The sequence below is a fragment of the Ewingella sp. C233 genome (genome assembly GCF_055407225.1).
In genome coordinates, this window is sequence record NZ_JBUZRI010000002.1 from 171379 (window position 1) to 402064 (window position 230686).

General features: G+C 52.3%; 225 protein-coding genes, 3 tRNA genes, 3 pseudogenes and 1 other annotated feature (1 of these 232 cut by a window edge). Of the genes and pseudogenes, 90 read left to right on the top strand and 141 right to left on the bottom strand.

The window, feature by feature from the left end:
• Positions 1-1720, bottom strand: the 5' portion of a protein-coding gene (gene aceE, locus ACZRKO_RS13095) for a pyruvate dehydrogenase (acetyl-transferring), homodimeric type (RefSeq protein WP_463737699.1). It extends 944 nt beyond the left edge of the window; only the first 1720 of its 2664 coding nucleotides appear in the window; its start codon is at positions 1718-1720; its stop codon lies beyond the left edge, outside the window.
• Between the two features lie 159 nt (positions 1721-1879).
• Entirely contained in the window at positions 1880-2650 is a 771-nt protein-coding gene (gene pdhR / locus ACZRKO_RS13100; protein WP_140472822.1) for a pyruvate dehydrogenase complex transcriptional repressor PdhR, read from the bottom strand.
• A 426-nt stretch (positions 2651-3076) separates the two neighbouring features.
• On the opposite strand from pdhR, the gene aroP reads away from it, so the two are divergent.
• The 3 genes from aroP (at position 3077) to ACZRKO_RS13115 (ending at position 7069) form a co-directional block, all read left to right on the top strand.
• A complete protein-coding gene (aroP, locus tag ACZRKO_RS13105; protein WP_463737700.1) occupies positions 3077-4447 on the top strand; it encodes an aromatic amino acid transporter AroP in 1371 nt (456 codons plus the stop codon).
• A 215-nt stretch (positions 4448-4662) separates the two neighbouring features.
• Entirely contained in the window at positions 4663-6093 is a 1431-nt protein-coding gene (locus ACZRKO_RS13110; RefSeq protein ID WP_463738095.1) for a glycoside-pentoside-hexuronide (GPH):cation symporter, read from the top strand.
• Positions 6086-7069: a glycoside hydrolase family 43 protein gene (locus tag ACZRKO_RS13115; RefSeq protein ID WP_463737701.1), complete on the top strand. Its 984-nt coding sequence runs from the start codon at positions 6086-6088 to the stop codon at positions 7067-7069. The genes ACZRKO_RS13110 and ACZRKO_RS13115 overlap by 8 nt, the downstream gene beginning before the upstream one ends.
• Before the next feature lie 54 nt (positions 7070-7123).
• On the opposite strand, the gene ampE is transcribed toward ACZRKO_RS13115, so the two are convergent.
• Positions 7124-7978, bottom strand: coding sequence for a beta-lactamase regulator AmpE (ampE, locus tag ACZRKO_RS13120; RefSeq protein WP_463737702.1), 855 nt, complete (start codon positions 7976-7978; stop codon positions 7124-7126).
• A 68-nt stretch (positions 7979-8046) separates the two neighbouring features.
• A complete protein-coding gene (gene ampD / locus ACZRKO_RS13125; protein WP_463737703.1) occupies positions 8047-8616 on the bottom strand; it encodes a 1,6-anhydro-N-acetylmuramyl-L-alanine amidase AmpD in 570 nt (189 codons plus the stop codon).
• A 94-nt stretch (positions 8617-8710) separates the two neighbouring features.
• Here ampD and nadC point away from each other — a divergent pair, with 94 nt between their 5' ends.
• The 4 genes from nadC (at position 8711) to hofC (ending at position 13057) form a co-directional block, all read left to right on the top strand.
• A complete protein-coding gene (gene nadC, locus ACZRKO_RS13130) occupies positions 8711-9604 on the top strand; it encodes a carboxylating nicotinate-nucleotide diphosphorylase (protein WP_463737704.1) in 894 nt (297 codons plus the stop codon).
• Positions 9605-9900: 296 nt separating this feature from the next.
• Positions 9901-10368 carry a prepilin peptidase-dependent pilin gene (ppdD, locus tag ACZRKO_RS13135; protein WP_463737705.1) on the top strand — a complete coding sequence of 156 codons (468 nt, stop codon included), beginning with the start codon at positions 9901-9903 and terminating at the stop codon, positions 10366-10368.
• The gene (gspE, locus tag ACZRKO_RS13140; protein ID WP_463737706.1) at positions 10365-11840 is read left to right on the top strand and encodes a type II secretion system protein GspE; all 1476 of its coding nucleotides are present in this window, start codon (positions 10365-10367) and stop codon (positions 11838-11840) included. The genes ppdD and gspE overlap by 4 nt, the downstream gene beginning before the upstream one ends.
• Positions 11837-13057, top strand: a complete 1221-nt coding sequence (gene hofC, locus ACZRKO_RS13145; RefSeq protein WP_463737707.1) for a protein transport protein HofC — start codon at positions 11837-11839, stop codon at positions 13055-13057. Before gspE ends, hofC begins: the two co-directional genes overlap by 4 nt.
• A 54-nt stretch (positions 13058-13111) precedes the next feature.
• On the opposite strand, the gene ACZRKO_RS13150 is transcribed toward hofC, so the two are convergent.
• On the bottom strand, positions 13112-14155 hold the full coding sequence (locus ACZRKO_RS13150; protein WP_463737708.1) for a GMP reductase: 1044 nt from the start codon (positions 14153-14155) through the stop codon (positions 13112-13114).
• Between the two features lie 254 nt (positions 14156-14409).
• Between ACZRKO_RS13150 and coaE the strand changes: the two genes are divergently transcribed.
• The 3 genes from coaE to yacG are packed head-to-tail and all read left to right on the top strand — an operon-like array spanning position 14410 to position 15993.
• Positions 14410-15039, top strand: a complete 630-nt coding sequence (coaE, locus tag ACZRKO_RS13155; RefSeq protein WP_463737709.1) for a dephospho-CoA kinase — start codon at positions 14410-14412, stop codon at positions 15037-15039.
• Positions 15032-15784 (top strand): cell division protein ZapD, encoded by a 753-nt coding sequence (zapD, locus tag ACZRKO_RS13160; protein ID WP_463737710.1) that lies wholly within the window; start codon positions 15032-15034, stop codon positions 15782-15784. The genes coaE and zapD overlap by 8 nt, the downstream gene beginning before the upstream one ends.
• An 8-nt stretch (positions 15785-15792) precedes the next feature.
• Positions 15793-15993, top strand: a complete 201-nt coding sequence (gene yacG, locus ACZRKO_RS13165) for a DNA gyrase inhibitor YacG (protein ID WP_463737711.1) — start codon at positions 15793-15795, stop codon at positions 15991-15993.
• 78 nt (positions 15994-16071) lie between these two features.
• Here the strand turns inward: yacG and mutT are convergent, their stop codons facing one another.
• From mutT to secM, 3 genes are all read right to left on the bottom strand, one after another.
• The gene (gene mutT / locus ACZRKO_RS13170; RefSeq protein ID WP_463737712.1) at positions 16072-16473 is read right to left on the bottom strand and encodes an 8-oxo-dGTP diphosphatase MutT; all 402 of its coding nucleotides are present in this window, start codon (positions 16471-16473) and stop codon (positions 16072-16074) included.
• A 92-nt stretch (positions 16474-16565) separates the two neighbouring features.
• Positions 16566-19289: a preprotein translocase subunit SecA gene (gene secA, locus ACZRKO_RS13175; RefSeq protein WP_463737713.1), complete on the bottom strand. Its 2724-nt coding sequence runs from the start codon at positions 19287-19289 to the stop codon at positions 16566-16568.
• Between the two features lie 97 nt (positions 19290-19386).
• On the bottom strand, positions 19387-19911 hold the full coding sequence (gene secM / locus ACZRKO_RS13180; RefSeq protein WP_463737714.1) for a secA translation cis-regulator SecM: 525 nt from the start codon (positions 19909-19911) through the stop codon (positions 19387-19389).
• A 26-nt stretch (positions 19912-19937) separates the two neighbouring features.
• Here secM and ACZRKO_RS13185 point away from each other — a divergent pair, with 26 nt between their 5' ends.
• Entirely contained in the window at positions 19938-20462 is a 525-nt protein-coding gene (locus ACZRKO_RS13185) for a DUF721 domain-containing protein (RefSeq protein ID WP_463737715.1), read from the top strand.
• A 12-nt stretch (positions 20463-20474) separates the two neighbouring features.
• Here the strand turns inward: ACZRKO_RS13185 and lpxC are convergent, their stop codons facing one another.
• The 21 genes from lpxC to leuO all read right to left on the bottom strand — a co-directional run bounded on the left by lpxC (position 20475) and on the right by leuO (position 45986).
• The gene (gene lpxC, locus ACZRKO_RS13190; protein WP_463737716.1) at positions 20475-21392 is read right to left on the bottom strand and encodes a UDP-3-O-acyl-N-acetylglucosamine deacetylase; all 918 of its coding nucleotides are present in this window, start codon (positions 21390-21392) and stop codon (positions 20475-20477) included.
• A 105-nt stretch (positions 21393-21497) separates the two neighbouring features.
• Positions 21498-22652: a cell division protein FtsZ gene (gene ftsZ, locus ACZRKO_RS13195; RefSeq protein ID WP_034787181.1), complete on the bottom strand. Its 1155-nt coding sequence runs from the start codon at positions 22650-22652 to the stop codon at positions 21498-21500.
• A gap of 71 nt (positions 22653-22723) precedes the next feature.
• Positions 22724-23980 (bottom strand): cell division protein FtsA, encoded by a 1257-nt coding sequence (ftsA, locus tag ACZRKO_RS13200; RefSeq protein ID WP_463737717.1) that lies wholly within the window; start codon positions 23978-23980, stop codon positions 22724-22726.
• Entirely contained in the window at positions 23977-24813 is an 837-nt protein-coding gene (gene ftsQ, locus ACZRKO_RS13205) for a cell division protein FtsQ (RefSeq protein WP_463737718.1), read from the bottom strand. Before ftsQ ends, ftsA begins: the two co-directional genes overlap by 4 nt.
• 1 nt (position 24814) lies before the next feature.
• A complete protein-coding gene (locus ACZRKO_RS13210) occupies positions 24815-25735 on the bottom strand; it encodes a D-alanine--D-alanine ligase (RefSeq protein ID WP_463737719.1) in 921 nt (306 codons plus the stop codon).
• Positions 25728-27203 (bottom strand): UDP-N-acetylmuramate--L-alanine ligase, encoded by a 1476-nt coding sequence (murC, locus tag ACZRKO_RS13215; RefSeq protein ID WP_463737720.1) that lies wholly within the window; start codon positions 27201-27203, stop codon positions 25728-25730. The genes ACZRKO_RS13210 and murC overlap by 8 nt, the downstream gene beginning before the upstream one ends.
• 78 nt (positions 27204-27281) lie before the next feature.
• Positions 27282-28349 (bottom strand): undecaprenyldiphospho-muramoylpentapeptide beta-N-acetylglucosaminyltransferase, encoded by a 1068-nt coding sequence (murG, locus tag ACZRKO_RS13220; RefSeq protein WP_463737721.1) that lies wholly within the window; start codon positions 28347-28349, stop codon positions 27282-27284.
• Entirely contained in the window at positions 28346-29548 is a 1203-nt protein-coding gene (gene ftsW, locus ACZRKO_RS13225) for a cell division protein FtsW (RefSeq protein WP_463737722.1), read from the bottom strand. The genes murG and ftsW overlap by 4 nt, the downstream gene beginning before the upstream one ends.
• Complete coding sequence (gene murD / locus ACZRKO_RS13230) at positions 29548-30864, bottom strand: UDP-N-acetylmuramoyl-L-alanine--D-glutamate ligase (RefSeq protein WP_463737723.1); 1317 nt, start codon at positions 30862-30864, stop codon at positions 29548-29550. Before murD ends, ftsW begins: the two co-directional genes overlap by 1 nt.
• A 2-nt stretch (positions 30865-30866) precedes the next feature.
• Positions 30867-31949 carry a phospho-N-acetylmuramoyl-pentapeptide-transferase gene (gene mraY, locus ACZRKO_RS13235; protein ID WP_463737724.1) on the bottom strand — a complete coding sequence of 361 codons (1083 nt, stop codon included), beginning with the start codon at positions 31947-31949 and terminating at the stop codon, positions 30867-30869.
• Positions 31943-33304: a UDP-N-acetylmuramoyl-tripeptide--D-alanyl-D-alanine ligase gene (gene murF, locus ACZRKO_RS13240; protein ID WP_463737725.1), complete on the bottom strand. Its 1362-nt coding sequence runs from the start codon at positions 33302-33304 to the stop codon at positions 31943-31945. The genes mraY and murF overlap by 7 nt, the downstream gene beginning before the upstream one ends.
• On the bottom strand, positions 33301-34788 hold the full coding sequence (murE, locus tag ACZRKO_RS13245) for a UDP-N-acetylmuramoyl-L-alanyl-D-glutamate--2,6-diaminopimelate ligase (protein ID WP_463737726.1): 1488 nt from the start codon (positions 34786-34788) through the stop codon (positions 33301-33303). Before murE ends, murF begins: the two co-directional genes overlap by 4 nt.
• On the bottom strand, positions 34775-36538 hold the full coding sequence (locus ACZRKO_RS13250; RefSeq protein WP_463737727.1) for a peptidoglycan glycosyltransferase FtsI: 1764 nt from the start codon (positions 36536-36538) through the stop codon (positions 34775-34777). Before ACZRKO_RS13250 ends, murE begins: the two co-directional genes overlap by 14 nt.
• A gap of 27 nt (positions 36539-36565) precedes the next feature.
• Positions 36566-36886: a cell division protein FtsL gene (gene ftsL / locus ACZRKO_RS13255; RefSeq protein ID WP_463737728.1), complete on the bottom strand. Its 321-nt coding sequence runs from the start codon at positions 36884-36886 to the stop codon at positions 36566-36568.
• The gene (gene rsmH, locus ACZRKO_RS13260) at positions 36883-37824 is read right to left on the bottom strand and encodes a 16S rRNA (cytosine(1402)-N(4))-methyltransferase RsmH (RefSeq protein ID WP_463737729.1); all 942 of its coding nucleotides are present in this window, start codon (positions 37822-37824) and stop codon (positions 36883-36885) included. Before rsmH ends, ftsL begins: the two co-directional genes overlap by 4 nt.
• Positions 37825-37826: 2 nt before the next feature.
• The gene (mraZ, locus tag ACZRKO_RS13265) at positions 37827-38285 is read right to left on the bottom strand and encodes a division/cell wall cluster transcriptional repressor MraZ (protein ID WP_034787151.1); all 459 of its coding nucleotides are present in this window, start codon (positions 38283-38285) and stop codon (positions 37827-37829) included.
• Between the two features lie 692 nt (positions 38286-38977).
• The gene (cra, locus tag ACZRKO_RS13270) at positions 38978-39982 is read right to left on the bottom strand and encodes a catabolite repressor/activator (RefSeq protein ID WP_463737730.1); all 1005 of its coding nucleotides are present in this window, start codon (positions 39980-39982) and stop codon (positions 38978-38980) included.
• Between the two features lie 339 nt (positions 39983-40321).
• Positions 40322-40813, bottom strand: coding sequence for an acetolactate synthase small subunit (ilvN, locus tag ACZRKO_RS13275; RefSeq protein WP_463737731.1), 492 nt, complete (start codon positions 40811-40813; stop codon positions 40322-40324).
• A 2-nt stretch (positions 40814-40815) separates the two neighbouring features.
• On the bottom strand, positions 40816-42534 hold the full coding sequence (gene ilvI / locus ACZRKO_RS13280; RefSeq protein WP_463737732.1) for an acetolactate synthase 3 large subunit: 1719 nt from the start codon (positions 42532-42534) through the stop codon (positions 40816-40818).
• A gap of 413 nt (positions 42535-42947) precedes the next feature.
• Complete coding sequence (locus tag ACZRKO_RS13285) at positions 42948-44744, bottom strand: AMP-dependent synthetase/ligase (protein WP_463737733.1); 1797 nt, start codon at positions 44742-44744, stop codon at positions 42948-42950.
• A gap of 297 nt (positions 44745-45041) precedes the next feature.
• Complete coding sequence (gene leuO / locus ACZRKO_RS13290; RefSeq protein ID WP_463738096.1) at positions 45042-45986, bottom strand: transcriptional regulator LeuO; 945 nt, start codon at positions 45984-45986, stop codon at positions 45042-45044.
• Between the two features lie 739 nt (positions 45987-46725).
• Here leuO and leuA point away from each other — a divergent pair.
• From leuA to leuD, 4 genes are read left to right on the top strand one after another with little or no spacing between them, the layout of a single operon-like run.
• The gene (gene leuA / locus ACZRKO_RS13295; protein ID WP_463737734.1) at positions 46726-48297 is read left to right on the top strand and encodes a 2-isopropylmalate synthase; all 1572 of its coding nucleotides are present in this window, start codon (positions 46726-46728) and stop codon (positions 48295-48297) included.
• A 2-nt stretch (positions 48298-48299) separates the two neighbouring features.
• On the top strand, positions 48300-49391 hold the full coding sequence (leuB, locus tag ACZRKO_RS13300) for a 3-isopropylmalate dehydrogenase (RefSeq protein WP_463737735.1): 1092 nt from the start codon (positions 48300-48302) through the stop codon (positions 49389-49391).
• Position 49392: 1 nt separating this feature from the next.
• Positions 49393-50793, top strand: coding sequence for a 3-isopropylmalate dehydratase large subunit (leuC, locus tag ACZRKO_RS13305; RefSeq protein WP_463737736.1), 1401 nt, complete (start codon positions 49393-49395; stop codon positions 50791-50793).
• Positions 50794-50803: 10 nt separating this feature from the next.
• Positions 50804-51406, top strand: a complete 603-nt coding sequence (gene leuD / locus ACZRKO_RS13310) for a 3-isopropylmalate dehydratase small subunit (RefSeq protein WP_463737737.1) — start codon at positions 50804-50806, stop codon at positions 51404-51406.
• A gap of 90 nt (positions 51407-51496) precedes the next feature.
• Here the strand turns inward: leuD and ACZRKO_RS13315 are convergent, their stop codons facing one another.
• Together ACZRKO_RS13315 and sgrT are read right to left on the bottom strand one after the other, a co-directional pair.
• Positions 51497-52660, bottom strand: coding sequence for an MFS transporter (locus tag ACZRKO_RS13315; protein WP_463737738.1), 1164 nt, complete (start codon positions 52658-52660; stop codon positions 51497-51499).
• Positions 52661-52919: 259 nt separating this feature from the next.
• Positions 52920-53108 (bottom strand): glucose uptake inhibitor SgrT, encoded by a 189-nt coding sequence (gene sgrT, locus ACZRKO_RS13320; RefSeq protein WP_463737739.1) that lies wholly within the window; start codon positions 53106-53108, stop codon positions 52920-52922.
• Between the two features lie 99 nt (positions 53109-53207).
• Between sgrT and sgrR the strand changes: the two genes are divergently transcribed.
• The 4 genes from sgrR (at position 53208) to thiQ (ending at position 58450) form a co-directional block, all read left to right on the top strand.
• Positions 53208-54869: an HTH-type transcriptional regulator SgrR gene (gene sgrR, locus ACZRKO_RS13325; protein WP_463737740.1), complete on the top strand. Its 1662-nt coding sequence runs from the start codon at positions 53208-53210 to the stop codon at positions 54867-54869.
• Positions 54870-55195: 326 nt separating this feature from the next.
• Positions 55196-56179, top strand: coding sequence for a thiamine ABC transporter substrate binding subunit (gene thiB, locus ACZRKO_RS13330; RefSeq protein WP_463737741.1), 984 nt, complete (start codon positions 55196-55198; stop codon positions 56177-56179).
• Positions 56155-57765, top strand: coding sequence for a thiamine/thiamine pyrophosphate ABC transporter permease ThiP (gene thiP, locus ACZRKO_RS13335; RefSeq protein WP_463737742.1), 1611 nt, complete (start codon positions 56155-56157; stop codon positions 57763-57765). Before thiB ends, thiP begins: the two co-directional genes overlap by 25 nt.
• Entirely contained in the window at positions 57749-58450 is a 702-nt protein-coding gene (gene thiQ / locus ACZRKO_RS13340; RefSeq protein ID WP_463737743.1) for a thiamine ABC transporter ATP-binding protein ThiQ, read from the top strand. Before thiP ends, thiQ begins: the two co-directional genes overlap by 17 nt.
• A 20-nt stretch (positions 58451-58470) precedes the next feature.
• Here thiQ and ACZRKO_RS13345 read toward each other — a convergent pair whose 3' ends face one another.
• Positions 58471-59238 carry a DedA family protein gene (locus ACZRKO_RS13345; RefSeq protein ID WP_463737744.1) on the bottom strand — a complete coding sequence of 256 codons (768 nt, stop codon included), beginning with the start codon at positions 59236-59238 and terminating at the stop codon, positions 58471-58473.
• A 216-nt stretch (positions 59239-59454) separates the two neighbouring features.
• Between ACZRKO_RS13345 and ACZRKO_RS13350 the strand changes: the two genes are divergently transcribed.
• From ACZRKO_RS13350 to rluA, 3 genes are all read left to right on the top strand, one after another.
• Positions 59455-61851: a DNA polymerase II gene (locus tag ACZRKO_RS13350; protein WP_463738097.1), complete on the top strand. Its 2397-nt coding sequence runs from the start codon at positions 59455-59457 to the stop codon at positions 61849-61851.
• Between the two features lie 220 nt (positions 61852-62071).
• Positions 62072-64969 carry an RNA polymerase-associated protein RapA gene (gene rapA, locus ACZRKO_RS13355; protein ID WP_463737745.1) on the top strand — a complete coding sequence of 966 codons (2898 nt, stop codon included), beginning with the start codon at positions 62072-62074 and terminating at the stop codon, positions 64967-64969.
• Between the two features lie 135 nt (positions 64970-65104).
• Positions 65105-65758 (top strand): bifunctional tRNA pseudouridine(32) synthase/23S rRNA pseudouridine(746) synthase RluA, encoded by a 654-nt coding sequence (gene rluA, locus ACZRKO_RS13360; RefSeq protein WP_463738098.1) that lies wholly within the window; start codon positions 65105-65107, stop codon positions 65756-65758.
• Between the two features lie 77 nt (positions 65759-65835).
• On the opposite strand, the gene djlA is transcribed toward rluA, so the two are convergent.
• Entirely contained in the window at positions 65836-66654 is an 819-nt protein-coding gene (gene djlA, locus ACZRKO_RS13365) for a co-chaperone DjlA (protein WP_463737746.1), read from the bottom strand.
• A gap of 182 nt (positions 66655-66836) precedes the next feature.
• Here djlA and lptD point away from each other — a divergent pair, with 182 nt between their 5' ends.
• The 6 genes from lptD (at position 66837) to apaH (ending at position 73660) form a co-directional block, all read left to right on the top strand.
• Positions 66837-69218 (top strand): LPS assembly protein LptD, encoded by a 2382-nt coding sequence (gene lptD, locus ACZRKO_RS13370; protein ID WP_463737747.1) that lies wholly within the window; start codon positions 66837-66839, stop codon positions 69216-69218.
• 66 nt (positions 69219-69284) lie between these two features.
• Positions 69285-70580: a peptidylprolyl isomerase SurA gene (gene surA, locus ACZRKO_RS13375; RefSeq protein WP_463737748.1), complete on the top strand. Its 1296-nt coding sequence runs from the start codon at positions 69285-69287 to the stop codon at positions 70578-70580.
• Entirely contained in the window at positions 70570-71577 is a 1008-nt protein-coding gene (pdxA, locus tag ACZRKO_RS13380; RefSeq protein ID WP_463737749.1) for a 4-hydroxythreonine-4-phosphate dehydrogenase PdxA, read from the top strand. Before surA ends, pdxA begins: the two co-directional genes overlap by 11 nt.
• A 5-nt stretch (positions 71578-71582) precedes the next feature.
• Positions 71583-72401 carry a 16S rRNA (adenine(1518)-N(6)/adenine(1519)-N(6))-dimethyltransferase RsmA gene (rsmA, locus tag ACZRKO_RS13385; protein WP_463737750.1) on the top strand — a complete coding sequence of 273 codons (819 nt, stop codon included), beginning with the start codon at positions 71583-71585 and terminating at the stop codon, positions 72399-72401.
• Between the two features lie 21 nt (positions 72402-72422).
• A complete protein-coding gene (gene apaG / locus ACZRKO_RS13390; protein WP_463737751.1) occupies positions 72423-72800 on the top strand; it encodes a Co2+/Mg2+ efflux protein ApaG in 378 nt (125 codons plus the stop codon).
• A gap of 5 nt (positions 72801-72805) precedes the next feature.
• Complete coding sequence (gene apaH, locus ACZRKO_RS13395; protein WP_463737752.1) at positions 72806-73660, top strand: bis(5'-nucleosyl)-tetraphosphatase (symmetrical) ApaH; 855 nt, start codon at positions 72806-72808, stop codon at positions 73658-73660.
• 72 nt (positions 73661-73732) lie between these two features.
• Here apaH and folA read toward each other — a convergent pair whose 3' ends face one another.
• The 3 genes from folA to ACZRKO_RS13410 form a co-directional block, all read right to left on the bottom strand.
• On the bottom strand, positions 73733-74221 hold the full coding sequence (gene folA, locus ACZRKO_RS13400) for a type 3 dihydrofolate reductase (RefSeq protein ID WP_463737753.1): 489 nt from the start codon (positions 74219-74221) through the stop codon (positions 73733-73735).
• Positions 74222-74476: 255 nt separating this feature from the next.
• Positions 74477-74941 (bottom strand): threonine/serine exporter, encoded by a 465-nt coding sequence (locus ACZRKO_RS13405; RefSeq protein WP_463737754.1) that lies wholly within the window; start codon positions 74939-74941, stop codon positions 74477-74479.
• Complete coding sequence (locus tag ACZRKO_RS13410; RefSeq protein WP_463737755.1) at positions 74938-75732, bottom strand: threonine/serine exporter family protein; 795 nt, start codon at positions 75730-75732, stop codon at positions 74938-74940. Before ACZRKO_RS13410 ends, ACZRKO_RS13405 begins: the two co-directional genes overlap by 4 nt.
• Before the next feature lie 120 nt (positions 75733-75852).
• On the opposite strand from ACZRKO_RS13410, the gene ACZRKO_RS13415 reads away from it, so the two are divergent.
• Positions 75853-76467, top strand: coding sequence for a LysE family translocator (locus tag ACZRKO_RS13415; protein WP_463737756.1), 615 nt, complete (start codon positions 75853-75855; stop codon positions 76465-76467).
• Positions 76468-76550: 83 nt separating this feature from the next.
• On the opposite strand, the gene kefC is transcribed toward ACZRKO_RS13415, so the two are convergent.
• From kefC to dapB, 5 genes are all read right to left on the bottom strand, one after another.
• On the bottom strand, positions 76551-78404 hold the full coding sequence (kefC, locus tag ACZRKO_RS13420) for a glutathione-regulated potassium-efflux system protein KefC (RefSeq protein WP_463737757.1): 1854 nt from the start codon (positions 78402-78404) through the stop codon (positions 76551-76553).
• Positions 78391-78951 (bottom strand): glutathione-regulated potassium-efflux system oxidoreductase KefF, encoded by a 561-nt coding sequence (kefF, locus tag ACZRKO_RS13425; RefSeq protein WP_463737758.1) that lies wholly within the window; start codon positions 78949-78951, stop codon positions 78391-78393. The genes kefC and kefF overlap by 14 nt, the downstream gene beginning before the upstream one ends.
• A 126-nt stretch (positions 78952-79077) precedes the next feature.
• The gene (gene carB / locus ACZRKO_RS13430) at positions 79078-82302 is read right to left on the bottom strand and encodes a carbamoyl-phosphate synthase large subunit (RefSeq protein ID WP_463737759.1); all 3225 of its coding nucleotides are present in this window, start codon (positions 82300-82302) and stop codon (positions 79078-79080) included.
• A gap of 18 nt (positions 82303-82320) precedes the next feature.
• Entirely contained in the window at positions 82321-83481 is a 1161-nt protein-coding gene (gene carA, locus ACZRKO_RS13435) for a glutamine-hydrolyzing carbamoyl-phosphate synthase small subunit (protein ID WP_463737760.1), read from the bottom strand.
• A gap of 478 nt (positions 83482-83959) precedes the next feature.
• Positions 83960-84781: a 4-hydroxy-tetrahydrodipicolinate reductase gene (gene dapB / locus ACZRKO_RS13440; protein WP_463737761.1), complete on the bottom strand. Its 822-nt coding sequence runs from the start codon at positions 84779-84781 to the stop codon at positions 83960-83962.
• 620 nt (positions 84782-85401) lie between these two features.
• On the opposite strand from dapB, the gene ACZRKO_RS13445 reads away from it, so the two are divergent.
• Together ACZRKO_RS13445 and ACZRKO_RS13450 are read left to right on the top strand one after the other, a co-directional pair.
• Positions 85402-86547 carry a porin gene (locus ACZRKO_RS13445; protein ID WP_463737762.1) on the top strand — a complete coding sequence of 382 codons (1146 nt, stop codon included), beginning with the start codon at positions 85402-85404 and terminating at the stop codon, positions 86545-86547.
• A gap of 166 nt (positions 86548-86713) precedes the next feature.
• Positions 86714-87580 carry an SMP-30/gluconolactonase/LRE family protein gene (locus ACZRKO_RS13450; RefSeq protein ID WP_463737763.1) on the top strand — a complete coding sequence of 289 codons (867 nt, stop codon included), beginning with the start codon at positions 86714-86716 and terminating at the stop codon, positions 87578-87580.
• Between the two features lie 15 nt (positions 87581-87595).
• Here the strand turns inward: ACZRKO_RS13450 and ACZRKO_RS13455 are convergent, their stop codons facing one another.
• On the bottom strand, positions 87596-88609 hold the full coding sequence (locus ACZRKO_RS13455; protein ID WP_463737764.1) for a LacI family DNA-binding transcriptional regulator: 1014 nt from the start codon (positions 88607-88609) through the stop codon (positions 87596-87598).
• Positions 88610-88833: 224 nt separating this feature from the next.
• Between ACZRKO_RS13455 and ACZRKO_RS13460 the strand changes: the two genes are divergently transcribed.
• From ACZRKO_RS13460 to ACZRKO_RS13480, 5 genes are read left to right on the top strand one after another with little or no spacing between them, the layout of a single operon-like run.
• Positions 88834-90594 carry a class I mannose-6-phosphate isomerase gene (locus ACZRKO_RS13460; protein WP_463737765.1) on the top strand — a complete coding sequence of 587 codons (1761 nt, stop codon included), beginning with the start codon at positions 88834-88836 and terminating at the stop codon, positions 90592-90594.
• A gap of 2 nt (positions 90595-90596) precedes the next feature.
• Complete coding sequence (locus ACZRKO_RS13465) at positions 90597-91025, top strand: PTS sugar transporter subunit IIA (protein WP_463737766.1); 429 nt, start codon at positions 90597-90599, stop codon at positions 91023-91025.
• 9 nt (positions 91026-91034) lie between these two features.
• Positions 91035-91529: a PTS sugar transporter subunit IIB gene (locus tag ACZRKO_RS13470; protein WP_463737767.1), complete on the top strand. Its 495-nt coding sequence runs from the start codon at positions 91035-91037 to the stop codon at positions 91527-91529.
• A 12-nt stretch (positions 91530-91541) separates the two neighbouring features.
• Positions 91542-92339 (top strand): PTS mannose/fructose/sorbose/N-acetylgalactosamine transporter subunit IIC, encoded by a 798-nt coding sequence (locus ACZRKO_RS13475; RefSeq protein WP_463737768.1) that lies wholly within the window; start codon positions 91542-91544, stop codon positions 92337-92339.
• The gene (locus ACZRKO_RS13480) at positions 92339-93160 is read left to right on the top strand and encodes a PTS system mannose/fructose/sorbose family transporter subunit IID (RefSeq protein ID WP_463737769.1); all 822 of its coding nucleotides are present in this window, start codon (positions 92339-92341) and stop codon (positions 93158-93160) included. The genes ACZRKO_RS13475 and ACZRKO_RS13480 overlap by 1 nt, the downstream gene beginning before the upstream one ends.
• 75 nt (positions 93161-93235) lie before the next feature.
• Here ACZRKO_RS13480 and ACZRKO_RS13485 read toward each other — a convergent pair whose 3' ends face one another.
• The 7 genes from ACZRKO_RS13485 to ribF form a co-directional block, all read right to left on the bottom strand.
• Complete coding sequence (locus ACZRKO_RS13485) at positions 93236-93964, bottom strand: glucose-6-phosphate isomerase family protein (protein WP_463738099.1); 729 nt, start codon at positions 93962-93964, stop codon at positions 93236-93238.
• Between the two features lie 49 nt (positions 93965-94013).
• Entirely contained in the window at positions 94014-94577 is a 564-nt protein-coding gene (locus ACZRKO_RS13490) for a glucose-6-phosphate isomerase family protein (protein ID WP_463737770.1), read from the bottom strand.
• 136 nt (positions 94578-94713) lie between these two features.
• Entirely contained in the window at positions 94714-95667 is a 954-nt protein-coding gene (gene ispH / locus ACZRKO_RS13495; RefSeq protein ID WP_463737771.1) for a 4-hydroxy-3-methylbut-2-enyl diphosphate reductase, read from the bottom strand.
• Entirely contained in the window at positions 95648-96118 is a 471-nt protein-coding gene (gene fkpB, locus ACZRKO_RS13500; protein WP_463737772.1) for an FKBP-type peptidyl-prolyl cis-trans isomerase, read from the bottom strand. Before fkpB ends, ispH begins: the two co-directional genes overlap by 20 nt.
• 7 nt (positions 96119-96125) lie before the next feature.
• Positions 96126-96632 carry a signal peptidase II gene (gene lspA / locus ACZRKO_RS13505; protein ID WP_463737773.1) on the bottom strand — a complete coding sequence of 169 codons (507 nt, stop codon included), beginning with the start codon at positions 96630-96632 and terminating at the stop codon, positions 96126-96128.
• On the bottom strand, positions 96632-99448 hold the full coding sequence (gene ileS, locus ACZRKO_RS13510) for an isoleucine--tRNA ligase (RefSeq protein ID WP_463737774.1): 2817 nt from the start codon (positions 99446-99448) through the stop codon (positions 96632-96634). Before ileS ends, lspA begins: the two co-directional genes overlap by 1 nt.
• 72 nt (positions 99449-99520) lie before the next feature.
• Complete coding sequence (ribF, locus tag ACZRKO_RS13515; RefSeq protein WP_463737775.1) at positions 99521-100456, bottom strand: bifunctional riboflavin kinase/FAD synthetase; 936 nt, start codon at positions 100454-100456, stop codon at positions 99521-99523.
• Positions 100457-100905: 449 nt separating this feature from the next.
• Between ribF and rpsT the strand changes: the two genes are divergently transcribed.
• On the top strand, positions 100906-101169 hold the full coding sequence (gene rpsT, locus ACZRKO_RS13520) for a 30S ribosomal protein S20 (protein ID WP_463737776.1): 264 nt from the start codon (positions 100906-100908) through the stop codon (positions 101167-101169).
• A gap of 79 nt (positions 101170-101248) precedes the next feature.
• Here the strand turns inward: rpsT and nhaR are convergent, their stop codons facing one another.
• The 4 genes from nhaR to dnaK form a co-directional block, all read right to left on the bottom strand.
• Positions 101249-102139, bottom strand: a complete 891-nt coding sequence (gene nhaR / locus ACZRKO_RS13525) for a transcriptional activator NhaR (RefSeq protein ID WP_463737777.1) — start codon at positions 102137-102139, stop codon at positions 101249-101251.
• Between the two features lie 51 nt (positions 102140-102190).
• Positions 102191-103372, bottom strand: a complete 1182-nt coding sequence (gene nhaA / locus ACZRKO_RS13530; RefSeq protein WP_463737778.1) for a Na+/H+ antiporter NhaA — start codon at positions 103370-103372, stop codon at positions 102191-102193.
• 243 nt (positions 103373-103615) lie between these two features.
• A complete protein-coding gene (gene dnaJ / locus ACZRKO_RS13535; RefSeq protein ID WP_463737779.1) occupies positions 103616-104752 on the bottom strand; it encodes a molecular chaperone DnaJ in 1137 nt (378 codons plus the stop codon).
• A gap of 100 nt (positions 104753-104852) precedes the next feature.
• Entirely contained in the window at positions 104853-106754 is a 1902-nt protein-coding gene (dnaK, locus tag ACZRKO_RS13540; protein WP_463737780.1) for a molecular chaperone DnaK, read from the bottom strand.
• A gap of 319 nt (positions 106755-107073) precedes the next feature.
• Here dnaK and satP point away from each other — a divergent pair, with 319 nt between their 5' ends.
• Positions 107074-107646 carry an acetate uptake transporter gene (gene satP, locus ACZRKO_RS13545; RefSeq protein ID WP_463737781.1) on the top strand — a complete coding sequence of 191 codons (573 nt, stop codon included), beginning with the start codon at positions 107074-107076 and terminating at the stop codon, positions 107644-107646.
• A gap of 71 nt (positions 107647-107717) precedes the next feature.
• Here satP and ACZRKO_RS13550 read toward each other — a convergent pair whose 3' ends face one another.
• The 3 genes from ACZRKO_RS13550 to tal all read right to left on the bottom strand — a co-directional run bounded on the left by ACZRKO_RS13550 (position 107718) and on the right by tal (position 110899).
• The gene (locus ACZRKO_RS13550; protein WP_463737782.1) at positions 107718-109040 is read right to left on the bottom strand and encodes an MFS transporter; all 1323 of its coding nucleotides are present in this window, start codon (positions 109038-109040) and stop codon (positions 107718-107720) included.
• 128 nt (positions 109041-109168) lie between these two features.
• Positions 109169-109756: a molybdopterin adenylyltransferase gene (mog, locus tag ACZRKO_RS13555; protein ID WP_463737783.1), complete on the bottom strand. Its 588-nt coding sequence runs from the start codon at positions 109754-109756 to the stop codon at positions 109169-109171.
• Positions 109757-109945: 189 nt separating this feature from the next.
• A complete protein-coding gene (tal, locus tag ACZRKO_RS13560; protein ID WP_463737784.1) occupies positions 109946-110899 on the bottom strand; it encodes a transaldolase in 954 nt (317 codons plus the stop codon).
• A 286-nt stretch (positions 110900-111185) separates the two neighbouring features.
• Here tal and ACZRKO_RS13565 point away from each other — a divergent pair, with 286 nt between their 5' ends.
• Together ACZRKO_RS13565 and yaaA are read left to right on the top strand one after the other, a co-directional pair.
• On the top strand, positions 111186-112628 hold the full coding sequence (locus ACZRKO_RS13565; protein ID WP_463737785.1) for an alanine/glycine:cation symporter family protein: 1443 nt from the start codon (positions 111186-111188) through the stop codon (positions 112626-112628).
• 136 nt (positions 112629-112764) lie between these two features.
• Positions 112765-113538 carry a peroxide stress protein YaaA gene (gene yaaA, locus ACZRKO_RS13570; protein ID WP_463737786.1) on the top strand — a complete coding sequence of 258 codons (774 nt, stop codon included), beginning with the start codon at positions 112765-112767 and terminating at the stop codon, positions 113536-113538.
• 80 nt (positions 113539-113618) lie between these two features.
• On the opposite strand, the gene thrC is transcribed toward yaaA, so the two are convergent.
• The 5 genes from thrC to ACZRKO_RS13595 form a co-directional block, all read right to left on the bottom strand.
• Positions 113619-114908 carry a threonine synthase gene (gene thrC / locus ACZRKO_RS13575; protein ID WP_463738100.1) on the bottom strand — a complete coding sequence of 430 codons (1290 nt, stop codon included), beginning with the start codon at positions 114906-114908 and terminating at the stop codon, positions 113619-113621.
• A gap of 3 nt (positions 114909-114911) precedes the next feature.
• Positions 114912-115841 carry a homoserine kinase gene (gene thrB, locus ACZRKO_RS13580; protein WP_463737787.1) on the bottom strand — a complete coding sequence of 310 codons (930 nt, stop codon included), beginning with the start codon at positions 115839-115841 and terminating at the stop codon, positions 114912-114914.
• Position 115842: 1 nt separating this feature from the next.
• The gene (gene thrA / locus ACZRKO_RS13585) at positions 115843-118302 is read right to left on the bottom strand and encodes a bifunctional aspartate kinase/homoserine dehydrogenase I (RefSeq protein ID WP_463737788.1); all 2460 of its coding nucleotides are present in this window, start codon (positions 118300-118302) and stop codon (positions 115843-115845) included.
• Positions 118303-118357: 55 nt separating this feature from the next.
• Positions 118358-118474 (bottom strand) — a sequence feature (Thr leader region).
• A complete protein-coding gene (thrL, locus tag ACZRKO_RS13590; protein WP_463738101.1) occupies positions 118413-118481 on the bottom strand; it encodes a thr operon leader peptide in 69 nt (22 codons plus the stop codon). (Overlaps the previous feature by 62 nt.)
• Positions 118482-118697: 216 nt before the next feature.
• Positions 118698-119384: a tRNA/rRNA methyltransferase gene (locus tag ACZRKO_RS13595; protein ID WP_463737789.1), complete on the bottom strand. Its 687-nt coding sequence runs from the start codon at positions 119382-119384 to the stop codon at positions 118698-118700.
• 667 nt (positions 119385-120051) lie between these two features.
• Between ACZRKO_RS13595 and arcA the strand changes: the two genes are divergently transcribed.
• Positions 120052-120768: a two-component system response regulator ArcA gene (gene arcA / locus ACZRKO_RS13600; protein ID WP_463737790.1), complete on the top strand. Its 717-nt coding sequence runs from the start codon at positions 120052-120054 to the stop codon at positions 120766-120768.
• 112 nt (positions 120769-120880) lie between these two features.
• Here arcA and creA read toward each other — a convergent pair whose 3' ends face one another.
• Positions 120881-121366, bottom strand: coding sequence for a protein CreA (gene creA, locus ACZRKO_RS13605; RefSeq protein WP_463737791.1), 486 nt, complete (start codon positions 121364-121366; stop codon positions 120881-120883).
• A gap of 209 nt (positions 121367-121575) precedes the next feature.
• Here creA and robA point away from each other — a divergent pair, with 209 nt between their 5' ends.
• The gene (robA, locus tag ACZRKO_RS13610; RefSeq protein ID WP_463737792.1) at positions 121576-122442 is read left to right on the top strand and encodes an MDR efflux pump AcrAB transcriptional activator RobA; all 867 of its coding nucleotides are present in this window, start codon (positions 121576-121578) and stop codon (positions 122440-122442) included.
• A 24-nt stretch (positions 122443-122466) separates the two neighbouring features.
• On the opposite strand, the gene gpmB is transcribed toward robA, so the two are convergent.
• Positions 122467-123114 carry a 2,3-diphosphoglycerate-dependent phosphoglycerate mutase GpmB gene (gene gpmB / locus ACZRKO_RS13615; RefSeq protein WP_463737793.1) on the bottom strand — a complete coding sequence of 216 codons (648 nt, stop codon included), beginning with the start codon at positions 123112-123114 and terminating at the stop codon, positions 122467-122469.
• Between the two features lie 51 nt (positions 123115-123165).
• On the opposite strand from gpmB, the gene yjjX reads away from it, so the two are divergent.
• On the top strand, positions 123166-123699 hold the full coding sequence (gene yjjX, locus ACZRKO_RS13620; protein ID WP_463737794.1) for an inosine/xanthosine triphosphatase: 534 nt from the start codon (positions 123166-123168) through the stop codon (positions 123697-123699).
• 8 nt (positions 123700-123707) lie between these two features.
• Here the strand turns inward: yjjX and trpR are convergent, their stop codons facing one another.
• Both trpR and sltY read right to left on the bottom strand, forming a co-directional pair.
• Positions 123708-124052, bottom strand: a complete 345-nt coding sequence (trpR, locus tag ACZRKO_RS13625) for a trp operon repressor (RefSeq protein ID WP_463737795.1) — start codon at positions 124050-124052, stop codon at positions 123708-123710.
• 55 nt (positions 124053-124107) lie between these two features.
• Positions 124108-126027: a murein transglycosylase gene (sltY, locus tag ACZRKO_RS13630; RefSeq protein WP_463738102.1), complete on the bottom strand. Its 1920-nt coding sequence runs from the start codon at positions 126025-126027 to the stop codon at positions 124108-124110.
• 536 nt (positions 126028-126563) lie between these two features.
• Here sltY and rcsA point away from each other — a divergent pair.
• Together rcsA and ettA are read left to right on the top strand one after the other, a co-directional pair.
• Entirely contained in the window at positions 126564-127244 is a 681-nt protein-coding gene (rcsA, locus tag ACZRKO_RS13635) for a transcriptional regulator RcsA (RefSeq protein ID WP_463737796.1), read from the top strand.
• 211 nt (positions 127245-127455) lie between these two features.
• Positions 127456-129123, top strand: coding sequence for an energy-dependent translational throttle protein EttA (ettA, locus tag ACZRKO_RS13640; protein WP_463737797.1), 1668 nt, complete (start codon positions 127456-127458; stop codon positions 129121-129123).
• Positions 129124-129191: 68 nt separating this feature from the next.
• On the opposite strand, the gene ACZRKO_RS13645 is transcribed toward ettA, so the two are convergent.
• A complete protein-coding gene (locus ACZRKO_RS13645) occupies positions 129192-130100 on the bottom strand; it encodes a LysR family transcriptional regulator (protein WP_463737798.1) in 909 nt (302 codons plus the stop codon).
• A gap of 99 nt (positions 130101-130199) precedes the next feature.
• Between ACZRKO_RS13645 and ACZRKO_RS13650 the strand changes: the two genes are divergently transcribed.
• Positions 130200-131201, top strand: coding sequence for a zinc-binding alcohol dehydrogenase family protein (locus ACZRKO_RS13650; protein WP_463737799.1), 1002 nt, complete (start codon positions 130200-130202; stop codon positions 131199-131201).
• A 68-nt stretch (positions 131202-131269) separates the two neighbouring features.
• Here the strand turns inward: ACZRKO_RS13650 and ACZRKO_RS13655 are convergent, their stop codons facing one another.
• The 5 genes from ACZRKO_RS13655 to serB all read right to left on the bottom strand — a co-directional run bounded on the left by ACZRKO_RS13655 (position 131270) and on the right by serB (position 137750).
• Positions 131270-132136, bottom strand: a complete 867-nt coding sequence (locus ACZRKO_RS13655; RefSeq protein ID WP_463737800.1) for a DUF2950 domain-containing protein — start codon at positions 132134-132136, stop codon at positions 131270-131272.
• 17 nt (positions 132137-132153) lie between these two features.
• Positions 132154-133668 (bottom strand): DUF3300 domain-containing protein, encoded by a 1515-nt coding sequence (locus tag ACZRKO_RS13660; RefSeq protein WP_463737801.1) that lies wholly within the window; start codon positions 133666-133668, stop codon positions 132154-132156.
• A gap of 340 nt (positions 133669-134008) precedes the next feature.
• Positions 134009-135289: a multifunctional transcriptional regulator/nicotinamide-nucleotide adenylyltransferase/ribosylnicotinamide kinase NadR gene (gene nadR / locus ACZRKO_RS13665; protein ID WP_463737802.1), complete on the bottom strand. Its 1281-nt coding sequence runs from the start codon at positions 135287-135289 to the stop codon at positions 134009-134011.
• Between the two features lie 76 nt (positions 135290-135365).
• On the bottom strand, positions 135366-136748 hold the full coding sequence (radA, locus tag ACZRKO_RS13670; RefSeq protein ID WP_463737803.1) for a DNA repair protein RadA: 1383 nt from the start codon (positions 136746-136748) through the stop codon (positions 135366-135368).
• Positions 136749-136784: 36 nt separating this feature from the next.
• Entirely contained in the window at positions 136785-137750 is a 966-nt protein-coding gene (gene serB / locus ACZRKO_RS13675; protein ID WP_463737804.1) for a phosphoserine phosphatase, read from the bottom strand.
• 249 nt (positions 137751-137999) lie between these two features.
• On the opposite strand from serB, the gene ACZRKO_RS13680 reads away from it, so the two are divergent.
• Positions 138000-138797, top strand: coding sequence for a YtjB family periplasmic protein (locus ACZRKO_RS13680; protein WP_463737805.1), 798 nt, complete (start codon positions 138000-138002; stop codon positions 138795-138797).
• On the opposite strand, the gene yjjJ is transcribed toward ACZRKO_RS13680, so the two are convergent.
• From yjjJ to ACZRKO_RS13880, 40 genes are all read right to left on the bottom strand, one after another.
• Positions 138794-140140, bottom strand: coding sequence for a type II toxin-antitoxin system HipA family toxin YjjJ (gene yjjJ / locus ACZRKO_RS13685; protein ID WP_463737806.1), 1347 nt, complete (start codon positions 140138-140140; stop codon positions 138794-138796). The genes ACZRKO_RS13680 and yjjJ overlap by 4 nt on opposite strands.
• A gap of 250 nt (positions 140141-140390) precedes the next feature.
• Positions 140391-141110 (bottom strand): purine-nucleoside phosphorylase, encoded by a 720-nt coding sequence (deoD, locus tag ACZRKO_RS13690; RefSeq protein ID WP_463738103.1) that lies wholly within the window; start codon positions 141108-141110, stop codon positions 140391-140393.
• Between the two features lie 164 nt (positions 141111-141274).
• A complete protein-coding gene (deoB, locus tag ACZRKO_RS13695) occupies positions 141275-142498 on the bottom strand; it encodes a phosphopentomutase (protein WP_463737807.1) in 1224 nt (407 codons plus the stop codon).
• A 124-nt stretch (positions 142499-142622) separates the two neighbouring features.
• A complete protein-coding gene (deoA, locus tag ACZRKO_RS13700) occupies positions 142623-143942 on the bottom strand; it encodes a thymidine phosphorylase (protein WP_463737808.1) in 1320 nt (439 codons plus the stop codon).
• Positions 143943-144034: 92 nt separating this feature from the next.
• On the bottom strand, positions 144035-144814 hold the full coding sequence (gene deoC, locus ACZRKO_RS13705) for a deoxyribose-phosphate aldolase (RefSeq protein WP_463737809.1): 780 nt from the start codon (positions 144812-144814) through the stop codon (positions 144035-144037).
• Positions 144815-145381: 567 nt separating this feature from the next.
• Entirely contained in the window at positions 145382-146164 is a 783-nt protein-coding gene (locus tag ACZRKO_RS13710; protein ID WP_463737810.1) for a TatD family hydrolase, read from the bottom strand.
• Entirely contained in the window at positions 146161-147363 is a 1203-nt protein-coding gene (locus ACZRKO_RS13715; protein ID WP_463737811.1) for a patatin-like phospholipase family protein, read from the bottom strand. Before ACZRKO_RS13715 ends, ACZRKO_RS13710 begins: the two co-directional genes overlap by 4 nt.
• Positions 147364-147560: 197 nt before the next feature.
• Positions 147561-147722: a DUF1328 domain-containing protein gene (locus ACZRKO_RS13720; protein WP_101075078.1), complete on the bottom strand. Its 162-nt coding sequence runs from the start codon at positions 147720-147722 to the stop codon at positions 147561-147563.
• 312 nt (positions 147723-148034) lie between these two features.
• Positions 148035-148625 carry a molecular chaperone OsmY gene (gene osmY / locus ACZRKO_RS13725; RefSeq protein WP_463737812.1) on the bottom strand — a complete coding sequence of 197 codons (591 nt, stop codon included), beginning with the start codon at positions 148623-148625 and terminating at the stop codon, positions 148035-148037.
• A 428-nt stretch (positions 148626-149053) separates the two neighbouring features.
• Positions 149054-150643, bottom strand: coding sequence for a peptide chain release factor 3 (gene prfC, locus ACZRKO_RS13730; protein WP_463737813.1), 1590 nt, complete (start codon positions 150641-150643; stop codon positions 149054-149056).
• A gap of 116 nt (positions 150644-150759) precedes the next feature.
• A complete protein-coding gene (locus ACZRKO_RS13735; protein ID WP_463737814.1) occupies positions 150760-151152 on the bottom strand; it encodes a HumD family translesion DNA polymerase in 393 nt (130 codons plus the stop codon).
• A 1-nt stretch (position 151153) separates the two neighbouring features.
• Positions 151154-151345, bottom strand: coding sequence for a DNA polymerase V (locus tag ACZRKO_RS13740; protein WP_463737815.1), 192 nt, complete (start codon positions 151343-151345; stop codon positions 151154-151156).
• Between the two features lie 162 nt (positions 151346-151507).
• Positions 151508-151918, bottom strand: a complete 411-nt coding sequence (locus ACZRKO_RS13745) for a tail fiber assembly protein (protein WP_463737816.1) — start codon at positions 151916-151918, stop codon at positions 151508-151510.
• A 61-nt stretch (positions 151919-151979) separates the two neighbouring features.
• Entirely contained in the window at positions 151980-152978 is a 999-nt protein-coding gene (locus ACZRKO_RS13750) for a glycine-rich domain-containing protein (protein ID WP_463737817.1), read from the bottom strand.
• Positions 152978-153643 (bottom strand): baseplate wedge 1 family protein, encoded by a 666-nt coding sequence (locus tag ACZRKO_RS13755; RefSeq protein ID WP_463737818.1) that lies wholly within the window; start codon positions 153641-153643, stop codon positions 152978-152980. The genes ACZRKO_RS13750 and ACZRKO_RS13755 overlap by 1 nt, the downstream gene beginning before the upstream one ends.
• Entirely contained in the window at positions 153643-154839 is a 1197-nt protein-coding gene (locus tag ACZRKO_RS13760; protein WP_463737819.1) for a baseplate J/gp47 family protein, read from the bottom strand. Before ACZRKO_RS13760 ends, ACZRKO_RS13755 begins: the two co-directional genes overlap by 1 nt.
• Complete coding sequence (locus ACZRKO_RS13765; protein WP_463737820.1) at positions 154839-155192, bottom strand: contractile injection system sheath initiator; 354 nt, start codon at positions 155190-155192, stop codon at positions 154839-154841. The genes ACZRKO_RS13760 and ACZRKO_RS13765 overlap by 1 nt, the downstream gene beginning before the upstream one ends.
• The gene (locus ACZRKO_RS13770) at positions 155189-155944 is read right to left on the bottom strand and encodes a Gp138 family membrane-puncturing spike protein (protein ID WP_463737821.1); all 756 of its coding nucleotides are present in this window, start codon (positions 155942-155944) and stop codon (positions 155189-155191) included. Before ACZRKO_RS13770 ends, ACZRKO_RS13765 begins: the two co-directional genes overlap by 4 nt.
• Positions 155945-156015: 71 nt before the next feature.
• Entirely contained in the window at positions 156016-156219 is a 204-nt protein-coding gene (locus ACZRKO_RS13775; protein ID WP_463737822.1) for a hypothetical protein, read from the bottom strand.
• Positions 156220-156234: 15 nt separating this feature from the next.
• Positions 156235-156555 (bottom strand): hypothetical protein, encoded by a 321-nt coding sequence (locus tag ACZRKO_RS13780; protein ID WP_463737823.1) that lies wholly within the window; start codon positions 156553-156555, stop codon positions 156235-156237.
• Positions 156552-156905: a hypothetical protein gene (locus ACZRKO_RS13785; RefSeq protein WP_463737824.1), complete on the bottom strand. Its 354-nt coding sequence runs from the start codon at positions 156903-156905 to the stop codon at positions 156552-156554. Before ACZRKO_RS13785 ends, ACZRKO_RS13780 begins: the two co-directional genes overlap by 4 nt.
• A 1-nt stretch (position 156906) precedes the next feature.
• Complete coding sequence (locus ACZRKO_RS13790; RefSeq protein ID WP_463737825.1) at positions 156907-157938, bottom strand: baseplate hub protein; 1032 nt, start codon at positions 157936-157938, stop codon at positions 156907-156909.
• A gap of 2 nt (positions 157939-157940) precedes the next feature.
• Complete coding sequence (locus ACZRKO_RS13795) at positions 157941-158246, bottom strand: phage baseplate plug family protein (protein WP_463737826.1); 306 nt, start codon at positions 158244-158246, stop codon at positions 157941-157943.
• Positions 158247-158846: a phage baseplate protein gene (locus ACZRKO_RS13800; RefSeq protein WP_463737827.1), complete on the bottom strand. Its 600-nt coding sequence runs from the start codon at positions 158844-158846 to the stop codon at positions 158247-158249.
• Entirely contained in the window at positions 158846-160855 is a 2010-nt protein-coding gene (locus ACZRKO_RS13805; RefSeq protein ID WP_463737828.1) for a transglycosylase SLT domain-containing protein, read from the bottom strand. Before ACZRKO_RS13805 ends, ACZRKO_RS13800 begins: the two co-directional genes overlap by 1 nt.
• Positions 160845-161000, bottom strand: a complete 156-nt coding sequence (locus ACZRKO_RS13810; protein WP_278879049.1) for a DUF6889 family protein — start codon at positions 160998-161000, stop codon at positions 160845-160847. The genes ACZRKO_RS13805 and ACZRKO_RS13810 overlap by 11 nt, the downstream gene beginning before the upstream one ends.
• 35 nt (positions 161001-161035) lie before the next feature.
• Positions 161036-161461, bottom strand: coding sequence for a phage tail assembly chaperone (locus ACZRKO_RS13815; RefSeq protein WP_463737829.1), 426 nt, complete (start codon positions 161459-161461; stop codon positions 161036-161038).
• Positions 161462-161464: 3 nt separating this feature from the next.
• Complete coding sequence (locus ACZRKO_RS13820) at positions 161465-161905, bottom strand: phage structural protein (protein WP_463737830.1); 441 nt, start codon at positions 161903-161905, stop codon at positions 161465-161467.
• 9 nt (positions 161906-161914) lie between these two features.
• Entirely contained in the window at positions 161915-163060 is a 1146-nt protein-coding gene (locus tag ACZRKO_RS13825) for a DUF3383 family protein (protein WP_463737831.1), read from the bottom strand.
• 3 nt (positions 163061-163063) lie between these two features.
• Entirely contained in the window at positions 163064-163606 is a 543-nt protein-coding gene (locus ACZRKO_RS13830) for a phage neck terminator protein (RefSeq protein WP_463737832.1), read from the bottom strand.
• Positions 163607-163999, bottom strand: a complete 393-nt coding sequence (locus ACZRKO_RS13835) for a head-tail adaptor (RefSeq protein ID WP_463737833.1) — start codon at positions 163997-163999, stop codon at positions 163607-163609. It abuts the gene before it with no gap.
• Positions 163999-164505 carry a hypothetical protein gene (locus tag ACZRKO_RS13840; RefSeq protein WP_463737834.1) on the bottom strand — a complete coding sequence of 169 codons (507 nt, stop codon included), beginning with the start codon at positions 164503-164505 and terminating at the stop codon, positions 163999-164001. The genes ACZRKO_RS13835 and ACZRKO_RS13840 overlap by 1 nt, the downstream gene beginning before the upstream one ends.
• Complete coding sequence (locus tag ACZRKO_RS13845; RefSeq protein ID WP_463737835.1) at positions 164502-164909, bottom strand: DUF4054 domain-containing protein; 408 nt, start codon at positions 164907-164909, stop codon at positions 164502-164504. The genes ACZRKO_RS13840 and ACZRKO_RS13845 overlap by 4 nt, the downstream gene beginning before the upstream one ends.
• Positions 164893-165261, bottom strand: coding sequence for an STY1053 family phage-associated protein (locus ACZRKO_RS13850; protein WP_463737836.1), 369 nt, complete (start codon positions 165259-165261; stop codon positions 164893-164895). Before ACZRKO_RS13850 ends, ACZRKO_RS13845 begins: the two co-directional genes overlap by 17 nt.
• A 44-nt stretch (positions 165262-165305) precedes the next feature.
• Positions 165306-166244, bottom strand: coding sequence for a DUF2184 domain-containing protein (locus ACZRKO_RS13855; RefSeq protein WP_463737837.1), 939 nt, complete (start codon positions 166242-166244; stop codon positions 165306-165308).
• Between the two features lie 14 nt (positions 166245-166258).
• Positions 166259-166756: a structural cement protein Gp24 gene (locus ACZRKO_RS13860; RefSeq protein ID WP_463737838.1), complete on the bottom strand. Its 498-nt coding sequence runs from the start codon at positions 166754-166756 to the stop codon at positions 166259-166261.
• Positions 166756-167997, bottom strand: a complete 1242-nt coding sequence (locus ACZRKO_RS13865) for a DUF2213 domain-containing protein (RefSeq protein ID WP_463737839.1) — start codon at positions 167995-167997, stop codon at positions 166756-166758. The genes ACZRKO_RS13860 and ACZRKO_RS13865 overlap by 1 nt, the downstream gene beginning before the upstream one ends.
• Positions 167998-168048: 51 nt before the next feature.
• Positions 168049-168582, bottom strand: a complete 534-nt coding sequence (locus ACZRKO_RS13870; protein ID WP_463737840.1) for a phage head morphogenesis protein — start codon at positions 168580-168582, stop codon at positions 168049-168051.
• Between the two features lie 76 nt (positions 168583-168658).
• Positions 168659-170131 carry a DUF1073 domain-containing protein gene (locus tag ACZRKO_RS13875; RefSeq protein ID WP_463737841.1) on the bottom strand — a complete coding sequence of 491 codons (1473 nt, stop codon included), beginning with the start codon at positions 170129-170131 and terminating at the stop codon, positions 168659-168661.
• Positions 170121-171752 carry a TerL protein gene (locus ACZRKO_RS13880; RefSeq protein WP_463737842.1) on the bottom strand — a complete coding sequence of 544 codons (1632 nt, stop codon included), beginning with the start codon at positions 171750-171752 and terminating at the stop codon, positions 170121-170123. The genes ACZRKO_RS13875 and ACZRKO_RS13880 overlap by 11 nt, the downstream gene beginning before the upstream one ends.
• A gap of 72 nt (positions 171753-171824) precedes the next feature.
• Here ACZRKO_RS13880 and ACZRKO_RS13885 point away from each other — a divergent pair, with 72 nt between their 5' ends.
• On the top strand, positions 171825-172046 hold the full coding sequence (locus tag ACZRKO_RS13885; RefSeq protein ID WP_463737843.1) for a HEAT repeat domain-containing protein: 222 nt from the start codon (positions 171825-171827) through the stop codon (positions 172044-172046).
• Positions 172047-172080: 34 nt separating this feature from the next.
• Here the strand turns inward: ACZRKO_RS13885 and ACZRKO_RS13890 are convergent, their stop codons facing one another.
• From ACZRKO_RS13890 to ACZRKO_RS13910, 5 genes are all read right to left on the bottom strand, one after another.
• A complete protein-coding gene (locus ACZRKO_RS13890) occupies positions 172081-172683 on the bottom strand; it encodes a terminase small subunit (RefSeq protein WP_463737844.1) in 603 nt (200 codons plus the stop codon).
• 79 nt (positions 172684-172762) lie between these two features.
• Complete coding sequence (locus ACZRKO_RS13895) at positions 172763-173023, bottom strand: hypothetical protein (protein WP_463737845.1); 261 nt, start codon at positions 173021-173023, stop codon at positions 172763-172765.
• An 80-nt stretch (positions 173024-173103) separates the two neighbouring features.
• Positions 173104-173634 (bottom strand): hypothetical protein, encoded by a 531-nt coding sequence (locus tag ACZRKO_RS13900; RefSeq protein WP_463737846.1) that lies wholly within the window; start codon positions 173632-173634, stop codon positions 173104-173106.
• Positions 173627-174166 carry a lysozyme gene (locus tag ACZRKO_RS13905; RefSeq protein WP_463737847.1) on the bottom strand — a complete coding sequence of 180 codons (540 nt, stop codon included), beginning with the start codon at positions 174164-174166 and terminating at the stop codon, positions 173627-173629. Before ACZRKO_RS13905 ends, ACZRKO_RS13900 begins: the two co-directional genes overlap by 8 nt.
• A complete protein-coding gene (locus ACZRKO_RS13910; RefSeq protein ID WP_278879023.1) occupies positions 174166-174375 on the bottom strand; it encodes a class II holin family protein in 210 nt (69 codons plus the stop codon). The genes ACZRKO_RS13905 and ACZRKO_RS13910 overlap by 1 nt, the downstream gene beginning before the upstream one ends.
• 204 nt (positions 174376-174579) lie before the next feature.
• On the opposite strand from ACZRKO_RS13910, the gene ACZRKO_RS13915 reads away from it, so the two are divergent.
• Positions 174580-175176 (top strand): hypothetical protein, encoded by a 597-nt coding sequence (locus tag ACZRKO_RS13915; protein WP_463737848.1) that lies wholly within the window; start codon positions 174580-174582, stop codon positions 175174-175176.
• 133 nt (positions 175177-175309) lie between these two features.
• On the opposite strand, the gene ACZRKO_RS13920 is transcribed toward ACZRKO_RS13915, so the two are convergent.
• The 9 genes from ACZRKO_RS13920 to ACZRKO_RS13960 all read right to left on the bottom strand — a co-directional run bounded on the left by ACZRKO_RS13920 (position 175310) and on the right by ACZRKO_RS13960 (position 180197).
• Positions 175310-175993, bottom strand: coding sequence for an antitermination protein Q (locus ACZRKO_RS13920; protein WP_463737849.1), 684 nt, complete (start codon positions 175991-175993; stop codon positions 175310-175312).
• On the bottom strand, positions 175990-176346 hold the full coding sequence (locus tag ACZRKO_RS13925; RefSeq protein ID WP_463737850.1) for a RusA family crossover junction endodeoxyribonuclease: 357 nt from the start codon (positions 176344-176346) through the stop codon (positions 175990-175992). Before ACZRKO_RS13925 ends, ACZRKO_RS13920 begins: the two co-directional genes overlap by 4 nt.
• Positions 176346-176471 (bottom strand): hypothetical protein, encoded by a 126-nt coding sequence (locus tag ACZRKO_RS13930; RefSeq protein WP_463737851.1) that lies wholly within the window; start codon positions 176469-176471, stop codon positions 176346-176348. Before ACZRKO_RS13930 ends, ACZRKO_RS13925 begins: the two co-directional genes overlap by 1 nt.
• Positions 176472-176894 carry a NinB/YbcN family protein gene (locus ACZRKO_RS13935; RefSeq protein ID WP_463737852.1) on the bottom strand — a complete coding sequence of 141 codons (423 nt, stop codon included), beginning with the start codon at positions 176892-176894 and terminating at the stop codon, positions 176472-176474.
• Complete coding sequence (locus ACZRKO_RS13940) at positions 176894-178282, bottom strand: replicative DNA helicase (protein ID WP_463738104.1); 1389 nt, start codon at positions 178280-178282, stop codon at positions 176894-176896. The genes ACZRKO_RS13935 and ACZRKO_RS13940 overlap by 1 nt, the downstream gene beginning before the upstream one ends.
• The gene (locus tag ACZRKO_RS13945; protein ID WP_463737853.1) at positions 178282-179343 is read right to left on the bottom strand and encodes a replication protein; all 1062 of its coding nucleotides are present in this window, start codon (positions 179341-179343) and stop codon (positions 178282-178284) included. Before ACZRKO_RS13945 ends, ACZRKO_RS13940 begins: the two co-directional genes overlap by 1 nt.
• Positions 179336-179497 (bottom strand): hypothetical protein, encoded by a 162-nt coding sequence (locus ACZRKO_RS13950; protein ID WP_278879016.1) that lies wholly within the window; start codon positions 179495-179497, stop codon positions 179336-179338. The genes ACZRKO_RS13945 and ACZRKO_RS13950 overlap by 8 nt, the downstream gene beginning before the upstream one ends.
• Before the next feature lie 91 nt (positions 179498-179588).
• Positions 179589-179909, bottom strand: coding sequence for a CII family transcriptional regulator (locus tag ACZRKO_RS13955; protein ID WP_437341987.1), 321 nt, complete (start codon positions 179907-179909; stop codon positions 179589-179591).
• Positions 179910-179933: 24 nt separating this feature from the next.
• A complete protein-coding gene (locus tag ACZRKO_RS13960) occupies positions 179934-180197 on the bottom strand; it encodes a Cro/Cl family transcriptional regulator (RefSeq protein ID WP_353503005.1) in 264 nt (87 codons plus the stop codon).
• A 106-nt stretch (positions 180198-180303) separates the two neighbouring features.
• On the opposite strand from ACZRKO_RS13960, the gene ACZRKO_RS13965 reads away from it, so the two are divergent.
• On the top strand, positions 180304-181011 hold the full coding sequence (locus ACZRKO_RS13965) for a S24 family peptidase (RefSeq protein WP_463737854.1): 708 nt from the start codon (positions 180304-180306) through the stop codon (positions 181009-181011).
• Between the two features lie 512 nt (positions 181012-181523).
• On the opposite strand, the gene ACZRKO_RS13970 is transcribed toward ACZRKO_RS13965, so the two are convergent.
• On the bottom strand, positions 181524-181748 hold the full coding sequence (locus ACZRKO_RS13970) for a hypothetical protein (RefSeq protein ID WP_463737855.1): 225 nt from the start codon (positions 181746-181748) through the stop codon (positions 181524-181526).
• A 10-nt stretch (positions 181749-181758) separates the two neighbouring features.
• On the opposite strand from ACZRKO_RS13970, the gene ACZRKO_RS13975 reads away from it, so the two are divergent.
• The 19 genes and pseudogenes from ACZRKO_RS13975 to ACZRKO_RS14065 all read left to right on the top strand — a co-directional run bounded on the left by ACZRKO_RS13975 (position 181759) and on the right by ACZRKO_RS14065 (position 189971).
• Positions 181759-181965 carry a hypothetical protein gene (locus ACZRKO_RS13975; protein ID WP_463737856.1) on the top strand — a complete coding sequence of 69 codons (207 nt, stop codon included), beginning with the start codon at positions 181759-181761 and terminating at the stop codon, positions 181963-181965.
• A gap of 377 nt (positions 181966-182342) precedes the next feature.
• The gene (locus ACZRKO_RS13980; RefSeq protein WP_463737857.1) at positions 182343-182729 is read left to right on the top strand and encodes a hypothetical protein; all 387 of its coding nucleotides are present in this window, start codon (positions 182343-182345) and stop codon (positions 182727-182729) included.
• On the top strand, positions 182720-182881 hold the full coding sequence (locus ACZRKO_RS13985; protein WP_463737858.1) for a hypothetical protein: 162 nt from the start codon (positions 182720-182722) through the stop codon (positions 182879-182881). Before ACZRKO_RS13980 ends, ACZRKO_RS13985 begins: the two co-directional genes overlap by 10 nt.
• Positions 182872-183048 (top strand): hypothetical protein, encoded by a 177-nt coding sequence (locus ACZRKO_RS13990; protein WP_463737859.1) that lies wholly within the window; start codon positions 182872-182874, stop codon positions 183046-183048. The genes ACZRKO_RS13985 and ACZRKO_RS13990 overlap by 10 nt, the downstream gene beginning before the upstream one ends.
• Positions 183026-183697, top strand: a complete 672-nt coding sequence (exoX, locus tag ACZRKO_RS13995; protein ID WP_463737860.1) for an exodeoxyribonuclease X — start codon at positions 183026-183028, stop codon at positions 183695-183697. The genes ACZRKO_RS13990 and exoX overlap by 23 nt, the downstream gene beginning before the upstream one ends.
• Positions 183697-184380 (top strand): AAA family ATPase, encoded by a 684-nt coding sequence (locus ACZRKO_RS14000; RefSeq protein ID WP_441655882.1) that lies wholly within the window; start codon positions 183697-183699, stop codon positions 184378-184380. The genes exoX and ACZRKO_RS14000 overlap by 1 nt, the downstream gene beginning before the upstream one ends.
• Positions 184377-185075, top strand: a complete 699-nt coding sequence (locus ACZRKO_RS14005; RefSeq protein ID WP_463738105.1) for a single stranded DNA-binding domain-containing protein — start codon at positions 184377-184379, stop codon at positions 185073-185075. Before ACZRKO_RS14000 ends, ACZRKO_RS14005 begins: the two co-directional genes overlap by 4 nt.
• Positions 185076-185107: 32 nt before the next feature.
• Entirely contained in the window at positions 185108-185302 is a 195-nt protein-coding gene (locus ACZRKO_RS14010; protein WP_463737861.1) for a hypothetical protein, read from the top strand.
• Positions 185299-185559 carry a hypothetical protein gene (locus ACZRKO_RS14015; protein ID WP_463737862.1) on the top strand — a complete coding sequence of 87 codons (261 nt, stop codon included), beginning with the start codon at positions 185299-185301 and terminating at the stop codon, positions 185557-185559. The genes ACZRKO_RS14010 and ACZRKO_RS14015 overlap by 4 nt, the downstream gene beginning before the upstream one ends.
• Positions 185560-185641: 82 nt before the next feature.
• Positions 185642-185944, top strand: coding sequence for a DUF4406 domain-containing protein (locus tag ACZRKO_RS14020; RefSeq protein ID WP_463737863.1), 303 nt, complete (start codon positions 185642-185644; stop codon positions 185942-185944).
• Positions 185941-186624 carry a hypothetical protein gene (locus ACZRKO_RS14025; protein WP_463737864.1) on the top strand — a complete coding sequence of 228 codons (684 nt, stop codon included), beginning with the start codon at positions 185941-185943 and terminating at the stop codon, positions 186622-186624. The genes ACZRKO_RS14020 and ACZRKO_RS14025 overlap by 4 nt, the downstream gene beginning before the upstream one ends.
• Positions 186617-187105 carry an SAM-dependent methyltransferase gene (locus ACZRKO_RS14030; RefSeq protein WP_463737865.1) on the top strand — a complete coding sequence of 163 codons (489 nt, stop codon included), beginning with the start codon at positions 186617-186619 and terminating at the stop codon, positions 187103-187105. Before ACZRKO_RS14025 ends, ACZRKO_RS14030 begins: the two co-directional genes overlap by 8 nt.
• Positions 187102-187689, top strand: a complete 588-nt coding sequence (locus ACZRKO_RS14035) for a hypothetical protein (protein ID WP_463737866.1) — start codon at positions 187102-187104, stop codon at positions 187687-187689. The genes ACZRKO_RS14030 and ACZRKO_RS14035 overlap by 4 nt, the downstream gene beginning before the upstream one ends.
• Position 187690: 1 nt before the next feature.
• Positions 187691-188035: a hypothetical protein gene (locus tag ACZRKO_RS14040; protein WP_463737867.1), complete on the top strand. Its 345-nt coding sequence runs from the start codon at positions 187691-187693 to the stop codon at positions 188033-188035.
• A gap of 70 nt (positions 188036-188105) precedes the next feature.
• On the top strand, positions 188106-188345 hold the full coding sequence (locus ACZRKO_RS14045) for a DUF4060 family protein (protein ID WP_463737868.1): 240 nt from the start codon (positions 188106-188108) through the stop codon (positions 188343-188345).
• A pseudogene (locus tag ACZRKO_RS14050) lies at positions 188342-188962 on the top strand (MT-A70 family methyltransferase); the annotation flags it as partial. The gene ACZRKO_RS14045 and the pseudogene ACZRKO_RS14050, both read left to right, overlap by 4 nt.
• A 314-nt stretch (positions 188963-189276) precedes the next feature.
• A complete protein-coding gene (locus ACZRKO_RS14055; protein ID WP_463737869.1) occupies positions 189277-189609 on the top strand; it encodes a hypothetical protein in 333 nt (110 codons plus the stop codon).
• Positions 189602-189757 carry a hypothetical protein gene (locus ACZRKO_RS14060; protein ID WP_463737870.1) on the top strand — a complete coding sequence of 52 codons (156 nt, stop codon included), beginning with the start codon at positions 189602-189604 and terminating at the stop codon, positions 189755-189757. Before ACZRKO_RS14055 ends, ACZRKO_RS14060 begins: the two co-directional genes overlap by 8 nt.
• Before the next feature lie 52 nt (positions 189758-189809).
• Positions 189810-189971 (top strand): helix-turn-helix domain-containing protein, encoded by a 162-nt coding sequence (locus ACZRKO_RS14065; RefSeq protein WP_463738106.1) that lies wholly within the window; start codon positions 189810-189812, stop codon positions 189969-189971.
• Here ACZRKO_RS14065 and ACZRKO_RS14070 read toward each other — a convergent pair.
• From ACZRKO_RS14070 to ACZRKO_RS14080, 3 genes are all read right to left on the bottom strand, one after another.
• Complete coding sequence (locus ACZRKO_RS14070; RefSeq protein WP_463737871.1) at positions 189943-191193, bottom strand: tyrosine-type recombinase/integrase; 1251 nt, start codon at positions 191191-191193, stop codon at positions 189943-189945. The genes ACZRKO_RS14065 and ACZRKO_RS14070 overlap by 29 nt on opposite strands.
• 469 nt (positions 191194-191662) lie before the next feature.
• Complete coding sequence (gene rimI, locus ACZRKO_RS14075) at positions 191663-192106, bottom strand: ribosomal protein S18-alanine N-acetyltransferase (protein WP_463737872.1); 444 nt, start codon at positions 192104-192106, stop codon at positions 191663-191665.
• Entirely contained in the window at positions 192075-192488 is a 414-nt protein-coding gene (locus ACZRKO_RS14080) for a DNA polymerase III subunit psi (RefSeq protein ID WP_463737873.1), read from the bottom strand. Before ACZRKO_RS14080 ends, rimI begins: the two co-directional genes overlap by 32 nt.
• Positions 192489-192647: 159 nt before the next feature.
• Here ACZRKO_RS14080 and rsmC point away from each other — a divergent pair, with 159 nt between their 5' ends.
• Positions 192648-193706: a 16S rRNA (guanine(1207)-N(2))-methyltransferase RsmC gene (gene rsmC, locus ACZRKO_RS14085; RefSeq protein ID WP_463737874.1), complete on the top strand. Its 1059-nt coding sequence runs from the start codon at positions 192648-192650 to the stop codon at positions 193704-193706.
• Here rsmC and ACZRKO_RS14090 read toward each other — a convergent pair whose 3' ends face one another.
• The gene (locus ACZRKO_RS14090; protein WP_463737875.1) at positions 193707-194720 is read right to left on the bottom strand and encodes an aldo/keto reductase; all 1014 of its coding nucleotides are present in this window, start codon (positions 194718-194720) and stop codon (positions 193707-193709) included. It abuts the gene before it with no gap.
• Between the two features lie 140 nt (positions 194721-194860).
• Here ACZRKO_RS14090 and ACZRKO_RS14095 point away from each other — a divergent pair, with 140 nt between their 5' ends.
• The 4 genes from ACZRKO_RS14095 (at position 194861) to ACZRKO_RS14110 (ending at position 196331) form a co-directional block, all read left to right on the top strand.
• Complete coding sequence (locus tag ACZRKO_RS14095; RefSeq protein WP_463737876.1) at positions 194861-195769, top strand: LysR substrate-binding domain-containing protein; 909 nt, start codon at positions 194861-194863, stop codon at positions 195767-195769.
• Positions 195770-195963: 194 nt separating this feature from the next.
• Positions 195964-196049 (top strand) — tRNA-Leu (locus ACZRKO_RS14100).
• A gap of 51 nt (positions 196050-196100) precedes the next feature.
• Positions 196101-196186: transfer RNA gene (locus ACZRKO_RS14105), tRNA-Leu, on the top strand.
• A gap of 59 nt (positions 196187-196245) precedes the next feature.
• A tRNA-Leu gene (locus ACZRKO_RS14110) sits at positions 196246-196331 on the top strand.
• Between the two features lie 129 nt (positions 196332-196460).
• On the opposite strand, the gene ACZRKO_RS14115 is transcribed toward ACZRKO_RS14110, so the two are convergent.
• A complete protein-coding gene (locus tag ACZRKO_RS14115) occupies positions 196461-196745 on the bottom strand; it encodes a DUF1435 domain-containing protein (RefSeq protein ID WP_463738107.1) in 285 nt (94 codons plus the stop codon).
• A 292-nt stretch (positions 196746-197037) separates the two neighbouring features.
• Between ACZRKO_RS14115 and ACZRKO_RS14120 the strand changes: the two genes are divergently transcribed.
• Positions 197038-198129 (top strand): GGDEF domain-containing protein, encoded by a 1092-nt coding sequence (locus ACZRKO_RS14120; RefSeq protein WP_463737877.1) that lies wholly within the window; start codon positions 197038-197040, stop codon positions 198127-198129.
• A gap of 483 nt (positions 198130-198612) precedes the next feature.
• Positions 198613-199647 carry an L-rhamnose/proton symporter RhaT gene (rhaT, locus tag ACZRKO_RS14125; protein ID WP_463737878.1) on the top strand — a complete coding sequence of 345 codons (1035 nt, stop codon included), beginning with the start codon at positions 198613-198615 and terminating at the stop codon, positions 199645-199647.
• 11 nt (positions 199648-199658) lie between these two features.
• Here rhaT and rhaR read toward each other — a convergent pair whose 3' ends face one another.
• Positions 199659-200528 carry an HTH-type transcriptional activator RhaR gene (rhaR, locus tag ACZRKO_RS14130; protein ID WP_463737879.1) on the bottom strand — a complete coding sequence of 290 codons (870 nt, stop codon included), beginning with the start codon at positions 200526-200528 and terminating at the stop codon, positions 199659-199661.
• Between the two features lie 86 nt (positions 200529-200614).
• Complete coding sequence (rhaS, locus tag ACZRKO_RS14135) at positions 200615-201442, bottom strand: HTH-type transcriptional activator RhaS (protein ID WP_463737880.1); 828 nt, start codon at positions 201440-201442, stop codon at positions 200615-200617.
• Positions 201443-201787: 345 nt separating this feature from the next.
• Between rhaS and rhaB the strand changes: the two genes are divergently transcribed.
• The 5 genes from rhaB to rhaM are packed head-to-tail and all read left to right on the top strand — an operon-like array spanning position 201788 to position 206957.
• Positions 201788-203272: a rhamnulokinase gene (gene rhaB / locus ACZRKO_RS14140; RefSeq protein WP_463737881.1), complete on the top strand. Its 1485-nt coding sequence runs from the start codon at positions 201788-201790 to the stop codon at positions 203270-203272.
• Positions 203269-204531, top strand: coding sequence for an L-rhamnose isomerase (locus tag ACZRKO_RS14145; protein ID WP_463737882.1), 1263 nt, complete (start codon positions 203269-203271; stop codon positions 204529-204531). The genes rhaB and ACZRKO_RS14145 overlap by 4 nt, the downstream gene beginning before the upstream one ends.
• A gap of 59 nt (positions 204532-204590) precedes the next feature.
• Complete coding sequence (gene rhaD, locus ACZRKO_RS14150; protein WP_463737883.1) at positions 204591-205415, top strand: rhamnulose-1-phosphate aldolase; 825 nt, start codon at positions 204591-204593, stop codon at positions 205413-205415.
• A gap of 28 nt (positions 205416-205443) precedes the next feature.
• Positions 205444-206592, top strand: a complete 1149-nt coding sequence (fucO, locus tag ACZRKO_RS14155) for a lactaldehyde reductase (RefSeq protein WP_463737884.1) — start codon at positions 205444-205446, stop codon at positions 206590-206592.
• 50 nt (positions 206593-206642) lie between these two features.
• The gene (rhaM, locus tag ACZRKO_RS14160; protein WP_463737885.1) at positions 206643-206957 is read left to right on the top strand and encodes an L-rhamnose mutarotase; all 315 of its coding nucleotides are present in this window, start codon (positions 206643-206645) and stop codon (positions 206955-206957) included.
• Here the strand turns inward: rhaM and ACZRKO_RS14165 are convergent.
• The 4 genes from ACZRKO_RS14165 to ACZRKO_RS14180 form a co-directional block, all read right to left on the bottom strand.
• Positions 206932-209106: a YgiQ family radical SAM protein gene (locus ACZRKO_RS14165; protein ID WP_463737886.1), complete on the bottom strand. Its 2175-nt coding sequence runs from the start codon at positions 209104-209106 to the stop codon at positions 206932-206934. The two genes, rhaM and ACZRKO_RS14165, sit on opposite strands and share 26 nt — an antisense overlap.
• 185 nt (positions 209107-209291) lie before the next feature.
• The gene (locus tag ACZRKO_RS14170; RefSeq protein WP_463737887.1) at positions 209292-210944 is read right to left on the bottom strand and encodes a dihydroxyacetone kinase subunit DhaK; all 1653 of its coding nucleotides are present in this window, start codon (positions 210942-210944) and stop codon (positions 209292-209294) included.
• A 138-nt stretch (positions 210945-211082) separates the two neighbouring features.
• Complete coding sequence (locus tag ACZRKO_RS14175) at positions 211083-212450, bottom strand: L-serine ammonia-lyase (protein ID WP_463737888.1); 1368 nt, start codon at positions 212448-212450, stop codon at positions 211083-211085.
• A 152-nt stretch (positions 212451-212602) separates the two neighbouring features.
• On the bottom strand, positions 212603-213886 hold the full coding sequence (locus tag ACZRKO_RS14180; RefSeq protein ID WP_463737889.1) for an HAAAP family serine/threonine permease: 1284 nt from the start codon (positions 213884-213886) through the stop codon (positions 212603-212605).
• An 888-nt stretch (positions 213887-214774) separates the two neighbouring features.
• Here ACZRKO_RS14180 and yfiR point away from each other — a divergent pair.
• From yfiR to yfiB, 3 genes are all read left to right on the top strand, one after another.
• A complete protein-coding gene (gene yfiR / locus ACZRKO_RS14185; RefSeq protein WP_463737890.1) occupies positions 214775-215206 on the top strand; it encodes a regulatory sequestration protein YfiR in 432 nt (143 codons plus the stop codon).
• 3 nt (positions 215207-215209) lie between these two features.
• Entirely contained in the window at positions 215210-216514 is a 1305-nt protein-coding gene (gene dgcN / locus ACZRKO_RS14190) for a diguanylate cyclase DgcN/YfiN (RefSeq protein WP_463737891.1), read from the top strand.
• A 70-nt stretch (positions 216515-216584) separates the two neighbouring features.
• Positions 216585-217037, top strand: a complete 453-nt coding sequence (yfiB, locus tag ACZRKO_RS14195; RefSeq protein WP_463737892.1) for an outer membrane lipoprotein YfiB — start codon at positions 216585-216587, stop codon at positions 217035-217037.
• Positions 217038-217052: 15 nt separating this feature from the next.
• Here yfiB and ACZRKO_RS14200 read toward each other — a convergent pair whose 3' ends face one another.
• Positions 217053-217925, bottom strand: coding sequence for a LysR family transcriptional regulator (locus tag ACZRKO_RS14200; RefSeq protein ID WP_463737893.1), 873 nt, complete (start codon positions 217923-217925; stop codon positions 217053-217055).
• Between the two features lie 104 nt (positions 217926-218029).
• Here ACZRKO_RS14200 and budA point away from each other — a divergent pair, with 104 nt between their 5' ends.
• The gene (budA, locus tag ACZRKO_RS14205) at positions 218030-218833 is read left to right on the top strand and encodes an acetolactate decarboxylase (protein WP_463737894.1); all 804 of its coding nucleotides are present in this window, start codon (positions 218030-218032) and stop codon (positions 218831-218833) included.
• Positions 218834-218864: 31 nt separating this feature from the next.
• Entirely contained in the window at positions 218865-220541 is a 1677-nt protein-coding gene (alsS, locus tag ACZRKO_RS14210; RefSeq protein ID WP_463737895.1) for an acetolactate synthase AlsS, read from the top strand.
• A gap of 48 nt (positions 220542-220589) precedes the next feature.
• Here the strand turns inward: alsS and ACZRKO_RS14215 are convergent, their stop codons facing one another.
• Complete coding sequence (locus tag ACZRKO_RS14215) at positions 220590-221351, bottom strand: HNH endonuclease (RefSeq protein WP_463737896.1); 762 nt, start codon at positions 221349-221351, stop codon at positions 220590-220592.
• Between the two features lie 150 nt (positions 221352-221501).
• Here ACZRKO_RS14215 and ACZRKO_RS14220 point away from each other — a divergent pair.
• Positions 221502-221768, top strand: a pseudogene (locus ACZRKO_RS14220) (transposase); the annotation flags it as partial.
• A 12-nt stretch (positions 221769-221780) separates the two neighbouring features.
• Here the strand turns inward: ACZRKO_RS14220 and ACZRKO_RS14225 are convergent.
• Positions 221781-222932 carry an IS30 family transposase gene (locus tag ACZRKO_RS14225; protein ID WP_463737897.1) on the bottom strand — a complete coding sequence of 384 codons (1152 nt, stop codon included), beginning with the start codon at positions 222930-222932 and terminating at the stop codon, positions 221781-221783.
• 64 nt (positions 222933-222996) lie between these two features.
• Positions 222997-223245: pseudogene (locus ACZRKO_RS14230) on the bottom strand (transposase); the annotation flags it as partial.
• A 199-nt stretch (positions 223246-223444) separates the two neighbouring features.
• Here ACZRKO_RS14230 and ACZRKO_RS14235 point away from each other — a divergent pair.
• The 3 genes from ACZRKO_RS14235 to ACZRKO_RS14245 are packed head-to-tail and all read left to right on the top strand — an operon-like array spanning position 223445 to position 230410.
• Entirely contained in the window at positions 223445-226036 is a 2592-nt protein-coding gene (locus tag ACZRKO_RS14235) for a type I restriction-modification system subunit M (protein ID WP_463737898.1), read from the top strand.
• Between the two features lies 1 nt (position 226037).
• The gene (locus tag ACZRKO_RS14240) at positions 226038-227165 is read left to right on the top strand and encodes a restriction endonuclease subunit S (RefSeq protein ID WP_463737899.1); all 1128 of its coding nucleotides are present in this window, start codon (positions 226038-226040) and stop codon (positions 227163-227165) included.
• A 14-nt stretch (positions 227166-227179) separates the two neighbouring features.
• A complete protein-coding gene (locus ACZRKO_RS14245) occupies positions 227180-230410 on the top strand; it encodes a type I restriction endonuclease subunit R (RefSeq protein ID WP_463737900.1) in 3231 nt (1076 codons plus the stop codon).
• Positions 230411-230686 lie beyond the last annotated feature (276 nt).

Consider the following 230686-nt stretch of genomic DNA (forward strand, 5'->3'; position numbering starts at 1 on the left):
CCAGTTCGTTGATACCTTCTTGCAGGATCTGACCTTTCTCGTCTTCTTTATAGTAAGCAACCTGCTCACGGTCCTGCGGGGTGTACTGCTGGCCGTTCGGGCTGTAAATACCAATCTGACGGAACAGACCTTCCATCCCGAAAGTACGCGCTTCATCGGCGATGATCGGTACCAGACGGTCTTTGATGGAATCGTTTTTCAGCATCACGTTCAGGGCACGGACGAAGGCGATAGTAGTAGAGATCTCTTTCTTCTGCTCTTCCAGCAGTTGGGAGAAGTCTTCCAGTTTCGGCATTTCCAGCTTCTGCGTGAAGTTTGGCAGACGGGTCGGCAGGTAGCCTTTCAGCGCAGCACGACGCTCATGCAGGTATTTGTATTCTGCAGATTCTTTTTCCAGCGTGATGTACGGCAGTTTCTCCAGATTTTCATCGGTCACTGGTACGCTGAAACGATCACGGATATAGCGAACGCCATCCATGTTCATTTTCTTCACTTGGTGGGCAATGTTCTTGCCTTCAGCCGCTTCGCCCATGCCATAACCTTTAATGGTATGCGCAAGGATAACGGTCGGCTGACCTTTGGTGTTCTGTGCTTTGTTCAGTGCAGCGAAGACTTTCTTCGGATCATGGCCACCACGATTCAGCGCCCAGATTTGGTCGTCGGTCATGTCTTTGACCAACGCCGCGGTTTCCGGATAACGGCCGAAGAAGTGTTCACGAACGTATTTGCCATCGCGGGACTTGAAGGTCTGATAGTCGCCGTCGACGGTTTCGTTCATCAGTTGGATCAGTTTGCCGCTGGTATCTTTACGCAGCAGTTCGTCCCAACGGTTGCCCCAAATCACTTTAATCACGTTCCAGCCGGCGCCTGCAAAGATGCCTTCCAGTTCGTTAATGATTTTGCCATTACCGGTAACCGGGCCATCAAGGCGCTGTAAGTTACAGTTAATGATGAAGCACAGGTTGTCCAGTTTTTCACGGGTGGCGATGGTGATCGCACCTTTAGATTCTGGCTCATCCATTTCGCCGTCGCCAAGGAACGCGTAAACGCGCTGCGCGGTGGTGTCTTTCAGGCCACGGTGATCAAGATATTTCAGGAACTTAGCCTGATAGATGGCACCGATTGGACCCAGACCCATTGAAACGGTCGGGAACTGCCAGAATTCAGGCATCAGTTTAGGGTGCGGATAAGAGGACAGACCTTTACCGTGAACTTCCTGACGGAAATTGTTCATCTGGTCTTCGGTCAGGCGGCCTTCAAGGAAAGCACGCGCGTACACGCCCGGAGAGATGTGGCCCTGGAAGTACACCAGATCGCCGCCGTCTTTGTCGTTGCGCGCACGGAAGAAGTGGTTAAAGCACACTTCATAAATAGCAGCAGAAGACTGGAAGGATGACATGTGGCCGCCCAGATCCAAGTCTTTCTTGGATGCACGCAGAACGGTCATGATCGCGTTCCAGCGGATAGCAGTACGGATGTTGCGTTCCAGCTCCAGGTTACCCGGATACTCAGGTTCGTCTTCAACAGCGATGGTGTTGACATAATTACGGCTGGCTGCGCCAGCTGCGACACTTACGCCGCCTTTACGTGCTTCACTCAGAACCTGATCAATCAGGAACTGCGCACGCTCAACACCCTCTTCACGGATGACCGATTCGATCGCTTGTAGCCAGTCGCGAGTTTCGATCGGATCCACGTCATTATTTACACGTTCTGACATGGTGCTTTTCCTTATCTGTATCTAATACGTTGGTTTATCTGGAGCCTGTCTTCCTGCGCTCTGGTGCAGGATCTTCATGCTATATAAAGCGCACGAAGACAGGCCCATCAGTTTAGTTGCCGCAGTTCTCAAATAAGAACTCAACATAGCCCTGGTGGACTAATTTTCTTCCTTGCGTTGCTGGAGACGACGTAACGACCGGTCGCGACGACTGCGCTCGCGGCTGACATCCAGCATGACTTCTTCGATAAACGCCAGGTGACGGTGTGATGCTTCACGCGCTTTTTCCGGTTCGCGTGCCACAATCGCCTCGAAGATCCCGGCGCGATGCTTGCTCACCACCGCCAGCATTTCCCGGCGAGCATAGAGCAATTCAAAATTCTGTCGGACGTTTTTCTCCAGCATCGGTCCCATACAGCGGAGCAGATGCAGCAGCACCACATTGTGCGCGGCTTCTGTTACAGCTACCTGATACTGCATAACGGCGTCTGCTTCAGCGTCCAAATCGCCGCTCTCCTGCGCAACCTGAATCAGCAGGTGGCAGTCGCGGATACGTTGTAAATCATCATCTGTTCCCCGGAGCGCGGCATAATAAGCACCAATGCCCTCAAGAGCGTGACGTGTTTCAAGGAGATCAAATTGTGATTCAGGATGGTCGGCGAGCAGTTCAGCCAGCGGATCACTCACGCTTTGCCAGAGATTGCTCTGCACAAATGTGCCACCACCCTGGCGGCGAAGGAGCAGGCCTTTGCCTTCAAGACTTTGGATTGCTTCTCTCAAAGAGGGACGCGAAACGTCAAATTGCTTCGCCAGTTCGCGCTCGGGGGGTAACTTTTCGCCCGGGCGCAGGGTCCCTTCAAGGATCAGGAACTCAAGTTGCTGCTCGATCACATCTGATAACTTAGGCTGTCGAATTTTGCTGTAAGCCATGTGAGCTGTTCTCTGCGAGTAGCGTATCTGTGAGTGCGCGGAGTAAATTGGTAATACCAATTTAAAAAACGTGGCCGTAAAGTAACAAAGTATTCACCTTGTGTCCATATCACCCCCCAGTAAATGAGCAAGCCCCGCACATTTTAACAAACTTTTATCATTTCAAATTTTTACCCGGCCTTAGATCACATTTTTTAGATCTCAGACAATTTCTCACCACTTTTGCTTATTCGTTATTCAGTTAGTGCATAAAGCAGGTGCAAACTTGCTCGCATATCACTATTCTTGCGTCAGCGGTAGCTCATGCTGTTTTTTTGTCGCATTGCAGCCGTAAATAAATAGATACAAAAACTGTAATCATCGCCTTACAACTTGCTTAAGCTGCAGATTTGTATGGGGTTTACCCAAACGACAGAGGATCCGTAAATGGATGATCAACAACATGGCGATGAGCTGAAGCGCGGACTCAAAAACCGTCACATTCAGCTGATTGCGCTGGGCGGTGCCGTTGGAACAGGCCTGTTTCTGGGCAGTGCTTCCGTTATACAGTCCGCAGGCCCGGGGATTATTCTCGGCTATGCGATTGCTGGATTTATTGCCTTTTTAATTATGCGCCAGTTGGGTGAAATGGTCGTTGCAGAGCCGGTTGCCGGTTCTTTCAGCCACTTTGCCTATAAGTACTGGGGTGGGTTTGCCGGTTTTGCCTCTGGCTGGAACTACTGGGTGCTGTACGTCCTGGTCGCCATGGCGGAACTGACCGCTGTCGGTAAATATATTCAATTCTGGTATCCGGACATCCCGACCTGGGCTTCTGCTGCCGTATTCTTTGTACTGATAAACGCCATTAACCTCACCAATGTAAAAGTGTTTGGGGAGATGGAGTTCTGGTTTGCGATCATTAAGGTTGTCGCCGTCGTGGCGATGATTCTGTTCGGCGGCTGGCTGCTGTTTAGCGATACTGCAGGCCCGCAAGCCACGGTCCGCAACCTGTGGGAACAGGGAGGATTCCTGCCGCATGGTATGACCGGACTGGTCATGATGATGGCGATCATCATGTTCTCCTTTGGCGGTCTTGAGCTGGTCGGCATTACTGCAGCTGAAGCGGATAACCCGGAAGTCAGTATTCCTAAAGCTACGAATCAGGTTATCTACCGCATCCTTATTTTCTATGTGGGCTCACTGGCGGTGTTGCTTTCACTGATGCCGTGGACCCGCGTCGGGCCAGATACCAGCCCGTTTGTGCTGATTTTCCATGAACTGGGCGATGCACTGGTCGCCAACGCACTGAACGTGGTGATCCTGACGGCGGCCCTATCGGTCTATAACAGCTGCGTTTACTGTAATAGCCGTATGCTGTTTGGTCTGGCTCAGCAAGGCAATGCACCAAAATCCCTGATGAAAGTCGACAAGCGTGGTGTTCCGGTTGCTTCTATTTTGGTGTCTGCCGCTACCACTGCTTTGTGCGTACTGATTAACTACCTGATGCCGGGTCAAGCCTTTGGTCTGCTGATGGCGCTGGTGGTTTCTGCACTGGTGATCAACTGGGCAATGATCAGCCTTGCACACATTAAATTCCGTCAGGCGATGCGTCGTGAAGGCGTGGACACGAAGTTCAAAGCGCTGCTATACCCGTTCGGTAACTATCTCTGCCTGCTGTTCATGGCGGGGATCCTGGTGATTATGGCGATCACGCCGGACATGGCGATCTCCGTCTGGTTGATCCCGGTCTGGATTCTGATCCTCGGCGTCGGTTACTGGATTAAAAACCAGCAAAGCGGGAAGTCCGTTAACGCGTAAGCACTACTGATCGTTAAAAAGATCAATGGTCTAAAACGCGAAAAGCGCCCCCGGTGAGGTAACTTGCCGGGGGCGCTTTGTTATCTGCGTCACAGTTTGCTCTGCGTGACTAATTTGTCCATCTCTACACCTCTTACCTCCTGACACATCCCCATCACACCAGACAATACTCATTCCCATCCAGCAGTTACTTAAGGTTTACGGAGAGAATGTCCATGAAGGAAGGCGCGCTGTCATTTAAAGAGAAGGTTGCCTATGGTATGGGGGACGCCGGTTGCAACATGATTGGCGGCGCCATCATGCTGTTCCTCAACTATTTTTATACCGATGTTTTTGGTCTGGCTCCCGCACTGGTCGGTATTTTGCTGCTCTCCGTACGTGTTATTGACGCCGTCACGGACCCTATTATGGGAGCAATTGCCGACAGAACCACGACCCGCTGGGGCCGTTTTCGTCCCTATCTGCTGTGGATCTGCGTGCCTTATGTGCTCTTTAGCGTGCTGATGTTTACCACGCCAGACTGGAGCTATAACAGCAAGGTTATCTATGCATTCGTCACTTACTTCCTGATGTCGCTGACCTACACGGCGATCAACATCCCCTACTGCTCACTGGGTGGTGTTATCACCGCGGACCCGCACGAGCGCGTGGCCTGCCAGTCCTATCGCTTCTTTATGGTGGGTATTGCGACGCTGATTCTCTCCTCCACACTACTGCCGATGGCCGACTGGTTCGGCGGCGCGGATAAAGCCAAGGGCTATCAGATGTCGATGGGCGTGATGGCGATCATTGCCCTGTTCATGTTCCTGTTCTGCTTCAGCTTTGTGAAAGAGCGTATTCAGCCTGCCGTGCCGTCCAAACATGCGCTGAAGTCAGACCTCAAAGACGTATGGAAAAACGATCAGTGGGTGCGCATCCTGCTGCTGACCTTCTGCAACGTCTGCCCTGGTTTTATCCGCATGGCGGCGACCATGTATTACGTCACCTGGGTGATGGAAAAATCGACCTCGTTCGCCAGTATGTTTATCAGCCTCGGCGTGGTCGGCATGATGATTGGCAGTGCGCTGGCGAAACCGCTGACCGATAAATACTGCAAACTGAAAGTGTTCTTCTGGACTAACATTATCCTGACCATTTTCTCCTGCGGATTCTATTTCCTCGATCCACATGCCACGACGCTGATTCTGGTGGCCTATTTTGTACTTAATATCCTCCACCAGCTTCCTTCCCCGCTGCACTGGTCGCTAATGGCCGATGTGGATGATTACGGCGAATGGAAAACCGGTAAACGTATTACCGGCATAAGCTTCTCGGGCAATCTGTTCTTCCTGAAATGCGGGCTGGCGGTGGCGGGCGCAATGGTGGGCTTCCTGCTTTCCGGCTATGGATATGACGCAGGTGCTGCACGCCAGAGCGATCACGCTATCAACGGCATCGTGCTGTTATTCACCGTGATCCCCGGCGTGGGTTATCTGATCACCGCAGGCGTTGTGCGTTTACTGAAGCTGGATCGCAAAACCATGCAAAACATTCAGGCCGATTTGGAAATCCGCCGCCGTAATTACCGTGAGCTGAATGAGTACCATGATGCTAAAAATGCTGACAGCCCGGTGCCGTTCAGCAGCAAGGAGCTAAAACATGAGTAAGAGCCTTTACCCAAACCCTTTGATTGAACAAAGGGCTGACCCGCATATCTGGCTGCACAGCGACGGTGAGTATTACTTCATTGCCTCTGTGCCGGAATATGACCGTCTGGAAATTCGCAGGGCTTCGACCTTAACCGGGCTGGCCTCCGCGCAAGCCAAGACAGTGTGGCGCAAACCAGAAACCGGCCCGATGAGCGCGCTGATCTGGGCACCTGAACTGCACTTTATCAACAACAAATGGTACATCTACTTCGCCGCCGCGCCGTCGCAGGAGATTGTAGACGGACTCTTCCAGCACCGGATGTACGTGCTTGAGTGCGCCGACGCTAACCCCCTTACGGGCAAATGGACAGAGAAAGGGCGAATCACCACGCAATTCGACAGTTTCTCTTTAGACGCCACGCACTTTTCACATCAGGGAAAGAGTTACTATTTGTGGGCGCAAAAAGATCCGGCAATCCGTGGCAACTCCAACCTGTATCTGGCTGAAATGGAAAACCCCTGGACGCTGAAAACAATGCCAGTGTTGCTCAGCAAACCGGAGCTTGAGTGGGAGACCCGGGGTTTTTGGGTCAATGAAGGTCCGGCGGTTATCACGCATGGCGATAAGATTTTTATCAGCTATTCGGCCAGCGCTACCGATGAAAATTACTGTATTGGCCTGTTGTGGGCGGATATTAACAGCAACATCACCGACCCTGCGCAGTGGCATAAATCACCAAAACCTGTATTTACCACGCAAGCGGATAACCGCCAGTTTGGACCGGGACACAACAGTTTCACCTGCGATGAAAACCGGCAGGATGTGCTGGTCTATCACGCCAGAAACTATACCGAGATTGAAGGCGATCCACTGTATGACCCAAACCGGCATACCCGCATAAAAAACCTAGAGTGGGATAAAAACGGCATGCCGATATTTGGTGAGCCACCGACAGATAATCAGCCGCTGACCAGACAGCAACATAAAGCATAAAAAAAGCCCGGCGGTGAAAACAGGCCGGGCTTTTTTCTTTGGCTCATCGCGGGGTCAGATCAACGTGCCGTAAATCGTCAGTACCGCAACAACGACCAGAATAATCATTGTGACTTTGCGAGCCAGTGCAACGGCGGCACGCGGGGTCTGAACCGGATCCATATGCGGATCCCGCGCCAGTGAAAACTGCGCCAGACGAGTCAGAACCTGATACTGCGACGTATGAATATCTCCCAGAGATGCGAACCAGGCAGGAAGCGCTTTCTCGCCGTGACCGAATAAGGCATAAGCAACACCTGCAAGCCGGACCGGGATCCAATCAAGGACATGCAGCAACGCATCAACCCCCGATTGTGAGCGTTTAAGTGGCGTCATATGCCGCGCCAGCCAGGTTTGATAACCGCGCAGAACCGCATAACCTCCCAGAGCCACCGGGCCATAAGGGCCAAAGACCACAAACCAGAATAACGGTGCCAGATAATAGCGAAAGTTAATCCACAGCAATGCATTTTGGAGTTCACGCAGGCGTACTTCTTCTGTGCAATCCACCGGCAGCCCATGGATCAACGCCAGTTCCTCAGCCATTTCCGAACAAGCATTGGCGTCTCCCTGACGGGCGGATTTCAGATACGCGCGGTAATGCTTACGCTTAATCCCTGCACCGATGCACAACAGGCAGATAACCACCCACAATAGCAATGACGGCACACCAAAAAAGAGGCCCTGCACTGCACGCAACACCACAAACAGCAGAACCATCCACACGATAGCGATCGCCAGCGTTTTAGTGAGCGTAGTATTGCGCCCGCGGCGGAAAATCCCTTCAAAACGATGGTCTAACTGCCAGTGCTCACCCAACTTAAACAGGCGTTCCCACGCCAGCACCAGCAACAAAGTAAATAACGTCATCAGTAATTACTCTCTCTTTTGCACGACACGGAGTATAAAACGGCGTATCCATCGCTGGACAGTCTACGTCAATCTCCGGCGCTTTCGTTAACCTGATGTTGCTTTAATAAAGACAAATAGTGCTTCCAGTCAAATTCAGGTCCCGGATCTGTTTTGCGACCGGGGGCGATGTCACTGTGTCCGGTGATAGCATCAAAGCCGATTGCATAATGCTCAGTTAATAACTTACTGACGGCGGCAAGACACTGGTATTGCGCTGGCGTGAAAGGAACGAAGTCCGTCCCTTCCAGCTCAATGCCAATGGAAAAGTCATTACAGCGTTCCCTTCCCTGCCAGAGCGACGCGCCGGCATGCCAGGCCCGTTTATCAAAGGGCACATACTGCACAATTTCGCCATCGCGGCGGATAAGACAGTGCGCTGCGACGCGCAGGTGCTTAATTTGCGCAAAATAGGGATCATCATCAGGGTTAAGTGTGCCGGTAAAGAGTTGATCAATATAAGGACCACCAAACTGACCGGGCGGCAAACTGATATTGTGAATCACCAACAGCGAGGGTGTTTCATCTTCGGGGCGGCGATCGCAGTGAGGTGAAACCACCCGCCGGGCTTCGGTAATCCAGCCATCTTCTAACTGCATCAAGGACCTCAATGATGTGCTTTGGTGGTACTTATCTCAGCAACAGGGTAGCATGCTTTTTTCTCCCTTTTACCCGCCATTTCGGAGTATTTGTATGACGACCCGCAGCTACAGCCTTGAAAGTCGCCGCGCTCAGTTACTCGAACGTATTCAGAATGATATCCCCGCATCCGTTGCTCAGGCGTTAGGTGAAGACCTCGGCGGCGAGGCCAGTGCAAATAACGATCTTACGGCGCAACTTTTACCAGAAAATACACTGGCTAACGCGACTATCATCACCCGTGAAGCGGGGATTTTCTGTGGTCAAAAGTGGCTGGATGAGGTCTTCCACCAGTTGGGCGGCGATAAAGTTACCATTGTCTGGAAGGTCAAAGACGGCGATACACTCGTCGAAAACCAGCCTCTTTGCGAATTATCAGGCCCCGCACGCCTGCTGCTGACAGGCGAACGAACTGCACTAAACTTTGTGCAAACACTCTCTGGCGTCGCAACCGAAGTGAGTCATTACGTAAAACTTCTGGCTGGTACCCAAACCCGCCTGCTGGATACCCGTAAGACTTTGCCAGGTCTGAGAACGGCTCTGAAATATGCCGTACTGTGCGGTGGCGGCAGTAATCATCGTCTGGGCCTCGCGGATGCCTTTCTGATTAAAGAAAATCACATTATCGCTTGCGGTTCGATCAAAGCCGCAGTAGAACGTGCCCAGCAAATTCATGCGGATGTCCCTGTCGAAGTTGAAGTCGAAACCCTCGACGAGCTGCAACAGGCGTTGGATGCCGGCGCAGATATCGTGATGCTGGACAACTTCACCGTCCCAATGATGAACGAGGGTGTTGCGCTCACGGCGGGCAAAGCCTTGCTGGAAGTCTCAGGTAATGTCACCGAACAGACCCTGCGCGAATTTGCTGAAACCGGCGTTGACTACATTTCCGTCGGCGCATTAACCAAGCATATTCGCGCAATGGATCTGTCCATGCGCTTCCACTAATTTCCTCATCTTTTTAGCCCCTTGCATTTCCCGTCAGGGGCTTCTTCATCTCAATTCGCTTGCTCCTGCATTGCTAAATAAACTCTCATGCATCCGCTGACTCTACCAGAGTCTTTTCCCCTATTCTTTATGCCTGCGGCGCACGCCGCAAATTTTGCGATACATTACAGGCTTGCATTTTTTTTATCCGAGACGTCCTGGAGATCTCTTTTCTGGCAGTAGCACAGGTTTTTTGAAGCAGATAATTTGCTGCTCGAAAGCCTCACTTAGCCAACACCAGGGACCGGGAGATAAATGTGAACACTCGATATGACCATGTGAAACAAGCTGGATTTACGCTGATCGAACTGATGGTGGTTATTGCCATCATCGCCATCCTTAGTGCCATTGGCATTCCTGCCTATCAAAGTTATATCCAAAAAGCTGCGATGACTGACATGCTGCAAACCATGGTGCCGTACAAAACAGGCGTCGAACTCTGTGTCATTGACCAGGGTGCATTGACGTCATGTAATGCAGCCAGTCAGGGAATTCCTGCTGCCGCCACGACACGCTATGTCAGCAAAGTTCAGGTTGCGGCGGGCGTCATTACCCTGACCGGACAACAGGCTCTCAATGGTTTGAGCGTTGTGATGACGCCTGCTGTAGATAGCGCCTCGGGTGGGATCGTCTGGGGCAGAAGCTGTACTAACTCGCAGGATGTCGGCATGAAAGAAGCCTGTGAAAGCGTTTTCCGTTTTGAAGACACCGGAGGCACTAAATGAGTGACTCCCTTTTAAATACATCTCCCCTTCGTCATGCAAAAAGACATACCTCAGATGCAACGCTCGATGCCCTATGCCAGCGCTATAAAGCCGTCGTACTCCATCAGGACGATACCCTCTTACATGTCGCTTGCCATGAAGATGAAGGAAATACAGAAGCGCTCAGCAAAGCGCTGCAATTCGCCTGCGGGCTTAAAGTACAAATCGAACGCTGGCCTCAGGCCCGTTTCGAACAGGCTCTGGAAAAACCGGCGCACATCCCAGCCGGTGCCGATACGTTGAAAATTTCAGAAACCAATGAGCTGGATGACAGCAGCGATGCTCCGGTCGTGAATTTCCTCAATCAGACCCTGCGCATGGCGATATTACGTCGGGCTTCAGATGTTCATTTCGAACCGGGAGAGCAACGTCTGCGTATTCGTCTGCGTATTGATGGTGTGTTGCAGGAGGTTCCAGGCCCGGAGTTTTCGATGGCTGCCAGTCTTTGCGCCCGGCTTAAAATCATGGGGCAACTCAACGTGGCTGAACGGCGCTTACCGCAAGACGGACAGTTACTTATCACATTTAAAAACCAGCGCTACTCGATGCGCATTGCATCACTTCCGGTTTTGCACGGTGAGAAAATCGTGCTGCGCATCCTGCACATGACTCAGCAAGATTTAAGCATGAGCCAGCTCGGCTTTCGCAGTGAAGACCTCAGCCATTATCTCAATGCACTCAAAAGCCCTCAGGGACTCATTCTCGTCACGGGACCAACCGGCAGTGGGAAAACTGTGACGCTCTACAGCGGGTTGCGCCATCTGAATGCGGTTGAGCGTAATATTTGCAGCGTTGAAGATCCCGTGGAGATCCCAGTAGCAGGGATTAACCAAACTCAGGTGAATAGCAAAACTGATCTGAGTTTTTCCAGAGTACTCAGGGCGCTGCTCAGACAAGACCCTGATGTTATTATGGTGGGTGAGATACGCGACACAGAAACAGCCGAAATTGCTATCAAAGCAGCGCAAACCGGGCATCTCGTATTGTCTACACTGCACACTAACTCAACCAGCGAAACCCTAAATCGCCTGGCGCAAATGGGAATTGAGGGTTACCACATTGCCGCCAGTTTGCGTTTGGTTATCGCTCAGCGTTTAGTCCGTAAACTCTGTCCCCACTGCCGAAAACCCCATTCCCCTTTGGTTGAGGGCATTGAAAATAGTCAGGCAGAATCTGCGCCACTTTGGCTGGCCGTGGGTTGCGATCGCTGCTTCTCAGGCTATTACGGACGGACAGGAATTTATGAGATCCTGACCATTACCCCACGTTTACAACAGGCATTAGTTGCAGGCGCAGGCGTATCAGAACTGAATAAAATTGCACATGAGCAAGGCAATATAACGCTGCTGGAAGCGGGACTCGTTCTGGTTGAGCAGGGGCTGACTACGCTTGAAGAACTGTATCGTGTGGCGGGTGAAGGCATTGAAGCATGAGGCAGCCTCCCCCGATCCGGCACGTTGTCAGCCTCTATCAGTGGCAGGCAGTCGATGCGTTGGGAAAATTACAAACCGGAGAGTTGCTGGGGGGTAATGAATCCGCTGTCCACCAGCAGCTTTTTTCCCAATCCCTGCAGCCGGTTGCTGTTAAAAAACAATATCGGCTGCGGACGGCTTACTGGAAAGGAGCAGATCGCATCGCGCTGATAAGGCAACTGGCCACTCTCCTGCAGGCAGGTCTTCCGCTGGTCAACAGCCTGATATTGCTGGCGGCTGAACATGCAAAAGCGCCCTGGCGATGTATTTTGCAAGATATTGCCCGTGGAGTAAGAGAAGGAAAACCTTTGTCGGAAATGCTAACGACCTTTTCAGACGTGTTTCCACAAATTTACCGGAATATTATTTCCATCGGAGAGATAACTGGCCAGCTTGACCGCTGCTGCCTGCAACTGGCCATCCAGCAGGAACAGCAAGCCGCATTGCGCACAAAAGTAAAAAAGGCACTCCGCTATCCTTTGATCGTGATTTCTATTGCGATAATTGTGACGGTTCTAATGCTGACAATGGTGCTTCCAGAATTCGCCAAAATATATGCATCCTTCGATGCCACGCTACCCTGGTTCACTGAAATGCTGATGATGGCTTCGAAAACATTAGTCAGCTATGGGCCAATGTTCGCCGGGTTCATTTCAGCACTGGGTATTATCTACATTAAGGTTTATCACCCGCAGCAACGGTGGCGCTGGCGCGAACAGAGTGTTTTGTTACGCGTACCGCTATTAAAAAAATTGGTTGCAGACAGTTGTCTGAGTCAAATATTCCAGACGCTCGCCATGACTCAGCAAGCAGGCATGACACTCCTCACCGGTCTTGATGCTGCGGCAACGTCATCAACGAATTTGCTTTTCCAGCACGCCGTGACGGGCATCAGGGAGCAGCTGGCGCTTGGAATTCCGCTTTATACAGCGATTGGGCAATCCCCCTTGTTTCCGTCTCTCTGCCAGCAGCTAATCCACATTGGTGAAGAGTCCGGTTCACTGGATGATATTCTGCTAAGGCTGGCACACTGGCATAACCAACAGGCGAATGAGCTGGCTGACACGATGTCACAATCTATCGAACCGATATTGATGGTGGTAATGGGAGTGTTAGTCGGCGGGTTGGTAATTGCTATGTATTTGCCCATCTTCCAGCTGGGATCTGTTATGGGGTAATAACAGATAAGGGAAGAACACGCGGCGGTATAGGACCGCCGCTAAGATAGAGAATTAATTTGAACCGAAGAGACGGTTCTCCTGCTCAGCAACGCGAATAAATGTTGTGCGCTTGGTTAACTCTTTAAGACGCTCAGCACCAACGTAGGTACACGCGGAGCGTAATCCACCAAGAATATCGCGCACGGTATTCTCAACCGGGCCACGCAGTGGCAGTTTCACGGTTTTACCTTCGGCAGCACGGTAGACTGCAACGCCGCCGACATGGCGCTTCATAGCTGATTCAGAACTCATCCCGTAAAACAGCATGAATTTCTCGCCATCTTGCTCAACAACGGTGCCTTCACATTCGTCGTGTGCAGCCAGCATACCGCCCAGCATCACGAAATCTGCACCGCCGCCAAAGGCTTTAGCCACATCACCTGGTACTGCACAACCACCGTCGCTGACGATTTGGCCGCCAAGTCCATGCGCTGCATCGGCACATTCGATAACTGCAGAAAGCTGCGGGTAACCGACGCCGGTTTTAACACGCGTTGTACACACCGAACCGGGGCCGATGCCTACTTTTACAATATCGGCGCCTGAAAGGATCAACTCTTCAACCATTTCCCCCGTCACGACATTACCGGCACAGATGACTTTATCCGGGCAAGCTTCACGAACACGTTTCAAAAACGATACAAAATGCTCGGAATAGCCATTGGCAACATCAAGACACACAAATTTAAGCTGTGGCGAAAGGGCCAGGATTTGGTTCATTTTAACGAAATCGGCTTCGGAAGTACCCGTTGAGACCATCACATGGCGCAAAACAGATTCAGTGGAGCCCTCAATAAAGGTCTTCCATTGTTCGACACTGTAATGTTTGTGAACGGCGGTCAGTACATCAAATGAAGCCAGCGCTTCTGCCATACGGAAAGTACCGACGGTATCCATGTTTGCCGCAATGATGGGAGTACCAGACCATTTAAAACCGGGGTGCTTGAAGGTAAAGGTGCGCTCCAGCTCAACTTCGGAACGGCTTTTGAGGGTCGAACGTTTTGGTCGAATCAAAACGTCTTTGAAACCTAATTTCAAATCTTCTTCAATGCGCATGAGATCTTGTCCTGGGTTTTGCGATAAATCGTGGCGACGTGTCGCTGGGTGTTAAACCAAGTTGTTTGGCACCCTTCCAGTGGTTTTATCATACGCATGAAAACCGTAACGGCAAGACTGCTTTCATAACTTTAACTACACTCTTCTTCTGTACCCTTTTTACGGCAATTCCCATCAAAAGCGGGATGAGCATGGCTTGCACTTACTCATAATCTCTTTATCATTTACCCCATCTGATTTTATTGAGTAAGCCAATGAGTTATGTCGTTGCGTTGACTGGTGGTATCGGCAGTGGCAAAAGCACTGTGGCCGAAAGCTTTGCCCGCCGGGGTGTCAGTATTGTTGATGCTGATGTCATTGCGCGTCAGGTTGTTGAACCCGGTCAGCCCGCATTACACGAACTGGCCGTTCGTTTCGGTAAACACGTTATTCAACCCGATGGCTCGCTAAATCGCGCAGTTTTGCGTGAATATATCTTCAATGATCCCTCTGTTAAGCAGTGGGTTAATCAGCTTTTGCATCCTTTAATCCATGCCAAAACCCGGCAACTGATTGGCGTAGCCACCACCCCTTACGTACTCTGGGTTGTGCCCTTGCTGATTGAAAATAGGTTACAAAATCAGGCCAATCGTGTGTTGATAGTTGATGTAGATGAACAAATCCAGCTGGCGAGAACCATGCAACGAGACGGCGTGAGCCGCCAGCAGGCAGAACAAATTCTCCGCGCACAGGTAAGCCGCCAACAGCGTTTAGCGTGCGCAGATGACATTATTGATAACAACGGTGGTGCCGAGACGATCGAACCGCGTGTTGCTTCATTACATAGCCGTTATCTGGAATTAGCGGCTTCAGCGACCCGACAGGATATTGACAAGAATGAGTGATGTAGTAACTACCGTTCTCTTTGAACATCCTTTAAATGAAAAAATGCGCACATGGTTGCGTATTGAGTTTTTATTGCAGCAAATGCATACAAATACTCAGATCATTTCAATTTCTTCCGCCCTGATTTTTTTCCGCACGGCCTCCGACTTACTGGATGTCCTGGAGCGCGGTGAAGTACGAACGGATTTACTGAAAGAGCTTGAGCGTCAGCAACAAAAACTGTCCCAATGGGAAGACGTGCCCGGTGTTGATACCTCACGCATCGATTTACTGCGTGGCGAGCTCAAACAGGCCGCCGCCGTTTTGATGAAAGCGCCACGTATCGGCCAGGCTTTGCGGGAAGATCGTCTGATGGCACTCGTTCGCCAGCGTCTGAGCATACCCGGTGGCTGCTGTAGTTTTGATCTACCAACATTACACATCTGGCTGCATCTGCAGCAAACTCAGCGCGATATGGATGTGCAGGGCTGGCTCGAAACACTGGCCCCACTGCACAACGCATTGACGCTGGTATTGGGCCTCATCCGCCAGTCAGGTGTATTCCGTAATCAAATCAGCCTTAATGGGTTCTTCCAGGAAAACGCGGAAGGTGCTGACTTATTAAGGATGCGTATTTCATTGGACAATCAGCTTTATCCGCAAGTGTCTGGTCATAAGACGCGTTACGCTATCCGCTTTTTACCGCTCGATAGCGAAAAGGGTCAGGTTCCGGCCAGACTGACTTTTGAACTTGCCTGCTGTTAGGAGTAGATATGGATCCCGAAGTTACTGTTGTGAACTGCCCGACCTGCGGCAAATCTGTAGTCTGGGGTGCTCAAAGCCCTTATCGGCCTTTTTGCTGCAAACGCTGCCAGCTGATTGACCTAGGTGAATGGGCTGATGAAGAAAAGCGCATCCCAAGTAAAGGTGAGATCAACGATCTGGATGACTGGAGTGAAGAAGATCTCCGTTGATCACACAGTAAATCTGAAAACATAAAAAAAGGGCCTGATGCCCTTTTTTTATACTGAATCAGCAGCCGGTCAGCTGGATTAAATTTCACCGTTGATTAATGCTTTTACTATCGACTCATTAGCAGGGGGAAACTCCTGCGCCTTCAGCTCAACCTGCGGTATCCAGCGCATCGGTTGCCCCTCTTTGCCATAGGGTTCTCCCTGCCATTTTTCGATCAGATGGAAATGCAGTGTGATAACGCGATCCGGGAAGATGTGCTCCAGGCTTTTAATCAGCACCGGTTCTTCGGCCACAATACCCACTTCTTCCTGTAGTTCGCGAATGACAGCCTGAGAAGGTGTTTCGCCCGCTTCGACTTTACCGCCAGGAAACTCCCAAAAACCCGCCATGTGCGATGACGCATCGCGCTGCGTGATGAAGATTTCCTTTTGAGAATTACGAATAATACCCACCGAAATAGTCAATTTTTTCAGCGTCATGATATCCATCCTAAAACGTGACTGATTTAAGAAAAAGCAAAGGGCGGTGAATCACCGCCCTTTCATTCTACACACTCACCGTGGCTGCAAAGTTACTTCTGCAAGCGACCGTGGCACTGTTTGTATTTTTTACCGGAACCGCATGGACATGGATCATTGCGCCCTACTTTACGGTCACCTTGTGAACTTGAAGCCAGACGCTCTGCTTCTTCAACTTCAAAAGAGGTTTGATCCTGATGGCTGAGGTGTTGCTGACGGGCCAGACGCTCGGCTTCTTCGCGGCGTTGCTCTTCCATTGCTTCCACTTCTTCCGGCATACGAACCTGAACTTTGCTCAGGACGCTGACCACTTCATATTTCAGTGATTCCAGCATAGAAGCGAACATGGCGAAGGATTCGCGTTTGTACTCCTGCTTAGGATCTTTCTGCGCATAACCACGTAAGTGAATGCCCTGACGCAAGTAATCCATTGCCGCCAGATGCTCTTTCCACAATGAGTCCAGCGTTTGTAGCATCACGCCTTTCTCGAAGTTACGCATCATTTCAACGCCAACGACTTCTTCTTTACGGGCATAGGAATCCATCGCGTTTTGCAGAATACGCTCACGCAACGTCTCTTCATGCAATTCCGGCTCTTTGTCCAGCCACTCTTTAATTGGCATCTCCAGCTCAAAGTCATTCTTCAGACGTTGTTCCAGACCTTCGACATCCCACATTTCTTCAAGTGACTGCGGCGGAATATAGCTATCGATAGTCGTTTTGAACACATCTTCGCGAATGCTGCGAATGGTTTCGCTCACGTCAGATACGTCGAGTAATTCATTACGCTGACTGTAGATAGCACGACGTTGATCACTTGCAACATCATCATATTCAAGCAGTTGCTTACGAATATCGAAGTTACGGCTTTCCACTTTACGCTGCGCGTTGGCAATCGCTTTAGTGACCCAAGGATGCTCAATCGCTTCACCGGGCTTCATACCCAGTTTGCGCATCATGCCGGTAACGCGGTCTGAAGCGAAGATACGCATCAAAGCATCTTCCATCGACAGATAGAAACGAGAAGAACCGGCATCACCCTGACGGCCGGCACGACCACGAAGCTGGTTATCAATACGGCGTGATTCATGACGCTCAGTACCTATGATGTGCAAACCACCGGAGGCCAGAACTGCGTCGTGGCGAATTTGCCAGGCTGCTTTAATCTCAGCTTTTTGTTCGTCAGTAACTTCTTCACCCAGGTTTTCGATCTCAACCTGCCAGCTACCGCCCAACACGATATCGGTACCACGACCAGCCATGTTGGTTGCGATGGTCACCGCACATGGCTGACCCGCCTGAGAAACGATTTCTGCTTCTTTGGCATGGAACTTGGCGTTCAGTACGCTGTGAGCGATGCCCGCCTTATCGAGTTCACGAGAAACCACTTCAGATTTCTCAATCGAAATCGTACCGACCAGCACTGGCTGACCATTTGCAGTACGTTCACGGATGTCTTCGATGATTGCGCCAATTTTTTCCATTTCTGTCATGTAGACCAGATCCGGTAAATCTTTACGCACCATCGGACGGTTGGTTGGTACAACAATGGTATCGAGCTTGTAGATGGAGCTGAATTCGAACGCTTCGGTGTCTGCGGTACCGGTCATACCGGCCAGTTTTTCGTACAGACGGAAATAGTTCTGGAAGGTGATCGATGCTAGCGTCTGGTTTTCGTTTTGAATATCAACGCCTTCTTTGGCTTCAACGGCCTGATGCAAGCCATCTGACCAGCGACGTCCTTGCATGGTACGGCCGGTGTGTTCATCGACAATAATGACTTCGCCGTCTTTCACGATGTAGTCAACGTCACGGGTGAACAGCACGTGGGCACGTAGAGCGGCGGTAACATGGTGCATCAGCATAATGTTTGACGGCGAGTAGAGCGATTCGCCATCGTCCATAATGCCCGCTTCCATCAGCATCTCTTCAATCAACACCAGACCGCGTTCGGTCAGATGAACCTGACGCGCTTTTTCATCCACGGAGAAGTGACCTTCACCCTGAAAGCTGTCTGAGTCCTCTTTTTCCTGACGAATCAGCTGCGGGATCAATTTGTTAACGCGCACATACATCTCAGAACTGTCTTCCGCGGGACCAGAAATGATCAGCGGTGTACGGGCTTCATCGATAAGGATGGAGTCAACTTCATCGACCAGTGCGTAGTTCAGTTTACGCTGAACGCGCTCTTCAGGGCTGAACGCCATGTTGTCACGCAGGTAGTCAAAACCGTATTCGTTGTTGGTGCCGTAAGTAATATCTGCGGCATAAGCAGCGCGCTTAGCAGGCGCTGGCATGTTAGGTAAGTTGATACCGATGGTCAGACCAAGGAATTCAAACAGGCCACGGTTGTTTTCGGCATCGCGCTGAGCCAGATAGTCGTTGACGGTAACAACGTGCACACCTTTTCCGCTCAAGGCGTTAAGGTAAGCAGGCAGGGTTGCCGTCAGAGTTTTACCTTCACCCGTACGCATTTCCGCGATACAGCGCTCATTAAGCACCATGCCGCCCAACAGCTGCACGTCGAAATGGCGCATACCAAAGACACGCTTACTGGACTCACGGACAACGGCGAACGCTTCCGGAATAAGACTCTCAAGAATTTCACCTTTCGCCAGACGCGCGCGGAATTCATCCGTCTTCGCTCTTAACTGATCATCAGTCAGTTGCTGGATTTCAGGCTCCATGCGGTTGATGAGGTCAACCACTTTGCGCATACGGCGCAGGGTACGATCGTTACGGCTACCAAAAACTTTGGTCAATAATTTAATTAACATAATGCTTAATGTCTCTTTGAGACCACGTGATGCGGCCACTGTTTTGTTGATTTATTGATAGAACCACAAAGTAAAAAACTGTGAAATCAGAGGATTGTTAACTCAAAGATAGTGGACCGGCACGAATGCCTTGCACCTGAGCCAACCAAAGGCCGGGTTGATGCTGGTGGGTAGAGAGAATCAGAGGTTGTCTGGTCTGACGAATGATGACCGGCGGTTTTGACTCATGCGTCAATAAGGCGTTAAGGGTCACCAACAGCGCCAACTGCTGTACGTGAAGCGGCTCAGCTTCCTGAATAATGACTTCCGGCGCGGCGGTATAAGAAACCTGCGGGGCCAGAGCAAAAGAAAGGTGGCGAATTACGGTACGAAGCGCATGCTGTTGCCAGTAATCTACGCCAAAAGCAGGACGTCGGTGAGCCTGGAGCAGGGCGAGATTCGTCAGCCCTGTACTCCCGATGTTTAACCGGTTTAAACTTGAGGACGTATTCGGTACTGCTGCCAGATCCGTTTGCGTCAGGTTTGTGGACACGCCGAGGCTAGCCGCGACCATCCCCAACAGGAGATGCGGCCAAAAATACCTTCTGCCAAATTGTCGCCAACGATTTAGAATACCAATCACAAGTTTACAATCCGCCGGAGCCGGTCATGCGCGATAGTCGCCCACAATTATTAGATATCCTGTTCGATGATGCCTCTTCAGCGGACAAAAGCCCGTTACGACTGGTTCAGCAACGCGCTGCGGCATTATTAAAACTCAACCGCGCCGTGAAGGGTTTGTTACCTGCGCCCATGAAACCATGGTGTCGCGTCGGTAACTATCGACAAGGTGTTTTAGTGCTGGAGATAGCAAACGCCAGTTGGATGATGCGGTTACGCTACGAGCAACCCGCGCTCCTCTCTGCACTTCGAGCGCAAATTCTACCATCATTGTCATCAATCGACATCAGGATTAATCCTTCACTGATGGTGAAAGTGGAAAATGGATCGCAGTTTAAGGACCAGGCAACTGCAGCGACTTCTGGAGAGAAACCGTTCAGACAGCTGAGTGCACAAAGTGCAGAGGAATTGATGATAGTCGCGAGCCGAAGCCCTGAGAAACTGAGGAAGGCATTAGAACGACTGGCTGGGTTGGCCGGAGAGAGTGCCAAACCAACCAGTCGTAATAAATGATACTAGTACCGATTATGCAAGTACTGTGGAAGGGGCTTTGAATGCCAAAGGCACTTCAGCTTCATCCTGGAAGGTTACTAATTCCCAGGCTTCCTGCTTAGCCAGTACCGCTTGCAATAACTTGTTGTTCAATGCATGGCCAGATTTGAATGCGGTAAACGCACCAATAATGTTATGCCCACACATGAACAGGTCACCGATAGCATCCAGCATTTTGTGACGAACGAATTCATCTTCAAAACGCAGGCCATCTTCGTTAAGCACGCGGTAATCATCCACAACAATCGCGCAATCAAAGCTGCCACCGAGGCACAAACCGCGTGACTGCAGATACTCAATATCACGCATAAAACCGAAAGTACGTGCACGGCTGATTTGGCGAACAAATGCTTCAGCAGAGAAATTCATCTTGTAACGCTGCGAACTGGCGTCAATCGCCGGGTGATTGAAGTCGATAGTAAAGTCCAGAGAGAAACCATTGAATGGTTTAAACTCGGCCCACTTATCACCGTCTTCAACACGAACTGTTTCCTTGATGCGCAAGAACTTCTTGGCACAATTCAGTTCTTCAATCCCCGCATCCATCAACAGATAGACAAAGGGTGCTGCGCTACCGTCCATAATAGGCACTTCTGGCGCATCAACTTCGATAACGATGTTATCGATGCCTAAGCCAGCCAAGGCCGCATTAAGGTGCTCTACCGTAGAAATACGTACGTCATGCTCATTGACCAGGCAAGTACAGAGCATGGTATCACGCACGGATTTGGCATCTGCCGGGAAATCGACCGGTGGATTCAAGTCAGTGCGACGATAGATGACCCCGGTATTGGCCGGTGCAGGACGCAGAGTCAGGGTGACTTTCTTGCCGGTGTGTAAACCGACGCCCGTCGCCTGAACGATACGTTTTAATGTACGTTGTTTGATCATCGTTTTTATCTCGCAATGTTATCCATCTATCCTACCGACCTCGTAATAGTACATTAAGGTCGGCGGGACAGTTTAGCACAAAGAGCGGAGATCCCACAATTCGGACTAGTCTGCCTGTTTACGCAGGAAGGCTGGAATGTCCAGATAGTCGGGTTCTTTGTTTGATTGCGTGTTCGGATCATTAACCACCTTCGCTGCTGGCTTAGTTTCCTGCGGCAGAGGCGACAGCCCGTGCTGCTGATAACGATGATCCATCACTGGCTGGCTGGCTGGCTTGTTAGTGACCAGAGTGATCTCAGGACGTTTGTCCATGCCAATGCCGGTTGCCACCACGGTGACACGCAGTTCGTCATTCATTTCTGGGTCAAGCGAGGTACCGATAACCACAGTTGCGTTGTCTGAAGCAAAAGCACGAATGGTGTTACCCACTGTCTCAAACTCGTCCAAACGCAAATCGAAACCAGCGGTGATGTTGACCAGAACGCCACGGGCGCCGGACAAATCGATGTCTTCCAACAGTGGGCTGGAAATCGCCATTTCGGCAGCTTCTTCCGCACGGTCTTCACCACATGCAACACCAGATCCCATCATGGCATAACCCATTTCGGACATCACGGTACGCACGTCGGCAAAGTCGACGTTCATCAAGCCAGGACGGGTGATCAGTTCTGCAATACCTTGTACGGCGCCTTTGAGAACGTCGTTGGCTGCACCGAAGGCGTCCAGCAGAGAGATGCCACGACCCAACACTTTTAACAACTTGTCATTAGGAATAGTGATCAAGGAGTCAACGTGTTTGGACAACTCAGCGATACCCTGCTCCGCAAACGCCATACGCTTTTTGCCTTCGAAGTTGAAAGGTTTAGTCACGACAGCTACGGTCAGAATACCCAAATCTTTTGCTACTTCAGCAACCACTGGCGCAGCACCGGTACCGGTACCGCCACCCATGCCCGCTGCGATAAAGACCATATCTGCGCCTTCTAATGCAGCGCGCAGAGCTTCACGGTCTTCTTCTGCAGAATTGCGACCCACTTCCGGGTTCGCACCAGCACCCAGACCTTTGGTAATACCGCTACCAATCTGGATAGTCTGGCCTACAGCCGTTTTACGTAACGCCTGAGCGTCGGTATTAACGGCGAAGAATTCAACACCTTCGATGCGCTCGCGCACCATGTGCTCGACGGCATTGCCACCGCCACCGCCGACGCCGATGACTTTAATCACCGCGTCGTTGGTCAGTTCCATAGGTTCAAACATAGTTTCTCTCCGTTTTGTGCCTGTCGCTTCGGGATCACAATAAGTGACAGCATGATCCCGTTGTTAAAACATTAAAACTCTTTTCTCAACCAGCCGCTGATTCGTTTGAACCAGTTGCCCACTGAGGCGCGTTTTTCCACTTCTGCCTCACCACTCAGGTGAGACTCTTTTCCATAGTGCAGTAGCCCTACAGCAGTTGAGTAGTAAGGTTCCTGCGCATAATCTGTCAGCCCGGTGATGTTCAGCGGTTGTCCGATACGCACCTGGGTATGGAATACCCGCTGCGCACAGGCTGCCAGACCATCAATTTGTGCTGCGCCGCCTGTCAAAACGATCCCAGCGGCCAGATGATGTTTTACGCCTTGCTGACGTAGCTGCTCCTGCAATTGCAAAATCTCATCATTCACTAAATTCAGCAGTTCGGTGTAACGCGGTTCAATGACCTCGGCCAGCGTCTGACGTTGCAGACTGCGTGGCGGACGTCCGCCCACGCTGGGCACTTCGACGTTTTCGTCTTTACCGACCATCGAACCCAACGCACAACCGTGGCGTACTTTAATCGCTTCAGCATCTGTCGGTGGCGTACCGAATGCGTAGGCGATATCACTGGTCACAACGTTACCCGCATAAGGAATAACTTTAGTATGGCGCAGCGCTCCGCCGGTATAAACAGCGATATCCATGGTGCCGCCGCCAATATCGACGACACATACGCCTAATTCACGCTCATCTTCAGTCAAAACCGCGTAACTTGCTGCCAGGCCAGCAAAAATAAGCTGGTCGACTTTCAGTCCGCAACGTTCAACCGCTTTAACAATGTTCTTTGCCATGTCGTTATGACAGGTGATTAAATGGACCTTTGCCTGCATGCGTACACCGGAAAGACCAACAGGATTTTTAATCCCTTCCTGATAGTCGATGGCGTATTCCTGAGGAATAACGTGCAGTACACGGTGTTCATCACGAACGCGGACCGATTTAGCGGTATGCACCACGTTCTCTACATCTTCCTGTGTTACTTCCTCTTCTGAAATAGGAACCATCCCTATTTCATTCTGACAACTGATATGTTTACCAGACAAAGCAAGGTAAACAGAGGAAATTTGGCAATCCGCCATCAATTCTGCCTGATCAATGGCGCGCTGCACGCATTTCACCACGGATTCAAGATCATTCACGCCGCCTTTATCCATGCCACGTGATGGGCAACTTCCCACGCCAATAATATTGACCATGCCATCGGGCAGAACTTCCCCTACCAATGCGGCGACCTTCGCCGTACCGATCTCCAGCCCAACTACCAGTTTTCTGTCCGTCGACTTGATCATTGTTGTTTAGCCTGTGCCTGATTCTGTTGCTGATTACTGTTTTGCTGATCGATATACTCTGGTGCCCAGCCAACTGACGCACCAGTGTCGTAACGTAAATCGACATAACTGATGCGTTTTTTATCGGCTTCGGCCTGTTGCTGGAGTTTCGGATAAAGCTCGATAAAACGTTGTAAACGCCCCATTCGATCATCTCTCCCCAGTTCCAGACGGATATCGCTATCCAGAGTGACTTGCCAAGAGTGACGTGCACTCATTGCCACGGCCTTTAACGTAAACTTGGCGGCAGAAAGCGTCTGACTCATCGTTTGAAAACCTTGCAAAACATCCTGTTCGCTGCCTTCCGGACCATAAAGCAACGGCATCTTCTGTTTGACTACTCGCTCGGCAGGTATGCTGAATGATTTGCCGTCCGCATCGACCATATGCAAATCATTCCAATGTGCGACCGGCACATACTCCACCAAATGGATCTTCAACTCGTTCGGCCATTGCTTACGTACGCTGACCTGTTTTATCCAGGGTAAACGTTCAATCTGCTGCTGAATGACGTTTACATCCTGCGTCATGAACGTACCTGGCGAACCTAAAGCCAGAATAGCCTGACGAATATCATCGTTGGTGGTGTAGTGACGCTCACCCGTAACCACCAGTTGGGACAGCGGCAATCGGTTTGCATCCTGCATCCAGCCAATCACTGCCCAAACACTCCATAAAATGGTTCCCAGCACCATCAACAGGAAAATGACGCCTGCCAGCTGGCTGCCGTTACTGCGACGACCGTTTTTTTCGGTCGTCTCGCGCTCTCGTGCATTCAGGGCCGCTTGAGACATATCAGTCGGCCAGCTCCAGAATGCGGGCGACCAGCTGCGGGAAACTTAGCCCGAACTGCTTTGCCGCCATTGGCACCAGACTGTGGCTGGTCATGCCCGGCGAGGTATTCGCCTCAAGCAGATTGAAGTCACCGTTGCTGTCTTGCATGACATCAATTCTGCCCCAACCGCTACAGTCGAGTGCGCGATACGCCTGCAGCACCAGTTCTGAAAGCGCCAGTTCCTGATCGGCAGTTAAACCGCTCGGACAAAAATACTGTGTTTCATCAGACAGATACTTTGCCTGATAATCATAAAACGTGCCGGCTGGCTGAATACGAATAGAGGGTAATACCTGATCCCCCAATACGGCCACCGCGTACTCCGGGCCATTCAGCCACTGTTCAATCAGCACGTTCTCATCATGAAGGAAACCTTCCTGCAGCGCAGGAATCAACTCTTCAGCCGTGGTCACTTTGCTCATACCGACGCTGGACCCTTCACGGCTTGGCTTAACAATCAGCGGCAGGCCCAGTGAAGAAATCTTCTGCGCCAAAGCGCCCTGCCCTACTTCGCCGAACTGTTTTTTATTCACTAAAACGAAAGGCGCAATCGGTAATCCCAACGCCTGCCACACCAATTTGGTGCGGAATTTATCCATCGCCAGCGCCGAGGCCATAACACCGCTGCCGGTATAAGGCAGGCCAAGATGTTCCAGCGTGCCCTGCAAAGTGCCGTCTTCGCCACCGCGGCCATGCAACGCAATAAAGACTTTGTCGAAACCTTCTTCTTTCAGGCGGGTGACCGCGAAGGTTTTGGTATCAACGGCATGTGCGTCAATACCTGATTCTCTCAGACCCGCCAGTACGGCAGCGCCGGAATTCAAGGACACATCGCGCTCTGCGGAAGTACCGCCAAATAATACTGCGACTTTCTCAGACATGATGTTCTTCACCTTTTTTCACTGGCTGTAATTTCTGATCAGCCAATTTGCGGGCAACTTTTCCGATATTACCGGCGCCCTGAACCATAATCAGATCCCCGCCTTCGAGGATCGGTGCCAGACTTTCCGGCACGGCGTCAATGTCTGACACTAAAATTGGATCTAATTTACCGCGAGCACGAATAGTGCGGCACAGCGAACGGCTGTCAGCGCCCGGGATTGGCGCTTCGCCAGCCGGATACACGTCTAACATGATCAGCACGTCGACCTGTGAAAGCACAGTGGCGAAGTCATCGTATAAATCCCGCGTACGGCTGTAGCGGTGCGGCTGGAAAACCATCACCAGACGTTTGTCCGGCCAGCCCGCACGCGCTGCTTTAATCGTGGCGTCAACTTCGGTTGGGTGGTGACCGTAGTCGTCCACCAGCATGGCGCTACCCGGTTTCGCATTCACATTCTCTAGCGGGTATTCACCGAGGAAATCAAACCGGCGCCCTGTTCCCTGGAAGCCCGCCAGAGCGCGCAGAATAGCATCGTCTTCAATACCGGCATCTGTAGCAACCGCAACCGCTGCCGCCGCATTGAGCGCGTTATGGCGGCCCGGTGCGTTCAGCGTGACGCTTATCAGCGGCTTATCCTGACGGCGAATGGTGAAGTGCCCCTGTGCGCCATCCTGATGGTAACTTTCGATAACAACATCGGCGTCATCACTAAAGCCATAAGTGGTGATGTGGCGGCCGACGCGTGGCAGCAATTCACGGATCACAGGGTCATCAATACACATCACTGCACGGCCATAAAACGGCAGGTTGTGCAGGAAGTTAATGAACGTCTGCTTCAGGATCTCAAAATCTCCCTGATAGGTGTCCATGTGATCCGCTTCGATGTTGGTCACAATCGCGACCATCGGCTGCAAATGCAGGAAAGACGCGTCACTTTCATCCGCTTCAGCAATCAGGAAGCGGCTCGAACCCAGTCGTGCGTGTGTGCCGGCTGCTTTAACCAGCCCACCGTTCACAAAAGTCGGATCCAAACCCGCTTCCGCATAAATACTGGTGACCATTGCGGTGGTCGTGGTTTTACCGTGCGTACCTGCCACGGCGATCCCGTGACGAAAACGCATCAGTTCAGCCAGCATTTCCGCGCGGCGGATAACAGGAATGCGCGCTTCGCGCGCTGCAACAATTTCCGGGTTGTCGGCGGAGATAGCCGTCGATACGACAACCACGCTGGCATCCAGCACATTCTCCGGACGGTGATTGAAATAAATCTGCGCACCCAGAGCGGTCAGTTGTTGCGTTACGGCATTCGGTGCCAAATCGGAACCGCTAATCTGATAGCCTTCATTTGCCAACACTTCGGCGATACCACCCATGCCGGCACCACCGATGCCAACAAAGTGAATGTGCCGGACGCGATGCATCTCGGGCACGAAGGTACGTAGTTTCGCCAATTGTTGTGTATTCACGTTTTTCTTCACTATTTTCAGTTACTGATTGATCCGTTACATACGGCTCGGACCGCGATCATTGCGGCCCGTTCATATTCATTTTTTACTGGCTTTAACGACTTCCGCCGCCACACGCTCTGTCGCGTCAGGAATGGCTACCGCGCGCGCGGCGCGCGCCATATCCAGCAGATGCGTTCTGTCCCAACCCGCCATCGCGTCAGCAACGGCGGCGGCACTAAAATTCACCTGTTCGATAATTTTTGCAGCACCCGCTTTTTCCAGCGGCAATGCATTCCAGTACTGTTGGCGGTCTTTATGCTGGAAAGGCACGAAAATCGCGGGCAGCCCGGCAGCTGCGATCTCACTGACCGTCAAAGCCCCTGAGCGGCAAACTACTACGTCAGCCCACGCATAGGCTTCGGCCATGTCGTCGATAAATTCGGTCACTTTATGCTGAGTCTTACCGGTACTGACGTACGCCTGATTCACTGATTCCAGCGCACCTTTACCGACCTGATGCCAGAGGGTAATTTTGTCGCCCATCAGCGCGGCCAGCTCAGGCATGCTCTGATTGAGTACCCGTGCACCCTGACTGCCACCAATCACTAATACACGAATCGGCCCCTGACGGTCAGCGAAGCGCACTTCTGGCAGCAGCAAGGCTAAGACGTCGGTACGAACCGGATTTCCCACTACCTGTGCGTTCGGGAAGGCACCTGGAAAAGCCTGTAATACGGTTTTGGCAATGCGTGATAACCAGCGATTGGTCAGCCCGGCAATACCATTTTGTTCGTGCAGCACCACGGGAATACCACATGACCACGCGGCCAACCCGCCCGGGCCGGAAACATAACCGCCCATCCCCAGCACCACATCCGGCTGGAAACGGCGCATGATAGTTTTCGCCTGACGCCATGCATGATATATGCGAAGCGGCGCCGTGAGTTGCGCTTTCAGACCTTTCCCACGTAACCCTGAGATCTGAATAAAATCTATTTCGATGCCATTCTTAGGCACCAGATCCGCTTCCATTCTGTCGGCCGTGCCTAACCAGCGCACTTCCCAGCCTTGCGCCATCAGATGATGTGCAACGGCCAGACCGGGGAACACATGCCCGCCGGTGCCGCCAGCCATCACCATTAAACGCTTGGTCTCGCCACTCATCGGGCACTCCTTACAAACGCCTGGGCTTTAGCCAGACGCGTTTCAAAATCAACTCGCAGCAACAGAACGATTGCTGTCGACATAATAATCAGGCTCGAACCACCGTAACTGATCAGCGGAAGCGTCAGACCTTTGGTCGGTAACATACCAGCAGCAGCGCCGACGTTAACCAAAGCTTGGAAGCTGAACCACACGCCGATCGAGCAGGCCAGAAAGCCAGAAAAGCGCTGATCAATCTCCAGCGCACGTCGGCCGATGGACATGGCCCGAAAAGCGACGAAGAATACCATTAACAACGCTAAAACCACACCGAAATACCCCAACTCCTCCCCTAAAATGGAGAAGATAAAGTCGGTATGTGCTTCGGGTAAATACTCCAGTTTTTGCACCGAGTTTCCGAGGCCCTGCCCCCAAAACTCACCGCGGCCAAACGCCATCAGTGACTGGGTTAACTGGTAGCCGCTGCCGAACGGATCGGCCCATGGATTCCAGAACGACGTTACGCGGCGCATACGGTAAGGTTCTGCCAAAACCAGCAGCACCACAGCGAAAACGCCAGACCCGATAATCGCCAAGAATTGCCACATTTTCGCACCGGCTAAAAACAGCATGGCCAGCGTAGTGATGAACAGAACAACCACGGTACCGAGGTCAGGCTGTGCCAGCAGCAGAACGGCCAGAATAACCATCACGCCCATCGGCTTACAGAAGCCCCAGAAGTTGCTACGCACCTCTTCGACCTTACGCACCAGATAACTTGCCAGATAACAAAACAGCGACAGCTTGGAAAACTCAGCAGGCTGAATACGCAGCGGTCCGAAAGAGATCCAGCGGGATGCCCCGTTCACCGAGCTACCTACAACCAGCACGACCAACAGCATCACAATGGAAATCAGCAACAATACGTTGCTGTAACGCTGCCAAACGCTCATCGGGACACGCAGTGTCACCAGTGACAAACCAAAAGCCAGCCCGAGGTAAATCGCATCACGCTTGGCGAACAGGAAGGGGTCATCCGCCAGACGCTGACCAATGGGCATGGAAGCCGAAGTCACCATCACAAAACCAATGATCGCCAGGCCGAACGTCAGCCAGAGCAAGGTTCGGTCATAAAGGATCAGCGTGACGGTGTCGTTATCTTTAACGCCCATCACCCAGTCGTTGAATTTGCTTACTAAGCCCAGTCCCGGAAAGCGCATCAGCCAAGCTCCTTAGCCAAGGCTGCGAAAATGTCGCCGCGCTGTTCGAAATTACGGAACTGGTCAAGGCTCGCACACGCCGGAGAGAGCAACACCAGATCGCCTGCTGCCACACGCCCGCTGATATCACGCATGGCTTGTTCCATTGTTTCAAACGTCGAGGAAACCTCGGGGCGCAGTTCAGCCAGCTCAGCGCCGTCACGGCCGAAACAGTAAATCCGGATATTGTCGCCTTGCAGATAGCGAGCCAGCGGTGAGAAATCGGCAGATTTTCCATCTCCGCCCAACAGCAAATGCAGCGTGCCTTCTACCTGAATTCCGTTAAGCGCGGCTTCAGTGCTGCCCACGTTGGTGGCTTTTGAGTCGTTTATCCAACGCACGCCGTTATGTTGCCATGCAGTCTGATAGCGGTGCGCCAACCCGGTGAAATGAGTTAGTGCTTGCAAACTTGATGACTGAGGAATGCCCACCGCGTCCGCCAAAGCCAGTGCAGCCAGTGCATTGGTGTAGTTGTGACGGCCGGTAAGTGGCATCTCTTGGGTATTCAATACTTTCTCGCCACGCACGCGCAGCCAGATGTCATTTTGCTGGCGCGTCAGGTGATAATCGCCAACGTCTGCGCCGAAGCTGACGCAGCGCTTATCCGCGCCGCGCACCGGCATAGTCAGGGCATCGTCAGCATTAACCACACAGAGTCTGGCGTTCTCATAGACTTTCAATTTAGCGGCACGGTACTGCTGCAACCCGAACGGATAGCGATCCATATGATCTTCCGTCACGTTCAGAATGGTTGCCGCGGCAGCGCGCAGGCTGTGTGTTGTTTCAAGCTGGAAGCTGGAAAGCTCCAGCACGAACAACTGGTACTCCTGGTCGAGCATAGTCAAGACCGGCAAACCGATATTGCCACCGACGCCAACCTTCCAGCCTGCGGCTTTTCCCATCTCACCTACCAGTGTAGTGACGGTACTTTTGCCGTTTGAACCGGTGATTGCCACAATCGGTGTCTGTACTTCGCGGCAAAACAGTTCAATATCGCCGACCACTTCCACACCGGCTTCAACGGCAGCACTCAGCGCAGGGGTCGCCAGTGCCATACCCGGACTGGCAACGATCAGATCGGCGTCGAGCAACCAGGCTTCGTTCATAGAACCCAGATGACGCTCAACACTGTCCGCCAGTTTATCCAGACCCGGCGGGCTGACGCGGGTATCAATAACGCGCGGCGTTACGCCACGCGCCATAAAGAAATCAACACAGGAGAGACCGGTCAGCCCCAACCCGATAATGACCACTTTTTTACCCAGATAGTCAGCCATAATTACCGCACCTTCAGCGTCGCCAGGCCAATCAGCACCAGCATCAGCGAAATTATCCAGAAGCGCACGATGACGCGCGGCTCCGGCCAACCTTTCAGTTCGTAGTGATGATGTATCGGCGCCATTCGGAAAATGCGCTGACCACGTAACTTAAAGGACCCAACCTGCAAGATGACCGACAGCGTTTCAACCACGAACACACCGCCCATAATCACCAGTAAGAATTCCTGTCGCAGCAAGACGGCGATCGTGCCCAGCGCACCACCCAAGGCCAGAGAGCCGACATCACCCATAAAGACCTGAGCCGGATAGGTGTTGAACCACAAGAAGCCCAACCCGGCACCGACTATCGCCGTACAAACAATCACCAGTTCACCGGCATGTCGCAGATAAGGAATATGCAGGTAGTTGGCGAAATTCATGTTACCGGTCGCCCAGGCCACCAGTGCAAAACCACCGGCGACGAATACGGTGGGCATAATCGCCAAACCATCCAGACCATCGGTCAGGTTGACAGCGTTACTGGTACCCACAATCACAAAATAGCTCAGCAGGATATAGAGCAGGCCCAGCTGAGGCATGATGTCCTTGAAGAACGGCACCACTAATTCGGTAGCTGGCGTATCTTTACCGACGGCGTACATGACAAAAGCCACCACCAGCGCAATCACCGACTGCCAGAAGTATTTCCAGCGGGCGATCAGGCCTTTAGTGTCTTTGCGTACCACTTTGCGGTAATCGTCCACAAAGCCGACAATGCCATAACCAATCAGGACAAACAGCACGCACCAGACGTAAGGGTTCGAAGGATAAGCCCACATCAGCACCGAGATGGTGATTGAGGTGAGGATCATCAGGCCACCCATGGTTGGCGTGCCGCGTTTACTGAAATGCGACTCCGGGCCATCGTTACGCACAACCTGACCAAAAGACATCTTCTGCAAGCGGGCGATCATGCGCGGGCCCATCCACAGGGAGAGGAACAGGGCTGTCAGCAGGCTGACGATGGCGCGGAACGTCAGGTAGGAAAAGACGTTGAAGCCAGAATAATATTTGACTAAATGTTCAGCCAGCCAAACTAACATGTTGCATTCTCCTGTAACGCCCGTACTACCTGCTCCATGGCGGCACTACGTGAACCTTTAATTAAAATGGTAATGACCGCATGTTCTGACAGTAAGCTCGTTAAACGGGCCGTCAGGGCTGCCTTATCCTGAAGATGTTCGCCACAGCCGCTCACGTCACTGATGACGCGACTGGCATGACCAATCGTAAATACTTTGTCGATACCGGCTTCGCGGATAGCCTCTCCCACCTGACGGTGGCAGTTTTCAGTTTCAGCACCCAGTTCGGCCATGTCCCCCAACGCCATCACACGGTAACCCGGCATTTCTGCCAGCGTTTGTGCTGCTGCGGTCATTGAGCCCACGTTGGCGTTGTAGCTGTCATCGAGCAGAGTTTTGCCTTCACTGAGAGCAATCGGGAATAAACGTCCCGGCACTGCCGAAAGCGTGCTTAAGCCTTCGCGCACAGCGTCAAGGCTTGCGCCGACAGACAGTGCAAGTGCTGCTCCGGCAAGAGCATTAGCAATATTGTGACGTCCCGGCAGTGGCAGTAAAACCGCCACAGTACCCTGAGGGGTATGCAGCGTGAATTCAGTTTTCAGCGGGCTAAGTTTTACGTCTGTGGCATAGAAATCGACGTCAGCCGCCGCCTCTGGAGAGAAGCACCAGACGGTTTTGTTCGTCAGATGACGCTGCCAGTGAGGCCAGTCATTGCTGTCGGCGTTGAGAATAGCGATACCATCAGCAGGCAGGCCTTCAAAAACCTCGCCTTTAGCCTGCGCCACGCCAGCAAGAGAGCCGAAGCCTTCAAGGTGCGCGGCGGAAAGATTGTTGACCAATGCTGTTTCCGGTCGTGCCAAATCGGTGGTGTAGGCAATCTCACCCAGATGATTGGCACCCATTTCGATCACCGCAAAGTCATGCTCAGCAGTCAGGCGCAACAGGGTCAAAGGGACGCCAATGTCATTATTGAAATTACCGGCGGTGTACAGCACGTTGCCGCACTGGCGCAAAATGGCAGCAGTCATCTCTTTAACGGAGGTTTTACCGGATGAGCCCGTCAGGCCAACAACGCGGGCAGGGACGTGCTGACGCACCCAGGCACCCAACTGTCCCAGCGCGATACGGGTATCGGCAACCACTAATTGCGGCACCTCCACCGGTAAGCGCTTACTTACGACTAACGCAGCGGCACCGGCCGCAATGGCATCAGCAGCAAACTCATGCGCATCAAATTTTTCGCCTTTCAGGGCGATAAACAGGCCTCCGGCTTCAACCTTACGTGTATCGGTCGTTACGCTATCGATTTGTGCATCAGCACCGATCAACTCAGCGTTAAGTACGCCAGTGAGAACCTGCAAAGAAACGCGGATCATGCCACCACCCCCAGCAAGCGGGCGGCGGTCACGCGGTCGGAGTAATCCAGGCGCTGGTTGCCCACCAGTTGGTAGTCCTCATGCCCTTTGCCCGCGATCAGCACTACATCATTTTCAGAAGCCTGCATGATGGCGCTGGTCACCGCTTCAGTACGGCCATGAATTTCCAGCGCACGTCCGGCATCAAGCAGACCTGCCAGAATATCGGCCACAATCGCACGCGGCTCTTCACTGCGCGGATTGTCATCGGTCACAATCACGCGGTCGGCGTATTGTTCTGCAATACCGCCCATAAGTGGGCGCTTACCTTTGTCACGGTCACCGCCGCAACCAAAGACACACCAAAGCTGGCCTTTACAGTGCAAGCGAGCTGCCGCAAGGGCTTTTTCGAGGGCATCTGGCGTATGGGCGTAATCGACAACTACTGTCGGTTTACCCGGCGCGTTGAAGACTTCCATGCGCCCGCATACCGGCTGGAGCTGAGAGCCGGCCGACAACAATTGGGCCAGCGGGTAATCCAGTGACAGCAATGTCGCCAGTGCCACCAGCAGGTTACTGACGTTGAATGCGCCCATCAGGCGGCTTTCAAGCTTCCCTTCACCCCAGCTGGAGTTAATATTGATAGTGGCGCCGTTATCGTGGTAATCCACCGCACCGGCCACCAGCCAGCGGCCTTTCCAGCCCGTCGGGATTTTGTCTTCCATACTGACAGCGACTGCATCGGGCAATGATGCCAACCAGCGCAGCCCGACGTCGTCGTCAGCATTAATAATTTTTTGTCCCACCTGATGCGTGGCGAAGAGCTGCCATTTGGCCTCTTCATAACTTTGCATATCACCGTGGTAATCAAGATGGTCGCGGCTCAGATTCGTAAATGCTGCCGCTGCAAAAGGCAGTGCTGCTACACGGTGCTGAACCAGTCCGTGCGAGGAGACTTCCATTGCCGCGAAAGTCGCGCCCTGATTTACCAGGTCCGACAATACGTGCTGAACTTGTACCGCAGAACCCGTGGTGTTTTCGGCAGGGATGACCTGGTCGAGTAAACCATTGCCCACCGTACCCATCACCGCACCGGTTTCCCCCAACAACTGCGCCCACTGAGCCAGAAGCTGAGTGGTGGTGGTTTTGCCGTTAGTGCCGGTCACCCCCACCAGACGTAATGCCTTACCCGGTTCGGCGTAAAAACGCCCCGCCAGTTCAGACAACAGCACATTGAGGTGATCGAGATAAATGACCGGCACACCATGCATCTGGCATACCGCACCATGCTCTTTCTCACCCTGAGCTTCGGCCACCACAGCCACTACACCTTGTGCAATGGCCTGTGGAATAAAACGACGTCCGTCGTTTGCATGGCCTGAAATCGCGACGAACAGATCTCCGGCAGCCGCCACGCGGCTGTCTAAAATCAACTCTCTCAGCGCTACGTCTGGGGCATCACTCACCCAGGGCGCCAATAGGTCGCGCAAATTACGATCTGCCACCTGAAGCCTCTTTTTGATTGTTAACTATTGAGTCATTTTCACTGGCGGTCAGTGCATCAGGTTCGATGTTCATGGTGCGCAGTACGCCGCCCATGATGGCACCGAAGACTGGCGCTGAAATGGCACCACCATAATATTTACCGCCCTGAGGGTCATTGATGACCACCACGAGCGCAAAGCGCGGGTTGCTGGCTGGTGCTACGCCAGCGGTATAAGCGATGTAGCGATTAACGTATTTTCCATCCGGGCCGACTTTCTTCGCAGTACCGGTTTTAATCGCAATTCTGTAGCCTTTGATGGCAGCTTTTACGCCGCCTCCGCCCGGTAATGCCACGCTCTCCATCATGTGAACCACGGTACGTACCAGTGGTTCAGGGAAGATGCGTTCGCCGGAAACCGGGGGATCAACTTTGGTGATCGACAACGGGCGGTAAATGCCCAGACTGCCGATCGTTGCATAGACACGCGCTAACTGAAGTGGAGTCACCATTAGCCCGTAGCCGAAAGAGAAGGTGGCCCTCTCTATGTCAGACCACCGTTGTTTTTTAGGGTATAAGCCACTGCTTTCTCCAACCAGCCCCAAATTGGTCGGTTTTCCCAATCCGAATCGCGCGTAAGTATCTACAAGCTCTGCGGACGGCATCGCTAACGCCATTTTTGAAACACCGACGTTACTCGACTTCTGTAAGACACCCGTCACCGAAAGTTCAGGGTATCGGGCCACGTCTTTAATTTCGTGGCCATTAACGTAGTACGGCAGGGTATTGAGAACGCTGTTCTCTTTCACCACACCGTTTTTGAGGGCCGTCATGACGACCATCGGTTTGACGGTAGAGCCGGGCTCGAAAATGTCTGTTATGGCACGGTTACGCATTGCTTCTTTTGGCGTATCCGGCAAATTATTCGGGTTGTAGGACGGGCTGTTGGCCATCGCCAGCACTTCGCCGGTCTGTACATCCACCAGTACCGCCGTGCCTGATTCGGCCTTGTTGAACGCCACGGCGTTGTTCAGTTCGCGGTAAACCAGCGCCTGTAAACGTTCGTCTATGCTCAGAGCAAGATTGTGAGCAGCCTGGCTGTCTACCGACGAGATGTCTTCGATAACGCGCCCGAAGCGGTCTTTACGGATGGTACGTTCGCCCGGCTTACCGGTCAGCCAGCGGTCAAAGCTTTTTTCCACGCCTTCAATGCCTTGACCGTCGATGTTGGTCACACCGATAACATGCGCTGTCACCTGCCCTGCCGGGTAATAACGGCGGGACTCCTGACGCAACGAGATACCGGGGAGTTTCAGCTTGTGGATGTACTCGCCAATCGAGGGATTAACCTGACGCGCCAGATAAACAAAGCGCCCTTTCGGGTTGGCGTTGATGCGGGCGGAGAGTTGATCAAGGGGAATGTTTAATGCATCGGACAGGGCTTTCCAGCGTGTGTCTACCGTGATACCGCCACGATCGTTGATCTCTTTCGGATCGGCCCAGATCGCATTGACCGGGACACTGACTGCCAAAGGCCGCCCAGCGCGATCGGTGATCATTCCACGCGAGGTTTCAATGGTTTGGACCCGCAGTGAACGCAAATCGCCCTCTTTGACCAGTTTATCTGGGTTGATGACTTGCAGATAAGCGACCCGCAACATCAACCCTACCAGCGCGAGAAGAATACAACCGCACAGCAACGCAAAACGCCAGCTGATAAAGCTGGCTTGATCTTCAGGACGTTTTAACTTCGTTTTGCGCGCTGCTTTCATCAGTTGCTTATCTTCTCCATGAGCATTTTAAGGTTGAACCACAATATTTTCTTGCGATGGATCAACATGTTGCATCTGCAATTTCTCCGTTGCGATGCGTTCTACGCGGCTGTGGTCGCCGAGGGCGTTCTCTTCAAGGATCAGGTTGCGCCACTCAATGTCCAGCGCGTCTCTTTCCAGTACCAGTTGCTCTCTTTGCGCCGTCAATAAGCGGGTCTTATGCGATGTTGTTACGACAAAAATGGCGCTAACCAACACGGCAATCAGCAAAATCATCGGGATCTTGCCATTACGCAAAATGTCACTGGTGATAACCCCAACCAGCCCATGACGCTCATTACCAATCACAGTGCCGTTCTCTCGGCAAAGCGTAATACTGAGCTACGAGCCCGTGGGTTTTCAGATACTTCAGCGTCAGAAGGCTTCATTTTGCCGACCGGCTTAAGGGAACGACCGCCAAGTTCAGCAATTTGTGCTTCTGTCATTGGGATCCCGGCGGGAACCTGCGCGCCACGGCTGTGCTGACGAATAAAGCGTTTCACGATGCGGTCTTCCAGCGAGTGGAAACTGATCACAGACAAACGTCCGTCCGTCGCCAGAATCTCAAGTGCGCCATCCAGCGCGCGTTCGATCTCTTCCAGTTCACTGTTGATGTAGATACGAATCGCCTGGAAGCTGCGGGTCGCCGGGTGTTTATGTTTTTCGCGGAACGGCGACGCATTGGCAATCAGATCCGCCAGCTCTTTAGTGCGGGTCATCGGTTGTTCACGGTTGCGTTCAACGACGGCGCGGGCAATGCGTTTGGCAAAACGTTCTTCACCAAAGGTTTTCAGAACCCAGGCAATGTCCTCTTCTTCCGCTTTCATCAGCCATTCAGCTGCGGAGTAACCCCGAGTGGGGTCCATACGCATATCCAGCGGTCCGTCACGCATGAAGGAGAAGCCACGTTCGGCGTCGTCTAATTGCGGGGAAGAGACACCCAGATCCAGCAGTACGCCATCAACCTTGCCTTCAAGACTGCGATCTTTAACGTATTGCGCCAAATCAGAGAAAGGACCATGAATAATGGAAAAACGGGGATCGTCAATCGCTTCTGCGGCCTTGATAGCCTGAGGGTCACGATCGATAGCAATCAGGCGCCCGTCCGGCCCAAGTTGGGACAGAATCAGACGCGAATGGCCACCACGGCCAAAAGTTCCATCGATGTAAATTCCGTCCTGGCGAATGTTCAGACCATTCACGGCCTCATCCAGCAAAACGGATGTGTGCTTATAATTTTCAACCATGCTTATAGTGACAAGTCCTGTAATCGATCAGAAAGCGGTTCCTGAGACGATTGTTCAGCGTCAATGTCTTCCTTAACTTGTTGATACCAGGTCTGTTCATCCCACAATTCAAACTTGTTGAACTGCCCAACCAGCATCACTTCTTTGGCTAGCCCGGCGTGTTGACGCAACGTGGTTGCGATTAACAGTCGCCCGGCGTTATCCATCTGACATTCACTCGCATGCCCCAACAGCAGGCGCTGAATACGGCGCTCTACAGGGTTCATACTCGACAGACGGGACAATTTTTGTTCGATAACTTCCCATTCAGGCAGGGTGTAAAGGAGGAGGCATGGGTGATGGAGGTCTATGGTGCAAACCATTTGACCTTGCGATTCTTCGCTCAGCAAATCCCGATATCGGGTGGGTACGGCAAGTCGCCCTTTGCTGTCGAGGTTAACCATCGTCGCGCCACGAAACATGACCGATCTACCCCTCTATGACCTTAATCACCACTTTCCTCCACAAATTCCCACTTAAAAGAGTTTACGGATGGTTTTAAAACCTTGTCAAGCCAGAGCGGAGGCGGTTTGGCAATATTTACAACGCATCTGGAAGACACATCGCAATGAGGCAGGGGTTTTACGTCGCGGAATAGAAAATAACATCATGATTAGTTGAGGAAATTTCGTAGAAAAAATAATGGTGATTAAAAAAAAATCAAATTGAACATTATTTAGCTATTTGTATTCTTCTGCTATCGATCTCTCATTTCTTAACCTGTTTGTCGTCGAAATGAAATTCTGACTTCTTTTTCGACACTGACGGCTAAAACGACTTCACTCATATTGTCAGGCCGCATGCTACAAGCCTTTAACGGGTTTTTTACTGTAAAGTCAAAATGTCAAAACCTCGTCAAAATGACGGCCTGAATTCTACAGCACTTTTAAAGTGCGTATTAACGTATTTTTAAAATTGATTAGGCAATTTATATCAGGGAAATAAGGCTGGAAAACATTTGCTAATAATTCAGGGATTAAGATATTTCTCAAAATACCCTTTATGAAGCTATGGCTTATTTTTTAGGCGTGTTTTGGCAAAAATATCATTTAGATTGGCTAAAAATAAACGACGGGCTCTGTCTCATCTCAGCCCGTCTTAGACTTGACTGACATTACTTACGGCTTAAACGTCCGCGGCGAAAGAGATTACGTCGAATGCGCGTCAGGCCAGCCTTCGGTTTCTTCGGTTCATCAAGGCACGCCAGCACCAGTTCAAGTACGCGCTCGGCCACATCGCGATGGCGTTGCGCCACTGCCAGTACCGGGCACTCGAGGAAATCGAGCAGTTCGTTATCGCCAAATGTCGCAATCGCTAAATCAACAGGTAAACGCCCTTGCTGCTTAAGCGTGACATCCATTACGCCCTGCAACAGCTGGAATGACGTGGTGAAAAGCGCCTGCGGCATAGGATGCGTTTGCAGCCATTCAGCAAAAGCGATACCCGCCGATTCACGGTCATAGGCATTGGCATAAAGATACTGCGGCTCACGGGCATCGTCGGCCCAGGCCTGACGGAATCCTTGCTCACGCAGGAAACTGACAGAAAGCTCAGGCAAAGCACCGAGATAGAGAACCGATTCAGCGGGGAATGAACGCAGCTCCTGCGCCAGCATCAACGCATCTTCCTGGTCTGCCCCGACAACGCTGATGAAATGTTCAGGATCGAGTGCACGGTCCAGCGCGATAATAGGGAAACTGTCATTGGCCCAGCGCTGATAAAAAGGATGTTCCGGTGGCAGAGAGGTGGAAATAATGATCGCATCGACCTGGCGTTGCAGGAGATGTTCCACGCAGCGCATTTCGTTATCGGGCTGGTCTTCCGAGCAGGCGATCAGCAACTGATAGCCGCGCTGGCGGGCCTGCCGTTCGAGATAATTGGCGATTTTGGTATAGCTGGTATTCTCAAGATCGGGGATCACCAGCCCGATGGAACGGGTTCTGCCAGCGCGTAAACCGGCTGCGACAGCATTCGGGTGGTAGTTATGTTCCTTCACGACAGCCATCACTTTTTCAACTGTCTTATCGCTGACACGATACTGCTTCGCTTTGCCATTAATCACATAACTGGCGGTAGTCCGCGAAACGCCCGCTAACCTCGCGATTTCATCCAGTTTCACCGAGAGAACCCCTTTCATTGCTCGTAAAGTGAAGTGCAGCAGGCCGTTAAATTGACCGTCACATTGACAGCCAAAGGCGCTTTCTGCTCTCTTTTGCCCCTCCTGAATGCACGCGTTGCGCAGCCGGAAGAACGAAATGATTAATTAAACTGCCGTTATCTAACCGCAGAAGACCTTGCTGAGCAAGGTGTTTTACCGAATCGTTTCACCTGCAACACGGATACCCGTGCAACCCGCCTTCAGCCTTTGGGGCAAAATAAAAGCCCAACCTGAGGTTGGGCTTTTGAGTGCAGTGCATCGTATCGCCGTTAAAATCACATTGGCGAAACGGACACCCGATTAGCGCATCACTTTGTCACCGCGTGAAACACCGACGACACCGGAGCGGGCGACTTCAACGATTTCCGCAACGTCGCGAACAGACGCCAGGAAAGCATCGAGTTTATCGCTGGTTCCGGCCAATTGCACCGTGTAAAGCGTTGCCGTGACATCTACGATTTGCCCGCGGAAAATCTCGGTAGATCGTTTTACTTCTTCGCGACCATAACCAGACGCCTGCAGCTTAACCAGCATAATTTCACGCTCAACGTGCGCGCCCTGTACCAGTTCATTGACGCGCAACACATCGACCAATTTGTGCAGTTGCTTTTCGATCTGCTCAAGGACCTTGGCATCCCCTACGGTTTGAATCGTCATGCGTGACAGGGTCGGGTCATCTGTCGGGGCTACGGTCAGGCTTTCAATGTTGTAACCGCGTTGGGAGAAAAGGCCAACCACGCGTGACAGCGCGCCCGATTCGTTCTCCAGCAATACTGATAAAATCCGGCGCATGATCAGGTCCTCTCCGTTTTGCTTAACCACATTTCGTCCATCGCACCGCCACGGATGAGCATAGGATAAACGTGTTCTGTTTCATCCACGCTGATATCCACAAATACCAGACGGTTTTTCTGTTCCAGCGCCAGCGCCAGTTTACTTTCCAGTTCATCCTGGGTGCGGATAGCAATACCCACGTGCCCGTAGGCTTCCGCCAGTTTGACAAAGTCCGGCAGTGACTGCATGTATGACTGAGAGTGGCGGCCTGAATAGATCATATCCTGCCACTGTTTCACCATGCCGAGATAACCGTTGTTCAAGTTGACCACGATCACCGGTAAATCGTATTGCAGCGCCGTTGAAAGCTCCTGAATATTCATCTGAATACTGCCGTCACCGGTGATGCAAATCACCGTTTCATCCGGTAAAGCCAGTTTCACACCCAGCGCAGCCGGTAAGCCAAAGCCCATGGTGCCGAGACCACCGGAGTTTATCCAGCGACGTGGCTTATCAAACTGGTAGTAGAGCGCCGCAAACATCTGGTGCTGGCCGACATCAGAGGTGACGTAGGCATCCCCCTTGGTCAGACGGTGCAGTGTCTCAATGACCGCCTGAGGCTTAATGGTGCCGCTGTTCTTGTCATAGCCGAGGCAATTTTTGGCACGCCACTGTTCAATGCTCTGCCACCAGTCGCGCAGTGCATCATATTCCTGCTTCTCATCGCTTTGTGCCAACAGTTCGAGCATCTGCTCAAGGGTCTGTTTGGCGTCGCCAACGATAGGAATATCCGCACTCACCGTTTTGGAGATCGACGTCGGGTCGATATCGATGTGCATGATGGTGGCATTCGGGCAGTACTTCGCCAGATTGTTGGTCGTACGGTCATCAAAGCGCACACCTACACCGAAAATCAGGTCGGCGTTATGCATGGTCATGTTGGCTTCGTAAGTCCCGTGCATCCCCAACATACCGACGCTTTGACGATGCGTTCCGGGGAATGCGCCCAGTCCCATCAGGGAAGTGGTCACCGGCAAATTCAGTTTTTCTGCCAATTCCAACACTTCGGCATGACACGCTGAATTGATCGCGCCGCCGCCTACGTACAGCACCGGTTTTTTCGCTGCCAGCAAGGTTTGCAACGCCCGCTTAATCTGTCCGCGGTGGCCCTGAACAGTCGGGTTATAAGAACGAAGGCTGACGTGTTCCGGATAGGCATAAGGCAATTTAATCTGCGGATTAACCACGTCTTTTGGCAGATCGACCACCACTGGACCAGGACGGCCGGTAGATGCCAGATAAAATGCCTTTTTGAGCACAGTAGGAATATCTTCTGCACGTTTAACCAGGAAGCTGTGTTTCACCACCGGGCGGGAGATCCCCACCATGTCGCATTCCTGAAAGGCGTCGTAGCCAATCAGGGAGCTGTGAACCTGACCTGATAGCACCACCAGCGGAATGGAATCCATATAGGCCGTAGCAATACCGGTGATGGCATTGGTTGCGCCGGGACCGGAAGTCACCAGCACTACGCCCACTTCGCCGGTAGCGCGGGCATAACCATCAGCCATATGAACAGCGCCCTGTTCATGTCTCACCAGCACATGATCAATCCCGCCGACCGTGTGCAGGGCATCATAGATATCCAACACCGCTCCGCCGGGATAACCGAATACGTGTTTAACGCCCTGATCGATCAACGATCGAACGACCATCTCGGCTCCTGACAACATCTCCATGGTTTTGCCTCCAGGCTTTTTGCTTCTAATAGGATGACTTATTTTAATAAGTGAATTGCCCGGGTAAGTAAGCAACTCAAAGGAAGGACGGAAATCATTTCCAGCCATTCCGGGTAAGAGGGCTAAGCCCTGTTGTTCTTATCGGATTACGCAGACTTAACTCAGTACATTAACGTCTGAATTTAGGTCAGGCAAACGTCAAAATGCCGGAGTAACAGTATGGTTATTCTGTCTAACTGCCCTGCCCGGCTCTCTCCAGACAAAACACTGCTCAACAAGGGTAACTACTCAGGAATATCAGGAAGGGGGGATAAATTACAGCATTAAATTATAACAGCGTTGTTCTGATGAGAAATTGCCTCAGGGAGTAAATATCCCGGCACAATGGGCTGCGCCGGGACAGTAATGTGATATTAATCACAGTAGAAGGTATCGACCTCTTTTTTGTACCGCTGCAAGATGATCTTGCGTCGTAGCTTCAGCGTTGGTGTTAGCTCTCCGGCTTCCATGGTGAAGGGCGTCGTCAGCAGAGCGAATTTTTTCACCTGTTCATAACTGGCCAATTCATGTTGGATCTCGCGGACACGATAAGTAAACAGCGACAGAATCTGTTCATTTTTCAGCAAACTCTCGCGATTGAGATAATCGATGTGGTGTGCCTGCGCATACTCACTCAGCGCATTAAAGTCCGGCACAATAAGCGCGGAAACAAAGTGCTTAGCATCTGCGATCACTGCCGCCTGTTCGATATAGCGATCCTGAACCAGCGTGCCTTCAATACGCTGCGGCGCGATATATTTCCCACCCGAGGTTTTCATCAGGTCTTTTAAACGCTCAGTAACAAACAGATTTCCCCGTTCATCCTTTTTTCCCGCATCGCCGGTTTTGAACCAGCCATCGTCGGTGAAGCTGGCAGCCGTCTCTTGCGGTTTATTGAAATAGCCGCGAAAAAGCGTCGGCCCGCGTACCTGAATTTCGTTTTCCTCACCGATACGCACTTCAACCAGCGGTAATGCGGTGCCGACCGAACCAAACAGAAACTCCTTCTCCTCCCAGCAGGTCACCGTGGCGCATGTTTCGGTCAGCCCGTAGCCATATTTGATTTTCAGGCCGATGGATTCAAAAAACAGGATCACGTTATCGTCGAGGCTGGCGCCTGCCGCCGGCAGAAAGCGCAGATTGCCGCCCAGCAAACCGCGCAACTTGCTGAGCACCAGTTTGTCAGCCAGGGCATAGCGGCGTTTTTGCCACCACGAAAGCGCAGTACCCTGTCTTTCGCATAAAAATTTCTCGCGCCCGCTAGCCATAGCCCAGTGGAACAATTTCTTTTTGGTATATCCGGAGTGAGCAACTTTCTGATTAATCGCGCTGAAGACTTTTTCATAAAAACGCGGAACCGCACACATCACCGTTGGCTTAACCGCCTGCAGCGCATCACGGACCAGATCGGTTTCCCGCAGATAGACGTTCTGTGCCCCACAATGCATGACGAAAAAGCTCCAGGCGCGTTCGAAAACGTGCGCCAGCGGCAGGAAGCACAGGGAGACATCGCTGTCTGACAGCGCAAGGCGCTGTTCATGTTGCTGGAGCTGCGTGGCAATGCTCCGGTAATCGAGCATCACGCCCTTAGGCTCTCCGGTGGTGCCCGAGGTATAAATGAGGGTAAAGAGATCTTCCAGACGGCACTGCGCCACGCGCGCCAGTAATAGCTCGTTCAGGGAAGCGGCTGGCTCTTCCTGTGAATGCACGTGGCGGGCAAGGGTGACACCGCGCAGATCAACGTCGGCATCGAGCACCAAAATATGTTGTAACTGCGGGCAGAATTCACGCAACTGCACGGCTGCATCAAACTGCGTCTGGCCGAGAATAAACAGCGTGCGGATACCGGCGTCATTCAAAACATAGGCTGACTGTGCAGCTGTATTGGTGGCATAAATCGGCACAGTGATGGCGCGAAGTTGCAAAATAGCCATATCGGCCAGCGTCCACGCCATTCCATTGCTGCCGCAAATCGCGACGCGTTCCTGAGTTTCAATGCCCAACTGCAATAAAAGACGGGACAGATGATCAACTTTATGGCCAGCTTCTTGCCAGGTAAGCGACGTTTCCCGGTCTGCTGACCATTCACGGAAAGCGATATTGTCAGGCCGCGAGGAGAGCTGCTCACGAAAACGGGTAACGAGATGATAGTCAGAGAAAGTCATGTTCATAGCCTGCCAGCCTGTGAGGAAAAGAAGAGCCACCAGACACCATAAACCCAAAGGTTTATTTGCATTTGCTCACCATTTTTAACATTTTGCGTAGTCTACCGAGTCTGTAAAGACTGGCAAATCAAAATATGATTCAGGAAAAACGAGGAAAACGATAAAAGGAAAGCATGAAGGGGAAAGTTTAAAAAAATGCACCTGCGCGGAAATGGCGAAAATGGTCACACTTCCACGCAGGATAAAAAACCAGATAGTGCCATTCAGGCAGCTAAAATCACTTATCCACCGGACTTATCATGATTAGAGCGTTTCCGCCTGTTCGAGCAGAGACTTCATCCACATATTCCCTTTATCTTTGCTGGCGGATTCATGCCAGGTGAGATAACAAGGTAATTGATTGCTCATCCAGGGCATCGGAATGATATTCAGATTTAACATTCCGGCATGCGATTGGGCCAGCCAGCGTGGAACCAGAGCCACCATATGCGTTCTGGAGACGATATTCATCACACTGTTTAAATCTGTACCCTGATAGCCGATTAACGGTTTTCCGGTAGAAGAGTCATAATATGGCAGGCTAAACGAGTAATGACTTCCATTCATCACAACGGCATGCTGCTCATTAAGATATTTCTCATCTGACATGTGCGGACTAATTCTTGGATGATGCTGTGCGGCGACTAATACAAGCTCATCCGTAAAGAGAGGTTGATTGCAAAAACCGGGTCTTTCGAAGCGACGATAACTAATAACAAACTCCACATCCTGATAACGTAACTGATGTTCAATATTTTCTGAAATTAACGTTTGAAAATTAACGGTTACAAAAGATGATTTCGTTTCCAATGAATTAAGAATATTCGCAGTAAGACGAAGATCTAAAGGACTGCATATAGCAATATTAAACTGTCGCAAACTTGTTTGATCGTCAAAACCAGCGCCAGGAAGCTCATTCATTACAATTTGCAATGCCTGCCTTACGGGGCCGAACAGTTGTCTGGCACGCGTCGTAGGCTGAATGCCCCGGCCACTGCGCACGAACAAATCATCATTAAACATGACTTTTAAACGTGAAACTGCGTTGCTGACGGCGGGCTGCGACATTCCTAACATTTGCGATGCTCGGGTAATATTTTGTAATTGCATGACCGCGTCAAATACAGTCAATAAGTTAAGATCGACATTACGCAGATGTCCGGCAGCGGTCGTTAGCTCTGGTTGAATATCAACTAAATTTCCCGTCATTGTTCCCTCCAATGGAATATTCTTAGTGTTTAGCCTGACTAAAATGATAATTAGATTTTTTTGTGTAACATTCCAATGACAAAACACCAACTCAACGATGTAGTTATCTAAAAATACACCCTTCATCATCCTTAATGCGAGGCTGAGAAAATTAGTGATAGGTGAAATGTATCTTTTTCTTAATGCAAGTGCCTGTAGCTAATGATATAGAACTACAAAATACTTCTCTAAACAACATATGAAAATGAAATGATTAATTAAGCATGAATAAACACTTCTCAACTCAATGATTTTACTAATTTATTTTCAATGCGATTGAAAAAATAGTCCTAAATTAGACAATTTATTTTTTGCCAATGACAAAAAACCGGGAAATTTGATTAATTCAGATGAACAGTGTTACACAGCACATTACACCAAATGAGACTCACTCTCATACTCTGTAAGTCTCGTCGTTTTATCTTCAGAACAGTTGACATGAAAGGCGCATTCACGTATCAATTTAGCCAACGGTTTAAATAACCTCGATTTTATTATCCCAATTTAAGAGAAGCTGAAATCCATGTTAATGATCACTCGTCTATCAGGCCTACTACTCAACGCAGAAAATTTGCGCGGTAAGCCAGTGGCCGAAAATCAGAACTGATTCCCTCTTCCACAGACACTAAACCCGCGCCGATGCGCGGGTTTTTTTTTACCTCCACGGCGTGAAAGTACAGCAGACAAGGAATCTATACCCATGAGCCAACAAGTCATTATTTTCGATACCACGCTGCGTGATGGTGAACAAGCATTACAGGCCAGCCTGAGCGTTAAAGAGAAGCTGCAAATAGCCATCGCGCTGGAGAGAATGGGCGTTGACGTTATGGAAGTCGGTTTCCCGGTCTCATCTCCGGGCGATTTTGAATCCGTTCAAACCATTGCCCGCCAAATTAAAAATAGCCGCGTCTGCGGTCTGGCACGCTGTGTAGACGGCGATATTGATGCCGCAGCAGAGGCTTTGCGCGTTGCCGAAGCTTTCCGTATCCACGTGTTCCTGGCTACGTCCACATTACACATTGAATCCAAACTGAAGCGTTCGTTTGACCAAGTGCTGGATATGGCGATTCACTCAGTCAAACGCGCCCGCAATTATACCAATGATGTTGAGTTCTCTTGCGAAGATGCCGGCCGCACCCCGCTGGATAACCTGTGCCGCGTCGTCGAGGCCGCAATTAAAGCAGGCGCAACGACGATTAACATTCCTGACACCGTCGGTTACACCACGCCGACCCAGTTTGGGGGCATTATTACCAACCTGTACGAGCGCGTGCCAAACATTGATAAAGCGATTATCTCCGTTCACTGCCACGACGATTTGGGCATGGCGGTAGGTAACTCCATCGCCGCGATCCAGGCCGGTGCCCGTCAGGTTGAAGGCACATTGAACGGCATTGGTGAGCGCGCAGGTAACACCGCGCTGGAAGAAGTGATCATGGCAATCCGCACCCGTTCCGAATACATGAACGTTCACACCAACATCAATCATAAAGAGATCTACCGCACCAGCCAGATTGTCAGCCAAATCACCAACATGCCGATTCCGGGTAATAAAGCGATTGTAGGCTCGAATGCGTTCGCTCACTCCTCCGGTATTCATCAAGATGGTGTGCTGAAAAATCGCGAAAACTACGAAATCATGACCCCGGAATCCATCGGCCTGAACCAGATTCAGCTGAACCTGACTTCCCGCTCCGGCCGCGCTGCCGTGAAGCACCGTATGGAAGAGATGGGCTACAAAGAATCTGACTATAATATGGATCACCTGTACACCGCGTTTTTGAAACTGGCCGATAAGAAAGGCCAGGTCTTTGACTACGATCTGGAAGCGCTGGTGTTCATTAATAAACAGCAGGAAGAGCCAGAATTTTACCGCCTGGACAACTTCAGCGTGCAATCCGGCTCCAACATCACAGCAACGGCGTCAGTCAATTTGGCCAGCGGGGATGAAGTGAAAACCGAAGCCGCGACCGGCAACGGTCCGGTTGACGCCGTCTATCAGGCCATCAACCGCATCACCGGCTATCAAATTGAGCTGGTCAAATATCAGCTCACTGCCAAAGGCCACGGCCGCGACGCATTAGGTCAGGTTGATATCGTTGTTTCATTTAATGGTCGTCGCTTCCACGGCGTCGGTCTGGCGACGGACATTGTTGAATCCTCCGCCAAGGCAATGGTCCACGTATTGAACAGCATCTGGCGCAGCAAGCAGGTAGAAATCGAAAAACAGCGCCTGCAAACCGAAAAACAAAACAATCAGGAAACGGTGTGAACATGAGCAAGACCCATCATATTGCCGTCTTACCCGGCGACGGCATCGGCCCGGAAGTTATGCAGCAGGCTTATAAAGTACTGGACGCTGTGCGTCAGCGTTTTGGCCTGAAAATCTCTACCAGCGAATACGATGTGGGTGGCGCAGCCATCGACAAACACGGCAGCCCGTTGCCACCCGCTACCGTTGCCGGTTGTGAGCAAGCTGATGCCATTCTGTTCGGCTCGGTCGGTGGCCCGAAATGGGAACATCTGCCGCCCAACGATCAGCCAGAGCGCGGCGCATTATTACCACTGCGTAAACACTTTAAGTTGTTCAGCAACCTGCGCCCTGCCCGTCTGTATCAGGGTCTGGAGGAGTTCTGTCCGCTGCGTGCCGATATCGCCGCCAAAGGCTTCGATATTCTGTGCGTGCGCGAACTGACCGGCGGGATCTACTTTGGTCAGCCAAAAGGTCGTGAAGGTCAGGGGATGCATGAGAAAGCCTTCGACACTGAGATCTATTACCGTTTTGAAATTGAACGCATCGCCCGCATCGCGTTTGAATCAGCGCGTAAACGCCGCAGCAAAGTGACGTCGATTGATAAGGCAAATGTCCTGCAAACCTCCATCATGTGGCGCGAAGTTGTTAACGAAATCGCTAAAGACTACCCGGATGTCAGCCTGAGCCACATGTACATCGACAACGCCACCATGCAGTTGATCAAAGACCCGTCGCAGTTTGACGTGTTGCTGTGCTCTAACCTGTTCGGCGATATTCTGTCTGACGAGTGCGCGATGATCACAGGCTCCATGGGCATGTTGCCGTCAGCCAGCATGAACGAGCAGGCGTTTGGTCTGTTCGAACCGGCGGGCGGTTCAGCACCGGATATTGCCGGTAAAAACATCGCTAACCCGATTGCACAAATTCTGTCTGCCGCACTGTTACTGCGTTACAGCCTCGGCGCTGACGAAGCAGCAGATGCCATCGAGCAAGCAGTAAACAAAGCATTGGAAGCCGGACACCGTACGGGCGATCTGGCAAACAGTAACAACGCAATTGGCACCAACGAAATGGGCGACATTATTGCCCGCTTCGTGGCCGAAGGGGCATAACATGGCGAAGACTTTATATCAGAAACTGTTTGACGCGCACGTCGTCTACGAAGCGCAAAACGAAACACCGTTGCTGTACATTGACCGTCATCTGGTACACGAAGTGACCTCACCGCAGGCATTTGACGGCCTGCGCGCCATGGGCCGTCAAGTGCGCCAGCCGGGCAAAACGTTTGCCACCATGGACCACAACGTCTCCACGCAAACCAAAGATATTAATGCCAGCGGCGAAATGGCCCGCATTCAGATGCAGGAGCTGATCAAGAACTGTGCGGAGTTCGGCGTACAACTGTATGACCTGAACCACCCATTCCAGGGCATCGTTCACGTTATCGGTCCAGAACAAGGCATGACCTTGCCGGGCATGACTATCGTCTGCGGTGACTCGCATACCGCGACGCACGGCGCCTTTGGCTCATTGGCGTTCGGTATCGGCACATCAGAAGTGGAACATGTTCTGGCGACGCAAACCCTGAAACAGGGCCGCGCCAGAACCATGAAAATTGAAGTCACCGGCGATGCCCCTGCGGGTATTACCGCGAAAGACATCGTGCTGGCGATCATCGGAAAAACTGGCAGCGCAGGCGGTACCGGCCACGTAGTGGAATTCTGCGGTAAAGCGATTGAAGCCCTGAGCATGGAAGGTCGCATGACCCTGTGCAATATGGCGATTGAAATGGGTGCCAAAGCCGGTCTGGTTGCCGCCGACGACACCACATTCGCTTACCTGAAGGGCCGCCAGTTTGCACCGAAAGGTCAGGACTGGGATGAAGCCGTTGCCTACTGGAAAACCCTGAAGACTGACAGCGATGCTAAATTTGACGCCACAGTCACCCTGGATGCCGCCGATATCGCGCCGCAGGTGACCTGGGGGACTAACCCTGGGCAGGTGATGGCCGTGAATCAGGTGATCCCTAATCCATCCTCGTTCAGTGATCCGGTTGAACGTGCGTCAGCCGAAAAAGCACTGGCCTATATGGATCTGCAACCGGGCATCAAACTGACCGATGTGGCTATCGACAAAGTGTTTATCGGTTCTTGTACCAACTCACGTATTGAAGATTTACGCGCTGCTGCGGCTATCGCTAAAGGCCGTAAAGTGGCTAATGGCGTGCAGGCGATTGTGGTTCCAGGCTCTGGCCCGGTGAAAGCGCAGGCAGAAGAAGAAGGTCTGGATAAGATCTTTATCGAAGCCGGTTTCGAATGGCGTCTGCCGGGCTGCTCTATGTGTCTGGCGATGAACAATGACCGTTTAGAGCCAGGCGAGCGTTGTGCATCCACCAGTAACCGTAACTTCGAAGGCCGTCAGGGCCGCGGCGGCCGCACGCATCTGGTCAGCCCTGCAATGGCAGCCGCAGCAGCGGTGACTGGCCGTTTCGCTGATATTCGTGAACTGAACTGAGGAAAACACCATGGCTAAATTTACCCAACACATTGGTCTGGTGGTTCCGCTGGATGCGGCTAACGTCGATACAGACGCCATTATTCCTAAGCAGTTTTTACAGAAAGTCACCCGCACAGGTTTTGGTCAGCACTTGTTCAACGACTGGCGTTTCCTTGATGATGCCGGTCAGAAACCTAACCCGGATTTCGTGCTGAACAAGCCGCGTTATAAAGGTGCAAGTATTCTGCTGGCGCGTGAAAACTTTGGCTGTGGTTCTTCGCGTGAACATGCGCCGTGGGCCCTGACCGACTACGGTTTCCACGCAGTGATAGCACCCAGCTTCGCCGATATCTTCTACGGTAACTCGTTTAACAACCAGTTGCTGCCCATCACCCTGAGTGATGCGCAAATTGAAGAGTTGTTCAAACTGGTCGAAGCCAATGAAGGGATAACCTTCGTGGTGGATCTGGAAAACCAGACAGTGCAGGCGGGTGATAAAAGTTATCCGTTTGAGATCGACAGCTTCCGCCGCCACTGCATGATTAACGGTCTCGACAGCATCGGCCTGACGTTGCAGCACGAAGCGAATATCTCAACCTATGAGAACAAACAGCCGTCATTCATGAACTGATTGTTGGATTGTCAGTATAAAAAACCCGCGTAAATCGCGGGTTTTTATTATTCGTCAAATATCACTTCAGAAAGAGAGATCGCAAGACTATCAGACGTCTTTCACTCTCCACATCAGGCCGAAGGCCACCAGCGACAAAAGCGTGATGACCCAGTAAACCGGTGCGTGTCCGAAATTTTCTACTATTGCGCCCTGCAATAGCCCCGCACAGATTACCCCCGTGGAAATGCTGTTGGTAAAAAGCGTCGTCGCAGAGCCTGCGCGTCCGGGCATAAGGTCCTGAAAGTAGAGCATCCCGATACCAGCAATGATGCCGATAAATATGGCGTTGAACAGTTGCAGTAACATCAGCGCAGCTTTTGATTCGAAGGCCACCAGCCCGGCATAAAATACGACACCACTGGCAACGGCAAATAACATTAACCGGCGTTTACCCCAGCGTTTGACCAGATAACCCGCCAGCAGCATTGCGGGGATTTCAATCCCCGCAGCCGTGCCCATCAGCAGACCCGCCAGACCTTCAGGCAGTCCTAAATCACGCGTGATGTACAACGGCATGTCGATCACATACATGATGTTGCAGGTCCACATTAGCAACGAGGCAAGAAACAGCAGCCGGACATCCCGGTTTCGCCATGCGCTGACCGGCACCACCACTTTGTCGACCGGTTGCTCTGCACGTGGCACCGAGGGCAGGAACAACCAAATCATGGCGATACTGGCGACATACACCCCGGCGGCACACAGATACATCAGCGCGAAACCGTATTTCAATGCCAGCATAAATGACAGCGGCGGGCCAAGCACCCAAGCCAGCGACAGCATGGCGCGCATCATCGAGCTGAACATCACCACTTCGCTCGATGAGCGGTCCGCATGTTCACGCGCCAGAGCAAACAATTGGGGCATAGCCGCATTGGCGAGAGCCGCAAGCAAAACACCGACGGTGATCAGCACCAAATAGTCACGACTAAAGGCAAACACCAGACTGTTGCCCACGGCCATCAGGATGCACACCAACAGCAGCTTACGGCGGTCACCTTTGTTATCGGAACGGTTCGCCAGCAGAAAACTGACAGCAATCCCGGCGATGGCATTTACCGTATAGAACAGGCCAACCCACATCGGTCGCACGTTAACTTCATTGGTCAGAAACAGGCTAAGCGTTGGCGCCTGCAGCGCGCCCGCAATCCCGCAGAGTAAGGAAACCAATAAGAAAGTGGCGTACACCGAATTAACGCGACGTTTAAGCATGACCCATCCCTGATAAACCGAAGGCAAAAAAATAATACTGCCCAGTGTAGACATCTTTGCTGCAGATGCCGGAAAAATATGCAGCCATAGTGTACCTGAATCAGTGAGTTCTACAGCAGAGAGGTTGACATAAGTTGGAATAGGGATCGAAAAATAAAACAAAAAAACCAGTGAGTTACCTCACTGGCTGGTGACATTACACCATTACTCAGAAAATCTTTTCCACCGCTTCAGAGAGAGTATCCCCCCGGAACCGGCTTCATAAATGTTGGCGATATTGCTCGTCGTTCATCTCTTCAATATCCCACTGCATCAGCCCTGACAGGGTGTCGAGGCGATACTCCTGAGGCACCCAGGACAACCATTCCGTGTGCGTTTTCACCGCTCTTTTTTGAGCAATCGCTAGAAAGTAACGCTGGTAAAAGCTCCGGATTAAGACTCGTTTCATGGTGCCTCCCGTTCTGCATCGCTGCTTTGTTGCTAAACAGTATCGGGGTAATATGAGGAAAGATAAATTGATGAAAATCAGGCAAGGAGTTCCTCTTTTATGTCATCGCCCCGTTTGCAACAACAGTTCATCAGGTTATGGCAGAGCTGCCACGGTGATGAAACCGAAACCACCTTGCAGGCGCTTTCCGAGGTGATGAACTGCTCGCGTCGCCATATGCGATCACTGCTTTCAACGATGCAGCAGGAAGGGTGGTTACAGTGGCAGGCAGAGGCAGGCAGGGGAAAGCGATCCACATTGACCTTTCTTTATACGGGGCTGGCACTCCAGCAACAGCGGGCTAATGAGCTGTTGGAAGAGGATAAAATTGACCAACTGGTACAGCTGGTTGGTGATAAGAAAGCCGTACGTCAGATGCTGATTTCTCAGTTGGGCCGCAGTTTCCGTCAGGGTAAACATATTCTGCGCGTTCTCTACTACCGCCCGCTGTTTAACCTTCAGCCCGGCACCATGCTACGTCGTTCGGAAACTCATCTGGCCCGGCAGATCTTCAGCGGCCTGACGCGCGTAAATGAGGATAATGGGGAACTTGAGGGCGATTTAGCCCATCATTGGCAACAAATCAGCCCGCTACACTGGCGCTTTTATTTACGCCCGGCCATTCATTTCCACCACGGACGTGAACTGGATATGGCTGACATCATCACCACCTTTACCCGCCTGCGCGCCCATCCGCTGTTTAGCCATTTTTCGTCGGTGCAATCTCCTACCGCGAACGTTGTCGACATTCACCTGAGATCGGCTGACAAATGGCTTCCCTGGTTGCTGGGAAACGTTCACGCCATGATTTTGCCGCAGGAGTGGGAATCTCTGCCTGACTTTGCCCGTCATCCGGTCGGCACCGGCCCTTATGCCGTAGTGCGTAATCAGAAAACTCAGTTACGCATTCGCGCCTTTGATGAATATTTCGGCTACCGCGCGCTGATCGATGAAGTAAATATTTGGGTCTTGCCTGAATTAACCGAAGACCTTGTCCATTCTGGCGTGCAGTTACAGGCCGATGAATCCGGTAACAGTGAGCTGGAGAGCCGGCTGGAAGAAGGATGCTATTTCCTGCTGTATGACCAGCGCTCAGCGGTGGGCAGTGACGAAGAGAGCCGTTTATGGTTAAGCGAACTGTTAAGTCCGATCGCCCTGCTCCATGCTGCCGAACCGGTTTATCAGCGTTACTGGTCACCTGCGTTTGGCCTTTTACCGCGCTGGCACCATAAGCAGGCTCACCACAAACTGAGTAAACCGGCCAATCTGCACCAATTGACGCTGACATACTACAGCGAGCACTCCGAACATCTTGCGATACGCGACGCCATCCGTCCCCTGCTGGCCGCAGAAGGTGTAGAACTCAATACGCAGGTCGTCGACTACGCCAGCTGGCATAAGGGCGACGCAAAAACCGACCTGTGGCTCGGCAGTGCGAACTTCACCCTGCCGCTGGAATTTTCGCTGTTTGCGACATTGTTCGAACTGCCATTAGCCAGCTGTTGCATGGGCGAAGATCTGCGCAACGATGCCGCACTGTGGCGGGAAGGAAAACTCACGATGGCCGAGTGGGGGCAAAAACTGGTGGCCAATAACCATCTTCATCCGCTGTTTCATCACTGGCTGGTTCTGCAGGGTCAGCGCAGTATGCGCGGCGTGCGCATGAACACGCTGGGCTGGTTTGACTTCAAATCGGCCTGGTTCGCGCCGCCTGACAGTTAATCGGACTATCGCATTGCAGCGTTAATCTCTAGAATGACAACCGTTCTCAACGGGGTGCCTGAAGTTTATTCTTTTGAAAGAATTAACTCGATCTTAAACGCCGCGAGCAGCGTTCAGCTGGGTAGGACAGCGCACAGAAAGCGGAGCGTACACAGAGTACGCGAGCATTTCGAGCACTGCCCGCCCCGAGTTCAACGCCTGCGCAGCAAGTTTAAGGGGCTGAGATAGACCCGTCGAACCTGATCCGGTTAACCCCGGCGGAGGGATTTGAGACTGCGCGTTGCTCACTCAAAATCCTTTGCCCCTTTATTTTTTGGAGCGCAAAGTTGAAAAAATTACTGCCCCTTCTGTTGTTATTGTCAGCACCGGTCTTCGCTGCCAAACCGATCCTCACCGTCTATACCTATGACTCTTTTGCCGCTGACTGGGGCCCCGGTCCGGCTATCAAAAAAGCCTTCGAAGCTGACTGCGGCTGCGAACTGAAATATGTCGCCCTCGAAGATGGCGTGTCGTTGCTCAACCGTCTGCGGATGGAAGGTAAAAACAGTCAGGCCGATGTCGTAGTCGGGCTGGATAACAACCTGCTGCTGGCCGCAGAACAAACCGGTTTATTCGCTAAAGCACCCGCCATCGAGGCCAAACTCGATATTCCCGGCGGCTGGAAAAATGAGACTTTCGTGCCTTACGACTACGGCTATTTTGCCTTTGTGTACGACAAAAATAAGCTGAAGAATCCGCCAAAAAGTCTGGAAGAGCTGGTTAACAGTCCGGAAAACTGGAAAGTGATCTATGAAGATCCGCGCACCAGTACACCGGGTCTGGGCCTGCTGTTATGGATGCAAAAAATCTACGGTGACAAAGCCCCTGAAGCCTGGGCGAAACTGGCGAAGAAAACCGTCACGGTGTCCAAAGGCTGGAGCGAAGCCTACGGCCTGTTCCTGAAAGGGGAAAGTGATCTGGTTCTGAGCTACACCACCTCTCCGGCGTATCACATTATCGAAGAGAAGAAGGATAACTACGCCGCCGCTAACTTCAGCGAAGGGCACTACATGCAGGTGGAAGTCGCGGGCCAGCTGGCGGCCAGCAAGCAACCGGAATTGGCGACGACATTCATTAAGTTCGTCACGACCGCAGGGTTCCAGCAGACGATCCCAACCGGCAACTGGATGTATCCGGTGGTGAAGGAAAATCTGCCGGCGGCCTTTAGCCAACTGAACGTTCCGGCCGTTTCGCTACAGTACACCGCCAAAGAAGTCGCCGATCACCGCAGTGAATGGATCCGGGCATGGCAAACCGCCGTCAGCCGTTAATCCCTCACTGGTTGTGGCCGGGCCTGGTCGCTGCGCTCTGTATTCTCGCGGTGGCTATGCTGGCGCTGGGTTCACTGTGGCGTCATGCGCCACAGATGACCGGCCCGTCGCTGTGGCGTGATGCTTACCTCTGGCATGTGATCCGCTTTACCTTCTGGCAGGCGCTGCTCTCAGCGTTGTTCTCGGTACTGCCCGCCATTCTGCTGGCCCGGGCTCTGTTTCGGCGGCGCTTCCCGGGGCGGCAGATTTTGCTGCGTCTGTGCGCCATGACGCTGGTGTTGCCCGTTCTGGTGGCAGTGTTTGGTATTCTTAGCGTGTATGGCCGGCAGGGCTGGCTGGCCCAGCTGTGCGGCTGGTTCGGCGTTAATTACACCTTCTCGCCTTATGGGCTTAAAGGCATTTTGCTCGCGCATACTTTCTTTAATATGCCGCTGGCGGCCCGGCTGTTGCTGCAATCACTGGATAATATCGCCACCGAACAGCGCCAGTTGGCGGCTCAGCTCGGTATGAATGCCTGGCAGCAGTTCCGCTTTGTCGAATGGCCTGCGCTGCGACGCCAGATCCTTCCCGCGGCGGCACTGATTTTTATGCTGTGCTTTGCCAGCTTTGCCACCGTGCTGTCGCTGGGCGGCGGCCCGCAGGCTACCACCATCGAGCTCGCGATTTATCAGGCATTGAGTTACGACTATGACTTAGCGCGTGCCGCCACGCTGGCGCTGATTCAGCTGGTGTGTTGTCTTGGCTTAGTGGTACTCAGTCAGCAGCTTAGCCGCGCGGTGCCAGTCGGTCATACGCACGCTCTGACGTGGCGCAACCCCGATGATTCACGTGTGAGGAAGCTTTTTGACGCAGTGCTGATTGGCTTCGCGCTGTTGCTGATTCTGCCCCCGCTGCTGGCGGTGATTGCCGACGGTGCCAACCAGGCTGTGTTCAGCGTGTTGCGGCAGCCCGCGCTGTGGCAGGCACTGTGGACGTCAGTACGGATCGCCGCAGGCAGCGGTTTGCTGTGCGTCATTCTGACCATGATGTTGCTGTGGAGCAGCCGTGAACTGCGCCTGCGTCAGCGCGATGGCTGGGCGCAGGCCATGGATATCAGCGGTATGCTGATCCTCGCCATGCCGGGCATTGTGCTGGCCACCGGCTTCTTTTTACTGCTGAGTGATACTTTCGGCCTACCTCAGTCGCCCTGGGCGCTGGTGATATTAACCAACGCGCTGATGGCGGTGCCTTACGCGCTGAAAGTGCTGGATAACCCGATGCGGGATGTAGCAGAACGTTATAATCCGCTGTGCCTGTCGCTCGATATGCATGGCTGGCAACGGTTGCGTTGGGTTGAACTGAGCAACCTGAAACGCCCGCTGGCTCAGGCGCTCGCTTTTGCCTGCGTACTTTCGCTGGGAGATTTTGGCGTCATTGCCCTGTTCGGCAATGAAAATTTCCGCACCCTGCCTTTTTATCTTTATCAGCAGATTGGTTCTTACCGCAGTCAGGATGGCGCCGTGACTGCGCTGCTGTTGCTGTTGCTCTGTTTCCTGCTGTTTACCCTGATCGAACGTTTACCGGGCCGCCATGCTGACGCTAAATAAACTGACCTATCTCTATGACCATCTGCCGATGCGCTTTGATTTACAGATTGAAGCGGGCGAACGTGTCGCTATCCTCGGGCCAAGTGGTGCAGGAAAAAGCACGCTGCTGAGTCTGGTGGCGGGTTTTCTGGCTCCTACCAGCGGGCATATCACGCTAAACGCGGAAGATCACAGCCACACCCCTCCGGCAAAACGTCCGGTATCGATGCTGTTTCAGGAGAACAATCTGTTCTCGCACCTGACGGTGCGCCAGAACATGGGGCTCGGGCTTCATCCGGGGCTTAAACTGACGTCAGCGCAGCAGTTAGCATTGCAGGATATCGCCCGCAGGGTCGGGCTGGAGGAGTGTTTAGACCGGTTGCCGTCGCAGCTTTCGGGCGGGCAGCGTCAGCGGGTGGCGCTGGCGCGCTGTCTGTTGCGCAGCCAGCCAGTTTTACTGCTCGATGAGCCCTTCTCCGCGCTGGATCCTGCACTGCGCAGTGAAATGCTGAATCTGCTGGATAAAGTCTGCCGCGAACAAAACCTGACACTGCTGATGGTGTCACACAATCTGGATGATGCGGCGCGCGTGGCGAAGAGAACATTACTGATTGTCGATGGCCGAATTTACTATGACGGCCCGACTCAAGCGCTGGTAGAAGGCAGCGCAGCAGAAGCCAAAGTCTTGGGCATTCCTCTGCGCTGAAACCGGGTAAAAAGACGAGGTTAGCGGGTGATCACTTCCCACAGCAGATGCCCGTAAACCGGCATCAGCGGTTGCTTACTCAGCATCACAAAACTGACCACGGTGGCGGCAACGCTGAGAATACACACCCAGCGCAGACGCGGTAACGGCAGCCAGCGGGACATCGCATCATCGCTGTTTTTTGCCGACCGGACCCAGCGCCACACCAGCCAGGCACTCAGCCACAGCAGGCTGACGGAACCGAGCAGCAACCATTTGAACAGGTTACTGTTGTGCCCCGCCGGAATATCAATCGCCACACCCGCCAGGATCCCCGGTAAAAAATAGACCGGCGGCCAGAAGATGCAGCCGACAATATTGGGTGGAGCAAACTTATAGGGCGGTAAATTCAGCATACCTGCCACCAGGGGCACCAGTGGTCGCGTCGGCCCGATGAAACGCCCGAGAATAACGGTCGCAAAACTGTGGCGATCGAGGGCGTGCCCTGTTTTATCGAGAAGGGCCTGATAGCGTTGCAGGAATTTCCAGCTGTGCAGCGGCCCTTTGAATTTCCGCCCGATAAAGTATGACACCCAGTCGCCGCAGAAGCACCCCAGCCCGGCAGCCAGCCAGGCTTCATACAAACCTACTTGTCCGCTGCCAATCAGCGTACCCAGCGTGGCCATCATGACGGTACCCGGTAAGATCAGCCCGACCAGCGCAAGTGATTCAAAAAAGGCCACCACGGCGACGATGATCAGGGCGATTCCCACTGACTGCGCGACGAGATGTTGTAAATAAGCTTCCATAAAGTCCCAGAGTTAAGTACTTCGTGCATCGTTTACTATGACAAGTCAGTCAAGCGGTTGAATTGTCAGTGCACGACCAGAGTGAGTCAACCGCCTAATTGTATGCATATTTGCCGCAAAAGGGGCAAAAGCACAGCCGATGGACAAAGACTGTATAAATAACCATACTCTGTCTTAGCAGAATTTTTCTCTTTTACTTTGCCCGATGAGGCGCTTATCAAGACCCGAACCACCAACGCATCCTCCGCCAATGCTCCCCGACAGGGTTTTGTATTGACCCGTCACTGGCGTGATACACCGCGCGGCACGGAGGTGGAACTGTGGCTGGCGACAGACGACGGTCCGCAGAAGGTACGCTTGCCTTCACAAGAGTCGGTCGCGTTTTTGCCCTTAATCCAGCGGGCTCAGGTTGAGCGGGCACTAACCGGAGAAAAAGGATACAGCCTGCGGGAGTTACCGCTGCTGGATTTCCACTCCCGTCCTGTTCTCGGGCTCTATTGCCCGCAGCATCGTCAACTCATGCGTATGGAAAAACTGCTGAAAGAAGCGGGTGTCAGCGTCTACGAGGCGGATATCCGCCCACCGGAACGTTTTATGATGGAGCGCTATATCACAGCACCGGTCTGGTTTTGTGGGACGCCAGGTGCGGATAACCTGCTACTCAATACCCGCATGAAACCTGCTGAAGCTTACCGCCCTTCGCTAAAGTTGTGCTCACTGGATATCGAAACCAGCGGCAACGGCGAACTTTACTGCATCGGCCTTGAAGGCTGCGGCCAGCGCCATGTTTATATGCTCGGGCCGCCCAACGGTGACCCGCAGACTCCACGGGATTTCATCCTCGAATATGTCGACAGCCGTCCGATGCTGATTCAAAAGCTCAATCAGTGGCTGGCCGACTTTGACCCCGACGCCATTATTGGCTGGAACGTGGTGCAGTTTGATCTGCGTGTGCTGCAAAAACACGCCGAGCGTTACAACATTCCTCTGCGCTTCGGGCGCGGCGGCGGTGAATTAGAGTGGCGTGAGCATGGCTTCAAGCAGGGGCATTTTTTTGCTGCCGCCGCCGGTCGGCTGATCATTGATGGTATTGAAGCACTGAAAACAGCCTTCTGGAACTTCCCTTCGTTCAGTCTGGAAAACGTCTCGCAAACATTGCTGGGTGAAGGGAAAGCCAGCGACAGCCCTTATCAGCGGCTTGAGGAGATCGAACAACGTTTCCGGGAAGACAAGCCCGCTTTGGCCCACTACAACTTGAAAGATTGTGAACTGGTGACACGGATATTTGCCAAAACAGAACTGATGCCGTTCCTGCTTGAGCGCGCTTCGGTCACTGGTCTGGCCGTTGACCGCAGTGGCGGGTCGGTGGCGGCATTTACCCATCTTTATTTACCGCGCATGCACCGCGTCGGGTATGTGGCACCCAATCTGGGCGAACGCCCGGAAGAGATGAGCCCCGGTGGTTTTGTGATGGACTCGCGCCCGGGCCTTTATGATTCAGTATTAGTACTGGATTACAAAAGCCTCTATCCGTCGATCATTCGCACCTTTTTGATTGATCCGGTCGGCCTGGTGGCCGGGTTACAACAGCCAGACGACGCGCATTCTGTGCCGGGTTATCGTGAGGCGCGGTTCTCTCGTCTTAAACATTGCCTGCCGGAAATTGTGCGGCAAATCTGGCTGGGGCGTGAAAGTGCCAAGCAGCAGAAGAATAAGCCGCTGTCACAGGCGCTGAAAATCATCATGAACGCCTTTTATGGCGTGCTGGGCTCCAGCGGCTGTCGGTTCTTCGACCCAAGACTGGCCTCCTCCATCACACTGCGCGGCCACGACATTATGCGCCAGACCCGCGAGCTGATTGAGGCCGAAGGTTATCAGGTGATTTACGGCGATACCGACTCCACCTTCGTCTGGCTCAACCGGGCGCAGTCGGAAGATGAGGCCAGTGCCATTGGCCGCAAACTGGTGGAACAGGTGAATGCCTGGTGGAAAGTGCATTTACAGCAGGAGTATGGTCTGGAGAGTGCGCTGGAATTGGAGTTCGAAACACATTTCAAACGCTTTCTGATGCCAACCATTCGCGGCTCAGAGCAGGGCAGCAAAAAGCGCTATGCCGGGCTGGTTAACGGTTTGGACGGCGAACACATTATTTATAAAGGCCTGGAGACGGTCCGTACCGACTGGACACCGCTGGCGCAGGTTTTTCAGCAGGAACTTTACCAACGCATATTCCACAATCAAGATTATCAGGATTATGTCCGCGACTACGTGGCGAAGACGCTTAGCGGCGAATTCGACAGTCAGTTGATCTACCGCAAGCGCCTGCGCCGTAAACTCAGTGAGTACGAGCGCAACGTTCCGCCGCATGTCCGGGCAGCACGACTGGCCGATGACTATAACGCGCAACAGGGTCGTGCGAAACAGTATCAAAACGGCGGCTGGATAAGCTACGTGATGACCACTGCCGGGCCCGAGCCCCTGGAGAATCTGCATTCGCCGATCGATTACGATCACTACATCGAACGCCAGCTCGAGCCGGTGGCCGACGGCATTCTGCCCTTCCTTCACGACGACTTTGCTACACTTATTAACGGTCAGATGGGATTATTCTAGGTAAAAGGAGGGGCAGCAGTGATTCACAGGTGACGAACCGCTTACCTTCCATTACCATAGCGCCCTTTCCCAATTCTGATTCATCCTCACACAGTAAATCACTCCGCGCCTGCTGGCGGAGAAAGAAGACTATTGCCCGAGAAGCATCAGAGGCATAGCAAGCATTGCGCAGTCGCCTTCGCAGTTGCCATATTTAGAGCTAACAACACAGAGAGAGATTATGCCGTTTACATTGGGTCAACGCTGGATAAGCGATACGGAAAGCGAATTAGGTTTAGGCACTGTCGTCGCGATTGATACGCGCATGGTGACCCTGCTTTTCCCCGCCACCGGTGAAAACCGCCTGTATGCCCGTAATGATTCCCCAATCACCCGCGTGATGTTTAATACCGGGGATACCATCAGTTGCCACGAAGGCTGGCAGTTACTGGTTGAAGAGGTCATTGAGGACAGAGGGCTATTGACCTATGTGGGCACCCGCACGGACACCGAAGAGACCGGCGTTTCGATGCGCGAAGTGTTGCTCGACAGCAAACTGACGTTCAGCAAACCGCAGGACCGCCTGTTTGCCGGCCAGATTGACCGTATGGACCGCTTTGCCTTGCGTTTTCGCGCGCGTAAATATCAGCGTGAGCAGTTTCGTCTGGAGTTCGGCGGCCTGCGCGGCATGCGCGCCAGCCTGATCCCTCACCAGTTGCACATTGCCTACGAAGTCGGTCAGCGCCACGCGCCTCGCGTACTGTTAGCCGATGAAGTCGGTCTGGGTAAAACCATCGAAGCTGGCATGATCATCCATCAGCAGCTTCTGTCAGGCCGCGCCGAGCGCGTGCTGATCGTGGTGCCTGAAACGCTGCAACATCAGTGGCTGGTCGAGATGCTGCGCCGCTTCAATCTGCGTTTCTCCCTGTTTGATGACGACCGCTACGCGGAATCGCTGCACGACGCCACGAACCCGTTTGAAACTGAGCAACTGGTTATCTGCTCCCTCGACTTCGTGCGCCGCAATAAGTCCCGTCTGGAACAGCTCGCTGACGCCGAATGGGACATGCTGGTCGTCGACGAAGCACACCATCTTGTGTGGAGCGAAGATGCCCCAAGCCGCGAATATCAGGTGATCGAACAGCTCTCCCAGCAGATCCCAAGCGTGCTGTTACTGACCGCAACACCGGAGCAACTTGGCCAGCAGAGCCATTTTGCCCGTCTGCGCCTGCTCGATCCGGATCGTTTCCACGATTACGAAGAGTTTATTCACGAACAGCAGCAATATCAGCCGGTGGCCGATGCGGTCACCCTGCTCATCAATAAAGAGCCGCTGACTCAGGAAGCGCTGACGCTGCTCGGCGAAAGTGTCGGCAATGCCGATACCGATGCCCTGCTGAAAGCGGCTAACAACGGTAACGAAGCCGCCGCCAAACAGCTGGTCGCCATGCTGATGGACCGCCACGGCACCAGCCGCGTGCTGTTCCGTAACACCCGTAACGGTGTGAAAGGCTTCCCAGATCGTCATCTGCATGCGGTAAAATTGCCGCTGCCGACCCAGTATCAGACGGCAATCAAAGTCTCCGGCATCATGGGCGCGAAGAAAACCATGGAAGCCCGCGCGTTAGACATGCTGTATCCGGAGCAAATTTATCAGGAATTCGAAGGTGACAACGCAACCTGGTGGAACTTCGACCCGCGTGTTGAATGGCTGCTCGGTTACCTGACCAGCAACCGCGATGAGAAGGTGCTGGTGATTTGTGCCAAAGCCGCCACGGCGCTGCAACTGGAGCAGGTTCTGCGTGAGCGCGAAGCCATCCGCGCGGCGGTATTCCACGAAGGTCTGTCTATTATCGAGCGTGATCGTGCGGCGGCCTATTTTGCCTCGCAGGAAGATGGCGCGCAGGTGCTGCTCTGTTCTGAAATCGGCTCTGAAGGGCGTAACTTCCAGTTCGCCAGCAAGATGGTAATGTTCGATCTGCCGTTTAACCCTGATCTGCTCGAGCAGCGTATCGGGCGTCTGGACCGAATTGGCCAGCTCAATAACATCGACATCATGGTGCCTTACCTTGAGCAGACTGCGCAGGCGGTACTGGTGCGCTGGTTTAACGAAGGGCTGGATGCTTTCGAACATACCTGCCCGACCGGACGGACCATTTATGACAGCGCCTACGAGCAGCTGATTGCTTTCCTCGCTACGCCAAACGAGCAGGAAGGTCTGGACGCGTTTATTATTGAATGCCGCAGCAAACATGATGCGCTGAAGGTAGAGCTGGAAAACGGCCGTGACCGCCTGCTGGAGATGCACTCCAACGGTGGCGAAGCCGCGCAGCATTTGGCGAAAGAGATTGGCGAACAAGATAACGACGTCAATCTGGTGAACTTCGCCCTGAACCTGTTTGATATTGTGGGTATCAATCAGGAAGATCGCAGCGATAACCTGATCGTGCTGACCCCCTCTGATCACATGTTGGTACCTGACTTCCCAGGTCTGCCGGAAGATGGCTGTACAGTGACGTTCAACCGTGAGCAGGCGCTGTCCCGCGAAGATACTCAGTTCATCAGTTGGGAACACCCGATTGTGCGCAATGGTTTGGATCTCATTCTCTCCGGCGATACCGGCAGCTGTGCGGTTTCCATTCTGAAGAATAAAGCGTTGCCGGTCGGCACGCTGCTGGCAGAGCTGATTTACGTAGTGGAGTGTCAGGCGCCGAAACATCTGCAACTGACCCGATTCCTGCCACCTACGCCGGTGCGTATGTTGATTGACAGCAAAGGCACCAATCTGGCGGCGCAGGTCGAGTTTGAGAGCTTTAACCGACAGCTCAATGCCATTAACCGTCATAACTCCAGCAAACTGGTGAATGCAGTCCAGGCTGACGTGCATACCATGCTGCAACGGGCTGAACCGCAGATCGCCGACGAAGCCCGCGTGCTGATTGAAGCAGCCAAAGTCGAAGCGGACATTCAGCTCAGCAAGGAGCTGGCGCGTCTGAAAGCGCTGAAAGAGGTTAACCCAAACATTCGTGATGACGAGCTGGAAGCGGTAGAATCAAACCGTACGCAGGTTCTGGCTAATCTGAATGACGCAAGCTGGCGTCTGGACGCTATTCGTCTGGTCGTCGTCAGCCATCAGTAATGTCAGCACAGAGGCAGGATTTTCCTGCCTCTCTTTTATCACTTTGATGACAACAGACTCGTGAAATCCGCTATGAGCGAAAACCAGCCCGCCCCCGATCAGTCGTCCAATACCCGGCCGTCCAATACCCGCCCACTGGAGGATTACCATCCGTCAACCGATCCCTGGTTGCAGGTATTGTTTCAAGATGAACACATCATGGTGGTCAATAAGCCCAGCGGATTGCTGTCGGTGCCGGGTAAAGCGGCGGAACATCTGGACAGCCTAATGACCCGCATTCAGCGCGATTTTCCTGAGGCAGAGTCGGTCCATCGTCTGGATATGTCCACCAGCGGCGTGATGGTCACCGCGCTCACCAAGGAAGCAGAGCGCGAACTTAAGCGCCAGTTTCGCGAGCGTGAAACCAAAAAAGTGTACATCGCGCGGGTGTGGGGACACATGGCGGAAGATTACGGCATTATCGATTTGCCGCTAATTTGCGACTATCCGAACCGGCCAAAACAGAAGGTGTGTCACGAAAGCGGTAAAAAAGCACTGACGCAGTATGAAGTGATGTCATGGGACGACGACGGCACCACGCGGGTCAAACTCCGGCCGATCACCGGGCGTTCCCATCAGTTGCGCGTGCACTTGCTGGCACTCGGGCATCCGATTCTGGGTGATAAGTTTTATGCGCCGCACGACGCGCTGGTGATGGTCCCGCGCCTGCAACTGCATGCACAGGAGCTGTCATTTTATCATCCGATCACCGACGCGCCCCTGGTATTTAACTGCGAGCCAGACTTTTAAATTCATTTTCGGAAAAGTCGCAACCAGAAAAAAGGCGCTGAATTCAGCGCCTTTTCTATCTTCAATCTGAAAAAAAGTTATTTGAAGCCCTTCTCTTTTTTAATCAGATCATATGCCGCCTGAATTGACTGCGCTTTTTCTTTAGCCATTTCCATCATTTCTGGTGGTAAACCTTTCGCCACCAGTTTATCCGGGTGATGTTCACTCATCAATTTGCGGTAAGCGCGTTTGATGGTAGTGCCATCATCGGACGGGTTAACGCCCAGCACTTTACAGGCATCAGCCAGCGTCGGACCTTGCTGCGCCTGGCGGTAACCGCCCTGCGAATACTGGCCCTGCGGCCCACCGCCAAACTGTTGCCCGCCCTCCATCATGCTAAGGAACTGGTCAAACTGCTGGCGCGAAATGCCCAGCTCTTCCGCGATGACATACAACACCTGACGCTCATTGGGATGCAACGAGCCATCAGCAAACGCGGCCTGGATTTGAATTTCCAAAAAAGTCCGGATTAGATCAAAACGGCCAAAGCAGATACCCCGCAATTCACGCATTTTTTCGCGCAACGGATAGCTCGCTTCTTTACCGATTTGAAACGCACGCTGCGCCGCATTACGGTTCTCACCGTGCAGTTGCATACGGTCCATATAGAGGCTTGCAATCTGAATGTCGGCTTCGGTTACTCTCCCTTTTGATTTAGTTAAATGCCCCATCACCTCAAAGGTGGTGCGGAAAAAAAGTGTTTGTCTCGTCTGCTGATCGGCAAAATAACCGCGACTCTTAACCGAGCGCGCTTTGTCGAACATATGCCCAACCAGCAGTCCTATTACGATTCCCCAGAACCCCACACCGGACATTAAGCCCAGCATAAGACCGAGCAGCTTTCCCCAATACTGCATATACTCCTCAATTCACCATGGCGTCGTCGAAAAATTGCTTTATCATAACCGGCATTTACCGTTGTGCCTAACGGCGACAACGTTTACCGGTTGGATTTAACACTAGCGCAACGATGACGAGTGATATAGTCTCTGACCGTTTGCCGGCATGATGCCTCTGATGACGGAACACCATTTTACGTATGAAAAACAGACGTCTGAAAACACGCTTCCCCACGCTGCTGGCCACCACTATTTGGACGGCCCTGTACAGCCATGGGGCTTTCGCCGATCTCACTGCGCAATGTATGCTCGGCGTTCCTACCTATGATAAACCGCTGGTCACGGGTGATCCGAATAAACTCCCGGTCCATATTCAAGCCGATCAGGCCACAGGAAACTATCCGGATAACGCCCTGTTCAGCGGGAAAGTTAACGTCGAGCAGGGAAATGCTTCCCTGGATGCCGACCAGGTTCAGCTGAATCAGATCGCGACCCCTGGGCAAGCCACGCCAACACGCACTGTTACCGCGACAGGCAACGTTAAATATAACGATAATCAGATCAAACTGAATGGGCCGAAAGGCTTCTCAAACCTGACAACCAAAGATACCGACGTAGAAAATGGCGAATATCAGATGGTAGGACGTCAAGGCCGTGGCGTTGCAGATAAAATGAAGCAACGCGACGATAACCGTTACACCATTCTCGATAACGGCACGTTCACTTCCTGCCTGCCCGGTGATAATAGCTGGAGCGTCGTTGGCTCGCAGATCATCGAAGACCGTCAGGAAGAAGTCGCTGAAATCTGGAACGCCCGTTTCCACATTGGGCCGGTGCCGGTGTTCTACAGCCCTTATATGCAGTTACCGATTGGTGATAAGCGTCGCTCCGGCTTCCTGATCCCCAACGCTAACTACAGCAGCAATAATGGTTTCGGTGTCACCGTTCCGTATTACTGGAACATTGCGCCAAACTACGATGCGACCATCACCCCGAATTACATGAGTAACCGTGGCCTGCAATTGCAGAACGAATTCCGTTATCTGACCGTGGCGGGTGCCGGTATGATGGAATTTGATTACCTTGGTGACGATAAGAAAATCGACGACCAATACGTCAAAGATCAAGGCCGTACCAGTGATCAGACTAAGCGCTGGATGTACTACTGGCGCCATGCTGGTGTTATTGATCAGGTCTGGCGTTTAAATGTCGACTATACCAAGGTCAGTGATCCATATTACTTCAATGATTTTGACTCAAAATATGGCTCGACGACTGATGGCTATGCCGCGCAAAAGTTCAGCGTCGGTTACGCCAATGAAAACTGGGATGCGACTTTAGCCAGTAAACAGTTCCAAATATTCAACGGCTATGACACCGGTAACGTCTACCGTGCCATGCCGCAGTTTGACGTCAATTATTATAAAAATGATCTCGGCCCGTTTGATCTTCATGTCTACAGTCAGGTGGCGAAGTTTACCAATGTAAATCCAGATATGCCCGAAGCAGTACGAATGCACTTCGAGCCAACGCTAAATCTGCCATTGAGCAACAGCCTGGGTAGTCTGGATAATGAAGTCAAGCTGATGGCGACGCACTATCAGCAGGACATTCCTGATGGTTATTATACAAATACGTACCAGCCGAATACCAATCTGAAATCATCAGTTAACCGGACCATGCCGGAGTTCAAAAGTGACGGCAAAATGGTGTTTGAACGCACCATGGACTGGGATCAGGGTTTAACCCAGACGCTCGAGCCGCGGGCACAATACCTTTACATCCCTTACCGTGACCAGAGTTCAATCAATACCTATGACTCAACATTATTGCAGTCAGACTATACCGGTCTGTTCCGCGATAAGAGCTACAGCGGGCTGGACCGCATCGCTTCCGCCAATCAGGTGGCCAGCGGCCTGACAACGCGTATTTATGATGACGGTCTGGTTGAGCGTTTCAACGCCTCTCTCGGGCAGATCTATTACTTTACGCCACCGCGTACCGGTGACCAAAACAGCGTTTTGGACAAAAATGATGATACCGGCAGCCTGGTGTGGGCCGGGGATTCCTATTATAAAATCAACGATTTCTGGGGCATTCGTGGCGGTGCACAGTATGATACCCGTCTGGACGCTCTAGCGCTCGGCGATGCCGTACTGGAATATCGTGCTGATTCAGAGAGAATGGTGCAGTTGAGCTACCGTTATGCCAGCCCGGAGTATATTCAGGCGACCTTGCCTCAGGTGACAAACCCTGGGTATCAACAGGGGATATCGCAGATCGGCGGGATTGCCAGCTGGCCTATCGCTGACCGTTGGGCGATTGTCGGCGCTTACTATTACGATACCAAAGCACAGCAACCGGCCGATCAGTTGTTGGGCTTGCAGTACAATACCTGCTGCTGGGCGGTTAACTTCGGTTACGAACGTAAGATCACCACCTTTAACCAAACATCATCGCAGAGTGTTTACGACAACAAGATTTCATTCAATATTGAACTTCGTGGCCTGAGCAACAATCATAGCCTCGGGACCAATGAAATGTTGGCCAGCGGCATACTGCCTTATCAACGTGCTTTCTAAGCCCGACGATATGTTGAACTCAGTGAACTTGCATCCGCAATTGCGGATTAAACAAATGGAAAAAGTATGAAGAACTGGAGAACACTTCTCCTCGGCGTAACGCTTTGTGCCAGCACCGCGTTCGCAGCCCCTCAAGAGGTTGATAAAGTGGCCGCCGTGGTTGATAACGGCGTGGTCCTGGAAAGCGATGTCACGAGTCTGATGCAGTCCGTGAAACAACAGGCGAAAGAGGCTAATCAGCAATTGCCCGATGACGCTACGCTGCGCCATCAGATCCTCGATCGTCTGATCATGGATAACATCCAGCTGCAGATGGCCACTAAAATGGGCATCAAGCTGACAGATGAAGATGTAGACAAAGCTATCGCAGGCATTGCCGCTCAGAATAAACTGACGGTTGATCAACTGCGTAGCCGTCTGGCCTATGACGGTCTGAACTACAACACTTACCGTGCGCAGATTCGCAAAGAGATGATGATTAGCGAAGTGCGTAACAGCGAAGTCCGCCGTCGCGTTACTGTGCTTCCTCAGGAAGTGGATACGCTGGCGAAACAGGTCGGCGCACAAAACGGTGGCAGTGCAGAATTCAATCTCAGCCACATCCTGTTGCCTCTGCCGGAAAACCCAACGCAGGATCAGGTAGATACCGCTGAAGCCCTGGCCAAAAAAGTGGTCGGTGAGCTCAACAACGGCGCTGATTTTGGCAAAATGGCAGTCACTTACTCTGCGGACTCACAGGCGCTGAAAGGCGGCAATATGGGTTGGGGTAAACTTCAGGAACTGCCTTCCCTGTTTGCTCAGGCTCTTGGCTCTGCGCAGAAAGGTCAGATCATCGGCCCTATCCGCTCCGGTGTCGGTTTCCATATTCTGAAAGTGAACGACATCCGTGGCGACAACAAAACTGTCTCGGTGACCGAAGTCCATGCGCGGCATATCTTGCTGAAACCCTCCGTAGTGATGACTGACGAGCAGGCGAAAGCCAAACTGGAACAAGTTGCTGCGGATATCCGCAGTGGTAAAGCCAACTTTGCTGACGAAGCCAAACAGCTTTCTCAGGATCCAGGTTCAGCCAATCAGGGCGGCGATTTAGGTTGGGCTTCTCCTGACATGTATGATCCCGCGTTTCGTGACGCCTTGCTTAACCTGAAAAAAGGTCAGCTCAGTGCGCCGGTTCACTCCTCCTTCGGCTGGCACCTGATTGAAGTGCTCGATACCCGCCAGGTCGATAAAACTGACGCAGCGCAGAAAGAACGGGCATACCGGATGTTGTTCAACCGTAAATTCTCGGAAGAAGCACAGACCTGGATGCAGGAACAGCGTGCTAATGCGTACGTGAAAATTATGGACGGGAATGGAAAATAATACTTCCGTGACGAAATCTGTGGTCATCACCCCCGGCGAGCCAGCCGGGGTTGGGCCGGATTTGGTATTGGCACTGGCGCAGCAGGCGTGGCCTGTTGAGTTAGTCGTCTGTGCTGATCCGGCTTTGTTACTTGAGCGGGCCCGTGTCCTGGGACTGAATATTCAGCTGCATCACTACCAGCCAGGCACCACGCCGCAGCCTCAGGCTGCGGGGACTCTGACTGTGTTGCCCGTTAAAACGGCCGTCTCAGTGACACCAGGTCAGCTGAATGTTGCCAACAGCGCCTACGTAGTAGAAACGCTGGCGCGTGCCTGTGACGGTGCCATTAACGGCGAATTTTCAGCACTGGTGACCGGCCCGGTACAAAAAAGCATTATCAATGACGCAGGTATTCCGTTTATTGGACATACCGAGTTTTTTGCCGATCGCAGCCACTGCGATCGTGTAGTGATGATGCTGGCAACTGAAGAGTTACGTGTTGCGCTAGCGACCACACATCTGGCCCTGTCAGCGGTACCTGCGGCGATAACCCGTGAGTGTCTGCGTGAGGTGCTCACTATTTTGCATCATGATTTGAAAACCAAATTCGGCATCAGTGATCCACAAATTTATGTCTGTGGCCTCAATCCGCACGCGGGTGAAGGCGGTCACATGGGGCATGAAGAGATTGATATCATCATTCCTGCTCTGGAAGAACTGCGCCAGCAAGGCATGAGCCTCATCGGCCCGCTGCCTGCAGATACCCTTTTCCAGCCAAAATATCTGCAACACGCTGACGCCGTATTATCGATGTATCACGATCAGGGCCTTCCGGTGCTAAAATATCAGGGATTCGGTCGCGCAGTGAATATCACACTCGGCCTGCCCTTTATCCGGACCTCCGTTGATCACGGCACCGCCCTTGAACTTGCTGCTACCGGCACCGCCGATGCAGGCAGTTTCAAGACAGCAATAAATCTCGCCATTCGCATGGCAAACACCAGTAATGATAAATAACTACAATGAATAATCGTGTACATCAGGGCCACTTTGCCCGTAAACGCTTTGGGCAAAACTTCTTAACCGATCAATTTGTTATCGACAGCATTGTATCGGCCATTCACCCTATGCCGGGTCAGGCGGTCGTTGAGATCGGTCCCGGTCTGGCAGCCTTGACTGAACCGGTAGCTTCACGTCTGGACAGCATGACGGTCATCGAACTTGACCGTGATTTAGCGGCACGTCTGGAAACCAACCCGAAGATGCTCGGCAAACTGCGGGTCATTCAGTCCGACGCCATGAAAGTCGATTTCGGCGAACTTTCCCGCGAACTGGGCCAGCCTCTGCGCGTGTTCGGCAATCTGCCGTATAACATCTCCACGCCGTTGATGTTCCATCTGTTCCTTTATACAAATGCCATCAGCGACATGCATTTTATGTTGCAGAAAGAAGTGGTTAACCGTCTGGTTGCCGGTCCTAACAGTAAAGCATTTGGCCGTCTGACCGTCATGGCGCAGTACTACTGCAACATTATTCCGGTACTTGAAGTGCCGCCGGAATCCTTTACTCCGGCCCCAAAAGTTGACTCCGCTGTGGTACGTTTGATCCCGCATGCGAACATCCCGTATCCGGTAGATGACATCCGTATTTTGAGCCGCCTGACGACAGACGCGTTCAACCAGCGCCGTAAAACAGTTCGTAACAGCCTTGGCCACCTGTTCACGCCAGAGCAGATGACCGAGTTAGGTCTGGATTTGCAGATGCGTGCAGAAAACATCTCTGTTGAGCAATACTGCAAACTGGCTAACTGGTTATCGACCCGGCCTAAAAAGTCGGAATAACCCTCCCTGAGGAGTAACGATATGCTTGATTCACCCCGCGTCAGTATTCAGGTGCAAAGTATCTACATAGAATCACAGTCGATACCGGAAGAAGAGCGTTATGTCTTCGCCTACACCATTACCATTCGCAATCTGGGGCGTTTCAACGTGCAGTTGCTCCGCCGTTACTGGTTGATAACCAACAGTAACGCAAAACAGACTGAAGTTCAGGGTGAAGGTGTCGTGGGCCAACAGCCCCTGATTCTGCCCGGTAATGAATTTCACTACACCAGCGGTGCTGTGCTTGAAACACCGCTGGGTACAATGGAAGGTCATTACGAAATGGTTGCAGAGAACGGTGAAACGTTCCGCGTACCCATCCCTGTTTTTCGCCTCGCGATCCCAACGCTGATAAATTAACCCTCATGTCGACATATCTTATTGGTGACGTTCACGGCTGTATCGATGAACTCAAAGCGCTATTGGCTCAGGCAGATTTTGATCCGCAGCAAGACTGTTTATGGCTGACGGGTGATTTAGTCGCACGCGGCCCGGACTCACTCGAAGTCCTGCGTTATGTGAGTAGTTTGGGCGATTCCGTGCGTATGGTGCTGGGGAATCACGACCTGCACCTGCTGGCTATTTATGCCGGTATCAGCTTCAACAAGCCTAAAGATCGCCTCAAGCCTCTGCTTGAAGCGGAAGATGCCGATGAGCTGATCAACTGGCTGAGACGCCAGCCAGTGCTGCAAGTGGATGACGAACTCAAACTGGTGATGGCTCACGCCGGAATAACACCGCAATGGGATCTGGAAACCGCGCAGCTTTGCGCACGCGAAGTGGAAGCGGTGTTGAGCAGCGATACCTACCCGCTATTTCTGGACGCCATGTATGGTGATATGCCGAATAACTGGTCGCCAGAACTGAGCGGCCTGGCCAGACTGCGGTTTAGCACCAATGCCTTCACCCGCATGCGCTACTGCTTCCCGAACGGTCAGCTGGATATGATTTGCAAGGACACGCCGGACAATGCTCCGCGGCCACTTAAGCCGTGGTTTGATCTGGAAAGCCCGATCCTCGAAGCGGGTTACAGCATCGCTTTCGGCCATTGGGCATCACTTGAAGGTAAAGGCGCGCCCAAAGGTATTTACGCACTGGATACCGGCTGCTGCTGGGGGGGGGCTCTGACGATGATCCGTTGGGAAGATAAAACCTGGTTTACCCAGCCTTCCAGCCGGCACAGCGAGAAAGAGCAGGCTCAGACTCCTGCGGCATCCTGACCAGGGTCTTACCGCGCTGAAAATACAAAAGGCACCTTTTCAGGTGCCTTTTTGCTGAGCTCTGCCGGGGAATCAACCGCGGTTGCGATCCAAAATCTCGAAGCAGTAGCCGTGCGAGTTCTGTGCATCAGCATCATGAAATTCGCTGAACGTGCTTTCCCACTGGTCAGGTTCGTAGTCAGGAAATTGTGTGTCCCCTTCGACTTCGGCATCAATGTGCGTCAGGTATAAACGGTCTGCACGGTCCAGAAACTGTTCATAAACGCGCCCGCCACCCATCACCATCACTTCCTCAACGTCGCCCGCAGCAGCAACCGCAGCGTCAACGGAGTTCACCCAGGTCACGCCGTCGTGAGTTCCCGGATTGGAACTGATAACAATGTTCAAACGGCCAGGTAAAGGACGCCCAATAGATTCGAACGTTTTACGTCCCATGATGACCGGTTTGTTCAGCGTGTTACGCTTAAACCAAGCCAGGTCAGCCGGTAAATGCCAAGGCATGGCGTTTTCCATGCCAATAACGCGATCCGTCGCCAGTGCGGCGATCAGGCTGATAATCATTGTGAAGCCCTGTGTAGAAGAGGTAATTAAACGTGACTGGAAAAAGTGCTGCCACTATACGGAAAGCCCCTCAAGCCGTCGATAGGGATAATCACACAGCGCGCAGATATAAGAGGGCTCTTAGCATTGTGCGGTTTATCCTTATTAAAGTTTCAAAAATAACTGAGAATGCACGATATAACAGATGGATATTTGCCATAAGGCGAGATATCAGCCTGAGGGAATAACTCCCTATTAGGCCTTGTACAGTGCGGCTTACACGCTGGGGCGTTTACGGTACAGCCATAGCCCGGGAAGTGATAAACCGATTGAAAGCGCACCGACGATAAAGCTGGCTTTCAAAAAATTAGTGATGACACTGGCCATCAGCACTTCGCTGTAGCCCAGATGTGAAATCTCCACGACAGAGATCATGGCGGTGTATGCTGAAATACCAGGGAACATCGGGATCACTGCGGCGACGGTAAAGACTTTGGGATGTGCCAGCAGCCAGCGCGACCAGTGGATGCCAATGACTCCCACCAGTATAGCCGCCAGTAATGAAGCCCATTCAATATTGAACCCGGCGTACATCATCATCATACGGGAACCGTGCCCCAGCGCACCCAGCAAGGCGCAGTAACGCAGCGCGCGTGGTGGCACATTGAACACCATGGCAAAGCCGAGTGCAGGGACTGCCGCCAGCAGCATATCCTGAATCAGCGCCCACATCAGACTCATTTCCATCCCTGTAATCCCCACAATGACATTGCCATCACCACGCCAATACAAGTCGCCAGCGTCAGTAAACTGGCCATCGCCCAGCGCGCCAAACCGGTATTAATATGGCCTTTAAACATATCCGCCACCGCATTAATCAGTGGGAATCCGGGAACCAGCAGTAACACACTGGCCGCCATCGCCACGGAAGAGGCATGGCTGAACCAGAACAGTTTGAGCAATAAACCAGAAATAGAGGTGGCGACAAATGCAGTACAGCAGAAGTTGAGCAGCGGGTGTGTCTGGCAAATGGTCAGGGTTTGCCGCACCGCCATTGCAACACCGCTGGCGAACAGAGTAACCAGACATGCATCCCAGTCGCCGCCGTTGAGCTTGCAGAAGCAGGCACAGGAGAGCGCCACCATCAGAATCATCAACCAGCGCGGATAACGTAACGACTTGATATTTTTCAGCCGTTTTGCCACCAGCGAGCTGTCGAGCAGGTGATGCTCGGCCATGATCACAATATGCTGCACTTCGGTCACCACATGCATATTGATCCCCCGGTCGGTATTTTTGCGGGTCGAGGTCTGACAGTAGCCGTGACTGATCGTACTCAACACCACGGCATTGGCGGAAATCGAACTGTCAACACTGTCCATGCCCAGCGCCATACCGAGACGTGCCGACAGCTGTTCTACCAGCATACTCTCCGCACCGTGCTGCAATAGCATCACGGCACATTCAATGCAAAGACGGGTTATTTCACGCTGATCACTGGCGGCGGGGCTTTCTGTAATCGATACTTGCATAGCGTCCAGAGCCTCAATTAAACAAGCTGCAAATAAATCCGGGAAGTGTGGTTCGTAACAGTCAGGATTGGCGTATCATGCCGCCTTATTTCGTTCTGAACATTGACGACGGTTACTTTCATGCTTGAAACCTCCTTGTTTGTTGCCAGCATTGCCTTTCTGGGTATGCTCTCCCCCGGCCCGGATTTCTTTTTGGTGATCAAAAACGCCGCACGCTATCCGCGCATGGCCGCCCTGACCACTTCGCTTGGCGTGATTTGCGGTGTGATCACCCACATGTCTTATTGCGTCGCCGGTCTTGCCGTGGTGATCACCACCACTCCCTGGTTATTTGACCTGCTGAAATACGTCGGCGCGGTGTACCTGATTTGGGTCGGTATTCAGGCTCTGTTCTCACGGACCAACAGCAAGATGAATCTGGATGGGCTGGAGCAGAAACCCGTTAAGCTGCGCACCGCCTTTGTGCAGGGCTATCTGTGTAATCTGCTGAATCCAAAGGCGACACTGTTCTTTCTGGCGATGTTCACGCAGGTCTTACAGGTTAACTCCAGTCTCGGTGAGAAACTGTGGTACGCGTCGATCATTGTCGGTCTGTCGGTGATCTGGTGGCCGCTGCTGGCTCTGTTGATCCAGAGTGCTCCCGTGCGTCGTGGCCTGGCAAAAGCGCAGAAAATTATCGATAAACTGCTCGGTGGCGTGCTGATTGGTTTAGGGATCAAAGTCGCACTGAGCTGATCAGTCACTTTCCTCCCATGTCGTTGCATAAAAAACGGGCGGTGCTTTCGCTACCGCCCGCCAAACTTTCTTCCCTTGCCTGCTTACCCCTTAGCTTCAATAACCTCCTTTTCCGGGGCTTTGCCGTCAATACTGCCACGCCAGCCTTTCTGCTGACTTGAAGCCAGACGCTCCTGATCCTGTCCAATAGCAGCACTGAGCATATCTTTGGCCCGTTGCATACTGGCGATGCGGAACTCCGTGTCTTCGTAATTCTCGAGCGTGGATTCAAGCATTTTCAGGTTGTAGTGGCGGAACAGATCGGCTTTTTCTCGCGCCTCGTAAGCATCCAGCCCCAGATGTTCCAGCGTTTCGCGCCCCACGCGTAATGACCCTTCAAACACTTCACGCTCGGGCGCCTCCACGCCTAACTGACGCAGTTGATACCAGTGATCAACATCGCGGGCGCGGGCGATAATTTTCAGATGAGGGAAATGCTCCTTCGCCAGTACGGTCAGTTGCAGGTTCGCATCGACATCATCGATGGCATTGATCAGCACTTTTGCGTTAGCGGCTCCGGCGGATTCGAGCAAATCGACCCGGGTGGCGTCACCGTAGAACACTTTGGTGCCAAATTTACGCAGGGTTTCGATATGGTCCGGATCGTGGTCGAGTACCACGGTATGCACATTATTCGCCAGCAACAGACGGCCTGCTATCTGACCAAAGCGCCCGAACCCGGCAATGATCACCGAGGCATTCTCATCATCAATGGTGTCCTGCGGGCGGTCATCCTTCGGCTTATTCCGTTCAAGTCGCGCAGCCAGCACCAGCAACAACGGCGTGATCGCCATGGACAGCGCAACCGCCAGCGTCAGCGCTTTCGCCCACTCAACGGGCAACACGCCCGCCATTTGGGCGGCGCTGAAAATCACAAAAGCAAACTCACTGCCCTGCCCGATTAATATGGCAAACAGCCCGCGCTGTTTTTTGGGCACCCCGAGCCAGGGCGCAACAAGCCAGAGCAGCGCCGCCTTTAGCGCCATGAAACCGGCCAGCAATGTGGCAATCAACAATGGGTGATGAATCAGCGTGCCGAAGTCGATAGACATACCCACGCCGATAAAGAACAGGCCCAACAGTAAACCTTTAAACGGCTGGATATCGCTTTCCAGTGCATGACGATATTCAGAACTCGCCAACATCACCCCCGCCAGAAACGCGCCCATCGCCATCGACAGACCGGCCATTTCGAGCAAGATACCAAAACCAAACACCAGAAACAGCGCGACGGCGCTGAACACTTCGCGCATACCCGAGCGCGCGACAAAGTGCAGCAAAGGCCGGGTCACATAGCGGCCGAGCAAAATAACGGCGACCAGCGCCCCGACCACTTTCGCAGCAGACAGACCAAAACTCTCCAGTGTCGTGGCTTCGCCGGTACTGGCCAGCAAGGGGATCATCGCGACCAGCGGGATCGCGGCGATATCCTGAAACAGCAATACTGCAAAGGCGCTGCGCCCGATAGGCGACGGCGTCAGGCTGCGCTCGCTCATAGCCTGCATCGCGATGGCCGTTGAAGAGAGCCCCAGAGTCAGGCCAATCAGCAGCGCGACTTTCCAGTCGAGCCCCAGCAGATAACAAAACAGGCTGAGTAACAGTCCGCAGCCCGCCATCTGCAGGCTACCGCCACCAAACACCGAGGTGCGCAACGTCCATAAGCGTTTAGGATCCAGCTCCAGGCCGATGATGAATAACATCAGCACCACGCCGATTTCAGCAAAGGTCAGAATCGATTCCGCGTCAGAAACCAGCTTCAGCCCCCACGGGCCGATAATACAACCCGCGATCAAATAGCCGAGCACAGAACCCAGTCCCAGCCGGACGGCAATCGGCACAAAAAGCGCTGCGGAGCCGAGGTAAATCAGCCCCTCAATCATCAGATTATGGTTGTCCAATTTTCACCTCCGGCGCGCAGCCCTCTTTGAGGCTCAGGCAGGCGGAGAGCCGCCGGTAATACTCTTCGCCAGCCGCTTTCAATGCCACTTCATCGCAGATGAAGGTGTTGTGAACCGCAAAGTACGGCAACCAGTTCATGCCACAATAGACGGCGGTAGCCTGCAACGGCTGCGCCAGTACGTCGAAATCAGGATGGTCACCCAGTTCGAAATGATGTTCGCTGCCTCCCGTGGTGACTGCCCACAGACAGTGCTTCCCCTTCAGCGCATTACCTTCATGACCGTAAGCCCAGCCGTGTTCCAGAACCTTGTCTATCCACAATTTCAGCAACGGCGGCAAACTGTACCACTGGATAGGATGTTGAAAGACCACCATATCCGCACGTTCAACCGCAGCCTGCTCGGCGTTGATATCGATATTAAAATCGGGGTAAAGGTCATACAGGGAGCGGACTTCGACGTTGGGCAAGTCTTGCACTGCCGACAGCAAACGCTGGTTAGCCCGTGAGTGTCGCGGATAAGGATGGGCGTAAATGATCAGTATCATGCAAGTCTCTTAGTTTATTTTGCTTACTTTCAGCATACGCAATTTTCTGCTTTCAGGAAGAAAGCCTGACGTATAAAAAAGAAAAGGCGCAGCTTTCGCCGCGCCTTTCGTGTACCGGTTATTCTATCAGCCTTTGATTTTCGCGTGCATTTCCTGCACGGAGATCACCTGCTCTGTCGGGTCAGAAGACAACGCCATCGCGGTGGCAAAGCCGCCGTTCAGGGTGGTGTCATAATGCACCTTGTATTGCAGGGCACTGCGGCGGATCAGTTTTGAATCCTCAATCGCCTGACGTCCGGCGGTGGTATTGACGATATAAACGTATTCACCGTTTTTGATGCGGTCCTGAATGTGCGGGCGGCCTTCATGCACCTTGTTCACCAGACGCGGATTTATCCCCGCCTCACCCAGCACCACGGCAGTGCCGTGTGTTGCATCCAGCTCGAAACCGCGTTTAAGCAGTTTGGCCGCTAAATCCACCACGCGGGCTTTGTCGCCATCGCGAACCGATAACAACGCGCGACCGGCTTTCTTCATACCAGAGTTACTACCCAGTTGTGCTTTGGCAAAGGCTTCGGCGAAGGTACGGCCGACGCCCATCACTTCCCCGGTAGAGCGCATTTCTGGCCCTAAGATAGGGTCAACGCCTGGGAATTTGTTGAACGGCAGCACCACTTCTTTCACAGAGTAATACGGTGGGATCACCTCTTCGGTAATGCCCTGCTGCGCCAGTGTTTGACCGGCCATGACGCGGGCCGCCACTTTCGCCAAAGGTACGCCCGTCGCTTTAGAAACAAACGGCACGGTACGCGCGGCACGCGGGTTAACTTCAATCAGGTAGACTTCGTTGTTTTTCACCGCAAACTGCACGTTCATCAGGCCGCGAACGCAGAGTTCAAATGCCAGTTTCTCAACCTGCTGGCGCATCACATCCTGAATTTCCTTGCTCAGCGTGTAGCACGGCAGGGAACAGGCGGAGTCACCGGAGTGAACGCCCGCTTGCTCGATGTGCTCCATGATGCCGCCAATCAGTACGCGTTCACCGTCGCAGATAGCATCGACGTCAACTTCAACGGCATCATCAAGGAAACGGTCCAGCAGCACTGGCGCATCGTTGGAAACGCTGACGGCATTCTGGAAGTAACGGCGCAGGTCGATTTCGTCATACACGATTTCCATCGCGCGGCCACCCAGTACATAGGACGGACGCACCACCAGCGGATAACCCAGACCAGCCGCTTTCTCAACGGCTTGTTCAATGGTCGACACGGTGGCGTTAGCCGGTTGTTTCAGGCCCAGACGGTGAACCGCCTGCTGGAAACGTTCACGGTCTTCGGCACGGTCAATGGCGTCCGGGCTGGTACCAATGATAGGCACACCCGCAGCTTCCAGTTCACGGGCTAGTTTCAACGGAGTCTGACCGCCGTACTGCACGATCACACCTTCAGGCTGCTCGATGCGTACGATTTCCAGCACATCTTCCAGCGTCACAGATTCGAAGTACAGACGGTCTGACGTGTCGTAGTCGGTAGAGACAGTTTCAGGGTTACAGTTAACCATGATGGTTTCGTAACCGTCTTCACGCAGCGCCAGTGAGGCGTGTACGCAGCAGTAGTCAAACTCAATGCCCTGACCGATACGGTTTGGACCGCCGCCCAGCACCATGATTTTCGGCTTGTCATTGGTCGGATTAGATTCGCACTCTTCTTCATAGGTCGAATACATATAGGCGGTATCGGTTGAGAATTCCGCTGCGCAGGTATCCACACGCTTGTAGACCGGGTGAAGATTATATTTGTGGCGCAGTTTACGCACTTCGCCTTCGGACACACCCACCAGCGTGGCCAAACGCAGATCAGCAAAGCCTTTGCGTTTGAGCATGCGCAGGTATTCCGGCGTCAGGATATTGAAGCCGCCTTCAGCCACTTCATTTTCCAGTTTGACCAGCTCTTCAATCTGCACCAGGAACCAGCGGTCCACGTTGGTCAGGTTAAAGATGCCGTCAACGGACAGTCCGGCACGGAAAGCATCGGCGATGTACCAGATACGCTCGGCACCGGCTTCTTTCAGCTCACGGCGAATTTTGGTCAGCGCTTCAGGGTCATCAAGGCTGACTTTCGGGTCAAAACCGCTGGCGCCCACTTCCAGACCGCGCAGTGCTTTTTGCAGGGATTCCTGCTGCGTGCGGCCAATTGCCATCACTTCACCGACGGATTTCATCTGCGTGGTCAGGCGGTCATTAGCACCGGCAAATTTTTCGAAGTTGAAGCGAGGAATTTTAGTCACAACGTAGTCGATGGACGGTTCGAACGAGGCCGGGGTTTTGCCGCCGGTGATGTCGTTCATCAGCTCATCAAGGGTATAACCCACTGCCAGCTTGGCCGCCACTTTAGCAATCGGGAAACCGGTCGCTTTCGAGGCCAGCGCAGAAGAACGTGATACGCGCGGGTTCATCTCGATAACAATCAGACGGCCATTTTTCGGGTTGACCGAGAACTGCACGTTGGAGCCACCGGTTTCTACGCCGATTTCACGCAGTACCGCCATCGAGGCGTTACGCATGATTTGGTACTCTTTGTCGGTCAGGGTCTGCGCCGGTGCGACTGTGATTGAGTCACCGGTATGAATGCCCATGGCGTCGAAGTTTTCAATCGAGCAGACGATGATGCAGTTGTCGTTTTTATCACGCACCACTTCCATCTCGTACTCTTTCCAGCCAATCAGCGACTCATCAATCAGCAGCTCTTTGGTTGGTGAGAGATCCAGGCCGCGTTCGCAAATTTCTTCAAACTCTTCGCGGTTATACGCTATACCACCGCCAGTACCGCCCATGGTGAATGAAGGACGGATAATGCACGGGAAGCCTACGTCAGCGGCGATAACCAGCGCTTCTTCCATGGTATGCGCGATGCCTGAACGTGCGGTATCGAGACCAATTTTCTTCATCGCAATGTCAAAACGACGGCGGTCTTCTGCTTTATCGATAGCATCGGCTGTGGCACCAATCATGGTCACGCCGAACTCTTCCAGCACACCCTGACGTTCCAGTTCCAGCGCACAGTTCAGTGCAGTCTGGCCGCCCATGGTGGGCAGCACGGCGTCCGGACGCTCTTTCTCAATAATCTTGCGCACCACTTCCCAGGTAATCGGTTCGATGTAAGTCGCGTCGGCCATTTCCGGGTCAGTCATGATGGTGGCCGGGTTGGAGTTGACCAGAATGACGCGGTAGCCCTCTTCACGCAGGGCTTTACAGGCCTGGGCACCGGAATAGTCAAACTCACAGGCCTGACCGATAACAATCGGGCCAGCGCCGAGGATCAGGATGCTTTTTATGTCTGTACGTTTTGGCATGTTGTTATTGCTCCTGACTTATTTGCCCGTAAGAGTGGCGTTAGAACGGTATTGCTCAATCAGTTCGATAAAGTGATCAAACAGTGGCGCCGCATCGTGCGGACCAGGGCTGGCTTCAGGGTGGCCCTGAAAGCTGAACGCCGGTTTGTCTGTGCGGTGGATGCCCTGAACTGTATGGTCGAACAGTGATTTGTGCGTCACGCGCAGATTGGCAGGCAGATTAGTTTCATCGACCGCAAAGCCGTGGTTCTGTGCGGTGATCATCACCACATTATTATCGAGATCTTTAACCGGATGGTTGCCGCCGTGATGGCCGAGCTTCATCTTCAGGGTTTTCGCACCGCTCGCCAGCGCCAGTAACTGGTGGCCGAGGCAGATACCAAATACCGGAATATCGGTTTCAAGGAAGGCTTTGATCGCATCGATGGCGTAGTCGCAAGGCTCCGGGTCGCCCGGTCCGTTGGAGAGGAAGATACCATCCGGATTGAGCTTGAGTACGTCAGCAGCAGGCGTTTGCGCCGGAACCACCGTCAGGCGGCAGCCGCGATCCACCAGCATGCGCAGGATATTACGCTTGGCGCCGTAGTCATAAGCCACCACGTGGAATGGCAGTTCTTCTTCTTTCTTCGCTTCCGGCAACTCACCTTCGAGCGTCCAACTGCCTTGCTGCCAGCTGTAAGATTCTGCGGTGGTCACTTCTTTCGCCAGATCCATCCCTTTCAGGCCAGGGAACGCTTTAGCTTTTTGCAGCGCCAGAGCGGCGTCTACGCTATCACCGGCAATAATGCAGCCGTTCTGTGCGCCTTTTTCACGCAGCACGCGGGTCAGTTTGCGGGTATCAATATCAGCGATAGCAACAATGTTGTGGCGTTTGAGGTAATCCGAGAGGTTTTCTGTACTACGGTAGTTGCTGGCAATAAGAGGTAAATCGCGAATAACCAGGCCCTGAGCGTGTACTGCGGAGGATTCTTCATCAGCGGCGTTAGTGCCGACATTGCCGATATGGGGATAAGTGAGGGTGACGATCTGGCGGGAATAGGAGGGATCAGTAAGGATTTCTTGATAACCGGTCATCGACGTATTAAAGACCACTTCCCCCACTGCCGTACCTTCAGCCCCGATGGCCCGACCGTGGAATTGGGTTCCGTCTTCCAGAACCAATAGCGCTGACTTTATCAAAGCATCCTCCAGGAATAATCAATCATATTATTTGCATATTAATTCAGATTAACCGATCTAAATCAATGCAAAAATCATCCCCTAAGACAATTTTCGGCAAATTGGGCGCATTCTAATGATGGCAGTCAGCTTTGTCTACCAAAAGCACCATTATTTCTGTCTATTTTGCTGAGCTCAGTGAAAACCATGCCCTACTGCCATAAAAGAGCGACCTATCTGCACATAGTAACCGTTTGCGAGGCGTTTTATCTGAGAACCCGAGAAAAAAAGGAATTGTTGAACATGCCGAGGTGTGGAGTGGGTGTTTTATAACCATAATGGTCAGAAAAATAGAGGGAAACAACAACTATTACAGACTTCGATTAATAAAATCCACCAAGCCAATATAAAAACAAAAAAAAGAAAAGGGCAATCAAGGAATCGCCCTTGTATCAAAACACTATGACCAAAACAACCACATCACAATGGTTTAGAAAAACTATAAATCATCCAGTCCAAGGACATCTTTCATGTCATAAAGGCCTTTTTTCTGTGATGAGAGCCAAACAGCCGCTTTTACTGCGCCATTTGCGAAAGTCATCCGGCTGGAAGCCTTGTGGGTTATCTCAACCCGCTCGCCAATATCAGCAAACATCACGGTATGTTCACCCACGATGTCACCGGCTCTGACAGTCGCGAAACCAATAGATTTCGGATCACGCTCACCGGTATAGCCTTCGCGGACATAAACCGCGCATTCTTTCAGATCACGCCCCAGCGCACCGGCGATGGCTTCCCCCATTGCCAGTGCCGTGCCCGATGGCGCATCCACTTTATGGCGATGGTGAGCTTCAATGATTTCGATATCGGTATAGTCGCCCATCACTTTGGCGGCTTTTTCTAAAAGTTTGAGGACAACATTCACGCCCACGCTAAAGTTCGCCGCAAAAACCACCGGAACAGCGGTTGCTGCCTGTACAATTGCAGCCTTACCGGCATCATCAAAGCCCGTAGTGCCGATAACGATAGCTTTCTGATGTTTCTGACAAAACTCGAGGTAGGCCAGCGTCCCTTCCGGACGGGTGAAATCGATCAGAATATCGAAATCATCCACTACATCTTCCAGACTGTCACTCACCTTCACATTTAACCGGCCCACACCCGCCATCTCACCGGCGTCGGTACCCACCAGGGAAGAACCTTTGCGCTGAATCGCCGCGCCAAGCACCACACCTTCAGCCTGTGATACAGCCTGAATCAACTGCCGGCCCATGCGACCACCCGCGCCCGCAATTGCCATGCGGATATCAGCGTTACTCATAATCTCTCTCTTAATCGATATGTTCTGCCTTGAAGCAGATTCAGGTTAACGACCCCACAGCAACGGGGCCAGCAAAATTGCCGCATAATTAGAAAATTATGATACAGGTCGGTTAACATCAGTAAAATACATCGCCATTTTGGTTACTTATACTGCAACTTTATGTTAATGGATAGCCGAGCCGGCTTCTGACCGCATTTCGAATAATCATGCAAAAATGTGCATAAAAATCATCTGGCGCAGTGCCGTCCACTCTTTTGTTTTACCGGCTCAATAGTACGTCCTTTACCTCTGCCTTTACTACCTGCCTGCCTCGCCAGTGAGATTACCGGGCATAATTTGGCGATAAAATCGACGCCCACCTCTTTTCTCCGATCTTTATCATTATTTCCGCTTTGTACATGCGAAATCTATCTTGATTAAATTAATGAATGTGATAATAAATAGCTCGCTAATTTTAACCTGCGAAAGTTAATTTTTAGCCAGCTTCATGGCGAAAGCGATGGTGCGTCTGACACCCTTACCATGATGTAAGGGAATAATAAGAAATCCGGCCAGAACGAATTGGCGCAAAACCCACTTTTTTGTTTTGAGCAACGTTTTGGCACAGGGAGTTTTACATGAAATCTAAATTGAACAGGTTCACACAAGGGGCTGCTGCCAGCCTCATCCTCGGCTGTACGGCCTTTGCTTCACATGCCGAAATCACTCTGATTAAACAAGATCCCAAGCCAGACGATTTACTCAGCCGCCTGAATTTCCAGGTCGGCGGCAGTATTCGTCCACAGTGGCAATTCCAAAATGGCGTCAAAAACTACAAAACCAACGGTTTTGATGGTGGTACGCGTTTCCGTTTCTCCAGTGATTACTATCTGTTTGATGACATCAGCTGGATCAACTATTACGAGCTAGGTGTCAATGTTCCGGCAATTACTGGCTGGGATAACCACTATGCTGACGGCGCACATAACACCACTCGCCGTATGCTCTACACCGGACTGAAAAGCAAAACCTACGGTCAGTTGACTTTCGGCCAGCAAAACAGCATCTACTATGATGTGGTCGGTGCGAAAACAGATATCTGGGATTACGATATGCTCGCCCAGGCACCCGGCAATGGTGTAAACGGTGACTACGACGGTTCTTACCGTTCACGTAAAATGCTGAAATATAAAAACACCTTCGGCAATACCGATGTGTACGCGTCTTATCTGTTCTCAGATAACGATCTGCTGACCGGCAAAAATAGTCTGCGTTACAAACGTAATAGCGGCGGTTCTGTCGGTGTGGATTATCACATCACCAAAGATCTGACCTGGGGTACTGCGTACAACTACACCGACGCAACAATGAAAAACCCGAATGATAATACGTCCACTGACTACAACCAGAGCATCATTGGTACAGCTCTGAGTTGGAAACCGGGCAACTGGACTGCATCATTCGGCGGCGGTTACTACCACGACTTCCTGACCACCAGTCTGAAAAATGACGATGATTTCTTCGCCGGTGATGCGTACGGTCTGGAATACTTCCTGGGTTATGCTTTCCCAATCGATCAGTTTGCAGTGAAAACCATTCAGCCATACTTCATGGGTGACCGTTTGACCTATGTCACTGGCCGTGATTATCAGCGTATCGATAATGGCTTGGGTATTTCCTTCCAGCTCGATTACGGCTTCCGCGTTGATTACGAACACGTGTTCACTTCATCAACCGATAACCTCGGTGACATGAACCTGATCCGTTTGAGATACGATTTCTAAGCCTTAACGACTGACTTTCAGAGGCCGTTTTCTGTGCATTTTTATAGAAAGCGGCCTTTTTTTAGCATTATTTTTACATCCATTCTCCTATCCTCTCCGACTAAAGCCAGACTAGACTGACTATCAGCAACTGATTCAGCGTTAACCGCTTGCAGGAGAACTACGCATGTCCGCATTTTTACGTTCTGCTTTCACCGCCATTGATGATTATCGTGCAGATTTAGGTGAAACCCCGGTCTGGTGCCAGCGCACGCAGTCGTTGCTGTGGGTCGATATTCTTAATATGAAATTACTGCGCTACTGGCCCTCTCAGCAGAAAACCGAAACGCGTAAACTGCCGACCCTCACCAGTGCTGTGCTGCTGACAGAATCGATGAACCGTTTTTTGCTGGTCTCACAGGACGGGTTACATCTTTACGATTACGCCTTCAGCAAAACAGAAAAACTGTGTGATTACGTCGGTGCAGACGGCACCCGTCCCAATGAAGCCGCCATCGCGCCGGACGGTTCGCTGTGGTTTGGTACGATGGACCTCAAAGAAGCGCAGACGATCGGCGCGTGGTATCGCTATGAAATGGGCGATGAAAAACCTGTGCTGATGATGGATAACATTGGGATCACCAATACTCTGGCGTGGCACGAAGGGAAGGTCTGGTTTGCTGACAGCATGAAGAAACGTTTTTATTCGGCGAATGCACGGCGCATCAATCCGCTGAAGATCTCCTGCTTTTCTTCCGGAAATAAAACACCTGACGGTTCAGCCGTCTCTCAGGACGGTTTTCTGATCACCGCCTGCTGGGGTGGAAACTGTTTATTGCGCCAGCAAATCAATCAGGGGGAGTTGCTGACGCTCGATACCCTTCCTGTTCCGGTGACGCAACCCAGCTGCTGCACGTTCGGCGGCCCTGATATGAGTGAACTGTTTATCACTTCAGCCCGCAAAGGCCTGACGTCACCCGGCGAATTAGACGGAGCCGTGCTGCATGTCCAGACCGCTACCGTCGGCACTCCGCAGAATCTGTTCCGCCTGTAAATGGCCTTTAGGTCACTATAGCCGCGCTGCCCCGCAGGATTCCCGGATCACCAGCGAGGGCGGCAATATGATCCGTTTTGGTGGTTCATCATTTCCCTGAATCCGGCTAAACAGTAACTCACCGGCCTTGCGCCCAATTTCACGCGCAGCGACGGAAACCGTCGTCAGGGCAGGCTGTACCAGCGAGGCTTCCGAAATATCGTCAAAACCCACCAATGCAAAATCCCGCCCAATCACTTTGTCTTTTTGCCGCAACGCGAGCATCACGCCTAACGCCACAATGTCCTGATAGCACACTGCAGCGGTGATCTGCGGAAAGGCGGCGAGTAATTCATTGCACGCGTGAGCTCCGGAGCTTTGCGTGGCTTCACAACTGACAATCCATTCGCTGCGCACAGGGATATGATTTTCCAGCAATTTACTGCTGTACCCGCCGAGGCGCTGCGCGCGCGTGGATGACCCCTCATGCCCGCCGATAAACGCAATGTGGCGATGCCCCTGATTGAGCAGATGTTGGGTCGCGAGCTGAATACCCAGAAAGTTATCGGTGCCGACATAATCAAACCCGCTGTCAGCCGGAGGGCGGACTGCCATGATCACCGGGATCTGCCGGCGCTTAAGGCTTTCATAAAACAGCGCAGGCGTTTGCTTGGCCGCGCACATCACCATGCCGCTGGCGCTGTTTTGCATAAGGGAATCCACAAAGCGTTGCTGCCGCTCCGCCGACTCTGCCGTATTCGCCAGAAACAGCATCATCTGATGGCGTTCCATCTCATCACTTAGCCCGGCGGTCATCTCGGCATAGAAAGGGTTGGTGATGTCATGCAACAGCAATCCCACTTGATTACTGCTGCGGTTACGCAGGTTGGCTGCCGTCTGGTTGTAGACGTACCCCAGTTGCTCAAGCGCTGCCAGCACGCGTTTACGGGTCGGCTCCGAGATGCGCCCCTGGTTGCGTAATACCAGTGATACCGTTGCAGTCGATACATGAGCGTGGGCGGCGACATCCGCCAGAGTAATGGTAGCCATCAGATTCTCCAGAGTCATTCGCTTCAAGATAAATCGATTAACCAGAAATTGTGTAAAAATCCACTTATTTTCGTGAGCGCACTCACATCAGGGCACGTATATAGCCGTTTTTATCCTCTTTTATGAAGTTAATCGCATTAAGCAGTCTGGTGCAATTTACGGTTAATCGATTAATCTTTGTGTCAGAAATGATGAAAAATACAACACCAAAGGGAAAGCAGGCCATGTCATTACCAACACGTTCCACCTCGTACGATAAATCCCCAGAGATTTGCGTTAAAGGTTATGACCATGCTGCATGGCAAGGCTGGGAGGCAATCTGCTGCACGCTTTTGCAGCAGATTGCCAACCGCTCACCGGCCAGCACGGTACTGGTGATCGACTGCTATCCGGGGGTCGATCTGGCGGAGTTACGTCATGAGCTGATTGAAAAACTCCCAGCCTCTCTGCTGGTCGACGCATCACAGGCGAAGCGGTCTGAAACTGATGTACACGCACTGATCCAACGCAACCTGACCGACGATCGCGTCTTTGGCGTGATGTCCTGCCATCAGCTGAACGAGTTTTTCCATGAGGAAAAAATCCGTACGTTGCAGGCACAAATCCGCGCTGCAGAAGGCCTAACGGTGGTATTTGGCCCCGGTGCAGCGCTCATCACACGCGGTGACATTCTGGTATATGCCGATATGGCTCGCTGGCAGATACAGCAGCGCTTCCGCCGCGGCGAGCTGGGTAACTGGGGAGTGGATAACGTCAGTGAAGATCTGCTCCGCCGCTACAAACGCGCCTTTTTCGTCGAGTGGCGGGTGTTTGATCGACACAAAACACCGCTGCTGAAATGTGCCGATTTCATTCTCGACACAAACCAGTCACAGCATCCTGTACTGATCACCGGCGGGGCTTTTCACGCCGGATTGCAACAGGCTACGACCCAACCTTTTCGCGTGGTGCCGTTTTTCGACCCCGGCGTATGGGGCGGCCAGTGGATGAAACACCGCTTTGATCTCGACCCGGAAGCCCCGAACTACGCATGGTGTTTTGATTGCGTGCCCGAGGAAAACAGCCTGCTAATGCGGTTCGGCAACGTTCGGGTTGAGATCCCCTCTCAGGACTTAGTCCTGCTCTACCCTCAGCCTCTGTTAGGCGAAAAAGTTCACGCCCGCTTTGGCGCTGAATTCCCGATTCGCTTTGATTTTCTCGATACCATTGGCGGTCAGAATCTCAGCTGTCAGGTTCACCCGCTGACCGAATATATTCAGCAAACCTTCGGGATGCACTACACCCAGGATGAGAGCTATTACATTCTCGCCGCCGAGCCCGATGCACAGGTTTATCTGGGCACCCGGACAGGGATTCAACCTCAGGAGATGATGCAGGATTTAGCCGCCGCTCAGCGCGGTGAAAAAGCCTTTGATGATGAGAAATTTATCAACCGCTTCCCTGCCAAAACACACGATCACTTTCTCATCCCAGCAGGAACCATTCACTGTTCGGGTTCAGGCACCATGGTGCTGGAGATCAGCGCCACACCTTATATCTTCACCTTCAAGCTATGGGACTGGGGCCGTCTGGGCCTCGATGGCCTCCCCCGCCCGGTGCATCTTGAGCATGGCGAACAGGTTATTGACTGGGCTCGGGATACTGAGTGGGTAGAGTCACATCTGATTAACCGAGTTGAGCCTCTGTGCGGCGGCGATGGCTGGCGTGAAGAGCGCACAGGCTTACATGAACGTGAGTTTATTGAGACCCGCCGCCATTGGTTCAGTCAGGCCGTTGACCATGATACTGAAGGACGGGTGAATGTGCTCAATCTGGTTGAGGGTGAAGAGGCCGTCGTAGAGAGTCCTGATAACCGCTTTGCCCCGTTCACGGTGCATTACGCGGAAACCTTTATTGTTCCCGCCGCCGTGGGGAAATACCGCATTCGTCCCGTTAACGGGCAAGGTAAAACATTGGCCACGCTCAAAGCCTGGGTAAGGGGTTAACCATGATTCATATTCTGTTAGCCACCCACGGGAAGTTCGCCGAAGGGCTGCTGGACAGCGCGCAAATGGTCTATGGCAAGCTGGCTCAAACCACGTTTGTCAGCCTGCGTGATGAAGACGGTATTGACGCATTCAGGCTGGAGTTCGCTCTGGAAATCAAAAAGCAGAGCGCGTCTGCCGACGGTATTCTGGTGCTGTGCGACATGCAGTCCGGCACGCCATTTAATATCGCCTGTTGCCATTCATTCTCTGCCGATGCTCTGAAACCCGTCGCCGTGATTTGCGGCGTCAACTTCCCCATGTTGCTGATGAGCATGGATTTTCTGGATGAAACCGATGTGCATTTCGTCGCCCAAACGCTGATCGCACAAGCGGCAGAATCCATGATCTATGCCCGGCCGCCACAGGCAAAACCTGACGAAGAATTTTAAGGAGTCATCATGGCACTATCCTTTGTACGCATTGACGATCGGGTTATTCATGGGCAGTTGGTCACGCGCTGGGCCAAAGAGTTGCCCTGCGACGGCATCGTGGCTATTGATGATGATGTCGCCGCCGATCCCCTGCTCTCTTCGGTGATGAAAGGCGCGGTTTCTGACACTAAAGTTTGGCTTTTTGACGTAGCAACAGCGATCACCAAATTGCCCAAGGTGATCGCGAGCGAAAAGCGCTATTTCGTCATAGGAAAATCGCCTGTGACCTTACGGCGTCTGATTGAGGCGGGAATCGACCTCACCAATCTCAATCAAAAAATCAACGTAGGACCAATGAGTTCACGCAGTCATACCGTGGTGATTGGCCCTAATCAGTCGGTGAACGCAGAAGAAATTGATGCCTTTAATTTTCTCAGCAATCTCGGATATCGGATTGAATTTCGGTTAGTGCCGGATGGCAGCTTTTATCAGTGGCAAGATGCTCAAAAAAAACTCAATTAAAAGAGGCAACTTATGTGGTTTGAAGCAACGCTTATCGGGATACTTTGTTATCTCGGCGCACTCAGCACCCCCTGGTTACTGGGGCTGACCGGCGGCTGGTACACCATAACCCGTCCGTTAGTTTCGGGCATGTTAGTGGGGTTTATTCTCGGGGATGTCACGACCGGCATCATCATCGGCGTTGCCGTGCAGGCCGTGTATATCGCCATGGTGACACCCGGCGGCTCTATGCCTTCGGATCTCAACTTCGTCGCATTTCCCGCCATTGCGCTGGGAATTTTATCCGGAAAAGGGACCGACGTCGCCGTTGCGCTGGCGGCCACCATCGGCATAGCGGGCACGATTTTATTCAACGTTATGATGGTGCTGAACTCGTACTGGAACCACCGCGCTGATGTCTCTTTAGAAAAAGGCGATGAACGCGGCGTCTACTTCAACAGCGCTATTGGCCCGCAAATTACTAACTTCCTGCTGAGATTTATCCCTACATTTATCGCCGTGTTTTTCGGCGCGCAGTACATCAGCGCCTTCATGGATAGCCTGCCTGAAATCATTATCAAGACCATGAGCGTGGTCGGCGGCATTTTGCCTGCGGTAGGTATTGCGATTCTGCTCAAGCAGATCATCAAAAGCTATACGCTGTGGATCTACTTTTTGGTCGGTTTTATCTGCATCGTCTTTTTGCATCTGAACATGGTGGCACTGGTTATCGTCGGTGCGCTGCTCTCTTTGATTCACTACAACTACAAGCCTGAGCCGGTCAGCGCATCTGCTTCACCGACGCCCACTGATGACGAGGATGAATTCTGATGAATACCACACCGGTTTCACTCGATAAGAAAGATCTGCGCCGTTGTTGGCGGGCATGGATGATGTACAACCTTTCCTCGATGAGTTTTGAGCGTCTGGAGTCCTTCGGTTTTTGTCTCGGGATGATGCCCGCCATCAAAAAGCTGTACAGCGATCCTAAACAACGCATTGAAGCCATGCGCCGCCACGCTTCCTTTTACAATACCGAGCCACAAATCGGCGCTATCGTAAACGGGATGGCCGTCGGGCTTGAGGAGAAAAAGGCGAATGGCGAACCTATCGATGGTGAAGCGATTAACACGCTGAAAGTGGGGCTGATGGGGCCCATCGCCGGGATTGGGGACTCGATGATCCCAGGCATGCTTATCCCTATTTTACTCAGTATCGGGATGGCGCTGGCGGCGGGAGGCAGTATTATCGGGCCGCTGTTTTACATCATTTCCTTTAACGCCATTATGATCTGCGGCTCTTACTGGCTGTTCATGAAAGGCTACCGCATGGGATCGGGGTCTGTCGAAGTGCTGGTGAGCAGCAAATCGACCAAGCTGCGCGAGGCGCTTTCACTACTGGGCGTATTTGTGATGGGCGGCGTGGCGGCGAGTTATGTAAAACTCGGGACCGGGTTAGAGTTCGTCACTAAAGATGGCGTGAATATCCACGTTCAGCAGATGCTCGACGGAATCTTCCCTCAGCTCATGCCTTTATTAGTCGTGATTGGCGTTTGGTACTTTATGGCAAAGCGGGGCTTGTCGCCGGTAAAAGCGATGGTCAGTCTGCTGGTGCTGGCGGCGCTTGGCGTGGCCTCCGGGGTATTGGGTTAGGTTCAAGTCAGCGCTGGTCAGAATGCAAAATGGGCGGCTCAATCAGTCGCCCATTTTGATGGTGATGCCACAGGGCTAAGGCACAAAATTCACCCATTTATCGGCCACACTGCCGGGGTCAGAAATAAACTGTAAGCGCGCGGGATCCTCTTCAAACTGGCGATACAAAGGCTCCGCGGTAATACCAAATTCAACATAGTGTCTTGGCTGCGTTGCATACAGCCGCGCCGGGGAGTAGTGAGCGTTTTGCTGCCACGTAATGTGGTCGCCTTGCAGTAACGGATACCAGGCCAGCCCTTTCCGCTCGCGCACCGCGTCGTATTCGAATCCGTATTCACGATCGCACCACGCGGCAAAGGTCAGCGGGGTATGAGGGTCAGCAGAAATAGTGGCATGCGCCCAGCCCGGTGGAACCAGAACTTTGTCACCCGGCCCGGCGTGGATCGCAAAGCATCGGCCGGGATCCTGTTCAACGTATTCCTGCATATAAATCACTGCCTTGCCTTGCCAGATTTCATACAGTTCCGGCGGCGACCAGCCGCTGTGCTGGCTGATACGATGAACGTGCCCCTGGCTGCGTACCGGCTCATCCCCCAGACGCCCCGACGCATAGGTCACCACGCCAAACAGCAACATACGGGTTTGAAGCACCTGATGGTGAATATGGCGGGCGACGTCCATGGCAATCGCATAGACCTGTTCCGGCCCGTCACACTGAGGATCGCGCAGCGATGGACGTATTTGATCCAGCGTGCGGATCTCCGGAACCGGCCCGGTCACGTCCTGATGGTAAACAAATCCCATCGGCTGGCGGGTAATGCTCAATGGCAGCCCAAAATCACGCACGGAGGAATCAGACACGCGCAGCCTCCAGAGAGACTTTGCCTTCGCGATCATAAACGCGCAGGCTGAAGCCATCAGGTTGTAGAACCTCGTAATCATGCCCCGCTACGACCGGCCATACGGCTAAAGCAGAGAGAATTTCAGCACCGGTATTCACCAGACGGTGAGCGGTATAAGAAGGGATATGGTGAACGCTGCCGGCGAAAACCTGTTCGGCATACGCGGGACCGTTCTCAGGCTGTAGCAACAAGATGCCATGACCGCGCAGACCGAAATAGAATTCAGCCTGCTCACGACGCTGATGAAAATGCCCGCGCGTCATAAAAAACTCGTCACCCACTTTGCCCGGCATCAGATGCGTCGTGCCGCTATGCAACTCGCCCTCCTGCTGTGGTGACACCAGCATTTCAACCTGATACACCTTGAGGTCATCAGGTAAAGCCTGACGTGCGGACTCATCACGAAATACGCCGGAAAGATCGCTGATGCAGGTTGATTTACGCTGGACATTCGGCGCATCGAAGCACCCGGTCAGCAGGTCAACCTGCGGGGGTACGCAAGGATTAATACTCATCTGTAGACTCCGCCCAAGGAAAAACAGACCCGTTCAGTATAGGCGGTTAATCGATTAATCTCTACGCGTTAAGATCAAAAATGGGATGCCGGTTAAGGACATCCCATTGAATAAAACAGACACGGCTGAGAAACGACTAATCGATCTGTTTGATGTCTACCCGCAGCTCTTTCGGCACTTCGAACACGATATTTTCCTCGCGTCCTTCCATGTTAATCACCTCAGCGCAGCCAAAGGCTTTCAGCTTATTGATCACGTCCTGCACCAGAATATCCGGAGCGGAAGCGCCAGCGGTTAAACCAATGCGTTTCGCATCTTTAAGCCAGGCTTCCTGAATATCAGCTGCCGAGTCAATCAGATAGGAAGGCACGCCAACCCGTTGCGCCAGTTCAGCCAGCCGGTTGGAATTCGAGGAGTTTTTCGAGCCAACCACCAGCACGATATCAGCATCATCGGCCAGATTACGTACCGCTTCCTGACGGTTAGTCGTCGCGTAACAGATGTCATCTTTGCGCGGGCCGATAATCTTTGGAAAACGATCGCGCAGCGCATCGATCACCTCAGAAGTATCATCGACAGACAGCGTCGTCTGGGTCATAAAGCACAGGTTATTTTCATCCTTAACCTGCAATTTATACACATCCGCAGGCGACTCAACCAGGTACATACCTCCTTGCGGATTGCTGTACTGGCCCATCGTCCCTTCCACTTCCGGATGCCCAGCATGACCAATCAGAATCGCTTCTGTGCCCTTACGGCTGGCACGCGCCACCTCCATATGGACTTTGGTCACCAGCGGACACGTCGCGTCAAATAACATCGTCAGGTCACGCGCTTTGGCTTCTGCACGCACCGCCTGAGAAACACCGTGTGCGGAGAAAATCAGGATCGAACCATCAGGCACTTCATTGATTTGCTCGATAAAAATCGCACCGCGCTGACGCAAGCTGTCCACCACGTAGCGGTTATGTACCACTTCGTGACGTACATAGATCGGTGCGCCGTAAAGTTCGAGCGCCCGTTCGACAATGCTGATCGCACGATCGACGCCTGCACAGAATCCTCGCGGATTAGCCAGCAGTATTTGCATGCTTCTCCTCCCGTTGTGGATCGATCTCCAGCACTTCGATATCAAAATCGATATGCTGGCCCGCCAGCGGATGGTTGAAATCAACGGTGATCGAATCTTCAGTCACGTCACGGACCACACCGGGCATTTCGCTGCCGTCACGGGTGGTAAATAACATGATAGTACCGGCATCGGGGATGCCGGTTTCCTGAAAATCACGACGGGAAAAATACTGCACCAAATCCGGGCTTTTCGAACCGAAAGCCGATTCAGGTGCCAGAGTAAAGGCGTGCTTATCACCCACCTTCAGCCCCAACAGCTCGTTTTCCAGCGCGTCAGACAGGCTGCTATCGCCAAGACGAAACAGCGCAGGTTTGCCGTTGGCACGGGTAGACTCAGCCGTTGAGCCATCTTCTAGCTTCAACGTAAAGTGCACCAATACCGCGCTGTCGTGTTTCACCTGTTCAGACATGGTTCTCTTATCCTTTACTTTTCGCAGCTGTATTCGGTTTGGCTAAGAAGCCTTCCAATACCACCAATACCGCGCCGACACAGATAAAGCTGTCGGCCAGATTGAAGATCGGGTAATGCCAGTCATTGACGTAAAAATCGATAAAGTCGATGACAAAACCGTGCACCATGCGATCAAACAGATTGCCAAGCGCACCGCCGATAATCATGGCGAAAGCGATATTGGTCAAACGCTGCTTGCCACTGTTGCGATACATCAGCACCAGCAGGATCACGACGATCACCAGGGCAATCAAGGCAAAGAACCAACGCTGCCAGCCGCCTTTGTCCGCCAGAAAACTGAACGCTGCGCCAGGGTTATGCGCATAGGTCAGATTAAAGAACGGAATCAGCGGCATGGATTCGCCGAGTTGAAAATGGCCCATCACCAGGAATTTGCTGCCAAGGTCCAGGATAACAACCACTACCGCCAGCCAAAGCCAGCGGATTCCGGTGGAACAGAGAGGTTTAGTCATTATGCAAACTTGCGCTCTTCGCCGTCGCCGGCAATGTTAGTCACACAACGGCCACAGATTTCGCTGTGTTCCGCGTTCTGGCCGACGTCAGTGGTGTAATGCCAGCAGCGCGGACATTTATCACCTTCGGCTTTTTCCAAACCAATCTTCAGACCTTTAAGCAATTCGCTGGCCTGTGCAGTGTCATCTGCTTCGGCCAGTGACGCCACGCGGGCACCGGACGTCAGCAGAACAAAGCGCAGTTCGTTGCCAAGAGATAGCAGATCAGCCGCGAGAGCGTCATCAGCAAACAGCGTCACGGAGGCTTCAAGCGACCCACCCAGACGTTTATCTGCACGTGCCTGTTCGATCACTTTGTTCACTTCGCCGCGCACTTTCAGCAGCTCATCCCAGAAAACATCGTTCATCGATTCATCAGCCGCCAGACCAAATAGGCCGTCGTACCACTCTTCGGTGAAGACAAACTTCTCGCGCGAACCCGGCAGGAACGCCCAGATCTCGTCCGCAGTAAAGGACATGATCGGTGCCATCCAGCGTACCAGCGCTTCAGAAATATGGTAAAGCGCGGTCTGACAGCTGCGGCGGGCGACGCTGTCGCTTTTCGCGGTGTACTGACGGTCTTTAATGATATCGAGATAGAACGAGCCCATTTCAACCGAACAGAACTGCATCAGACGCTGTACCACACCGTGGAAATCATAACGCTCGTAAGCGGCAATGATCTCTTCCTGTGCAGCCTGCGCACGGCCAACGGCCCAGCGATCCAACACCACCATCTCTTCCGGTTTTACACAATGCAATGCCGGGTCGAAACCATTGAGGTTCGACAGCAGGAAGCGCGCGGTATTACGGATACGGCGGTATGAATCGGCCGCACGTTTGAGGATCTCATCTGACACGGCGATTTCGCCGGTATAGTCCGTTGAAGCTACCCACAGACGCAGAATGTCGCCACCGAGTTTGTTCATCACGTCCTGAGGCGCAATGGTATTGCCGATAGATTTAGACATTTTGCGGCCCTGACCATCGACGGTGAAACCGTGAGTCAGAACCTGTTTGTATGGCGCTTTGCCTTTCATGGCGGTCGAGATCATCAGAGATGACATGAACCAGCCGCGATGCTGGTCAGAGCCTTCCAGATACAGATCGGCGTCATGACCGTTAAATTCAGGACGCACACCCACTACCGATGAGCTGGTTGAACCTGAGTCAAACCAGACGTCCAGCGTGTCAGGCACTTTTACGTAATCCGCAGCGTCAGCGCCCAGGATATCGGCAGGGTTTAAGTCCCACCACGCCTGAATGCCATCAACTTCTACACGTTTGGCAACCTCTTCCATCAGCTCAAGCGTACGCGGGTGCAGCTGCTCTGTGTCTTTGTGAACGAACAGCGACATCGGCACGCCCCAGGTACGCTGACGGGAAATACACCAGTCGGGACGGTTCGCGACCATGTTTTCGATACGTGCCTGGCCCCACTCGGGGATCCACTGCACGCCTTTGATCTCTTCGAGCGATTTCGCACGCAGGCCTTTCTGATCCATGCTGACAAACCACTGCGGCGTAGCGCGGAAGATGATCGGCGTTTTATGACGCCAGCAGCACGGATAGCTGTGAGTGATTTTCTCAACGTGCAGCAAAGCGCCTTTTTCACGCAGCAGGTCGACAATCAGATCATTCGCTTTAAAGACGAATTTGCCGTCCAGCGTCGGGTAAGTACCCGGCAGGTAGCAGCCGTTCGGCCCAACTGGGTTAGCGACTTCAAGACCGTATTTCTGGCCGATAACGAAGTCATCCGGGCCGTGACCCGGCGCGGTATGAACGGCACCGGTACCGGCATCAAGCGTTACGTGGTCGCCAAGAATGGCCGGCACGTCAAAGCCAAGGAACGGGTGATTGAAGCGCAGCAGCTCAAGATCGGCTCCTTTGCATTCGCCCAACACTTTCCACTGTGCAATAGCGGCACGTTTCATCACGCTTTCAACCAGATCGGTTGCCAGGATCAGACACTGGCCGTCGATCTGCACCAGCTGATAAGAGAACTCAGCGTTCAGGGAGATCGCACGGTTAGCTGGCATAGTCCACGGCGTCGTGGTCCAGATAACCAGAGAAACCGGGCCTTCGAACGCGCTGGCACCAAACTTCGCTGCCACTCCCGCAGGGTCTACCGCATGAAAGGTGACGTCGATGGATGGCGACGTTTTGTCGTAATATTCGACTTCAGCTTCGGCCAGAGATGAACCGCAATCGGTACACCAGTGCACAGGTTTAGCACCTTTATGCAGATGACCGTTGCCAATGATTTTACCGAGCGCACGGATAATGTTGGCTTCAGTCTTGAAGTCCATAGTCAGGTACGGGTGATCCCAGTCGCCCAACACCCCAAGGCGGATAAAGTCTTGTTTCTGGCCTTCAACCTGCTCAGCGGCGTATTTACGGCAAGCTGCGCGGAATTCCGACGCCGTGACTTTCTCGCCCGGCTTACCGATCAGCTGTTCAACTTTCAGTTCAATCGGCAGACCATGACAATCCCAGCCCGGGATATAAGGCGAGTCAAAACCGGCCATGCCTTTGGACTTAATAATAATGTCTTTGAGAATTTTGTTAACTGAGTGACCAATATGAATGCTGCCGTTCGCATACGGAGGGCCGTCATGCAAAATAAAGGATTTCTTACCCTTTTTGGCTGCTCGAATAATCCCGTACAGATCCTGCTCATACCAGTTCTTCAGCATGTCAGGTTCACGCTTGGCCAAATCGCCACGCATCGGGAACCCTGTTTCCGGCAAGTTCAGGGTGTTCTTATAGTCACTCATTAGATTCTCGGTTCCGTTTTTTTGGCTGGATACCAGGCTCGTGGTTTGCACCCCTTTGCCTGTCATAAATAGTTAGCGTGGTAGTAACCCAAAGAATGTCCGGGCCGTCACCTCATCGCTCGCGATTTGTTGCTTTAACGCATCAAGCGAGGCAAACCGCTGTTCATTGCGCAATTTTGCGCGCAGCACCACGTCAATGTGGCGCCCATATAAATCCATTGTTGTGTCGAGCAGGTGGACTTCCAACTGCTTGCGGACACCGCCGACTGTCGGACGTATGCCAATGTTGGCAATTCCAGGCAGAGGCCCTGCGCCCAAACCTAACACGTCCACAGCATAGACGCCCCTGACGGGTGAGACCACGCGCTTCAACGGCACGTTGGCCGTTGGGAAGCCGATGGTGCGGCCAAGCTTATCGCCGTGTACCACGCGTCCTGAAATACTGAACGGGTGGCCGAGCAGGTTTGCGGCCAGTTGCAGGTCGTCATCGCGTAAGGCATCGCGGATCGCCGTGCTGCTAATGCGATTCCCGCCATCACGAAATGTCTGAGTGCTGATGACGTCAAACCCATATTCGGCCCCGGCTTTTTGCAAAAGCGGGAAATCGCCCAGACGCCCTGCGCCAAAACGAAAATCATCACCGACGGTCAGAAACTTGACGCCCAGCTTTTCAACCAGCAATTGCGAGACAAAAGCCTGAGCACTGTTGGCGGCAAAGCGGGGATCGAAACGCACGCAGAGCAGATAATCCACGCCGCATTCCGCCAGATATTTGGCTTTATCCCGTAAACTGGTCAGCCGCGCAGGTGCTTTATCACCGGCAAACAGCTCCAGCGGTTGCGGTTCAAAAATCATCACCATAACCGGTAAGCTCAGCCTCTGCCCTTCCAGCTTGAGCTGTTCTATCAATGCCTGATGACCGCGATGTACGCCGTCAAAATTGCCAATAGTAAGAACACAGCCATGATGGCGTGCCCGAATATTGTGTATCCCGCGAATTAGCTCCATAGCTGGCTCAAATCCATAGCTGACGCATAACGGTGGAAATCGGCGGATTATACCTTGTACAGCCTTCAAGGTTAACCAGCGATTCACCGGATCACCGCATTCTCTTTGCCATACGGCAGATCTGGCGGCTCAAAGGGGAGCGTGCCGAGGAAAATATTTCATTCTTCTCAGGGAAAGCGTGACTTTTCGTCGAAACAAAGCCTTAATGCCCCCGTTGGCTGAATTACCACTCTCCTCTCGAATTTTCTTGCGAAAGGCTGTATTCCAAGGTGGGAAGCTGTTAAAATCCTGCGCCATCACAACGTAACAAGCGTCGCTTGAAGTTTGAACTCCGTTTAAACAGAGAAACGCCGCTTATTTGCACAAATCCGTTGACAAAAGAAGACCGAAAAGGCATATTCCTCGGCCTTTGAATTGTTCATCAATAGAAAAATATTTGGGAGTTGGCCTTGGCTAATATCAAATCAGCTAAGAAACGCGCCGTACAGTCAGAAAAACGTCGTCAGCATAACGCGAGCCGCCGTTCAATGATGCGTACCTTTATCAAGAAGGTACACACGGCTATTGCAGCAGGCGACAAAGCTGCTGCACAAAATGCATTTAACGAAATGCAACCAATTGTGGACCGTCAGTCTTGCAAAGGCCTGATCCACAAGAACAAAGCAGCTCGTCATAAGTCAAACCTTACGGCGGCAATCAACGCAATGCAATAATCGCATTACGTTGTCTGCTTGATAAAAAAACCGGCTTCTGCCGGTTTTTTTATGTCTGTAATTTGAATACTCCCGCCGGTCAGTTCCCGAACAGGACCGTGAAATCAGTGTGACAAACGCGCTGCACCGAGGGGTGCTGAATCATTCTCTCTGCAAAAATGACGTAATACTCCTCCATCAGCCCGTCTACCTGCCCGACCTCTACAATGCCTTCATCCAAAAACACTTCGGCGGAGTAGAATGAAGGGGCCACAAAAATAGCGTTATGGTTTCTCGCAAATGCTTTCATCAGCGCTGCATCATCAAACTCACCTAAAATCTGTACCTTCAGGCCCTGAATGTTGAACCAGTTGAGCAGCTTACGCCCCAACATAGAACGTCTGCCGGGGATCAGTAACGGACGCTTTTCAAGACAGGCCGGAAAAGCCTCCTCTCCCGCAGGTTCCCGGCAATAAAAACTAATAGGGCTTTCTCCCAGCTTCACTGAGAACAACCCTTCCTGCTGCGTGGAATCCACCGGGCAATCGGACAAAATCATATCCAGCTTATGCTGGCTGAGTTGTTCCAGCAGCATCTCATGCGTGGACTCAAAACAGCGCAGGTGAATGCTTTCATTATCCGCTACCGCGGCATCCAGCACCCGGCTGACCAGCCTTTTAGAGAGCGCATCCGCCACTCCCACATCAAACAGCAGGCTGGACTCCTTTCGGTAGTTAACAATGTCCAGCATCTCTTGGCTCATCGTGAACATTTTGTCAGCATAGCGGAATACCAGTTGCCCGAGTTCTGAAGGCACCAGCCCGCGACCCTGCCGCTTAAAAAGCTTACCTCCCATGCGGTCTTCTAGCGATTTTATCTGCCCGGTGATGGTTTGCGGCGTCAGAAATAATGCCTCTGCCGCCCCCACCACCGAACCGGTCTTACATACCTGCCAGAAATAATACAGATGATTAAAATTAATATGTGACATACCTGCCCCTCCCTGTCGCTCTACGCTCACACATGGCAGCGCGCCCTGTCTTTACTCACCCTGATGGCGCATTTTTTTCGGTAATAGCTTGTTAAGTAATACATAGCCGATGACCGCAGACAGCGTTGAACCCAGCAAAATGCCGATTTTCGCGTAGGTCATCAAAGCAGGATCGGCTTTCACAAATGCCAGTGAACCGATGAAAATCGACATCGTGAATCCGATACCACACAGCACTGATACTGCAGCAATCTGCTTAAAGTTAATGCCGTGCGGTAAACGTGCAATTCCCATTTTTACGGCAATGCCGCTAAAGAGCATGATTCCGATAGGCTTACCCAGCAGGAGACCGGCGGCAATACCCATCGGAAGCAGGGAGAATACGCCTTCTGCCGAGACCCCCTGCAGCGAGACGCCCGCGTTCGCAAAGGCAAACAGAGGCAGAATCAGCCAGGCAACATACGGGTGGATGCCATGTTCGAGCCTGCGGGCTGGCGACACTTTTTGTTTAGTGTTTAATGGGATAAAGAATCCGAGGATCACTCCGGCCAGCGTGGCATGAATACCGGACTTCAGCACACAGACCCACAACACCATACCCACCAGCAAATAAGGCGTTAATTTTCCTACACCACGCCAGTTCATCCATGCCAGAACCGCGATTGACAACGCAGCCAGACCCAATGCCATTATGGAGACATCATGGCTGTAGAACAGGGCGATGATCACAATAGCGCCCAGATCATCGATAATCGCCAACGCCAGTAAGAATACTTTCAGGCCAGTTGGAACACGTGAGCCAAGCAATGCCATAACGCCGAGTGCAAACGCAATATCCGTCGCTGCCGGGATGGCCCACCCCTGACGAACCACCTCGTCAGAACCGTTAAAGAGCAGGTAAATCAGCGCGGGTGCCACCATGCCGCCGATAGCTGCTATCGCAGGGAACAACGCCTGCTCGCGGTTTGCCAGCGCCCCTTCGCGGAGCTCGCGCTTCACTTCCAGACCGATCATCAAGAAGAAGACTGCCATTAACCCGTCGTTAATCCAGAGCAGCAAAGGCTTATCAATCAGCAGGTCTGAAATACGCAGCGTCACTGGCACATTTAAAAATGAGTGATACAGCGTCTGCAATGGCGTGTTTGCCATCACCAACGCCACGATAGCTGCAACGATCAGGACAATACCGCCTGCAGCCTCCATTCGTAAAAACTGACGGATAATATTCGACACTCTAACTCTCCTGTTAAGCATGATGGGCAGACTGTAGTCCGCACAGATGGCAACATGATACCGTTCATTATGATTCGGAAAAAATCGATTATTACTCTTTTATCATTCGGTTTTTACGAGCCATTCAAACCCTATCTTCTAACATGACCGTGATTGCCTGGCCGACAAAAACAAAAAATCCCCGTCGCTAAACAGCAGACGGGGATTGAAGAGCTTCGGCTTCTGCCTGAGGCAGTATGCCAATTAGCGGGTCAAATCATCGAAAAACTTTTTCACGCCATCTAAAAAGCTTTTAGAGCGCGGGCTGTTTTTCTCGCCTGACGCACCGCCAAAACTCTCTTCTAAATCACGCAGCAGCTGTTTTTGCTTTTCGTTGAGGCTGACTGGAGTCTCGACCACAACGCGGCAAAGCAGGTCACCCTGAGCGCCGCCGCGAACTGACTTAACGCCGCGTCCGCGCATACGGAACAGTTTGCCGGTCTGCGTTTCCGCAGGCACTTTCAGTTTGACGCGACCGTCAAGCGTTGGCACTTCAATTTCGCCACCGAGGGCTGCCATTGCAAAGTTGATAGGAACTTCGCAATAAAGATTATTGCCTTCACGCTCAAAGATTTTGTGCGCTTTGACCTGAACCTGAACGTACAGATCGCCCGCTGGTGCGCCATGTTCACCGGCCTCACCTTCGCCTTCAAGACGAATACGGTCGCCAGTATCAACGCCGGCAGGGATCTTCACTGACAGCGTTTTAGAACGTTCTACGCGACCATGACCGTGACATTTGTTGCACGGATCTTTGATAACTTTGCCGCGGCCCTGACAGGTAGGACACGCCTGCTGCACCGTAAAGAAGCCCTGACGCATCTGTACCTGGCCTGCGCCATGGCAGGTTGAACAGGTAACCGGCGAGCTTCCGGCTTTAGCACCGCTGCCGTGGCAAACATCACATTCGGCAAGCGTTGGAATGCGGATCTCTTTGGTGACACCACGAACGGCCTCTTCCAGAGTCAGATCCATATTGTAGCGCAGATCGGAACCCCGGCTGGCGCGCTGACGGCGGCCACCACCGAAGATGTCGCCAAAGACGTCACCAAAGATGTCGCTGAAATCTGCACCGCCGCCACCGCCATACCCACCACCGCCGCCCATCCCACCTTGTTCAAAAGCAGCATGACCGTATTGGTCGTAAGCGGCACGTTTCTGCGCATCGGTCAGAATTTCGTACGCTTCTTTGATCTCTTTAAATTTGGTTTCGGAGTCTTTATCACCCTGGTTACGGTCAGGGTGATGCTTCATCGCCAGGCGTTTATACGCCTTTTTGATTTCGCGCTCATCGGCCGTTTTAGAAACGCCCAGGAGCTCGTAATAATCTTGCTTCGCCATACTTTTTCCTGCCCTCAACATGCGTGCACGGGCGCAGAGTTTCCTCGACGCCCGTGCTGGTTTTCAGTAATAGACTCTTACTGTGCCCGCTTAAGGGCGATTATTTCTTGTCTTTAACTTCTTCGAATTCAGCGTCAACAACGTCGTCATCTTTCTTCGCGCTGTCGTCGCCGCCTTCAGTCTGGCCTTGCTGCTGAGCAATCTCGGCTAACTTACCGGACACCTGAACCAGGGCCTGAAGTTTCGCTTCGATCTCTGCTTTATCTTCGCCTTTAATCACTGCTTCCAGTGCTTTCAGAGCGTCGTCGATAGCAGTTTTGTCTTCAGCAGGCAGTTTATCGCCAGCTTCTTCTAACTGTTTACGCGTGCTGTGGACCAGATGATCCGCCTGGTTACGAGTCTGAACCAGCTCTTCGAACTTGCGATCCGACTCAGCATTGGCTTCTGCATCGTTTACCATTTTCTGGATCTCTTCTTCGGTCAGACCAGAAGAAGCTTTGATGGTAATTTTCTGCTCACGACCGGTGTTTTTGTCTTTAGCAGAAACGTGCAAGATACCATCAGCATCCAGGTCGAAGGTGACTTCGATCTGCGCCATACCGCGTGGTGCAGCCTGAATACCATCCAGGTTGAACTGACCCAGCGATTTGTTATCCACACAACGTTTACGCTCACCCTGCACAACGTGGATGGTTACCGCAGACTGGTTGTCTTCAGCGGTAGAGAACACCTGGCTGTGCTTAGTCGGGATGGTGGTGTTCTTGGTGATCAACGGAGTCATCACGCCGCCCATGGTTTCGATACCCAGAGACAGTGGAGTCACATCCAACAACAGAACATCTTTAACATCACCAGACAACACGCCGCCCTGAACCGCAGCACCGATAGCCACTGCTTCATCCGGGTTCACGTCTTTACGTGGTTCTTTACCAAAGAATTCAGCGACTTTCTTCTGAACCATTGGCATACGGGTCTGACCACCGACCAGGATCACGTCCTGAATATCGGACACAGACAGGCCAGCATCTTTCAGAGCCACTTTCAGCGGATCAATACAACGGTTAACCAAATCTTCAACCAGTGACTCAAGTTTTGCGCGAGTCACTTTGATGTTCATGTGTTTTGGACCTGTCGCATCAGCAGTGATGTACGGCAGGTTGACGTCAGTCTGCTGAGCAGAAGAGAGTTCGATTTTCGCTTTCTCTGCCGCTTCTTTCAGACGCTGCATCGCCAGCGGATCATTACGCAGATCCATACCCTGGTCTTTCTTGAACTCTTCAACCAGGTAGTTGATCAGGCGGCTGTCGAAGTCTTCACCACCGAGGTGAGTATCACCATTGGTTGCCAGAACTTCGAAGGTTTTTTCTCCATCAACTTCGTCAATTTCGATAATAGAGATATCGAAAGTACCACCACCGAGGTCGTATACCGCGATAGTGCGGTTGCCGACTTCACGATCCAGACCATAGGCCAGAGCTGCAGCGGTTGGTTCGTTGATGATACGTTTTACTTCCAGACCTGCGATACGGCCGGCGTCTTTGGTTGCCTGACGCTGAGCATCGTTGAAGTATGCAGGTACCGTGATAACCGCTTCAGTTACTGGTTCGCCCAGATAGTCTTCTGCCGTTTTCTTCATTTTCTTCAGCACTTCAGCAGAGATCTGCGGAGGAGCAATTTTCTGGCCCTTCACGTCGATCCATGCATCGCCGTTGTCAGCGCCCACGATCTGGTAAGGCATGATGCCTTTATCGCGCTGTACTTCTTCGTCCTGGAAGCGACGGCCAATCAGGCGCTTAATCGCAAACAGGGTGTTCTGCGGGTTGGTTACGGCCTGGCGTTTCGCCGGTGAACCTACCAAGATTTCGCCATCAGCTGCATAAGCAATGATGGAAGGAGTGGTGCGGTCGCCTTCGGCGTTCTCCAGCACACGTGCAGTAGTACCATCCATGATTGCTACACAAGAGTTGGTGGTACCCAGGTCGATCCCAATAATTCTACCCATTTCAAACGCCTCCACTAAAAATTCATAATCGGTCAGGTTGCTACTGTATATGCGGACGTTTTCTTTGATTTCAACTGTCCGATATCGCTGTTTTACCGGCGGTAACAACTGCGGTTGAGAATAAGATGGGGCCATGCGAGCCAGCATCAAGGGGTTCGATGAAAAAAAATCTTCAACTGCGGTTACGCCAGATCATTGTTTACTCGCCAACACCTCCTTATGATGCTGCGCGCTTCTGACGATATGTGGACTTTTTAGCCCGTTCGCAAGCGGTTATAGCCCTGTTATTTATTCACAACACTTATAGTTCAGAGGACATATGCAAAGCAAAATGATGGCTAATCCAGGCCCATTGGGTTTGATGGGTTTTGGCATGACCACTATCTTATTGAATTTACACAATGCAGGCTTCTTCCCGCTGACCGCGGTGATCGTCAGCATGGGGATTTTCTACGGCGGCCTGATTCAAATTCTGGCCGGTGTGATGGAGTTTAAAAAGGGCAATACGTTTGGCACGACGGCTTTTACTTCTTATGGCGCATTCTGGCTGAGCCTGGTCGGTATTCTGGTGTTGCCGCGCATGGGTCTTGCCGATGCAAGCAGTGAAAGTTTCCTCGGTGCCTATCTTGGCTTCTGGGGCATTTTCACGTTGTTCATGTTTTTTGGCACACTCAGGGCAAACCGTGGTTTGCAAGTCGTTTTTGGCAGCCTGACCATTTTATTTGCCCTCTTGTGCTATGGAAATATGACCGGCAACAGCACCGTCCTGCATATCGCGGGCTGGGAAGGCATCTTCTGCGGTGCCAGCGCTATTTATCTGGCAATGGCCGAAGTGCTGAACGAGCAATATGGCCGCACAGTCTTACCGATTGGTGTTATGAAAAACGCGTAACGCGCTTTTCATACATCATGCATAAAAAAAACCCCGCAGTTTTCGATGCGGGGCTTTTTTTTAAAAAACGATTACTGACCGGAGATCACCCGTTCAGTAAATTCAGGCTTTGTTTTGCTTTCATTGTTTAAATCACGGCTGAGATAAATGCCGGTCAGCAAACCAATCACTGACAACGCAAGAACGTAATACGCAGGCGCCATCGGCGTAATGCGCATAATAAGGGTCACGAACACAGGCGTGAGGCCGCCGAAAATGGCATAGGCTACGTTATAAGAGAAGGAAATTCCCGTGAAGCGCACTTCTGCCGGGAAAGCCCTGACCAATACATAAGGGACAGCGCCCACGACGCCCACGCTGAAACCGGCAAGGGTATACATCAGCATCAGCTTAGAAGGGTCCGCTGCAACTACGTGGTAGAACGACCACGTACAAACACCAAGGAACAGGCTACCAATAATAAACGTCTTGCTGGCACCCAGCCGGTCAACAATCCACCCTGCCGCCACACAGCCAAAAGTCAGCGCAATCGTCGCCAGACAGTTAGCCTGCAATGCCTGAGCCGCCGGAATACCCAGCTGTTTTTGCAAATAGGTCGGGGTCATGAGGATCACCACCACGATCCCGGCAGAAAGCAGCCAGGTCATGATCATCGACACCACGATCTCTTTTTTATGATTCACTACCACGGATTTCAGCGGCATTTCTTCCGCCAGTGCTTTATGCGCCTTCATCTCGAGGAAGATTGGCGTTTCCTGTAACCAGCGGCGCAGATACATCGCGAACAGACCAAAGATCCCACCGAGGAAGAACGGAATACGCCAGCCGTAATCACGCATGATGGCAGGAGAGAGCGTACTGTTGAGTAGCGTCGCGACAAGAGAACCGAGCAGAATACCCGCCGTCAGTCCCGCCGTCAGCGTGCCGCAGGCAAAACCGATACGGTTACGCGGCACATGTTCGGCCACAAACACCCATGCACCGGGGACTTCACCACCAATCGCCGCACCCTGCAAAACGCGCATCAGCAGCAGCAGCAAGGGGGCAGCAATACCAATTGAAGCGTAGGTCGGCAGCATACCCATCGCCAGTGTAGGCAGCGCCATAAGTAAAATACTCAAGCTGAACATGCGCTTGCGGCCAACCAGGTCACCGAAGTGCGCCATAATAATGCCACCCAGCGGACGTGCCAGATAACCGGCGGCAAAAATACCGAAGGTTTGCACCTGTCGCAGCCAGTCAGGCATATCTGCCGGGAAGAAGAGGTCACCAATGACGGCAGCGAAGAAGACAAAAATAATGAAATCGTAGAATTCGAGCGCGCCGCCCAGGGCAGCAAGGGATAGGGTTTTAAAATCTTGCCGGTTCAGCCGGCGATTATTCGCGTGTTGCATAAGATACCGTGTAGCACCAGAGTAGAGATAAAAAGGCTTAAGCCGCTTTTTGTAAAGTAAACATTACTATAGCGGCAAACGCTTTTCACACCACAACGGCTGAATCTTATGTCAGAAATAGCCTAACTTTAGTTTTTTGTATCGCGACGGGCACTCTTGGGGCGAAAAGCTGCTACCACGTCATCGTGGGTTTCGACGTACGGACCATCAAGCAACTGGATACAATAAGGCACGCTGGCAAAAATACCGGACACAATCACCTTACCCTCCCCGTCTTTCAGACCTTCCAGCGTTTCCTGAATCGCTTTCGGCTGACCCGGCAGATTCAAAATCAGCGCCTGCTTGCGGATAACCCCCACCTGACGCGACAAAATAGCGGTAGGTACGAAGTGCAGGCTGATTTGGCGCATCTGTTCGCCAAACCCCGGCATTTCGCGATCGGCAATAGCCAGTGTGGCGTCCGGCGTTACGTCACGGCGCGCAGGGCCGGTTCCACCGGTTGTCAGCACCAGATGACAACCACTTTCATCCACCAGCTCGCAGAGGGCCTGTTCGATTAACGGCTGCTCGTCCGGGATCAGTTTTTTATCCAGCGTAAAAGGCGTGCTAAGCGCTTTTTCCAGCCAGGCTTCAAGCGCAGGAATGCCCTGATCCTGATAGACCCCGTTCGAGGCGCGGTCAGATACCGATACCAAACCAATTCGTAATTTATCCATGCCCATTCTCCACAACGTTCTTCGCCGCGCTTTATGTTGCAAAGCGGGCGGCGCAGCCACAGTGCCGCGCAGTTACGGCTAAGTATATCGGTAAGCGCCGCGCGAATTTCATCTCGGCATGAAATTTTCTAAATAACGCGCATAAAAAAGGCGGCCATGGCCGCCTTCGTGAATTCCGGGTTGCTGATATTACAGCAGGTCAGAAATCATTTTTTCCAGTTTATTCTGGTCGATCGCAAAATTACGGATACCTTCCGCCAGTTTGTCGATACCCATTGGATCCTGGTTATGGTCCCAGTAGAACTGAGCTTCAGTCAAACGCTCTGGGCGTGCTTTGGTTTCGCCGGTGTAAGACAGCTTACGCTCCAGCGGACCTTCACTTTCAGCCAGCTGTTTCAGCAAATCGGGACCGATAGTCAGACGGTCACAACCGGCCAGCTCAATGATCTCTTCAATATTACGGAAGCTTGCGCCCATCACCACGGTCTCATAACCGTGCTGTTTGTAGTATTCGTAGATTTCAGTCACAGAAACTACGCCTGGATCTTCATGCGGAGCGAACTCTTTTTTGTCGCCGTGGGCTTTATACCAGTCGAGAATACGGCCAACAAACGGAGAGATCAGATAAGCACCGGCTTCAGCACAAGCACGTGCCTGAGCGAAGGAGAACAGCAATGTCAGGTTACAGTTGATGCCTTCTTTTTCCAGTATCTCTGCCGCGCAGATACCCTGCCAGGTGGATGCCAGTTTGATCAAGATACGGTCATTGCTGATACCGGCATCGTTATACAATTTGATCAGACGGTGGGCTTTTGCCACGCTGGCTTTGGTGTCATAGGACAGACGTGCATCAACTTCGGTAGAAATACGGCCCGGCACAAGCTTGAGGATCTCAAGGCCAATGTTCACCGCCAGCTTATCAGCGGTATCAATGATCTGCTGCTCACGATCGCTGCTTTGATCTTTAGCCCAGGCAATCGCTTCGTCGATCAGTTTGCGGTACTCAGGAATTTGCGCTGCTTTAAGGATCAGAGACGGGTTAGTGGTGGCATCTTGCGGCTGGTACAGTTTAATTGCCGCGATATCCCCGGTGTCTGCAACAACTTTGGTCAGTTGGCGTAGGGAGGTCAGTTTATCGGTCATTTGGCATATCTCATCGTTTGTACATTATCGTTGAGGCATTTTCATGCCTTGCCTTTGTCTGATGATAACATGCAAAAAGCCACGTGCAAGGCAGATATAGCGCCTCGATACCCGCAATTTATAAAGTGTTTTCCCTAAGCAAAATCCGAATTTTTCAGCCAAAATGACAGTGTCGCTTGTGACATAAAAACGCTATGTTAAGCGGCTCAACCCTCTGGCTGACTGGATTTTCAATGCTGTCAGTGCCGGGCCTGGATTTCAAAAGATTGACCACCAAGGGTATTCAATGACCGAAATGCTCGATTTTTTCGACAATATCCTCTGGGGATCGATTCTGATCTATTTGCTGCTCGGTACCGGTATTTACTTCAGTCTGCGTACTCGCTTCATTCAGCTCCGCCAGTTCGGGCATATTTTCTCCTCCAGCCTGTTGAAGACCTCATCCGATACCCGCGGAATCTCCACTTTCCAGGCACTGTGTATCAGTCTGGCGGCGCGTATTGGTACAGGGAATCTGGCCGGCGTTGCCCTCGCACTCTCCGCTGGCGGGCCCGGTGCGATTTTTTGGATGTGGGCGATTGCGCTGATTGGCATGGCGACGGCGTTATTCGAAAACACCCTCGCCCAGCTCTATAAAAATCATGATACGCAAGGGCGTTTTCGCGGAGGGCCTGCCGATTACATGACCAGGGGATTGGGAATGCGCTGGATGGGCGTCTTTTTCTCTATATTACTGGTGCTGTCGTTTGGCTTGATTTTCAACGCACTGCAGGCAAACGCCATTGCGCAGGCAGCGGCCGTGAGCTTCAATGCCGATGAGCATGTCATTCTTGCGGTATTGCTGGTGCTGACCGCCGCCACGGTATTTGGCGGCCTCAAAACGTTTTCGCTTATTTCACAATGGCTTGTACCGCTGATGGTGGTGGCGTGGTTGCTCCTCGCTGTCTGGGTCATCGCGCATAATATTGAGCGTTTACCGCAGGTATTTGTGCTGATATTTAAAAGTGCTTTTGGCTGGCAGGAAGCAGCCTCTGGCGCCGTGGGTTATGGCATCATGCAGGCATTGACGCAGGGCGTGCAGCGCGGCCTATTCTCCAATGAAGCAGGCATGGGCTCGTCGCCCAACGCCGCAGCGCTGGCGGCGCCTATACCTTCTCATCCTGCGGCAGTAGGGTTTTCGCAGATGCTAGGCATCTTTATCGATACCATTGTCATTTGTACCGCCACGGCACTGATCATCCTCTCATCCGGTTTACTCGATGCACCGGACCAGAAACTGGAGGGCATCGCGCTGTTGCAGGCCGCTGTTTCTTCGGCGACCGGTGCCCCAGGCCATCTTCTCGTCGCTGCCTTTGTTTTTGTTTTTGCCTTTTCTTCTATCGCCGCGAATTATGTCTACGCCGAAAATAACCTGATGTTTCTGCACAGCGGTGAGCACGCAAAACTGTTCGTTTTCCGTTTGCTGGTGCTCGCCATGGTGGCCTTTGGCTGTCTGGCGGAACTGCCTCTGGTGTGGAAAATGGCCGACATTGCCATGGCATTGATGACCATCACCAATCTAACCGCGCTGTTGCTGCTCTCCGACGTCGCCATGAAGGTCATCAAAGACTACGAAAGACAGAGAAAAATGGGGAAAACGCCGGTGTTTAATCCGGATCATTTCCCTGAAATCCGCCAGCAGCTTAAGCCCGGTATTTGGCAGAAACGCCCCTCTCAGCCAGAAAACTAAGTGTTACCTATTGTAGAAATTTGCCCGGCGGACGCCTCATGGCAACTTTTACCCCCGGTTACAGGCCATTTTTTGCTACAGTACTTTCCTACTCACCGCTAAAAGTGAACCGACACCCGACCACACGGATTCGACTATGCTGACCATTATTTCACCTGCAAAAACGCTGGATTACGAAAGCCCGTTGGCGACCCAGCGCTTCACCCAGCCCGAATTACTGGATAAATCAAGTCAGTTAATTCGTATTGCACGCAAACTGACACCCGCGCAAATCTCCAGTCTGATGAGCATCAGCGATAAACTCGCACTGCTCAACGCCGAGCGCTTCAATGACTGGCAACCGGATTTTTCCCCGGACAATGCCCGTCAGGCGATTCTGGCCTTTAAAGGCGATGTGTATACGGGTTTGCAGGCCGAAGATTTCAGCGAGAAAGATTTCGACTTCGCGCAAAACCACCTGCGGATGCTCTCAGGGCTGTACGGTCTGCTGCGCCCGCTGGATCTGATGATGCCCTACAGGCTGGAAATGGGGATCCGTCTGCCCAATACGGAAGGCACTACTCTCTATGCTTTCTGGGGAGACCTGCTCACTGAGAAGCTTAACGCGCTACTTAAAGATCAAGCCGATAAGGTGCTGATCAATCTGGCTTCTGACGAATATTTCAAAGCGGTTAAACCGGCAAAACTTGACGGTGAAATCATCAAGCCGGTATTCCTCGATCAAAAGAACGGCAACTACAAAGTCATCAGCTTCTACGCGAAAAAAGCGCGCGGCCTGATGAGCCGTTTCATCATAAAAGAGCGTCTGACTAAAGCCAGCCAGTTGCAGAATTTTACCCTTGAAGGCTATACGTATGACGCTTCCCGCTCACAGGGCAACGAGCTGGTATTTACCCGCGCCGAGCAATAATGGCTTCCTCCCGGCATAAAAAAAGCCCCCGGCGTTAAACGCGGGGGCTTTTGACTTTCTGCGCTGTTACAACCCACGCATTATTTTGGCAATGCCATCAGGAAAGCCCGCATGTCGCTGAAATCAGCGGGCAGATTGTGCGACAGCAATGGCAGGTCTGCGCGATCGGCCAGCTCTTTTGGCAGAGAGAGTTCCTGACCCAAAATCGCTTCGACGCTTTCTTTAAACTTCGCCGGATGCGCAGTACCGATGAACAAGCCGAATTCGCCCGGCTTCAATTGGTCACGCAGCACACGGTAAGCGATGGCGGCATGTGGCTCGGAGATATAACCAATGTCTGCCAGTTCGCGCATTGCGTCTTCAGTCGTGTCATCACTGACCGCGCCGAAGCCCAGATCTTTCAACTGCCAGGTTTTACGACGATATAACTCTTCGACGCGCGGCCAGTTGTTCGGCTGGCTGACATCCATGGCGTTGGACAAGGTCGCGACAGTTTTTTTCGGATCCCATTCGCCATTATCCAGATAACGCGGCACGGTATCATTGGCGTTGGTTGCCGCGATGAAGCGCTTGACCGGCAGGCCAAGGGACTTCGCCAGTAAACCGGCGGTCAGGTCGCCAAAATTACCGCTTGGTACGGAGATCACCAACTGGTTGCGCGCTTCCTGTGGCAACTGCGCCACCGCTTCGAAGTAGTAGCAGATTTGTGCCAGCAGGCGGCTGATATTGATGGAGTTCGCCGAGTTCAGCTTCAGCTCATGCTTAAGTTCTTCATCGTCAAACGCCTGCTTCACCAGCGCCTGGCACTGATCGAAGTCACCGTCTATAGCGATGGTATGAATGTTGTCGCCCAGCGTACAGAACAGTTTTTCCTGTAACGGGCTGATTTTACCGCGCGGATAGAGGATAACCACACGCACATTTCTCATGCCGTGGAAGGCGTGTGCGACAGCGGCGCCGGTATCACCGGAAGTGGCGGTCAGGATAGTCACCGGCTGATCGCCTGAAACCTGCGTCAGAACCTGCGCCATAAAGCGGCCGCCAAAGTCCTTGAAAGCCAGCGTTGGGCCGTGGAATAGCTCCAGGCAAGCAATGTCCTCCTCGACTTTCGCGACGGGTGCAGGGAACGCAAAAGCGTTCTTCACCCGCTGATACAGCTCGTCTTCAGGGATTTCGTCGCCGATAAACGCAGAGAGAATGCGGCTGCTGCGGGTAACAAAATCCTGCTCCAGCAAACCGTCGATGTCACTCAGTGCAAACTCAGGCAATTCGAGCGGAAAGAACAGCCCCTGCTGTTTGCCTAAACCCTGCTTTACGGCCTGAGCAAAGCTGACCTGCTCGTTATGATCCTTCAGGTTGTACAGTTTCATCATTTATCCCAATAGTCTCGCGCCTGCGGTATCCAGGCGACAAATATGAACAAAGCCTTCATCATTTTGCAGGTAGTGATTCTGCAACCAATCGGCCATACGTTTGGCGGTCTCGCTGTCGTTGCACACGGCAAACAGCGTCGGGCCGGAGCCGGAAATACCACAGGCCAGCGCACCAATCTCTTCGGCAGCGCTGCGGGCTTGCGCAAAGCCCGGTAACAGGCGGGTGCGGTAAGGTTCGGCGATAACATCTTTCATCAGTTTAGCGGCAAGCGCGGGCTGTTGCGTATGGCAGGCGTGAATGAAGCCCGCCAAATAACGCCCGTGGCTGATGCAATCCTGTCGGCGATACTGCGCCGGCAAAATTGCGCGGGCCTCCGCCGTAGAGACTTTGATGCCCGGATAAGCCATCACCCACAACCAGTCATCAAAGCTTGGGACGTTCTGACTGATTATATCCAGCTCTTCCAGCATCAGCTGAATGCCGCCGAGATAACAGGGAGCGACGTTATCAAAATGGACGCTGCCGGAAATACGCCCTTCCAATTCGCCCATCAGCGCCAACATGGTATTTTCGTCCAGTGGCTTACCGCAAAATTCATTCATCGCCATCAGACCGGCTACCACGGAACAGGCGCTGGAGCCCAGCCCGGAGCCAATCGGCATATTTTTTTCCAGCGTCATGGCGACCGGCACTTCTTTGCCGATCTCCTGACAGAAACGCTGCCAGCACTGGTAAACAATGTTGTCTTCCATGCGGTCCGGCAACTTGGAGACGAAGCGCCCTTCACTTTTCAGGCTGAACTCTGTGGCGGCTTCTACGCTGACGCAATCACCTAACAGTGAACCGTCAACCGGCGAAACTGCGGCGCCCAGCACGTCAAAACCTACGCTGACGTTGCCAATCGAGGCAGGGGCATACACCTTAACCATATTAAACTCCTAACTTCCATGACAACGTGCGCAAAAGATCGGCAAAAACGCCGGCGGCGGTAACATCATTACCCGCGCCATAGCCGCGTAAAACCATAGGTAAAGGCTGATAATAGCGGCTGTAAAACGCCAGCGCATTCTCACCGTTTTTCACTTTATACAGCGGATCGTTGCCGTCAACGGCGTCTATTTTCACCGTACAGCGCCCCTCTTCGATAGCGCCAACATAACGCAATACTTTGCCCTGCGCCGTGGCATCCGCCACGCGACGGGAGAAATCAGCATCGAGTTGCGGCAAGCGCGCCACAAAATCACTCACGCTGCCCCCGGAATTGAAGGATACCGGCAGAACAGACTCCACTTCAATGTCACAAAGTTCAAGTTTGTATCCGGCTTCACGGGCGAGGATCAACAACTTGCGCGCCACGTCCATGCCGGAAAGATCATCACGCGGGTCCGGCTCGGTGTAGCCCATATCACGCGCCTGCAACGTTGCCTCAGAGAGCGACATACCTTCGTCCAACTTGCCGAAAATGTAGGACAGCGAACCGGACAGAATACCGGAGAAACGCACCAGCTCATCACCGGCATTCAGCAGGTTTTGCAGGTTTTCAATCACCGGCAGACCCGCGCCCACGTTGGTGTCATAGAGGAACTTGCGACGCGAGCCTTCCGCTGCTTTACGCAGCTGGTAGTAATAGTTCATTGAGGAAGTGTTGGCTTTCTTATTCGGCGTCACAACGTGGAAACCATCTGCCAGGAAATCAGCGTACTGATCGGCCACTTCCTGACTTGAGGTACAGTCAACAATCACCGGGTTCAGCAGGTGATACTCCTTCACCAGACGGATCAGGCGTCCCAGATTAAACGGCTCTTTGGCCGCGCCTAACTCTTCGCGCCAGTTTTCCAGTGATATACCGTGCACATTGGTCAGCATCGCGCGGGAGTTGGCGATACCGCAGACGCGCAAATCAATATGCTTGGCCTTCAGCCACGCTTGCTGGCGTTGAACCTGATCGATTAACGCCCCCCCCACGCCGCCGACACCAATCAGGAACACTTCGATCACCTGATCGGTATTGAACAGCATCTGGTGGCTGACGCGCACGCCGGTGGTGGCGTCGTCATTATTAACGACGACCGAAATAGAACGCTCGGAAGAACCCTGAGCAATCGCCACAATATTAATATTTGCGCGGGCCAGCGCAGAGAAGAACTTGGCAGAGATACCGCGCAGCGTGCGCATACCGTCACCGACCACTGAAATGACGGCCAGTTTCTCCATCACGTCCAGCGGCTCCAGCAGGCCATCTTTCAGCTCAAGATAGAATTCATCTTCCAGCGCTTTACGTGCACGCGCCAGTTCACCCTGCGGTACACAGAAACTGATGCTGTATTCAGACGAGGACTGGGTGATGAGGACAACTGAGATGCCTGAGCGCGACATGACCGCGAACACGCGGGCCGCCATGCCCACCATGCCTTTCATACCAGGGCCGGAGACGTTAACCATCGCCATGTTATTGAGATTAGTGATGCCTTTAACCGGTGTATTATCGCCAAGGCTTTCACTGCCGATCAGCGTACCGGGAGCCTGCGGATTAGTGGTGTTTTTAATCAGACAAGGGATCTGGAACTGGGCGATGGGCAGAATAGTGCGCGGATGCAGAACTTTAGCACCGAAGTACGAGAGTTCCATCGCTTCCTGATAAGACATAGATTTCAGCAGACGGGCATCCGGCACAATGCGCGGGTCACAGGTATAAACCCCATCGACGTCAGTCCAGATTTCACAACAGTCAGCCCGCAGACAGGCGGCCAGCACGGCAGCAGAGTAGTCGGAACCGTTACGGCCCAGCACCACGAGTTCGCCTTTGTCATTGCCCGCGGTGAAACCAGCCATCAGTACGATGTGATCTGCCGGGATCGCACTGGCGGAGATACGCAATGTGGATTCGTTGATATCCACGGTGGATTCCAGGTAGCTGCCCTGTGCCAGCAGTTTTTCTACCGGATTAATCACACTGACACCAAAACCTTTCGCCACAAACAACGCTTCCATTATCGCGATGGAGAGTTTTTCCCCGCGACAGATAATGGAGGCATTCACGCTGTCCGGGCACTGCCCCAACAGGTTAATGCCGTGCAGCAGCTGTTTAAGCTGAGCAAACTCCTGCTCAACAAAGGCTTTCACTTTCGGCAAATTAAAGCCCGGCTGTGCCAGCGCGAGACCCGCCAGCAACTCGGAGAAAATGCGCTCCGCATCATTCAAGATGGGCTGGATTTCCTGACCGGCGACGGTGCGTTCAATCATCGCGACCAGGTGGTTGGTAATTTTGGCAGGCGCGGATAACACCGTGGCAACCTGTCCCTGACGTGCATTGCTTTCCATGATCTCCGCGACGCGCATGAAGCGTTCCGCGTTTGCTACTGAGGTGCCGCCAAATTTCAACACTCGCATTTCTGTTGCTCTCCTAAAGCTTTTTTCGTAAATGGAAATTCTGTAGAAAGTCGGTAAAAAAAAAGCCCGCACTGGTTAGGTGCGGGCTTTTTCTGTTTTTCCTGTACGCGTCAGCCCGCCCCGTAACCTGTGGTTTCGGTGGTGGTAATAATTGTTGTATTCAGGCTGATGATTCGCATTTTATCTTCTGTCTGTTGTTGTGTTTTTTACGCTGTCTAACCCTATTAGCTAAAGCATCAAGCAGGACAAGTCAATTTTTTTCTGTTTTCGCGCGAAGTATCAGAACAAGTGGCAAACAGATTATTCTCTGCCTAAACGGCGAAATCCAGTGAAATTATCAGACAAAATCCACCATGACAGAGTATACAACCACGCCATCAGACGAACGCCTCAGATCACTTTGCCAGCTTTTTTTCGATATCATGCAGCAATGTGTGCAGCATTGCGGCATCTCGCTGCTGTAAAACCCCCAACCTCTGATGCAGCCAGTCGCTTAATTTTTGGTCATCTCCGGCATCTACAGCGACCAGTAAACGGTCAATACGCGAACGGAGTGCGGCGAGTTGACCCGCCTCTGCGTGGACCGGCACGTCGGCGACAACCCGATTCAACGACGCAAGCTGGTAACAGAATACCATCACTGCCTGCCCGAGATTGAGTGAAGGGTAATCTGCCGCCATAGGCACACCAGTAAGAATATCCGCCAGCGCCAGCTCTTCATTGGTCAGTCCGGAATCTTCACGGCCAAACACCAGCGCAGCGTTATTGACCCACGTACGCTTCTCTTCCAGTTGACCGAGCAGTTCCACCGGTGTGCAGTAGTAGTGAAAACGCGCCCGGCTGCGGGCGGTGGTAGCCACAGTGAAATCAATGTCCGTCAATGCTTCTTCCAGCGTATTGAAATGAAGCGCATTTTGCAGGATTTCATTGGAACCATGCGCAACCCAGCCCGCTTCGGGCTGTCTGTGAGCCTGGCTGCCTACGATACGTAATGATGCAAATCCCATGGTTTTCATTGCCCGCGCAGCAGCACCAACATTCTCAGGCCGCGCCGGGGAAACCAAAATAATATGAAGTTGCATGAACCCTCTTTGAATATGTCAGAACATTATCTTTCGTAGATTCTAAATGAGGTTTCTAAATTGCAGAAATGCAGCGAAGAGACGCTCAGTCATTCACATAAACTTAACAGTATCGATAATCGTTTGCGGTAGTTTATAGGAAAAAAGGATTAACAGGCATAAATGAGACCAAACTAAGCGGGACAATCAATATACACCAATTAAACCTTATTAATCATATTGATATTAAAGATGGTTTAACCTAATTCTATTAATTGGAAAGCAATTTAATCTAACCTGCTGAATCGTGTTCAAAAATGCATGAAATGTGACTTAACCGTGCATTCTTATAAGTGTTTTTCACTAAACTGTTACCGTGCTACAATTGAATTTGATATATGTCAACAAAGCGTAGTTTTGTTGGGTGGTAATATCGGCACTCGCTGTTATATTGCTGTTAATAGGGTTAGTATTAGCGCCGATTCGATGCCCCTTTTGGAAGACAAAAAGTGGACTTCCTTACCAAGCTGGCGACAACGTCGGCGTTGAAAGAAAGCGCATCAGTAACGCATTTACGTACTTTAGTCATGTAACGAGTGAGATAGCCTCTCGGCTGTCAAGATTCATCGGGATAACAAGGACTTCTGTACTCCTATTTTCAATTTGTTGGCAATCTTAGGTAGCAAACATGCAGACTCCTCACATTCTGATCGTCGAAGACGAGTTAGTGACACGTAATACGTTAAAAAGCATTTTCGAAGCGGAAGGCTACATGGTACATGAAGCTAACGATGGTGCGGAAATGCATCAGATTCTGTCCGAAAATGACATTAATCTGGTGATCATGGACATCAACCTGCCAGGCAAAAATGGCCTGCTGCTTGCGCGTGAACTCCGTGAACAAGCCAGCGTTGCCCTGATGTTCCTGACCGGTCGCGATAATGAAGTCGACAAAATTTTGGGTCTGGAGATTGGCGCTGATGATTACATCACCAAACCATTCAACCCGCGTGAACTGACTATCCGTGCACGCAATCTGTTATCCCGCACGATGAATCTGGGTACCACTGGTGAAGAACGTCGCCTGGTCGAAAGCTACAAATTCAACGGTTGGGAACTGGACATTAATAGCCGTTCGCTAGTGAGCCCTACCGGCGAGCAGTACAAGTTACCGCGCAGTGAATTCCGCGCCATGCTGCACTTCTGTGAAAATCCGGGCAAGATCCAGACCCGTGGTGATTTGCTCAAGAAGATGACCGGCCGTGAACTCAAGCCCCATGACCGTACCGTGGACGTGACCATCCGCCGCATCCGTAAGCATTTTGAAGCAACACCAGATACGCCTGAAATCATCGCCACCATTCATGGCGAAGGCTACCGTTTCTGTGGTGACTTAGAAGAGTAAGCAGCCGGGTTGCCAACCTTTCTGCAGCAATAACTTTTTGGCAGCAAACAATAGACACGAAAAGGCCAGCATCTGCTGGCCTTTGTTATTTCTGTCTGCCGGACCTCTTCGCTTACTGAGGTTCCGGGTGACCCCACGGGATAATCGGCACGGCGCTCAAGGCGTTCTTCGGCGATCCATCCACGACTTTATCCGAGTAGCTGAGGTAGATAAGCGCATTGCGCTTTTCATCAAAGAAACGGACTACCTGCAACTTCTTAAACACCAGCGAGGTTCGTTTCTGGAAAACGACCGTCCCTTTGTCTTTCCCTTGTTTTATTTTATCGCTTAGCTCGATGGGCCCTACCTGCTGACAGGAGATGGCAGCGTCGGAGGTATCTTCCGCCAGACCCAGCCCGCCTTTTATTCCACCGGTTTTAGCACGGCTGATATAACAGGTTACATTTTTAATGTCTGGATCATCAAAGGCTTCTACCACAATTTTATGGTCGGGTCCGAAAAGTTTGAACACCGTATCGACCGATCCAACCTGCTCAGCATGTGCTGCCTGACCACAAACAAAAAACAGGCCAAGTACAAAAATACAACATTTTTTCATCAAGTTACTCCACGTCAGCGAACCGACGGCGATGGTAATAAGAACGGGTAAAAGAAAGCCTCTGCTCACAAATTCGTCATGTAATACTCAGTAACATTCGTGAATAGCACATATAGCCAAAAAATTCTTAAGAAGTTTTAAGCTCAGAAAGTTGCTATTATGCGGCGTCATCATTCTGTGCATTTATCTTAGTTCAACGAGGACGATCTATGGATCAAGCAGGAATCATTCGTGATCTTCTCAGCTGGTTAGAAACACATTTAGACCAGCCGTTATCACTCGACAACGTTGCAGCAAAAGCCGGTTATTCTAAATGGCACCTGCAGCGTATGTTTAAAGATGTCACGGGTAACGCGATTGGTGCTTATATCCGTGCTCGCCGACTGTCAAAGGCCGCCGTCGCATTGCGACTGACCAGCCGCCCAATTTTAGATATCGCGCTGCAATATCGTTTTGATTCTCAGCAGACGTTTACCCGTGCCTTCAAAAAACAGTTCGCACAGACTCCGGCCCTGTACCGCCGCTCTGAAGACTGGCACTCCTTCGGGATTTGCCCACCAATACGTCTTGGTGCCTTCATTCTGCCACAGCCTGAGTTTATGTCGCTGCCTGAACAGCATTTGATTGGTATTACGCAAAGCTATTCCTGCACCCTGGAACAAATTACGACTTACCGTAATGAAATGCGCCTGCACTTCTGGCGTCAGTATATTGGCGAAGCAAAAACGCTGCCGCCGGTGCTGTACGGATTGCATCACTCCCGTCCAAGTCAGGAAAAAGACGACGAGCAGGAAGTGTTGTATACCACGGCCATTGAACCCAACCACTTGCCAGAGAACGTGGAAGGTCAGCCAATTGTCGTGCAGGAAGGGGAATATGCCATGTTCCACTACAAAGGCTCACCGGAACTGCTGCAGGAATTTATCCTGACGCTGTACGGAACCTGTCTGCCATCGTTGAAAATGACGCGCAGAAAGGGACAAGATATCGAACGTTTCTATACCAGGAACAAGGTGCCGAGCGCGACACCACCGACTGAAATAGAATGTGATTACCTTATCCCTATCCGTCGCTAATTCACCGACGCAAAGCGGCTGTAATTAACGTTGCAGCTCATCTAACGCGGGCTGATCAAGATGTGAAATATCGCCCGCTGTTTCGACTATCCAGCCCGACGCCAGCCACGCGCTTTCCTGATGGTCAACCCGTGAGATTGAGCAGTTACGCAAACGCAAACGGCGCTCAGCGTAAGGTGCCAGCCCGAGGATCGTGCTGATCAGACAACCCAGCGCAATACCGTGACTCACCAGCAAAGGCTTACTGCCAGCCGGCAAATCAAGACAGCTATCCAGCGCTGAACGCATACGTTCGGCCAGTTCCGTCATGCTTTCACCCTGTGGAATGCGTCCATCAGGAGTGCCATCAACCATCTGTTTACGCCAGGCTTCTTCGGCGGCGCTCAGTGCATCAAGATCGCGCTCTTCCAGCACGCCCATATGCAGCTCACGCAGACGGGGTTCAACCTTCACCTCGCAGCCGCAGACATCAGCAATAATCTGCGCCGTGGCGCGTGTACGACCGAGATCGCTGGCAATCACATGCGTGATGCCTTCATGGCGAACGCGCTGCGCCACCTGTTGCGCCTGAAAGATGCCTTTTGCCGTCAGCGGGCTATCAGACTGGCCCTGGATCTTACGTGCTGCGTTCCATTCGGTTTCGCCATGACGGACGAGATATACCTGTAACATGAGTGTTTTCCGTTATACTGCGTGAAATTTGCTAAAGGATGCTAAAACTCTATGTATCACGTTGTCGCTGCAACCACTAACCCGGCAAAGATCAAAGCCATTGCAATGGCCTTTGAGGACATTTTCGGCGCTGATGCATTCCGTATCGAAGGCGTTGACGTCGACAGTGGCGTTCCCAATCAACCCATCGGCAGCAGCGAGACCCGTACTGGCGCAAGACACCGAGTTATCGGTGCGCGGCAGGTGCGTCCTGAAGCGGACTTCTGGGTCGGCGTAGAGGCCGGTATCGAAGACAACATGACCTTCGCCTGGATGGTGATTGAAAACATGCACCAGCGCGGCGAATCTCGATCTGCCAGCCTGATGCTGCCTGAAATTATATTACAAGAGATCAATCAAGGCAGTGAATTGGGCGATGAAATGGAGAAATTGACCGGAATTAACGATGTGAAACGCAAAGGCGGGGCTATCGGGATATTTACTGCCGGTAAACTGAGCCGTACCAGCGTCTATCATCAGGCTTTGGTTCTGGCGCTGGCGCCCTTTCACAACCCTGTCTATCAGGCCCGTGCCCAAACGCACTAACGTCAATCCTAGACGTTTTCGCTGGTATCCTCAGAGCCTAACAATTGCGTACCGAGCCATGATTTCAGTCCGGCGGGTGCGCTTTTCAAACCATTCGACCCCCGGGTTATCGTCGCGATTCCGGCACCCAGCTGATTTTTCAACTCACGCTGACTCAGCTCGCCACGCATCAATTCCTGAATGATCCTCACCCTCGTTCCTAATGCTGCACGCTCATCGGGTGTCAACAGCAACTGCAACAGATCCTGATGCAAATTTTCAGCAAAAGCTTGCTGTAGCAGCGCCATAAAGCACTGCCAGTCCTCATTGCCTTGTTGGGAAAGAGCGGGGTCGGTTAACAACGTTTGGGTCATGTCATGGCTACCATACTATTGAACTAGTACGGCAGCATAACATAAGTACTAATAATCAGTAACGCCTCTGCCATTCGGCATCGGTCAGCACTTTCGCGGGCTGATGCAGGAAGTAGCGATAAAATGCATCGTAGGCCAGCACGTTTTTAACATAGCGCCGCGTTTCTGAGAAAGGGATACTTTCGACGAAAGCCACGGCATCGATACGCCCACCGCTGTTACCCAGCCAGGTATTAACCCTTGACGGACCGGCGTTGTAAGCCGCGCTCGACAGAATCCGGTTGCGGCCAAACTGCTGGTAAACGTACTCCAGATAGTGGGTACCGACAGTGATGTTCATCTGTGGATCCAGCAGCTGCGCCGGGTTGCTGTAACCGGGAATACCAAACATCTGCACCGTATGCTGCGCCGTCGCAGGCATCACCTGCATCAGCCCCGCAGCGCCAACCGGCGAACGGGCTTCCGGATTCCAGGCACTTTCCTGACGGGCAATCGCCATCGCATAACTCTGCGTGATACCTTTGTCGTTGGTGGCCTGACGGAATTCCGGTGACCAGGCCAGCGGGAATCGCTCTTCCAGATAATCCCACAGCTTACCGGCAATCGTGGCCTGTACGCTGAGATCGGCCCAATTCTGATTGAAAGCATAACGCGCCAGCGCGGTTTGTTGCTCTTTGCTTTGGCTCAGCACCAGATAAGTCCATTCGGTACGCGCCAGATTATCCATGTGCCAATACATCAGCTCACGAACGCGGGCAATTTCTGGCATTTTCGCCATGCTGGCATCAGGTTTAGTGGCAACCGATACCTGCATCGGATAGGCCACGCCCAGTTTTTGCGCCGCCGCCATCGGGTAGAATCCACGCCCCTGCATCAGCTTACGTAAAATCGTTTCGCCCTGAGCACGCTTACCCTGATCGATAAGCACCGAGGCTTCCCAGTAGCGCCATTCATCTTCCTGCTGCGCGTCATCCGGTAAGCGGTCCATCCACTGGCTCAGCCCCTTTTGATCGCCTGCAGCAAGCGCCATGCGGATCCGGCGCTCCACCAGCGCGGTAGAGTGGCTGCGCAGGATCACGCTGTCACGCCAGGTTGCCTGTTCCGCCATGGCATCGGGGCCCATCAGGCGCCAGGCTACCGTCTCTTCCAATTCCAGCCTGTCACTGTCACTCATCTTCTGTAAGCGGACCAATACCGGCAGCATGGAGCGGGCATTATCCAGATCATCGCGCGCGATGCGGGTAAAGGCAATGCTTACCGCATTGCGGGTGAAATCCGTCGGCCCGACGGTGCGGGCGAAGCTTTCAATCGTATTCGGATTGTTTTGCAGATCCAGCAGAGCGTCGCGCATGGTCTGGTAATCCGGCGGCAACTGTTTCGCGAGGAAACTCACCAGATTGGTATTACCCTCTTTCATCGCCAGCCCGATGCGCTGCAGGGTAGTCAGCGCGGTTTGATTGCCCGCCTGCTGCCACACGGTAAAGAGTTTGTCACAGGTGCCCGGCAGTGATTTGCCCGTCAGCCAGATGTCTTTTGCCGCATCCATAGCCATTTTCTGGTCGCCGGTCGTCCATTTGGCGTAGTAATAGTTACAGCGCGCGGCAACCGGTTTAGGCGCCTGCGGGCTGAATGACAGCAGTCCCGCCCAGTCCTGACGGTTTGCCAGTTCGTTGACAAAACGCGAAGGCAGTGAGCGCGCCGGCGGCAGCGTCGGATGCGCTTTGACGAAATCATTCACTTGTTGCGATGTCGCGACGCTCAGGTTCTGCGTCAGTTGGCGGTATTCGAGATAGGGATAAAGCGGATAGTCCTCAAGGGTTGGCATCAGTTGATTAACCACATCCATCTGGTTACTGTCCCAGGCCTGCTTGATTTGCATATAACGCTGACGCTGTCCGTCTAAAGAATCAGCTTTTACCGCACCGGATGCAGTTATCAACAATATGCCTGCTGCCAGAAAATGCCATTTGTCCACCTTGACCATACTTACCTTTATCCTCGCTGATTGTAGTGCTCACTGCCAGATGCTGCACGCAGCCGCGGCCCCACAAGGGACATACAGGCTACCCGCTATGCGTAGACACCTTCTACGCTAATCGATTCATTTTAAAATTTGAAGCCATCTCCCGACGGCATCACAAACTTTACACAGTGTGGTGCAATGTTCATGGAGATACCAGACGACAAACACCTTAAAGTTTTCGCTTACCTGCCCTTTTCCCATCAGGTTTCATTCAATTCGTCTCAGATAGCGTCCATTTTGTCCCAACAGGTTCATTCCCGGTTTACATCTTTTGTTCTGCGCTCTATATCTTTGCCCAAGGCATTTCCTGCAACCACGGCGTCTGCACACAGCATTTTCACCGGCGTGGCCTGCACTTTTAGTCAGGATCCCGCCTCATCGCACCAGGTTTGTTCACATACGAGGCTCTTCCTCCGTACTGTTTTCACGTCATGGATGACCGGAATCCACCGGAAGAGAATAGAGCCCATAAAAATAGGTAGATAAAAATGTCATCGCTCATAGTGGATAAGTGTCACTACACACAGCTGGCATTGCAGAGCCTTTTGCAAATTAATGGACTTAAAAAGAAAGATATTCTTTCACTTACGGAAATCGACCAACTGCAAGCAGCCTGCACTGACCGTTCTGCGGACCTCATCTTTATTAATGAAGACAGCTTTACCTTTGATCCCGTCATCGGTGAAGTATTGCGTGAGTTGATCAACCGCCATCCCGACACGCTGTTCTTCATCTTCATCTCCAAAGAAAACCTCAACTATCAAAACTATATTTCAATCCGCAGCAATATTATTATTCTGTCGAAGTCGATCAGCACCCAGCAGGTCTGCCGCCTGATTGAGCCTAATCTGCGGGTGAAAAAGGCCAGCACCACGTCAGACATTCCGGACTTAACGCCGGTGAGTCTGAGCCGTACCGAATCTCACATTCTGAAAATGTGGATGTCAGGCCACAACACCCTGCACATTTCCCAGCATCTCAATATCAAAGAGAAAACTGTCTCCTCGCACAAAGGCAACATCAAGCGCAAAGTCAAAACGCAGAATAAGCAGGCGATCTATCACGTCGTAAAGCTGGCAGATGCCCTGACATCGGGGGTGTTTGTTGGTAGCCTGCGCCCTTTTCGCCAAGCGATAACGTCAAACCGACTTGCCCTGACGCCAGTCTGAGCGGCCTTTTCGGCTGCAGTTAACATCAGCGATAGCCATATTCTTGGCATCCTGTGAGGTTGAAGGTTGGGAAGCGTAGCGAAACAGGCTAAACTTCGCAGTCGGAACACTTCTCAGTCATGCCGTTTTCAGGCGGGCTGATTTTAATCTGCCGCAGCGCCTGCCCTTTGCAGAAAGCGCGCGGCTCGCATAGAAAGAGGCTCAAAACAACGTGGCTCAATACGTATACTCAATGCATCGCCTCGGCAAAGTGGTCCCGCCGAAGCGTCATATTCTGAAAAATATCTCCCTCAGCTTCTTCCCGGGCGCCAAAATCGGCGTGTTAGGTCTGAACGGTTCAGGTAAATCCACGCTGTTGCGCATCATGGCTGGCGTCGATACCGATATCGAAGGCGAAGCACGCGCACAACCGGACCTGAAAATCGGCTATCTGCCGCAGGAACCACAGCTGAACATGGAACACACCGTCCGTGAGTCGGTAGAAGAAGCGGTTTCTGAAGTCGTTGGCGCGTTAAAACGTCTCGATGAGGTGTACACACTGTATGCCGATCCGGAAGCTGATTTCGATAAACTGGCCGCCGAACAAGGCAGGCTGGAAGAGATCATTCAGGCACATGACGGTCATAACCTGAACAGCCAGCTGGAACGCGCCGCCGATGCGCTGCGTCTGGCCGACTGGGATGCGAAAATCGCTACCCTGTCCGGTGGTGAACGTCGCCGTGTTGCGCTGTGCCGCCTGCTGCTGGAAAAACCGGACATGTTGCTGCTCGATGAACCCACCAACCACCTGGATGCAGAATCCGTGGGCTGGCTGGAACGCTTCCTGCACGACTTCGAAGGCACCGTTGTGGCCATTACCCATGACCGTTACTTCCTCGACAACGTCGCCGGTTGGATCCTCGAACTTGACCGCGGTGAAGGTATTCCGTGGGAAGGTAACTACTCCTCATGGCTGGAGCAGAAAGATCAGCGTCTGGCGCAGGAAGCTTCTTCTGAAGCGGCCCGTCGTAAGTCAATTGAGAAAGAGCTGGAGTGGGTTCGTCAGGGCGCGAAAGGCCGTCAGTCTAAAGGCAAAGCCCGTCTGGCACGCTTTGAAGAGCTGAACAGCACCGAATACCAGAAACGTAACGAAACCAACGAACTGTTTATTCCACCGGGCCCGCGCCTGGGGGATAAAGTCGTTGAAGTGAAGAACCTGTGCAAGTCATACGGTGACCGCGTTCTGATCGACGACCTCTCCTTCTCCGTACCGAAAGGAGCCATCGTCGGTATTATCGGGCCGAACGGCGCGGGTAAATCGACGCTGTTCCGCATGATGTCTGGTCAGGAAGCGCCAAACAGCGGCACGATTGAACTAGGCGACACCGTCAAACTGGCGTCTGTTGATCAGTTCCGTGATGCGATGGACAACAGCAAAACCGTGTGGGAAGAAGTCTCTGGCGGTCAGGATATCATGCGCGTTGGCACCACTGAAATGCCAAGCCGCGCCTACGTTGGCCGCTTCAACTTCAAAGGTGTTGATCAGGGCAAACGCGTCGGCGAGCTGTCCGGTGGTGAGCGTGGTCGTTTGCATCTGGCTAAGCTGCTGCAGGTTGGCGGGAACATGTTGCTGCTCGATGAACCGACCAACGACCTGGACATCGAAACCCTGCGCGCGCTGGAAAACGCCTTACTGGAGTTCCCGGGCTGCGCGATGGTCATTTCCCATGACCGTTGGTTCCTTGACCGTATCGCTACGCACATCCTCGATTATCAGGATGAAGGTAAAGTCGAATTCTTCGAAGGTAACTTCACTGAATACGAAGAGTACAAAAAACGGACTTTAGGTGCCGAAGCCCTGGAGCCTAAACGCATCAAGTACAAGAAGCTGATCAAGTAATCCTCTTCCTGTCTTAGCGCGATAAAATCATGAAGGCCCGGAAACGGGCCTTTTTTAATGCCCGTCGTTTACCCCACCAGCGCTTCGCTGTAACTCGTCGAAAAACCGTACTCATCCAGCATGAAATCAATAAAGCAGGCCAGCGCCGGTGAGTTCAGCTTACGGCTTGGGTAAACCAGATAGAGATCGTTGCCTTCAGCCTCCCACTCTGGCAGCACCCGCACCAACGTGCCCTGTGCCACTTCGTCATGACACAAGAATGCCGGCAGCAGCGTGATCCCGGCACCGGCCAGCGCGCACTCCCTCGCATAAAGCAGATTGTCGGTCGAATGTGCGCCGGACAACAGCCAGCGGTAGTAGGTTTCCCCGCGATGCAACACCCATTCCGCCCAGGCCCGGTGCGCAATACAGTGATGCAGGGCCAGCTGCTCTGGTAATTCAAGCGCCGGATGCTGCGCCAGATAGGCCGGTGAAGCCAGAAGATAGCGCGGACAGTGCCCCAGTTCGCGGCCAATCAGCGACGAATCCTGGGGTTTGCCGGTACGCAGCGCCAGATCAAACCCTTCCTGCACTAAGTCCACCATAGCATCCGACACCGAGACCTCGAGCGACACCTCAGGATAACGTTTCTGAAACTCAACGTTCATACGCGCCAGCAGCGTCGCCCCCAGCCCGGCTGGGCTGGTAATACGCAAACGGCCGCTCGGGTTATCACGCAAACGGCGGATCGCCAGTTCGGCCCGTTCGCTGGCCTGCATCATCTCCTGACAGTGGATCAGGTAGCGTTCACCGGCAAAGGTGAGATTGAGCTGGCGCGTGGTGCGGTTGAGCAGCCGCAGCCCGAGGGATTTCTCCAGCTGGCTGATACGCTGACTGACGCTCGATTTCGGTAAACCAGCACGGCTGGCCGCCGCGGTGAAACTGCCGCATTCCGCTACCAGCGCAAACAGCGCCATATCCTGCAACTGCTTAAACATAATTGTTCACCTCAGACGAACACTTTGTTATCTATTGTCCATCTTATCAGCTTGTCGCTGGAGGGCTAGACTGTCTGTATACCCAATGGAGGAATTCTTATGTCTGTTAAAGCTATCGCAGTGAACCCGAAAGACCCGGCCCATTTCATCGCCATCGATTTACCGCAGCCGGTTGCCAAAGAATTTGATCTACTGGTTGAAGTGAAAGCCGTGTCGATCAATCCGGTCGATACCAAAGTGCACAGCGGCGTGCAGAAAAGCGGTCTGGACGCGCCAAAAGTGCTGGGCTGGGATGCCAGCGGCATCGTCAAATCGGTCGGCAGCGCGGTGAAAAATTTCCAAGCGGGGGATGAAGTCTGGTACGCCGGGGATATCACCCGTTCAGGCAGCAATGCGACTGAACAACTGATCGACTCACGTATCGTGTCCGTCAAACCGAAAAGTCTGGACTGGGCGCAGGCCGCCGCCATGCCGCTGACCGCACTGACCGCCTGGGAAGCGCTGTTCGAACATCTGAAAATTCAGGATGCCTCTGCGGATAAAACCCTGTTGATCATCGGTGGTGCAGGCGGTGTCGGCTCACTGGCGATCCCCTTTGCCGCACAGCGCAGCAAAGTGAAAGTCATCGCCACGGCGTCACGTCCGGAATCGGCTCAATGGTGTCTGGATCGCGGCGCGGATCTCACCGTGAACTACAAAGATCTGAAAGGTGAACTGGCAAAACATGACATCAAACAGGTCGATTTCATTCTGTGTCTGAACGACACCGACGGTCATTGGGCAGCCATTACCGACCTGATCGCGCCGATGGGCCACATCTGCACTATCGTCGAAAATGAAAAACCGCTGGATATGAATACGCTGAAGTTGAAAAGCGCCGCGCTGCACTGGGAGCTGATGTACACCCGCAGTATGTTCAACACGCCGGATATCGCCGAGCAGGGTGAAATCCTTAAACAGGTTGCCGCGCTGGTAGACGAAGGAAAAGTGCAAACCACGCTGAGCGAAACCTTGCACGGTCTGAGTGTCGAAAGTATCGAAGCCGCCCATGCTAAAGTGCTCGACGGCCATATGCAGGGCAAAGTCGTCGTCGCGTTCTAATTTGTAAAAAGAAAAACCCCGTAACAGCGGTTACGGGGTGTATTTTTCCCTCTGGCAAATAACGACGCTTAAGGCTGTTCGTCAATCGCCTGCCAGCTGGCGTCGGGATCAAAACTGTCGATTTTGCGCGCCTGCGCATCCGTGTCATCGCCCATATCCTTTTGATAGACCACGCCCTTCTGATTGATCATAAAGCTGGTGATCCCGGTATGTCCGTAGGAAACCGGCCAGGCAATCAGCGCAAAACCTTTGGTCATCTGCCCGTTATCGATATAGCTGAGTGCGCCGCCGTCGGCATTTTTCCCTTGCTGCGTCAGGATTTTGTAATAGTAACCGTGATAATCAGAACCGGGCTGATCGTTGCCAAAGGCTGGTCCGAGCGGGCTTGGCGCTTCCCCTTCCTTCACTGGCCAGTAAAGACCATCGCGCTGACCTTCACTGCTGATCAATTTCTGCGCGTAATGTGGCGGGTCGCCGGCGGTTTGCCAGTACTGCTGCTGCGCATCGGTGTACGCCGTGACGGCCTGAATCGCGGACAACTCATTTCTACCGATGGCGCGGGTTTCAATCTCCGCCGCGCCCTTTTGCATGTCAAATGACCAGCCATCCGCGGTTTTCACCATCGGAATTGGCAGTTGCCAGTTTTCAGCCCCTACGTTCAGATGGGCGATATCTCCCTGCAATGTCAGGTTATGTGAGACTTTCCAGTCGCGTAAGAAACGTGTCACCGCATCAGGATCGACATCTTTTTCCGGCAGATAAACCTGCCAGTCATCGCCGAGCAATTTTTGCAACACTGCGTCATCATGCGCATCTACGGCTTTTACCAGCGCCTGAGCAGCCTGATCGGGGCTGCTGAAATAAAGCTGTGCAAAAGCACTCAGAGGCATCACCAGCAACCCCGCCGAGAACAGAATATGGGTCAATTTATTCATTACTTTTCCTCTTCGCACTAGCGACGATGCAAATGCACGGGCTCTGCGTTGGCAGGGCGTGAGCGCATAACATCATGCATTTGCTGACGGCTCTGATTGCCGCGCGCCTGTTGCTGCTGCCACGACGGCGAACGGCTGGAATTACCACTAAAAGCCGAACTGCGCGACGGATTCATATTATTGTTCGGATGCACATTTTGCATCTGCTGATGGCTGCGGTATTGCGCAGGCATCTGGCGGCTGGAACCGGAGTTCACCTGCGCGCGGTTGGCCAGATTATTGTTAGACGAAGGTACCGAACGCGGCGCGGTAGTTTGCGTACGCCCTTGATGGCTGTTCACCACTGACGCAGCCTGCTGGCGACGCTGCTCGGTAGTTTGTCCGGCTGCTGCACCGTCGAAGCCACGGTAATTATTGCGCTGAGCTGCCCGATTAAGCGCCTGGTTTTGCGTTGCGCCGCCGAGGTTAGCCGGATGATTTGGCGTACCCGCGTTAAAGGCAGGATTATGCTGCCAATGGGTATTCCCCGTGGTACCCGTATAGTTGGCTACGTTATTGTTACCTGACACCCGGTTGTAGTTATTGGTATTTACGTTGATGAAATTATTCTGCTGGCCACCGTGATGCCCATCGTCGTGATGGCCGTCGTCATGGTGATCATCGTCATGATGATGATCATCGTCCCAGTCAATATTACCGAAGATGGCGTAAGTGGCAGCCACACCGACGCCAAAACCGATGCCGGAAGCCACGCCATTCACAAACTGTGCACCCGGAGGAGGGGGTAAATATACCGGTGGATAGGCCGGCGTCGGCCAAGCACCGTACACCACATTCGGGTTATAACTCGGTACGTAAACCACTTGCGGATCGGCGGACTCAATAATGATGGTCTGCGGTGCGGCATTCACTACCGTCGTGCTGCTGTGCGCAGCCGGTTTAACCGTGACTTTTTGCTGAGCTGTGGTTTTCAGTGCCCCGCTCTTTTGGGCTATCTGGCGGAATTTCTGCACGCTGTCCATCAAGTCAGCCGGCTGGGTCAGGAATAAGTTACCCAAGTTTTGCACCCAGACAGGATCTTCCCCCATCAGGGACAGTAACTGCGGGAACGCCACCAGCGATTTCACGCTTGGGTCCCACGGCTCATTAGCCGCCGCTTTAACCGCTGCATCACCTTGCAGCTGTGGGTGGTCACGCGACCACTGGACAGCCTGAATAACATTGGTTGGATACGTCGACGCCATCAGCACCTGCGACAACAGGGCATCCGGATAAAGCGCCACGGGCGCAACCCATTGGTCGATTTGCGCCTGCGTGTAAGCCGGTGGCGCAGGTGTTGCCACCGCTGCGGGGACGACCACTGGCGCCACAGCTGTTGTGGCAGGTGCGGGTTGCGCACTAACCTGAGCAGGTACACTCTCAGCTTGCGAACTCACAGGGAACCAACCTTTGATAAAGAGGACACTGGCCAGCGCAAATGCACCCACACCGCAAACGACTGCCGTACCCCAGAACTTGAACGAAGAATTCATTCTGCTCACCTTAAAAAGCCCACCCCAGCAGGCACATCGGATAAGTATAATCCGCGAAATAACTCTGAACCGGCACACTCTATTTTTATTTTCAATGCAGGCTTTACGCATTAAATGCGCAATGAAATCCCCCTGAAACAGTTATTTCCTAACTCATTGAAGAAATTATATTAATTTTTAGAGAATGTTACATGCCGCATTAATTAATGTTTAATTTAAATGACGTTCAGTTTATTTCTTCAGCTTGAAAAGAGCGTTGTTGCTATTTTATCTGTGCGTTATTGATCACCATGCAAATAAAATGCCCCGACTCCGGAAAGTAGGGGCATTTAGGGTGATTCTATCCGCGGGCAAGCGGGGCGATCTCTTTTAGCGGGCGGTTTACCCGGCTGGTGTCGGCGTCCAGCATAGTCTGCACCAGCTCAACGCATTCGAGGAAACGCTGATCATAGTCCGACGATTCGACGCGGACATAGTTGACGCCATTTTCTTTCAGCATATCGATTAACAGGTTCTGGAATACCATGCGGTCAGTGGTGCTGCCGAGGCTGCGCAAACCATCGGCCACCCACGGCGTATTGTTTTCCAGCAGGATCACCAGATCAAAGCGATATTCATCCATCAGCGCCTGCACAAACGGATGCTCGCGGCCTTCATACTTCTTACAAAATGCCTGCGTGGTCAGAAAGTCGGTATCAATGAAGGCCACTTTATTGGCGTATTTAACAGCGAAATCAATGTACTGTGCTTGACCGAGCGCGATCTTATCGTAGTCGGAATATTGCAGAGCCATCTCATCGCCGCCAAGATGTGAGAAGACATAATCACGGCCATATTCCCAGGCACTCGTGGTGTTAAAAATATTGGCTAACTTATTGACCAGCGTGGATTTCCCGCTCGACTCGCCGCCCAATATTGCGACTGTACGCACAAAGAAAGGTTTTACTTCGGTTGGAATATAATCCCAGTAACGGAAAGGATCCTGACGGATTTGCGACCCGCTGATTTTCATAAATGAGCGTTTAGGATCGATGAGCACCGTGTCGATCCCCAGATGGGTGCGGTACTGCGGCGCATCATTTTCTTCGCTGGAGTAAATGGTATTCGGGTGGATCCCTTTCTTCTCCATAAACTCGGTGATACCGCGGCTCCAGACATCCCAACCATGCGGGTACGGCTCCATCCCCTCTTCATTGAACGAATGGATATGAATATTTTTCTGATATTTGAAGGTTTGCAGCAACCAGCGCAGGCGGTCGCTGACCGTTGGCTGTTGTGACATAGAACTGTTTTCAAACAGAGAGCGGTCGCGGGGTTCGTCGTAGCCCATGATCAGGTGCAGTTCATCAACCTGACTGCAGGCGCGCTGGATAAGATAGATGTGTCCGGTGTGCAGCGGGTAAAACTTACCAAACACCACGCCGATTTTTTTCTCGCGGCGGGGGAATTCGAGCTCTAAGAAACGGTGCAGCGCTTCCAGCTTCTGTGCACTCGGGCTTTTGATTTTCGCGTTGAGCAGCTGACTCAGGTAGCCTTTCGTCATGCCACTGGCATCGGCCACCTGCTGTAAGGTGTGTCCCTGTTGTTTAATGGCCGTCTTCAGATAATCGAACTGTGACATACCTTGCCCTCACCTTATGTTTAGTTTGCTAAACAAAAATAGCACAGCTCACGGCCAGAGCAACAGACTGACGTTGTTACAGATCGTCTAAGATCGACAGCGCATCGGCCAGTTTCTTCACGCCAAATACCTGCATTCCGGCGGGCAATTTCTTCGGCACGTTGGCATGAGGGACGATCGCACGCTTAAATCCGTGCTTGGCAGCTTCGGCAATGCGCTCCTGCCCGCTCGGTACAGGGCGAATTTCACCGGCCAGCCCCACTTCGCCAAATACCACCAGATCCTGCGGCAACGGACGATCCCGCAGGCTTGAGACCAGCGACAGCAACAACGCTAAGTCGGCACTGGTTTCGGTCACTTTCACGCCACCAACCACGTTGACGAACACATCCTGATCGGCCATTTGCAGCCCGCCGTGGCGGTGCAGCACGGCCAAAAGGATCGCCAGCCGGTTCTGCTCAAGTCCGACTGCCACGCGGCGCGGATTGCCCATCATCGAGTGATCCACCAGCGCCTGAATTTCGACCAGCAGTGGCCGCGTCCCTTCCCACAACACCATCACCGAACTGCCCGAGGTGATTTCGTCGCCCCGGCTGAGGAAAATGGCCGAAGGGTTGCTGACTTCGCGCAGGCCCTGTTCGGTCATCGCGAAAACGCCCAGCTCATTCACCGCACCGAAGCGGTTTTTATGGCTGCGCAGGGTACGGAAACGAGAATCGGCATCACCGTCAAGCATGACCGAGCAGTCAATGCAGTGCTCAAGGACTTTTGGTCCGGCGAGAGAACCGTCTTTAGTCACATGGCCGACCATGACAATCGCCACGCCGCGCGTCTTGGCGAAGCGCGTCAGGTAGGCAGCAGTTTCGCGCACCTGCGCCACCGTCCCCGGCGACGACTGGATGTCCGACATGTGCATCACCTGAATGGAGTCGATCACCATCAGCTTCGGCTTTTCCTGATCGGCAATCAGGCAGATCTGTTCGATACTGGTTTCAGACAGCATGTTCATATTGGCGGTGGGCAGCCCAAGCCGGTGCGCGCGCATCGCCACCTGTTGCAGCGACTCTTCGCCGGTGACGTACAGGGTTTTCATGTTTTCGCCGAGGTTGCACAGGATCTGCAACAGCAGCGTACTTTTACCTGCGCCGGGGTTACCGCCGATCAAAATCGCACTGCCCGGCACCACGCCGCCACCGAGTACGCGGTCAAACTCTTTGAAACCGGTGCTGAACCGCGGCATCTCATCGAGACTGATATCCGAGAGTTTTTGCACGCGGCTGACGCCAGTATCACCGGCATAGCCCGTAAGACGTTCGTTGCGGGCCACGGTCGGCGACGCCGACAAACGGATTTCAGTAATGGAGTTCCAGGCCTGACAGGCACTGCATTGCCCCTGCCAGCGCGGATAATCTGCGCCGCATTCATTACACACAAATGCCCGTTTTGCTGCTTTTGCCACAACTTACCTCTGGGTTTTATTCTTCGAAAAACAGCGCTACGCCAAACTGCCGCTCAGAATACACAGTACACCAATTAAGTCGGCGTGGCGGATGCACACTTCAGCCTGTTCGTAGACTTTAGGTTTAGCGTGATAAGCGATACCCATGCCGGCCACCGCCATCATTTTCAAATCATTGGCACCGTCACCAATCGCCACGGTCTGCTCTTTCGCGATACCCAATTTGTCTGCCAGCTTAAGCAAGGTATCGGCTTTATATTGCGCATCGACAATCGGGCCAATCACCCGGCCAGTCAGTTTGCCGTCACGCACTTCCAGTTCATTGGCCGCGACGTCAGTCAGGTTCAGCTTGTCACGCAGGTACTCGGCATAATAGGTAAAACCGCCTGAAGCGATCGCTACATGCCAACCCAGCTCTTGCAAGCGCGCCACCAGACGCGTCAGGCCCGGCATCAGCGGCAGGGTTTCGCGCACCTGCTGCAAAATACTGGCGTCGGCGTCTTTTAACGTCGCTACCCGCTGACGCAGGCTGGCGGCGAAATCCAGTTCACCGCGCATTGCCCTTTCAGTGACTTCCGCCACCTGCTCACCGACACCCGCCAGCTTGGCGATTTCATCGATGCATTCAATCTCAATCGCGGTAGAATCCATGTCCATCACCAGCAGGCCCGGCGTGCGCATGTGCGGCACTTTGCCAAGCTGGGTGACATCCAGCCCGAAGGACTCTGCCAACACTTCCACATCGGCGGTTAGAGAACCGGCCAGACGGATAACCTGATAGTCATCCACCGTCCAGGCGCTGACAATCACCAGTGCGCGGCCTAAGCGGCGCTGGAAGTGCGTAATGCTTGTTTTGTCGAGTTTCCTGCCATACAGCAACCAGCCGGTGTGCCCGGCGCGGTAGTCCAGCGGCATCACTTCATCGCCGCTAAGGGAAAGAGGAAGTCCCGGCCATTGGTGGATCTCCGCGGGAAGATCGCAATAGGTCAGACTGTTTGGCATGATTACTCCTGTCGGGCAGTTAGGCGTAGAAAAACAAGGATTGCATAAAATAATACCCAAAATCATTCGAGTTGCGTCAAGGCGGCAACTGAGTGAAACGCAGGAACATACATCAGTATGTGACTGGGTTTCGCGAAGGCAGACAACGCAGAAGCAGCTTGAAGGATGCAGGGTAAATGAGGCAACAAGCTACCCTATCGCCCGCGCTTCTGGCAACATTAAAGTCGTCGAAAATCTTAAGGAAACGGAATGGCAAAGGCCAAGCTAAAATTTCGCCTGCACCGCACGGTTATCGTTCTGATTTGCCTGGCTTTGTTGGTCGTGCTTATGCAAGGCGCGTCCTATTTTAGCCTCGGCCATCAGCTTGCGCGATCCCAGCAGGTGGAACAACTCGCCCAAACATTGGCGAAACAAGTGGCCTTTACGCTGGCTCCGTTGATGGACAGCGACAATGATGGCGCGGATATCGCGCAGATTTCTACTATTTTGAATCAACTTACCGATAACAGTCGCATTCTTGATGCCAGTGTTTATCAACTGGACGGTTCTCTGGTGGCGCACGCCGGTGAAAAAGTCCCGGTCAGAGACCGGCTGGCCCTCGACGGCAAACGTGCAGGCAGTTATTTCAACCACCAGATTGTCCAGCCGATTGAAGATAAAGATGGGCCGAGCGGTTTCCTGCGCCTTACGCTGGATACGCACGTACTGGCGACGGAATCCAAACAAGTAGATAACACCACCAACCTGCTACGCCTGATGATGCTGGCCGCACTTGGTGTCGGTATTATCCTCGCCCGCACGCTGTTGCAGGGCCGCCGCAGCCGCTGGCAACAGTCACCATTCCTGCTAACGGCCAGCAAACCGTTAAAGGAAGATGACGAGCCGGAAGAAGAAGCGGTTGATGAATTCGGCCCGCCGCCAACACTCAATATCACTGAACCTGACGCGGAAGCCGCTCCGGCCAAACCTGCCACAGAGGCACAAACCAAAGAAGCGGCTCAGGCGGCTTACCGCAGCCTGAAGCGCAGCCGTGAGAGAAGGGATTAAGCCAGCCGCTGGATATCAGCGGTAAGTCTTTGAACCTGGGCCAGCATGTTGCTGGCCAGCTGGCGAAACGCTTCGCTTATCATCGGGTCACTTGCCACGGTACGCCAAAAATCTGTCGCCCAGGGCTGCGCCCTCAGCCACTGTACTTTCGATACCAGCGGATCAATGACTATCGAAATCACCTGCCGCTTCATATTACCGCTTCTGTCGGGGGCGAAGCTCATCGGCAACATGTCGTAAACCGGTGATAAATTAAAGGCAAGTTTTCCGGGAATTACGGGGGGGTCGATAAAAGACAGATTGCCTTGGTGCATGTCTCCGTTTGCAATCAATTTTCCGAAAGCGTAAAGCTCTCCGATTCGCTCCAGCGTGACTTTAGATATCATTTTTTCTTTTTGCAGTTTTATCGCAATGGCGACCCAATTTCCGTTTACTCCGGCAAATTCGGCTGCAACGGCTTCCAGAGAGGCCAGTCCTTTACGCCCTCTTTCACCTACGCGGTCAAAGCGGTCGACCTGAAGAAAAACCTCGCCCTCGCGGCCAGTATAAATCTCTGCCCGCGCCGCCGGGATATTTGCATGCCGTAACACCGTTAATGCATGGGCTTCAGAACGAAGCAAATCGCCCCACCGCTGGGTATTCTCGTTGACATTTTTTGGTGAGAATTTCACTAAAACATGCGAAGCGGGACGATCCGGATGTTCAACATAGCCGCTGAATTTAGGTTGCTCCCCGCCCGCAGACGATCCCACTTCCTGCCCGGCCAGACTTTTGTCCGCCAGTTGTTCATAAGCCGAAATTTTGTTTTCCAGCCCAATAACCCTTTCAGGAGGCTTCAGCACCCATTTTTGATAAGCCCGTTGCCCGATAATCAGATTCCCAACCGTCTCATTTCCCTGCTGGGAAAGTGCAGTTAACGTTTGTGATTCGGTCCAGAGCTCAATATCCTCGGGCAAACCTAATGATTCACTGATATCACGTCCCCATACACGTCCCAAAAAACCCTGAGGCCGCATATCCGTGATGAACCAAGGTAAGCCATCAAACAATACGCACTGACCCTCACGGGTTTCCAGCGCGTAACTTTCTGCCGGCCATACTGAAAACAGCAGGCCAATTTCGGCCGCATGGCCGATTTCGTTAATCTGATAAAGAGAGAATTCACTTTGCCCTTCAACGTCACGTAGCAGCACGTATCGCGTTGATTTACCTCGGCCTATTTTTCTCACGTCATCTCGCTCTGCGACCCTTCTCGACAAGGTCGCCTGACTCACCCCGAGCCGGGAGATAATCTCTTTTGCTGTCAGGCTTCCATGACGGAGTAAATCGATAAGCTCATTCATAAGTGAATCGCTACTTGAATAGAAAAATGAATAGAAAGACGTAATTATTTATATAGTAATATTGCAGGACTGGCGAGGGAAAAACCTGAAAAAATAGAGATATAGCCCGTTACAGTTAACGATAGAAACACATCAAGTGCCTAAAACACGTAACAACTGACTGTTTTATGAATAGAAAAGATAAAAAATTGAATAGAAAACGGGGACTGTAAAAAGTCCCCGTTTTATGTTCCGCAAGAAAGCAAAGAACTTACTCTTTGTCGCCCAGCAGAACGGATTCCAGCGCGATCTCAACCATGTCGTTGAAAGTGGTCTGGCGTTCTTCAGCGGTGGTTTGTTCGTGGGTACGGATATGGTCAGAAACAGTACAAATAGTCAGCGCTTTCGCACCGAACTCTGCTGCCACGCCGTAGATACCGGCGGCTTCCATTTCCACGCCCAGAATGCCGTACTTTTCCATCACGTCGAACATTTGCGGATCCGGCGAGTAGAACAAGTCAGCAGAGAAGATGTTACCGACGCGGGCGTTGATGCCTTTCGCTTTGGCCGCATCAGAGGCGTTACGCACCATGTCGTAGTCGGCAATCGCCGCGTAGTCGTGGTCTTTGAAACGCATACGGTTCACTTTGGAATCCGTACAGGCGCCCATACCAATCACGATGTCACGCAGTTTGATGTCAGCACGCACAGCGCCACAAGAACCCACGCGAATGATCTTTTTCACGCCGAATTCGGTGATCAGTTCTTTGGCATAAATTGAGCAGGAAGGGATGCCCATACCGTGGCCCATTACAGAGATTCTACGGCCTTTGTAAGTACCGGTGAAGCCCAACATGCCACGCACATCGTTGACCTGTTTAACATCTTGCAGGAAAGTTTCAGCGATGTGTTTAGCGCGCAGCGGGTCGCCCGGCATCAGAACTACGTCAGCGAAGTCGCCCATTGCAGCATTAATGTGTGGAGTTGCCATCATTATCGTCCTTTAAATTCTTATTAAAAATCACTGAAATTAAACCCAATGGATTTCGAGTTGTAGCTAGGCGGCAAGCGCGTGAATCCCCAGGAGCTTAGACCACTAAGTGACTGGGGTGAAGGCGTGACGCCAACAACGCTACAACTTGAAAGACGCAGGGTTTAGAGCATTGACTTGCCGTAGTCCATCGGTGTCAGGTCGAAATACTTCGCGACGGTCTGACCGATATCCGCGAAAGTCTCTCGATGCCCCAGCGAACCCGGTTTCACTTTCGGGCCGTAGATTAACACCGGGATGTGCTCACGGGTGTGATCTGTGCCACGCCAGGTCGGGTCGCAACCGTGGTCAGCAGTGAAAATGATAATGTCATCTTCTTTCACCAGCTCCAGCAGTTCCGGCATCCGGCGGTCAAACAGCTCCAGCGCAGCAGCGTAGCCCGGCACGTCACGGCGGTGACCGTAGGATGAGTCGAAATCAACGAAGTTGGTGAAGACAATGGTTTTGTCGCCCGCTTCTTTCATTTCTTTGATGGTGGCATCGAACAGGGCGTCCAGACCGGTGGCTTTCACTTTTTTAGTAATACCAACCTGCGCATAGATATCCGCGATTTTACCGACAGAAACCACGTGGCCGTTTTTCTCTTCAACCAGTTTTTTCAGGATAGTCGGTGCCGGTGGCTCTACCGCTAAATCGTGACGGTTACCGGTACGTTCGAAGTGACCCGCTTTGTCGCCGATGAACGGGCGCGCAATTACGCGGCCAATGTTGTAGCCGCCTTTGGTCAGCTCTTCACGGGCGATTTCACACAGTTCATACAGACGCTCCAGCCCGAAAGTCTCTTCATGGCAGGCTATCTGGAATACAGAGTCAGCAGAGGTGTAGAAAATCGGCTTGCCGGTTTTCATGTGCTCTTCGCCAAGTTCGTCCAGTACGACGGTACCGGAAGAGTGGCAGTTACCGAGGTAACCCGGCAGATTGCCGCGTTCTACCAGGATGTCGAGCAGTTCCTGCGGGAAGCTGTTAGTAGTGTCGCTGAAGTAACCCCAGTCAAACAGCACAGGTACACCGGCAATTTCCCAGTGGCCTGACGGCGTGTCTTTACCGGAAGAGAGTTCACTGGCGTAAGCATAAGCGCCAGTGATTTCTGAGTTGCCGTCCATCCCCTCAGGGATTTTACCGGTGGACTCTTCTGCCGCTTTCGCCAGGCCCAGACGGGTAAGGTTAGGCAGATTCAGCGGACCCTGACGGCCTACGTTGGCCTCGCCACGGGCGCAGGCGGCAGCAATATGTCCCAGTGTGTCAGAACCTGCATCACCGAATTTTTCAGCATCTTCACTGGCACCAATACCAAATGAGTCCAATACCATGATAAACGTACGTTTCATCTTGCACTCCTACGCTTGGTTATTCGTTGCGTGCATCGGTCAGAGGCCGACACACTGATCATATTGATTTGGGGGCATCATGAATCTTTTTCAACCCCCTTTTCTTTTGTTTATTGAGGCAGAGTTAGTTGATGCGGCGGTAGACCACCGGCGTACTTTCCGGCGCTTTGTCACTCAGTATCACCGCGCTGCGCACTTCTTCAGCCGCCTGCTGCCACGCTTCTTCGCTGTTGGCGTGGATCATCGCCAGCGGCTGTTGGGTGTCGACTTTCTGGCCAAGCTGCGCCATGTGCGTCAACCCTACGCTGTAGTCGATAGCATCCGTTGCCCGACGACGACCGCCGCCCAGTGAGACCACCGCCATACCGAGCGCACGGGTATCCATTGCACTGACGATACCGGCTTTCTCGGAGTAAACCGGCTTGCTCAGTGTCGCCTGCGGCAGGTAGCTGTCGTAGCGTTCCATAAAGTCGGTCGGCCCTTTCTGCGCCGCAATCATACGGCCGAAGATTTCTGCCGCTTTGCCGTTGTCGAGAACAGCCTGCAACTGACGGCGGGCGTCGGCATCGTCTTTCGCCAGGTTGCCGGAAATTAGCATCTCGACGCACAGCGCCAGCGTCACTTCCAGCAGACGTGGATTACGGTATTCACCGGTCAGGAAGCGCACCGCTTCGCGCACTTCAACCGCGTTACCGGCGCTGGACGCCAGCACCTGGTTCATGTCGGTCAGCAGCGCGGTGGTTTTGCAACCCGCGCCGTTGGCAACATCAACGATGGCCTGTGCCAGATCCTGCGACAACTGATAGGTCGGCATGAATGCGCCGGAGCCGACTTTTACGTCCATCACTAACGCATCAAGGCCTTCAGCCAGTTTTTTGGCGAGGATAGAGGCGGTGATCAGCGGAATAGAGTCTACGGTCGCGGTAATGTCGCGGGTCGCGTAGAAGCGTTTATCCGCCGGAGCCAGCGAGCTGGTCTGGCCGATGATCGCCACGCCAACATCCTGAATGATGCTGCGGAAACGATTGTCGTCCGGGAAGATATCAAAGCCCGGAATGGCTTCCAGTTTGTCCAGCGTGCCGCCGGTATGGCCCAGGCCACGCCCGGAGATCATCGGCACATAACCGCCGCAGGCGGCGACCATCGGGCCAAGCATCAGGGAGGTCACATCACCCACGCCGCCGGTGGAATGTTTATCCACGATCGGGCCGTTGAGGTTAAGGCTTTTCCAGTTAAGGACCGTGCCGGAATCGCGCATCGCCATGGTCAGCGCCACGCGTTCTTTCATGTTCATGTCATTGAAGTAGATGGTCATCGCTAATGCGGCGATCTGACCTTCGGAAACCTGGCTATCACGAATACCATTGATGAAAAAGCGAATCTCTTCTTCGCTTAAAGGCTGTCCGTCACGTTTTTTACGAATAATTTCTTGGGCGAGAAACACGGAGTGCTCCTTTATGACTAGGCATGTAGGGGGAGTTACTGATGTTCTGTTGCTGTGGGTTCAGCAAGCTGAACCCACTCAGGCATTAACGATCAGTAGCTGCTGGTAGACTTTTGGTCAGCGTGGCCAAGCGTTGTCAGCAGGCTTGCCAACAGGCTTGAAGCACCGAAACGGAAGTGGCGCGCATCGGCCCATTCGCGGCCCAGCAGGCGGTCAGCCAGTGCCAGATATTGCGCGGCATCTTCAGCGGTTTTTACGCCACCGGCAGGTTTGAAGCCAACGTCTTTGCCCACACCCATTTCAGCGATGACGCTCATCATCAGCTCAGCGCTGTGCAGTGTGGCGTTTTCAGGCACTTTACCGGTTGAGGTTTTGATGAAATCAGCGCCTGCTTTGATAGCAATTTCGGATGCTTTGCGGATCAAGGAATCCTGTTTCAGTTCACCGGTTTCGATGATCACTTTCAGCAGTACGTTGGCTGCAGCACAGGCTTCTTTACACTGTTTAACCAGCTCGAAACCGACCTGATCATTACCGGCGATCAGCGCACGGTATGGAAACACCACGTCAACTTCATCTGCGCCATAGGCAATCGCAGCGCGGGTTTCAGCCACGGCAATATCGATATCATCGTTGCCATGTGGGAAGTTAGTGACGGTAGCGATACGGATGTCCAGCGTGCCCTGCTCGCGCAGTGCTTTACGGGCAACAGGAATGAAACGCGGATAAATGCAGATAGCAGCAGTGTTGCCGGCCGGGCTTTTTGCCTGATGACACAGTGCGATCACTTTTGCGTCAGTGTCGTCGTCATTCAGGGTCGTTAAGTCCATCAGGTTCAGCGCACGTTGTGCTGCGGCGGTTAAATCGGTCATAAAACTCTCCAACAATTTTCAATTCCAGCGACCAGCCAGAACTGAGCATACAGTCATGAATTCTTTACGAGCCTGAAGGCATCCACAGAATTCTGCACGGTTGGCGAGCGGACTTGGTTCCATGAAGATAGCGTGCGAAAACGGGATAAAACATTTTCGCTGGCAATTGAGATCCTTCTCACCGCGCTTGGATTGGCATCAGCCAATTCGTTGTGACTATTTGAACACGTCACATCAGGTTGCTGTGTGCAGTATTTCACACATTATGAAAACCCATTGCAACGTTACTTGGTGAAATGAGACCACCATCACACAACACCGGTTCTATGCTCAGAATTTGGCCTGAATAAAGAGTGTATACCCGTTTCATGACAACAGGAGACGAGCAGCTCACTCTGTGGCTACCGACCGGTAGTCACGAAATGAATGTTATAATAATAACATTCCCAAAGGAAGCAATAACGGAAAACAAACTTACAAATCGCCGTTCAGGGGATGAGCGAACAAGATAAATGTTATTTAAATAACAAAATAAATTTTACGCGGATGTGAGATAAGCGGAAGTAGTCAGACAGGCAGGGTAAAAACGCGGCGGGTGTTGTCGAGCAACGCCTCGGCAATCTGCTCCGGGGGTTCGCTGCGCAGCTCACACAGAACGTTAAAGACCGACTCTGCACGTTCCGGCCGGTTTGGCTGCCCCTGAAAACCTAGCAAAGGCATATCCGGCGCATCAGTTTCCAGTAGCAGAGAAGAGAGAGGAAGTTGCGCCATCACGTTGCGGGTTTTCTGCGCCCGCTCGTAGCTGATGGTACCGCCGACGCCGATCGCAAAACCCAGTTTCACAAACGCCAGTGCCTGCGACAGACTGCCGGCAAAACCATGAACCACACCCGTTGCCGGAAGCTGAGCCTGACGCAGCATCGCCGCGAGCTGATCGTGACTGCGGCGTGAATGCAGGATCACCGGCAGATTCTCCCGCTTCGCCAGCGCGAACTGCGCTTTCAGTAGCCGTTGCTGGCGTTCAAACTGCGGCTGCTCCAGATACAGATCCAGACCGATCTCCCCCACCGCCACCAGTTTGGTGTCCCGGTTGGAGAGCCATGAGTCGAGTAACTCAAGATCAGCATCTTTATGCTGAGCAACGTATATCGGGTGCAGCCCAAGTGCGGCAAAAATCTGCGGATGTTTTTTTGCCAGCTTCAGCACGCCCTGGAAACGGTCGGCAGTCACCGACGGGACGATTACCTGACACACACCGGCCGCCTCCGCCAGTTGCAGACTTTCCTTTTCAGCGCCGGTAAACGGAGGGAAATCGAAATGGCAGTGCGTATCGATCAGGTGAAAACTCACAGGTTTTCGCCTTCGTTATAGCTGCTCTCTTCATTGTGCGGCAATTCGTTGTGAGCGGCGTGTTGGATGTCATCATAAAATGCGCTGGCTGCCGGACGCACCATGCCGCCGTCAGCTACCATATCGGTGAGCACGGCAGGATCAAGAATGATCTGCCCGACACTGCTTACCGCAGCGGCGATCGGAATGATATTGTCCGGATTCGCCTCCGGGACCACCACGCGCTTCGGCCGGGTTTTACGCGGCGTGATAAAGGGCATTGGACGCTCGTTCTCACGGGGAATAAACCAGTGCGAGGCCGCCGACAGGAAATAGCGAGCGCAGCGGCGACCGAGGTGATAATCCTGATTCAGCGCCGGTAAACGGCTGCCCAACGCATGGCTGGCCAGCGGCTTCGGCGGGAAAATTTCAAAGATGCGCAGATCGCCCGGCGGGTTCTCGATGAACTGCTGAATGCGGTGATAGCTACTTTCGTGATGCTGCATCATGCGCACCAGCTGTTGCAGGCTGCTTTCGCTCAGCCACTGCTCCATGCGCTTCATCCACTGCGGCGTGTAGAACATCGCCGACGGTACGGTACGGATGACAACAATGGTATCCGCGCCACGTCGGTAAGCTTCTTCAACCGGAATAGCGTCGCTGATGCCGCCGTCCTGATAGCTGATACCGTCAAGATCCACACCCATGCGGTAGAAACCAGGAATGGCACTGGACGCTTTAATCACCGGCAGCCAGTTTTCGCGCGTCGGCGCAAAATAGTTAGCGGTGTAATCATCGCTGCGGCAGGCGCACATCAGGAATTCACGGCCATCGATCAACAGCTTTTCGGCTGAGTCCATTGCAAGCGGCATATTTTTGGAGGTTTCATCCACCAGCCAGTCGAGATCGATAAGGTGCCCGCCACGCACAAAGCGCAGGGGATTAAAGAAGTGAGGACTGGTGGTATAACGGGTGATAACGCGTCGCGCGTAACCCGGCTGGCCGCAAACAAAGGCCGAGAGATTTTGTGCACCCGCTGAAGTGCCGATAAACAAGTCAAACGGATTGAAACCCGCACGCTGAAATTCATCCAGCACGCCCGCGGTGAAAATCCCGCGTTGCCCCCCGCCTTCACAGACCAGCGCAATCTTGCCGGGTTTGTAAGGTTTGTACGCCAGCGGTTCAATATTGCCAAGCGTGACAGGTATTCTGTATCCCAACGCTTTCCCCTCAGTGAACAGGCCGCAAAATCTATGGGCCTCACCTCAGAGCATACCTTGTCTTTTTCAGTTCGGTGCTTTTCTAATAAAATACCGGAGATTAAATCGTTACTTTCTGTTAACCACATTCGGTTTAACAGTGTACGACCTAATCTCCGGCAGGAGTCTACTCAGTGTTTATTCTTTCCGTCGGAATGTCAGAGTCGTTTACGTCCGGTAAACAGGCTGATCAGGAACAGAATGATACCCACTACGAAGACGATTTTTGCAGCCCAGGCAGCTGTACCCGCCAGACCACCAAAACCAAGTGCCGCCGCGATTAACGCGATGATTAGAAATATAATGCCCCAACGAAACATAAGCTTCTCCTTACCCTATTTTAACTTTTGCCCAATCACATGGTGTACCCAATAATTCGGGCCTGAACCCGGTTTCTAACCTTTCTATTTGGCTTCTTAAAACCCGTTTTGGCCGGATAATAAAAATGCTTACCTCTTAAAGATAGCTGTAAAAATGAAAGTGGAAGAAAAACTGGCAACTTTCTCAGGACCTAAAGCCCCATGTGTTCTGTTTTATAGTGTGTTGATGCTGACTTCTTAAGAGCAGACTGCCCGCCCTGTAGCGGGCAATCTTTAGTGCAATTTCAACATTTTACTGTTTAACCGAAAAGCTTATGGTGCGACTTTCAGGTCATTTTTAACGCTTTTCACGCCGTCAACGGTCTTAGCAACGCTTTCTGCACGGTCAGACTGAGCCTGATCTTTTACAGAACCGGACAGCTGTACAACGCCGTCGGTAGTTTCAACTTTCACCATACGTGATGGGACGATATCGTCAGCCAGCAGTTTCGCTTTCACGGAAGTCGTGGTGGCGGTATCACCGGCATAACCTTTCACGGACTGATCTTTGCTGTCTTTGGTATGCAGTTTGTCGCTGACGGATTTCACCCCCTCAACTTTGGTTGCTACGGCAACAGCCTGCTCAGCTTCTGCCTGTGAACCGACAAAACCACTCAGCGTGACAACGCCGCTATCCGTTTTTACTGAGATATCGCTGCTTTTGATCGCTTTATCGTCGACCAAGGCGCTTTTCACTTTTGCTGTGATAGAGCTGTCGCCCATGTAGTTATCAACTTTCTTCATGGAACTATCGATTTTTGCACCTGCGCTATCAGTTGTGGTTGCAGCAAATGCACTACCGCTCATCACTGCGGTACCCAGAACAACAGCCATCATGGAATAGGCAAATTTAGAATTTTTCATCGATTTCTTCCTTTCAGTTTATAAGCCCTAATCGCGGGCTCTGTACGCCACATTCTTGGTGGCGCTTCTAACAAAATGTTTTGCTGAGTTTTAACTTAGTAGCAGAGTACTTCGTTTTATTCGGGCTTTTCATCGCCTTTCGATATAACTCTCTGCATCGTGACTTCAAAGCAGTGCTTTAAGCCACCGTTTCTTGAACACACATTTAATATAGTCAAGAATGCGCAAAACAGTAGGAAGATCATTGATTACAGGCCCGAATGCAGACAAGTCCTAAGAAATGTCGGTATTTTTGCTTGTTTTTCGGCCAAAATGCGGAGAGAACGTACAACAAAAATGTGACGGGTGATCGAAAATAAGGGAAATATGGATAAAAAAAGACGGCGCAGAGGCCGTCTTTAGGTGCAGATCTCGCAATTAAAGAGAAATTAATGCTCGCGGGTTTTGCGGAAAATTACTTCAGGATAACGCTCTGATGCCAGATTCAGGTTCACCATGGTCGGTGCGATATAGGTCAGGTTATCGCCACCATCCAGCGCCAGGTTCATCTCATTCTTACGCTTGAACTCTTCAAATTTCTTCACGTCACTGCATTCAACCCAGCGCGCCGTGCTGACGTTGACTGATTCGTAAATCGCTTCAACGTTATATTCACTCTTCAGACGCGCCACGACCACTTCAAACTGCAGCACACCCACCGCACCCACGATCAGATCGTTATTGGCGATTGGGCGGAATACCTGAACTGCGCCCTCTTCGGAAAGCTGGACCAGCCCTTTGAGCAGCTGTTTCTGTTTAAGCGGGTCACGCAGACGGATACGACGGAACATTTCTGGCGCGAAGTTCGGGATACCGGTGAACTTCATGTTCTCACCCTGAGTAAAGGTATCGCCGATCTGAATGGTGCCATGGTTATGCAGGCCGATAATATCGCCCGGATAAGCCTCTTCCACGTGCGAACGGTCGCCCGCCATAAAGGTCAGCGCATCAGAGATAACGACGTCTTTGCCGGTACGTACCTGACGCAGTTTCATGCCTTTTTCATATTTACCGGAAACCACACGCATAAATGCCACGCGGTCGCGGTGTTTCGGGTCCATATTAGCCTGAATTTTGAACACGAAACCGGTGAATTTCTCGTCGTCGGCTTTCACTTCACGCAGATCGGTTTTACGCGGCATCGGCGCAGGCGCCCACTCCACCAGACCGTCAAGCATGTGATCCACGCCGAAGTTACCCAGCGCAGTGCCGAAGAAGACCGGCGTTAAGTCGCCGCTGATAAAGGCTTCATGATCAAATTCATGCGAAGCGCCCTGCACCAGCTCCAGCTCTTCACGCAGCTGTTTAGCAAGATCCTCGCCCACAGCGATGTCGAGATCCGGGTTATTCAGCCCTTTAACAATACGCACTGCCTGAATGGTGCTGCCTTTACCTGTTTGGTACAGGTAGGTTTCGTCTTTATAAAGGTGATAAACGCCTTTAAACAGTTTGCCGCAACCGATAGGCCAGGTGATCGGTGAACAGGCTATTTTCAGCTCACGCTCCACTTCGTCCATCACTTCCATCGGGTCACGAATGTCGCGGTCGAGTTTGTTCATGAAGGTCAGGATCGGCGTATCGCGCAGACGGGTGACTTCCATCAGCTTACGGGTACGATCCTCGACGCCTTTCGCGGCATCGATCACCATCAGACAGCAGTCAACGGCCGTCAGCGTGCGGTAGGTATCTTCGGAGAAGTCTTCGTGTCCCGGGGTATCGAGCAGATTCACCAGGCACTGTTTATAAGGGAACTGCATCACCGAGGTGGTGATGGAAATCCCACGCTGCTTTTCCATTTCCATCCAGTCGGATTTCGCGTGGTTATTAGAACCACGGCCTTTTACCGTACCGGCAGTCTGAATGGCGTTGCCGAATAACAACACTTTTTCAGTAATGGTCGTTTTACCCGCATCGGGGTGAGAGATGATTGCAAAAGTGCGTCGAGAGGCTATTTCTGCGGCTAAACTCAGGTTACTCATTGTTTTTATCTCAACTATGTACAACGCTATGTACAAATTAAATTTTTCTCTTAGGCGGGGATTCTACATTGCAACGCGGTGAGGTGCTATCGATCAGGCTAAACCCTCACCGCTTTTCATATGAACGGAGTATCGTCAAACTCAGCCGTCGTCGTGTCATTAATCACGTGAGTCACCACAGCGAAAATCTGCGTTTCTTCCCCCTCCCAATCCCCGCCATCGATTAACGTCACTTCTTCAGGCTGATCTAGAGACGCCAGGCACAGGGTCGGGTGAAAGTGCATGCGGCGAAGCACAAACTCGCCACAAATCGCAGCCACTACTATGCTGCCCTCACAGGGTTTACGTGAAGCATCGAGAATCAGCATGGCGTCTTTTTTAATGCCAGCGCGCCAACTGGTTTCCCCCGCCCGCATCATGTACTGGCTCGGCTTGCCAAACCATTGGCATGCGTCGTTTGGGGTGATCTTATTGGCCGCATAGTCAGCCGCAGGAGATGGAAAACCCATATCAGCGGCCTCCGTTTGGGTTGTAGAGCATGAAGGTGCGTTGCTCACCCTCAATCTCGGAAACATCACGGAATGTGCTGACGTTTATCTCGATCCACTGGTTTGCCTCTTTCAGGCCCCAGCGCCAGTTCACCTTCTCCAATTCAGCAACAAAATCCACGGTACAGACCGTGCGGCGGCCCTTCTCGCTCATTTTGATTGCTGAATTGAATGCTGCGTCAATTTCGTATCTTCTACCCATAATCCACCGCCCACAAAGCACTGTTCATACATACAGTATAATCATGAGTTTTTTGGGTTGGGAAGCTCGATTTTGAAAACTACCGGTATACCGCTGATCAGGAAGGAAAGAAAGTTAAGCTGAGGGTTGATCAGGCCATTTGATATTGGGGGCATTGCTGGTATCGACAGCCTGAACGGCTTGGATGTATTTCATCCACAATGTTAGTTTTTCTTTGTCCGCGTCACTGATAATCCCAAGTAGAAGCTGCGTTTGTAGTATTTGAGTTGATTGGCTTGCGGTTGAAATAATTATTTGTTTCTGAGAGTCAGCTTGAGATATAGATTCCTGCTTCGTTGGTGTCGGTATTTCTGGCAACTTTGGAGAAATAAATAAACCATTTGAATAGGGCCACCCTATTTTACAATCCTCTCCATCGGGTATTTGAACGCTTTGAACATCCGGATCGAATTCAAAAACGCCCTCCCCATCCCAAAGTATAATATCTGTAACTTTGCCGTTTTTTATGAGCGCATACGAAGGCATGATTTATCCTTGTTGTTTAAATGAATTTAAATTAACTCTGGCTTAAATTATTAAATGAGTATTACCACTCAATAATTAATAACCCCGGAGCGCCATCCCCACCTCTCGCTCCTTGGTGAGCCGCATTTGTATTTCCTCCACCTGCACCACCACCACCCGCACCAAACCCCTGACCGGGCTGCCCAGCCAAAGGACTAGAATTCCCTCGAACAGTTGCGCCCGCTGCCCCAAATGGTGACTGCCCCCCCATTCCTCCATAAGCACCGCCACCCTCTACGCTTTGACTGTCGCCCCCCCAACCGCCGGTGATGGTTCCTGATAAGTTACCAGGCGATCCGCCAGAAGCTGAATTAGCAAGTGATTGCCCCACCGAGCCACCGCCGCCGCCAAGCAAGTTAACAATGGAACCCATGCTAGTTGTGCCTCCGGATCCGCCTGTCCCGCCTCCCGCTGCGCCACCAGTCCCGCCAGTCCCTATGGTTACGGTCAAAGTCTGACCCGGAGTAACGGTTAGAGGTTGGCGGATAACAAAGCCAGCACCTCCCCCACCACCTGAACCCGCGACAGTAGTGTTTATTGATGTCTGAGAACCACCACCGCCGCCACCGCCGCCGCAGCCAGAGACGTAGATTGTTGACACTCCAACGGGAACAGTAAATGAACCGCTCGAGGTAAACTGTTTCATTCCCTTATTTATCAAGCCAAGGTTGGCAATTGCAGCTTGTTGGGCGGTAACGCCCGCGTCTTTAATTTCCGATAGGCTTTTAGTCGTTTGGAGAAATGATTTCGCCCCATTCGAATTTAAAGCCACCACAAGATTATTTAAAATTGTGGTCGCGTCTCCATTATCAAGAACGTCATTCCCGCTTGAGTTTGCGATAAATTGCGCAAGAACGGACGACATTACAGTCGCCTGTCTTATGGATTTGTTAATTTGAGCGGAGGACGCTTTACCAGCTGTAAATCCAGATGAAATAGCAGGAAGCGCTATATAATCTGATTGACTGGTCACATTAGCATTAACGCCCGTAGCAAAAGATTTAAAATCGTTGGTTGGCATTATAGATTCATCTCCCATGCGCCGTTATCAAATCCGGCTATAAATTCATTTTCTAAGTCAAATCCAAAAAACAGATCGCCTATCGAAGGTGTAATAATCTCACCGGAGTAAACACCGGCCGTTTTTACGGTTAGATACCCTTGTCTAATTGCAGCAAGCAATTCTAGGGATACAGAATCTAGCCCGTCCTTTGCAAATGCCCAGAGAGAAATAGTCATATCCTGATTGTCGATAATTTGCATTTTCAGGCCTGAACCTTCTAATGCTGTATCGATAATTGCAGGCAATGACTCATTCGTCCCATCCCAATGGTTTATTGCAATTTTGGCTTTTAGAACAATACGGTAAACATCATCACTTAAGGTGGTAAACCCGGCGTCTGGGTCGAATGGCCCTTGCCAAACACCCTGATCGTATCCAAGCCCCTCCGTGTCGAAGGAAAAATAAATTCCTGAAATAGGCTGGCTCACAACACGCGTTCGACCAATCCACTGCCCAAGAATATCGAGCTGTACCCCGACTGCATTATCGATATCAAACGCACTAATCAGACTATTTATTGCGCCCGATGTATCAACAAATGGACGTGTTGTTAAATCAATGTGAGTGCGAAATTTCTCTTTGGTATAGTGATAGTTAGTTATTAGAGCGGTGTATTTACTCATCAGGTCACCGTTATGGCGATGTTCGAGACGTTACAAGACGCTACTTCACTGTAAGCTATGTTGATATTGGCAGCAGTCACGCCACTAGCAGACCGACCAATTTCTAGGCTGTGAATATCGTAATATCGACTATCCCCTCCGCTCACAACGCCGAGGTTTGCAGGGGAATACACGCGACTAAGGAGGACGGAAAGGCCAATTTCGAGATTGTTGATATAGTTGGCCACGGCCTGTGCTATTTCGTTACCGATCTGTGTCGTATAGCCGGTGAATGCTTTGATTTCGATAGCCACAAATACAGGAACTATGACTGGCCGGTTAAAACCTACGTTATGTGGATTACCGTATTTATCAGGCACAACAATGACAGTAGAACCATTCGGAGTTACGCCCTGCCCTTTTTTTCGGGCAATTGTTGTCGCGATATCCGTCGCATCCCCACCGTCTACCACGGCTGTCACTGAGTGAGGTGGCAGCCCATTAGAATCAACCGACCCGGTGTCGTTCTCATAAAGCTTATGCCGAAGAACGCCGTCAACATTCGCGATAGCACCATCGAGAGCTTCAAACGGGGTCACTGATGCCAAAGCTACGCTTTGAGCCTGCCGACGGCGTAATGCCGCATCGCTTTCAACGGGGTACCCAACGGTCGCAGTACTCGGGTTAGTTACCGATACCCAACCACGGGTCGGCGTTGCAATCTGTGTGACGGTGCCAGGCAGCGCGGCCACGGCGCCAGCAGTTGCGCATACTGCCGTCACAAGGGCTGTGCCATCAATACCTATGGTTACCAACGGCGGAAGCGTCCAAAGAATGTTATTGGTGTCTCGCGCAGAGCCGTTATTGATCACCAGGCCAATAGCACCGCCCAGCAGCAAATCAACCGTTGAGCTATTTGCGGGGTCACGTGAGATCCCGTTAATTTTTACGTTGCTAGACAACCCGTTGCCAATACCGGTTGCCGGGGAAAACGAGTTATAAACGGCTATGGCCGCATTGTTCGCATCATGGATACCTAACGCCAGTAGAGAAACCATCTGGCCATCTTTACTGTCTGGTTCGAGATAAGCGTCGGCTCCATAAATCTGCTGAAAATAGCCGGTGATAGTCGTGAGGATTGTCTGGTAATCAGGCGCGCTGATCCCCTGAGCTGTTACCGTCGCCGATAACCCCAGTGTGTCAAGATTGAGAGCCATTATGCCTCGCTTGTTACTGTGGCAGTCCCATAGATGGTATCAATAGTCGCCGCAAATGAGACGCGCCGCGTTTTGGTGTCTACGGTAGTGTCGAAGGAGATGATTGAGGCAACGCCCTGCGTCTCAAGAATGTGCTGGCGAATTGCCAGGTTGTAGACGTCGGGTGGCTGCTTGCCGAGAACTGACTGGATGTAAGGCGTTCCGGCTGTCGCATCAAGGAACCACTGGCCGCGCCAGAGATTAAACCGAGTTTTAACAGCCTGCGCCACTGCCTCTGGCGAGTTAACCAGAAAGGTGTTATCGCCCTGCCCGAACGTGTAATCGCCGCTATCGTCTTCGCGTCGATATCTCATGATGGTTTCCCCGTCTGGCCACCGCCCGTCTGAACGCCGCCGTGAACATGATTTTGTAGGCTCTTGCCGCCAGCGGTCACATCATTGGTTACGCTGATTGGCCCCAGCATCGTCGCGCCGCCGCCGCTAGCCCCTAATCCTTGGCTAAGCGTGCCGTTTATCGTCACAGCGCCGTTTAATACGATGGTCGGGGATGTGATTTCGGTACCGCCCTCCGCGCTGGCCTTCAGCTTACCGGGCGTTTTAACGGTAATGTCATGGCCTGCTGACACTTCAACGAACGCCGCCCCATCATCGGTACGCAGTTGCGCGCCGGTCATGCTGATGCCGCTGATTTTCTGCGCCTGCGACTGCGGGCCGACGAAGGCGAATGCATCTGATAAATCGTGCATGCGAGAATCAATCGGCTCCTGCACGCCACCGCTTTGCCACCAAAAATCGATGCAGCGGTCCGCGAAAATGACCAGGCACTCATCGCCAGCTTCTACAGGGAAAGTCAGCGTGACGCCGCCGCCGCGCTGGAACACAACCGGAACGTCAACCATCAGCGGCAAATCCAGCGAAACTGGGTTTCCGGCGCCGTCAGCATCTGCACCTTTCAGCGCCGGCTGAACAACGCACGTCACAGTGTCGGGGTCGAATGACTGAATGATGCCGGGCATCGCTACCCGCAGAGTGCTCATGATTTCTTTAGCCAGTGCGGTATCAAGGTGCTGCTCACTGCCGAGCTGGGAATTTAGCGGTACCGGCATACTTTTCTCCGGGAATAAAAAAACCCGCGCTCGGCGGGTCATTTAAAAACAAATGTGAGAACGGCACTGAATCACCGCTTGGTGACCACACCTCGAAGTGCAGCATCGCAGATGTTGCCGATGCTGTGTAACCGATCCAGCGAATACCAACCACTGCCGCCGCGATAAAGATGCTCAAGAGCATCCTCAAGGTCAGACCCGATTTTATCCAGAACAACCTTGATGTCGTCTTTGCTCAGGCTGGTATTCGTTTCATGGTCGCTGTCGTTGAACATTTCCCACTCCTAATACTAAATATTTGTGCCTGATACCAGTTTGCAATCTTCAGGGGATAATCCCCAAGCGGCGGCAGACTCTGGATAAAGGCATGCGTTCTTAATCCTTCTGAAGCCTAAGACGGCAAACTGATCGCCTTTATTTTTCATGAGTTGATCTTCATCACCACCTTCGCGGCGGGCATAGCCGGCTGCCTCGAAACGAGACGCTTTTGATATGGCAGTATGTATGGGTAAGTTATTGTCCAAGTCAGGATGGTTGTGGAAAAAATCCTGCATCGTTCCTGCTTGCAATACAAAAGGAAGTAACAATAAAGCAGCTAAAAAAAATTTCATGATTTCACCTTCACGCAGTCATACGTCCAGAACTCGCGCGGCTGGTTCATGTTGGTGCGGACGACTTCGACGTTGAGGATGGCTTTGTTGTCACGTTTGACATAGTCAATGCCCAAGTAACGACCTACCTTCGGATCCGGTAGCATCCATTGCATCATGACGTTGTTGTAATCGCCCTTTTGCTTCAAGAATGTCAGCTTTTGGGTCTCGGGCTTTTGACCGTTAATTCTGGACCAGCCATCGTCTGATTTGCTGGTCCCTAAGTGGAAGGGGCCACATTGAGAGTCAGCATAAGCCGTAGAAGCAAATAAAGAGGCGAATAGGAACGGCGCTAACTTTAAAAAATTCATCTCAATACACCTTATTGATTGTGCTATTAGATTGTAGATCAGCACTTCCTTTAGCGAGACAGAGCAGGTCCATATAAAAGGCTTGCCCGCGAGTGTCCCCAGTATAATTGATGCTGCCTACGATGTAATCACCGTCGGTATTAATCGATGCGGGCTGTGAGCCTGTAAGGCCGCCCACATAGAGGTTGCCGTCCGTTTCCGTTTCGCTCAACCGGCCACCAGTTCCCTGCGTGCCTGCAATCTGCTCATTGGACAGCGCCGCGCGATACACTGAGTGCTGATCGAGGCGTATCAGGCCGCCAAGCTTAATGTTTGGATTGATCAGGCAGCGAACGTTTACCCCCGCGCCCATTGTCTGCTGAGGCATGCCGATCAGCCCGGTATTCGCGTTTAAAACCACCGCCTCCTGAATGTACTTCGTTTGCGGCACCATGTTTACCTGGTTGTTTTCATACCACCAGTTGGCATCGCATTTTTGCGCAATGTCGTTCATCAGCACGCTGGTTGAACGAAAAATCACGCGGCCACGCGGGAAAACGGTGTCGGGCATTTCCGGCACGCTGCCGGTTTTGATGCCGTAGGGATCGAAGGACTTCATGCCGATTTCGAACAGGTCCGAATACTTCCAGCCTGCGGCAACTGTCGTTTTGACGCTGGCGTTAAGATGCCCCTCCCAGCTATCAAGGCACTGAAGCAACACCCACGAATCGGTGATGTTCTCTTTCCCGGCTATCGTAAATCGGATGTCGCCGTTAAAAATCAGTCCAATGTTTTTATCAGGATAGTTACCCTGAGCGTCCGGCTCTCCATCGTATCCGGCAATGACGCGAACCTTTTTAAACTCCTTCCCGGTAATTCGATTCTGCGTCTCCGGGGAAAGGTTGTAAATTTTGAAATTGCCGACAAAACCGTTAAAGATGGTGTTGGGCATTTTCTCAATTTCGAAGGTTACTTTCAGGTCCGACAGCGAGATTCCTTTGCCGTCATCGTCAAGAAGCTGCAACTCAAAGTGGCGCATCCAATTGAGACTCATACTCACTCCGTCAGAACGTATAAATGACTATTGATGCCGAGATCGGTTTTCGTTGGGTATTCCTGAGTCGCATCATCGCAGCCAACCACCAGCTTGAACCCAAGTGCGAGATGCCTGTATTGCTCGAGCAAATCGACCCCCGTCACCAAGGCGATGCCAGTGACAATGCCGACATCATTATTGTCCAGCAAATCCAACACCCAGCCCAAACCCTCACGCCATACCAGGCGCATGGTGAGCGTTAATCCGGCAAGGGTGGTGCTGAACGTTTGGTTGTCCGGGGACAGTGGAATTTCGTTAATATTCACTTACCCTCCGAAGATGCTACTCAGGATTGAGTTGTTGACCGGTTTTGGCGTTTTAACCCCAGAATTCTGCACAGGCGACGTGCTAACGCCATCCTTCATGTCGCCCTTGTCGGCAACGCTAATGGATTGTGTTCTGGTGATGATCACCTCCCTGAGCGTGAGCGTCGCCATCAAAACGTTTTCGCTGGTCTTATCCGTGGTGACATCCAAATTACGGATGAGCATGTTTTGGTATTGCCGTTTCCCGGTAACTACATCGAAGGGCTGCCGGCTGCGCTGCAGGTCGAGCAGGTTCTGATAAACCTCTTTTGGACTGAGTTCGAGAGAAAGGCCAATCGCAGTCGTGTTCAGAAAGCTCGGGTCAAGCAGCGAGCCGCCGCCAGAAAAACCCACTTCCATAACAACTTCTGAGGGCCGACGATAGGCATGGTCGGACACAAACCCAGCCCCTGAAGAGCTATCACCAGTATTGGTCGGAACCTCGACAGGATGCTCGGTGATTTCCAACGCATCAGAATGCTTTTCAGAAACCACAACGTCAGGAATGATGAGGCCGATCCGGCGTGAGCGCTGATGAAAAAGTACGGAAAGAATATCCATTAGCTCGGCCCTTTGTTCATTTGCTGAGTGGCCCTTGAGTTAACAGTCGACTGGCGCTGTCCTATCTCATTGGCAGTAGCGCGCGGGTCACTTGAACCGTAAACCGTGATATGCGTTTCTTGGTTCAGCGTGTTGCCCGGAAGATTGCTCATCACTTTAGGCACGTATTTACGCGTTTCCTGCGGTGCCAGAGCCATGCCGAACCGTTGTACGTTGCCGATCCCCCAGTTATATGACGCCAGCGTTTTTTCGAGATTTCCGCCGTTCATCTTCATTAGCTGAGAGAGATACTTGGCCGCCGCCTGTGCTGACTTCACTGGGTCAAAAACATCATTGCCAGAAAGCCCCATATCGCGCGCGGTACCGTCAACAAACTGGAATAGCCCCTTAGCGCGACCTGATTTGGTCATAGGGCCAACTGCGTTCGGGTTCCCGCTAGATTCTGTGATAGCGAGGCTTTTCAGCAGGCCTTCCGGTAGCTGATAAAGCCCCTCCAGCTTATTCAGGGTGGGTTCCAACAGATTGAGCAGCTTCGAGCCTTCCGCCGTAGCCTGCGGCCTGCGGACTGATTGCCCGTACTGATCCGCATCGCCGCCTTCACCGCGAATCCACCGGCCCACACTTCGTGGATCGAAACCGGTCTTATCTTTAATCCAGTCAGCAGTGTTATTGGCGCTATTAGTCACAGCTGGCAAGGCATCAGGCTGACCGCCCCCCTGATTAAGCAGCCTTTTCCCGATGCTGGCCGCCTGGCTCCAATTTCCATCTTTCAGCGCGTTGATGAGGTCGCCGATCATCGACATCATTTTGCCGAACTCGCCGAATTGCTTCGTCAAGTTCTCGACGTCGCCTTTTAGCGTCCAGTTGCTCAGGTTGATATTGAGCAGCTTTGCCACTTCAAGGCCAATGTCTTTAATGGACGTTTGCAGCTCCTTCATCGACTTAAGGGCAGCATCTATATCTGGCTTCCACTTTTCCCAATCGATCAGGCTTTTGCCGCCCTCTTTCCACGTTTTATAGTCGTCGTAGAGCAGCACTAGAGAACCAATTAACGCCGTGATCATGCCTATTGGCGACGTCAGGAAAGCGCTATTCAGCAGCTTCCACGCCACCAGCAATCCACCGAATGCAGCTATGAGTTTCTGCGTGCCGCCGTCGAGATTGTTAAACCACTGGCGAATATCACCGGCCGCCTGAATTAGCCGGAATACTACACGGCCAATGGCGTCAGCGAGCCAGAGGATACCTTTAACGCCTCGGGTGATGGTGTCTTCGATTTTCGGGAAGTTGTCGAGGATTTGCTTGCGCAGGTTGTCGATCGAACCCGCCAGGCCATCGGCCAGATTGGAGCCAATCTTGTCCCGCGCCATGCCCGCCACTGCGCTGAAATCACGCAGCGACGTCATGAAGCGGTTAGAGCTGACGGCTGCCTGATCGGCGTTAAAGCCAATCGCCTTTGCCATGGCTGAGTATTCAGCAGTGAAGCCGGTCAGCCCACGGCGCATAGCCATCAACGTATTTTCATCAATGCCGAGCATCTGCGCGTACTGATTAGCGCGGTAGTACGGCACTTTGCTGAGCTGCTGGCCGACGCCAGTGAACACGGCGGACATGTCGCGCATGTTGCCGCTGGCGTCGCGCGTCTGGACGCCGAGGCGGTTCAGGAAACCTTCAGCACCAGGGTTATTGCGAATAAAGCGCGAGAGGCTTTCTAACGAGCCTTGCGCCGCTGCCGCGTTCGAGCCGGTTTGCGACGCTGCATATCCAATTGCTTTGATGCCTTCTACCGTTGCGCCGGTGCGCTGGGATGCCCAATAAAGATCATCCAGACCAGAAGCAATCTTGGCCGTGAAGGCTGTCACCGTCAGCGCAGCACCCTCGACCACGGCAGCCATTTTAAAAACGTTCGCCGTTACGCCAGCAATGACGCTGTCGAACTTCTTTGCACCAGCATCATCGATTTGGAAACCGAGGCTGATCAGGAAGTCCTTAATAGTTTCAGCATCCATCGTTATCAGCTCTCCATTGTTCTATCAGCGCTTCGTTATCAGCGTCCAAATCGAGGCAGTCATTCATAAAGGCGATATCAGCGAGATCGACCGTGCCGTCCTTCAGGTTTGGGTAAGTGATGTACCCCGCCTTAACGGGGCGCATCAGCCAGTCCTCACCGCCGGGCAGCGCCTCAAGGGTTAATCCGCTGGAGCTTCCTCCGCTTCTTTCGCGGGGAGTCCTCGCAAAAAATTTCCCAGCGAATCACCCACGACGCGGCCAACGATTTGCAACATGTCGAGCATGTCCAGATCGTCAAATGCCAACTCACCACCGGCAAACACGGGCACCCAGCCTTTTTGATGTTTGCGTGACGCTACCGCCAGACAGGGGAAGATCACCGCGTTTGCATCTTCGTCGCTCAAGTCAGAGAGAGACTGGGCAATTTTTGGCAGCACCTTCTCCATGATGGTCGCCGCATCACCCTTCGCGGCCAGCCCTTTAATCGCCTGAAAATCTGAAAGCATGCCGGACAGTACCGGCAGCAATTTACGGGAGACCTTGAACTGGTCGAAGACACTCAGCTTAGCAATACGGTATTGCACGCCCTTAATTTCGAATTCCATCAATTAGAACTCCCCTAACAGTTGGTCAATCTTGCCACCGTCAAATACCCAAGCCACGGTCGTACCGACTTTTGCGTTGGCGAAATCTGGTTGTTTCTGGAAAGCCGCTGAGCGAATGGTCACTAAGTCACCGGACGCTGAGTTGCGAATGACAAAAACATTATTGCCCCAAAGCGCAGATGACTGGCTTTGCGCGTTATAGGCCAAAGACAGTTTTTTATTGACCGGGGAGGTTTTGAGCAGGGTAATGGTCACGGTCCCCGGCTTTCCGGCGTGCAAACTGTGCATGACTTCACCATCAGCGCCGATAGTCATGGTGTTCTTCGCTTCGACCATCGCAACGGTGATGCCCTCTTCGGCGTTTTGCGCACCGTAGCCCAAATCAATAATGCCGGTCGGGCCGGTCATGGATGCCGAGACATCCATAAAGGAATAAGCTGCCATTTTTTATCCTTATCGAACGACGTTGATCTGAACGTCAGCGAAGTGAACGGCGCCAGCAAGCTTGCACGCCACCTGAATGACCGGGGCTTTGCGCTTCTCGCGGTCAGCCTGCGCCTGCGTTGCCAGCGGGTTGGCGTAAACGTAATAACCTTTGGTCAGCGTATCGCCCGGACTGACTTGCCCAATCGGGCCGCCATTCCAGATGCCAGGCGCGACCAATCCGTTAGAAACTGCCTGATCCATCGACTGTTCAACGTTAGTCAGCAGGCGAGTGACCCCGGCTTCGGTCTGAGGAATTTTGGTGGTGCTGGTATAAAGCAGGTTAAACAGGTTGGTCTGGACGAAGTTTTGCAGCCAGTCGAGGCCATGACGCTCATCGAAGAAATCGCCATTGGACATCACCCCCTGCTGAATGATTGCCGTATCGTTCTGGTAGTAAACGAAGACGTTGGCATCCTTGGCATCGATGGCCTCTGCCTGTGAAACCGTCAGCGTTTCGTAGGTTACCGTCGGCTCCTGCTGGAATTTCAGCGTAATGGTGGTGTTGTTACCGTTGAAATTCACGGTAAACGCGCGACCGAACGCCGACAGCGCGGCGTATTTGCTGGACGACGAGTATTGACAGAACGTGCGGCCATAGCTCCCCGTCTTTAACTTCGAGGCCAGATCGGTCGTGGTAGCCGCTACCAGCGTATCCGGGTCTTGAGTCGTCACTGCAAAGATACGCGAAACACTGGCCGATTCGATGGCGGTCGCCACGGAAAGCACATCAGCATCCAGAAAAGCAGCTGAATCGGCGACGCCCAGCCCATACCAGTTGGTAAACTGCAAGACGGCGTTAACGGCTTGCAAAAGCGTCTCAGGCGCACCCGTTTCAGCAGAAGCGATCGTCTTCGCCCAACGGCCAACGTAAACCTGCGTCGGTGCGGGTTTCTGCGAGAAGAAGACGGTTGCCGCTTTGTATTCTTCGCTGGTGATACCGAAGTCGGTACCGATGTCCTCAGCGCTGGCGTACAGACGAATTCGCTCAGCAATTGGAATAACCTCGGATGAACCGAGGATCAGCAGAGCGCCAAAGTTACGCCCCGTTGCCGCCGTCGGCGACATGATGACGTCCACCTGGACGACATTAGAAACAGGTAAGCCCTGTGGCATGGTTTAATCTCCGAAGAATATGACTGGCGCTTCCACCAGCGTTTTGATGCCGTAGGTTCGAATAACTTTTCGGCGCAGTTGGATGCTGATGTCGTAGCGGCGAACCCACTGGTTATTGATGAGTTCAGGGAGGTTATAAATTCGGCCACACTGCTGGAACGTTAGGCCGGATTCATTTAGTTGGGCGTTATTTTGTGAAACGAGCAGTCCACTTCTGAAAAGAGTTGCGACAGACATTCCTTGCGGTCCATAGAAGCAACACAAAATCTCGATAGTTTCATGCGTCCATTGCTCCGCACTGTCTTCCAGTTGAACGTCAGCAGGACTGTCTCCATCAGGAATGGCGGTAATGCCAAATGCGCACCACGTCGTGCCGTTCGCAGGTATCTGGATTTGCGGATCGGTCCAGCGCGGAAAAACCACGCTCTTATCCATCCCAGTCACGCCGCGTATCCAGCGACTTATGAGGCGCTCAAGTTCTTCGTCATAGGCTGGCGCCGAACCTGTAGGGATGAGGTAACCGGCAGAAGTGCTGTCATTACTCACTCAACCACCTCCCGGCTCCATGAGTTCACAATGAGCCTGAACAAACCCCGCTCCGTAACGGGTGTAAGGGTCAACAAACGTCACCCGATACAGGCCGCCGTCATAGGCCACTAGGTCCGCGTCGAGATTTGGGCCGCCGTTACTGGCTTTAATCCCCTGCGTTAGCCTGAATTGCGTAACGATAAGGATCGCGCCGTTGATGTTCTGCCCGGCGGCCATGCGCTTGGCTTCCAGTGAACGGTCGATTGTCACCACGCCGGAAAATGGTATTGCCTGCTCTGTATTGGTCGGAAAGTTATCTTCATCCGTGGTTTGGGTTTGCCGTCGGCACACTAACGACGTATCCACGAAATCAGGGTCCAGCAGCACTTCAGAGACATCCAGAAAGGGCATTACTTACTCCTTACCACATACGTGATCGACCGAAGGAGATAGCCTCGGGCATAAAGCGGCTTATCGCCTGGTATGCCTTGAGCGCGTCGTCTCTCTTTGGTTTTGTCTGATAGGGGGTGAAGCTGGTCACCGGAGGAAATTACTGACTTAGCGCCGTCGCGGGCTATCTGTCCGGCGCTTTCGAGTTCTCGCATAGCCGCATCTGAATTTCCTTCCAGTGCGGCGATAGCGGCAGCCTTCAAGTGCGCGGTAGTGCGTGGTTTCGTATTGTCTATCCCCATTTCGAGGAACGGCCGAGGCGGGAGCGTGACGGTAGTGCCGCCAATTTGTATCGTCGCGCCGGTAGACTGTAGGTAGCCTATTTCCGCGTTATTGAGCTTTTCGCCATCTTCGCGAACCGCTTTTTCAGCGGGAATGCCCACCAGCACATCCGTCTTGCTCAGCTTTTTAAGCGAATCGAGGATAGATGATGCATTGTCGGCCCTGACCGTCAGCCCGCTTTTCATAGTTGACGCCCTCCGGCGCCGAACATGATTAACGTTTGATAAAACTCAGATCCGTAGCGCGAATTGTTCCAGAATCCTGCGTCCGGGTTTAACGTGGCGGACGTGTCATAACTCACGCTCACTTTATCGACCGACTTTGAGGTCTGAATACCGCTATTGCTTCCGCCAGCGCCGCCAACCGAAGAGGAGCGACTATCAGCAGCGTAGAGATACAGGTAATGCGCCACGAACAACTCAACCATGTACACAAACATTGAGCCGAGCCGATTCTGATCAAGCTGGATATCAGCAAGACCGAGACGGAACTGAATTTGTGCATCGGGAAACGTTGTCGTGCTGGCAAACTGGGGAAAGTCGTTACGGAACTGGGCTACGGTCGGGAGATTACTATTTTTTGGCTCCATCAGCTTTCTCCGTTAACGCCGTGATTTTCGCCGTCATGTCAGCAATCTGCTGATCTTTCTCTCCAATGAGGGTATTGCGTTCCAGCAAGCCCTCGGCGGCAGCGGTAACCTGCGCAGTGAGGTCATCATTCTTAGCCGTCAGGTCAGCAATCTGTGTCTTTAAACTGGTGATCTGCACTTCCAACTCGTCATCATCTGACGCCTCCGCTTTATCTACCGGCTCTGCGTGGCGCAGGGTGAACCAGTGATCGGCCACTTCGTTTTTAACGTTGTGAATACCCGACGTGAAGGTCGTTTTGGTGTAGTCAGGATTATTGAAAGTAAAAGGCGTATGTACGCGAATTTTCTTCATTGCAGAGTCCTTTAAGCCCCTTTCGGGGCTTGTCTGGTGGTCAGTTAAATGCCGTCGACATACAGCATGGTGTCGGTATAACGCAGCTCAACCGCGCCCACTTTGCTGTAGTAGGTCACCAACTGACGCAGGTCACGGTATTCCATCGGGGTACGCTGCAACGGCACCAACGGGAACTGCACGAATTTGCGGTCTTTGGTATAGAACATCATGCGGTTCGCATTCGTTACGCCGCCTGCCTCCAACCATTTGATAGGTTGGATGTCGAGAGGCTTACCATTTTGCTTATACGCGATGGTGTTCTCGTTCAGGTAATCCAGCAGTGAGCGGTTACCTGCGGAAGAAACAATAGTGCTCACCAGCAGCGCGTACTGATCGGGCGGCAGGCGCAGCGAGTCCGGCACAACGGCACGCCCGGTTTGCTTCCATGCGGTTGTCAGGCCATCATCGATAGAGGCGCGAATTTCGTCAGGGGTGCTGTTTGCCCACGTTTTGGTCGCGTTGATGGTTGTTACGCCTGCCTGGTTAAGCAAACCTTTCACCTTCAGGATATCGCTCCCCACGTACACCTGACGGTCAACGTTCAGTTGGTAAACCTGATTCATGGCTTCAAGTTTCTGAGAGTCAATCGGACGGCCCAACTGCAACGCAGACGCCAGCTCGAATACAGTCCACGAAAGCTGGCGCGACCACGGGGTAAGAGGCAGAGTTGTTTTGGTGATATCCAGATCAATACCGGCAATCACGTTGGTGCTGTTGCTGATCCACGATTCACCGTCGTTACCTACGGAGCTTGGCGCGGCGAAGCTGCTGTTGGAGAAACTGGACATCTCGTCAGCGATGGAAACGTCTTCACGCAGGTCAACGTCGCGGCTCCAGGTATAAGCGAGTAACGGCAGGTTCAGGGTTGGGTCGAAGCGCTCCAACTGGCCCAGCAGGAACGCACCGGAGTTATCGATGGTCTGTCGGTCGTAGGTGATCATAGTTTGTGCATTCCTTAAATATTGAAGGCGAGTTCAGCGATGCCGTTTGCATCGGTTGTGCCGAGAAAGCGTGCGTTAGTGATAAGCACGGTATTGGCCGGAGTGGCATCCGCTTGCGCCTCAAAACCACCGATAGGCTGCGTTGCGGTGCCAGCACCCACGCGAATGTAGACCGCCCCGTTATCAGCCACAGTCCCTGCATTCACCTTGACGGCAATGTATCCACGCACCAGCGCGTCGCCAGTGTGGTTATATGTGCCAGTCAGTTGGCGAGCCAAGTCGCTGTCAGAAGTGAACGGGAATGAACGAACACGGATGCCGTAAAGATCCGCGGCTTCATCACCGGCTGCCAGCGGAATAAATTTGCCGCCGACTTTTTTCCCGGCCAGACCGTCAGCGGTGAATGGATTTGAGGTGTCCATCACTACCGGCTCGACGGTAGAATGATTTGGGCGGGTGAGCGCCCCTGCGTAGCCAAAATCAGGCGTAAAGAGAATTGATTTACCGGTCATTATTTGGCCCCTTTCTTGTTGTTCCAGAAATCTTTATTGGTGTTATTCAGCGCTGCAACGTCCGTAGAATTGGCGTTTGCACTAAATGCAGCTAAACCTTGCAGGCCGTTGTTGCGGCTTTTAGCCAGCTCTGCCGCACCGTTAAAAATGCTGTCGACCGTCGCCATGTGGAGTTTGTCGAAGTCGGTATTCTTTCCGGCCAGCGGTTCGATCAGCTTGCGCCCGTCAGCTGTTTTAAATGCCGCATTAAGCACTTGGCGCTTGATGGTTCCCATTTTTGAGCCATCAGGCAGAGAGAAGCCCGGCATAATTAGCTCGGCACGAGAAAGCACGTCTTGCTGATAGCCAGCGTCGCCGGTCATCTTTTTCTCTTCCGTTTTTTCCTCTTCAGACTCGGCATCGCCGGTTGCCGAGGTGAGTTTTGCCACCAGCGCCTGAACAGTTGCTTCTAGCGCACTGAGGCGAGCGCCCAAGTCAGTTTCATCATCAGTCGTTTGACTGGATGGCTCGATGACCGGCGGCGCGGCGTCCGGGCCTTCGATTTTCACCACCACCGTAGGGATGGTGTCATCGTCGTCACCGGTTAGGTTCTCCGGCACGTTATCCATCAGCTCTTCGGTAGCCGCTGAATCTTTGGTTTTCACCGCCTTTTTGAGGCTGGCTAACCACTGCTTAGCTTTACTTGCCATACTTTTACTATCTCCAATAGAACAGCGAATACCGGCCCGACCGTTCGGAACAAGCGCGGTGTGATTACCTCTAATCTGGTACTGATTGGCTTTTCCCGGCGCGGTCTGCTCATATTCAGCGTCGTAGCCGCATGAGACCTGCCTTAGCCCGTCAAGAACCGCCTGAATGCCCATCTGGTCTTTGATAACCAAATCAGCCAGCACCAGATCTGCTTGCTCACCCTTTCCGCGACGGACGTTGGTAACGTGACCAATTGCCAGCTGTCGCCAGTTTTTTGGGTCAACAAACTTGATGTTTCCCTGCTCATCCTCTGGGTGGAGAATGACCACGCTCATGCCTTCGAAGGATGCTAGGGCTTCAGGGCTAAACACCTCTTCAGGCGTTCTCGTTACGACAATCTCCCCGTCAGCGTCAGGTTCAATTTCAGGCAAATCATCAGCGAGATAGACCTGCGTTCCCGTTCGGGCAATAGGGACGTCTTTACATAAAAGTGAGCCGTCCCCAATCTCGTAACGGTTCGGCCCAATTCGGGTCGTGAAGAAATATTTCATTGGTCACCTGCTGAATGGCGGGCATAAAAAAAGCCGCTCGACGGCGGCCTGTTATTTTCTTGGAGAGGGGATCTGAACCTCAGACCAACATTTGCAATTAGGCAAGCAGCCGGCGTGGCCGGTCATACCGTCGAGCGTGGGCGGGCTATGCCAGTAAACAAACTTATCCCTCATTTTTTTATGTGAAGGACGCGTTCCCGCTCCCTCGATGCGCCACCAATAGCCCTCAGAGCCAACCAAGACTGCCCGTGCTTCTGTAAGTGCGCCGGTGGCGCGCCCTATCTCCGTTCGCGCAATCATTCTGGCTCTGCTGGCTGCTACATCGCCGGACTGCATGATCATGCTGTACAGCTCATCAGGCCGCTCGCCATTGATCACAGCCTGTATTGCACGCCCCTGAATTTCCTTCACTCGACCGGCTGCCTCGAGTGGAAGCGAGCGCATCATCTGGACTTGGCGGTAAACGATGTCTTGGGCGACTTGCCCGACGGGCGTATTGCCTACCACATCACGCAGCCCCTCGGATATTTGTTGTGACACCGAGCGCCACTGATTCCACTCTTCGCTTTCGACTTGCATAAACATCTTCTGCGCGACCTGCGCAGACCAGTCATTGATAACGTGAGAGTACTCGAGGAGATGTCCTGCAACGGTGTCAGCGCTAGCCTGGGAACCATCGTAGGAGCCAGTTACGATTTCGTTTATTTGACTGACTATCCCCAGTAGGCTTTTCTGATACTGAATTTCTGAACGTCGGCGCAGGGCTGGCCTCAGATTCAGACTCCTCCCACTGCGACTTCGCATCGTCAATATCCTTGTCAGTGATGTTTGAGCCAATGCCTGTTACGCGTGACGTGTCACGCAGTTCAGCCATACCGGTGTGCGGTGGCATAATTCCGCTTTCTACTGCTTTGCTAATTGAGTTGACGGTGTTGGATGCCACAGTGGATCGGTCAATATCTGACATCTGCCAAAGCGGGTTGAATTCGAAATCAAAGTCTTCAGGCAGCGGTGTGCCGAATTCCGAACGGTGTAAAATCTCAAACAGGCGGCGAATGGGTTTACGTGTCCGGCGCTCCTGCTGAGAACCAACGTTGTCATAATAATTTGCCAGGTCAGCATCACCACCAGAGAATCCGGCTGGAGACTGACCAAATAGCCTGACAAGGGGGATGCCCGTCGCGCCAGATATCTGCTCACCAAACTGTGAAATGACATCCGAAAGGCCAGCAAACGAATAAGAGTGCGTCGCAAACTCATCGCTCTTATCCATGAGCGTCATGCCCTCAATGGACTGGAACAGTCGGATCATGTCTATGTGCTTCATAAGCGCGGCTTCGCGCTCTCCGCCAAAGCCCAATATTTCACGAAGCTTTTCGATGCTGTACGTGCGCAGATGGGCCTTATTAACGAGTTGGGCAGCACCAGTTGAAGCGCTATCAAATGCCATGATCCGGTCATACAAGCGCTCAACTACCGACATTCCCCAACCGTTCTCGGTATAGGCTTGCTGGTACGGCAGCCCGACGCCATCCATACGAATGAGACGGGTGTGGTGGATTTTCCACGCTGGTATACCGTTTTGCGCAGCCACAACCTGGTAAAACTTTGGCTTGCCGAGATCCGGCCCGAGCTGGTCGATAGTTTCGGTGATGGTCTGATTCAGCATCCAGCGATCAAGAACCAGAAGCCCCTTGAATTGATCGCGACCGATGGTTTCCATTCTCAGCGGCGTAGTCATGTCCTGACCGTCAATCATAATGACGCCCACCGCGCCACCGTAAAGCCGTGACCACTTAATGGTGTCACTTAGCGCATCCCAGAGGGATAACTCTTCCCAGCGTCCAGTCAGTCGGCTTTTAGCCTTGTGGTCCATCTGCGAAGTGATGCTTACGCCTTTGCGCGTCATGTCGTCTGCGATGGTGTCTACCGACGCACCAACAATCCACGATGAGCGGTAGGCAAACTCCAGTAGCACGCGGTTACGTGATGTGAAGTTAGGCGAGTACGTACCGTGGGCGCTAAGGTTTCCCGTCTGCAAGCCAAGGCGAGACATGAAGTTGTCGTAACCATCGATGGTCTGCTGCTTTGGCTTTGCCGACGGCTTTGCATTTGAGCGGTGTTTACGAGCCATTTTTACCTCTTGCCAGCAAGTCCCAGATATCCATAGCGGTTACTTCCATCGGCGCGTAAGCGATCATCACGCTATCGGCTAAGTTAGGGGATTTCGTTCCATCCGGTTTCTTATCGACGACGACCTTACCCACGCCATTGATGGAGTAGGTAGGTTGCGAAAGTTCAGAGATGAGCTTGCTGCGCTTCTCGATGGATCCGGAAATGGAAATGATTTCGTCAGGGTCATAGGCCATGCCTTCAACCACTGCACGGTATGTTTTCTGAAAACGCGTGCGGAGACTCCACCAGCTCTGCGCCTTAGCGTTCGCGAAGAAGTCCTTATTGAGCCGACCAGGCTGCCCGTCTTGGCTCGGTACCGCTTCATCGTCTGGATTGGACGGTGATCCGCTACCGCGAAAAGGCGTTGCCGTTATCTCTCGCTGCCGTTCGGCCTTGCGCTGTTCGTTAATCACGCGGGCATCGCCGCGCGCACCGGCACCCAGCCCGTCCGCGTCATAGCGGAATAGCTCGAGTCGCTCGGTATCGCAGAGCATGAATGCTTTTTGAACCGTTCCGAAGATGTCGTCGCCTTTGCCGGACCACTCTTCGACGTCCTCCAGCAGGAAGCCATGCCGCGTTGTGAATGCGTTGGTGTCCTTGCCTTCGTCGGCGATATCGAGTGCCCCCATGCGCTGGCCAGTTGGCTGAATGCCGAGCTTTTCATGCGCATCGATGGCGGCCTGAACCCAAGCGGACGGGATCAGCACGCCCTCAACAGACGCGTTGTAGTTGATGTCGATTTCCTGCGCGATGGTTACGGGGTCGAGATTTTCGACCTGCTTCGCATACCAGGCATCATCCTTGCGCGGGTCGTCGCGCCAGTGGAACGTGAAGACTTTGATTTTGCCGCCGTGGCGACGCTCCGCGAATGAGTTCGCCATGCCGTTCGGCGTGGACACGTCCTGACGGCAGTTTGTCGTCGCAGACAGTGAGGCATCGACCAAGTGTGGCCGCTCAAGAAACGCTGACTCATCAACGATGTAAAAGCTGGTACGGTCGCCACGGCCTATCCCGTCGCCCGCCTCGCCAGTCATGGCCGAATCGGTATCAGGGAACAGGATCCGCATGTGAGGCGCGTGCTGCTTGACGCTCCAGCCGCCACGAAACTCAGCGGGCAACAGCGATATGAAATTTCGCGCCTTGTCGAATAGCGATTTAGGCGAGCCGATTTTATCGACGTATTCCTCTTTACGAGAGCCGAAGCCAGCGAACACGCCGCGATTGAATAGGCAGAGCGATGAGGCCATGCCTACGGTTAGCCAAGACATGCCCATGTCGCGCGTTTTCTCGGTGATGCCCGGCTCAGCGTTGCGCCAGCGCTCAACGAACCACTGGATCCACTCTTCCTGTTTTGGGAACAGCAGGAACGGGATCCGGGCGGGCAAACCGCGCTCAACGTTGCGAGGGTCAACGGTCATGCCCCAATCGATGATGAACTGAGCGGGATTGTCTTTGTAGAAGGCCTTGAGAACCGGCAGTAATTGCGGGTCTTGGCGAATGCGCTGGAGCCTCTCCATCCGCCATTCAAAAACCTGCATGTAATCCGGTTCTTTGAAATTAAACGGGAATGGGATCGGCATATTTTCACCAATTTATTGATGTTCTGAAATATCTGTTACATATTGAAACTTATTTTAACGTGAGGAGTTCCCATGCAACTAGCAGTAGTGACAAGACTTTTAGAATTGACGAGAGACCATAATAATCAGATTAAAATCGCAGCAATTTATAGCTTAGGAGAAGGAGGTAGCCCAGTTTTAGCAACAATTACGCGCCTGTTAGAATTAACCCACGATCACAATAATGATGTCAAAGAAGCAGCAATTAAAGCACTTGGACGCATCAATCGCCCATCAGCTCATACAGCAAATTAAAATGTGTTAAGAGGCCGTGCTAGGTATGACGGCCTTACCCCATCATCTTACGATAGGCTTCTGCGGCTTCATCCGGCGTCAAATTGGCCGTCTGGATCGGGCCACCGTTCGGGCCGCTAATCTCTGTCTTCTTCGGCGCTTCCCAGCCTTGCAATTCAGCGAGCTGCTTAATCGCGGCTTTCGGGTCATGCAGCTTCATCTTCAAGCCATCTTTCCCAGCGGTCAGCTCCGATATGGCGGCAAGATGTTCCGGCTTCAATTCGTCCGAACCTTTGAACGACCAGGTTGATTGAGTTATCGGATGGCCGTCATCGTCTTCACCGACAATGTGCGTACCGAACGTGGCGAGGTCGGCAATCGACGTGCGCCCCATTACGGTCAGGCGCTCGAGCGCTTCCTGGTACGTCATCACGGCGTCGGAAACGGCTTCGTGCTGAACAGAGCGCAGGAACGCTGAAACGTTAACATTTGCATACATTCGCGAGGCGGCAGCCCTGAGCGCATCGCCCTTGGCCTTGCCTCCGGCCTTTTTGTAAGAATCAGTCTGGTTTTTGCCTTTGAGCAGATGAGTGACAAACTTTTTCTGCAGGGCTGTAAGGGCAGCGAAAAGCGCCTTTTGTTCATCGTTCAGCGTCATTTTCACTCCTTAAAACCTCCGTTAAATCATTATCAGGAGCGTCAGGAAAGGCGACGCCCCTTGTAATGCTCTATCGGGCTTAGAAATACTTGGCTTTCAGCGCAACCAGTTCGGCCTCAGCATCTTCGCCGAGAACGGCCAAGCCGTGCACCACGAAATTCACGAACTCATCATCGCGTGCTTTGAGCGCTTCCAGCGGAGATAATTTCGGTGTGTTGAGCTGAGCAACCTGCCCGTCTGCTCCAACGATATCTTGAGAGACCGCCGGCTGATTGGCATCAGGGATTGTTGAGGTGACAGGCGTGTGATTGAGTTGCAGGTCTTGCAGTGGTTCGGACATGGTTACTACCTCTGGTGTTTTGATTTCGGCGGCTGCCGATTTGAAATAGATGCTCTTAAGCCATGCGAGAAAGTGCTTAATCATTTCTGTCTGGCCTCTTCGTGCTGGCGAATGCCTGCGAGCTGGCTGTTAGCCTGGTCAATCAAGGTAAGCAGCGGGTCAATCCACAAAACCGCCTGGCAGTAAGTTATTCGGCGGGAGGTAGTGGCACTAACAGCGGCTGTAATAGGCTGGCTGGGATCGGGGTGCATTGCGCTGGCACGTAAACGGTCCGCGTAGTCGTACAGGCTGTTAGCAATGTCAGCAGGGATAGACAGAGCACAAGTCGGCTCGCTTTTGAGAATCGTTCGATATTCAATTTCACGCTCCTGACTCTTTCCCGTTATCTGCACGGCGTATTGTTGCGCGGCACCGGCTATCTGGTTTGAGCGCTGGAAGTTAAACGCCTGCGTGGCCACTGTCTGCGCCTGCAAGGCGTTATCGCTTTGCAGCTGGCTAACCTTGCCCTTCGCCTCTACAGAAACACCATAAAAATGGAAGGCCAGCGCCAGCAGCAAGCCCACCAGCGTAAGGATAATCAACGTTGCTATAACGGCAGCTTTATTAACCATCAAGCCCCCAGCATGTCAGCTCGCTCTCTTGGTCGCGGCGCTCGATCTGGCCGAAACAGTTATTCGCGCGGATGTTGCAGTCTTTGCCGCCATCCCGCACCCAGCGCTTTATCTCGGCGCATGCCCCGAGCAGGTCGCCAGCATTCAACTTGCTGTAGAACGTAGACGGGAAGCATTTACCGGGGCCGATGTTGTACGGGCAGAACGATGCAATTCCGGCAATTTGCGGGGCTGTCAGCGGCACTTGGACGTTCTTCTTAACCCACGCAATCGCCGCATCCTGCTCAATCTGGTTCACCTGGTCGCATTTTTGCGCGCTAAGGCGCATGCCCGGCGTTACTGGCTTGCCATCAACGCGCGTGGCGCCGCGGCAGATTGTCCAAATGCCTTTGCCGTCCTGATAGGAGTTGAGGCGATTGCCTTCTTTCTCATCGAGGAACTGGCTGAGTATCGCAGAGGCGCTAGCGCCAGAAATGATTAGAGCGATGACAGCCTTGCTGAGTTTGCTTTTAACTCCAGACGAAACGGCCATTACTCACCGCCTAGCGCGCGGGCTCGCCTGCGATCTTCTTTGATTTTGAAATAGAGGTTGGTCATATACGTCAGCACCGCAACGCTGATGCCTGCCAGCACGCCGATAGCATTCCACTGATCCGGACTAAATGTGTTTAACAGGCCGTTCAGGACGCTACCCGCCGATGCTCCGTATGCAACGCCAGTAGTTAATTTGTCCATTTTCATAGTCTCCCCCTCCGGGTTTCCGGTTGGGTGCGTAGTCGGTAGGTATTTAGCGCCGCAGTCGATTTGCGGGAATGGTGAGATAGTTGCTGATTGACTGTGCGCTAAAACGAGAAAAGGCCGCCAATTTGGCAGCCCTTATGAATTGAATAAAATCAGTAACACTGAGTGGTATAATCACTCAACAGTTTAATATTGGAGGTTTCAATGGATTCGAATCAAATAATTAACAAAGCAATTGAGGAAGCTAATCAGCTAAAAGACAAAGGAATAAAAGAATTAGATATCGATTTCACCATCAACTATCTTCAAAAAATTAAGATGCAGGCAAGCATTAGTCATGATTTTTCCCTAGAAAAGTTTAAAGCTGAGAATCAATTACATATTGAGACAATGAAGGTCAATGAGGCCATCAACCTCGAATCATTCAGATCAACCATCAACATAGGCATGAATGCCGCTAAAAGTTGCATGCTTATCAATGGTGGCGCTTCAATAGCGTTGCTTGCTTTTATAGGAAACATATGGCGAAAGGAATCAATGGATATTGCCGCACTGTTAGTATCAAAAGGACTACTAATTTTTTGTATTGGGGTAGCACTATCCGTTCTATGCTCAGGATTAACCTATCTAGCTCAATCAAATTACACGAGCAGCGATCTCGGCCGAAATGAGAAACTGCGAAAAATTGGAGGTAGATTTAACATTGCCGCCATTGCCGCAGGATTTTTCTCTCTGATAGCATTTGTTTTCGGTTCGTATCAGACATATTTATCAATGCATACGCAGTTTTCTGGAGCTTAATAAAGCAAAAGCCCCGGCGAATGCCGAGGCTTAAATGTGTTGTGGGTATTAATATCCCATCGTTAGGCGAAATCTATAACACTTTTGGCAACTTTGCAAGCATCGTGGATGCAAAATAACCGATAAACACCCATCAAGCGGCTATCGTGCTACCGCTTGTTATTTTCATAAACTGCCAGTCAGCGTGTGACTCTTCCGCATCGCAGTGGCTGATAAGCTGGTCATAAAAAGGTTTCCAGTTAAGAGACCATGTGCGCTGTGGTAAATCGGGAAACAGCGCATTAATGGCGCGATAAGTGCGCGAAGATGGTGATGCTTTCAGGCCGGTACCATGGCAGCGCGGGCAATCCCTTTCGCCAGGCTCGCTTATCTGCCCCTCAGCCTTGCCCATGAGTGCATAATCGCAAATCAATCCTCCGCCATTAGCGAGAGCAATGGGAGCCACTTTCCGGCGCCCTTTGCATTGAGGGCATCGCGCGTGAGGATCGTCAGCGGTGCGACAGTAAACATCAACTGCTTGCCCGCACATGATCAGCATGGCCTTCGCCATCTGCCGCCCTGCCACTTTCCCGATTGACTTCGGCGCTATCCGTAATGCCACAACAGCAAGAAGCTTGATTGCCTTCTCCCTACTCTCTTGGTCCTTCATGTGCTTGGCAAAGAACAGCGCAAACCCAAGCTCTGCTCGGGACTGGGCCATTCCCAGTGCAGCCATTACATCGGTACCTGTCAGCGCCGCAGATGCTGTCGCGCGAGATGAATCGCTAATCATCAGGCTTTTCGGGGAAAAATGTTTAACAGCTGCTTCAAGATTCATCTAATTTCTCCAATGATTATCTGACCGGATTCACCCCAAACCTTTGTTACTCGACCGTCCCAAATTCGGCAGTCGTCTTCGAAAATCGCATCGAGCAACGCTTTTTCCAGATTGTCTTTATCGGGCTTTTGCTGATGCGGTTTTCCCGCCATATCAGCCTTTTTCTTTTTGCTCCAACTGGCGGGCATCGGCAAAACAAACGTGACGTGCCAGCCGCACTCAGGCAGAGAAATTCCCTTGAGGCGCACCTCATCGCAAAACGCTCGGTACCCGAGCACTGGCGGGCGCTGCGCCCAGCGGTCACGCTGCGTCATGCGAGGCTTTGGGATGGGCGTTATCACGTATGTTTTCATCATGCTTCCTTTTTGCGTAGTCGCTGCTTAAGCCAGTTAGCGCCCATAGGGGCAACCACCAGGAGGCCGCCGGCGAATGCAACAAAGCCCACTACGGCAAAGAATCGAATCAACGTATCAAGCATTTAGGCCACCTGCTGATTTCTGAGTTGTTGGTATTCGCAGCGCGCCGGAATTGTCAGGGGAAAGCCTCGCTGGTGTGCCCATGCATCAACCTGTTCGAGGTACAGTGTCATTTCGCCGGTTTCCAGCAGCTTCGTGGATTTCACGTAGCGCGTTTCGCCCATCACGGTTATTGCCTTTGGCGGGCAGTACAGGTCTTTCAGGTATTCGTGCAGCTGCTCGGCAGTGAACTTTCCTTTTCCGGCCTTGGCCACTTGGCTGGCAATCTCGCCGTTCCATTTCCACAGCAGCGCGTTCTGGCTCAGCGAGCGCTTATCGCGCCATTCAACAATGCTGACGCGGTAGCGCTTACCAGACGCAACCAGCTCTTTGAGAACCGGCCAGAGCTGCGCTTTCGTGGTTTCATGCAGGCAGAAGTCATCCATCAGAGATCCCTCTTTGCGTAGGTGCGTTGTGACGCTGCAGGTTGCGGGCGAACTTTGCAGATTTCGGCGGCACGGACCTGGTCGGTCGGCATGAAGTGACCGTTTCGGAATTCTTGGTAAACGGTGCCGAGCATGCCGAATCGGTTCTTGGTCACGATGATTTCAGCAAATGGCGCAGCCGGGCTGTCCGGCTCGTAAACACCGTCGCGGTACAGCATGTAAATTCCGTCCGCGTCCTGCTCGATGGATCCGCCATCGCGCAGGTCTGAGTTGACCGGACGTTTCTGTCCCTTTGGTCGGCTCTCAACGTCGCGGTTGAGCTGGCTCAGCGAGATAACGGGCGTTTTCAGCTCTTTCGCCATCCGCTTCAGGCTGCCGGAGATGTGGGCGATAGCGAGATCGTTACGCTCAGCGCGCGGCTTTTTAATCAGGCCAAGGTAGTCGGCCATGATCAGCGACAGGTTCGGATGCTTGCGCTTGAGGCGCTCGGCAATGGCTCGAATTTGCTCGATAGTCAGGTTAGAGGCGTCGACAACCCACACCTGCAGGCCCTGCAGACGGCTAATGCCCATGGAGATCCGGCCCCAGTCCTCATCGTTCATGCGCGAAGGCTTGCGCAGAGAAGAAACCGGCATATTTGACGCGCCCGCCAACTGGCGCTCGATCACCTGCTGGGCGCTCATTTCCATCGAGAAAATCAGGACGCCGCGCGGCAGCTCTTCCTCGCCAATGCGAACCTTGCTCTCGGCGACGCCCTCGGCAACTTTCAGCGCAAACTCGGTTTTGCCCATGCCCGGACGTGCGGCCACCACGATAAAATCTTCGTTGTTCAGGCCGCCGGTGATTTCGTCCAGCTCGGCAATGCCCGTTTTCAACGTGTCGGACTCTTCGCCGTTCAACAGGCGTTGTTCAAGCAGCTCGCCATACGAGCCAAGCAGCTCATCGATGTGAACCGGCTGGATCTCATCGTGCGAGCGGTTGATGTTCATCACCTGGCTGACGAATTCCTGAATCGTGTCGATAGCGCGTTCGTGGTTGTTCGACGTGGTGATCTGGTCGTAATAGGTTTCCATCAGTTGCTGGAACTGGCGGATCTGCGAGAACTCGCCAACGATGCGCGCATAGCCCTTGAGGTTTGCCGCCGACGGGCATTTGCGCAGGGTTTCCATGACGTTCGCGAAGTGTTCATCACCCATGGCCTCGGCAACCATCAGGCCGTCGATCAGGCCGCGATTGTTCGCCTGGCGCTTAATCTCTTTGAACGTTTCACGGTAGAACGGCACGCTGAACGAATCAGCCTCGAGCGTAGCCAGCACATCGCTTGCGTCGGGGGTAAGACCGCTCAGCAACAGGCCGCCGATCACGCTTCCTTCGATTTCTTGATTGATCACAGAGTCCCCTCCTTCACGTTGCGAAGGGTTTCAGGCTTCATCAGGTAATCGAAATTAGCGCGCCAGCCGAGGCCGTCAGGGCCACCAAAGTGGAATTCCCGTGCATCGGTAAGGAATGCCTCGAAGTACGCTCTAAAGCCGTCTACGGTCTGTTTTGCGAGGTGGCATGCTAATTCGCGGATCGCCAGCTCACGGTCGCGGTAAAGCTCGGCTGGTGCCATGCGCCCGTCGGTTACCGCGTTGTAGGCATCAATGACCGCCTGGCAGTCGATATCAACGCAGGTTTTCTGCCAGGCTTCCGCGTCGGAAAGGTAACCGTCGAATCGATTGACGCGGCAGATATTCATCGGCTTGGCCACCGTGTTGTTACGGCGCTTCCATGTGCGCACTACCCAGCGAACTACCAACTGCAGGTCTTGCAGTGTGTAGGCGCGGCGGGACTTGGTTTCTGTCAGCAACACGGCGAAGGGTTCTGCAGAACGGCAACTGCCATCTGTCAGCTCGTTGTAATACTCCAGAGCCTGTTTTGCTTCTGCCAGAACTTGTTCTGAAAATTCCTTCCCGTTCTGCCCCTCGGGGGCTTTAGGGGGATCTGTTTTTACTGTCTTTGGAATAATGTCTTTGGTGTCCCCCTGTTTTGAGGGATAGCGCTCCCCTAAATTGAGGGATTTTTTATCCCCTGATTTGAGGGATAATCCCTCGTTTTGAGGGATAACCCACTGAGAGACATTTTTGTTAGGGCCAAACTGGCGCCCTTGCTGAAGAAGAACATTCATTTCAACCAGTTGTAGCTTTGCTTCGTTACAACGCTTCACAGGGAGACGCGCTATCTCAGAAATCTGAGAATCACTGATCCGGTCCATTTTTTTATTCCAGCCATAAGTCAGCCTTAAAACGGCCAGTAGCACTTTGAATTGGCGCTTGGTTAAATCCGCGCCTGCATATTCTTCCACGAGCATATTTGCCAGCCGGAAATACCCATCTTCGGTATCAGCCACGCGACGCTCCTCGCGCTCTTCTTTAGCGCGAAATTGAAGTATTTCAGCGGTGCTACTCATCTGCCTTTTCCTCATGCTGCGCCTGCACCTTGCGCCATTCGGCGGCAAAGCGTTGCTGGAAAGCTTTAGGCGCAGCGCCGATAGGATCGGCAGGCCGGACAAAGTCATAGCGGGTATATTCTCGGGGTTGCGCTGGGCGCTTGTTCTTGTGCATAATGGTTAAAACCTCAGTGGTTTTGAGAAGTGACGGCCGTACTGTTCCAGCAGTGCGGCTTTTTTTTGGCTTAATGAAACCATCCCCCACCTCAATTGAATCCTATTGGCTCAGGCCGCATGCGCTCAGCCTTCATACCTATTTCCGCCAGTGTCTCCATCGAGAACAGATAATCCCGGCGCACCAAGACAGCCTCGGGTGGCGCGAGCTGCAAACCGAGCGCTGCAAGTAACTTGCAGAACTGCTCAATGTGGCCAGCCTTCCAGCGACTCAACGTCGATTCGTCCATCCCAATTTCATCAGCGATAGGCTTTTGCCCATGCAGTTGAAGCTGGCGAAGAACTAGCTGTTCCATGTCACGCGGCTTGAGTTTTGGCAGCTCTGAATTGCGCGTTATTGCGTTTGTTTCCACTTATCATCTCCTTGTTAATTAGGGTTATGCGGCATTAGCTGTCTTCCGATGAACGGCACCACCTCTTGCCAGTTCAGGCCAGATCTTTTGCCAGTCGGTTGGGTGCAGGTTTTGCCGGCTCACCGCCCCCTGAGAGGCTGATTCGATGAGCACGCAAAGTGCGGCACCAAGTTCCTGATTTTTACTAATTGCTTTGCGTAGATAGCCGATGGAAGTTGCGCATTTCACTGCGAACTCTCTTTGCTGCTCTTGAGACAAGGCATTTAGAAAAATGCGTAGCTCTTCCATATTCATTCCTTAGGTAAGGGTTCAATGCGAAATATACCCGTGGGTAATCTTTTTGTCTATACCCACAGGTTATTTACCCATTGGTAATTTTAAGTACGATGTGCACATGACTAGAGAAGACAGAAAAATGATGTACGAAAATCGGCGGGTAAAACTTGCTGAGTACATAGATAGCTTGGGCGTGGGCGGCCAAAAAAAGGTCGCTGATGCCATTGGAAAAGATGCAAGCTACGTTTCGCGAATGCTCTACCCTGACGATAAAGCGGGGAGAAAGCGCATTGGTGAAGAGTCTGTTCTGCTTCTTGAAACCAAACTAAACCTTCCTCGAGGATGGTTTGATGGTATTGCTGAAACTCACACAACAATCCCAGATACGATCGAATATGCAGGCGCAGTACGATTGGGTGCTGTGCCTGTCATAGGCGAAGCAATATTGGGAGTTGATGGCATGATTGATATGGTTGAAGTCAGGGCTGGATGGCTTCAAATATATAGCCCTGATCGAGATGCATATGGGCTAAAGGTTAAAGGTGACAGCATGCACCCAAGAATTCAGTCTGGCGAGTTTGTGGTTATTGAGCCAAACACTCAAGTTCACTCTGGTGATGAGGTCTTTGTAAGGACAAGTGACGGCCATAACATGATTAAAATCATGACCAAAACCAGAGATGGAAATTACCAATTATCAAGCATAAATAACGACCACAAACCGATTACATTAGAAAGCCATCAGATCGATAAAATGCACTTCGTTTCAGCCATTGTTAAGGCAACACGTTATATGGACAATGACGAAATGCCTCCCCACCTCTAGCAATAACTCCTCTCAAATATAAAAAAGCGCCCATATGTGGCGCTTTTTTTATGCCTTTTTAAAAATAAATTACCTGAATTTTCAAAAACATTACCTGTAAATCGCAATTTTGTTTACCTTTGGGTATAGACATAAGTATTACCCGTAGGTATATTCACCTCATCGAAACGGCAGGACGCCAACTAAGCAGCACGCGATGAGGTGAGCGATGTAATCACTTCCGGCCCCGAGAGGGATCGACCGCAAATTAGCTCTTTAAGGGAGGAATGATTAAACACTGCCGCCGTCCGCATGAGGCGGCAGTCAATCAACAGTGGATTTCGGGATGGTGTGAATTGCAGCGTGAGAAAGCGCAACCGCGGGGATCAGCAGCGCGGCACGCCATCGCCTAAAACCACTTACTGGGAGTTAAGAGATGGATGCTTATGAAGAATATTTCGACAGTTTGAAAGAAGGTGAAGAGGCGATGAGCGAAGCGGAATACAACGAGTGCTTATCATCGCAAAGCAATGTTAAAGCTGCTCTTTATTCTTAAGGGCTCTCAACTCAAGCAACTTTAACTTCCTTTCTTCCAAGTCTTCTTTTGTGTCGGCCACTGCTACCACGATGTAATCGACCTCTGCCCCTTTAATGAAAACATTAATGTTCTTAATAACCATGTCAGACATCTTTTCGACGGCAAAACAGTCCTGAGATTCGCTGTGCAGCAGCACGAAAAAATCATCTTTAATTTCCATAGAGGTTTCCATGTACGAAGTGAAAAATTTAACCGTCCTATTTCTTGAAAACGACGATTTCCAGAATCCCAATCTTACGATCGGGGACGGAGCTTTAAAAGATGAAGTCGATAAGGCGTCACTTCATGCAGAGATCATCATTTACAAAAATGTCATGATCAAGAACCGTTACGGCAAAGCCGCAAAATTCCCGTTCACTCCTTCTCTGCCTCAGTAAAACAGCAGTAAAGCCCGGAGTACCGCAGCAGTTCGTTGGGCTTAAAAGTAAAGGCGGTGGATAGCTGGGCATCATCCCAGCACACAACGGCATGCCTACTCATTCCCTTACTCATTGTTCGTGCGTATCCGTGGATGCAGATGAGTGGGCATGGCCGTTGTGGTTCACGGTGATGTATAGGGTTCAACTCCCTGACGCGAAAGCGGGCCAGTGGTTGGCATAGTCTTAGCGATGGCAGTTCGAATCTGTCCGCCGCAACATCCATTCAACTTCATGCTGTCTGTTTGCCCTCGCGCCCCGAGGGCTTTTTTTTATCCATCGCAAAGAAGCCTGCCATTAGCCGCGGGCGTTTTGTCATGGGCCAAAAAGGAGCTGCTATGCAGATCATCCCCAAATTATCCAGAGAACGCCTCGCGGTTTTGCCGGTAGGTACGCCGCTGCGTATTGGCCGCCAGCTGGTGACCTTTACCGGCCGCAACGCTGGCGCCGTGTTCTACAGCGACCAGGCGGGCGTCGAGCAGTCATTCACTGAGCAGTTGGTCTGCTCGGTGGCAACCGAGGATGTCAGCGCGCAGATGTGCGACTACTGCGGCAAGTTCCGCGCGCCTGCTGATTTGAAAGTCATCCTCGTTGAGCTGTATCGAGGTTCGAAGTCTCACACGGTCTGCAAAGAGGGCTATTGCGCCTACATGTTGCAGATGCAGAAACGCACCAAGCCAGCGCCAACCGCGCGCGGCGCCAGAGGTAAAACATCATGGAAATGAACGCAGCAAAAAAAGCGCAGTACCGTCACAAGCTGACTGGCGAGGACGTCCGTATCTGGCAGCGCGATACATCAGGGCGCGGGGTGTTTATCGCCATTCTCTTGGCCTTGGCCGCCTGCGTCATGATGCTGGTGAATGCGCCATGGCAATGAGCAAAGACCCGAAGGTCACAGAAGACCTGATCCTTTCGCTGTGCATCGCACGCGGCATCACTTCCGCAGACCTTGAACGCCTTGCTCTGCGGCTTGCACATCTCGAAGCGTATTTAGACGCACAAACCGAAACGGTGAACCAGCATGACTACCTTTCGTGTCATTGATACCGAAACGACATCTTTAGAGGGCGAGGTTGTAGAGATCGCCAGCGTGGATATCGTAAACGGCCAAATCTGCAACCCTCTCAGCGACTTCGTAAAGCCCTCTGAGCGCATCAGCTTTGAAGCCATGGCCTTGCACCACATCACCGAGAAAATGGTCGCGGACGCCCCGCCGCTCAGCGCAGTGATTGATAAATACCTCGGCGCTGACCTCTACGTAGCGCACAACGCCTCATTCGACCGCGAGATGCTGCCGATGATTGTGGCGCCGTGGGTTTGCACTCTGAAATTGGCACGCAAGCTTTGGCCCGAAGAGCCGTCCCACGGCAACCAGTATCTTCGGTACCGGTTCGGCTTAGAGCCTAATGTGCCGGAAGGGCTGTATGCGCACCGCGCGCTTTATGACTGCTACGTCACGGCCATCACCCTGCTTTACATGAACAGCCTGGCGAAGTGGAAAATCTCCGAGATGCGGGATATCTCGAACAGCCCTTCTCTGCTGCACATCATGAAATTCGGTAAATACAAAAATCAGACCTTTGCTGATATCGCCGCGAAGGACTCGAGCTATTTCCGCTGGTGTTTATCAAATCTGGAACTCAATGAGGACCAGCAATTTACGATGCGCCACCACATGGGAGCGATGTTCTGATGGGTACTCCAGTACTAATCCTCGGCGACTCTGGCGCGGGCAAGTCCTACAGCCTGCGAAACTTTGATCCAGAAGAATGCCTGTTAATCCAATGCATCCCCAAGCTGCTGCCGTTTCGCTCGAAGGGCTGGCGCATCAACGGCCAGCCAGATGGCGATGGCGTGCCTCAGCGCGGGAACGTGTTCAGAACCGACGACTGGAACGACGTACAGGACAAAATCCAGCGCATGGTCCTATCGAAAACTCGGAAGGTGCTCATCATCGATGACTTTCAAGTCGTCATGCAGCACGAAAACATGATGCGCGCCTACCAGACTGGCTACACCAAATTCACTGAAATGGCGGATCACGTCTGGCGAATTATCACGGCGGCCACGCAGCTGCCTGACGACGTGCGCGTTTACTTTCTTGCTCACACCGAAGAGAGCGAAGGAAAAATCCGCATGAAGACCGCCGGGAAGATGCTCAACGAAAAGCTGACCCCGGAGGGCTATTTCTCCATCGTTCTGCGCGCCATTAAGAAGGACGGTAAACATGTCTTTCTGATCAAGGGTGACGATAACGACACTGCCAAGGCACCACCCGACTTATTCCCTGACCTGTCCGAAATGGACAATGACCTCAAAGCTGTGGACGTCGCGATCTGCGACTTCATGTCTGATTCCTTAGGAGCAACAATCTGATGCAACCAATGAGTTTTAAATTCGACGCAGAAGCGGCAAAAAAAGCCGGGACCATGGGTATTTCTGAAAACGGTGCCTATGAAGGTGTCATCACTTCGGCCATTTATACGTTCGGTAAAGATGGAAGCCAGTCTCAGGCGCTGGAAATCAGCCTCGATTCCAACGGGGCGAAAGCCAATTACCTGCGTATTAACTATCTGGGCAAAGATGGTGAACCGACGTTCGGCATGGGGTTGATTTCGGCTTTGATGTGGGCGGCAGGCATTAAAGAGGCAGCACCGGTTCAGGTTCAGGGGCCAGATGGTGCTGAATGGCACAACCAAGCGCTGCTCGGTAAATCAGTTGGCCTTGTATTACAAAAAACGCTCTATACGAAAAGTGACGGCAAAGACGGTTATCGTTTGGAAATCCGTCAGGCGTTCAAATGTGGTACTCGCAAAACCTACGCCGAGCACGCTGAAAATTCACCGGCTGAAGCTGTAGATAAAATGGTTTCCCTGCTCAAAGACCGTGACGAACGTGACCCGAACGCCGCCACCGGCCAGCGCACTACCAGCGGGCAGGCTCCATCCAATCCATACGCACAGCAGGCCAACCAGACCACAACCTCACGCTTGCAACAGGCAGCCAATAACCGCCAGAACCACGCTCCTCAGCAGCAGAATCCTGATTTCGACGACGACATCCCCTTCTGACCGAGCCGCCCGTCCGGGCGTAAGCGCTGGAAATGAAAAAATACGCTGACAACCACCAATGTAAAACGGCTGCGGAGGCCGTCGAGTACGCCCTCGCGCAGTTCGAAGGGTTGAAAGCAGGCAAGCCAGTCCGGCGTTTGGGCTGGCTTTACCTCGATACGCTCGACGAGATGGAGCGGCGGGCGGAACTCAGCCAGGTATCGGAAAAATCAGGCGGTGGCCAATGAACGGAGAGAAAGCGTATTGGGACGGCCGGCAGGTTACCTGCCGCTGCCCCGCTTATGATTTTCCGCACCGGTTCAGCGGCGGCCAGTGCAACGGTTTCCATATGGCAAAACACTGTTTCGACAACAGGCTGAGCTGCTCCAGCTGCAACTGCCTTCACGCTGGCGGGTGCGATGTGGTCAACGAAACTGAAAGCCCGGCTGAATGCCTGTACGTGCTCGACTTCTGCGCCGATTACCAAATCAAATTACCGCACTGACTCATCAAAAAGATGATCGATCATTTAATTTCGCTCAAATAACGAACAGACCGTTACGGCCTATTTTTGCAGGAAATCATCAATGAAAATTTACATTGCCGGGCCGATGACCGGCTTGCCGCAGTTCAACCGCCCAGCCTTCCTCCAAGCCGCACTTAATTTGTCATTCCAGAAACATACCCCGCTGAATCCAGCGATGCTGCCGGATGGTATGACCGAGGCCGATTATATGGCTATCGGCCTGGCCATGCTTCAGCGCGCTGAGGCAATTTACCTTCTGCCAGGCTGGCAACACAGCGCGGGCGCCAGAGCTGAGTATTCGCTTGCAGTTAAGTTGGGGCTGCACATTTTTGAAGAGGAACTGCGCGCTGGGAGGAAGGGATGATGATTGAAAAAACAAAAGACGGCGAAATCATAATTGGGCCAATCAATGATCCGCGACTCGCCCCCGGCATCAATCGCGTAAGAAGTGGCAGCACACAGAAGTTTGGTGACCGAATCGTTAAGGGCGGAAAACTTATTCAGGAGTGTGATTTCTCCCTGACTCCTCCAGAGAGCCATTTCTATGCGGTAGAAATTGATGGAACTTGGTTGTGGGTCAATGGTTGTGGTCACTGCAATAAGAACGGCGAAAAGATGTCTTACTGCGTTTGTGAAGAGCATAACCGCTGCCAAGGCTGCAACAAAAAAAGAGCAGATTGCACCGGTATTCCGCCACGAAACGAGCATGACCATGGCGGGGGAATGTGGGGCACTCGTGACGATTGTGGTGTCTGGGGTTGGACTTGTCATCCATGCCATGAGCGACAAGAGGCGATAACTCGCGAAGCCGCATTGTCCCGCATCGTTCCAGATGATGAGTTCGATGAAAATGACTACGAATACGAAGATGAGGCCAAGTGCCCTTACTGCAACGCACAGGTATGCACTGACGAATCTTATGATGCAGACGGCGAAGAGCTGGAATGTGATGAGTGTGGCCACGCGTTCACCCTTACTGCAAATCACAGCGTTACCTGGTCAACATCACGTATCGCGCCGGTGAAGGAGCAACCTCATGACTGAGACAACCGTTAAGCCAATTCTCGACATGTGCTGCGGCTCCCGCATGTTCTGGATCGATAAAAAGGATGACCGAGCCGTGTTCAGCGATAAGCGCAGCGAGAACCACACGCTGTGCGACGGTCGCAAGCTGGTCATCAATCCAGACGTGATAGCCGACTTCCGCGCCCTACCGTTCGCCGACAACAGCTTTGCTCAGGTTGTCTTCGACCCGCCGCACCTAGAGCGCGCTGGCGTGGAAGGCTGGATGCGCAAGAAGTATGGCGCGTTGGATAAATCAACGTGGCGCGAGGATATCAGCGCCGGGTTCCGCGAGGCGTTCAGGGTGTTGCGTCCACACGGCACGCTGGTTTTCAAATGGAACGAAACGCAGATTCCAGTTAGCCAGGTTATCGCGCTTACCGACCAGAAGCCGACCATCTGGCAGCGTACTGGCAAGGGCGACAAAACTCACTGGATTCTGTTCTTGAAGGAGGCTGTATGACTGAGACAACAGATATCAAGGCGCTGACCAATGAGCGCCTTCTAGAAATTAAGAGCATCCTCAGCGGATTTGAGGACGGCTATGACACGGTTGATGACAAAGAAAACTACGAGGCCATGCGTGGTGCTCAGTTGTTAATCGATGAGCTAATTTCACTGCGCGGCCAGCTCGAAGCAGAACGCTGGAATGTCGGCGTGCTAGAGGGTGTTATCGCTCGCAAGGAGTTTGATGCGCAGCAGGCAGAAATCTCCTCTCTCCGTGGAACGCAAGAGCCTGTGGCGTGGACAGACGCAGAAGAGCTGCGAGGCGTGGAAAAACAGGGTTGCGGATATCTGTTCAAGATAGACCCGGCAAACCCATATACCGACTCGCGACGTCAAATCATGCTATACCGCTGCCAGCCTAAGCCTGTAGTGGTTCTGCCGGATGGTTGGAAGCTTGTTCCGGCTGAGCCAACAAAAGATATGTTGAAAGCCGGATGCCAGTTCGCTTCTGAACACAACACCAATGGCTCATGGAGACAAATGCTTGCCGCCGCCCCCAGTCCAGCAACCGCTGGCATCGTCGTTAAGGATGGTGAGTGATATGGCGAAGTCAGCAGCAGAGCGCAAAGCCGCGCAGCGGGCGCGCCAAAGTGATGCCGGTGTGCAAAAGGTCGAGGTGGCGCTCGACTGCCAAGAGGTCGACATGCTTCGCGAGAACTGCGCACTGCGCCGCCCGGCGCGGGAGCCATACGACATGGACGAGTACATCACCATGCTGATACGCAAAGACAACGCCGAACTAAAGGCGCAGCTCGCAGAGCAAGCGAAGCGCAGTTGTAAGAAGTGCGGCGACGCGTTGCCTGGCGATAAACAGGGTTGCGCGTTCGTCGGTGAAGGTGCTTGCTGGCAGACTATGGGCTGGCATGAAACCAAGTTAAAGGCGTGACATGTCACACAGATATCAGCAAATAAAAATGGCCGCCTCTGAGCGGTTTTTTTTTCGCCCGGAGAAAGCAATGCGACACATCATTCGCGGCCAGCCGACGCCAGCAGAGCGTCGTGCAGCAGAGGCAGCCTTGCACTGCCACCAGCAGAAATATGGTGAATATGCCCGGCGCAAGAACAGCGAAACCTATCGCGTAGAAGTCGATCACCAAATCATTTCAGTCGAGGTGATGAACCGTAAAGCGTCATACGTGGACACGGTCATGAATCACCATCGCTCACTATCGAAAATTTGCGGGGTACCGGCCTGATGTATCAGCTCATTTATGCAGACCCGCCTTGGCGCTATGACAACGTGATCAGCAACGGCGCTGCGGGAAATCATTACAGCACCATGACCCTAACCGACTTAATGCGGCTGCCGGTCTGGTCCATCGCCGCTGAAAATGCCGTGCTGGCAATGTGGTACACCGGCACTCACAACGCCCAAGCCGTGAAGCTGGCCGAGGCGTGGGGCTTTCAGGTCCGCACAATGAAGGGCTTCACTTGGGTGAAGCTGAACCAGCTGGCCGAGCAGCATATCAACAAAGCGCTGGCCGCTGGGCAGGTGGAAGATTTTTATGACTTCCTCGAGCTGCTGAATACCCAAACGCGCATGAACGGCGGGAACTATACGCGCGCCAACAGTGAAGACCTGCTGATTGCCGTGCGCGGCACGGGATTAGAGCGGGCCAGCGCAAGCGTGAAGCAAGCCTTTTACTCCCCCCTCAGCGAGCATAGCGAAAAACCTGCTGAGGTGCGCTTTCGGCTTGAGCAGCTGTATGGCGACGTGACCCGCATTGAACTGTTCAGCCGCGGCGACGCGCCGGGCTGGCATCACTGGGGTAACGAGTGTCCATTCCCCGACGTGGAGCTGATGCCGGCAAGCTCTCGGCCACTGCCAAACTCTCGCATTTCGTTGGTCAAGGCACAGGCCGGACATTACCAGGCGGTTCCCCTTCCACCGCTCATCCCCATCCAGCGCCAGCATATCGAGGTGACGCTCGATATGGTTCAGCTTGCCGGCGTGAAGGTCAAGAAGCCGATATATCCCGAAAAGAAAGATGAATATCCCCCGCTTGGCGAGGCTTCCAGCTGCTCTGAGTGCGCGGTTGTTGGCCCTATGGGCTTGTGTGTCATCTGCGGCGAGCAGGAAGACGATATCGACTGGAATTTGATGATGAATAACGCGGGGAAGATGTCGTGATGAAGAATCCAAAGATCAGGCAGCAATTTATCGACGCCATGTTTACCGTGCATGGCCGTTGCGGCACGTTCCAAATCATGGACGTTTTCGGGGTGGCTATTGCCTGTGCCTCGCGAGATTTGCGCCAGTACGCCAAGGACAATAATCAGGTTGTGTTCAGCTATCCGCACGGTAGCTACTTGTGCCGCTTCAACTTCGAGCCGGTGCCAGATCTGCTGTCCGTCTCGCCTGACGTTTTCCTTCAAAGCCTGAGCGTCGTTTTTGGGGTTGCTGATCTATCAGTCGAGGCAAATATTAAGCCGCTGCCGAGAGGAATCAGCCATGAATGAACTACAGCAAATCTGGCTCGAGGCTTACCGCGGCTATCTCAACGCCGCGTCCCCGTTCGGCGAACAGAACACTTGCGAATACAAAGAAGCGCTCAATCATGCCGAGGCTGTTGTCGCCAGCCTAAAAGCTCTCAGCGAACCTAAATAATCACCCCCAAACACCAATTTGAAGCGAGGTATTTATGGACCAACAATTTTATATGAGCACTGAAGAGGTCGCTGCCTTCTTCGGCAAAAGCCAACAGACTATTTTGAACTGGAGAAAGAAAAAGCCAGCCTTCCCAGCTCCAGCCATCAAAAGCTGCCCTTTACAATATCGGAGATCGGATATTCTCAAGTATGCTGAGACTTCGCGTGAGTAAACTCGATAACGTTGCCTTCGCCATAAACGATCGTTTCTATTCTTGCCCACCACCGAGCGTATGCCTTGAGTTGCTCCTCAAGGTAATCGCTCTTGTCATAAACCTGCCATTCGCCAGGTAATTTGTGACCCATGATAATCTCAGCGACGTGCGGCTCGGTAAGGTCAGATAAGTTAGTTCGAGTCGTTCTTCGCAAGTCATGTATTGACCAGTGTTCCATTTCCACACCGAGTTTTTTTCTTGCGTACTGCATGATCCCGTATGGCAACGCAAGTGGCGCAGAACGCCCCATAACCGCCTTACTCCCCGAATTTGTAAACAGCCATTGTGAGCCGCTGTTATGCTTCATTGCTTCTTCTATCAGCTCTTGAGCAGCAGGAATAATTGCCCTGCGCAGCGGCCTTCCCGTCCTCACTCCCGTCTTATGGTTCTCTGCCGGAATCGTCCAAACCTTTTTTTCGAAATCAAAATCCCTCACCTTCGCGATCCGTAACTCCCCGCCGCGACAAGCAAACAACAGACATAGCTTCACGAATAACTGATTTTTCATCGTCATCCGGCCACCTTCCATTGCCTGCCAAATAATCTTTATTTCTTCGTTCGATAACGTCCGCTCACCGTCCTCAAACTCTATATTGAGATCCTTGGTCATTAACTCAGACAAGGGGGATGTCGTGACAAGTTGCCTTCTTACTGCCCATTTATGAGCCTGCTTAGCGTTAACTAAAATCCTTTCGCCGATACCCGGATACTTGTCAGCTAACTTTTCAAGAACAGTAAGCCAAACATGCAGGGTGGCCTGGTCATGTGGCAGATCGCCGATTTTTGGGAAAACATGAATCTCAAACGAACGCTTAATTTGCTCAGGGCTTTTCTTGTTTTTCTCGCAGTATCCGTCATACCAGATCATTACAACCTGCTTGACTGTTAAAGCGCCAATTGCGGTTTCACGCTCTGTGCGTTTAACAACTCGCGGGTTTCGGTTGTTTTCTATTTCTCCGCGCAATCTTATCGCAGCATCTCGGGCATCTTTCAGGGCCATGGCCGGATACGTTCCAATATCAACGCGCTCGGCTTTCCCGCCCCATTGATAACGAAACTGGAAGGTGATCTTCCCTTTCGTGGAGACGCGAACGGACAACCCATCACGGTCAGTCTTAACCAGAATTTTCTCCTGATCTTTGCCCAGCGTTGAGCGTAGCCATGTGTCTGAAAGCGCCATCGATCCCACCTTGGTTGTACATATTTTTTAAAGGTATGGTGGGAAGATTAAGATTTTGTACAGACTGTTGTACAGATTTTTGATGAGAAGACTTTAAATTACTTTGGTGTTCTTTTTCATGCCTTGGTGTTTTTTCGTTCTTAGGGGTTTCTGCGGCGGGATTTGGCGGGGATTTTCGGTAGGACTTTTTCAGGGTTTATTTGAGCTTAAACTACTTTGTAAAGGGACAATCATTTGGGTGAGAAATGATAGCGAAGGTACGACGCTTAGCCACTTCGAGGGCGAATTCACTTGGAGACATGTTTTTCACGTTTCTTCGGTTGGCCGCCCTGCCCCTGCTGTTTATTAAATTAAAAAGGGTTCATCACGTCAGAGGACGTCAGGCAAAGCGGTAATAAAAGTCATAGCCAGCTATTTTCACTGATTTAGCCGGGATGGGCAATCAAAGGTTTTGGGGCCGTCTGCGGTTTCAGCCCAGTATCAGCGCCATCATGATGGCGTCTTCGCGACCTTGTGCGGCGGGGTAGTAGTTGCGGCGGACAGAGACCTCATTGAAGCCGAGGCTTTCATAGAGCGCGATCGCGTTACTGTTGGACGCACGGACCTCAAGCCATAGTGTCACAATATCGCGTTTTTCGAGCTGGCTTATCACCTCTTCGAGCAGCGTGCGGCCTAGCCCCTGGCGCTGAAAGGCAGGGTCGATGGCGATATTAAACAGGGTCGCCTCGTCGAGAACTGTCTGGGTGATGGCGAAACCGGCCATCTGATCGCCCTGCATCACTTTCAGGTTGAGATAGCGCTCCCCCTGATTGCTGGCAAGGGTTTTTTCAGTCCATGGAAAAGCATGGCTGGCGTTCTCAATTTGGAAAGCGCGGGGTAAATCAGCGGGCGTCAGGATAGAAATGCTGTTCATTTTCACAAATCTGCTGCCAGAGCGCGCGTTTGGCGCCGGCGTTTTGATAAAGCTCGGACAGCGCCGGGCTGGATAACTGCGTGCCTTCGACCGCTAACGGTTCGTTGATGCCCAGTCGCCATGTGTTGCAGTGAGTGCCTTCAGGCAGCATCGTGACCTGTTCTGGTGTCAGGTGGTAAACCTGCTGAACCGCCAGTGCCAGGGTTCGCAGCACATCGGTGATCAAAGGGTCATCGCCAGCAGGTGGGACGTCGGCAACGATCAACAACCGCGTATTTTCCGGCAGGCTGACCGCCACTTCACCTTGTAAAACAGCCGGTTTGCGCAGCGTCCACTGCGTAATTCCCATCTGTTGTAACAGCCAGTCTCGTCTTGATGCCATGCCCATTCCTGTCTGTTGACGACCATCACTCTGAGGATTTGCGCCGGTTAATTCACACCGCTTATTTACGATAATGCCGCGCTATGCTAGCAAACACGTCGAACGTGCGCCAATAAACATCTATAATGCCGGGCTATATTCCTGAGGAGCCATAACCTGATGTCTGCATTAACCCCGGCAAGTGAAGTAATACTGCGCCACAGTGACGAATTTACAGGGCGCCGCGTGCTGTTTGCCGGTGACTTACAAGATGATTTACCCGCCAATTTCGCCGAAGAAACCGGGGCCGAAGAGGTCCGCGTTCACACAAACCAATACCACCACGCACAGATGCTCGGCGGCGCACTGCAAGATAACGTGCAGTTCAGCCTGCTGGCTGATGCCGAATTTATCGCGCCAAGTGACCTGCTGATCTACTACTGGCCTAAGAGCAAGCAGGAAGCCAAATTCCAGCTGTTCAATCTGCTGTCGCAGCTGCCGGTCGGTATTGATGTGTTCGTGGTCGGTGAAAACCGCTGCGGCGTTCGCAGCGCAGACACCGTGCTTGAAGAGATTTGTGAAGTGAGCAAAATCGACAGCGCACGCCGCTGCGGTTTGTATCACGGCCGCCTGGAGAAGCAACCTGAGTTTAACGCCGAAGAGTGGTGGGATACTTACATGGTTGAAGAAGTGACCATCAAAACCTTGCCGGGCGTATTCAGCCGTGAAGGTCTCGACAGTGGCAGCCTGCTGCTGATCAACAGCTTCGATCAGCCGGTGAAAGGCAAAGTGCTGGATATCGCCTGCGGGTCCGGCGTACTGGCAGCCGTACTGGCCACCTATTCACCGAAAATGAAAATCACCCTGAGCGACGTCAGCGCAGCGGCCATTGAAGCCAGCCGTGCGACGCTTGCCGCGAATGACCTGCAAGGTGAAGTGATCGCCAGCAACGTCTATTCCGATATCGCCGGGCGATTTGACATGATCATCTCCAACCCTCCGTTCCACGAAGGGCTGCAAACCAGCCTGCACGCTGCCGAGCAACTGATCCGCGGCGCGGCGAAGCACCTGAATGTCGGCGGCCATCTGCGCATCGTTGCCAACGCATTCCTGCCGTATGCCGCCCTGCTGGACGCCACCTTTGGCAGCCACGAAGTGCTGGCGCAGAATGCCCGCTTCAAGGTTTACCAGGCAACATTAGGCCGTACACCGCGCGACACCAAAAAGAAAAAGCGTTAATCAGGCGTCAGCATTCTCCCGCAGGATGCGCATCATTTCTGCGCCGTAGCGTTCACCCGCTGCGGCTTGGAAAGGGAATACCGCTTCAATCGCCGCGATTTCGGCTTCACTCAGGGAGACATCAAGCGCGGCGATGTTTTCCTCAAGATAACGACGACGCTTTGTGCCAGGGATCGGCACAATGTTCGGGCTGCGCGACAGTACCCACGCCAGCGCCAGTTGTGACGACTCAATCCCCTTCTCTTTCGCCAGTTCCCCAATTTTGTCTGCCAGTTGTAAATTCTTCACGAAATTCGCCCCCTGGAAGCGCGGGTTGTGACGGCGGAAATCGTCTGCGCCAAACGCATCCGGTGAACGGATAGCGCCGGTCAAAAAGCCGCGGCCCAACGGGCTGTAAGCCACAAAGGCAATACCCAGACGTTCGCAGGCCGGCAGAATTTCCGTTTCGACGTCACGTGTCCACAATGAGTATTCGCTTTGCAGTGCGCTGATCGGATGTACTTTCTGGGCGCGCTCAAGGTTACTGACCGATGTTTCGCTCATACCGAGATAACGGATCTTCCCTTCGCGCACCAGATCACCCATCGCGCCGATGGTTTCCTCAACCGGCACGGAAGGATCCGGACGGTGCTGGTAGTAAAGGTCAATAACGTCTGTACCGAGCCGTTTCAGGCTGCCCTCTACCGACTGGCGGATATAGTCGGGATGACCGTTGGTGCCACGGGCATGCGGGTTGGACGAGTCACGCACGATACCGAACTTAGTCGCCAGAAAGACCTTATCCCGGCGCCCTTTCAGCGCTTTCCCCAACAGATCTTCATTGGTATGCGGCCCGTAGACGTCCGCGGTATCGAGCATGGTGATACCCAGTTCAAGTGCGCGGTCGAGCGTTGCCAGCGACTCTTTTTCATCAGTTTCCGCGCCTGCGGCGGTGTAAAACTCACTCATCCCCATGCAACCAAGACCGATTGCCGAGACCAGAGGGCCATTTTTACCTAATTGACGCTGTTTCATGGGTTTATCCTTTAGCGAAACGAGAGGGGAACAGGAAATCACTACCAGATGAAGTGTGGTTGTTTGCTGCATAAAGATAAATCCATCAAAACATGCAACACTATTCGGAATTTACAAACAATCGGGGGGGAGGCGAGGAAATGGATCAGATACAGGCCATGCGCATTTTTATCCGGATCGCCGAACTGGAAAATTTCAGCCGGGCGGCGGAAGATCTCAATCTGCCGCGCGCCACCGTCAGCACCACGCTGAAAGCGCTGGAGCAGAGACTCGGTGTAAGGCTGTTTTTACGCACCACGCGGCAGGTAAAAATCACCGCCGAGGGTGAACTCTATTACCAACGCTGCCTGCAACTGCTGGCGGCGCTGGAGGAGGCCGATACGCTGTTTGCCAGTCAAAAAAATCAGCCCGCCGGCAGTGTGCGTATCGACATGCCACATTCACTGGCCAGAGAAATCGTTATCCCCAGGCTGGTGGAATTCAACGCCCGCTATCCGTTGATCACCCTGAAACTGAGCGCCAACGACAACGCGATAGACTTGCTCGATCAGGGCGTGGACTGCGTTTTACGGGCATGGACCTCAGAGGGCGACAATCTGCAATCGCGGCATATTGCAGACCTGCCGCAGATGACCTGTGCCTCCCCGGACTATCTACAACGCGAAGGAACACCGGAAACGCTGGCCGATCTGGTGACGCACAGTACCGTCGGCTACTTTTTCCGCCAGCACCGGCCGGAGTCCCAGTTGGAATTTGCCGACGGTACGCAGAAAAAAATTGTTTTTCTGCCCTGCTCACTGACCGTCAGCGGTGCCGATGCTTATGTCGCCGCGGGCAAAGCCGGATATGGACTGGTTCAGGCCTCGGGTCTGGTTATCACCGACGCACTGCAAAAGGGCGAACTGGTACAGGTGCTTCCCCATCTGCCCCCGCCGCCGATGCCGCTTTACATCATGTATCCCCCGGGACGGTTTCTGGCCCCCCGTGTGCGGGTGCTGCTCGACTGGCTTATCGATATATTCGCCGTCGAGGGCCTTAAACCAGCGTAAGCATTGAACAGGAAAGCAGCAATTGATGCACCGCACTGAGCTGAAGTGGCCTATTCATGTTGAATGTGCTGTTTTTTACACCAAACGTCCGTAATGGGGGAAATAAGTATTGACGCACGTGAGGAAATCTCTAGAATTCGGCCCGTAGTTGTATGACTCGCAGAGTAAATTCGAATGAATGCTTTGTTGAGAATGCGATGGTGGCGGAATTGGTAGACGCGCTAGCTTCAGGTGTTAGTGTCCTTTGGATGTGAGGGTTCGAGTCCCTCCCTTCGCACCAATACAACTACATAATGACGAAAGACCAGATTTATATTGCACGGCACGGTATGCGATGGTGGCGGAATTGGTAGACGCGCTAGCTTCAGGTGTTAGTGTCCTTTGGATGTGAGGGTTCGAGTCCCTCCCTTCGCACCACTCCGGTGATATAAATCAAAGCAGTAAAATCCCGTAAAGATAAAGAAGAAATCATCTGTGCGATGGTGGCGGAATTGGTAGACGCGCTAGCTTCAGGTGTTAGTGTCCTTTGGATGTGAGGGTTCGAGTCCCTCCCTTCGCACCACATGATTCTCTTCGATTATCGGCCCTTCCCTCAGCAAGTCTTCTTGCCTTTCAGGCACACAAAACCTCAAAAATAGACAAAACCGTTTCAGCATGTTCTCAATTTCTCAATCAGGACATCAATGCATCATTACAGTAAATTGAAATTGAGTGATAACGCCGCCAGCCCTCCGGCTACCGCGACAAACGACGGCAACAATACGTAATGACGTAAGGTTTTGTGCAGCAGCATCACCAGCGTAGCCAGCATCGCAATGACCACCAGCGTGCGCAACTGCTCCAGGGACATATCCGCCAACGCCAGAAAGGGCAGCAGCACACAGGGCAAAAGCACTCCCCATCCGCTGGTCAGTCTTTTCCCCAGAAACCAGGTCACTCCCCACATCCCACACGCTGTTACCATCGCTGCAATCATGATCTTGTGCCAATAATGATAATGAGAACCAATATCATATAACATTCTTTCTCATCACGCATCTTTTTAGCTGTCAACGCCCCCTTGGGGTGACACCCGCAGCCAAAAGTGGTAATTTTGTCGTCAGCTGTTTTAAATTAAATCCAATTAAAATAATTACATACTAGGATTATTAGCAGTCTTCACACATTAATACCCTCTCGGGCCTCCCAAATTCAGCAGGGCGCGATTGAATACAGGTGCTCCATCCTCATCTATTCAGAAGACCACCCGCTAATAGAGTGAATTTTTAATGATATCTCATTCCTATGATGAGTTGCTTAAAAGCAAACACCGTCTTTCGATGCTGTTATTCTTTTTTCTAAATAGTGCTTCTGCGCTATTTTCCATGTTGAACCCGACGTTGAAAACGTTAAAAACAACATTCCCTCTGGCAATGATCGGCGTATTTTGTGCTCTGGGATTAATATTCGCTTACTTCAACAAAAAAAATAACACATCCTATTTAAATACTTGCTCACTCATTGTGGGCTCTTTGTGGGCATGGCATATTTCCTTACGTTTTGAACAACTGGGTCATGCGGATAACAGCTTTCTGGTAGTCAGTCTACTCAGTATATTCTTTATCAGTGCCATTGCTTTATCGGATAATTTTCTGGCATTTTGCCTTCACGCAGCACCATCCTCTATTGCTGTCATTTTTTTAGACGATTTCACCCACACGGGAAAAATCCTGTTTACCGTCGCCCTGCCGCTGGTTGGCCTCTCCCTGCATCAGGTTATGCTCAGGCGCAGCGATGCTTTTACACGCAGAATGGTCGATAATTTATACAATGAAAGGGAGAAATTCAGCGATCTGAGTATGCTTGACCCGCTCACCGGACTCTATAACCGGCGTGGTTTGCAGAACAAACTGGATGTACTGCTCAGCCAGCCGCACGCCAGTCATTACGTTATGTTACTGGATATCGACCATTTCAAAGCCTATAACGATAACTATGGTCACAGCATGGGTGACCAGGCGCTCGTCAGGGTTTCTGCCGCGATACGTGACGCCGTCCGCTCGCGTGATGTGGTGGTCAGATACGGTGGTGAAGAGTTTCTGGTACTGATGTCAGACGTCAATCAGGAGTACGCCATTCTTATGGCTGACCGGATTCAAAATCAGGTACTCGGCCTGAATATTCCGCATCATTTTAACGCTCAGGTTTCGACGAATGTCACAGTTAGCGCGGGCCTATCGGCATTAGTTGACGGCGATTTCGCAACAGCCATTAGTGCCGCCGATCGCTCCCTTTACCTGGCAAAAAATAGCGGTCGCAATAAAATTTTCTATGCATGGGATCAGCTACCGGCAAAGCATGAGCAACAAATTGCACTGTAAGCGAAAGGGATATTACTATCAGTAGTGTTATTTCACATATAAACCGGACAGCCATTCCAAACAACTCAGAATATTATTATATCATTTGCTATATTAAACACTTCAGTTGCATAACCATGCAACTGCACTCTTATTTACCGAAAGATTGTTATGAACTCGACACAGTATTGAGCGTTGAATGTTACTAATAACGCGGTCTACTTCCTGATTTCAATCAATTTGAAATATATTTCCTGTTTTGTTATTTATCCTTTCCTATTTCACATTCTGTGAACTGTCTCACCGCCATCTTCTGATCAATGCCAGATGCCAATTCGCGATGGCACTCAGTGGAAGGTGACGCTCCGTCACGCTTCCTACACTACGCTCAATGACCGTCTTGTGTGCTTTATCCTGTAAGGCTCACGCTTAACGGCCAACGATAACCTACCTAAAAAGCCTCACTTATCAGTCAGGTACCCTACTCACATAAAGGTTAATTGTATGAGCAGTTCAATCATTCTTGGCATTATCTGGCATCTGGTTGGCGCGGCCAGTGCAGCCTGTTTTTATGCACCACTAAAGAAAGTGAAACACTGGTCATGGGAAACCATGTGGTCACTGGCCGGTCTGTTCTCATGGATCGTGCTGCCCTGGACGGTCAGCTTCATTCTGCTGCCTGACTTCTGGGCCTATTACGGCTCCTTCAGCGCCGCCACCCTGCTGCCGGTCTTTCTGTTTGGTGCGATGTGGGGTATCGGTAATATCAATTATGGCCTGACCATGCGCTATCTGGGCATGTCTCTCGGCATCGGCATTGCGATTGGGGTTACGCTGATCATCGGCACCCTGATGACGCCGGTATTACAGGGTCGAGCCGCCTTACTGATGGGCACGCCGGGCGGAAGAATGACGCTGCTGGGCGTACTGGTTGCGGTAGTTGGTGTTGCGGTGGTCAGCTATGCCGGTTATCTGAAAGAAAAATCACTAGGAATCAAAGCCGAAGAATTCAACCTGAAAAAAGGGCTGATTCTGGCCGTCATGTGCGGCATTTTCTCCGCAGGCATGTCTTTTGCTATGAGCGCAGCCACGCCGATGCATGAAGCCGCCGCACAGTTGGGCCTTAACCCGCTGTATGTGGCGTTGCCGAGCTACGTGGTGATCATGGGCGGCGGGGCCATTGTTAACCTCGGCTTCTGCTTCATCCGTCTGGCCTCACGCCGCGAACTCTCTATTAAAGCGGATCTTTCTGTCGCCAAACCTTTACTGATCACTAACGCGTTGTTCGCCATTCTGGGCGGCGTGATGTGGTATCTGCAGTTCTTCTTTTACGCCTGGGGCCACGCCAGTATTCCGCCGGAATATGACTACATGAGCTGGATGCTGCACATGAGTTTCTATGTACTCTGTGGCGGTATCGTCGGCCTGTTGCTCAAGGAGTGGCTCGGCGTTGGCCGCAAACCGGTGGCGATTCTGACGCTGGGCTGTCTAATCATCATTCTGGCCGCCAACATTGTCGGCATGGGAATGGCGGCCTGACGGCGCCGCTGTTAACTGAGCGACGGGACAGGAATAATTGGATGAAGAATACCGGCAAACCGTTGCCGGTATTCACGCGGAGAAACACCGCAAGCGCGGTTGAACACCACGGAGAAGTAGTTGCTGTCATCAAAGCCGCATTCGGCCGCCACTTCACCAATCGTCTGGTGGCCGTAGCGCAGCAAACTCATGGCGCGGCACAGGCGCAACTGACGCAGATAATGTGTCACGCTCATGCCGGTATGCTGTTTAAACAGCGCCCGTAAGCCGCGTGAACTGACGCTGTGCTGCGCACAAAAACTGTCGAGATGAAAAGGGTCGGTGATGCTGGCACGCAATGCCATCATAAGTAAATCCAGCTGATGGGCGTCCGGCAGCACGCCGCTGTTGGGCGGATGACGGTAGCGCAGGAGCAGAAGCGCCAGCTGCATCAACAGAGCCTCACTGAGTTGTACCGACAGCGATTCCGACTTCATGCACTCGGTGGCCAGTTCATCGACTTTATCGCGCAGCGCCGACATGCCCAAAGAACTCAACCGCCAGTAACGCTGCTCCTGGCTAACCCCCGCTCCCGGCAACAGCTGCGCCCAGTCAGCGTAAAGGCCAAACCGGTCACGGCAATAAAGAATATTATCCAGCGCCAGCTCGTTAACCGACTCATAACTGTGACGGTCACTGGCGCTGATATAGAACAGGTCCCCGCAGGTGATCGGATATGGGACGTCATTCCAGATATGTAGGCCATTCCCGCGCCACACCACCACCAGCTCGTCAAAGTCGTGATCGTGACTGGGGAAATTAGCCTGCGGGTGGCGTTCGGCCACCATCACTGAATTTTTAGGGGTCAGGAAAAAATCATTTTTCATTAACTTCAGCGGCATAACGGTCCCCCAATCCCTTTCAAATCAGGGAATATAAAGGCATCGCCAACGTTACACCCGCCCCTGAGGGCAAAAATGGGCGTCAGCTAACGCAATTGATTGCGCATCAACTTTGGCGACACCGAAAACTCCCGGCGAAATTGTGTCGAGAAATGGTTGCTATCACTGAAACCGCAGGCGTAAGCAATATCAGTGATGCTCTGATCGCTGTGATGCAACCGACGCCGCGCTTCAAGTAACCGAAGACGATTGAGATAACGCTGCGGCGTCATGCCGGTGTGCTGTTTCACCTGACGGTGCAGCGTACGCAGCGCCAGAGAGAAGCGGTCGGCCGCCTCTGTCCAGTTCACTTCCTCACTGTAATGCTTCTGCAACCAAGCTAATAGCTGGTTAACTTTGTTTTCCGGCGCATCCCGCAATGGTGGCTGAAAACAGTCCTGATAGAGCAGGATCAGCAGATGCAGAAACTGACTTTCCGTGGCCGCTATCTGCTCAGCACCAACTCCGGCGGTCTGACGCTCCAGTACGGCGACGCACTGCAACACCTGTTGCAGGATGAAGGGGCTCAACTGCCAGTGAATTTTCTGCTGATAATGGTGTTCCTGCGGCAGAAACCTCCCGACGTCTTGCAGAAAACGAAAGGCCTGAGGTGAACGAAACAGCACGTTGGTCAGGCGCAAATTATCGACATTCTCAAACAGATGATGATCGCTGGCACGCACAAAGCAAACGGTGCCCGCCGTGAGGGTATAAGGGTTATCGTTGAAGATATGCACGCCGGATCCGTTCTCCACCAGCATGATCTCGTGAAAATCGTGGTAATGCTCCGGGAACGCCGCCTGGGGCATCCGGCGCTCGACCGTGACGGTCAGTTCAGGCGCGGCAAAATAGTCCTCACCAGTCAGTAACGTCATCGCTCACCTCCATTACGTGGGCAGAATTAAGAGTGTTCAGGGAATCACCCTATCCTGCGCGGTGCGCGATAACCTTGAAACCGTGGCACGGAAAACGGGTTCTGCCGTCATTTTTCAAAGATTTGACATCGGGTGAATGGAACTGCGGTCAGGATCACATCCTTTTGCAACGTACTGCATCCAGATAACTCACGCCGCAAACGGCCCTCTTTGCCGCATTTTGTGATCTGTCTCGCTGCTACCTTTTTCATGCTGCCAGCCCGACAGACAGCATGGCATTCAACGGAAGGTGACGGCAAAAGGCCTCCCCTACACTGCGATCATACCCAATAAGGAATGGCCGCTATGACACTCCACCATATTGCTGCAATCGACCTTGGCGCCTCAAGCGGACGCGTAATGCTGGCAACATTCAGGACTGAATGTGCCGGAGTGCCCCCGACGCTGACACTCAAAGAGATCCACCGCTTTCCCAATTGTCTGAAAACCATCGACGGCCACGATACCTGGGATCTGGACGCGCTGGAACAGCATATTCTGACCGGGCTGAACCGTCTGGATGAATCAGGGATCCCCGTCGACAGCATCGGCGTGGACACCTGGGGCGTGGATTTTGTCCTGCTCGACAAACAGGGGCAACGCGTCGGTCTGCCGATCGCCTATCGCGATAAACGCACCGACGGCGTGATGGCCGGCACCCTCCAAACACTTGGCAGTGAGGCGATTTACCGCACCACCGGCATTCAGTTTCTGCCTTTCAATACCCTGTACCAGTTGAAAGCGCTCACCAGCCAGCAACCGGAACTCACCGCTCAGGTCGACCACCTCCTGCTGATACCCGACTACATTCACTACCGTTTAACCGGGGTACTCAACTGGGAACATACCAATGCCAGCACCACGCAGATGGTCAATCTACTTACCGGCGACTGGGATGAAAACCTGTTGAAGCACATTGGTGTGCCGCGCCGCTGGTTAGGGAAACCGTCACAGCCGGGTAAAAAACTCGGCAACTGGACCACACCACGCGGCCATCAGGTGCCGGTGATCAGTGTCGCCACTCATGACACTGCCAGCGCCGTGGTTGCCGCACCTATGACCGGCAAACATTCTGCCTATCTCAGCTCAGGCACCTGGTCTCTGATGGGTATAGAAAGTCCGAAAGCTTTCACCCACGCCAGCGCCCTGCGGGCCAATTTCACCAATGAAGGTGGAATTAACGGCAGTGTGCGGGTGCTGAAAAACATCATGGGGCTGTGGTTGCTGCAACGCCTGTGCGATGAGCTGGCGGTGAAAGACTTACCCGCACTGATCACCGCCGCCGCCGCCCTGCCGCCGTTTATCAGCCTGATTAATCCCAACGACGCACGCTTTATCAACCCGCCATTGATGGCTGATGCCATTCGTGACGCCTGCCGTGAACAGAGTGAACCGGTGCCGCAAAGTGCAGCCGGGCTGGCGCGCTGCATCTTCGACAGTCTGGCGATGCTTTACCGCCAGACGGCACTGCAACTGGCTGAACTTCAGGGTGCCCCGCTGGATGAAATTCATATCGTTGGCGGCGGCAGTCAGAACGCCTTTCTTAACCAGCTCTGCGCCGATACCTGCCAGACGCCGGTCACCGCCGGGCCGGTTGAAGCATCGACCCTCGGCAATATCGGCTGCCAGTTGATGGCCCTGAATCTGGTCGAAAACGTCACGCTTTACCGGCAAATCCTTGCCGCCAATTTCCGGCAGCAGCGCTATCTGCCGCAACCCCAACCCGAACTTGCTATCCACTGGCGCCGTTTTCAGGCGCTGAGTCACGCCAATGAGGAGCTCACTGTATGACGTCATCTACTTCTATCGAAAGCGCATGGACACTCGCCAAAGAACGCTTTTCCCAGCTCGGTGTTGATGCCGAAGCCGCTATGAAAAAACTCGATACGCTACCCGTTTCCATCCACTGCTGGCAAGGTGATGACGTCGCGGGGTTTGAAAACCCGGAAGGCGCGCTGACCGGCGGGATCCAGGCCACCGGTAACTACCCCGGTAAAGCTAAAAATGCGCAGCAGCTGCGCGCCGATTTGGAGCAGGCGGTTTCGCTGATCCCTGGACCAAACCGACTGAATCTACACGCGATATATCTGGAGTCAGACACCCCGGTCGCCCGCAATCAAATCGAACCTAAACACTTCAGCCAGTGGGTCGAATGGGCGAAGAAAAACAAACTGGGGTTGGACTTTAACCCCTCCTGCTTCTCGCATCCGATGAGCGCAGACGGTTTTACGCTGTCGAGCGCTAACCCGGAGGTCCGCCAGTTCTGGATTGAACACTGTCAGGCCAGCCGCCGTGTTTCCGCCTCATTCGGTAAAGCACTGAATACGCCGTCGGTAATGAATATCTGGATCCCGGACGGTATGAAAGATCTCACCGTTGACCGGCTAGCACCACGTCAGCGCCTGATGAGCGCGCTGGATGAAGTGATGTCGGAGAAGCTCGATCCTCACCATCACATTGATGCCGTCGAAAGCAAACTGTTCGGCATCGGTTCAGAAAGTTACACGGTCGGCTCCAACGAGTTTTATCTCGGCTATGCCGCCAGCCGCCAGACCGCGCTCTGTCTGGATGCCGGCCACTTCCATCCGACGGAAGTCATTTCCGACAAAATCTCCAGCGCCATGCTGTTTGTACCGCGCCTGCTGCTGCACGTCAGCCGCCCGGTGCGCTGGGACAGCGACCACGTGGTGCTGCTCGACGACGAAACGCAGGCTATTGCCAACGAAATTGTACGTCACGACCTGTTCAACCGCGTACACATCGGCCTGGATTTCTTCGACGCCTCCATCAACCGCATTGCGGCCTGGGTGATAGGCACCCGCAACATGAAAAAAGCCCTGCTGCGCGCCCTGCTGGAACCGACTGACATGCTGAAAAAACTCGAAACCGACGGCGACTACACCGCGCGTCTGGCATTGCTGGAAGAGCAGAAATGCCTGCCGTGGCAGGCCGTGTGGGACATGTACTGCCAGCGCCACGACGTACCGGTCGGCGGCCAGTGGCTCGACAACGTCCGCCATTACGAAAAAACCGTACTCGCCAAACGCTGAGCTTCTCAACACTCTTTTCAAAGGCTTCTTTTACAGGCATCTCTTAAAGGTAAATAACGATGAAAACTTTACTCAACGCCTGGTTTGTCCAGGGCATGATCAAAGCCACCACCGACATGTGGCTGAAGGGCTGGGATGAGCGCAACGGCGGCAACGTCAGCCTGCGTCTGTTGCCGGAAGATATCGCGCCGTATCAGGCCGATTTCTACAGCGAACCACGCACCGTGGCGCTGACACAACCGGCACCGGAGCTGGCGAATCAGTATTTTATCGTCACCGGCTCCGGCAAGTTTTTCCGCAATGTGCAGCTGGCACCGGCCGAATCTCTGGTGATATTGCAGCTAAATAGTCAGGGCAACGGTTACCGCATTCTGTGGGGGCTCGCCGCAGGCGGCCTGCCGACATCGGAGCTGGCGGCGCATTTGCAATCGCACACCGTGCGCATGAACGTTACGCAGGGTCAGGACCGGGTGATCATGCACTGCCATGCCACCAATCTGATTGCTCTGACCTACGTGCTGGAACTGGATAACGCCTCATTTACCCGCCAGCTCTGGGAGTGCAGCACCGAATGTCTGGTGGTCTTCCCTGACGGTATCGGCATCGTGCCGTGGATGGTGCCGGGGACCGACGGCATTGGCGCGGCGACCGCCGATCAGATGCAACATCACAGCCTGGTGCTGTGGGCCTTCCACGGCATTTTTGGCAGCGGCCCTTCTCTGGATGATGCGTTTGGGCTCATCGACACCGCCGAGAAATCCGCAGAAATTCTGGTGAAGGTAATTTCGATGGGAGGCAAGAAGCAAACCATCTCAACCGAAGAGCTGATCGCCTTAGGGAAACGCTTTGAAGTCACACCTTTTGCTGCCGCGATGAACGCGTAAGCATCAGACTCTAAGAGGGATTTTAATCATGAGTTTTATGCTGGCTTTACCCAAAATCAGCCTTCACGGAACAGGGGCGATTGAAGACATGGTTGCCATGCTGGTGCAAAAAACGCCCGGTAAAGCGCTGGTCGTGACAGACAGACAACTGGTCGAACTTGGCCTGCTCGACGGCCTGTTCACCGCCCTGAAAAGCGCGGGCCTTCCCTATGCACTTTACAGTGGCGTGACGCCTAACCCGACATCGGAAGTGGTGGATGAGGGTTTCCGTTTATATCAGCAGCATCACTGTGACTATCTGATTGCTTTCGGCGGTGGCAGCCCGATTGATACCGCCAAGGGCATCAAAATCCTCACTGCCAATCCTGGCCCGGCCACCGCATACTCCGGCATTGGCAAAGTGAAAAAGCCGGGCGTGTTTTTAGTGGCGATCAACACCACCGCAGGTACCGCGGCCGAAATGACCAGCAACGCGGTGATCATCGACAGTCATCGTCACGTGAAAGAGGTGATCATCGACACCCACCTGATCCCGGATATCGCGGTGGACGATCCGTCGATCATGCTGGCGATCCCGCCTGACGTCACGGCGGCTACCGGCATGGATGCCCTGACCCACGCCATCGAAGCTTATGTCTCGGTTGGCGCGCATCCACTGACCGACCCGACTGCGCTGGCCGCCATCAGCACCATCACCGAATGGCTGCCACAGGCGGTGGCGAACGGCAAAAACCTCGAGGCTCGTGAGAAAATGGCGCAGGGGCAATATCTGGCAGGTATGGCGTTCAACAGTGCGGGGCTGGGTCTGGTCCACGCGCTGGCCCATCAGCCGGGCGCAACGCATAACCTGCCGCACGGTGTCTGCAATGCTGTCCTGCTGCCGGTCGTGGAGGCGTTTAACCGCCCAGCCTGCCCGCACCGCTTCGCCGACATTGCACGCGCAATGGGAGTGAAAACACATGGGATGAATGAGGAACAGGCCAGCCACGCCGCACTGGACGCCATCCGCATTCTGTCGCAGAAGGTCGGCATCCCATCAGGCTTTGCAGCACTGGGGATCAAAGAGAGTGATATCGAAGAGTGGCTGGACAAAGCCCTGGCCGACCCTTGTGCCGGTTGTAACCCGCGCACCGCCAGCCGCGAACAGGTACGCGAACTGTATCTGAGCGCGATGTGATCTTAAGTTTCCTCCCCTGCGAAGGGGAGGATTAAAACCGGAGAAACACCATGATCCGCAAGGCTTTTGTTATGCAGGTAAACCCGGACGCTCATGCGGAATATCAGCAGCGGCACTCGCCCATCTGGCCTGAATTGGCCGAGACGCTGAAAGCCCACGGGGCACACCACTACAGTATTTTTCTCGATGAAAAACGCAGTCTTTTGTTTGGTGTGGTTGAAATTGAATCAGAAGCGCGCTGGGACGCGGTGGCGCAGTCGGACGTCTGCCAACGATGGTGGAAGCATATGGCTGACGTCATGCCAGCCAATGCCGATAACAGCCCGATCAGTGACACCCTTAAGCCGGTTTTTTACCTCGACTGACCGGTTTTTTCTTCCCGCCCGGTTGAGTCACCGCAGGCGCGCCGGTAAAACGGGTGGCCGCCGGACGGGTGGTAAATTTCGGCGTACGGGAGATATACCCACGCCCGCGGTCGTCCGCATTTTCAGCCGGGATCAGACAGTCAGCCCGGCTGCCAATCAGATGTTTCAAACCGAGCGCATTCAGCCCCTCGCGGATCACCGGCCAGTTGGCCTGATCGTGATAGCGCAGCAGCGCTTTATGCAGGCGGCGCTGACGATCGCCTTTCGGCACCACCACGTCTTCACTTTTGTAATCCACCTTATTGAGCGGATTCTTGCCGCTGTAATACATGGTGGTGGCGCTGGCGAGCGGCGACGGATAAAAGTTCTGCACCTGATCCAACCGGAAGCGGTTCTCCTTCAGCCACAGCGCCAGATTGACCATATCCTCATCGCGCGTCCCCGGATGGGCCGAAATAAAGTACGGGATCAGATACTGCTTTTTCCCCGCCTGCTTCGAATAGTGATCAAACAATTTCTTGAAGCGATCATAGCTGCCCATGCCCGGTTTCATCATTTTCGATAGTGGTCCGGTTTCGGTATGTTCCGGAGCAATCTTCAGATAACCGCCGACGTGATGTTCTGCCAGTTCCTTGATATACAACGGATCCTGCACGGCCAGATCGTAACGAACCCCCGAGGCGATCAGGATCTTTTTGATGCCCTTCAGCGCACGGGTACGACGGTAAAGTTTGATGGTCGGCTCATGGTTAGTGTCCATGTGGCTACAGATATCCGGATAGACACAGGAAGCGCGGCGGCAGGTCTGCTCGGCGCGCGGTGACTGGCAGCGCAGCATATACATGTTGGCGGTCGGGCCGCCGAGATCGGAAATAATGCCGGTGAAGCCCGGCACGCGGTCGCGGATCTCTTCAATCTCTTTGACGATCGACTCTTCCGAGCGGCTCTGAATAATGCGCCCTTCGTGTTCAGTGATCGAACAGAATGAACAGCCGCCGTAGCAGCCACGCATGATATTGACCGAGAAGCGGATCATCTCATAAGCCGGAATACGCGCGCTGCCATAGGACGGATGCGGTACACGTTGGAACGGCAATGCAAACACCGAATCCATTTCATCGGTAGCGAGTGGGATCGCTGGCGGGTTGATCCACACATAGCGGTCGCCATGTTTCTGCATCAGTGCCCTTGCGCAACCGGGGTTGGTTTCATGATGCAAAATGCGCGACGCGTGGGCATACATCACTTTATCGTTTTTCACTTTCTCAAACGACGGCAGCAGCACGTAGGTTTTCTCCCACGGCTTGGGTTTTGGCGCACGAACGGTGACCGGCTGCGGGCCATCGGCTTCCGGCAATACTCCTTCGGAGCAGGGCAGATCTTCGCCGTAAGGATTCATAATAGGTTCGATGCGACCCGGTTTGTCGAGGCGGGTAGAATCCACGCCGCTCCAGCCGGTCAGCGCCACTTTGCGCATAATGGCGGTGTTACGCACATCGGTGATCTCAGCGATTTTCTCACCTGCAGCCAGGCGATGTGCCACTTCCACTAACGGACGTTCACCGTTGCCGTATATCAGCATGTCGGCTTTGGAATCCACCAGCACCGAACGGCGCACTGTGTCTGACCAGTAGTCATAATGCGCGATGCGCCGCAGGCTGGCCTCGATGCCGCCGAGCAGCACCGGCACGTCGTTAAAAGCTTCTTTGCAGCGCTGGGAATAAGCCACGGTGGCGCGGTCCGGCCTCTTGCCTTCCGCATTATCCGGCGTATAAGCGTCGTCATGACGGATCTTTCTGTCCGCCGTGTAGCGGTTGATCATCGAATCCATGTTGCCTGCCGTCACGCCAAAGAACAGGTTCGGCTTGCCGAGTTTCATGAAATCGTCTTTGTTGGTCCAGTCGGGCTGGGCGATGATCCCGACGCGGAACCCCTGCGCTTCCAGCATCCTGCCCACTATCGCCATGCCGAAGCTCGGATGATCGACATAGGCATCCCCGGTCACCACGATCACATCGCAACTGTCCCAGCCAAGTTGATCCATCTCGTCGCGCGACATCGGCAGAAAAGGCGCCGTGCCAAAGCATTCGGCCCAGTAAAGTGGGTAAGAAAACAGGTGACGATCGGGCTGGATCAGGCTGACAGACATAAGGTCTCTTCATTCGACTGCAAATAGTGGCCGCAAATTATACGGGGGCCATTTTGTGCATGCTGATAAGAGTGGCCTGAACTTGCGCCAGATCAATTTTGGCATTGCGGGCGTTGGGGTTATCGGGTAATGAATAAAAAACGGCCCGCCGGAAGACCGGACAGGCCGTATTAACCGTGTGATCTTTATTTAGCTAAGGCTTCGAAGACTTTTTCTACGGCCACCGCGCCAGGGTCTTTCACCCCTTTCAGGCTATTGCTGCTGAGATAGGACGAACGCCCCGCATTGGCTTTCTTCATGCTGGCCGTTTCTTTCGCGCCTTTGGCGGCGGCTTTAGCGGCCGCTTTGACGTCACCCTTTTTGCCCAGCGCTTCAAGTGCCGGTTGCAGGGCGTCGATCATCGTGCGATCCCCCAGATCTGCGCCACCGTAATGCTTCATGCGTTCGAGGCCAAACAGCAGCGCATCGGCGACCGGCTTGCCCTCTTCCACTTTCTGACCGGCTGCGGTGAAGAAGATCGACATCAGCACGCCACTGGAGCCGCCCATTACGGTCGCCAGGCGATCGCCCACCACAGTGAACAGCGCAGAGAGATCGTTAAGCGGCAGCTTTTTGCCTTTGTTCTGCTCCTGAATATCACGCGCACCGCTGGCAAATGTCGAACCGGTATCGCCGTCACCCACTTTGGCATCCAGCTTATTCAGCTCATCTTCCAGACCCGACAATGTCTGCGTGATGGTATCGACAATTTTGCCAACGCCTGCATTAGCCGAAGCTTTCACTTTTACCTTCTGGCTGATTTTTTTGGCTTTCTGCGTTGGCAGTTTTTCCAGTTTCACCAGTGGCTGCCAGCCCGAAGCTTCCACATCTGCCAGCAGCGCTTTTTCGAAATCATCGGTCAGGGCGATAGCCGAGAGCGAGAAGCCTTTCATATCCAGCGCGCTGACCAGCGCCGCCGGTCCAATCAGATAGCGGATAGATTTCCCTAGCGCCGAATGCACCAGCTCTTTAGTCAGCTGATTCATCTCCAGCGGAGAAACGCCGCCGAGGTTGTTGACCAGCACTGCCAGCTTGTCGGTTTTTTTAAACCCAGCCTGAAGTTTTTCCACCAGCGTGGCGATGACTTTTTCGCTGTTCTGGGTTTTTAGTTTTGAGATGCCCGGCTCGCCGTGAATCCCCAGCCCCAGTTCAACCTGACCGGCCGGAATGCGGCTCTCCTCCTCTTCTTCACCGCTGTCACCCGGCAGGCTGCAACCGGCCATCGCCACGCCGATACTCGCCGTGGCATCAATGGCTTTCTGCGCCGCGGCGGTTACCGCTTTCAGCGATTTCCCCTGCTGTGCCGCGTAACCGGCAATTTTATGAACCAGCACCGTGCCGGCAATACCGCGTGGCTGCTTGTTATCCGGTAGGGAGATGTCATCTGACACCATCACTAGATCGACTTTATAACCGAGGATTTTGGCTTTTTCCGCCGCGAGGCCGAAGTTAAGACGGTCGCCGGTGTAGTTTTTAACAATCAGCAGGCAGCCTGCTTCGCCGGTCACCGCCACGATGGCGTTGAGCACCGCATCCACGCTTGGCGAGGCAAATACGTCGCCGCAGACGGCGGCCGTCAGCATACCTTTACCGATAAAGCCGACATGTGCCGGTTCATGTCCTGAGCCGCCACCCGAAATCAGGGCGACCTTTTTCTTATCCCAGTCACTGCGCACCACGACACGGATGGCCGGATCGACGTCCAGCTTGGCTACGTTCTTGTAGGGGGAAGTGAGAATTGCGCCTTCGATGACATCGTTAATCAGATTCTTGCGGTCATTCATGAAAAATTTAGACATGCCGATTCGTCCCTTTAACTGTTTTAGATGTTGTCTGGTTTCAGAAAGTATCAGATTTAACATAGCACAGGGAGGAGGAGATTCAGGGCGAAGAAAGGCGGTTTCCCGCCTTTTAAGAAAGAGATGATGAAAGCAGAATTAATTACATGCGAGAACCTTGATAGCCAATCCTCCGCGTGAGGTTTCGCGGTATTTCGCATTCATATCTTTGCCGGTTTCGTACATGGTTTCGATGACTTTATCGAGGCAAACGCGCGGCTCGCTGGTGCGGCGCAGCGCCATGCGCGACGCATTCACCGCTTTCACGGCGGATATCGCGTTGCGCTCAATGCAGGGAACCTGCACCTGTCCAGCCAGCGGATCGCAGGTCAGCCCGAGATGATGCTCCATAGCAATTTCGGCTGCCATAAACACCTGCGCCGTGCTGCCGCCAAGCAGTTCAGTTAACCCTGCCGCCGCCATCGAACAGGCCACGCCGACTTCGCCCTGACAACCGACTTCCGCACCGGAGATCGACGCATTCATTTTGAACAACACGCCGACTGCGCCTGCCGCCAGGAAGAAGCGGCTGTAGGAATCGGGGCTGACCGGGCGGATAAATTGATCATAGTAGGTCAGCACCGCAGGAATGATGCCGCAGGCCCCGTTGGTTGGTGCAGTGACCACGCGGCCACCGGCAGCGTTTTCCTCGTTGACCGCCATAGCGTACATGTTGATCCAGTCAACCACGCCCATCGGATCGACGTTATTTTTGTCCTGCGTGACCAGAATACGACGCAGCGCAGCGGCACGGCGGTTGATTTTCATCGGCCCCGGCAGCAAACCTTCCGTATGAATACCCCGGGTGATGCCTTCGCTCATCACATTCCAGATTGCCGCAAAATGGTCAGCAATTTCAGCACGCGAATGCCCGGCCAGCTCGTTTTGCAGCATGACGCCCGACAGAGACAGACCGGTATCGTTACAATGTTGCTGCAAATCTTTGGCAGAATGGAACGGGAACGGCATGGTAATGGCGCTCTCTTCCTGCACACCAAACCGGCTGGCCTCGACAATAAAACCGCCACCGATGGAGTAATAAGTCTGGGTGTAAAGCAGGTTCTCGCCGTCAAAGGCGCTGACCGTCATGCCGTTTTCATGCAGCGGTAGGTTAGTGCTGTGGAAATTCATCCCGCCATCGGCCAGGAAATCCACCTCCCGCGCACCATTGGCCAGCATCAGACGGCCGGTGCTCTCCACCATACGAATAAAAGCAGGGATCGCATCAATATCCACGGAGTCCGGTAAATTCCCAGCTAACCCCATGATTATGGCGAGATCGGTATGATGCCCTTTGCCTGTTAAAGATAAAGAGCCGTAAATATCTACCACGACGCGGGTTGTATTATTTATATGGCCGAGGGAGATAAGTTCATCGCTGAATATTTTCCCGGCTTTCATTGGGCCGACAGTATGAGAACTGGAAGGGCCAATACCAATTTTGAAAATATCGAAGATGCTGATCACGTCTGACTCCATGACTAATAAGTGTCAATAAAGGGCCGGGCGAAAAAACGCCGGAGAATAAACAGTAAAGATAAGAATAGGAGTGGATGCTAAATATAGGAGAAAACATGAGCAGGTATTACCCTGCTCATGATGATTTATTTAATTCAGGCTTAGCCCATCAGCGTATAAACAATCGCAGACATCGCAATCAGGCCCATAATAACTACGAACACGTTACTGATGTGACCACTGTATTTTCTCATCGCCGGTACCTTGCGGATGGCATACATTGGCATCAGGAACAACAGCATCGCAATAACCGGGCCGCCGATATTTTCAATCATACCCAAAATGCTAGGGTTTAATGTCGCCACCAGCCAGGTAGTCAGTAACATGAAAATAGCGGTATAGCGGTTCAGCGTTGGCAGGGAAATATTTTTTCCTTTGCTGCGCAGTGACTTAATAACCATACCGTTAAAACCTTCACGGGCGCCCAGATAATGACCGAGGAAAGATTTGGTGATGGCAATAAAGGCGATAAATGGCGCGACATACGCAATCATTGGGTTAGAGAAGTGGTTCGCCAGATAAGACAGAATAGAGATGTTCTGGGTTTTCGCTTCCATCAGGTTTTCCGGAGACAGGCTGAGCACGCAGCTGAATACGAAGAACATCACGGTTAATACCATCATGATGTGGCTGTAAGCCAGGATGCGCGAACATTTTTTCTCAGCGTCTTCACCGTACTCTTTACGCTTGGCCACCGCGAAAGAAGAGATGATTGGCGAGTGGTTAAAGGAGAACACCATCACCGGGATCACCAGCCACAGGGTCATCAGCAGGCCACTGCCCACGCCGTTACCGGAAAGAGACACGTTCTGGAACACTGACATATTCCAGTTCGGGATGAGGTACAAGGCCAGCGCCATCAGTACCGCAACAAACGGGAACACCAGAATGCTCATGGCTTTAACGATCAGGTCCTGACCGAAATGCACGATTCCCATCAGGCCCAGAATCAGCACCAGAGAGAGTAAAGCCCGCGGTGGCGCGGTCCAGTGCATCTGGTGAGTAATAAAGCTTTCAACCGTGTTGGTGATCGCTACGCTATAAACCAGCAGGATAGGATAGATAGCAAAGAAATAAAGCAGAGTGATCAGCTTACCGGCGGAAATACCAAAATGCTCTTCGACTACTTCAGTAATATCTTCACCGGCATTTTTTCCTGATAATACAAAACGCGTCAAACCACGGTGCGCGAAGAATGTCATCGGGAATGCCAGAATGGCCATAATAATCAGTGGAATCAAACCGCCGATACCGGCATTAATAGGCAGGAAAAGTACGCCTGCACCAATTGCGGTACCGTACAGACCCAGCATCCACATGGTGTCTGTTTTACGCCAGCTCGTTGCCGAGCCCTGAACCTGCGTATCAATATGTGTGTTGTCCATAATCCCTCGGTATAGAAAAAATAAACTGCTATTTTAAATCAGTTTTTATGGCTCCGTTTTTGGCGCGGTATATGCCACCAACGTGCTCTTAAAAAACCAATCAAACGAATAAAACATATCATTAATGCCGGGATGATACCTATCAGCAGCATAAAAAGCTGTCATTTCGTGTGGGATTGAGATCAAAGTCACGATTAATAATCATCGCTCGATAATTCCGCTTAAGAATGGCGATTTATTAACATAATCGCGCACAGGGATTACCCATTAATGATCATTCAGTAACAATTTATATTTGTAGCCTACAACATATTTGCGAGGGTTATTTATACCAATTGTTTGTGAAATGACCGAAACGTATATAATTCACACAAACCATTGCGTCTGTTATTTGTTCGATTACGGATAATCCCTCTGAATTACTATTTATCCGAGTCCGGACAATAGCGGGGAACTCACCCTGTGATTGGCGAAAATTCGAGCAACCCTCTCCATGGAGATCGTCCTGCACCACATCACTCCCCCGCCCCTGCGAGCAGCATGTGGTTCGTTTATGCAGCAGAAGAGACATGTGTCTCAATTTTTATTAACCGGACAATGCCAAATGTTGTTAAAATTATTTTAGTAAGAAAATTCTTATTCCTTGTTCCCGGCGCTTTCAGCATTTTTTGAAACGTACTCTTTATTGTTTACCAAAGCGCGAGCCAACATATGGGAAAAAACCGACGCGGTTTCCATCACACAGGCCCCCTTCTTTTTGGCTGCTTTACGCTGGCTTCCCGGGCTCTCTTGGCCTTGAGTTTTATTAGCCTTGTCTTTCCTATGGCTTTATGGGCGAACAATCCTGACGTTACCGATAATAACGCGTCACCCGCCCGGCAGCAGGAAGTGGCAAAGACTGTCATGGGAATACTCAGTTACTCCCGCTGGCCAGCAAACTCCCAGCCTGATGCCATCCGGTTATGCGTTATTGCTCCCGTGAAATTTGCCGCCAATCTGGTACCGGGAAATAACAATCTGACCGGTAAAATACTGACGGTGCGTTATATCACTTCTGACAGTCCGGCATTAATTACCGAGTGCGACGCACTCTATTCCGGTAATACTTCGGCAGATCAACAACATTCCCTGCATAACCGGCTGGTAGGGCATCCGGTATTAACCATCAGCGAAAAAGATGATGACTGCGCACTGCTCAATGCGTTTTGCCTGGTCGTCGGTCCCGCACATGTTGGCTTCAAACTGAATCTGGACACTCTGGCCCGCAGCGGCGTCAGGGTGCATCCCAATGTTTTGCAGCTCGCCAGGGAAAAGGAGTAAATCATGGAACAACACCCCTCTGTTTCAGCCGACGATAATCCCGGCATGCGCCCGTCATTAAGCCGGGAACTGAACCGTATTCATGTGGTAGTCATTTTGATGGGGATGGGTCTGGCAGGATTTCTGCTGACCGTACTGGCCCTGATCGCCCTGCGCTCACACGCTGACTACAATTTGCACCTCACGGCGCGCGCCATCGGTTACACCACCGAGGCAGCCGTGGTGTTCAACGATAAACCGGCGGCGCGTGACGCCCTTGAGCTAATTGCCACCAACGAAGATTTCTATCAGGCAAAAATCCTGACCGCTGACGGCGAAGTGCTGGCCGACTGGCAGCGCCCGCAAAGCGGCACCTGGGATAAACTCGGCCAGATGGTCGGCCATCTGGCTTTCCCAAAACCGATCACTCTGCCCATCCTGCACGCCAACCAGCAGATCGGTACCGTGTGGCTGGCCGGTGACGGCGCCAGCCTCATCGGTTTCCTGCTCAAAGTGATCATCGGACTGCTGGCCAGCCTTCTGGTGACAGCAGTTCTGGCGTTTACGCTTTCGCGGCGCATGGTCAAACGGATTGTCGGCTCCTTGCAAAACATCACCGATGTGACGCATGCAGTCAGCGCCAACCGCACTTTTAATCTGCGCGTCCCTTCGGCGCCGATTGCCGAGCTGCATACTCTGAGCTGCGACTTCAACAGTCTGCTGACGGAGCTGGACGCCTGGCAGCATCACCTGAAAAACGAGCACGACTCCCTTGCTCACAAGGCGCGGCACGACAGCCTGACCGGCCTGCATAACCGGGCATTTTTCATCGATACGCTGAATCAGTGTTACAACCCGCTGCGCCCACAGACTTCGCTGGCGCTGCTGTTTATCGACGTCGATAACTTCAAGGAGATCAACGACAGCTTCGGCCACGCCGCAGGCGATAAAGTACTGATCGATATCGGCGAGCGTTTGGGAGCACATATTCAGGAGCACGATCTGCTGGCACGGCTTGGCGGTGATGAGTTTGCGGTATTACTGCAAATGCAGAATGCGGCGTTACCGGCGGCCAGCGTTGAAGAGATGGCGATCAGCGTAGCGCAGAGCATGGTGAAGGCGATGCAGGAACCGCTCACCCTGCCCGATGGCAGCACGCTGAACGTGTCGGTGAGTATTGGTATAGCTCTTACCCCCGCGCAGGCAGCCAATCCTCAAGAACTGCTCGAACGTGCCGATGAAGCGATGTATCGCTCCAAAAAATTCACCGGCAGCTGCTGGCATCTGGCAGAGCATGCGCCGTTAAACGCCATGGCGGACCCCCGCTAAAAACCCTGTAAAGAGGCAGACTTCCTTGAGAATAAATGATTCCGTAAAGACCTTACTCGCACCTTTCTTGATGCTTTTTTGCCTGATTGTGCTTGCAGGCTGCCAGGCAAAACCGCAGGGATTAACCCCGGAGCAGATTGCGGTGTTGAAAGAACAGGGATTCAGCCTGACCAGCGAAGGCTGGGAGCTAGGACTGAATGCCAAAGTGCTGTTCGGTAATAATCAGGACACCCTGTCGCCGCAGAGCCAGAAAACGGTAGAGACCCTCTCCCGCGAACTGGTGCGGGTCGGGCTGGTGAAGGTGAACCTCGACGGGTATACCGATGATTACGGCGATGATAAGTACAACGAAGATCTCTCCTTGCGCCGCGCCAATACCGTCGCCACCGCGTTTGCCAGCGCCGGAATGCCGCGCGCCAATATTCATACCCGTGGCATGGGTAAACTTAACCCAGTCGCCAGCAATAAAACCCAGGCAGGCCGCGCCGAGAACCGCCGCGTATCCGTGATTATTGTGGTGTAAAACTGCCCAACGCTTTTACAACAACTTCAGCAGATGCATCGCCGCTTTGCCGTTGTCATTGCGCCGCCACGCCAGCGCGACCTGCGTGGTGAGCGGCGGACCGGCAAGCGGCAGGCAGGTGACGTTCTCATCATCGATTTTTCCGAGTGACGCCGGCACCACCGCGTAACCAAAACCGGTCGCCACCATACTGATGGCCGAAGTCACCTGCGGCGATTGCTGGCCCAGTTTTGGGATAAACCCGGCGTCGTTGCAGGCGGCGATCACCGAGTCGTAGAGGCTCGGAGCCACCTCGCGCGGGAAAGTGATCAGCGTTTCATCTTTAAGCGCGGCAAGCGTAATGTCCTCGTGCTGCGCCAGCGGATGGGCAAACGGCAGCGCCACCACCATTTGCTCAAAATCAATCACCCGGCAGGCAAAATCCTTACTGCGCTCACACGGCAGACGGATAAATGCCACGTCGATAGCGCCGTCCGCCAGCGCGGTCATCAGCGCTGACATCTCCTTCTCCTGTGGCAATAACTCCATTCCCGGATAGCTGTTCCGAAAACGGTGCAGCAGCGCAAATACCTGCGGATTAAACGCCGTCGAACTCGCAAAGCCAATTCGCAACGTTCCGCTCACACCCCGCGCCACGCTGCGCGCGCGTTCCAGCGCGGCATCAGTCAGCTTCAGGATATTCACCGCGTCGTCGTACAGCGTTTTCCCCGCCTCGGTCAGCTCAATACTGCGTGTTAAACGCCGCAGCAGCGGTGCGCCTATTTCATGCTCAAGCCGCTGTATTTGCTGGCTTAGCGGCGGCTGAGAGATACCCAGTTGTTCGGCGGCACGGGTGAAATTCCCGGCTTCGGCCACCGCCACAAAATAACGCAGATGACGAAGTTCCATATCAAAAACGTCTCAAAGTGAACACCCCGTCATATTGGAACTCCCGGCTAAATAGAGTCAACCTTTAGTTAACAATGCTAATCATTCTCCTACGGAGCGACAACATGACAGCCCACAACCTTCACCGCCACGATGCCCACAGCAACTGCGACTGCGTGGCGGATATCACCCGCAGCGCCCTGCAATTTCAGCAGGATCACCCAGAGCGCGTGATTTATCAGTCGTCGATGATGAGCGCCCTGCTGAGCGGCGTGTACGAAGGCGACACCACCATGGCTGACCTGCTCGAACACGGTGACTTTGGCCTCGGCACGTTTAACCATCTCGACGGCGAGCTGATCGCTTTTAACAGCAACATCTTTCAGTTGCGCGGCGACGGCACCGCCCGCCGCGCCAGCCCGGAACAGAAGACCCCGTTCGCGGTGATGACATTCTTTAACCCGACTAATGAGTATCATCTCGATAAACCGCACAGCCGCGACGCTATCCATAAGATTATCGACAGCGTCATTGCCAGCAAAAACACCTTCTGCGCCCTGCGCATCGACGGCATGTTCAGCTGCGTGGAGACGCGCACCGTGCCGGAACAGCACCGCCCGTATAAGCCCATGCTGGAAGCCATTGAAGCGCAGCCGACATTCCATATCGAACACAGTGAAGGCGTGCTGATTGGCTTTCTCACCCCGGAATACATGCAGGGCATCAACGTGGCCGGATACCACGAGCACTTTATTAACCGCGAACGCAGCAGCGGCGGCCACGTGCTGGACTACCAGTTGGAGAGCGGCGTGCTGACCTTCGGCACCGTCGATAAATTACTGATCGACTTCCCGACCGACCGCGACTTTATGCAGGCCGATCTCAGCCCCGAAAATCTCGATGACGCTATCCGTTCTGTTGAAAGTTAATCGCCACTGAGCCAATGAAGGAGTGTGAACCATGAAAAATTCAGACAGCAGGAATACGTGGAACTGTGGCGCGGATCTGGTCGTTGCCCAGCTTGAACAACAGGGCGTGAAGCACGTCTTCGGCATTCCCGGTGCCAAAATTGACCGGATATTCGACTCGCTGGTCGACTCCTCCATTATCACCATTCCGGTGCGCCACGAAGCCAACGCGGCCTTTATGGCGGGCGCGGTGGGCCGCCTGACCGGCAAAGCGGGCGTGGCGCTGGTTACTTCCGGCCCCGGCTGCTCGAACCTGATCACCGGCGTCGCCACCGCCACCTCAGAAGGTGATCCGCTGGTCGCCATTGGCGGCGCGGTAAAACGCGCCGACCACGTCAAACAGGTGCACCAGACCATGGACACCGTCGCGATGTTCCGCCCGGTGACCAAGTTCGCCGCCGAAGTGACTTCGTCGTCTGCGCTGTCTGAAGTGCTGGCAAACGGTTTTCGCGCCGCCGAATTTGGCCGCCCTGGCGCGTCGTTTATCAGCCTGCCGATGGACATTATCAACGAACCGGCACAGGGCCGTTTGCTCAGCTCGCAGCCACCGACGCTTGGCAGCGCGCCACAGGACGCCATCCGTCAGGTGGCCGCTTGCCTGCAAAAAGCCAAAAATCCGGTGCTGCTGCTTGGCCTGATGGCCAGCCAGCCGCGTAATGCAGCAGCCATCCGCCGCTTACTCAATAAAAGCGATCTGCCGGTCACCAGTACCTATCAGGCGGCGGGCGTTATCGATCAGGCGCACTTCCACCGTTTTGCGGGCCGTGTCGGCCTGTTCAACAACCAGGCCGGTGACCGCCTGCTGCGCAATGCCGACTTAGTGATCACCGTCGGTTACAGCCCGGTCGAGTACGAACCGGCGCAGTGGAGCAACGGCCAGGCCGAGCTGGTGCACATCGACGTGGTTCCCGCCGAGACCGACAGCGATTACACACCTGATGTGGAACTGGTGGGTGACATCGCCGATACCGTCGATCTGCTGACCGAGCAGGTGCATCAGCATTTTGATCTCAGCCCGGCGACACGCTCTATCCTCGATGACCGCCGCCAGCAGCGCGAACTGCTGGATCAGAAAGGCCGCAGCCTGAGCCAGTTTGCGATCCATCCGCTGCGCCTGGTGCGCGCTATGCAGGACATCGTCAATAGTGACGTGACGCTGTGCGTGGACATGGGGAGTTTTCACATCTGGATCGCCCGCTATCTTTACAGCTTTCGTGCACGTCAGGTATTGATATCTAACGGCCAGCAGACCATGGGCGTAGCACTCCCGTGGGCTATTGGCGCAGCGCTGGTCGAACCCGGCCGCAAAGTGGTGTCTGTCTCCGGCGACGGCGGCTTTATGCAGTCCAGCATGGAGCTGGAAACCGCGGTACGTCTGGGCGTCAACCTGCTGCACATCATCTGGGTGGATGACTGCTACAACATGGTGGCGATTCAGGAACAGAAGAAATACCAGCGCACCTCCGGCGTAAAATTCGGCCCGATAGATTTCAAAGCCTATGCCGAATCCTTCGGTGCTAAAGGCTTCGCCGTGACCTCATCCGACTCCCTAGAAAGCACCCTGCGCACCGCCATGGACGTACAAGGCCCCGCCGTCGTCGCAGTGCCGGTGGATTACAGCGATAACGCGCTGCTGATGGGGCAGTTGAATATGGGGGAGATGTTTTAGGGGGGAATAATTAGATTGTTGGGAAGGCGCGAGGATTGCGCCCTTCTGCTATTCGGTAATAAAGATTTTATTCCGGTGATATTTTAGTTGGCAAATATCTGGCGAGTACTTGAGAGGAGAGCGGAGTTTCTTCCCTTCATAATTCGCGAAATTTTCAATGTAAGCAGCGCTTTTGAGTTTCTTAATTTGTGGAGAAAGCAGCATCTCGAGATCGTCATTAAAAGAGATCAAACCGCGATCAAAAGCTTTGTCATGCAAGCTCGATAAACATAAACCATTGCTCGGATTTAAACGATGTTCAACAGCATGACTCCACGGAAGGATATGGCTTGCGACTAATAGAGCAGGCTCTTCAAGCCCGGTTAGACAACAGCGATATTCATAGGCTTCAAGGACATTTTTGCGGAACAATTGCTGATCGACACGGGCCTTAACGATTGTCGTTCTCTCCCTACCACTATAGTCAGGAGCTTCACTGTCTCGCATCTCCAAAACTAGTGGCTCGAGTTTTTCCATCGCTTGTTCGCATTGCACTTCGAAAGTAGCCGTATTCTCTGCCATTTCCCACCATATGGCGCGATCAGCGTTAGACGCACCTTTTAGGCCCGTGCGCCCAGATTCAATAATAAAGGGGTCGAGACTGGCAAAGTTAACCAATTTCATGGCAAGTGCAGAAGAGGTGCGACCAATCAGATTCGCGTAGTGAATAATGTCGGGATTTTTTGAATGTAGTCTTCCGAAAGGAATTTGACTGTAAAGGGTGAAAGCGACGAGAAGTTGATCACGCGTCCAATGGTTTACACCAGCCATCTGCTTGTTATCCTGAGAGTATGAGTTCGGCTTATCGATTCTACTCACTTTGCTGGCGTAAACACAAAAGACAAAATTGTAGTGGCATAGTGAATTTGGCCACCTAAATAGAGGTGATATCATCACCTCATAGTCAAAACAGGTGACATTATGACCGGACGTAACAGACGCAATTTTAGCCCCGAGTTTCGCCTCGAAGCTGCCCAGCTTGTACTCGATCAGCACTACACCGTTGCCGCCGCTGCCACTGCGATGAATGTCGGCAAATCCACGATGGACAAATGGGTTCGACAATTGAAAGAAGAGCGAGCGGGAAAATCACCCGTAGCGTCACCCATGACACCTGAGCAGATTGAGATACGTGAGTTGAAGAAAAGACTTCAACGCGTTGAAATGGAGAGGGATATATTAAAAAAGGCTACTGTAGATTCAACTTGTCAACGCAACACCCTTTTCAAAAACCTGTTTTGGCGTCTTAAATTTCAATGTTTTCCTCGGCCTGTTGTTTAATTGCTCTGCGACATGGTCTAGGTCTTCTTGTGAATGTTGAGCCAGACAGGTCTTTTTAGGGAAGTATTGCCGAATAAGGCCATTAGTGTTCTCGTTGGTACCTCGTTGCCATGGGCTTTGTGGGTCACAGAAATAAACTAGCGTGCCTGTTTCAGCCGTAAAATCAGCGTGTTTGGCAAGCTCCATACCGCGGTCCCAGGTCAATGATTGCCCAAGCTTGAAGGGCATTTCTTTAAATTTCTCTATCAAAACTTGATTCACTGAAGTGGCGTCTTTTCCCTTCAATTTCAGCAGGATGGTATAGCGCGATTTCCTATCAACGAGAGTAGCAATATGCGTATTTTTTGTTCCTGAGACTAAATCCCCTTCCCAGTGGCCAACAGAACGACGATTGTCGATATGCTTCGAACGCTCATGGATAGAAATACCATTGACGATGTTAATCGTCCCGCGCTCACCCTTACGAGAGTGGCGTTTTCCATGACGTAGACTGTGAGAACGGCGCAGGTGCTTTACCAGCAGATGATGTAAGGCGTTCCTGGTGCGAAAATACAGAGTTTTATAAATCGTCTCTGCTGATATTTGCATCGATTTTCGGCGATACACTGTATTTTTAAGCCATCCGGATATTTGTTCAGGAGACCATTTGAGTTCCAGTTTTTCCAAAACAAAATCCCTTAATTCCAGATTCTTCTCCAGCAAGCAGGGCTTCGGCCTTTTGGCCATTCGGTTCGCCCGGTTATTCGCATCCACCGCTTTGTAATAGCGTCTGCCACGGTTACGTTGAATCTCTCTTGAGATCGTAGAAGGCGAGCGATTTAGAGAATGCGCAATAGCTCTGATACTTTTTTTGGCAGAGAGTCCGACGCGTATTTCTTCCCGTTCAGATAACGTCAAATGTGATGAAGCGCGTTTGCGCACGTTGGGCTTCATGCCACCGGAGTCTCTTAAAATAGTGAAAATGGTGCCAGGCTTAGAATCCAGGGTTTTAGCAATGTCACTGAAGCCGATACCGTTCTTCCATGAGTCGAAAACAAACTCTTTTTCTACTGCCGTAAATGTACGCTTCATTCAATAATCCTCCGCTACCCCATGTTTTAGCATGGATGTTGCATTGATCAATTGAATCTACAGCGGCTTTTTTTAGTATGTCTCTCTCGTCAGTAACCCGCTTCAGTTCTTTCTGAAGTCGCCGGATCTCAGACTGGGCATCGGACTGCATTTTAGTGGTTGATGAATCAGGGCCATACTTTTTTACCCAGGCATAGAGGCTGTGCGTGGTGATATCAAGACGGGTGGCGACGCTTGCGATGGAATGGCCGCGATCAACAACCTGTTTGACCGCTTCAATTTTGAACTCTTCGGGATAACGTTTACCGCTCATGGGCACCTCTCTTTTAAGTCATCTTAAATGACTCTGAGGTGTCTGTTAAACCCGTGGCGATTCATGAATTGACACTGCATGCACCTCACTAGCCCAGACTCGAAAACCTTGCCGCTAGCAAGGAGTCCTTATCAAACGTACAATCAAAACCCTAAAATAGCCCTTTTCGAAAAAAGAATTGCTTTTAACAGGACTCATAGTGAATAAACAACAGCTTGCGGCAAAAATCTGGGAATCCGCCAACCAGATGCGTTCTAAAATTGAAGCCAACGAATACAAAGATTACATACTCGGTTTCATCTTCTACAAGTACCTCAGCGACCAGCTGGTGCAGTTTGTCACCAAACAGGGTATGACGCCCGAAGATATCAAAGCCCTCAATGAAGAAGACGCCAACACCGTTAAATACGTGCAAGATAACTTGGGCTACTTTATTGCCTACGACAATCTATTTTCTACATGGATTGATCCAAAATCCGAATTTGATGAATCTAACGTGCGTGATGCGCTCTCAGCCTTTAGCCGTTTGATTTCACCAAATTACAAAAAACTGTTTGAAGGCATTTTTACCACCTTAGAAACAGGTTTAAGCAAGCTGGGTGAAAGTGCTGGCAAACGCACCAAAGCCATCAGTGACTTACTACACCTGATCAAAAGCATCCCTATGAATAGTAATCAAGGGTATGACGTACTGGGCTACATTTACGAATACCTGATTGAAAAATTTGCCGCCAATGCGGGTAAAAAAGCCGGTGAGTTTTACACGCCTCATGAAGTCTCGGTGCTCATGTCGAACATCATCGCCCATGAGTTAAAACACAAAGATACTATAAAAATTTACGACCCCACTTCCGGCTCTGGTTCGTTGCTGATCAATATCGGTGAGGCGGTCGAGAAATACGCTAAAAACAAAGACAGCATCACCTATTTTGCCCAAGAGCTAAAAGCCAACACCTACAACCTAACCCGTATGAACCTCATCATGCGCGGTATCAAAGCCAGCAACATTAAAACCCGTAATGGCGATACCTTAGAAGACGATTGGCCATATTTTGATGACAGCGATCCTCAAGGTTCGTACTACGCCTTACATGTCGATGCCGTGGTGTCCAACCCGCCTTACTCACAAAACTGGGACCCAAGCTTTAAAGACAGCGATCCACGCTATTCACGTTTTGGCCTGGCACCTAAAACTAAAGCCGATTTTGCTTTTTTGCTGCATGACCTCTACCACCTTAAACCCGATGGCATTATGGCTATTGTACTGCCCCATGGTGTCTTGTTCCGTGGCGGTGAAGAAGGTCAAATTCGCAAGCAACTCATTGAGCAGAATCATATTGATACTGTTATCGGTTTACCGGCCAATATCTTTTTTGGCACCGGCATTCCAACGGTGATTTTAGTACTCAAACAAAAACGCCAAAACACCGATGTATTAGTGGTCGATGCCTCCAAACACTTTATTAAAGAAGGCAAAAGCAACAAACTGCAAGCCAGTGATATCAAGCGCATTACTGATGCGGTGATTAACCGTGAAAGTATCGACAAGTTCTCGCAACTGGTGAGCAAACAAACCCTGGTCGACAACGGCTACAACCTCAATATACCGCGCTATGTGGATTCATCTGCAGCGGCACAAAGTTGGGATTTACACGCCACCATGCTCGGTGGCATCCCCAACAGCGAAATTGCCGAGCTAGACAATTTTTGGCAAGCTTTCCCACAATTGCACGATACTCTGTTTACGCCAAAATCCGCCGCTTACAGTGAGCTGGCCATTGCCAAACAAGGCGTCAACACCAGCATTAGTGGGCACCCGCAAGTGTTGGCGTTTATCAGTGCCTACAACCAAGCCTTTAATGGCTTTGATGACCACCTCAACGCCCAATTAATACAAAACTGGGAAAGCGTAAAGCGTAACCAACAAGAGCCGATATTAAGTACCGAGCTATTTACTCGCTTAGCCCCCATTGCCTTAATCGACAAATACCAGGCTTACCAATTTCTAAACAACCAATGGCAACTCATCAGCGCCGATTTAGAAATGATGCAAACCGAAGGCTTTGCCACCACTAAACAAGTTGATCCCAATATTGTTATAAAGAAGAAAAATGGCCAAGACACTGAAGTGCAAGACGGCTGGAAAGGCCACATACTGCCCTTTGATTTAGTGCAACAAACTTACTTAAGTGATGACTTACAGGCTCTGGCAACTAAAGAAACCCGTCTGGCTGAAATCGCCAGCCTGCTTGAAGAAATTTTAGAGTCACTGACCGAAGAAGAAAAAGAACAAGATACGGTCAAAGAAAGCAAAGACGGCTTTGCCAATACTGAATTAGGCAAAGCCGCCAAAGCGTTCTTGAAAGAACAAAAAGACAGCAAAGTTAAATTTGCTGAAGAAAGCTATGAAGCTAAAATCATTCGTGCGAACAAATTAATCGATGAAGAAAAAGCCCTGAAAAAAACGGTCAAAGATGCCGCCACTGCCCTGCACTTAAAAACCAAAACGACCATCGAAACATTAACTGATGAACAGGTGAACAACCTGCTGCACTTTAAATGGATTGCGCCATTAAGCACCGAACTCGCGGCTATGCCAAACGCAGTGATAAGCCAACTCACTAGCCAAGTACAAGCCCTTGCCGACAAATACGCCGTCACCTATTCGCAAGTGGCGAATGAGATAAAAACCACAGAGCAAGAACTGGCAGATATGATGGACGAGCTCACAGGTAATGAGTTTGATATGCAGGGCCTGGCAGAACTCACCAGCTTATTGAAGGGTAAATAAGATGAGTGTGAATTACAAGGTGCCAGAAATTCGTATCAAAAATTTTAGTGAGAAGTGGTATGAGGTTGCTTTATCTAGGGTTATTGATATTCGAAGCGGAAAAGACTACAAACATTTAGGCAAAGGCAAAATACCTGTTTATGGAACAGGCGGCTATATGCTTAGTGTAGATGGTGCGTTGTCATATGATGAAGATGCAATCGGAATTGGTAGAAAAGGAACTATAGATAAACCTTGTATTTTACGTGCCCCCTTTTGGACAGTAGATACTCTTTTTTATGCAGTGCCTTTTCCAGGTTTCAATCTGGATTTTGTATTTTGTCTTTTTCAAAAAATTGAATGGAAAAAACATGATGAATCTACAGGAGTCCCAAGTCTATCGAAGATCGCAATTAATAATGTGCCAGTTTATGCAACGAAGGAATTAGAACAAACCGTCATTGGCTACTACTTCCAAAAACTCGATACGCTAATCAATCAACACCAAGAAAAGCATGACAAGCTCAGCAATATTAAAAAAGCCATGCTGGAAAATATGTTCCCGAAACAAGGCAAAACCATGCCCAAAATCCGCTTTAAAGGGTTTAGTGGGGAGTGGGATGAGATTGAATTAGGTGAAGAAGTCACTTTTATTAATGGGCGAGCTTACAGCCAAGAAGAGCTCCAAAATAAAGGTAAGTACAAGGTTTTAAGAGTTGGTAATTTTTATACCAACTCATCGTGGTACTACTCAGATATGGAGCTTGGTGATAAATATTACGCTGACTATGGCGACTTACTTTACACGTGGTCTGCAAGTTTTGGTCCTCATATCTGGAACGGGGATAAAGTTATTTATCATTACCATATTTGGAAGTTGGAACTTTCTGAAAACATTGAGAAGTTATTTCTTTTACACCTTCTCGATTATGACAGGGTAAAAATATTATCGGGCTCTAATGGTTCTACAATGATCCATATAACTAAATCAGCTATGGAAGCTAAAAAAGTATTTATTCCAAAAAAAGGCGAGCAAATAATCATTGGCAATTATTTCCAAAAACTCGACGCATTGATCAACCAGCACCAACAACAAATAACCAAACTCAATAACATCAAGCAGGCCTGCTTAAGTAAAATGTTTGTCTAACAGGGAGCGCCATCATGATTACCTTTAAAACCGAAGCGCAATTTGAGCAGGCCTTTATTGAAGTACTGACCCATAAAGGCTGGGAAACAGAGATACTCAAAAACAGAACCGAAGCGGATTTACTGCAAAACTGGGCAGACATTTTGTTTGAAAACAATCGCCAGCGGGATCGCTTAAACGATGTCCCGCTTACTGCGACTGAAATGCAGCAAATTATTGAGCAAATAAAAGAGCTTAAAACCCCGCTCAAGCTCAACGGCTTAATTAACGGCAAAACCGTGGCCATTAAGCGCGATAACCCAGCCGATACCTTGCATATGGGCAAAGAAGTCAGCTTAAAAATATACGATCGCCAAGAAATCGCCGCCGGACAAAGCCGTTACCAAATAGTGCAGCAGCCTAAATTTGAACGCGGTAGCCCTTTGCGTAATGACCGACGCGGCGATGTGCTGCTACTGATTAACGGTATGCCGGTGATTCATGTAGAGCTGAAGCGCAGTGGTATTCCGGTTAGCCAAGCAGTGAACCAAATTGAAAAATACAGCAAAGAGGGTGTATTTAGCGGCTTGCTTTCGCTTATCCAGGTCTATGTGGCAATGGAACCAAATGAGACAAAATACTTTGCCAACCCTGGGCTCGACGGCAAGTTTAACCCCGACTATCAATTCAACTGGGCCGATTTTAATAACGAACCCATGAACCACTGGAAAGACATCGCCTCTACCTTGCTTTCCATCCCTATGGCACACCAGTTGATTGGCTTTTATACCGTTGCCGACGATACTGACGGCGTGCTTAAGGTAATGCGCAGTTATCAGTATTACGCCGCCAATGCGATATCTGACAAAGTGGCCAAAACCAACTGGCAGCAACTGGGTAGCGCGGCCAATAACCCCGATCGCCTCGGGGGTTATGTGTGGCATACCACGGGTTCGGGTAAAACCATGACCAGCTTTAAATCGGCGCAGTTAATTGCACAATCCAAAGATGCCGATAAAGTGATTTTTTTAATGGACAGGATTGAGCTGGGCACTCAATCTCTCGCGGAATATCGCAATTTTGCTGGCGATGGCGAAGACGTTCAAGCCACCGAAAATACCCATGTACTGATTACCAAATTAAAAAGCACCGATCCCGCCGATACCTTAATTGTTAGCTCTATTCAAAAGATGAGTAATATTTTTGAAGCGCTAGATGAGGAAGGCGTGGCCACAAACTCCGCAGATATTGAAAAAATTCGCGCTAAACGTTTGGTGTTTATTGTCGATGAAGCCCACCGTTCAACCATGAGCGGCGGCAAAGATAACAAGTACGGAATGTTAATTACGGTCAAAAAGACCTTTCCTGCCGCGTTGTTTTTTGGTTTTACGGGTACACCAATCCATGATGAAAATCATGTCAACAACAACACCACCGCCGATGTTTTTGGCAACGAGTTACACCGTTACAGCATTGCCGATGGTATTCGTGACGGCAATGTTTTGGGTTTTGATCCTTACAAAATCGGTACCTTTAAAGATAAAGAGCTACGCCAACACATCGCCCTCGAACAGGCCAAAGCCGATTCGGTGGCGGACGCTATGTCGGTACCTGCAAAAAAACAAAAATTTAATTATTTTATGAATGATGTGCCTATGGCTGGCCATAAAGATGCAACAGGTAAGTATATCAATGGCATAGAAGATTATGTGCCAAAAGAGCAATATCTCACTGCAGCCCATCAAGAAAAGGTGGTAGAAGATATTCTAGCCGGGTGGGATGTGCTCAGCCAGGGCAATAAATTCCACGCCATTTTGGCCACGAACAGCATTGCCGAAGCCATTGACTATTACCGCCGTTTAAAAGCTGCCAAACCTGAACTTAAAATATCAGCCCTGTTTGATCCACACATTGATAACGACGGCAGTAGCGACCGTGGCCCTACTTTTAAAGGCGATGGTCTGGAAGAAATTATGGCCGACTATAACGCACGTTACGGCCAGGATTTTGATTTTGCCCGCCACGCGGCCTTTAAAAAAGATTTAGCGGCACGACTTGCCCATAAAAAACCTTACGAGCGCATTCATACCGAGCCTTCAAAGCAATTAGATTTACTGATTGTGGTGAATCAAATGCTCACTGGCTTTGACTCTAAATGGCTTAATACCTTGTATTTAGACAAGGTGATTAGATACCAAAACATTATTCAAGCGTTCTCACGTACCAATCGTTTATTTGGCCCCGACAAACCCCACGGCATTATCCGTTATTACCGCAATCCACACACCATGGAGCAGCACATTAACGCTGCGGTAAAACTCTATTCCGGCGACAAGCCTATCGGTCTCTTCGTAGATAAGTTAGAAAGCAATATTAAAGCCATGAATGAATTAGTGGTGGACATTACCAATCTGTTCGTCAGTGCGGGTGTTGAGAACTTTGAAAAACTGCCTGACGATATAGAAGCCTGTGCCCAATTCGCCAAATTATTTAACGCCTTTAGCCAGCACCTGGAAGCGGCTAAAGTGCAAGGTTTGCATTGGAAGCAGTCGGTCTATACCTCTACTGAAAATGATGTAAAGCATGAAGTAACGCTGACCATAGACGAACAAACTTACCTGAGCCTGGTTTTGCGCTATAAAGAGTTGGTAGGCAAAAGTGAAGGTGGTGGCGCAGGTGGCGGCGATGTGCCTTTTGATATCAGTGGCTATTTAACTGAAATAGATACCGGCAAAATCGATGCCGACTATATGAACAGCCGCTTTGATAAATTTTTAAAAGAGCTGAACCAACACCAAGACTCTGCGAGCATCGAAACCACATTAAATGAGCTGCATAAGTCATTTGCATCGCTCACCCAAAGTGAGCAAAAGTACGCCAAGCTCTTTTTACACGATTTGCAGCGCGGCGATGCGCAGTTAATTGAAGGCCATACTTTTAGAGACTACATCAACACCTACAAAGATAACGCTGAAAATGCGCAATTAAATGCCGTTGTTAATGCTCTTGGTTTAGATAAAGGGCTACTCATCGCATTAATGGCTGATAGTGTTAATGATAAGAATCTCAATGAGTTTGGTCGCTTCGACGCATTAAAAGATTCGGTAGATAAGGCAAATGCCAAGATCTATTTTGAAAAGCAAGACGGTGTAACCATACCTCTATTTAAGCTGAACATTCGCATTGATCAGTTTTTAAAGCAGTTTATTTTTGCACAAACGGATGATTTCTTAAGTGGTACAGATATTGTTGATGTAGTGACGTGATGGGTGTTCCTCCCTCAGCTTAAGTCATACCGCACTTATGCTGAGTATTCTTAATTTGTATTAACTCAGACCTGATCTGACAGTCACCGGTTATTTATACAGGTATCTGTCAGATTACATCTGGCTTAAATTATTCTCAGCCCAGATGCGCCTGCCTGACAACAAATGTTATTTTCCATCATGATTTTCTTTTAGTTTGATTAAAACGCAAAAAGCCCCCTGTCTTTTGAAAGAGGCTTTCATTGATATAAAAAATTATTCAATGAGATGCATTAC

Bases quoted from the DNA above. Each gene is read 5' to 3' on its own strand.
- ACZRKO_RS13900 (WP_463737846.1), bottom strand. From the start codon at position 173,634: ATGGTTAATAAAGCTGCCGTTATAGCAACGTTGATTATCCTTACGCTG.
- rhaS (WP_463737880.1), bottom strand. From the start codon at position 201,442: ATGACGTTACTGACTGGTGAGGACTATTTTGCCGCGCCTGAACTGACC.
- nadC (WP_463737704.1), top strand. From the start codon at position 8,711: ATGACGACCCGCAGCTACAGCCTTGAAAGTCGCCGCGCTCAGTTACTC.
- alsS (WP_463737895.1), top strand. From the start codon at position 218,865: ATGAAAAATTCAGACAGCAGGAATACGTGGAACTGTGGCGCGGATCTG.
- dnaK (WP_463737780.1), bottom strand. From the start codon at position 106,754: ATGGGTAGAATTATTGGGATCGACCTGGGTACCACCAACTCTTGTGTA.
- yjjX (WP_463737794.1), top strand. From the start codon at position 123,166: ATGTATCACGTTGTCGCTGCAACCACTAACCCGGCAAAGATCAAAGCC.
- rcsA (WP_463737796.1), top strand. From the start codon at position 126,564: ATGTCATCGCTCATAGTGGATAAGTGTCACTACACACAGCTGGCATTG.
- rsmA (WP_463737750.1), top strand. From the start codon at position 71,583: ATGAATAATCGTGTACATCAGGGCCACTTTGCCCGTAAACGCTTTGGG.
- mog (WP_463737783.1), bottom strand. From the start codon at position 109,756: ATGGATAAATTACGAATTGGTTTGGTATCGGTATCTGACCGCGCCTCG.
- ACZRKO_RS13980 (WP_463737857.1), top strand. From the start codon at position 182,343: ATGCAGATCATCCCCAAATTATCCAGAGAACGCCTCGCGGTTTTGCCG.
- ileS (WP_463737774.1), bottom strand. From the start codon at position 99,448: ATGAGTGACTATAAGAACACCCTGAACTTGCCGGAAACAGGGTTCCCG.
- ACZRKO_RS14120 (WP_463737877.1), top strand. From the start codon at position 197,038: ATGATATCTCATTCCTATGATGAGTTGCTTAAAAGCAAACACCGTCTT.
- nhaR (WP_463737777.1), bottom strand. From the start codon at position 102,139: ATGTCACATATTAATTTTAATCATCTGTATTATTTCTGGCAGGTATGT.
- ACZRKO_RS13480 (WP_463737769.1), top strand. From the start codon at position 92,339: ATGAATACCACACCGGTTTCACTCGATAAGAAAGATCTGCGCCGTTGT.
- ACZRKO_RS14245 (WP_463737900.1), top strand. From the start codon at position 227,180: ATGATTACCTTTAAAACCGAAGCGCAATTTGAGCAGGCCTTTATTGAA.
- ampE (WP_463737702.1), bottom strand. From the start codon at position 7,978: ATGACGTTATTTACTTTGTTGCTGGTGCTGGCGTGGGAACGCCTGTTT.
- ACZRKO_RS13765 (WP_463737820.1), bottom strand. From the start codon at position 155,192: ATGAGATATCGACGCGAAGACGATAGCGGCGATTACACGTTCGGGCAG.
- prfC (WP_463737813.1), bottom strand. From the start codon at position 150,643: ATGAGTAACCTGAGTTTAGCCGCAGAAATAGCCTCTCGACGCACTTTT.
- ACZRKO_RS13650 (WP_463737799.1), top strand. From the start codon at position 130,200: ATGTCTGTTAAAGCTATCGCAGTGAACCCGAAAGACCCGGCCCATTTC.
- coaE (WP_463737709.1), top strand. From the start codon at position 14,410: ATGAGTTATGTCGTTGCGTTGACTGGTGGTATCGGCAGTGGCAAAAGC.
- ACZRKO_RS14060 (WP_463737870.1), top strand. From the start codon at position 189,602: ATGAATGAACTACAGCAAATCTGGCTCGAGGCTTACCGCGGCTATCTC.
- robA (WP_463737792.1), top strand. From the start codon at position 121,576: ATGGATCAAGCAGGAATCATTCGTGATCTTCTCAGCTGGTTAGAAACA.
- ACZRKO_RS13950 (WP_278879016.1), bottom strand. From the start codon at position 179,497: ATGCACAAGAACAAGCGCCCAGCGCAACCCCGAGAATATACCCGCTAT.
- yjjJ (WP_463737806.1), bottom strand. From the start codon at position 140,140: ATGAATGAGCTTATCGATTTACTCCGTCATGGAAGCCTGACAGCAAAA.
- ACZRKO_RS13790 (WP_463737825.1), bottom strand. From the start codon at position 157,938: ATGAGTCTCAATTGGATGCGCCACTTTGAGTTGCAGCTTCTTGACGAT.
- ACZRKO_RS13345 (WP_463737744.1), bottom strand. From the start codon at position 59,238: ATGGAAGCTTATTTACAACATCTCGTCGCGCAGTCAGTGGGAATCGCC.
- ftsQ (WP_463737718.1), bottom strand. From the start codon at position 24,813: ATGTCTCAAGCGGCCCTGAATGCACGAGAGCGCGAGACGACCGAAAAA.
- ACZRKO_RS13815 (WP_463737829.1), bottom strand. From the start codon at position 161,461: ATGGAATTCGAAATTAAGGGCGTGCAATACCGTATTGCTAAGCTGAGT.
- ACZRKO_RS14200 (WP_463737893.1), bottom strand. From the start codon at position 217,925: ATGGAACTTCGTCATCTGCGTTATTTTGTGGCGGTGGCCGAAGCCGGG.
- zapD (WP_463737710.1), top strand. From the start codon at position 15,032: ATGAGTGATGTAGTAACTACCGTTCTCTTTGAACATCCTTTAAATGAA.
- ACZRKO_RS13970 (WP_463737855.1), bottom strand. From the start codon at position 181,748: ATGGAAATTAAAGATGATTTTTTCGTGCTGCTGCACAGCGAATCTCAG.
- ftsW (WP_463737722.1), bottom strand. From the start codon at position 29,548: ATGCGCTTTCCGGGACTGGGCTTAGTAAGCAAATTCAACGACTGGGTG.
- lpxC (WP_463737716.1), bottom strand. From the start codon at position 21,392: ATGATCAAACAACGTACATTAAAACGTATCGTTCAGGCGACGGGCGTC.
- ACZRKO_RS14215 (WP_463737896.1), bottom strand. From the start codon at position 221,351: ATGGCTGGTGTAAACCATTGGACGCGTGATCAACTTCTCGTCGCTTTC.
- murF (WP_463737725.1), bottom strand. From the start codon at position 33,304: ATGATCCGCGTTTCTTTGCAGGTTCTCACTGGCGTACTTAACGCTGAG.
- ACZRKO_RS13470 (WP_463737767.1), top strand. From the start codon at position 91,035: ATGGCACTATCCTTTGTACGCATTGACGATCGGGTTATTCATGGGCAG.
- serB (WP_463737804.1), bottom strand. From the start codon at position 137,750: ATGCCAAACAGTCTGACCTATTGCGATCTTCCCGCGGAGATCCACCAA.
- ampD (WP_463737703.1), bottom strand. From the start codon at position 8,616: ATGCAGTTAGAAGATGGCTGGATTACCGAAGCCCGGCGGGTGGTTTCA.
- ispH (WP_463737771.1), bottom strand. From the start codon at position 95,667: ATGCAAATACTGCTGGCTAATCCGCGAGGATTCTGTGCAGGCGTCGAT.
- ACZRKO_RS13455 (WP_463737764.1), bottom strand. From the start codon at position 88,609: ATGGCTACCATTACTCTGGCGGATGTCGCCGCCCACGCTCATGTATCG.
- ACZRKO_RS14145 (WP_463737882.1), top strand. From the start codon at position 203,269: ATGACGTCATCTACTTCTATCGAAAGCGCATGGACACTCGCCAAAGAA.
- ACZRKO_RS14010 (WP_463737861.1), top strand. From the start codon at position 185,108: ATGAAAAAATACGCTGACAACCACCAATGTAAAACGGCTGCGGAGGCC.
- ACZRKO_RS13850 (WP_463737836.1), bottom strand. From the start codon at position 165,261: ATGAAGAAAATTCGCGTACATACGCCTTTTACTTTCAATAATCCTGAC.
- pdxA (WP_463737749.1), top strand. From the start codon at position 70,570: ATGGAAAATAATACTTCCGTGACGAAATCTGTGGTCATCACCCCCGGC.
- ACZRKO_RS13465 (WP_463737766.1), top strand. From the start codon at position 90,597: ATGATTCATATTCTGTTAGCCACCCACGGGAAGTTCGCCGAAGGGCTG.
- ACZRKO_RS13875 (WP_463737841.1), bottom strand. From the start codon at position 170,131: ATGGCTCGTAAACACCGCTCAAATGCAAAGCCGTCGGCAAAGCCAAAG.
- leuC (WP_463737736.1), top strand. From the start codon at position 49,393: ATGGCGAAGACTTTATATCAGAAACTGTTTGACGCGCACGTCGTCTAC.
- djlA (WP_463737746.1), bottom strand. From the start codon at position 66,654: ATGCAGTATTGGGGAAAGCTGCTCGGTCTTATGCTGGGCTTAATGTCC.
- ACZRKO_RS13835 (WP_463737833.1), bottom strand. From the start codon at position 163,999: ATGCCCTTTCTGGATGTCTCTGAAGTGCTGCTGGACCCTGATTTCGTG.
- leuB (WP_463737735.1), top strand. From the start codon at position 48,300: ATGAGCAAGACCCATCATATTGCCGTCTTACCCGGCGACGGCATCGGC.
- ACZRKO_RS13985 (WP_463737858.1), top strand. From the start codon at position 182,720: ATGGAAATGAACGCAGCAAAAAAAGCGCAGTACCGTCACAAGCTGACT.
- exoX (WP_463737860.1), top strand. From the start codon at position 183,026: ATGACTACCTTTCGTGTCATTGATACCGAAACGACATCTTTAGAGGGC.
- gpmB (WP_463737793.1), bottom strand. From the start codon at position 123,114: ATGTTACAGGTATATCTCGTCCGTCATGGCGAAACCGAATGGAACGCA.
- ACZRKO_RS13990 (WP_463737859.1), top strand. From the start codon at position 182,872: ATGGCAATGAGCAAAGACCCGAAGGTCACAGAAGACCTGATCCTTTCG.
- pdhR (WP_140472822.1), bottom strand. From the start codon at position 2,650: ATGGCTTACAGCAAAATTCGACAGCCTAAGTTATCAGATGTGATCGAG.
- murG (WP_463737721.1), bottom strand. From the start codon at position 28,349: ATGAGTGGCGAGACCAAGCGTTTAATGGTGATGGCTGGCGGCACCGGC.
- ACZRKO_RS14170 (WP_463737887.1), bottom strand. From the start codon at position 210,944: ATGTCTAAATTTTTCATGAATGACCGCAAGAATCTGATTAACGATGTC.
- ilvN (WP_463737731.1), bottom strand. From the start codon at position 40,813: ATGCGCCGGATTTTATCAGTATTGCTGGAGAACGAATCGGGCGCGCTG.
- ACZRKO_RS13565 (WP_463737785.1), top strand. From the start codon at position 111,186: ATGACCGAAATGCTCGATTTTTTCGACAATATCCTCTGGGGATCGATT.
- ACZRKO_RS13405 (WP_463737754.1), bottom strand. From the start codon at position 74,941: ATGAGTCTGATGTGGGCGCTGATTCAGGATATGCTGCTGGCGGCAGTC.
- apaH (WP_463737752.1), top strand. From the start codon at position 72,806: ATGTCGACATATCTTATTGGTGACGTTCACGGCTGTATCGATGAACTC.
- ACZRKO_RS13770 (WP_463737821.1), bottom strand. From the start codon at position 155,944: ATGCCGGTACCGCTAAATTCCCAGCTCGGCAGTGAGCAGCACCTTGAT.
- sgrT (WP_463737739.1), bottom strand. From the start codon at position 53,108: ATGAAACGAGTCTTAATCCGGAGCTTTTACCAGCGTTACTTTCTAGCG.
- ACZRKO_RS13760 (WP_463737819.1), bottom strand. From the start codon at position 154,839: ATGGCTCTCAATCTTGACACACTGGGGTTATCGGCGACGGTAACAGCT.
- creA (WP_463737791.1), bottom strand. From the start codon at position 121,366: ATGAAAAAATGTTGTATTTTTGTACTTGGCCTGTTTTTTGTTTGTGGT.
- ACZRKO_RS14090 (WP_463737875.1), bottom strand. From the start codon at position 194,720: ATGAAACAGCGTCAATTAGGTAAAAATGGCCCTCTGGTCTCGGCAATC.
- ACZRKO_RS13485 (WP_463738099.1), bottom strand. From the start codon at position 93,964: ATGGGATTTGTTTACCATCAGGACGTGACCGGGCCGGTTCCGGAGATC.
- ACZRKO_RS13975 (WP_463737856.1), top strand. From the start codon at position 181,759: ATGTACGAAGTGAAAAATTTAACCGTCCTATTTCTTGAAAACGACGAT.
- arcA (WP_463737790.1), top strand. From the start codon at position 120,052: ATGCAGACTCCTCACATTCTGATCGTCGAAGACGAGTTAGTGACACGT.
- ACZRKO_RS13185 (WP_463737715.1), top strand. From the start codon at position 19,938: ATGCGCGATAGTCGCCCACAATTATTAGATATCCTGTTCGATGATGCC.
- ACZRKO_RS13460 (WP_463737765.1), top strand. From the start codon at position 88,834: ATGTCATTACCAACACGTTCCACCTCGTACGATAAATCCCCAGAGATT.
- yaaA (WP_463737786.1), top strand. From the start codon at position 112,765: ATGCTGACCATTATTTCACCTGCAAAAACGCTGGATTACGAAAGCCCG.
- fkpB (WP_463737772.1), bottom strand. From the start codon at position 96,118: ATGTCTGAACAGGTGAAACACGACAGCGCGGTATTGGTGCACTTTACG.
- carB (WP_463737759.1), bottom strand. From the start codon at position 82,302: ATGCCAAAACGTACAGACATAAAAAGCATCCTGATCCTCGGCGCTGGC.
- aroP (WP_463737700.1), top strand. From the start codon at position 3,077: ATGGATGATCAACAACATGGCGATGAGCTGAAGCGCGGACTCAAAAAC.
- rsmC (WP_463737874.1), top strand. From the start codon at position 192,648: ATGTCTGCATTAACCCCGGCAAGTGAAGTAATACTGCGCCACAGTGAC.
- dnaJ (WP_463737779.1), bottom strand. From the start codon at position 104,752: ATGGCGAAGCAAGATTATTACGAGCTCCTGGGCGTTTCTAAAACGGCC.
- rapA (WP_463737745.1), top strand. From the start codon at position 62,072: ATGCCGTTTACATTGGGTCAACGCTGGATAAGCGATACGGAAAGCGAA.
- yfiB (WP_463737892.1), top strand. From the start codon at position 216,585: ATGCTTTTTTGCCTGATTGTGCTTGCAGGCTGCCAGGCAAAACCGCAG.
- sgrR (WP_463737740.1), top strand. From the start codon at position 53,208: ATGTCATCGCCCCGTTTGCAACAACAGTTCATCAGGTTATGGCAGAGC.
- ACZRKO_RS14115 (WP_463738107.1), bottom strand. From the start codon at position 196,745: ATGATTGCAGCGATGGTAACAGCGTGTGGGATGTGGGGAGTGACCTGG.
- ACZRKO_RS13825 (WP_463737831.1), bottom strand. From the start codon at position 163,060: ATGCCACAGGGCTTACCTGTTTCTAATGTCGTCCAGGTGGACGTCATC.
- ACZRKO_RS13720 (WP_101075078.1), bottom strand. From the start codon at position 147,722: ATGTTTCGTTGGGGCATTATATTTCTAATCATCGCGTTAATCGCGGCG.
- ACZRKO_RS13550 (WP_463737782.1), bottom strand. From the start codon at position 109,040: ATGCAACACGCGAATAATCGCCGGCTGAACCGGCAAGATTTTAAAACC.
- ACZRKO_RS13925 (WP_463737850.1), bottom strand. From the start codon at position 176,346: ATGAAAACATACGTGATAACGCCCATCCCAAAGCCTCGCATGACGCAG.
- ACZRKO_RS13805 (WP_463737828.1), bottom strand. From the start codon at position 160,855: ATGGATGCTGAAACTATTAAGGACTTCCTGATCAGCCTCGGTTTCCAA.
- ACZRKO_RS13865 (WP_463737839.1), bottom strand. From the start codon at position 167,997: ATGAAATATTTCTTCACGACCCGAATTGGGCCGAACCGTTACGAGATT.
- ACZRKO_RS13750 (WP_463737817.1), bottom strand. From the start codon at position 152,978: ATGCCAACCAACGATTTTAAATCTTTTGCTACGGGCGTTAATGCTAAT.
- ACZRKO_RS14020 (WP_463737863.1), top strand. From the start codon at position 185,642: ATGAAAATTTACATTGCCGGGCCGATGACCGGCTTGCCGCAGTTCAAC.
- thrB (WP_463737787.1), bottom strand. From the start codon at position 115,841: ATGGTTAAGGTGTATGCCCCTGCCTCGATTGGCAACGTCAGCGTAGGT.
- ACZRKO_RS13810 (WP_278879049.1), bottom strand. From the start codon at position 161,000: ATGCGCCCCGTTAAGGCGGGGTACATCACTTACCCAAACCTGAAGGAC.
- ACZRKO_RS13285 (WP_463737733.1), bottom strand. From the start codon at position 44,744: ATGAACATGACTTTCTCTGACTATCATCTCGTTACCCGTTTTCGTGAG.
- ACZRKO_RS13895 (WP_463737845.1), bottom strand. From the start codon at position 173,023: ATGTCCGAACCACTGCAAGACCTGCAACTCAATCACACGCCTGTCACC.
- ACZRKO_RS13680 (WP_463737805.1), top strand. From the start codon at position 138,000: ATGGCAAAGGCCAAGCTAAAATTTCGCCTGCACCGCACGGTTATCGTT.
- apaG (WP_463737751.1), top strand. From the start codon at position 72,423: ATGCTTGATTCACCCCGCGTCAGTATTCAGGTGCAAAGTATCTACATA.
- lptD (WP_463737747.1), top strand. From the start codon at position 66,837: ATGAAAAACAGACGTCTGAAAACACGCTTCCCCACGCTGCTGGCCACC.
- ACZRKO_RS13745 (WP_463737816.1), bottom strand. From the start codon at position 151,918: ATGCCTTCGTATGCGCTCATAAAAAACGGCAAAGTTACAGATATTATA.
- ACZRKO_RS13660 (WP_463737801.1), bottom strand. From the start codon at position 133,668: ATGAATTCTTCGTTCAAGTTCTGGGGTACGGCAGTCGTTTGCGGTGTG.
- ACZRKO_RS13645 (WP_463737798.1), bottom strand. From the start codon at position 130,100: ATGTTTAAGCAGTTGCAGGATATGGCGCTGTTTGCGCTGGTAGCGGAA.
- trpR (WP_463737795.1), bottom strand. From the start codon at position 124,052: ATGACCCAAACGTTGTTAACCGACCCCGCTCTTTCCCAACAAGGCAAT.
- secA (WP_463737713.1), bottom strand. From the start codon at position 19,289: ATGTTAATTAAATTATTGACCAAAGTTTTTGGTAGCCGTAACGATCGT.
- ACZRKO_RS13315 (WP_463737738.1), bottom strand. From the start codon at position 52,660: ATGCTTAAACGTCGCGTTAATTCGGTGTACGCCACTTTCTTATTGGTT.
- budA (WP_463737894.1), top strand. From the start codon at position 218,030: ATGACAGCCCACAACCTTCACCGCCACGATGCCCACAGCAACTGCGAC.
- lspA (WP_463737773.1), bottom strand. From the start codon at position 96,632: ATGACTAAACCTCTCTGTTCCACCGGAATCCGCTGGCTTTGGCTGGCG.
- rhaR (WP_463737879.1), bottom strand. From the start codon at position 200,528: ATGCCGCTGAAGTTAATGAAAAATGATTTTTTCCTGACCCCTAAAAAT.
- fucO (WP_463737884.1), top strand. From the start codon at position 205,444: ATGAGTTTTATGCTGGCTTTACCCAAAATCAGCCTTCACGGAACAGGG.
- ACZRKO_RS14030 (WP_463737865.1), top strand. From the start codon at position 186,617: ATGACTGAGACAACCGTTAAGCCAATTCTCGACATGTGCTGCGGCTCC.
- ACZRKO_RS14240 (WP_463737899.1), top strand. From the start codon at position 226,038: ATGAGTGTGAATTACAAGGTGCCAGAAATTCGTATCAAAAATTTTAGT.
- leuA (WP_463737734.1), top strand. From the start codon at position 46,726: ATGAGCCAACAAGTCATTATTTTCGATACCACGCTGCGTGATGGTGAA.
- ACZRKO_RS13755 (WP_463737818.1), bottom strand. From the start codon at position 153,643: ATGAGTAAATACACCGCTCTAATAACTAACTATCACTATACCAAAGAG.
- satP (WP_463737781.1), top strand. From the start codon at position 107,074: ATGCAAAGCAAAATGATGGCTAATCCAGGCCCATTGGGTTTGATGGGT.
- ACZRKO_RS14225 (WP_463737897.1), bottom strand. From the start codon at position 222,932: ATGAAGCGTACATTTACGGCAGTAGAAAAAGAGTTTGTTTTCGACTCA.
- ACZRKO_RS13450 (WP_463737763.1), top strand. From the start codon at position 86,714: ATGTCCGCATTTTTACGTTCTGCTTTCACCGCCATTGATGATTATCGT.
- ACZRKO_RS13775 (WP_463737822.1), bottom strand. From the start codon at position 156,219: ATGTTCAACGACAGCGACCATGAAACGAATACCAGCCTGAGCAAAGAC.
- rhaT (WP_463737878.1), top strand. From the start codon at position 198,613: ATGAGCAGTTCAATCATTCTTGGCATTATCTGGCATCTGGTTGGCGCG.
- ACZRKO_RS13840 (WP_463737834.1), bottom strand. From the start codon at position 164,505: ATGAAAAGCGGGCTGACGGTCAGGGCCGACAATGCATCATCTATCCTC.
- ACZRKO_RS13655 (WP_463737800.1), bottom strand. From the start codon at position 132,136: ATGAATAAATTGACCCATATTCTGTTCTCGGCGGGGTTGCTGGTGATG.
- ACZRKO_RS14065 (WP_463738106.1), top strand. From the start codon at position 189,810: ATGAGCACTGAAGAGGTCGCTGCCTTCTTCGGCAAAAGCCAACAGACT.
- gspE (WP_463737706.1), top strand. From the start codon at position 10,365: ATGAGTGACTCCCTTTTAAATACATCTCCCCTTCGTCATGCAAAAAGA.
- ACZRKO_RS13915 (WP_463737848.1), top strand. From the start codon at position 174,580: ATGGATTCGAATCAAATAATTAACAAAGCAATTGAGGAAGCTAATCAG.
- mraZ (WP_034787151.1), bottom strand. From the start codon at position 38,285: ATGTTTCGTGGCGCGACGATGGTTAACCTCGACAGCAAAGGGCGACTT.
- ACZRKO_RS14080 (WP_463737873.1), bottom strand. From the start codon at position 192,488: ATGGCATCAAGACGAGACTGGCTGTTACAACAGATGGGAATTACGCAG.
- rhaD (WP_463737883.1), top strand. From the start codon at position 204,591: ATGAAAACTTTACTCAACGCCTGGTTTGTCCAGGGCATGATCAAAGCC.
- ACZRKO_RS14040 (WP_463737867.1), top strand. From the start codon at position 187,691: ATGGCGAAGTCAGCAGCAGAGCGCAAAGCCGCGCAGCGGGCGCGCCAA.
- ACZRKO_RS13780 (WP_463737823.1), bottom strand. From the start codon at position 156,555: ATGAAATTTTTTTTAGCTGCTTTATTGTTACTTCCTTTTGTATTGCAA.
- ACZRKO_RS14165 (WP_463737886.1), bottom strand. From the start codon at position 209,106: ATGTCTGTCAGCCTGATCCAGCCCGATCGTCACCTGTTTTCTTACCCA.
- ACZRKO_RS13920 (WP_463737849.1), bottom strand. From the start codon at position 175,993: ATGAATCTTGAAGCAGCTGTTAAACATTTTTCCCCGAAAAGCCTGATG.
- ACZRKO_RS13735 (WP_463737814.1), bottom strand. From the start codon at position 151,152: ATGGGTTTTCCATCTCCTGCGGCTGACTATGCGGCCAATAAGATCACC.
- ACZRKO_RS13740 (WP_463737815.1), bottom strand. From the start codon at position 151,345: ATGAGCGAGAAGGGCCGCCGCACGGTCTGTACCGTGGATTTTGTTGCT.
- ACZRKO_RS13945 (WP_463737853.1), bottom strand. From the start codon at position 179,343: ATGAGTAGCACCGCTGAAATACTTCAATTTCGCGCTAAAGAAGAGCGC.
- ACZRKO_RS14070 (WP_463737871.1), bottom strand. From the start codon at position 191,193: ATGGCGCTTTCAGACACATGGCTACGCTCAACGCTGGGCAAAGATCAG.
- murD (WP_463737723.1), bottom strand. From the start codon at position 30,864: ATGGCTGACTATCTGGGTAAAAAAGTGGTCATTATCGGGTTGGGGCTG.
- ACZRKO_RS13845 (WP_463737835.1), bottom strand. From the start codon at position 164,909: ATGGAGCCAAAAAATAGTAATCTCCCGACCGTAGCCCAGTTCCGTAAC.
- ACZRKO_RS13885 (WP_463737843.1), top strand. From the start codon at position 171,825: ATGCAACTAGCAGTAGTGACAAGACTTTTAGAATTGACGAGAGACCAT.
- hofC (WP_463737707.1), top strand. From the start codon at position 11,837: ATGAGGCAGCCTCCCCCGATCCGGCACGTTGTCAGCCTCTATCAGTGG.
- ftsA (WP_463737717.1), bottom strand. From the start codon at position 23,980: ATGATCAAGTCGACGGACAGAAAACTGGTAGTTGGGCTGGAGATCGGT.
- ACZRKO_RS13870 (WP_463737840.1), bottom strand. From the start codon at position 168,582: ATGTTTATGCAAGTCGAAAGCGAAGAGTGGAATCAGTGGCGCTCGGTG.
- ACZRKO_RS13490 (WP_463737770.1), bottom strand. From the start codon at position 94,577: ATGAGTATTAATCCTTGCGTACCCCCGCAGGTTGACCTGCTGACCGGG.
- osmY (WP_463737812.1), bottom strand. From the start codon at position 148,625: ATGAAAAATTCTAAATTTGCCTATTCCATGATGGCTGTTGTTCTGGGT.
- ACZRKO_RS13785 (WP_463737824.1), bottom strand. From the start codon at position 156,905: ATGAATTTTTTAAAGTTAGCGCCGTTCCTATTCGCCTCTTTATTTGCT.
- mutT (WP_463737712.1), bottom strand. From the start codon at position 16,473: ATGACGCTGAAAAAATTGACTATTTCGGTGGGTATTATTCGTAATTCT.
- ACZRKO_RS14180 (WP_463737889.1), bottom strand. From the start codon at position 213,886: ATGGACAACACACATATTGATACGCAGGTTCAGGGCTCGGCAACGAGC.
- ACZRKO_RS13930 (WP_463737851.1), bottom strand. From the start codon at position 176,471: ATGCTTGATACGTTGATTCGATTCTTTGCCGTAGTGGGCTTTGTTGCA.
- ACZRKO_RS13410 (WP_463737755.1), bottom strand. From the start codon at position 75,732: ATGCAAGTATCGATTACAGAAAGCCCCGCCGCCAGTGATCAGCGTGAA.
- leuO (WP_463738096.1), bottom strand. From the start codon at position 45,986: ATGACGGGAAATTTAGTTGATATTCAACCAGAGCTAACGACCGCTGCC.
- ACZRKO_RS13445 (WP_463737762.1), top strand. From the start codon at position 85,402: ATGAAATCTAAATTGAACAGGTTCACACAAGGGGCTGCTGCCAGCCTC.
- ftsZ (WP_034787181.1), bottom strand. From the start codon at position 22,652: ATGTTTGAACCTATGGAACTGACCAACGACGCGGTGATTAAAGTCATC.
- deoD (WP_463738103.1), bottom strand. From the start codon at position 141,110: ATGGCAACTCCACACATTAATGCTGCAATGGGCGACTTCGCTGACGTA.
- ACZRKO_RS13115 (WP_463737701.1), top strand. From the start codon at position 6,086: ATGAGTAAGAGCCTTTACCCAAACCCTTTGATTGAACAAAGGGCTGAC.
- ribF (WP_463737775.1), bottom strand. From the start codon at position 100,456: ATGGAGCTAATTCGCGGGATACACAATATTCGGGCACGCCATCATGGC.
- ACZRKO_RS13965 (WP_463737854.1), top strand. From the start codon at position 180,304: ATGACTAGAGAAGACAGAAAAATGATGTACGAAAATCGGCGGGTAAAA.
- ACZRKO_RS13475 (WP_463737768.1), top strand. From the start codon at position 91,542: ATGTGGTTTGAAGCAACGCTTATCGGGATACTTTGTTATCTCGGCGCA.
- ACZRKO_RS13860 (WP_463737838.1), bottom strand. From the start codon at position 166,756: ATGACCGGTAAATCAATTCTCTTTACGCCTGATTTTGGCTACGCAGGG.
- ACZRKO_RS14000 (WP_441655882.1), top strand. From the start codon at position 183,697: ATGGGTACTCCAGTACTAATCCTCGGCGACTCTGGCGCGGGCAAGTCC.
- thrC (WP_463738100.1), bottom strand. From the start codon at position 114,908: ATGAAACTGTACAACCTGAAGGATCATAACGAGCAGGTCAGCTTTGCT.
- ACZRKO_RS13910 (WP_278879023.1), bottom strand. From the start codon at position 174,375: ATGAAAATGGACAAATTAACTACTGGCGTTGCATACGGAGCATCGGCG.
- thiQ (WP_463737743.1), top strand. From the start codon at position 57,749: ATGCTGACGCTAAATAAACTGACCTATCTCTATGACCATCTGCCGATG.
- rsmH (WP_463737729.1), bottom strand. From the start codon at position 37,824: ATGGTTGAAAATTATAAGCACACATCCGTTTTGCTGGATGAGGCCGTG.
- rhaB (WP_463737881.1), top strand. From the start codon at position 201,788: ATGACACTCCACCATATTGCTGCAATCGACCTTGGCGCCTCAAGCGGA.
- dgcN (WP_463737891.1), top strand. From the start codon at position 215,210: ATGGAACAACACCCCTCTGTTTCAGCCGACGATAATCCCGGCATGCGC.
- deoC (WP_463737809.1), bottom strand. From the start codon at position 144,814: ATGACCGATTTAACCGCCGCAGCACAACGTGCGCTGAACCTGATGGAC.
- ACZRKO_RS13820 (WP_463737830.1), bottom strand. From the start codon at position 161,905: ATGGCAGCTTATTCCTTTATGGATGTCTCGGCATCCATGACCGGCCCG.
- ACZRKO_RS13210 (WP_463737719.1), bottom strand. From the start codon at position 25,735: ATGTCTGAGAAAGTCGCAGTATTATTTGGCGGTACTTCCGCAGAGCGC.
- nadR (WP_463737802.1), bottom strand. From the start codon at position 135,289: ATGTCACAGTTCGATTATCTGAAGACGGCCATTAAACAACAGGGACAC.
- ACZRKO_RS14095 (WP_463737876.1), top strand. From the start codon at position 194,861: ATGGATCAGATACAGGCCATGCGCATTTTTATCCGGATCGCCGAACTG.
- ACZRKO_RS13855 (WP_463737837.1), bottom strand. From the start codon at position 166,244: ATGATCACCTACGACCGACAGACCATCGATAACTCCGGTGCGTTCCTG.
- ACZRKO_RS13880 (WP_463737842.1), bottom strand. From the start codon at position 171,752: ATGCCGATCCCATTCCCGTTTAATTTCAAAGAACCGGATTACATGCAG.
- ACZRKO_RS13890 (WP_463737844.1), bottom strand. From the start codon at position 172,683: ATGACGCTGAACGATGAACAAAAGGCGCTTTTCGCTGCCCTTACAGCC.
- ACZRKO_RS13595 (WP_463737789.1), bottom strand. From the start codon at position 119,384: ATGCAACTTCATATTATTTTGGTTTCCCCGGCGCGGCCTGAGAATGTT.
- rhaM (WP_463737885.1), top strand. From the start codon at position 206,643: ATGATCCGCAAGGCTTTTGTTATGCAGGTAAACCCGGACGCTCATGCG.
- deoB (WP_463737807.1), bottom strand. From the start codon at position 142,498: ATGAAACGTACGTTTATCATGGTATTGGACTCATTTGGTATTGGTGCC.
- thrA (WP_463737788.1), bottom strand. From the start codon at position 118,302: ATGCGAGTGTTGAAATTTGGCGGCACCTCAGTAGCAAACGCGGAACGC.
- ACZRKO_RS13905 (WP_463737847.1), bottom strand. From the start codon at position 174,166: ATGGCCGTTTCGTCTGGAGTTAAAAGCAAACTCAGCAAGGCTGTCATC.
- yacG (WP_463737711.1), top strand. From the start codon at position 15,793: ATGGATCCCGAAGTTACTGTTGTGAACTGCCCGACCTGCGGCAAATCT.
- ACZRKO_RS14035 (WP_463737866.1), top strand. From the start codon at position 187,102: ATGACTGAGACAACAGATATCAAGGCGCTGACCAATGAGCGCCTTCTA.
- ilvI (WP_463737732.1), bottom strand. From the start codon at position 42,534: ATGGAGATGTTGTCAGGAGCCGAGATGGTCGTTCGATCGTTGATCGAT.
- ACZRKO_RS14015 (WP_463737862.1), top strand. From the start codon at position 185,299: ATGAACGGAGAGAAAGCGTATTGGGACGGCCGGCAGGTTACCTGCCGC.
- dapB (WP_463737761.1), bottom strand. From the start codon at position 84,781: ATGAGTAACGCTGATATCCGCATGGCAATTGCGGGCGCGGGTGGTCGC.
- folA (WP_463737753.1), bottom strand. From the start codon at position 74,221: ATGATTATCAGCCTGATCGCCGCACTGGCGACGGATCGCGTTATTGGC.
- mraY (WP_463737724.1), bottom strand. From the start codon at position 31,949: ATGTTAGTTTGGCTGGCTGAACATTTAGTCAAATATTATTCTGGCTTC.
- rimI (WP_463737872.1), bottom strand. From the start codon at position 192,106: ATGAACAGCATTTCTATCCTGACGCCCGCTGATTTACCCCGCGCTTTC.
- ACZRKO_RS14045 (WP_463737868.1), top strand. From the start codon at position 188,106: ATGCGACACATCATTCGCGGCCAGCCGACGCCAGCAGAGCGTCGTGCA.
- ACZRKO_RS13415 (WP_463737756.1), top strand. From the start codon at position 75,853: ATGCTTGAAACCTCCTTGTTTGTTGCCAGCATTGCCTTTCTGGGTATG.
- thiP (WP_463737742.1), top strand. From the start codon at position 56,155: ATGGCAAACCGCCGTCAGCCGTTAATCCCTCACTGGTTGTGGCCGGGC.
- ACZRKO_RS13935 (WP_463737852.1), bottom strand. From the start codon at position 176,894: ATGGATGACTTCTGCCTGCATGAAACCACGAAAGCGCAGCTCTGGCCG.
- ACZRKO_RS13250 (WP_463737727.1), bottom strand. From the start codon at position 36,538: ATGAAAGCAGCGCGCAAAACGAAGTTAAAACGTCCTGAAGATCAAGCC.
- ACZRKO_RS13110 (WP_463738095.1), top strand. From the start codon at position 4,663: ATGAAGGAAGGCGCGCTGTCATTTAAAGAGAAGGTTGCCTATGGTATG.
- ACZRKO_RS13150 (WP_463737708.1), bottom strand. From the start codon at position 14,155: ATGCGCATTGAAGAAGATTTGAAATTAGGTTTCAAAGACGTTTTGATT.
- leuD (WP_463737737.1), top strand. From the start codon at position 50,804: ATGGCTAAATTTACCCAACACATTGGTCTGGTGGTTCCGCTGGATGCG.
- surA (WP_463737748.1), top strand. From the start codon at position 69,285: ATGAAGAACTGGAGAACACTTCTCCTCGGCGTAACGCTTTGTGCCAGC.
- tal (WP_463737784.1), bottom strand. From the start codon at position 110,899: ATGACCGATAAACTGACCTCCCTACGCCAACTGACCAAAGTTGTTGCA.
- ACZRKO_RS13800 (WP_463737827.1), bottom strand. From the start codon at position 158,846: ATGGATATTCTTTCCGTACTTTTTCATCAGCGCTCACGCCGGATCGGC.
- ACZRKO_RS14025 (WP_463737864.1), top strand. From the start codon at position 185,941: ATGATGATTGAAAAAACAAAAGACGGCGAAATCATAATTGGGCCAATC.
- kefF (WP_463737758.1), bottom strand. From the start codon at position 78,951: ATGATACTGATCATTTACGCCCATCCTTATCCGCGACACTCACGGGCT.
- ACZRKO_RS13960 (WP_353503005.1), bottom strand. From the start codon at position 180,197: ATGGAAGAGCTACGCATTTTTCTAAATGCCTTGTCTCAAGAGCAGCAA.